Genomic DNA, 230,686 nt, shown 5'->3' on the forward strand with positions numbered 1-230,686 from the left:
TTGGCTGCATGTGGTAGTACAGAAGATAACACGGTACAAATCGGGGTTGTTGGAGATGACACAACCGTTTGGGATAACGTGGCTGAACGTGCGAAAGAAGAATATGACATCGATATTGAGTTGGTAAAATTTAATGATTACAATACACCAAATGATGCTTTAGCGGATGGGTCTGTTGACTTAAACTCTTTCCAAACGATCATCTTCATGAATAACTATGAGGAAGCGTCGGGTAATGATTTTACACCAATCGGTAACACCATTATCACACCTTTAGGGATTTATTCAGAGAAACATGAATCAATCGAAGAAATTGGTGAAGGGCAGTCAGTTGCAATACCAAATGATGTTACTAACGGAGGCCGTGCGCTAAACTTACTACAAGAGGCTGGTTTTATCACACTTGATGAAGAAGCGTCTGCTTCATTTACACCAACTGTTGATGATATTACAGAGAATCCGTATAACTTAGATATTCAAGAAGTGGATGCAGCGCAAACTGCCCGTTCAATAAACGATGTCGACTTCTCAGTGATTAATGGGGGTTACGCGGTAGATGCGGGTTATTATCCTCAAGAAGATGCTTTATTCTTAGAACCAAATTCTGAATCAGCTCAACAATATATTAATGTAATTGCAGCTAGAACAGATGAAGCTGATAATGAAACATTTAAACAAATTGTAGAAATTTACCAAACAGAGGAAACAGCAAGCTTAATTGACGAGGTATATCGCGGTGGTCAAGTACCTGCTTGGGATGACTATGGTTTTGCACCAGTTGAATAATATCTGACCTTATCTCAGTTATATAGAAGTATCCATCAGTTTACGAATTTAATCAAAAAAAACGAGCTACTTGAATTAAAAAATTCATGAGCTCGTTTTTTGTTTGTTATTATATGAGTTTAAACATTTTCGGCGATGTAGCGAACCAATTGTTCTGATTTTTCCCAACCTAGACATGGATCAGTGATTGATTGGCCAAATACGTCGCCACCTGGTTCTTGACGGCCATCTTGTAAGTATGATTCGATCATGAAACCGCGAACGTAAGCTTTGATGTCTTCGTTCCATTGACGGTTTTGTAAGACTTCTTGAACTATTCGGATTTGATCCAAGTAGTTTTTACCAGAGTTGTCATGGTTTGTGTCGATCACAACAAATGGGTTACGGTAGTCTTCTTTTTTATAGTTGCTGATGGTTTTGTTTAGGTCTTCATAGTGGTAGTTTGGCACTACTTCTTTGTTTTCAAGGGTACCACCACGTAGGATAACGTGGGCATAAGGATTACCACTTGTTAATACTTCTTGACCTGAATACATTAACTCTTGTGGTTTTTGCGCCGCATGTAAGGCGTTAAAGGTCACAGTCAGGTTACCTGATGTCGGGTTTTTTAAACCAACAGGGCAGTCTAAACCAGAAGCAACGAAACGATGTTGTTGGTTTTCAACAGAACGGGCACCTACAGCGTGATAAGATACTAAGTCTTCTACAAATTGTAAGTTATCTGGGTATAACATTTCGTCTGCCGTTGTCATACCTGTTTCAGCGATGACACGACGGTGCATGTTACGGACAGCTTTCATACCACGGATTAGGCTTGTCTCACCAGTTGGATCTTGTTGGTGTAACATGCCTTTATAACCGTCACCATTTGTACGTGGTTTGTTGGTATAAACACGTTGTACAATAAAGACTTTATCTTTCACTTCTTCTTGTAACTTGGCTAAACGGTGTGCATATTCAACTACTGCTTCCTCGTTATCAGCGGAACATGGGCCGATAATTAATAAGAAACGGTCGTCCTCACCAGACATAATTGCGCGTAGTTCTTTATCGCGCGCTTCTTTAATTGCATTCTCTTCATCAGTTAACTTTGCATGTGACTTAATCACATCAAAATCAACAGTTTCACTCATTGGTTTAAAGCTCATCATTTACCCTCCTGTAGTCATAGCTCTAAGTATATTCTAACAAATTTATAATAAAATAGCATTTTTTATTTAAAGTCGCCCCTTGAGAAAACCGTGTAATTCATTACATGGATGAATCAAGTTCTAGGGCGACCGTCATTGTATTCCGTTAATTGATTTTCTATATACTTTTTGACTGTTTCTTTAGACATACTACCTACTGTTGCCATGAAATAACTAGGTGTCCATAAATGGCCACCCCATAACATTGCTTTTGTTTCTGGATATGCTTTGAACCATAGACGGGCAGATTTCCCTTTAAGTGTTTTGACGATACTACTTGCGGCATGTTTAGGGTTGAACGAAATCAACATATGGATATGGTCAGGCATAACTTGCAGCGATTGGATGACAATATCGTGTTCATCACAAATATGCGTCAATATATCTTGCATGGCGTTTTTTTTTTTTTTCAATGGTCGTAAATATTTCTTTACGATACTTTGTTACCCAAACCAAATGGAAATTAAAATCATAGACATTTGTCCTTGTTTTTACAATCATATGTAAACGCCTCTTCAACTAAATTATAGTAATTGTTATCGCTATAAACAAGTGTCATACGTATGGTATAATATATCTATAAACGCAAGGGGGTGAAAACATGTATCAAGGAATTGAGTGTAAAATCTATCCTAACGAAAAACAGCGTCAGTTAATTCATATGACCTTTGGTCATACCCGATTCATCTGGAACGAAATGTTGGCCATGTTGAATGCGCGGTACGAAAACAATCCTGACCTTCAAATGCTATCTTATAATGCGTTATCCTCTCTTATTCCACAAATGAAGAAGGAATATCCCTGGTTGCGTGAAGTTGATAGCGTAGCTGTTCAATGTAGTGTTAAACGCTTATCCGAAACTTTTGTTCGTTTTTTTAAAGGTTATTCAAAATACCCAAAATTCAAATCAAGGAAGAACACCAGACAGTCGTATTTAAGTACCATACGTGGCAACAACATTCGTTTAAATGACAATCAGCGGTATATCAAATTACCCAAATTAGGTTGGATAAAATGTAAGTCAAGTGTTCTTCATATTGAGAATGAACGCATAAAATCTGTCACCGTAAAATATACACCTAGTGGCGACTACTATATCTCCCTTTTGGTCACAAGCGATAATCAAGCAATGCCCAAAACAGGAAATGTAGTCGGTGTCGATTTAGGTGTAAGTGATTTAGCTATTACGTCTGATGGTCAAAAATATCAAAGTCAGCGACTACATTTGTCTTATAAGAAGCAATTACATTATTGGGAAAAGCGAATGGCCCGTAGACGTTTACAAGCCAAAAAGAACGGTGTAGCTTTAGCGGATGCGAAAAACTACCAGCAAGCCAAACGCCAAGTGGCCCGTATTCATCAACGTATCAAAAACATCCGCAAGGATTACATGCATAAAATCACAACCGATATGGTTAAAAGTTATGACGTTATCGTTCTAGAGGATTTAAAGACGACTAATATGATGAAAAATCATCAATTAGCCCGTTCAATCGCTGGCCAATCCTGGCGGATGTTTAGAACAATCCTAGAGGCAAAGTGCGAAATGTACGATAAGACATTTGTAGCTATTAATCCGTACAAGACATCCCAGAAATGTTCTAATTGCGGGTATGATAGCGGTAAAAAAGCGTTAAATATACGTCATTGGACTTGTATGAAGTGTAATATGCATCACGATAGAGATATCAACGCAGCTAAAAATATATTAAATATTGGCCTGGAACAGGCCTTAGTTAAATAGCTTAGACCGCTGTTTTGCTTTGAAATAAGTGGAACAAGTCATGAGTGTTCCTAGAAACACGCCATTTTAATGGCGTTGTAGTTCATCCTCATGACAACTGATAGATAAACAGAGGAGAGTGACCTAATGACAACACGAATTTACATGATGCGCCATGGCCAAACGCTATTCAATGTCTTAAATAAGATACTAGGTGTGTCAAAGAAATTTTTTAATTGATGTTAGTGAAAGAAATGCGGATGTTTTCTAGACAATCATTTAAAAGACAGGTTTGAAGTAAATTGGAATTTCTTTCTATTAAAGTTATATAACACAGTCAATCGCACAAGACTGAATTGTTTAAAAACTGTAAAGTAGGGCAAGGTTTGGGAGGCAAACGATGAACAAACATGATGTAAACCGTAAAGGAACCAAGGACGACCATTCGTTTCGAAATATCTATAAAATTGAAATCAGTGGCTTACAAGGGAACAACTACGATGAATTAGACGACAATAATTTGAGGGTCAGTATCAAAAGTATCCTATTGAAGGTTGTGGTATTCCTGCTTGTGGGTGTCATTACTTTCTTTATTTTTAAAGAAGATATGTGGTCTACTGATACCAAGATGGCTTCCTTGGCTAGCGTCTACTTTATTTTGACAACGCTTGTTGTGGGCTATTTGGGCACAATCTTAGTGGACCTATTATTTGGTCGTAACAAGAAAAGAAAAAAATAAGCTGACTGAGTGATTGACTAGTTTTTTTATAGTCACAGGGGTGGTTATTTTGTCAATGAGGGGCTTGTCAATCGGAGCTGATTTTTAAAAATATGATAAATTGAATAAATATTACAGAAATGTTACAAGAAATAAGGTACAATAGGTTAAAGCTTTAATAGCGTCAACTGGGAAGGGAGATAATTGAATGAAGAAAGTTTCGATGTGGGTATTGGGTGCAGTCTTAGCATTATTAATAGTGGGCTACGGTGTAGGTGTGTATTATTATCAATCACATTTCTTACCAGCAACGACTGTTTCTAATGTAAATGTCAGTGGGATGACAAAGGCTGACGCGGAAGCTGCAGTAGCCAAGTCCAACAATGAACGTACCATGAAAATTACTGACCAAGGTCAAGAAGTGGCTACCATGAATTTACAAGAAGCTGGCTTTCAACCAGCAGAAAATGATTCTTTTGATGACATGCTAAATCAACAAGCGACCTTCACATGGCCGGTTGAATTTATTAGCAATGCTTTAAAGTCTGTGGATGCCAACGAAAGTAATGAGTGGACTGTTGACCGTGAGGCATTCAAGTCTTACTTTGACCAGTTAGACATTGATCAAGAAGGTGCAACACCATCAACAAGTGCACAAGTAGTCATCAATGATGAAACAAGGACGGTAGAAGTGGTGCCTGAAACACAGGGTAACCAAGTCACGTCAGATTCATTGGCGGATGCCGTTTTGTCAAAGGTGAAAGCAGGAACAAGTGAGCTAGATTTAGCGGATGCTTACGTGAGACCAGAAGTGACTAGCGATTCAGAGGCTATTCAAACGGCTAAAGCTGAATTGGAGGGTATTTTATCAGCAAGTATCGGCATACAAATTGAAGATGAAGTGGTGAATATTCCAAGTGAAACGCTAGCGGCATGGGTAAGTACAGATGATCAAGGAAAAGTCCAAGTGGATGAAGAGGCGATTGATCAATACTTATACGAGTGGAATGTGGAAAATGCTGGGTTAAACCAAGACCACCAATTCCAATCTACTGAATCAGGCGAAGTGACGGTTACACCAGGTATTTATGGTTGGTATATCGAGCGCGAAATGACGACGCAATTGGTTGCGGAAGCAGTCCTTGCGGGTGAGGATACAGTGATTCAACCAAATATCTGGGGTGGTGGTTATAACCAAGATGACTTCTTCGGTACTTCTTATATAGAAGTAGACTTAAGCAAGCAAAAGATGTTCGTTTATATTGATGGCGAACAAAAAATTGCTACTGATATCGTTAGCGGGAATACCGGTACTGACACGGTTCCAGGTGCCTATGAGATTTGGAATATGGAAAATCCATCAGTATTGAAGGGGTATAACCCAAGAACAGAAAAAGATTATGCGGTACCCGTAGACTACTGGATGGCCTTTGACTTTACGGGCCAAGGAATCCATGACGCCGACTGGCAATCAAGCTTTGGTGGCGACGCCTATCAACAAAATGGGTCTTTAGGTTGTATTAATACACCACCACAAACCATGGCTAAAGTATATGAATTAGCTTATGTAGGGTTACCAGTAATTGTGTTTTAAAACCTTTTTTGGAAAAAGGAAACCGTTCTTAGACTAGGATAAATGAATTGAAAACTAGCATATGCATTTTTAATGGTCGAGGACTTAGTTTCTCGGCCTTTTTTGCTATCTGTATGAATAGTTATATAACAGATTTCTCTTTAAATTGTAACAGTAAAACAGTCTAGACACCGACGTAAAATGCTGTTAATATGGTACACATGATATAGAAGAAGGTGACGAGATACATGATAGAATTTAAGCAAGTGGCCAAAGAATTCGTCAATAATGGTAACCGCATACAAGCGTTAGACCAGGTAAGCTTAAATATTCAATTTCGAGAAATATTTGGCTTAGTTGGGGAGAGCGGGGCTGGTAAATCGACTTTGTTGCGGTTTATTAATGCCCTAGAAAAGCCCAGCTCTGGACAAGTTCTAGTAGATGATGTCCTAGTCAATGACTTAACTGGGAAAGACTTGCGGGCATTTCGAAAAGACATCAGTATGGTCTTTCAACAATTTAATCTATTAAACAATAAAACAGTGGGCGAAAATGTTGCCTTACCCTTAAGTTTGCACAAGTACGATGATCCCTTAACCGTGGATGAGGTCTTGGCTTTTGTGGGTTTAGCAGATAAAAAAGACCACTACCCAAGTCAATTATCAGGTGGTCAAAAACAACGAGTGGGGATTGCTCGAGCCTTAATTACCCGCCCGAAAATCTTATTGGCCGATGAACCGACATCAGCCTTGGATACCCGAACTACTGGCGAGATTGTGAAAGTATTAAAAGCTGCCCATAAAGCCTATCCTATGACCATGATTGTGGTGACCCACGAGCTTGAAGTCATTAAGGCATTATGCCAACGGGCGGCCATTTTAGAAAAAGGGCAAGTCAGTCAAGTAGTAACAGTTAAGCCAGGTATCCAGGCTATTTCAGACGGAAACCAGTCTTACGCTGACCATGTATTGGAGGTGCTTGAAGGCAATGAATAACCTACAAGAATATGGTCAACGGTTAATCGAATTTCTACCCGATATCATTGAAAGTCTTGGGGAAACAGGGATTATGATGAGTTTTGCCATGCTGGCAGCAATTATTTTAGGCCTACCTCTAGGAACAATTTTATTCTTAACCGATGAGGACAATCCAAGAGAAAATAAGCTGGTCTATCAGGTCTTATCCTTTATCATCAACACTATCCGGTCATTCCCATTTTTACTATTGGTTGTCTCTATGCAACCTCTGATTCGAGCGACTTACGGCCGAGCGACCGGGGACCCAGTGGCGGCATCCTTTCCAATGATGGTGATTGCCGTCGCACTATATGCCCGCTTTGTTGAGCAGTCTTTACTGGACGTTGACCGCGGTGTTCTTGAAACGGCCGATGCTTTAGGGGCCAACACTTGGCAATTGGTGACCAAGTTCCTCTTCGTTGAAGCCAAATCGTCCTTAATTATTGGCTATACGACGGCATTTGTGTCCTTTATTTCCTATTCGACCATTATGGGGGTTGTCGGCGGAGGGGGAATTGGTGACTTCGCCATTCGCTATGGCTACCAGCGTTATGAAACCGACATGATGTACACGGCTATCGTTTTGATTATCGTGATTGTACAAGTTTGTCAGTGGTTAGGACTTAAACTAGCTAAGAAAGTCGACCACCGTTAAGTGAGTGGTTGTTAAGGCACAACTCATTGGAAAATAGCTTTATTTTCCTTAAGTTGGCGCCAGCTTAAAATAAGGTAATCTTTTTACAAAAAAAATTTGGAGGTAAGATGTATGAAGAAAGGTTTATTGTTTACAGGGGTATTATCAGCAGGTTTGTTGCTTGCGGCATGTGGGAACGGGAGTGAGAGCGCTGAGTCAACGGCGACTGAATCAGCAGCTTCAAGTGAAGATACAGTAATCAAAGTGGCGTCTCATACGACACCAATGACTGATATCGTGGAATTGGCTGCTGAAGTGGTGGAAGAACCCTACACAATTGAATTGGTAGAAGTTTCTGACAATATTCAATACAACGAAGCAGTTTTAAATGATGAAGCAGATGCCTCATTTGCCCAACATGAGCCGTTCATGGAAGTTTTCAATGAAGAACGTAACGGTGACTTAGTAGCTATTCAACCGATTTACAATGCTGTCGTTGGTTTCTATGCACCAGAATATGAAAGTATTGAGGATATTGAAGATGGCGCAGAAGTGGCTATTCCAAGTGATATGACCAATGAAGCGCGTGCTTTACATATTTTAGACGCTCAAGGTTTGATTGACGTACCGGATGAAAGTTTTGTAACAGTTGATGATATTACGGAAAATGATAAAAACCTAAGCTTTACCCTTGTCGACTTGTTGAATTTAAATGCTTCGTATCAAGATGGTGTGGACTTAGTCTTTAACTACCCAACTTATATTTCAGAAATTGGTTTAACACCAGAAGAAGCGTTATTCCTTGAAGAAGATGATTCTAACCGTTTTGCCGTACAAATCGTAACTCGTGAAGGCAATGCAGATTCAGAAAAAATTCAAGCATTGAAAGCAGCCTTCACCTCACAAGAAGTCTATGACTACTTAGAAGAACTAGCTGCAAGTGGTCACTTAGTACCAGCCTTCGAAAATCCTTCAGAACAATAATTTGAACCAGTAATTAAGTAAGATTTCGGCTTATACTTTATCTATCATTGCCTTAAAAAGCAGTGGGCATGCTAGGTAAGCTCCGTCTGAAACTCTTTCTAGTAGAGATTAATAGGCTACTTAATTAAGTAAAAACTATTAAAGAACATGACTGATTTTTTTATGGTGGAAAACTAAATTTTAAAAGACAAATATTTTATAACTTAGACATGATCACTAATGATTATGTCTTTTTTTAGGTCATTTTTGATAGGTGCTTACTATTGATCGCTTATTCAGGTCAAATGATAACCGGAAAAGTTTATCAAGTTTTTTTGTCCAAAGTCTGACAAATACTGATATTAGGGTGTTTATTAATGAATAAGATTTGCTTAAAAGGTACATGGAATACAATTTTTGTATTTTATGTACCCTTTTTTGATCGCTATTTTTGCCACTTCTATATCAGTGATGATAGCGGTTAACGATTTTTTGATCGCTATTTTTGCCACTTCTATATCAGTGATGATAGCGGTTAACGATTAGAAGAAGATGATAATCGGATGAAAAGCTAAGTGGGATAAGGGGTTTTCACCTTTTTCAAAAAAAGGTGATCAGACGAAAGTGCATTTATTGATTGTTTTTCCTAGGCAGTAATATTGATGCAGATGCATGAGATTTGTTAAATTTACTGCAAGCAAAAGTTGCAAATCTTTTTTATAACCAATTGCTTTGATGAGTAGAGTAGTTATGCAGGTAATCCACAGCGAGTCTGAATTTGGTGAAATCAGATGTTTACCGGTAATGAAAATGAGCTCTGAGCATCTAGTCAGTGAAAGCTGGTTGGACGGTTGGGACCGTTATTTCTTTCAGTATGTAAGGTATTTACTGGATAAGAGATTGCTCGCGAGGGCAATTTGAATAAGGGTGGCACCGCGATTGTTAACCAATCGCCCCTTCCTAATAGACAAGGTTGTTTATTAGGGAGGGATTTTCATTTAAAAAAAATATCTAGATGTATGAAATCAGTGAAAGCAATCACCAAAGAAAGAGGTAAGGATATGACAAAAGTAACTTTAATTGTAGGCGCAAATTCATTATCTTCACGACTAAATGGTTTGGTGGCCTATGCCCAGCAGGTGTTATTCGAATATAAGATTCAAACGCAGGTGATTCAGGTCCATATGTTGCCAGCCGAAGCTTTGATGACGGCGGACTATACGGATAAGACGATTCAAGCGGTCAACCAACAGGTATTGAATTCAGATGGGGTTTTGGTATTTACACCAATCTTCCAAGGAAGCTACTCAGGGATTTTAAAGGCATATCTTGATGTATTGCCAAAAAAGGCGTTGCAGGACAAGGTGGTTTATGGCTTGGGATTAGGTGGGTCGAAACACCACTTGTTGGCCTTACAATATGCTCTGGAGCCTGTCTTGAAGGAACTGGGTACAGAAGAATTGTTACAGTCAACCTTTGCGACGCAAGACAAGGTTGTGAAAGATGGTAGAGATTTTATCATCGAAGACAGTGTAACCAATCGAATTGATGAACAACTTTATAGATTTACCAGCCGTATCGGCCATGAGGTTATTAAGGAGGAAGTAAGATGGGAAAAGATCGTATAAGAATTGCTACTAAAGAGGACGCACCAGCATATTTAGCCCTTATTCAAGAGTCATTCCAAGAGGTGAAGGATTTGGGTATTGATTGGCCGTCAACAAACGCTACGTTAGAATCGGTCTCTGAAAATATTGAAACGGGGATTGCTTTAGTGTTAGAGCGGGATGACCAGTTAATTTCAACAATCACGATTCGACAACCCTGGGAAAATAACAGCCCCATTTCACATTATCCGTTCTTGTGGTGGTTTGCGACTGCGAACGAATTTAAGGGACAAGGGATTGGAAAGAAATTCCTGAAACAAGTGGAAGAGGAATTCTTGGTGAAAACCTTAAAAGCACCAGCCTATGTCTTAGGAACTTCTGGTAAGAGACATCCATGGTTACTAGATATGTATTTAAGAAATGGCTACCAAGTCTTAGGCACAAGAGAGGATCCAAATGATATTGGCGTTTCTTTGTATAAGGTCTTGATTCCTGAACGGTTTGACGAAAGCGTCCTTCGGGTTGAAGCGCCTCATTATGCCTACCAAGATCTGACCATTTAATGATTTGAAATGTTAGTGAATGAAATGATAGTGATGGCTGAATAGCCGACTAAACGGTTCCAACAAATAGGAGGAAAAAACTCATGTCAGAATTTTTTAAATGGGAATATGTTGTATCCTTTTTCCCGAAAATATTATCCGCACTCCCTACGACACTAGCCATTGTGGCAGTGGCCACTGCAGTCGGATTGGTACTCGGCTTGGCCATTGCTTTTGTGAGAATTGAAAAAGTGCCAGTCTTGTCACAAATTAGTCAGGTGTTCGTGTCTTTCATCAGAGGAACGCCAATTCTAGTGCAATTGTTCTTAGTTTATTACGGGCTACCCATTGTCTTTACGGCTTTAGCCAATATTGAAAAGATTGACTATGTTTACATTACATACGGTTTGAACACGGCGGCTTTTTTCTCAGAAATCTTCCGGTCAGCAATTTCAAGTGTCGCAACCGACCAAAAGGAAGCGGCAGCCTCTGTTGGCTTGACCAAACTGCAAACCTACCGGCGAATCATTTTGCCACAAGCGGTACGGATCGCCATTCCTGCTACAGGAACCATGATCGTTAGCCTATTACAAGACACGTCACTGGCCTTCTCACTAGGGGTTATCGATGTGATTGGGAAGGTTCGGGCCCTAGCAGCCTTAACGTATCGGTCGCTTGAAGGGTATTTCGTGGCAGCCATCATCTTCATCGTCTTATCTATCGTCTTGGAGCGGGTATTTGCTTGGTTAACTAAACGATTCCAATTCCAATCGAAAGCGAAAACAGAAGTGACACAAGCTGGACTTGATCCAGAGATTTTAATTAAAAATGATGAACTATTTAATACCCTGAATAATTCATACTTTGACTTCAAACCGTCTGAAACTGCCTAACGGCAGTCTTCATTTACTTTTTCATTTTCACCTGTTAAGTGATGCAAAAAGAACCCCATTCTGATATGGTAAAGGTGTCGAAACCAACCAAAAGAAAGGAGTTCTTCTCATGACTAGCTTACACAAAAACCAGGTAAAATTCAATTCAAATTTGACTATTTCACATACAGGTGGTCGCTTATCGAGTGATTCGGGTTTGGTCTTAGTTAAAGAGGTGATGAATACCTTCGACTTTTCACACGTAGCTAAACAGTGGCTCCATATTAAAGACAAACGTGTTTACTTCACACATGATAACTTAGCGATATTAGAACAACTCATTATGCAGTTAATTGCTGGGTACTCGGCAGACTCATCAGCTAATCTATTAAGACAGGATCCAGTCTTTCAAGCTGTACTCGGTAAAAAAGAGTTGGCCTCACAATCGTCAATCTCTCGGTTTTTAGATCGTTTCACCGAGGAGAACATGGATCAACTCCAAGCATTAAATCAGTCGCTGATTGATAAAGCGCGTTTGATTCGCAATGACACCGAGTTAATCATTGATGTCGATTCCACACATTCGGATACCTTTGGACGCCAAGAACAAACAGATTATAATGCCCATTATCAAACCTACGGCTATCACCCATTAGTTGCATTTGACGGATTGACCGGAGATTTCCTAAAAGCTGAACTGCGTTCAGGCAATCAGTACACGTCTAAAGGGGTAAAAGCCTTTATCGACCCGCTGTTACACCACTACAAGAGCACGTTACCTCATACCGAGATATTGGTTCGGGGTGACAGCGGCTTCGCCACACCAGAGGTGTATGAATCTTGTGAAGCAACTGAAAGCCAGTACGTTATCCGATTAAAGAGCAATCGGAGGTTAAGTCAGTTAGCTGAACACTCTGTTCTTTATGGGGATAATAAAAAATGGGAAGACCGAGAAATACAGTATTTTTCACTCCCTTATCAAGCACAATCCTGGTCAAAACCCCGTCGCGTTTGTATTCGATCAATCCGTGAAGCAGGAGAGCTTCTTTTTCACCACGCATTCATTGTGACGAATCTATCCGATAATGTCTCGCCTGAAGTCATATTCTCTCTTTACGGCAAGCGTGGAACAATGGAAAATTTCATCAAAGAAGCGAAATCAGGCTTTTATTTTGACAAAACAGATAGTCCGCGTTTCCTGGAAAATCATGTCAGAATGATGATCAGTGTCCTGGCTTACAACCTCGTCAATTTTTTAAAGACCATTGGATTTGAACAAGTCAATCGGGGGATGACGATTCATTCTATACGATTGACATTGCTTAAAGTTGCCGGAAAACTCGTTAAAACAGGTAGACAAGTCTATCTCAAACTGTCGAGTTATCATGTGTATCAAACTGAATTTTATAAGGTTTTTGAACGCCTACGGCGATCTAGGCAATGGATTTAGGCTAGTTATCGTAAAAATTTTTAACCTATTTTTCCAAGGGGTCAGTCTGCCCTTAAATAGACAAATAATTTTTATTACAGCCTTCTTCCGTATATATCCTGTTCGAAAACACATTATTTTGGAAGAATGTATCTGCCTAATTTAAATATAGGCACTTTGTTCAAAAAAATAGCTTAAATTTAGAGCTATGAATTATTCAGGAATACATATACACTTAAAAGTGGAAAAGGGGAGACCTATTAATGAAGAAAAAACCAACTTTTATACGATGGGGATTATTAACTTTTGCAGCAACAGCAGTCCTTGCAGCTTGCGGGTCAGCTGAAGCAACGGATGAAGGCGCAGCAGCATCGAATTCAGAAGCAGAGACAGTTGTCGTTGGAACAGGGAATGGCTACCAACCATTTGTTTACTTAGATGAAAATGGTGAATTAACAGGATATGATGTGGCTGTCCTTGAAGCGATTGATGAAAAATTAGACGACTACAGTTTTGAATATGAGTCATCTGATTTCAAGAATATCTTGACCTCATTGTCAGCTGGGAAGATTGATTTAGCGGCCCACCAATATGAATACAATGATGAACGAGCGGAGAAATACCTGTACGGGGAAGTGGGCTATACCGACTATACCCTATATATTGTCAACATTGCAGGTGACGAGCAATATGCAACTTTAGATGACCTACAAGGGAAGAAAGTATTCGCTTCACCAGGATCTAACGTGGCTTACTTATTGGAACAATATAATAGTGAACATGAAAATGCAGATGAACAAATCTCCATTATTTATAACGAAAGTGCCAGTGAAATCTTTGTTTCAGGTTTACAAAACGGGACCGCTGATGCAGGAATCTTAACTAAATACGACACCAACAAATACAATGAACAATTCGACGCCAACTTAGAAATTGCCTCTGAACCGATTTCGGTATCAAAAACCTACTTCTTGTATGACAAGGCTGATGAAGAGCTGAAAGAGGCTGTTGACGGTGCCTTACAAGAGTTGATTGATGCAGGAACTTTAGCAGAATTATCCATCGAATATTTAGGCGATGATTATACACAATAAAAGTGAGAAAGTGGGATTAATAATATGAAGAAAATGATACAAGCAAGATTCAAAAAACAGTTTTTAATAACGGGGATTGCCTCAGCCTTTTTACTGGCAGCTTGCGGATCAGCTGAAGCAACTGATGAAGAAGCCACAGCTAATCCAGATGCAGAAACCATTATTGTGGGAACAGGAAATGCTTACCAACCCTTTGTTTACCTAGATGAAAATGAAGACTTACAAGGTTATGATATTGAAGTCTTGCGGGCAGTGGACGAAAAGTTAGACCAATACGACTTTGAATATGAATCTATGGACTTCAAAAATATCTTAACGTCACTTTCAGCCGACAAGGTCCAACTTGCAGCCCACAACTACGCTTATAACGACGAGCGCGGGGCCAAATACCTATACGGGGAAGAAGCCTACAACAATTACGCCCACCATATCGTAGCCGATGAATCTACCGGTCAAGTTTACCAATCTTTAGATGACCTTAAAGGCAAAAAGGTATTTGCATCCCCAGCTAGCGAGGTGGCCAATATTTTAGAGACCTATAACGCTGAAAATGACGATACCATAGAAATTGTCTACAGTGAAGTGAATGGTGAATTATTGGTCTCTGGTCTACAAAACGGAACAGCAGACGCAGCCATTTTAACAAAATTTGACGCTGATAAATACAACGAACAATTTGATATCAACCTACAAGCCTCAGATGAAGCCCTAAAAAGTGCGGGTATCTACTACGTCTTCCAACAAGGTGATGAAGCATTACAAACAGCCGTAGACGGAGCTATCAAAGAATTACGAGAAGAAGGGACTTTATCAGATCTTTCCATTGAAATCCTTGGCGCTGACTACACCAAATAAGGAAAGGAGGGCGCCACAATGCCCATCGATTTTACAGCAATAGCAGAAGCCTTTAAAGCGGCCGTTCCATTTATCCCAGTCACCTTACGCTTGGCCTTCATTCCCTTATTCATAGGGATGATCTTTGGCCTACTCATCGCACTGGCACGTTTCTTCCAAGTGCCTGTCTTAAGCCAATTTCTTGCTGGTTTAATTACCATTGGAAAAGGGGTACCAGTTGTGCTAAGTTTAATGGTTGCTTACCTACTTTTCTCAGACTTGTTCGATCAAGTAGCCACTAGCTTAAGCTGGCCGATACGTTTTTCAGATATCAACCGTGAATACATTGGCATTTTTGTCCTTAGTTTCACGGCAACCATTTCCATTTCGGAGATTTTCCGTGGTGCCTTATCTGCCATTCCAAAAGACCAATGGGACGCAGCGGCATCCATTGGTTTAACCCAATTTCAAACCATTGCCCGGGTCATTTTCCCACAAATGATCCCCATCGCCTTACCCATGATTTGTAGCCAATTAATCGTCTTAATCAAGGCATCTTCATTGGTATCCTTGGTCTCGGTGGTCGCTGTCTTGAACGCGGCTTTAATTACAGCGACAACAAGCTATACCTTCCTAGAATCTTATATCGCAGCAGCCGTCATTTACTGGGCGCTGTCGATTACAGTGGAACAAGTATCGCAATTATTTGAACGCAACTACACTAGAAAATTTGTGAAAGGAAGTGCCCTATGATACAGGTTGAAAACATCCACAAAAAATTTGATCAAAATGAAATCCTTAAAGGGATCGATTTAACCATTAACCAAGGCGAGGTGGTCGTCATTATTGGTCCATCTGGTTCAGGGAAGACTACCTTCCTACGCTGCTTAAACTTTTTAGAGCGTGCGGATAAAGGGTATCTGAAAATTGGTGACCAACAAGTAGACTTTGAAAAAGTTTCTAAGAAGGAAATTCTAGATATTCGTAAGAAAACGGCTATGGTTTTCCAACAATATGCACTATTTTCAAACCGGACGGCTTTGGAAAATGTCATTGAAGGTTTAGTGATTGCTCGTAAAGTGCCTAAGAAAGAAGCGACAGAAAAAGGGCGTGACCTCTTAGCTAAGGTTGGCTTGGAAGGGAAAGAGGACCACTATCCACATGAACTTTCAGGTGGGCAACAACAACGGGTAGGGATAGCGCGCGCTTTAGCCCTGAACCCAGAAGTTATTCTATTTGATGAACCAACATCGGCCTTAGACCCAGAGTTAGTTGGGGAAACCTTAGAAGTGATTAAAGATGTTGCACAAAGTGGGTCTACTTTAGTCATTGTGACCCATGAAATGCAATTTGCTTATGAAGTTGCGGATAGAGTCATCTTTATGGAAAATGGCGTCATTGTTGAACAAGGGACACCTGAAGAAGTCTTTGATCACACGCAAGAAGAAAGAACGCAAAACTTCCTGAAAAGAACTGCTGTATTTGCACGTTAGACTTTTGATAAACAGTTTGTAATGTCTAATGTGCATGCTAAAAATATCTTCCTTTTATATAGAAGTATTTGCAATTGGTTGTGCTAGTTCTTTGTGTTCAACGACTATGGTCCGTCTTGAATAGGCAGGGGCAATCTTAAAAATGAATATCTGAAACGCAAGATTGCTTTCAAAGCTATGTGCACAGGTGTGATGCTGGTAGCTTGGTTAATTGTTTAATAATGGTCAAAAACGTTTTAAGATACCTATTTGTCATACAAGATGTGTGTGAATAGAATTTGCAAGCTTAATCAAATTTATCGATTAAAAAAACCGCTATTCTTTTCAGAAATGGCGGTTTTTTGTTACTGATAACAGCTTTATTTTATTTGCTTAGTAGGTCTTGAAATGGTGTGTAATCACGGTTTTGTGATTCGGCTACACCTTCGTGGGTCAGGTGACCTTGGTAGGCGTTGATGCCTGTTAGAATGGTTTCGCTGTTCTTGGCAGCTGCTTCTACACCTTGGTTAATGATTTGGTTGGCAAATTTCATTGTGGCATTGGTTAAGGCTAGGGTTGAAGTGCGGGGTACTGCACCCGGGATATTGGCTACTGTATAGTGGGTTACCCCATGTTTTACATAGACTGGGTCTTGGTGGGTTGTTGGGTGGGTGGTTTCAAAGTTACCACCTTGGTCAACGGCGATATCCACCAATACTGACCCAGCTTTCATCGTCTGAACCATTTCTTCGGATACGAGTACCGGCGCGCGACGACCAGTGACTAATACAGACCCAACGACAACATCGGCGTCTTTGATGACTTGACGGATGTTTTCTTCGTTGGACATTAGGGTAGTGACTTTGCCGTTTAAGATGTCTTCTATTTGGGCAAGGCGACCAGTATTGACGTCTAAAATCGTTACGCGAGCGCCCATGCCAACAGCTACTTTGGCTGCGTTGTAACCAACGGTACCACCTCCAATGACAACGACGTGACCGGATGCAACACCTGGTACACCTGAAAGTAAGATACCAGAACCACCGTTTTGTTTTTCTAGGTAGTGGGCACCGATTTGAATTGCCATTCGTCCAGCAACTTCAGACATAGGTGTTAGTAGGGGTAGGCTGCCATTTTCCACCATGGTTTCATAGGCGATAGCCGTTACTTTATGGGCTAACAGGGCATCAGTTAGTTCAAGTTCTGGCGCTAAATGGAAGTAGGCGAATAGAATCAAGCCTTCGTGGAAGTAGTCATATTCAGACGCTAGCGGTTCTTTGACTTTGATGACCATCTCGCTGGCCCAAATTGTCGCTGGTTGATCTTCAATACGCGCACCGGCTGAAGCATATTCGCTGTCCGTAAAGCCAGCACCGACACCAGCACCCGCTTCAACCAATACTTCGTGGCCATTATTGACCAAAGTTCGTACATTACCAGGCGTTAAACCAACGCGGTCTTCTTGCGCCTTAATCTCTCTTGGTATACCAATTTTCATGGAAACATCCTTCTTTCTATTTAATATTCATATCAAAAACATTATACCACGAAAAAAACAATTTCCAAATTCACCTATTATTTGGCTAATAGTCTAGTTAAAGCACGCCAAATCATCATAAACAAGAAAACAATCCCAAAATAACCAGCCACCACATAGACGATATTAACAAGTTGGTCAAAAGGTAGAAATAAGCCGATTGCCGTCGCGATGAAACCTAAAACGGCCGTCGCTAACTTATTACTTATTGTGCCATCAGACGTTACGGATGCTGCCACATTCCACAACATGGACACAACCGTCGAGTAAATCGCCATTAGGATGATCACAATGAAGGCATAGCCAAGCCAAGGATGAAGTTGGTTAGCGATGGTTAAAGTCGGTACTTGTACACCCGCAACCAGTGAGAATGCCCCCATAAAAGCCATGTACAAGATGAAAATGCCTAGGGCATAGATCCCAGATGAGAAAAGAGCTGCTGCCTTCGTTTCTGTCTGGTTATTGGCTTGAATACCAATTTGAGCAATAAAACCAGCGTTTAACATAATGATCAAGCCCACATAGTTTAAAGCGGACACCAACCAATTCCCAGAGGCAGCTTGAATAGTGCCCGAAGCTACGGCATTTTGGACCATGCCAGAAGCTTGACCAAGGTCACCGTTATTAGTGGATAAACTGAGTAAACCTAATACAATGGCAAAACCGGCAATCGTAGGGCCAATATTTCCTAAAATGCTGGTGATTTTGTCCATACCCAACATCACGGTTAGGGCGGAAGTCATATACATGAAACCAGATCCTATATATACGGGGACACCAAATTGTTGTTGGACGGTGGCACCTGCGCCAGCAACCATTACGGCATAGGTTAAAAATAGGGTGATTAAGGCGATATATTTATACAAGCCACCGATTTTATCACCGGCAAATACCTTGAAAACGTCATTTGGACTATCTAGGTTTTCTTTGCTGGCTAAACCTGCTTTAAAGAAGGCATCGCTTGAAAAGCCTACTGTTAGGAAGGTGGCGATGACCCCTAAAATGCCTGTCCATTCGTGGGCTACAAAGTATTGCATAATTTCCTGACCGGTCGCAAAACCTGAACCGATTAGAGTCGCAGTCATAGCGCCAGCCATCACAAAGACTAGCCCCCAATTGGTCGTGCTAGTGTGTTTTTTACTGTCTTTCATAGTCAATCCTTTCAAACCGATTTAGATGTAATTGCATATAACGGCGATGATTTTTCTTTTTTTCTAAAGAGTATCATAACAAAATTTAGAACCGGTGTAGATAAAAAGGCAATGAAGGCAATCATTAGAAGGGACCGAATAACTTTCAAATATGATATAATTAATGGGCGAAAGAAGCCATTTGGTTTCATATACGTGATGAAAACAGTATTTATATAGAAAGAAGCGACATAATGACTAACCATATTGTATTATTTGAACCAGAAATTCCAGCAAATACAGGAAACATTGCCCGTACTTGTGCAGCGACTGATACCCACCTACATTTGATTGAGCCTTTAGGGTTTAAAACAGATGACAAGCATTTAAAACGTGCTGGTTTGGACTATTGGAATGCTGTAGATATTACTTACCATGCGAATCTAGACGCCTTCATGGAATATCTAGGCGACAACCAATTATATTTAGTAACAAAATTTGCTAACCATGTGTATTCAGATATTGATTATGGTAATAATGATCAAGACCAAGATATCTTCTTGATGTTTGGAAAAGAAACAACAGGATTGCCGGAAGCTTTTATGCGTGCGCATGAAGACCAATGCATTCGTATTCCAATGGATGATACCCATGTGCGTTCATTGAACTTATCAAATTGTGCGGCCTTGGTGATTTATGAAGTACAACGTCAACAATCTTTTAATAAGCTAGAGTTGACCCACCATTATGAAAATGACAAATTAGATTAATCCAACTAAGCGTGGTTAGGACAAACAAATCCTAATCACGCTTTTCTATTTTGTAAAATTTCCTATTTTCTACTGTATGATGCTACTTTTTATAATCTCAATGGTATAATAGATAAAGAAGAAAGCGATTTAAAAATCTATTTGGGAGGTGCTGATGATACGGAGGTTTCAATCTCTAGATGAGTGGAAGGGTAGTTTACTACGGTTTCCGATGGTGGTCGTGTTTGGGTTTATTGCGGCTGCGCTGTCGATGTATGTGAATCGTATGCCTTACGACCAACCAACGATGATGGCTGAGGTGGGGATTTATGCGAGTACGTTCGGCATGTTGCTGGCAACTGTGGTCCAGGTGGCCTATGAGCGTTTTGTAAAAGCTGGCAGTCGGGTTCAGACGCTTGGTCTTCAAGGTGTGGCCGGCTTCGGGGCAGTCGTTTATTACTTCTTTGCCAGTCGGACGGAGGATTTTTACTCTAGTCACTTGTTTACCCGAACCAATATTGCCATGTTCTTGCTGACTTTATTGATTATTTGGCTACCATCCATTAAAAATGAAGGACTTGATTTTGCTCAGAGTTTCCGGATTTGGTTTAAGGCTTTCTTTGTGTCGGCGGTCTATACCGGTATCTTAATGATCGGTATTAGCTTGGTCTTGGGTGGTTGGTCCATCCTAATCTCTAATGTTGAGGGTGAATTGTATTGGGATATCTTTTCAGTACTTATATACATTTTCTTTCCTTGGTATATCTTGTCTCAGCAGTCGGTATTCATCCGACCTTTTATTGAAGAAGAAGGCAAGATGTCATCTGATGTCAGCAAATTCTTAGATATCCTTTTAACCAAAATATTTATCCCAATTGTAACGGTGTATACGGTGATTATTTTCATCTATTTCTTCTCGACATTGGGGAATTGGACGGATATTACGATTGAAATTGTGATGGTGTCCTACTTGGTGGTGGGCTGGATGGTCCTCTTCCTGGTAGCGGCGATTCAACGGCCTTTTGTGGTCCGGTTTACTCAGATTTATGCGGTGGCAGTTCTGATTGCCTCGGTATTTCAAATTTACCGGTCAGTCATCTATTCTAATGTATATGGGGTGACCATGAGTCGGTATATGTTGATGCTCTTCTGCTCGATTTCAGCTGTTGGGGCGGTTTTATACCTGATCAAAAATGAGTGGTTGCCACTGGTGTTGGCGGCTGGTTTATTTGTGGCTATGATGCCACCAGTTGATGCGATTTCTGTGTCAGTGGCTAGCCAAGGGAAAATAGTCAACGATATTATTGCTGACTATCCTGATTTGATAACGCACGGCCAATTGCAATTAACGCCTGAAAATGTGGAACAGTTGGATGAAACGACGGTCCAGAAAATGAAGCAATCGCTGAGATATTTAGATAAGTACAATGAATTAGGGCGGGTGTCGTCAATACCAGAAGATTTTGATGTCTACCAGGACTTGCGGGCCTTTGACGGAGTTGATACGGACGATGATTATGACTATGACTATGGCTATTCAGATAGTTATTATTTCTCAGCCCACTTAAACTTTGACGAAGGGTCTTCAACTGCTTTTACAAGTAGTGGTGGCGGTGAATTGGTCTTATTGAATGCCTATGATAGCCCGGTGACTTTTACGGCTTTAGGAAAGAACTTTAGTCACGAAATAGTGGACGTAACCAGTTTACAAGTAACCGATAAGGATAGCGGTGAAGTGTTAACTTTTGACCTATCTGGACTTGAGGATTTAACGGAAGCGGAGAATATTTCTTTAACGATTGACCAAGCGACATTTAGCCAAGAATCTGATTCTTATACGGCTACCTTGGTGGTTCAAGACTTCTCTATCTATTCGTCAAGTGGTATGGACAGCGACCGGACTGGGTCAGGATATTTTATTTTGATACTGTCTGAAAAATAAATGTTCATTTGAATGAGGGAAGTAGCTGGCAATTTTGTAATAGAAAATGCTAGTTACTTTTTGCTATCTTACTAAATTTATGTTAACAATCGCTTCATCCTATTGTGCTTTGTTTTACTGCGTGCGAGAATAGGTTGAAATGTTCGCCTGATCGCTTTTTAGGCCAGACATTTTTTGCAATATCCAACCAGAGTCCGAGTGATTGACTGGGATTTTTGGTAAAATAGTAATGAAAAATGGAAATAATGTAGACAAATAAGATAGGAAGAAAACAATGCGAAATAATTTTGAATCGAATGATCGAGACATGTATTCGGATGATTCAAATCCCACTTTGTGGCAAAAGTTCCGTAGCTTGTGGCAACGATATCGGATTACCCGATGGTTGATTTTGATCATCTTGGCTTTTGGATTTGTCTTGGAATCCTATTTACTGATAGGGGCCAAAACGACTGATGTGAGTGACCTGCCTGCTAAACTGCAAGTAACAACGGAGTTTTATGACCAAGACGGCGAGTATGCTGGTGAAATATCCAATGATGCCGGTACCTATGTTGAATTGGCAGATATATCGACCAATATTCAAGATGCGGTCATTTCAACAGAGGATAAACGATTTTATGACCACCTGGGGTTTGATCCTATTGGGATTGCCCGTGCGGCTTTTGGTTATTTAACAAGTGGACAAATTGTCGGAGGTGGGTCAACCATTACCCAGCAATTAGTGAAGAATGCCTTTTTGGACAATGACCAGTCCTTGATGCGTAAGTTAAAAGAGTTATTCTTGGCATTTGAAATCGAGAAGAATTATACAAAAGATGAAATTTTAGAAATGTATTTAAATAATGCCTACTTCGGTAACGGTGCTTATGGAGTAGAGGATGCCAGCTTGAAATACTTTGGGGTGTCAGCATCCGAGGTGACTGTTGATAATGCAGCGGTCATTGCCGGTGCCTTGAAAGGACCAACCCTGTATAACCCAGTGGATGATTATGATGCGACGGTGGAACGTCGTAATACCATTTTACAATTAATGGCCGATAATGAATTCATCACACAAGAGGAAGTCGATGCCGCGATCAATACAGAATTGGTGCAAATGAACAATGACACCTCTAGCGATACCTATGCTTATCCTTATTACTTCGATGCGGTAATCAATGAGGCAATCGATAAATACAGCTTATCTGAAGAAGATATTATGAACGGTAATTATAAGATTTATACCAACTTAAATCAAACTTACCAAACGGCATTAGAGGCTTCATATGAGAATACATCGCTATTCCCAACGTCGCCATCTGGTGAATTGGCCCAATCAGCGTCCGTTGTGATGGACCCAGCAACTGGTGGGGTAATGGCCTCAGTCGGTGGTACCGGCGACTATTCATTTAGAGGCTTTAACCGGGCGACACAAATTTCAAGAAGCCCAGCCTCAACCATCAAACCATTATTGGTTTATGCCCTAGCCTTGGAAAATGGCTACACTGCTCAATCTGTCATCCCTGATGAAGTACAGTCTTACGGGACCGATAACTATACGCCTGAAAACTGGAACTTTGAATCTGTGGGGGAAATCCTACTATGGGATGCCGTAGCTAAGTCGAAAAATACGTCAGCTGTTTGGTTGATGAATGAGCTCGGTGTGAATGCAGCCGTATCCAAATTAGATGACTTTGGGATTCCATATAGTGATGCCGATAAGAACTTGAGTTTAGCTTTAGGTTCATTCAGGGATGGAGGGGTATCGCCACTGCAAATGGCCTCTGCCTATTCTGCTTTCGCTAACGGTGGGGTGCGTTCTGAAGGTCAATATATTACCCGAATTGAAGACCAACAAGGAAATATAGTTGTTGAAGAACAAGAACCGGTTCAAAACCAAGCAGTATCAGAAGAAGTAGCAGACGAGATGACTGCTATTCTAATGTCTGTTTACGATGAAGGTGGTACTGGTTCGACTATGGAACCTGAAGGATACGAGATTGCTGGTAAGACAGGTTCAGCTGAATCTGCAAACTTCTCTTCAGGAAACAAAGATGAATGGGATATTGCCTATACACCAGATGTGGTCATTGCCACATGGTTTGGATTTGATGATACCGATGAAGATACTTACTTATGGTATCAGTCAGAAGGATCATCTAAATTGGCCTTCTCAGACATCCTAGATGGTGTCTTGAATGCTAGCCCAGGTACTGAATTTACCGTACAATCGGCTTACGATGAGTACAATCAAATTCAATCTGAAGAAGCTGCAGCAACTGAAGAGTCATCGTCTGAGGAATCAACGTCTGAAAGTGAATCAGAGGGCGGATCAGTCCTTGATTCTGTACAAGAATTCTTCCAAGGATTATTTGGCGGACAATAGGTCACCCCTTTTGGCTTTCAATGATTCTGAAAGCATGTTATATTGGAAAATGTAGTTGAAAAGAAGCGGCGCGACATCAAGTCGCCTGACGCTCGATATGATAACTATTGTTAAATAGCAACTAAGGACGTGACTCAACTGTCACGGTCCTAAGAACATTTTTGAGGAGTGAACATTTTGTCAAATATTTACGATACAATTAACCAATTAGAACGCGACATCCGTGAAGAAGTAGCTTACAAAGATTTAGTAGCAGCTGTTGAAGCATTAAAAAATGACCAAGAAGCATTCGATATCTACACTGAATTCCGTGCATTACAATCAAGCTTCCAATTCAAAGCCCAATTAGGGCAAGAAATTACTGAAGAAGATGAAAAAAATGCCAACGAATTACAAGAAAAATTAGCGAACAACGAAGTAATTTCTAGTTTGATGGATAAAGAACGTGCTTTAAACACTCTAGTTGAAGACATTAACAAAGGTGTTTCTGGTCCAATCAACGAAGTATACCAATCACTAGCAGAACAAGCAGAAGGACAAACAGAAGCGTAGTTCTAGCTGATTGGAAAAATTAAATTAAAAGGCGAAGCTAGTTTAACAGAGGCTTCAAGCTTAAAAGAGGGCGAGATGATCATCTCGCTCTTTTTTATGGTTATTTTGCCAAGTTTTAGATTCTTTAAAATCCTTTAAGACGGCGTCATCTTTCACAAGTTTCAGGTCTGTATGTTAAAATAAGAATAAGGCAATTTAACAATTTCTAAGCAAAATGCCAATAAATTTATGAACGGAGTAATCAATATGGTGAGATTTATACACACAGCAGATTTGCATTTGGACCAGACCTTCAAAAATTTACCAATCAAAGACGATTACTTGCAACATGCTTTATCAGAAGCAACTTTAAATTCATTCGACAACTTAATTCAAACAGCAATTAATGAACAAGTAGACTTTTTCTTAATTGCCGGTGATATCTACCACGGGGCGCGGGCTACTTTGCGTGCGCAATTTGCCTTTTCCAATGGGATGCAACGGTTAGCTGACGCGGATATTCCAGTATACATGATTTACGGTAACCACGACTTCGATGCTGACGCTGATCACCGCTTGAAATTACCTAAGAATGTCTATATTTTCGGGGCCGAACCTGAAACGAAATACCTATCAACACCAGCTGGGGAAAGTGTCGCTATCACAGGTTTCTCTTATGACCAGCAATGGATTTCAGAAGACCGTTCAGAAGCCTATCCGAATCGTGACACCTTAGTCGACTACCACATCGGGTTGCTACACGGAGACAATTCATCTACTGATGGGCAAAAGCGGTATGCACCTTTTAACCCAAGTCAATTAGCTAGTCATGGCTATGACTACTGGGCGCTCGGTCACATTCATAAAGGACAAGTGATCTATGAAAATCCAGCTATGGTGTACCCCGGAAATATTCAAGGGGCTAGCTTCAAGGAAGACGGGGCTAAAGGCGCCTTAATCGTTAACTTAGCTAAGGGCGTCCCAGCTGAATTAGAATTTATTGAAACAGCTGAATGGCAATTTCAACATTCAACTCGTGATCTAGGTCCAGTCAACAGTCTAGATACCTTACGTAACACCATTGAAACAGCCTTGCATGAACATATCATGTTCGCAAAAGATGAGGCAGTTAATGTGATTTCTCGCATGACCTTCCTGACAGACGGAAATGAAGAAGCGCTTTACTGGTGGAATACCTATGCGGAAGAATTATTGGAACAATTACAATGGTCTCTCCGCAATCAAAATGCCAGTCGTGAACAGAAAGTCTACTTGGTTTCACTTGATATTGAGGTGAAAGATCAGGCTGTATGGTCACCTTCACCAGTCTTCAATGAGAGTATGAAACAAGCCTTCGAAAGTATTGTCCAAGACACTGACCAATACAAGAAAGTCATTGAAGACCTTGAAAAGAACGGACAATGGCAGCGACTAATTGGTTCTGCAATTGACCCAGACCAATTCAAGGCTGATATTTTGGCCAAGGCGAAAGAGAAAATCATTGTAGAGCAAGCAAGTTATAGCCAGGAACAAAGGAGATTTTAGCCATGCATATTCAACGCTTTGAGATTTTTGGGTATGGAAAATGGGTTGACCAATCCTTCCAGCTAACACCCAATTTAAATGTTTTTTCTGGCTTGAATGGGTCAGGAAAAACCACCCTTATGTCATTCCTATTAAGTGTCATGTTTGGTTTCCCAAACACACGACGTAAAAATGCTAGAAATTATGATACCAATGATAATGTCAAATACGGTGGCCGTTTATACCTTTCAAATACTAAATACGGTGATGTCATGATTGAAAGAACCAAAACAAACGGCAAACAACAACTGGCTTACACCATTAACGAAGGGGAGAAACAAGTCACAAACGATGTCTCTTTCTTGTGGAATGACTTAAGTAAGACGGATTACCTTGCCTACTTTGGTTTTTCAGAAGATGATTTAATGGACTTTGTGTGGGATGATGAAGAAGACTTTGCTAAAAGCTTGATGTCAATTGGGATGTCAGGACGCCAAGTCTTAACGGATATTACGCCAAATATGGCTAAACAAGCTGAAGAAATCTATAAGCCAAATGGTAAGAACCCAGTCTTAAACCAAAAGATCCAAGAGATTGAAACAGCTGAAGGCAGACTAATAAAGGCGCAAGATAAGGAAGCTGCTTACTTTGATTTACGCCAATCCTATGAGCAAGAATCTAGTCGTTTAAGCCGTCTGCAAACCAGCTTAAAGAACGCAACAAGTAGTGAAATTCAATTAGAATTAGCTAACCAACAGTCTACGTCAATGAACGAATACCTCCAATTGCATGATGAATTGACTGCTTTTGAATTTATTGAATTCGAACCTGAATTGGCTAATAAATGGTTACAACATGAAAATCAAAGCCAACACATTAACCAACAATTGGAAGAATTAACGGACGAAAATGATGTGCCAGAAGCAGAGGATCAAACTGCTGCTGGAAATTCTTCTGGTATGGACTGGATTTTGAACCATCCAAATGTCAGTGAACAAATGGTAGTTGAAGCCCGTGCATATAGAGACCGTATGCGTCAGAACGAAGAGTTCAGCCAAGAATTGATTGAACGCCGTTATGAGAAGCAACGGTTAATGTCCTTACTTGGTGCTGAAGAAATGGCCGAGTTACCGGATGAATTAACCGCAGATGAAAGATCTTATTGGCAACAACGGTACAAAGAATTAGAAAACAAACGCATTTTCTATAACCACAGCCAAAGTGACATGACAAACTTATCTGAAAAGGCTAGCTCTTTGGAAAATGAATACACTCAGTTATCTTATGAACGAGATGAACTTGAGGCTAATGGCCGACAAGACGACCGTTGGATCCGCTTATTTGGTGGTGTCCTTGCGGGAATGGGGATTGTCTTACTTATTGCTTACTTTGTGACGTCAATGACCTTCCTATTTGGTGCTGGTGTTACAGCGACGATCGCGGGTATTATTATTTTGATTATTGGTATGATGGTACAAAATGCCAAGTTAAAACAATTTGAAGATAAACTTGAAGCCTATGATTTAGATTTAGAAGACATTCAATCTGAATTAAACGAAGTCCACCGCAACAAAGAAATTCAAGAAGAACAATTAGCCCATTTATCTGATGAATCAACCGATATTATGACTGAATTAGATGAATTATTAGCAGAAAAAGGTGGTTCTTCAAATATTTCTTCTCAAGTATGGTTAGAAGATACTTATGTAGATGAAATCTTTAATCTAGATCACAAAATCCAACAGTTAGAAATGACTCTTGGTGTTTCTAACTTTGGTAAAGCCCACGAACAACAATGGGCTGAATATGCCAATTCACTAGAAGTTGGTGAAATCAGCGAAGATGCCTACTTCCAACAATTTGAAGATGACTATTTGGCTTTAAGACGTCAACAAGCGGATCAAGACTATGCTTCATATGAAGAACAAAGTCGCGCCAACCGTCGTCAACAATTACAAGCAGAATTATCTGCTATTAAGGCTGACCAAGAGCGGATCCTTGATCAATATAATTACCGGTCTGGTGACGAATTATTAGCAGCCATTGACCAGCAAAAACAAATGAAACAAAAACAAAATCGTCATGATATCTTAGCCAACCACTTAGACTTAAACTTGGCCATCTACTTACAACAAGACCGTCCAGTCGACCAACAATTAACTGACTTACGTCAAAAGATTGCGGACATGGAAACAGAAATTGCGGACCTAACTCGGTCAACTGCTGACAAACGTAGCCAAATCCAGGAGATTGCTAGCGAGGGTATGGCACCAGATTTATTGCAAGCTTATCAAGCACAAGTGGATGAAGCTTATCAAATGTCTGTTGAATGGGCAGCCAACAAATTGGCTATTGCGACCTTCGAAAAGGCCACTGTTGGGGAATCATCAGATGTCAAAGAACGTGTTTTAACAAACGCCTCTCGGTTCTTGGTTGATTTATCGGATAGCCGTTTTACCAATTTAGCCTTTAGTGAAGAGGGGATGACGGTTCGTCTAGCGGATGATTCTGAAGTGTCTGTAAACCAATTGTCTCGCGGGGAGAAAGCCTTATTATTCGTGGCTATGCGGTTCGCCTTTATGGATGCACAGCTTGGGAACATTGAATTACCGATCATTATTGATGAAGCCTTCTCACATTTAGACCGTAAATACCGGTCAAACATTTACCGCTTCTTACAAAAATTCGCGGCATCGCACCAAATTATTTTCTTCACGGTTGATGACACCTTGTTAGACCTTGTAGAAGCGCCAGCGCAACACGTACTCTAGACGTGTGCGATAGAAAGGATACACATGGACAACTTACAACTTTTTGATGTGGCTTTAGACCAAAATTTCGATATCTTTGTATTGATTAAAGTTGCCGAAGTACGGGAAGACCGTAACGGTAAAAAGTACATCTCATTCACATTCCAAGACCGGTCTGGCTCAATCGAGGGCAAGTTTTGGGGAGCAACTGACGAAGATATTGAACAATATACTTCTGGCCAAGTAGTTGCCTTAGCGGGTAAGCGAGAACTTTATAACGGGAAACCACAAGTTCGCATTAATGGTCTTCGCCTAGCCAATGACGGGGAACCCAATGATCCCTCTGACTATGTTGAACGTGGGCCAATGACTAGAACCGAAATGGTGAACGAAGTATTGGCTGCAGTGGAAGGTTTTGAAAATACCACCATTGACGCCATCGTTCGTTACCTATTACGTGAAGTGTCATGGGATTTCTTTACCTACCCAGCAGCGAAGAAGAACCACCACGCCTATGTAGGTGGTTTAGGTTTTCATACCATTTCAATGCTTCGCTTAGCCCAAGCCGTTGTCAGCCAATACGATAACATCAACAAAGACTTATTGTATGCTGGTGTGATTATTCATGATATCGGCAAAACAGTTGAATTCACTGATCCGATGTCTACTGAATATACTGTTGAGGGGAATCTTATTGGACATATCTCAATTGTCGAAGAGATGATAACTCTTGCCGTTGATAAATTAGGGTTCGACCAGTACAGCGAAGACGTTGTCTTGTTGAAACATATGGTATTAGCCCACCACGGTAAACAAGAATGGGGTAGCCCAGTGTCACCGCATTTATTAGAAGCTGAAATCCTACATCATTTAGACAACTTAGATGCTTCTATTCAAATGATGACAACTGCATTGGACCATACAGAACCTGGCGAATTTTCAGCCCGCATTTTCGGTATGGACAACCGGGCTTTCTATAAACCTAAAGGGCAAGTTGCTAGCGAAGAAAATCAAAATCAAGAGACAGAAAACGAGGAAATTACCCTAGATTTCCAAGGGTCAAATGATGACCTACCATTTTTTGAATAAAGCATTATAATAAGAGAACCAAGTCTTTACCTGCAAGCAATCAGGTAAAGACTTGGTTTCTTTTTTTTTTGCATAAATTTCCTGTAAATTTCGAATTTACGCAAACAATATCCCAATTCTACAGAAATTAACATGGACGTGATATTCTGTACTACTGCGAAGAAAATGTACTTTATGATGCCTTGATTGAGTTAGGCGATGAAGTGGCGCCAGTAGCCAAGTTACATGGAGCGACTACGGGTAAATAGTGACGATTGGGGATATCCAAGTTTTTTTTTCCAATAGTCAGACCACGAGATTAAAGGTATTGCGAGCATTTTAATCCAAACGCCTGAAGCCAAATTTGTCCATACGGGCGACTTTCATTTGACGGCTACCATCCTGAAAAAGTCGATCAGTGAGAACGGGCTATCAATCAATTTGAACCAGCTTATACCAAGGTCTACCAGGCCTTTTACCCGGATGCGGATTTTCTGATATTGTTCGAGGATATGTCAAATGATGTGGGTTCTAGTCTGGAAAATAAACTGGACTATATCAACCTAAAATCACTGAAAAAAGACCCAGAATTGTATCTTTTACAAAATGCTTTTGAAAATATGTCAATCTTGGCAGCCTTAAAACCAGCGATTTATCTGCATACAAGTGGAGAACCAATTGGAGAATATATGCTAGCTTATAGCCAAAGGATTGCTTATTTAGAAAGTATAGACATCTCCTACGTGCCATTTAGGGTCAGTGGTCACACTAGACAGATGAATTTACTGTATATCGCCAATCAAATTCGAACCAACAATATCATTCTTTGGCATTTATTCAAACCGGATTACTATGGTAAACTAATAGCAAATTTAGGGTTGCAAGTTGTATATCCGAAATATAAAAAAAGCTATATAGTTTAAGGGGGGGATCCTCATCAAACAGGTGACAATTTTTCAAACGAGTGATATTCACGGGTATATCTATCCTACAAGTTACTTGACTAGAGAAGAAAACCAGCCATTTGGCCTGTTAAAGGTCAATGAAAACTACTTACGAGAGAAAGGTCGCTTGGCCGATAAAAGTAGTTTGCTGATTTCTACAGGAGATATAATTCAAGGATCGCCACTAACCCATTACCTACAAAAGCACCGCCATTCAGCGGCAGCCATTGTAGAAAATATGAATCGGATGGGTTACGACATGGCGGTGCCGGGAAACCATGAATTCAATTACGGGCAAGAATACCTGTTGAATTCATATCAAAACGCACAATTTCCCATTTTATGCGCCAATATTTTAGACGACACTGACCAACCATTTTTCGGTAAACCCTATAAAATATTTGAACGCAATGGGATTAAGATTGCCGTTTTGGGGCTAACCACTCAATACATTCCCAACTGGGAGCATCCTGCCCATATCACTGGCCTGCAGTTTAGGTCAGCTGTTGAAACAGCCAAGGAATACGTGCCCATGTTAAGCAGTATGGCTGACGTAGTCGTTGTCGCTTACCACGGAGGCTTTGAGTGTGAACTAGACACCCTTGAACCAGTAGAACAAGGCGCCGGGGAAAATGAGGGTTACGCCTTAACCCATGAAGTGCCAGGGATTGATGTCTTATTAACCGGCCACCAACACAATGAAATTGCCCGCGTCGTGAACGGTGTGGCAGTTGTCATGCCAGGAGACAAAGGCCGCCATCTTGGTAAAGTTACATTAGACTTAAACAAATACGATGGCGATGAGCACTGGACCTTAGTAGATGCAGTGCCTGAATTAATAAGCTCGACCGTGGACACACCAATTCAAAAAGAAGCCGCTGCAAGATTAGCGGACCTACAAGCAGAAATAGAAAATTGGTTGGACCAACCAGTGGGGACCATTCAAGGGGACATGAAGATTGACAGTGTGGATATGGCCCGCATCCATGATCATCCATACGTCGAATTTGTCCACCGGGTAAAGAACTATTATGGGCAAACTGAAATTTCAGCGGCAGCCTTATTTAATAATGATGCCAAGGGATTTCCAAACACAGTAACCGTCCGTGACGTACTCAATAATTACCCCTTCCCTAACACCTTAGCAGTGGTTAAAATCACCGGAGCAGAATTGAAAGCAGCTATCGAGCAATCAGCGGAATTTTTCATTCTGAATGAAGACCAAGAAATCGTCATGTCTAAAGATTGGCTATATCCCAAACCAAAGCCCTATAATTATGACATGTATGAAGGGATTGACTACATCATTGATGTATCAAAACCAATTGATCAACGGGTAACCAAATTAAACTATCACGGCCAACCATTGGATTTAGAAGCTGAATTCGAAGTGACCCTCAACCAGTATCGGGCTATAGGCGGCGGCGACTATCACATGTTTGATTCATCAAAAATTGTCCGTGAAGTCAATATGGAGATGAGCCAATTAATCTTTCAATACCTTGAAACACATCAAGAAATCAAAGCCACTTGTAACAACAATTTCCAAGTGGTGAACGGCAATAATTGTCCAGAATAGTAACAGAGGCTGGGACAAAAAAGGCTCAGTTAACTAAATAAAGAGAGGAAAAAGATTTCACTTCGAAATCTTTTTCCTCTCTTTTAATTTATCAGTCTCTTTTGAACTTTTATAATGTTATTAGCCATTAATACTAGACCAATATCTGTTTTTACTTTATCTTTTCCTCTTAAATGAGTCCTTCGGAATCCTAAGTTTTGTTTAATCTGTCCGAAGACCGGCTCAACATCAATTTTTCTACATGCGAAAAGAGCTGAGCCATCTTCAGATAATAGCTTAGCTGATTCATTTTCTTTTAAATACTGATACTTTCTATTAAAAGAAAATGACTTTTGTGTTGCGGTTTCTCTATTGACTGGATAATACATTTCTTTTTCTAAGCGATATCCAGTTGTTGTTTTTGGATGATAAACATGATGAAAATGATACTGTGTACCATCAGGGTGAATAAAGATTTGATTTTCCGCATCATGGTCCCAATTATTTAAATTCTTACTTGATTTCTGAAATTTCTTCGTCTGTTCCTTATCAAACATATTGTATTTGATGAGATGATCAATCCCTAGATTGTCCAACGTTTCTAAGTTTTCTTGGCTTCCATATCCAGCATCAGCTACGACGATTTTAGGTAAAGTAGGCATACTTTCAATAAATGGTAATAGTGTACGTGTATCCGTAGGATTTGGAAAAATATTATAGGCTATAACAAATTGATTTTCAGTTGCTATTTGAAGATTATAACCTGGTTTAAGTTGACCATTTAGCATCGGATCTTCTTTCATTCGCATGAACGTTGCATCTGTATCTGTTTTTGAAAAACTATTTCTACCTTCAAATGTTCTATAATAATTTTCATACTTTATCTCACGCTGTAAAAAATCATCTTTCACTTTTCGTAAGTGTTTTTTCAATTTTCTTCGTTTCTGCTTTCTTGGATCTGCACCTTTTTTTGGCGTACTTTCAATTTCTTCATTTACCTCAGCTACAGCTTCCTCAAGGAAGTCTTTTAGTATTTCAACATCATTTAAAGACATTGAATCAATTTCATCTTTGATAATCTCTTTTTCTACAGTAGGTAATATTTCGTTTCTATAATATGCCATTTCTTTAGCTTTTAATGATGCGTAAAATTTATCTGTTGCTCTTTTCCAAACAAAAGAATATTTATTTGCATTTGCTTCAATTTTTGTACCGTCTATAAATACTACATTATCTGAGATTAGTTCTTGTTGAACTAAAAAGAGTTTAAATTCAACGAATAGGTTCTCAAGAATTGATGCACATAATTCACTAGAACGAAATCTATTAATCGTACGATAAGAAATTTCGGTATCGGCAACTAACCATTTCATTGGAATGTTCTCTTGCATCATTTTTTCAATAGTTCTTCCTGAAAACGTCTTTTCTATATATGCGAATAGTAATGCCTTTAAGAGGATTAATGGATGATAGGCCGGTCGGCCTTCGTGTTTATAAAATTGATCGAGGATATGTTCATCTAGCTGTTCAACAAAATTATTTACTTGGAAAACAATATGATTTGGTGCAAGATAATCGGATAACTCTAATGGTAGAAAAGCTTGATTCATGTTATATTGAGTATACATAAAATACCTTCTTTCTTTTTAGTTTTGTCGTTATTACTATTATAAATGAAGGTATTTTATTTTTGTATCATTTAAAGAGGAGATTGACCATTTTTCGTGGTCAATCTCCTCTTTTTTGGCTAGTTTTGTCCCAGCCTCTTTTTATTATGCCAGCTAAAAGTATGCGAATTAAACCTAAATGTGATATGGAGGATTAATGAGTTTAGACTTATTCGACGCAGTTTACATACGCGCAACACGTACAAAAATCAGTCCCTTATTGATATCAACGATGAAGTAGCTGATTTAGGCAAAATGGCAACTGATAATCAAGTTGTATTCTTCATGGCAGACAGTTGTCTACTTCAAAATAGTTTGCAAATATCATTACATAAAGTTCTGCCGAAGGCTGATGAATAGATAGAAGGATTAGTCATCAAAAAAGCCCATCCGAAACCGGATGGACTTTCCATTTAGGTATGTCTGTTAGCTTATTCAGCTGAAGAGGATGCTTCGCTTGAAGCTGCTTCTGATGATTCAGATGATTCAGTTGAAGAAGACTCTGTTGATGATTCCTCTGTGCTAGATTCTTCTGAAGTTGATTCTTCGCTAGAAGATTCAGATGATTCTTCGCTTGATGCTGCAGATTCGCTAGCAGCTGATTCACTTGCTGCGGCAGCTGACTCAGCTTCAGCATCTAATGATTCTTGTTCTTCTTCAGTGATGATCACGTCATCTAGCGCAGTCTTCAAGTCATCGTCTTTAATGTCGATGTTGTGAGCTGTCATGATGTCAGAAACGATACCAGCAACTAAAGTAGAATCAGTTAATTTTTCAGCAACAATAGATTCTTTCAGTTGTTCAGTTTCGTCTTCTAGGGAACCTTTTTCAGGTTTTTCGTCCATCTTGATAATATGGTAACCGTAGTCAGTTTCAACTGGTGCAGTTGTGTACTCGCCTTCAGCTAGTTCTTGTGCTGCTGCGAAGAATGTTTCATCTAGCCCAGAATCAGCATTTACTTCGCCTAATGAACCACCGTTTTTAGCTGATGATGTATCTGTTGAGTTTTCTTTCGCTAATTCAGCGAAGTCAGCACCATCATCTAATTGGGCAATCAAGTCTTTAGCAGTTTCTTCATCATCCACTAAGATGTGTGAAACAGTGAATGAAGGTGTGTAATCATCGTAGGCTGTTTGAATTTCTTCGTCAGTAACCTCGATGTATTTAGATACAGATTCACTCATTAATTTGTAGTAGTAAACTTGGTGTTCGTAGTCTTCACGGTCTGAGAAACCAGAAGATGCTAATACAGTATTGAATTCGTCTTCTCCGCCATAAGTAGCGATTAGTGTTTCAACTTCAGTAGTTGCTTCTTCTTTTAATTCTTTAGCTCGGTCATCGCCGACTTCGTTCACGAATACTTCTTCCATAATTAATTTTTGCAATACGGTGTTACCGTATGTTGATTTTAATTCGGCTTGTAGTTCTTCGTTGGTTACTTCAACACCATCACCAGTGGCAACGGCGCTTGAACCATCACTTGAGCCAGTTGAGCATGCTGCTAGGGCAACAGTACTTAATAAGGCAATTGAAGTAAGTTTGAATTTCTTACTAATCATCATTTTCTCGATTCACTCCTGTCAAATCTTCGTAATACAAGTCTTAATATAGCATACAAAAAATACTATACACAATGATTCAGAAGATTAATCAAGAAATCTTCATATTTTAAATATCACTTAGAATTAGTGTTTTCCTCGTTAACACGGATATCCGCTGCCGATAAGTCATTTTGTAGTTTAGCCACTTGTTTTTGAATTTCTGAAATTTGTGGTGCTGTAGATTGGTTGAAATCATTGATAGCTAAAGTGATTTCATCGCGAGCAACTTTTGCAGATGATAAGCCTTGTTGAGCTAAATCTGTAACTGCATTTTGTGCTTGAGCGATTGAGCCAGTGAGATCATTGACTGCATAAGTGACATCGTCTAAATAGTTTTTCAAACGTTCTCTATTTTCAGTACCTGAGTGTGGTGTTTTTAATAGGGCATAGCCTGCACCAGCAACGGCACCAAATAGCATACCTGTAATAAATTTTTTCATATTATCCCTCGATCTGTTGGTTGATTGTGTTGGCAATGTGCTTCAAGTCTTCATCAGCGTATGTGCCTTCTTGGGCTGGTTCCCATTTTAGACCAAAGCCGTCATTTTCCCCGTTGTATCTAGGGATTAAGTGGACATGTGAATGGAAAATAGATTGGTAGGCCATCTCGCCATTGTTGTTTAAAATATTTAAACCTTGCATATCTGGGAAGGCATCTTTTAATGCGTTGGCAACTAAGGGGATGCGTTTGAAGACGGCGCCGGCGTCATTTGATGAGTAGCCGAAAATGTCTTGAATGTGTTTTTTAGGTACCAGTAAGGTATGGCCTTTTGTGACTTGGCTCATATCTAGGAAGGCTATCACCACTTCGTCTTCGTAGACTTTGTTTGTGGGGATTTCACCGTTTGCAATTTTACAGAAGATACAATTATCCATGAATAGTCCTCGCTTTCAATATTGGGTTAACTTTGGCCTGGTTAATTCATCGCATTTACTTGAAAATAATGTTAAATTAAAGGCTATAATTGTATTAATTTTAACATAAATGATGGGAAGGGAACAATTTCAGTGCTATGCTAGAGTTGAAATGATTTCTGCATCATTAAACTTAAATGCTAGATTAAATCGAGATCAATAAAAGGATGAACAAAATGACATTAACAGTTAAAGGACTTACAGGGGGCTATTCTAGTCAGCCAGTACTAAAAGATATGAATTTTGAAATTGGATCAGGTGAAATTGTTGGCCTGATTGGGTTAAATGGTGCGGGTAAATCAACTACCATTAAACATATTATCGGCCTGATGCGAGCGATGAAAGGGGAGATTGCCATTGACGGTCATCAGTTAACTGATGACGCCAATGCATATCGCCAATCCTTCACTTATATTCCGGAAATGCCCGTACTATATGAAGCCTTAACGTTACGAGAACATATTGAATTAACGGGGATGGCCTACGGTTTAGGGAAAGAAGAGGCACTAAGAAAGGCCCAACCTTTACTAGAAACCTTTCGTTTAGATAAACGGTTAGACTGGCTGCCAATTCATTTTTCAAAAGGGATGAAGCAAAAGGTGATGATTGTCTGTGCCTTCCTAGTGGAGACATCTTTATATGTAGTGGATGAACCATTTCTTGGTTTAGACCCACTGGCTATCCATGATTTTATCGATACTTTGAAGGCCAAACGTGATGCGGGTGCGTCAGTATTAATGACCACTCATGTCTTAGCGACAGCTGAACAGTATTGTGACCGATTCTTATTCTTGGCGGATGGTGAATTAGTGGCGTCAGGTAGTTTGGATGAAATCCGAGCACAATATCAAATGCCAGCAGCTAATTTAGATGACCTATATCTACGCCTAGCGAAGGGGGCAGATGATCATGCGTCTGCTTGATACCTACCATAAACGTCGGCAAGAAGGGCAAGATCTATTTCTAAAGAATGCTAAATATATTTTTAATGACCATGCTGTAATCGTCCTCTTCTTCCTATTTGGCGCATTGGCTTACCAGTATTCCAACTGGCTATCAGGCTTGTCGCAGGGGTTGGTCGGAGTTTGGGTCCACGTGATTTGGGCGGTTCTGATGACGGTTGGGGTATTTATTACCGGTGTGGCTTCACATATTGTGGCAGCAGACTTGGTCTTTCTCTTACCTATTGAGTCGAAATTTACGGACTGGTTCCGGTCCGCCTTGAACCATTCATTACTGTTACCGAGTGCCATTATTATCATGATGGTAGCTGCTTCTTATCCACTGCTGATGGCTATGGTGGGCTATTCGATTTTTGAATTGATTGTCTTGGCTGTAATTTTGATTTGCTTTAAGACCGCCCACTTAAATACTATTTTAGAAAGCTGGCGTTATACCAGCGACAAGGTGATTAAAATTCACAAGGCAATCTTGTATCTAGCGGTTTTTATCACGCTATTATTAGCTTCCTTTGTGACACCATATCTCTGTTTAGGCGTTGCACTGCTGTATTTAATCGCCATTCATTTTGCCGGGATTCGTCCTTTTTCAGATGGGAAAAAGGGTTGGCACTGGGATAAGATTGTCGCAGTGGAACAAGACCGCCAGCAGCAAATCAAACGTGGATTGGCCTTGTTTGTAAATATGCCACAAGATGCCGTTTCAAGTAAACGACGCAAGTATTTGGACGGCTTTATTAAAGTGATCAACCGTGGGGACAATCCTTACGCTTACTTATACAGTCGGGCCTTTTGGCGGGCGAGTGATTATTTCCCACTTTGGGGCCGGATGACTTTAGTAGGGATTTTGTATTTGGTCTTTGTAACCAATAGCCACTGGTTGAACTTAGTGGTGATTTTATTGATTCAATACTTCAGCCATTTCCAAATTTTACCTATGGCTAAGAAAATCAACCAACATGTCTTATTGCAGGTCTACCCAATGGATCAAAGTTCACAGGTGACTGGCTTTAAACAGATGATGGCACAACCAATTTGTACGCAAATTGTATTATTTGCTGTAACGAGTTTGCTGACCCACGACTGGATTTTTGCCGGAGCAGTGTTACTTTCTACTATTATACTAGGCTTAGTCTTCCTTTATCTCTATTTACCGCGTTTTATCCGTAAGAAAGAAAAAAAGGTTAGAATACGCTAAGTTTGTTGACTAAGTCCTGTTTTCCAACTAAAATAACTAGTACTCAAGAAAAAAGGAGTAAGCATCTCAAGAGGGAGTCGCTGCTCACTTTTTTCATTTATACAGTAAGTTAACACTACTTGGGCAAAAGAGAGGAGGAATGGTTTTGGAATACAAATTTGATCGCGAGTGGATTCTCGAACCCATTGGAGGGGATACTGGTCAAGCCTATGTTGGCTATAATGACGCTAACGATGAACGTGTATTTTTAAAACGTAATTCTTCACCCTTGTTAACCATCCTATCGATGGAAGGCTTTGCACCCAAGTTGAAATGGACTAAGCGTGAGTCTAGTGGGGACATTATGACGGCCCAAGATTGGGTGTCTGGTAATGTCTTATCGCATTTTGAAGTGGCCCAATTGCCCGTGGTTAAATTGATGTACCGCTACCACCATTCGGATAATTTATATAATATGCTGGTTAAAATTGACGGCGAGGTTTACGAACCAGACCGCTTTTTACAGGATTATGAAAGTGATTTGGCAAAAGAATTGCGTCACCATCACTTGTTAGCCGATGTGACTGCTTGCCTATGGGACACTCGTCATTTGGTTGAAGGGGTCCGCAAGACGGTGTGTCACGGGGACTTGAACCGCCGGAACTTTATACGAGCTGAGGACAATCAGTTATATCTAGTGGACTGGGAAATGGTAAAAATCGCTGATCCTATTCTAGATATCAGCCAATTGTTGGTGCAATATGTTGATTTTAAAAATTGGGATACCTGGTTTGACTTATATGGCTTGCACATTACATACGATATTTACCAACGTATTGAATGGTATTCGATGTTGAATCTCTTGAATATGATCAAAAAAGACTTCAGAGAAAATCGGATGATTGCCATGAACCATAAAATCTTAAAATTAAAACATATCTACAACAACCGTTACTTACATCAAGTAGGGGAAATGTAAGGAAGGTGTAACAAAGTCGTTAAAACTCGACGCTTCTATCGCATTTAGGAGAGTAAACGCTAAAGCGTAAACTCTCTCATAAGCTGGACCAAAATCGGATTCGACCCTCCAGAAAGGACTGCTTTTCAGATTAGATTGCAAAGTTTCCTTTCTTGGCGTCGGCTCTTACACCTTCAAAAGCCGAACAATTACTGCGAGTGATTGGTGTATTTTGGGAGTGTTTGAAGGGTTTGACTTTTGAAGCCTGATATTATGACCGGTATTGGTTAAAAAAAGGGGGATGTGAACTTCATGTCACGTCTCTTTTTTCTTGGAACGACATCATTTATAAAACAAATCATTAGGAGGACATTATGCGCGTAAGAAATAAACCGTGGGCAAAGGATGCCATGGCAGAACATAGAGAATATGTCATTTTAGAACCGGAAACAATGCAGGGGAAATGGCAAGCTGAATTTAAAAACGACCATCCTGTTCATTTAGAAGTGGGAACTGGTAAGGGTCAATTCATTATTGAGATGGCCCGCCGTAATCCAGATGTGAACTTTATTGGTCTTGAGTTACAAGATTCAGTATTAGTGATGGCGATGGAGAAAGCTTTGGAAGGTGAATTGTTACCTAATTTACGCTTTATTTTAGGGAATGCCCTTGAACTATCTTCATATTTTAAAGAGGGTGAAGTGGCCAAGTTATTCTTAAACTTCTCTGATCCATGGCCAAAAGCCCGTCATGCGAAACGTCGTTTGACTTTCAAAACCTTCTTGGACCAATATAAACATGTTTTGCAAACAGATGGTTTTCTGCAATTCAAAACGGATAACCAAGGATTATTTGAATATTCACTGACTTCAATGTCACAGTATGGCATGGATTTCTTAGAAATTTCATTGAACTTGCATGAGTCGGATATTGAAGGCAATGTGCAAACAGAGTACGAAGAAAAATTCTCAGCCCGTGGTTTTAGAATTAACTATATGTTGGCTAAATTTAAATAAAAAATTGAGGGACTGTGACTTCAATTGCCACAGTCCCTCAATTATGCTTACAGCTTATAAAAATCTAGAAAGTTCCCGGTTTTTGGATCTGCCATAAATTCGTATTGAACTAATTCATTGTCTTCTGTACGAGAGATTCCGCCGTAGAAGACTTCTTGTTTCTGCCCAAAGCGTTCTACTTCAATGGGTTGTAATTCTATCCAAGAACCTTCGATGGTACCTGGGTCGGTGAATAGCGCTTTGGCTTTTTGTAAGACGTCACTACCGTCTACTTTTTTAGAATGGTCGGCTACTAATGCGCCCACAACACCACCAATAACTAGTCCGCATCCAAATAGGAAACCTGCTAGTAGGACGTCGTCACGTTTTGTTGGTTGTTGGTTGTATTGATTAGACATATAATCGCTCCTTTGTTGTCATAAGGGTGAGTAAGTGAATCTATTTCGATAAGTGATCATGAACCTATTATAACAATCATGTCTGGCAAAATATAGTTTTACCTATTCATAATTGTTTTGTTGTTATAGTGGATTTGATTTTGTGAAGTGATTTCAAATGATGGCGGAACCATTTATGCCATGGTGGAAAGGCTTGGCTGTCGGGGAAAATGATTATTTTTCACAGTCTATTATTATTTGCACTTTTATGACTAGGAGTATATAATCGAGTAGAATATTCTACGTTTTAATAGGACATTACCGGTCTAGTTGATGACTAGGCTTTTTTATTGGTTTATGTCGTAAGTTTTACTTAAATTTATTTTAAAAAAGAAATATGAAGGGGATTTTAACGAATATGTGGATTAGTATATATAATCGAGATGGTGTCGGTGACGTTATCATGTTTTCCAAAGGGACATTAACGAGAGACCGTATTGCGACTACAACAGTTGGAGATGTGACGCGTATTTTCAATAATGAAACGAAAGAAACAATGGGTTACAACATCCAAAATATTTCTAAGATGATTCAAATTGAAGGAAAGGGACGTGTTCATTTAAGTCAAACACAATTAGACTTAATCAACCAATCCTTATATGAACAAGGTTTTGATACTATTCCTTTCGATGATAATCCGCGTTTAGTCGTGGCTGAGGTTTTAGAAGTGAAGGATTTAGAAGGTTCTGACCACTTGCATATTACGCAAACCAAAATTAGTCCAGATGAGGTTGTTCAAATTGTTTGTGGTGCGCCAAATGTCCGAGAAGGGATGTTTGTAGTAGCGGCTTTACCAGGTGCTGTAATGCCAAATGGTCAAGTGATTTGGGAAGGTGAACTGCGTGGCGTTTCAAGCTACGGTATGTTAACTTCTGCATTTGAATTAGGTGTCGACCCTGAACATGTACGAAAAGGTATCCTTGAAATTAAAAATGACGTGCCAGTTGGGACTTCATTTGATAAAATTAACAGTGAACATTTCGTTGACGCTTAGCAGATATTATACGTTCTGATTAGGCAAACTATACATGTATTGTGTTGGGGGTGAGTAGTTGAGTCGAGATCATGACAAACTGAGACATTCTAAGGATAAATGGCAGCGATTTGAAGAGAAGTCCGCAAATCAGCTTAAACAATTTGTCCCATTTTACCATAAGGAGAATGATTCTTTGTTACACGAGAAAAATGACAATCCAATTACTTTCCCCAATTACATGAACTGGTATAACCAGGGGGAGGACCAGTCTTCTGGACGGCAAATTCCGCCTAAAAAGACCTATCAAAGAGAGGGTCAAGGAGACGACCGTCAGCAGATGGACTATTATCTAGCCGAAAAAGATCATAATCACCGCTACCAACCCTCATATGGGCATTTTAACTACGCCAACAATGAGGAACGGGACACCACAAGACCAGTCGAAGATTCAGGGGTGCAAGAGGTCTTTAAAGCGGCCTCTGTGGACGACAAACGCCAACAAAAATTGGACCGTTTACGTCAAGAGTTGCAGGAATATCAAGATTACCAATTCCGCAGACCTTTTCAACCGAATGATTTGCCGACAAATTGGACCAGTAACCGTCAAGATGCCAAGGCTGCTCGGTCATCCAAACGCAGCCATTTTCATTTTGAAGAGGCGGTTTCTCAACCTAAAGGATTCCCAGAAAAACGGCAAGCAACACCGGTTTCTGAAAACATGCCTGCAAGGGCCACTGTCCCTAAACGAGGGCATTTAAACCGTGGTCTGCAGAGTATTATGGCAGATGAACCAGGAGTAAGTTTTAACCAGCCAGGAAAACAAGCTAAGTCGGGGCATTATTCCTATTTTCCAGGCCAGGAAAAGCCATCATCGACCCCATATTTAAAAAATAAACAAGCGCAATCTAATCGAGGAAATGGAGATTTTAACGAGCATGAATAAAGAATTAACGTATCACTTCACAGGGATCAAAGGATCAGGTATGAGTGCCTTAGCCTTAATCTTGCATAATATGGGCTACAAGGTTCAGGGTTCAGACCAAGAAACTTACTTCTTTACCCAACGGGGTTTAGAAAAAGCTGGTATTGAATTACTACCTTTTAACGCTGACAACATCCAAGAAGGTATGTTTATCATTTGCGGCAACGCTTTTGGCGATGACCATCCTGAAGTTGTCCGTGCGAAAGAATTAGGTCTTGACGTGATGCGCTACCATTTCTTCCTTGGTGAATTAATCAAAGACTACACTAGTGTAGCGATTACTGGTTCTCACGGGAAAACTTCTACCACTGGTTTGATGGCACACGTGATGCGTGGTTTACATCCAACAAACTTCCTAATCGGTGATGGTACTGGTGCTGGTCAAGAAGACGCTGAATACTTTGTATTAGAAGCGGACGAATACCGTAAACATTTCTTAGCTTACCACCCAGACTACGCGATTTTTACTAATATCGATTTTGACCACCCTGACTACTATGAAAACATTGATCAAGTATTTGCAGCGAATACAACTTTCGCCCACCAAGTGAAGAAAAAAGTGATTGCATACGGTGGCGATGCTTACTTACGTCAATTTGCTGACCAATCTGACATAGATGTTTGGTACTACGGGCTTGAAGGTGGTGACAACCATATTGTGGCTTCAAATGTTGATCTAGCTACTGATGGGTCTCATTTTGATGTGCATGTAATGGGTGAATTCTATGGTCATTTTGACATTCCAACATTCGGTGAACACAATGTGATGAATGCCTTATCTGTCATTGGTTTCTGCTACCTCGAAAACTTCCCAGCAGACCGTGTTGCGGAAGAATTACGTACTTTTGGTGGGGTTAAACGTCGTTTCTCTGAGAAGAAAATTGGCGATATGACTTTAATTGATGACTATGCTCACCATCCATCAGAAATTAAAGCGACGATAAATGCTGCCCGGCAAAAATACCCGAACAAGAAGATTGTTTCTGTCTTCCAACCACATACTTTCAGCCGTACCATCGCTTTAATGGACGAATTTGCGGGTGCTTTGGACTTGTCAGATGACGTATACTTATGCGAAATTTTCGCTTCTGCGCGTGAGAAAGACAACAAGCAAGTGTCTGTTTCTGACCTAGCTAACAAGGTAACAAAACCTGTTCAAGTATTACCATTGGAAAATGTATCACCATTATTAGACTATGATGATGCAGTCATGATCTTTATGGGTGCTGGCGATATCATGAAGTTCGCTTACGCTTATGAAGACCTATTGGCAGACAGCCAATCAACTATCCACTAGAATAAAAGTATTGAAAGGTCGGCTTTGTGCTGGCCTTTTTGTGAAGAGAAAGGTCTATATAGGCGTTTGGAGGAGAATTAGATGGTTTACCGAAAAGTGATTCAGTTTGACCAAGAGGACCGATTTCAAGATGACTTGGCCAATGAAGTCAAGGAATTAACCTGGTTGCATTATGAAAATCCGGATAAGGGGGAAGTGCGACAGGTGATTGAAGACTACCACTTGCCAGTCCATTTCGGGGAGTATGTCTATGACCAGTTTGAAACGTCTTGGATTGAGTATTACCGAAATGATGCCGGGGACCTATTTACCTATATCATTATCCAGTATCCCTATGGTCATGAGGTAATTAGCGAGAATACCTATCATACAGCCCCACTAGTGATTGTCATGGGGCAGGATTTGGTGATGACTTTTATGAACCATACCAACTTGCCTTTTATGTTGGATATCCAGCGGTTAAATTTTCCTTCTGACTTTCCGATGACCTCTGCCTACGCCTTTGTCATGTACATGTTTTATGAGGTGGCTCAGGCCCATATCGATGCGGTCACCATAATGCATGGCTTGATTAAGCAAGCTGAGGAGGAGGCTCGTCATTCTACTAAAAACAACGTGTCTTATGCCTTAATCAACATCAACAAGGGTCTCGTTTACTTATCCACCGCGGTCCATAATAACGCCAACACTTTGAGCCGGATTAACCAATACATTAACCAATTGGAAAATGATACTCGCTACCACGAAAGGGTCCTTAATAGAGTACAAATCGAGATGAACCAGGCAGTAACCATGATTGAAAACGACATGGCGGTCATTGATAAACTGAACGATATGCTGTCGAATGTCATTTCAAATAACTTGAACGATGTCATGAAACGGCTAACGGTTATCACCATTATTATGACCGTGCCGACGATTACAGCAGGTCTTTGGGGGATGAACGTGGCTTTACCCCTTGAAGATAATGTCCACGGTTTTTCCATTATTTTAGTTGGTTCGATTATCTTGTCGGTTATTATTTATTTTATTATTGACCGGATCAATCTGTTTAAATGATGGCTCGGATTATAATTTTTTTGAAAAACAACCGTTTACCTTCCTAGTTGAAAGTAAATTATGCTAAGATAAAGACAGTATAATCAAGGAGGCTATTATGGCTAAACAACAGATTAAAAAAGCAGTAATTCCAGCTGGTGGTTTAGGAACGCGTTTCTTACCAGCGACTAAAGCGATGGCGAAAGAGATTATTCCAATCTTAGATAAACCATCCATTCAGTTTATTGTTGAAGAGGCAATTGAAAGTGGTATTGAAGAGATTTTAATTATTACCGGACGTAACAAACGTTCAGTAGAAGACCATTTTGATGCAAACTTTGATTTAGAAGACAACTTGAAGCAAAAACACAAAGATAAGCTGTTGAAGATGGTTGAAGACACGTCATTATTGAATATTCAATTCAAACGTCAGCACCATCCAAAAGGGTTAGGGGACGCTATTTACCAAGCAAAATCATTTGTTGGTGACGAACCCTTCTTATTATTATTAGGAGACGACATCACGGTGAGTGCGCCAGGTGAAAAACCATTATCAAAACAAATGATGGATCGCTACCAAGACCACCTAGATGATGATGCGGTATTGGTTGCCGGTGCAACTATTCCAGCTAAAGAAATGTCTTCTTACGGAATTATGACGACTTCTGGTAACGGTGAAGCGGGTATCTACAATATCGATAAGTTTGAAGAAAAACCGCAAAATGAAACCGAAGAAAAATTAGCGGCGATTGGTCGTTATATTTTACCACCAGAAATTTTCGATGCCATCGAAGCTATTCCTGAAAATTCCTTCTCAGGTGAGCTTGAATTAACAGATGCCATCAATCACTTAGCTAAAGGCGACAAGTTAAAAGCCTATGATTATCAAGGTGAATGGTATGAAGTTGGCGAACCATTAGGTTTACTAAAAGCCAGCATTCAATTCGCCTTACGTCACGAAGAAACAGCAGACGGTTTCCGTGAATACTTGAAAAATGATATTATCCCAACATTGAAATAATAGAACTTAAAAAGCAGTAGCGCGACTTCAATCGCGCTACTGCTTTTTTCAATATTTTAATAATTATCGTCATCTGGTGATAAGCCAGCGGCTAATATTTTCAATAGTTGGCCGGTTTCAGCATTTTCATGCCAGCCTCTAAAGTAGTCAGACCCGGGTCCATAAGCATAGACATTGACGTCTTCACCCGTATGGTTACCTGTTGTCCAGCCCGTATTAGAACGGCGGTCTACAATATCTCGAATGGCTTGGGTCAAGCGGCTGACCTTTTCTTCGTAAGTATAGACATAAGTATGGTAGATAGACCGTAACTGGTTTTTCTCAGTAGAAGATAATTCAAATTGGATGTTACGACGAATCACTTCAACCCAGTCATTAGTTTCTTGGGTCAGCTCAGCAATGTGTTGAGGAGTTGCTTTGACTTTTCGAATATAGTCAGGCAACCAAGAATCGATATTATTAGCCCCCATAGTCATCCCACCTGTCGCATGGTCAGACGTTGCAATGACAAGGGTATCTCCGTCTTGCTTGGCGAAATCGATAGCCACTTGAAAGGCACCGGCGAAATCATCAATTTCACTCATGATCCCAACCACATCTTTATGGTGGGCAGCCCAGTCAATTTGACTCCCTTCAACCATTAGGAAGAATCCTTCATCACTCGTATCCAATCGGCGGATGGCAGAATGGACCATTTCACCAAGACTAGGGGTCACATTTGACCAACGATCAATGGCCATTGGAATCCCAAATTCGGAGAATAAGCCAAGGACTTGTGGGTTATGGGAATTAAATAGTTCATGCTTAGTATGAACGATATCATAGCCAAGATTTTCAAATTCCTGAGCTAAATTTCGGTCTGGGCGGATAAAATGTTTACGACCGCCACCGAGCATGACGTCAATTTTTTGCTTGCCTTCAATAGTATCGTCTAAGTATTGGTCAGCAATATCAAAATAATCTAAGCGGCTTTCTACATGGGCCGCAAAACCTGCAGGCGTTGCGTGGCTGATTTCAGCGGTCACGACAATCCCTGTATTTTTATTGTTCAATTTGGCAATCTCTAAAGCAGAGTCTACCCGGCTCAATTGTTTGTCTAGGCCAATGACGCCATTCATGGTTTTGACGCCAGTCGCCATGGCTGTTGAAGAGGCGGCAGAATCGGTAATCGTCGCCCAAGGATCAAAGGAATAAGTGGATTGTTGGCCAACCAAGTATTGGTTAAAGATGCTTGGGTTTCTAAAGTGACCAACATCTTGATGAAGGTATTCCCGGTAGGCTGAGGCGAGTGAAACGCTCATCCCGTCGGACACCATGAAAATAATGTTCTTCGGTTGGTGGGGAAATTGCTCATTACTAGCTACCATAATTTATGCTGCTTCCTTTCAGTAATCACTTGTCATATTGATGCGTTTTTTCAAATCAATACCATCTTTTCTATCCTACAAGGCTATTATAAGTTAAAATAGAAAGGAATGCTAAAGAAAGAGGGATACGACATGTTACGGATTGATGCCGCAGTTTTACATATCTTTGATACCAACACCAACGAAGCGGTCTTATCACAGACACTTTTAGACCATAAAGAGCAATATATGATTGAATATATTGACAAAATGATAACTAAAATCATGTATACGGCACAGCAAAAAGTAGGCAAGCTACCTGATAGAAGTCCAGCTAAGAAAATTTTAGTAGGCATGAATCAAGCGGAAAACTTCCTACATGGCACACAAAAACTGACCAACCGTTTTTTCAATTTCACAAAATTAAACCCGGATATCAAACCAGCAGATTTACTGTGGACAGGATTCTGGCTAGACGAAGCCTATTTTATCGGCATGTTCAAGTTAAACCACAACGAATCCTACACCCACTACGTAGAGTATGACCAGGACAACTTGAAAAATGACCTGATTATCAACCGCGCCATTCTGCCTAGCCCAACCCAAGCTATCGACGAAGGATTCTTATACTGCATCGATACAGAAGAGTACTTCTTAATTGAGAAGAAACATCTGATCGAAGAATACGGGGAGCGGATTAACTATCTAAGTGAAATCTTCTTGGATATCCAAACCAACCCAAGTATGAAAGAATCAGTGAACATCATCAAAAAAGCTATCGCTAAAACCGCCAAGAAATTTGGGGAAGATGACTATCAAGACCTGGCCGAGGTAAAACAAATCCTGTATGACACTATTCATGAAACACAAGCGATTGATAACCAAGCGATTGCTGAAGTCATGTACGGGGATAATTTCTCCCGAAAACAAGCCTACTTTGAAGAAACCAAGGAACAAGGTTTGGCTGATGAAACACCTTATATGCCGGAACTTTTAGGGAACAACATGCAACGCCAAAAATTCAAGTTTGAAAACGGAATTGAATTATCTATTCCCTTAGACTTGTTTAATGACCCAGAAGTGGTTGAAATCAAAAACAACCCGGATGGCACACTGTCAGTCGAAATTAAAAATATCGAAAAAATCAAAAACATGTTCTAGACTACCACCATTGTCTAAATGACGGATAACATTAGAAAGGTTTACCTATATGTGGCAAAAATTCAAAGACTTAGGTTGGCGTGCCGCCCTAATTGTCTTCTTCGTGGTTTATATGATCACGATATTAACAGTAGCAAACCCAGAACAATTCCAAACGCCATTCCGCTTCATCTTCGCGGCTATCATCATCGTTGGTTTTGTCATGGAACTAGAAAAGAAACGTAAAAAATAAGTAGGCATTATAAAAGGTCGCGAATTGATGTTCGTGACCTTTTTACCTAATCTAACAATAGTCTTAATATCGAGCTCTTCTTACGCATAGACATCCGTATGTCACTGCGTTCCGACGGCTGTTTCACAAAAGCCAAACCCTTCCGATGCTTCCCAAATTACGCTAATTACTTACAGTAATTGTTCGGTTTCTAAGGTGTAAGGCCGACGTCACACTATGATACGGCACTATTTGTCTAGTATCTCCTGTCTAGACGCTATACATCACATACTGATTTTAAGGCAATGATAGGTAAAGTGTAAGCCAAAGGTCGATGTGTACTATATATTCTGAATGATTTGAATCAAACTGCAATCAAGAGTAAAATAGGAAAGAATAACGATAGCGAAAACAAACAAGAGGAGAGGGTTTTTTAATGAAATATAATGACACTTGGGATTTAGACGCCATGTATCAAGGCGGAGTGACAGGGAATGCCTTTCAAGAGGCCCTAGAAACCCTAGTCCAAAAACGAGATGCCTTAATCAAAGACATGCAGGCATTTGATATCAATGCAACAGGCGCACCAGCAACTTTTGCGGATATTATTGATCAAGCTGACCAATACTTAAACCACTTCACTACTTTAATAACCTACGCCCAAATGGCATCTGACGCAGACATGCGTGACGAGGCCGCTTCGGCAGCGATTAATAAGGTGGCGACTTTAAACCAGGCTTATGAAATTGCCCGCAAAGGGTTAGACAAACAATTGGCGACCCTAAGCGATGCCGAATTTCAGGACTTTTTAGCGGAACCACGCTTGGCTGAAATTGCCTTCACCCTTGAGGAAGACCGTCGCGATGCGAAACGCTTATTAGATGATCAAGCGGAAGCCCTTTTGTCAGAATTACAAATTGACGGCTTATCTGGTTGGTCAAATACTTATTCTACGACGGCTTCAGTGATGACGATTTCGGTCGATTTAGATGACGGCCACCACGATTATTCAGTGGGTCAGGCCATGAACAACATGTACGCTGACCCAAATCCTGAAAACCGGGCGAAAATTTTCGCTGCTTGGGAAGAAACTTTTGCCCAATACGGTCCAGTCTTCGCTGATATCTTAAACCACTTGGCTGGCTACCGTTTAACCACTCAAAAAGCTCATGGATACAATGATTTCATGGAAGAACCTCTAGAATATAACCGTATTAAAGGGGAAACTGTGGAAGCTATGTGGCAAGCTGTTGCAGCTAATAAAGATACCTTTGTCCAATTTTTAAACCGGAAAAAGGCTTTACTTGGTTTAGAAACTTTGAACTGGCAAGATGTTGATGCACCATTAGATTTCGAAGACACCAAACCAACGACCTTCACTTATGATGAGGCGGCGGACTTTGTGGTGGAAAACTTCAGAACATTTGGGGACAAGCTAGCGGACTTCGCCCAATCAGCTATAGACAAGCGGTGGATTGAAGCAGAAGACCGTCCCGGCAAGCGTCCAGGTGGTTACTGTACAGAAACCATCAATGAAGATGAGACCCGTATCTTTATGACCTTTACAGGCTCAAGAAACGATACATCAACCTTGGCCCACGAATTGGGCCACGCCTTCCACTCTGATGTGTTAACCAGTGAAGCACCGTCTAACCAAGCTTATGCGATGAATGTTGCGGAAACAGCGTCGACTTTTGCAGAAACAATTGTAGCTAACGCTAATTTAAAACAAGCCAAAAGTAAGTCAGAGCGCCTACAATTATTGAACGCGAAAATGGAAAATGCCATCGCGATGTTCATGAATATCCGGTCTCGTTTCTTATTTGAAACAGCCTTTTACACTGAGCGTCAAGACGGTTTTGTATCAGAAAGTCGCTTGAACGAATTGATGACCCAAGCTCAAGAAGAAGCCTTTGGTGGCGCCATTAATGACTTACACCCACATTTCTGGGCTAGCAAGCTGCACTTCTTCATTGATGACGTGCCATTCTATAACTTCCCATATACATTCGGCTACATGTTTAGTTTAGGTATCTATGCGGAATACTTGAAAGCACCAGAAGGATTTGAAGAGCGTTACATCGCCTTATTGAAAGATACAGGACGGATGACCACTGAAGAATTGGCCATGAAACATTTAGGCGCTGACCTAACTAAGCCAGATTTCTGGCAAGCAGCCATCGATTTAGCGGCAGCAGACGTGAAAGAATTCTTAGCTGAGTCGGAAGATTTAGTTTAATTGAATATATAAATAAGTTTCTAAAAGCAGGTAGGGATACATTTCCTTTACCTGCTTTTTACAATATGCACAAACTTTGCGTGCTATAATTGACCTAATATTGAAATCAATTACTATCTTTGTGAAATTTAAGGAGGTGGGAAAATGACAACCGCGGTTATTGGCACCGTTATTGGCGATGTGGTGGGGTCTCGTTTTGAACGGCATAACCACAAAAATAAAGACTTTGAATTTTTTACAGAAAAGAACCATTTTACTGACGACACGGTCATGACTTTAGCGGTCGCTGACGCTATCATGGACGTGGCAGCGCAGAAATTGGTTTTGGGCCAAGACAATGCAGCTATTGAAGCCTTGGCCATTGCATCTATGCAAAAATTAGGCCAGACTTATCCGTTGGCAGGGTATGGTCTAAACTTTTCTAAATGGTTACGGACTGTTGACCCCAAGCCTTACGGTTCTTATGGAAACGGGGCAGCCATGCGGATTGGACCTATAGGCGACTTAGATTTAAGTGACCAGGACCGGGAACATTTGGCAAGGGTCATTACCGGCATTTCCCACAATTCTGAAGACGGTTATTTAGGTGCTAATGCATTGGCAGGCGTGATTGCAACAGCTAAAAGTCAGACAGATAAAGATCTGATTGCTGACAAAATGACGAGCTATTATCCACTTGATTTGACCTTGGATGAAATACGCCCAACTTACCGATTTGACGTTTCTTGCGCTGGGTCAATCCCAGTCGCCTTCCAAGCCTTTTTAGAAGGGGATTCTTTTGAAGATGTCATCCGGAATGCCATATCAGTGGGCGGAGATTCAGATACAATCGCCTCCATGGCTGGGGCCATTGCTTCCGCTTATTACCAAGACGTGCCGGATGATATGGTGGTTAAAACATTGACCTATTTGCCGGATGATCTAAGGGCGATTTTAACTAGATGGCAATCATTCGTTGGCTAGAGAAAGGAATATGTGATTTTTATGACTCATTCGACCATTTTTGACGAAATCAAACAAGAAATTATTGACGATCCTTATAACAAGGACTATACCGACCGCGGGATTGAACCCGTTTTCTATGCTTCAAAAAATGCCCGGATTGCCATTATCGGCCAAGCACCTGGTAAGAAAGTAGAGGAGACGCAGCTTTTCTGGAATGACCAGTCGGGAGACCGGTTAAGAAATTGGATGGGGATTTCTAGGGATCTATTCTATAAAACTGATATGATTGCCCAGTTACCTATGGATTTCTATTATCCAGGCAAGGCCAAAACGGGGGACAAACCACCAAGAAAGGGATTCGCAGACAAGTTTCACCCGCAAATTCTAAAGGAAATGCCCAATATAGAAACCATTATCTTGATTGGTAATTATTCACAGAAACACTATTTGGGAAAAGACCGGCAGAAAAACCTGACCGAAACAGTTAAACATTACAAGGACTATTTACCAGAATATTTTCCCCTGGTCCATCCGTCCCCTTTAAACCAAAGGTGGATGAAGAAGAATCCTTGGTTTGAAACAGATGTACTACCTGATTTTAAAGAGATGATACAGACGTATATCAAGTAGGATTAGGTAATTGACCAGGTAGAAGCGATCGATGACTATATTGCAGATCATGCAGATAATGTCCAAGCCATTTTAATGAAGTTATGACATAAGCTAGCGTCGGTATTACCAGCTTGTCAGGAGAAAATTTTCTATGGCATGCAAACCCTTTTTGACAAGAAGATGGTTACCCACTACGGGAGCAACAAGTGTACCTTGGGATTTATCCCTTCCCGAAAACGATTCTTACTTTTGAGGACAAGGGGGGCAGCTCTTGGGTCAGGCAAGGGACCTTACAATTTCCCTATGATTCAGAAATTCCTTATGACTTAATTGTTGAATTAGCGGTTTACAACTACCATCAACAAAAATAAAAATACGGAGGCAAGTCATGGCAGAGATAGGTAAAAAATTTTGGGGTTACACCAAAGAAGAATGGTCGTGGGTTATACAGGATACAGGGAATTCAGCTTATTCCTTAGTTATCACAGCAACATTATTTCCCTTGTTTTATTTAAAGTCGCCCCTTGAGAAAACCGTGTAATTCATTACATGGATGAATCAAGTTCTAGGGCGACCGTCATTGTATTCCGTTAATTGATTTTCTATATACTTTTTAACAGCTTCTTTAGACATACTGCCTACTGTTGCCATGAAATAACTAGGTGTCCATAAATGGCCACCCCATAACATTGTCTTTGTTTCTGGATAAGCTTTAAACCATAGACGTGCAGATTTCCCTTTAAGTGTTTTGACGATACTACTTGCGGCATGTTTAGGGTTGAACGAAATCAACATATGGATATGGTCAGGCATTACTTGGAGCGATTGGATGACAATATCGTGTTCATCACAAATATGCGTCAACATATCTTGCATGGCGTTTTGTTTTTCAATGGTTGTAAATATTTCTTTACGATACTTTGTTACCCAAACCAAATGGAAATTAAAATCATAGACATTTGTCCTTGTTTTCGCAATCATATGTAAACACTTCTTCAATTAAATTATAGTAATTGTTATCGCTATAAACAAGTGTCATACGTATGGTATAATATATCTATAAACGCAAGGGGGTGAAAACATGTATCAAGGAATTGAGTGTAAAATCTATCCTAACGAAAAACAGCGTCAGTTAATTCATATGACCTTTGGTCATACCCGATTCATCTGGAACGAAATGTTGGCCATGTTGAATGCGCGGTACGAAAACAATCCTGACCTTCAAATGCTATCTTATAATGCGTTATCCTCTCTTATTCCACAAATGAAGAAGGAATATCCCTGGTTGCGTGAAGTTGATAGCGTAGCTGTTCAATGTAGTGTTAAACGCTTATCCGAAACTTTTGTTCGTTTTTTTAAAGGTTATTCAAGATACCCAAAATTCAAATCAAAGAAGAACACCAGACAGTCGTATTTAAGTACCATACGTGGCAACAACATTCGTTTTAATGATAATCAGCGGTATATCAAATTACCCAAATTAGGTTGGATAAAATGTAAGTCAAGTGTGCTTCATATTGAGAATGAACGCATAAAATCTGTCACCGTAAAATATACACCTAGTGGCGACTACTATATCTCCCTTTTGGTCACAAGCGATAATCAAGCAATGCCCAAAACAGGAAATGTAGTCGGTGTCGATTTAGGTGTAAGTGATTTAGCTATTACGTCTGATGGTCAAAAATATCAAAGTCAGCGACTACATTTGTCTTATAAGAAGCAATTACATTATTGGGAAAAGCGAATGGCCCGTAGACGTTTACAAGCCAAAAAGAACGGTGTGAATTTAGTGGATGCGAAAAACTACCAGCAAGCCAAACGCCAAGTGGCCCGTATTCATCAACGTATCAAAAACATCCGCAAGGATTACATGCATAAAATCACAACCGATATGGTTAAAAGTTATGACGTTATCGTTCTAGAGGATTTAAAGACGACTAATATGATGAAAAATCATCAATTAGCCCGTTCAATCGCTGGCCAATCCTGGCGGATGTTTAGAACAATCCTAGAGGCAAAGTGCGAAATCTACGATAAGACATTTGTAGCGATTAATCCGTACAAGACATCCCAGAAATGTTCTAATTGCGGGTATGATAGCGGTAAAAAAGCGTTAAATATACGTCATTGGACTTGTATGAAGTGTAATCTGCATCACGATAGAGATATCAACGCAGCTAAAAATATATTAAATATTGGCCTGGAACAGGCCTTAGTTAAATAGCTTAGACCGCTGTTTTGCTTTGAAATAAGTGGAACAAGTCATGAGTGTTCCTAGAAACACGCCATTTTAATGGCGTTGTAGTTCATAAGGCAATCGCAGAAGGGGCGGGGGTTGCGGACGATTATTTCAATGGCAACGGCTGTAGCAACTGACTTAGGGATTGAAGCGACAGTCCTTGTAGTGGTCTTATTGATCGTTCAAATTGTGGCCTTCCCATTCACTGTATTATACGGGCAGTTGGCCAAACGATTCGGGGACAAGAAAATCATCTATGTAGGGATTGTGACTTATATCATCATTTGTATCTATGCCTTGAGTATGGAAACAGCGACTGATTTCTTTATACTGGCTTGTATGGTTGGGACGGCTCAAGGAGGCTTACAAGCCTTATCACGTTCAATGTTTGGAAAATTAGTACCAGAAGGCAAAACGAATGAATTCTTCGGCATCTACAATGTCTTTGGGAAATTCTCTTCTATTATCGGGACAACCTTACTAGGGATTATCACCCAAATGACGGGCAACTCCTTGAACGGGGTCTTTGGTTTAATTATCCTCTTTATTATGGGGGGCGCCTTATTACTCGGCGTCAAAGAAGACGGGGTGAAAGGGTAAGGAAATTGCTCATCATAAAAGAAAAAAACTGGTGTCACGTTTAATAATGACCACCAGTTTTTTCGTATTGGCTTATTTAATTGTTTGCAGTCACCTTAGATGTCTAAAGAGATTGCCGGACCCGCTGGAATAATACCGTTCGGGTTGATTGTCGGATGGCTACCGTAGTAGTGATGTTGGATATGGTAGAAATCAACTGTATCAGAAATACCTGCAATGTTGTAGATTTCACGGGTATAACGCCACACATTTTCAAAGTCAGTTAAGTGTTTGATATTGCACTTGAAGTGACCGTAGTAGACATGCTCGAAACGGATTAATGTTGGGAACAAGCGGATGTCAGATGTTGTTAATTTGTCGCCTAATAAGAATTTTTTGTCAGCTAGGATGCCGTCTAATTTTTCTAAGGCATCAAAGACATGACCAACTTCTTCTTCATAAACAGCTTGGTCTGTCGCAAAACCAGCTTTGTAAACACCGTTGTTGATGTTTGGATAGACAAAGTCATCCATTTCTTTGATCTGGTCGCGCAATTCTTCAGGGTAGTAATCACCTTCAGTGGCACCAATTTCGTCAAATGCTGAGTTTAACATCAACATAATTTCAGATGATTCGTTGTTGACGATGGTATCTTTTTCCTTGTCGTATAAAACAGGTACTGTTACACGGCCTGTATAGTTAGGGTCAGCATGTGTATATACTTGGTGTAAGAAGTCTGCATCTAGAATAGGGTCAGGAATGACACCTTGGTCTGGTGCAAATGTCCAGCCATTTTCCAACATGATTGGGTTCACGATAGAAATAGAGATCATGTCTTCTAAGCCTTTTAATTTACGCAGCATTAAGGTACGGCTAGCCCACGGACACGCTAATGATACGTATAAGTGGTAGCGACCTGGTTCTGCCTTAAAGCCACCTTCACCTGAAGGGCCTGGTGCACCGTCAGTGGTAATCCAGTTTCTGAATTGTGAATCTTTGCGGACGAAACGACCACCTGTTGATTCTGTGTCATACCATTGGTCCTTCCAAACGCCGTCTACTAATAATCCCATGCATTCATCTCCTTTTAGAAATAATAATTCGATTTCAAATTAATATATGTATTATTGTAATATGGTTGACTGTATTTCTCAAGTGATAGGGGTTGAGGAGACAAACTATAAAATATTCAAAATTTCATGAAAGCAATTGTATGGCTACATATGCACGTGATATTTGGCGAAAATTATCTATCGCTAAATGGACCAGCATTCAAGTATGCGTTGAACAATCGTCATCTCTCCAAACACGAACTATGGATTTTTGAGTAATCCTTGATGACTAACAATTAAAAGTTAGCTATACTTAATGGGACTAGGTATGATTTTGATAGCTGGGTGGATGTGTTTTAAAGGAATACCGAATGTTGTTGGTGTTAAATAGTGCATCCACCTGCTAAATCCTACCTATAGACGTTTTAGAAGACGGTTTAAAGGTCTTCTACTCATAATAGATCACGAAAAGAGGCTTATCCATTGCGTTACGAATCACTTCAAGCAAAGTTGCCCCTAGCACCCGCTGGCGAAATGGTGTTAGGATTAGCGTCGATGAAACAGTTAATGGCGCACTTTAACCATCCAGAAAATCAACTCCCAACCATTCATATCGCTGGGACAAACGGCAAAGGGTCAACCGCCAAAATGGTGGCCACTATCCTCCAAGCAGCTGGCTACAAGGTTGGCTTATTCACTTCACCGTCCTTAGTCGACTTCAACGAACGCATTCAAATCAATGGCCAACAAATCACTGACGACCAACTCATGGCACAAGTTGACCGGATGACGGCAGCATTAGGACCGGATGAATATTACACCGAGTTTGAAGTCTTTACCGGACTTGCTTGGTTGACCTTTGAGGCAAATCTTGTAGATTTTGTCGTCTTAGAAGTTGGCTTGGGCGGTAGACTGGATGCTACTAATATCATCAACCAACCACTAGTCACGGCTATCACGAAAATTGCCCTGGACCACCAGAAAATCCTCGGCGACACACTAGCTGAAATCGCAGGTGAGAAGGCCGGCATCTTGAAAGCAGGTGTGCCCTTGGTATTATATCCGCAAGTTGATGAGGCGAAAAGGGCCATCACTCAACAAGCTGACCGCCTTCAAGTGCCTATACATGAAGTCAAGCCAGGGGATATAGAACCGCTAGCTACCGACGCCCACGGATTACAGTCATTTAAATATAAAGGACGCAAATACACGCTCAACCTACAAGCCCCTTATCAGGTCAATAATGCAGCCCTAGCCATTGAAATTATCCAAGTCTTGAAAGCACAAGGGATTGTCATTTCTGACCAGGCCATTGAAAAAGGACTTGCGACTGTTACTTGGCCAGCCCGCTTTGAAATGGTAGCGTCTGAGCCTACAATCATCATCGACGGGTCTCATAATATGGACGGGATTTCATCCTTAAAAGAGGCGATTTTAACCCATTACCCAGCTTCAAAAGTGGGCAAAAGGGTCGCTATTATGGGCATGTTAGCGGACAAGGACGTGGCACATGTGGTTGAGGTCATTGCCCCCATTTTTCAAAAAATCATTACCGTAACTCCGCATTCAAACCGGGCTTTAGCTGGTGACCAATTGGCAGCTATGATCAAAGCAACTGGAACAGCGGTTGAGGTTGCGGATTCAGACCAAGCAGCTTTAGAAATTGCGGAAGCGGATTTAAAGGAAGACGACCTCTTATGTATATTTGGGTCTTTCTACTTTGTGGGCTATTTAAGGGCCATCATCAAGAATCGGCTATAAGCATGATAAAGAGTTTTCAATATTAAATAAGAAAAGGTGACAATAATGGATATGGAAAGAATTGAAAAGGCAGTACGGGAGATATTGCTTGCAGTCGGCGAAAACCCGGACCGTGAAGGCCTTATTGAAACGCCAGAACGGGTAGCCAAAATGTATGCGGAAGTATTTGACGGGTTAAATAGAAACCCGAGAATCCACACAGAAAAAACCTTTTCTGAATCAGCATCAGAATTTGTATTGGTAAAGGATATTTCTTTCCACTCAACTTGCGAACACCACTTGTTACCAGTGATTGGTCAAGCACACGTTGCTTATATTCCAAAAAACGGACAGGTTATCGGCCTATCTAAATTGGCACGGATTGTCGAAGATTTTGCCTTGAGACCGCAATTACAAGAACGGTTAACCAACCAAGTGGCGGACGTTTTAGCGAAAGAATTAGGGGCAGAGGGCGTCTTTGTTGTGTTAGAAGCGGAACACATGTGCATGACTTTACGAGGCATCAAGAAGCCGGGCGCTAAGACGGTGACGTATGCCACCCGTGGCGCATACACTGACCGCGGTCGCCGTCAAGAAGTTTTAGATATGATGAGTTTATAGTTGCTGGCATGACAATAGAAAGTTTGTGACGAGATGTATATTAAACGATTAAATAAAACCTTCAATTTCCCAAGCGACCACACTTGGATTATGGGCATTTTAAATGTGACCCCTGATTCATTTTCAGATGGCGGAGCCTATGTTGCCACTGACGACATGATCGCCCAAGTAGAAAGAATGGTCGCTGAAGGGGTAGATATTATTGATGTGGGCGGTGAATCTACCCGTCCTGGCCACGTCCCAGTGACTCTTGAAGAAGAAATTAACCGAGTTGTTCCAGCAGTTCAAGCTATTCGTCAAGTTTCGGATGTCTTGATTTCAGTAGATACTTGGAAGGCTGAAGTAGCCCGCCAAGCTCTTGCAGCAGGTGCAGATATCATTAACGACCAGTGGGGCGCGACCCGTGAACCAGCCATTGCCAAGGTTTGCGCTGACTTTGATGCGCCTCTAATTTTGATGCACAACCGAGAAGAATACCAGGCTTATAGCGATATCATGAAAGAGATGAAAGCTGACCTACAAACCTCTATTGAGATTGCCCGCGCCCAAGGGATGCGTGACGACCAGCTGATTCTTGACCCTGGTATTGGTTTCGCCAAAACGGCGGACGACAACTTATTGGCAATCCAAGGTTTACAAGAATTAGCTAGCTTCAATATGCCTGTCCTTTTGGCTACTTCAAGAAAAGGATTCTTGGGTAAATTAGTGGATGTGCCAGCTAATGAACGCGACGTAGCGACCGCAGCCACAACGGTTTCAGGGATCTTATCGGGGGCTGATATGGTACGGGTCCACAATGTGAAAGTCAATAAGGAAGCTGCAGCGGTGGCAGATGCGATTAAACGCGGGCAAATTGACCCAGTGAGTATTTAAGGAGGGGTTCTGATGGCTACAAGGGATAAAATTTATTTGAATAACTTGCAATTTTACGCCAACCACGGCTTGTTGGCTGAAGAAAAAACACTTGGACAAAGGTTTAATGTGGATGCAGTTCTAGCAGTGGACTTGGCGCCAGCTGGCCAATCAGATGATATGTATGATTCAGTTTCCTACGCCGATGTCTATAAGGTGATTGAGGATGTTGTGGTACATGAAGCGCCCGCGAAATTATTGGAACGATTAGCCCACAAGTTAGCCATGCGGATTTTAGGAGACTTTCCACTCGTTGAAGAAGTGACCATCAAAGTGGTGAAACCTGACCCACCTATTCGCGGAATTTATGATAGTGTAGCCATTGAAATCCAACGAGACCGGACCTGGTTTAATAAGATGAAGCAGATAAACCAGATGAACGAGGTGGAATAAAGATGCAATCAAACGTATTAATCGCTTTAGGATCTAACATTAAACCACGACTAGGCCACTTGAAAAATGCAGTGGCGGCCTTTAAGGAAAATGAAGCAATTAAAGTAGTGGCAACGTCCCCAATCTATGAAACGGTCCCCAAAGGCTATTTGGATCAAGAGGACTTTTTGAATATGGTTGTGCATATTCAAACGGACTTATCAGCAGCTGATTTATTGGCTTTCTGTCAAAGCATTGAACAAGACCAAAAGCGGGTCCGGACTATTAAAAACGGGCCACGTACCATCGACGTGGATATCTTGTTGTTAGATGAAAAAGTCATCGATACGACAGACTTACAAGTACCGCATCCGCGTATGCATGAACGGGCTTTTGTCTTGTGCCCAGCGGCCGATATTGTTGGCCAATGGCAAGTTCCGCACCTGAACAAAACAGTTTCTACATTACGAGATGCATTACCACAAGTGGAAAAAGATGATGTCCGTATTGCTGGATTATCTTTAGAATATTAGAAGATCTATGTACTTTTTAACAAACTTTTGTTAAAAATCAGCCATTTAAAAGCCACCGAACCGTCTGAAGCCAAGGTCTTCAGAACTCAAAAAGCTTCAAACGGCATCTAAGCGAACTTATCGCTGGATTCCGTAATTCGCATTTTGTTCTTTTTAGTGGCTAATGGCTACCTTTTTTTCGTCAGTTTTTTTGTTAAAAAGTTGTCTGGTTAATGAAGAATCATTGGAAATAATACTAAAGTTATAGTGGGTACATGATTTTTTTCAACTGTGGATAAAATGTAAGAAGGGGGATATCATGGGTAAGATTGCCTTAAGTATTGTCCAAAGTGTGGATGGTTATATTGCAGACTTGGATGATCAATTTGATTTTATTGAAGGCGTAGCTGGTCCGAATTTAACGGATGTATCAACCAGTGATTCACCGTATTCGCTGGAAGCCTTTTTTGAGGCTTATGACATTATTGTCATGGGACACCAGTCTTATAAAATTGGTTTTGCAACAGATTTCCCAAGTAAAACGATTTACGTGGTTACAAATGAAAAACGCCCTAATGAAGGTAATATCCATTTTGTTAAACCAGGCCAAATAGTGAAATTGATGCTGGCGAAAAAGAAGCAAGGCCACCATATTTACTTGTATGGTGGTGGCATTATGCTGAAGCCCTTTATGGCGGCCAATGCGATCGATGAATATATCATCGGAACCGTGCCAATAATTATGGGTAAAGGGAAGCCTTTATTCTATGAATTGGACGAATCTATTCCCTTGCAACTAGACCAAGTGGATGTGATGGGTGGATTAACCATCCATATTTATCACAGACGTTAAATAAATACGAATAATTATTTTGTTTGTTTTAGAAGTGAAGAAGGTTAAATACACATTTCTACTGTATCAATATTAGGAAGATATATTTTAATAATTGTTTTGACACTATAATTTGTTTATTTATCCAAAAATTAAAAGGTATGGTTCAATAGTAAACCACACCTTTTTAATTTTTATGAAATGAATTGCATAACAGTTACACTTGGTTAAATTCTTCTAGTTCGTAAGCACCTTTGGTATAAACGATATGGGCATAATGGCCGTATTCTAATTCTTCTTTTAGGTCGAATTCTGGTAGGACTTCATGTAGGAAGAAGCGAATTGGCATGTCATGGCTGACGATTAAGACGTGGATGTCTTCCTTTTGGGTTTCCATGCGGACTTCTAGGGCGTCGTCATGAATATCCAACATAGCTTCTTCAATCCGGTTCCAGAAGGTGATAAAGTCTTCTGAATTGCCTTCTTCGTCTCGGTCCACAAGATTTTCAATAATTAGTGGCACGTATTGGGTTGAAGGGATTTGGTTAATCCGCATGTCGTCCACTAATTGACTAATGGATTTTGGCCATACCTTCTCGATATCTTGATCTTCTAAACCACCAAAGTTGTACTCTCTAAAGCCTTCAACTGGGAATAGTTGGATATCATTTTCTTGTTTCATTAAGATGCGCTCACCTGTTTCAATACACCGGTCTAAATCACTGGAATAGGCTAGGTCAAAGGGCACATCTGCTAGGGTTTCGGCTACTTGGTCGACTACGTGCATGCCGGCGCGTGTAACTGGTGAATCTGCCCATCCTTGGACGCGTTGGTCTGCATTGGCCGTCGTTTCACCATGACGGACAAAGTAATAATGGATAGCTGCCATAATATTCACTCCTCTCGTGTTTTGGTATTTGATGTTAACTTCATTCTAGCATAATAAACGATTTATGAAAACGATTTCCAAAATAATAATGATATATGATCTTATTAACCCGAATCTTGATTCAATCAGTTGAGAGAACTATTCGCATACTTAGTTCAATAAAAGCGAACACCACTGATTGAAATCTCGTGGGAAATTTGTTATTTGTGTCCAAAAATTCGTGCTAAAATGAAAAGTAGAGATGAGTGCCATAGAAATTGGCAGAAAATGAGGAGTGTTCTTTTTGACAAAAACAGCTAAAGTATTTACTGATGAAGAGAAAATTAAAATTTTAAGCGATATTGTGGCTATCGAGACGGTTGACCGCAATGAGGAAGATGTGGCTAATTATCTTGCAGCCCTACTAAGCGAGTATGGAATCGATTCTAAGGTTATTCCAACGGGGATTCCTGGTCGTGCCAACTTGGTAGCTGAAATCGGATCTGGTTCGCCAGTATTAGCAATCTCTGGTCATATGGATGTCGTATCTGCAGGGAATGCGGAGGCTTGGACGTCTGATCCTTACACATTGACTGAGCGTGACGGGAAACTATTCGGCCGTGGATCTACAGATATGAAAGGCGGATTGGCTGCCTTAGTGATTGCCATGATCGAAATTAAAGAACAAGGATTATTAGAACGCGGAACTTTACGCCTGTTAGCGACTTACAACGAGGAAAATGGGGCTGTCGGCTCAATCCAACTAGAGGAAGCCGGTTATGTATCTGACGTTGACGCGATCGTGATTGGTGAACCAACAACAGGGATGATTCACCCATCTCACAAGGGTTCAATGAACTTTGTGGTGTCATCACGTGGTAAATCTGTTCATTCATCTAGACCACGTGGCGGCATCAACGCTATTGACCCATTGATGGACTTTGCTTTAGCCTTCAAACAGGCATTCAAAGAAGCGACTAAGGATATCAGCTTTGGTCAATTAGACTTCTCACCAGTATTGAATTTATACGGGGCAGTTGAAGGGGACGACGCTGGTAACCAAGAATTAGACCAATTATTGAAACAGCCAACCTTTAACGTGACTGTATTCCGTGGTGGTGACCAAGTGAATACCATTCCTGACCACGCAGAAGTTGTCTTCAACATCCGTACGGTACCTGAATTCGACAACGAAGCAGTTAAAGGTGTATTTTCTGAAGTTTACCAAGAATACTTGGATAAAGGGGCAGACTTCGACCTACAATTAACCCTAGACTTAAAACCATTAAATGGTGGCGTAGATTCAGACCTAGTGCAATTAACCAAAACATTAGGTGCTACTTACCTAAACCAAGACTTAGAAGTTGTGCCAATGACAGGTGGTACGGATGGGGCAAACTTTGTTGCCAACAAACCAGCAGGCTACCCAATCATTATCTTTGGCCCAGGATCAACAACATCACATCAAATTGATGAATACGTGGACAAGGACGAGTATCTAACATTCGTCAACTTATACATTGACTTGTTAGCCACTTATTTAGAAAATAAATAAAACTGGTTAAAAAGAGGCTGGGACAAAACTACTTTTGCGAAAAAAGTAGTCCCACTTTCGTTTATTTTTATAAAGATATAGAAAAATACACTCCCACTACTGAACAAAAAAGTTCATAGTTTTGGGAGTGTATTTTTTTGAGAGACCTTTTGTCCCAGCCCCTTTTTTATGTAGTCGGGACAATGGTGTCTACCACCATACTATTGTATTTGGTGCATATATCCATTTTCTTTGATAAAATATAAAAGAGACTGTTGCATTTTTTCGCAACAAATAATCGTTGGAAATGACATGATTACAAAATAAGCGTAGGGGTGTATTGAATATGGTAGAACATAATTTAGAAAAAACGCAAGAACAAGCTGCAATGGGTAAAACCCTTCAAGCAATCAAAGTTGGCGATACTTTCTATGTAACTGAATCGATTAGAGAGCGAGATGTCTTGTTATACATGGGGGTTACCTCAGACTCGAACCCGGCATACCTACAACAAACGTCCCATAAAGCAGGCCTTACTCCAGGCGAGGTTGTTGTACCACCAATCGCCTTAATGGGGATTATTACGCGTACAGTATCGATGAACTTCCCTGGCCCAGGTTCTCGTTTAGTTGAAATGAATATCAATATCATCCACTCTATTCCACATAACTCAATTATTACCTTTGAATTTGAGGTTATCCGTGTAGAAGAATTGAAGCAATTCGTGACGATTCACTGTATTGGGAAATTTACCAACTCAACTGGTGACGACCGTGTCTTAGATGCCATGTTGACTGTTTTACCACCACTAGAGCACCTACAAAATGATACTGAAACGATTGATGCAGGTGTATTCCAACGAATTTCAGGAGGCGACTCAATTGAGTACTAATAAAGAAAAGAAGAAGCTCGTCCTATTTGACGGGTCATCTCTAGCTTTTCGTTCTTTCTTTGCCATCCAAAATATTGATTCATTCGTAAACAAGAATGGTATGCATACTAATGCCTTGTTTGCTTTTCATGAAATGATGAATAATATCTTGGAAAAAGAACAGCCGACGCATGCCTTGGTGGCGTGGGACGCAGGTAAAACGACGTTTAGAAACGAATTCTTTGATGAATATAAAGGCGGGCGTCAATCAACACCGTCTGAATTTAGAGAGCAGATGCCATTTTTCAATGTGCTCCTAGATGCCTTTGGGGTTGCGCATTATGACTTGACTAACTATGAAGCGGACGACATTATCGGGACTTTGGCGGCTAAAGTAGCCCCTGAAGAATTTGATGTTGTCGTGATTTCTGGGGACAAGGATTTGACGCAATTGGCACGTGACAATGTCCGAGTAGATATCACTAAAAAAGGGGTATCTGAATTAGCGTCTTATACGCCAGCTTCGATTATGGAAGATATGGGGATTACACCTGAACAAATCATTGATATGAAGGGGTTAATGGGGGATTCTTCAGATAACTATCCCGGTGTATCAGGGATTGGTGAAAAGACAGCCCTAAAATTATTACATGAATATGGGTCAATGGAAGCGATGTATGAGCAAATTGACGATATGAAGAAATCGAAGCGTAAGGAAAATCTGATCAACGAAAAAGACAATGCGATTCTGTCTAAAAAGTTGGCGCGGATTGAACTGGACGCACCTGTGAAAATTGAATTATCTGATTTATCTTATAAAGGCAAACAGCTTGAACCGCTGATGTCATTTTACAAGGATATGAACTTTAATGGCTTTATGTCTCGTTTATTGGAAAATTCAGACCAGGCGGACTTGTTGACAGAAGATTGGGAAGAGGTTACCTATACACATGTGGCGTCTGCTGAAGATTTAACAGTGGACCATTTCCCAAGCGAGCCTGCAGCGGATGGTTATGCGATTTACCTTGAAAACTTGAGTAAAAACTACCATGATTCAGAGGTTGTGGCTGTCGCATGGACGAATGGTAGTGAAATCTTTACCGGAGATGCTCGCTTACTACAGGCTGATTTATTTAAAGCATGGTTGTCGGATGACCAAGTCACAAAAGTGGTCTTTGATGCCAAACGAACAAAGGTCATGCTGGACTATTTAGGGATCGACTTTGCTGGGGTTGTAGATGATGTCTTAATTGGGTCGTATTTATTACATGCCCGCGACAATTCTAACGACTTGGCTGAAGTGGCAAGGGAATTTGATATGGATGACTTGTCTTATGATGAGGCTATTTATGGTAAAGGGGCTAAAAGAGGTGTACCTGAAGAAGCTGAAACCATGTACGAACACATTGCCCGTAAAGTGCATATTATCGCACGTTTACAAGAAACCATTCGCCCGCAATTAGAAGCCAACCAAATGGATGACTTGTACCAAAAAATAGAGTTACCATTGGCTTTAGTATTGGCAAACCTTGAAATTTTAGGAATCTCAGTGGATAAACAACAATTAGTCACTATGCAGGCTGAATTCAAAGAGATTATTGCCGGACTTGAAGCCGATATTTGGAAGGAAGCTGGTCACGAATTCAATGTGAATTCACCTAAACAATTGGGGGTTATCTTGTTTGAAGAAATGGGCTTACCAGTGATTAAGAAAACGAAGACTGGTTATTCTACAGCACAAGATGTTTTGGAAAAATTGGCTGGCCAAGCACCAATTATCGACTTGATTTTAAACTACCGTCAATTGAATAAATTGCAATCAACCTATGTTGAAGGTTTACAAGAATTTATCCACGAGGATGGTAAAATTCACTCTCGTTTCCAACAAACCTTAACTTCAACAGGTCGTTTATCATCAGCTGATCCAAACTTACAAAATATTCCAATTCGTTCTGAAGAAGGTCGGAGTATCCGTAAAGCCTTTGTGCCAAGTCACGAAGACTGGGTTATTTTTTCAAGTGACTATTCACAAATTGAATTACGGGTGCTAGCCCATATTTCTGGTGACAAGCACATGCAAGAAGCCTTCAACAACCACGAAGATATTCATACTTCAACAGCTATGAAAGTCTACAATGTGCCTAAAGAAGAAGTGACCTCTAACATGAGACGAAACGCCAAGGCGGTAAACTTCGGGATTGTCTACGGCATTTCTGACTATGGTTTAAGCCAAAACTTGAATATCTCTCGTCCAGAAGCTAAGAACTTTATTGATACTTACTTGGAAAACTATCCAGGTGTCCAAGCTTACATGAAGGATGTCGTAGAGAAAGCCAAAGAAGATGGTTATGTAGAAACCCTATTTAACCGTCGTCGCTACTTACCTGATTTGAAGGCGAAGAACTTCAACGTTCGTTCATTTGCTGAGCGTAATGCCATGAATACGCCAATTCAAGGGACCGCAGCGGATATCATTAAGATAGCCATGGTGAAGATGGATGAAGCTTTAAAAGAACATAAGTTAAAAGCTAATCTGTTATTACAAATCCACGATGAGTTGGTCTTTGAAGTGCCAAAAGATGAAATTGAGACACTTGAAAAATTAGTAACTGAAATCATGGGGTCAGCAGCCCAATTAGATGTGCCATTAGAAATTGAATCTAATTACGGTGCAACTTGGTATGAAGCTAAATAGATAACAAAAAGAGGTGCAGTTAAAGCAAACTGTCACCTCTTTTCTAGCCTATGGAATAAAATAAACATGGAGGGTAGATAACTTGCGAGGTTTGCCTCTTGCTTGTCTTTTCAATAGGCAGGTTTTGCATTAGAATAGAATAAAGAAGAGATAGTAGAAAGTGGTGTAATGATGCCCGAGATGCCAGAAGTGGAGACGGTTAGACGTGGTCTAGAGGAGATTGTTATTGGTAAGATAGTATCGTCTGTGACGGTGACTTGGCCAAGAATTATTCAAGCAGAAGGTGGCGTGGAGGCTTTTGAGACCCGGATGCCAGGTCAGCAATTAGAAAAGGTAGGTCGAGTAGGGAAGTTTTTACTTTTCTATTGGACAGAAGTGACATGGATTGCCCATTTACGAATGGAAGGCAAGTACCTATATGAGTCAACGGAAAGCCCGGTAGACCAATATACCCATGTTATTTGTCATCTGACTGATGGTCATGACCTTCGTTACCGAGATGTTCGGAAGTTTGGCCGGATTCATATGGTTGAAAAGGCAGATACTGAAGCAGAGATTGCCAAGCTGAAATTAGGTCCTGAGCCAAACGATTTAACCTTTGATTATCTGCAAAAGCGTTTTGATAAGACGACAAGATCCATTAAGGCAGTGTTGTTAGACCAAGGGGTTATTGCGGGAATTGGCAATATTTATGCGGATGAAATCTTATTTGCAGCGAAAATCCACCCTGAACAAAGCGCCAGATCACTATACGACGAGGAAATCCAAGCCATTATCACTGAGAGTCGTAGGATTATGGCGTCAGCTATTGAAGTTGGTGGGACAACGATTCGAACCTATACCAATACCTTCGGTGAGAATGGTCAATTTGCCGATTATTTAAAGGCCTACGGGAAAAAGGGCCAACCTTGTCCACGTTGTGGCACTGAGATTGAGAAAATTAGCGTGGCTAAAAGAGGGACGCATTTCTGTCCATATTGCCAACGCATTCACCTTGCAGTGAAATATATTACATCATCTATTTAAATTAAAACGGAGGCACTATGAGTCATATTTTAGGACTAACCGGCAGTATTGCCACAGGTAAATCAACAGCAAGCAAATTTTTTAAGAAAGCCGGGTTTCCAGTCATCGATGCAGATTACGGGGCACGGGTGGTTGTTGAACCCGGACAACCAGGTTTAGAAGCGGTTAAAGCACATTTTGGAGAGGATATCGTCTTTCCTAATGGAGTTTTAGATCGCAAAAAACTAGGCCAAATTATATTCTCAGATGATAAGGAACGAGAGAAACTGAATGAACTGTTACGTCAACCTATTCGCGACTGGTTAAACAGTCAAAAAGACAAGTATGAAGCGGAAGGCCATGAACTGATTGTCATGGATATCCCTTTATTATTTGAAGGGGATTTCGCGGATGCATGTGACCAGGTGATGGTTATTTATGTGTCAGAAACCATTCAATTAGACCGGTTAATTCAGCGGGATAACTTAACTTCAGTTGAGGCTTTTCAACGAATGACTTGTCAAATGTCCATTGAACGAAAAGCGATGATGGCGGATGTGGTGATTGATAATTCGGGGTCTATTGCAGATACTGAACAACAATTGGATGCATGGGTCGGCATCTCTGGTTTTCAACCGCTAAAATAGTGGTTGAATAGCCATTGTGCTATAATAAATCGAGCAATTATTCAAGTATATTAAAATTGAAAGCAGAGGTGTCAAATATATGCAATGTCCAAATTGTGCTTCAACCAATTTAAAAGTAATTGATAGTCGACCAGCGGAGAATAATACCTCTATTCGTCGACGTCGAGAGTGCTTAGACTGTGGCGCCCGTTTTACCACTTTCGAGCGCATCGAACGAACACCCTTATTAGTCGTTAAACGTGACGGAACTAGAGAAGAGTTTTCTCATGAGAAAGTTTTGCGTGGCCTGATCCGCTCTGCTGAAAAGCGTCCTGTATCAGCTGACCAACTTGAACAGTTAGCCAATGACGTTGAATCTGAGTTGCGGTCTCGTAGCCAAAATGAGGTACCAGCTTCTGAAATTGGGGAATTATTGATGGCGGCTTTACCAGATATTGATGAAGTGGCTTATATTCGTTATGCTAGCGTATACCGACAATTTGAGGATCCGACTGTTTTCCTAAGAGAAATCGAACAATTAAGAGGGCGGAATGACCAGGTTGAAGGCGATGTGAATCCTGAAGAATCAAACCAAGATCATGTAGAAGACTAAATATTTCATAGAAGGGAGGGTAATGCCAGTGACATACCCATGGCAAAATTTAGATCCAAAAGGGCTTGTTCAAATTACCCAACCCCACTGGATTTCAGATATTGACCAGCAAGTCCTACTTCATCTATACCAACCCATTATTGGCGGCACTGCTTACGCCTTTTACCAGACTTTATATGCCAATATTCAACTGTCTGACTTTGCCTCAATCCCTTTGCGCCACTTCGATTTGATGGAACAGATGGTGGCTGGTAAGGAGCAATACGTGAAGGCCAGACGGCAACTTGAAGCAATTGGCTTATTACAAGTTTTTGAAAAAAGTAGTCATCAAAATCAAGATGATGTGGCGACGATTTATCAATTGCAAGCGCCTTTGGATTCTAAGCATATTTTCTCTGACCCGATTATGTCTAGTCTTTTAATGGACCGGTTGGGTCAAGACCGCTATCAATTGATGCTAGACAAGTTTTCAATCAAAATGCCAGTAGACTTGAAATCAGGAAATTGGACGGAAGTGACTGCTACTTTCCAAGATGTCTACCGATTACCAAGTCAATACTATCCCATTTCGGATGAGATTGAGGATAAGTTGGTAGCTAAAAATAGTCAAGCCAAGGCAACTACAATCACTAGTTCAACCTTAGACATGAACGCCTTAAAAGAGTTGCTGCAATCGTCATTCATCTCTGAAAAAGCCATCACAGATGAAGTGAGAGAGATGTTTGTATCCTTGCATCAACTCTATGGTTTTGATGAAGTGGACTTGAAAGAATTGGCCTTATCAGCGACTGATCTAAGGACCAATACGATTGACGTACGCAAGTTGCAGCGCCTGGCTTTAGACAAATCGAGCAGTCAAACAGGTACAAGTAATGTTCAGCCAGCAAAGGCATCTGCACAAGGGGTTAGTAGCGGTTTAATGGACCGAATTACATTTTCAGAGGCCAAAGACCGCCAGCAGGCAGATCAAGCTGATCAACAATGGTTAGGCAAAGGGCTCTCAAAAGAAGAATTGTCATTTTCTAAATTGGCTAGGTCTTATCCACCAATTGCCTTTGCTAAATCAATTAAGGAACAAAAGGGCGGCTATCTGACTAAGTCTGAGGGTAACGCCATTACTGAGTTAATCCAGTCAGAAGTGATTCAGCCTGCGACCTTAAATGTAATGGTGCAATTCTGTTTGATTGAGTTGGAACAGAATCGGTTGACGCGCTCATACCTAGAGAGTGTTGCTGATGACTGGCGTCAAAACAAGGTGGTTGAGCCTGAAGAAGCCATGTTATACTTGAAGCAACGTAAGCAGAAGAGTGCTGAAAATTATGAAAAACGGCAAAAAAACCGGATGGCTAAAGGTCGTTATCAGACGCAGAAGCAGTCGGTTAAACCAAAATGGTTAGACCCTGATTCAAGACAGGATAAATATCAAAAACCAGTGGTGGCGCCAAAGGCAGGTGACCAAGAAGGCCCTAAGCAAGACACGGCAGTCAAGCAAGAAAATAAGGCATCCTTAAGTGCGCAAGAAGCAGAAATTCAACAATTACTGCATTCATTAAATCAAAAAGAAGGTGAGTAAGTATGGCTGACAACAACCAAATGAAAAATGTGGGGGACTCCTTAAAACAGCAGTTCAACCGCAACCCCATGTTCAAAGAGCGACAAGCAAAAATCGAAGGCATTGTTCAAAGTGATCCAGATGTCCAGGCTTTTCTTGCCAAACATCAGTTAACCTTTGAAGATGAAATCGTGAAGAAATCATTTTCAAAATTATATGAGTTTGCGCGCGAGAACGGTAACGATGCTTTGGGCCAAAAGAAATTCGTCCAATATGCGCCAAATTTGATTATGAACGTGAACTTTATCGATGTGGATTATCATCCAACTGAAGCCTTTATCCAACAACAAGAGGCCGAAGAATTGAACAAGCGGGTGACTATGGTCTCTATGCCGAAAAGTCTGCGGTCAGCTTCTTTTGAAAAGATGACGAAAGATGACTATCAAGACCGATTTGAAGCGATTCAAAAGAGTCTACAATTTATTTCAGCCTATACCAGTAAGCCAAATGCCTATCATAAGGGTTTGTACCTACATGGGCAATTTGGGGTTGGGAAAACCCATATCCTGGCTGCTTTAGTCAATACTTTGGCTGAGCATGGGGTCAAATCTACCTTGGTACATTACCCGGAATTGTTAGTAGATCTGAAATCACGTATCCGGACCAATACTGTTGACCAAAGAGTCAATGAAATTAAGCAGGCGCAAGTGCTAGTGTTAGATGATATTGGTGCTGAATCTAATAGTGAATGGGTCCGCGATGATGTGCTGGGTGTTATTTTGCAATATCGGATGCAAGAGCAGTTATCGACATTCTTTACCTCTAATTTCTCAATGGCTGAGTTGGAAGAATTTCTAACGACTACTAGAGAAGGGGTAGATGTGGCAAAATCAGCTCGTATCATGGAAAGAATCAAGTATTTAAGTGAAGAAATTACAGTTGGAGGTAGAGACCGTCGTAACGGTTAATACCTTCTTTTTTATTGCCATTTTCACAGCAAAATATTTGTACACTTAACTTTAAAATGATAAGCTATACTTATATCATATATAGAAGCTAGATGAAGGAGGTGAGTGAATGGGTGGATTGAGAAGGTTCCTTCAAATCCTATTTTCACTCTTAGTTTTATTAGCGGTAGTGGCAACAGCTGCAGTCATTTATCCAATACCATACGTAAGTGACTTTGTTGACCAATATATTGTGTCTAATCAAATATTAGTGAATACGGTCATTGTGCTATTGGCACTTGCATTTATTTATTTTGCGGTTGCTTTAATTTGGGCATTGGTCGCACCAGCAAAATCACGTACCTTGAAAGTAGCTAATGACTTTGGTGAGGTGAAAGTAAACCGTGATACAGTTGTACATGCGGTACACCAAGAGTTATTAGACGTGAAAGAAGCATCTAACAAAAATGTTACGGTGAAATTTGGTCGTAAGCCAGAAAACACAAAAGTAGCGGTTGATTACGCTGTAGATAAAAACCAAGCGGTTCAAGCAACTTCTGATCGCATCGCAGAAAAAGCCAAACTTGGAGCAGAACGCGTTTTAGGGACAAATGTTCAAAATGTAAAAGTATCTGCCGCACCGTATGATGCGAACCGTGTAAGCCAACAGGGGCGCGGTCAAAACCAGGCGCGTGTTAGATAATCTTGTTCGAATAGGACCGAATGTTGATAGGAGGCACAGAGCATATGAAACAACCACCACGTAGCTGGTATCCATATAGAAATCGTATTATTGGCGGATTGATTGCATTCATTTTTGGTTTACTGTGGATGTGGTTAGGTTTTGGACCTGCCTTATTCATCCTAGTATTCTCAGTAATTGGATACATTGCAGGGGCATATTTTGATGGGCAAATTGACTTAGAAAGCTGGTTCTCATTTTTCAATTTTTAGCATCATATTGTTTGAGTTAAGTAGATGGATTTGCTATGATATTGACAACTTATTGGTTATATAATTTAAAAATAAAAGAAATGGGGTATTTTACATGTCAGAAAACGTAAAACACACAAATGATTTAACTTTTGAAAACCGTGTATTAGAAAAAATTGCTTTCTATACAGTTCAAAACATTGATGGGATTCTAGAGTTAAAAGGTAACTTTACTTCAGGAATTATGAACTTCTTCTCTAATGGCGAAGACGAAACTAAAGGTGTTAGCGCCGAAGTTGGTAAAAAAGAAGTAGCGTTAGACCTTGAAGTGATTGCCGAATATGGCAAAGATATTCCAGCCACTTTTGACAAAGTGACTAAAGCAGTGAAAGAAAACGTTCAACAAATGACCGGTTTAACAGTTGTTGAAGTGAACATGAACGTAAACGACGTGTTAACACGGGCTGAGTATGAACGTGACCAAAACGAACAAAAACGTGCAGCTGAACAACAACGTCGTCAAGTAAACCAAAGTGGCCAATACACTGATGGTTCACGCGTACAATAAGTTTCACCAGAAGGAGGCGGGTTTACACACGTCTCTTTTTCCTTGAAATCGCCTATGTGAAACGGTTTCTTATGATTTTTGTTTGACAATTATAGGCTCGATGCTTATACTTATTTTGAAATCAGATAACTATATCGATGATAAGAGACAAGCTTTAGGATTGGACATTAGGGACAAGTTGGTTAGTGAGAAACTTGCAAGATCATATAGCGAACCACTCTTTAGATCGCACCGAAACAGATGGCATTATGCACATGTGATAAGGTGTACGGGTTGTCCCCATTATCAGCAATTGAGGATAAGATATGCTCTGCATATATTATCGAACTTGGGTGGAACCACGCATATTGTTTATTAGCGTCCCATTCTAGTCTTTTAGGCTAGGATGGGGCTTTTTTATTTTTCAAAAGGAAAAAGGAGGAAAAACATGATTGACTTAGTATTCCCAGATGGGGCTAAAAAATCATTTGAAGCAGGCGTTACTGGTCGTGACGTTGCTGCATCAATTAGTAACTCATTAGCAAAACGCGCATTAGCGGCTAAAATTGACGGTGAATTGGTGGACTTAAATGCCCCAATTAATGAAGGTGGCGCGATTGAAATCGTTGACCCTAAACATGAAGATGCATTAGGTATCTTACGTCACTCAACTGCTCATTTGATGGCACAAGCGATGAAACGTTTGTATCCAGGCATTAAATTTGGTGTCGGTCCAGCCATTGAAACAGGTTATTATTATGATACGGACCAAGAAAAACAAATTACTGAAGAAGATCTACCAGTAATTGAAGCTGAAATGGCTAAAATTGTAAAAGAGAATTATCCAATTGAACGTCGTGAAGTGACACGTGCTGAAGCAAATGAAATCTTTGCGGATGATGAATATAAATTGGAAATCATCGCAGATTTACCAGAAGATGAAACGTTAACAGTATACTCACAAGGTGAATTCACTGACCTTTGTCGTGGAATCCATGTACCATCAACTGGTTACATTAAAGAATTCAAACTATTATCTGTTGCCGGTGCATACTGGAGAGGTAACTCAGATAACAAAATGATGCAACGTGTTTACGGTACAGCATTCTTCGAGAAACGTGACTTGAAAGAATTCATCAAACAACGTGAGGAAGCTAAAGAACGTGACCACCGTAAATTAGGAAAAGAATTAGATATCTTCATGGTAAATCCTGAAGTTGGTTCTGGTTTACCATTCTGGTTACCAAAAGGTGCTACAATCCGTCGTATTATTGAACGTTATATCATAGACAAAGAAGTTTCTTTAGGTTACGAGCATGTGTATACACCAATTATGGCAGATGTTGAATTATATAAAACTTCTGGTCACTGGGACCACTACCATGAAGATATGTTCCCACCAATGGATATGGGTGACGGTGAACAATTAGTTTTACGTCCAATGAACTGCCCACATCACATGATGGTTTATAAAAATGATATTCACTCATATCGTGAATTCCCAGTTCGAATTGCGGAATTAGGTATGATGCACCGTTACGAAAAATCTGGCGCCTTATCTGGTTTACAACGTGTACGTGAAATGACTTTAAATGACGCACATATCTTTGTACGTCCAGACCAAATTAAAGAAGAATTCACACGTGTAATTGAATTAATCAAACAAGTTTATGATGACTTTAATATTACAGACTACCGTTTCCGTTTATCTTACCGTGATCCAAACAATACTGATAAATACTTTGATGATGACGAGATGTGGGAAAAAGCACAAGCAATGCTTAAAGAAGCAATGGATGACTTAGGTTTAGAATATTTTGAAGCCATTGGTGAAGCAGCGTTCTACGGTCCTAAATTAGACGTTCAAATGAAAACTGCTTTAGGTAATGAAGAAACAATGTCTACTGTTCAATTAGACTTCTTATTACCAGAACGTTTTGACCTAACTTATGTTGGTCAAGATGGCCAAGATACTCATCGTCCAGTGGTTATCCACCGTGGTGTCGTTTCAACAATGGAACGTTTCGTTGCTTACTTAATTGAAGAATATAAAGGGGCATTCCCAACTTGGTTAGCACCAGTTCAAGCTAAATTAATTCCAGTAAACGATGAAGCACACGGCGAACATGTTGAAGAAATTCGTCGTCGAATGAAGGCTGCTGGTATGCGTGTTGAAGTGGATAATCGTAACGAAAAAATGGGTTACAAGATCCGTGAAGCACAAACACAAAAAATCCCATACCAATTGGTATTTGGTGACAACGAAATCGCTGAAAACACAGTAACAGTACGGCGCTATGGTTCAAAAGAAACACTATCAATGCCGTTTGATGAATTCTTAGCGCAATTAGAACAAGACATCAAAGAATATAAATAAAGGGTGCGAGCCCCGACGCTAAGAAAGGAACCGTTGGAAGATGAAGACAGTAGATGACACAGTCAGCTACAACTTCATCTGAAACGCAGTCCTTTCTGGAGGGACGAACCCGACTAAAGGGTGTAAGAGAGACCGCTAAGCTCAACAACACTGGAAGAATAGTGCCGTATCATACAAAGTGTGATGCAAACTATTCTGAAGTGGACTTTAGCTGGTCGAGCGCACCCGACTAAACAGGGTGCGAGCCCCGACGCCCTACTTATATAAAGGCAAAAAACGCCGATAACACTAGTTATTGGCGTTTTTTACTATGCACAAATATTAGAGAGATTGAATTTTCACCCAATCTCTCTAATATTTCTATAAATATAATTCCCCGGCTTGTAATACGGGCTCTAAGTGACCTAATGGAATGGTTGCCATACTTGGGCGTAAGGTTCCTTTATTTTCATCGCGTCCTTGGATTACCAATTTGGCGTTGTCTTGACGGTAAATGTTGATCCCTTTAACGATTAATTGTTGGGTTTGGTCGCCAGAATAACGGTTGAACAATACCGCTAGCTTAACGAAAGGTAATTGGGTCATCATTGGGTAGTCACCCATAGAGTCTCCAAATACCAAAGCTGGTTGCTTGCCGTGTTCGGCTACCATAAAATTTTTAATTACTTCTACTTTTCCTAAGCCCTTAGTGATAAAAGTACCTTCTTCCAGACGGGAATCCATAATGTCATTTTCATCCACATCATAGCACTGACCGAAAACTTGGCTTTTGTCTAAGTTGAATGGTGCTTCAGTGACCACTGAACGCACCAAGTCAATTGGACTAGCGGTAATGACATAAATGGTGATGTTGTTGTCTTTAAGCACTTGCCATAAGTGAATAATTTCATCTGGGATACGAATCCCTTGTTCGAAAGAGGCTTCTACTTTTCCGACCTTGCTCTTAATATGTGGGCTAGAAAATAGTCGGCGTAAGGCGATTGGTTTAGCCAAGGCATCTTGGAATACAGCTACAGATAAGGCTTTGAATTCTTCAACAGTATAGCCTTTAAACCAGTAAATCGGTGAATTTTTGCCAGGTGTTCTTTGGAATTCACTACCTGCTAGTTGGTAGAACAAACGCAATTTCGCCGCAAATTCGGTGAATTGGGTTAATTCCTTTATTTGTTCTAGTGGCAATCGTTCGCTCTCATCTAAGGCAATATAGTCGGTATATAAGACTTGGTACTGTGCGATGATATCGTCCGCCAAATCAGTGTAAGTTGCCATATTTTGTGAATTTGGGAAAATAGGTTGGTTGAAATTCATCGGGCCAGTAGTTAAGACGTCATAGAATTCATCGGGTGTCATTTTGTAGGCCAAGTGATCAATCATGTACATCATCAGATGGTCTTCAATATCGTGCATGATTGTAGTGTTGTCAAAATCAAATACAGCGTATGCAGTATCTTGCTTACTGACACTTGCTTCTGAAGCTGATTCACGAATCACTGTATTCAAACGTTGAATAACAAAGGGGTCCCATTTTTGTTGGTTGATATTTAAAGGCATAAGAATCTCCTCGCATGTTTATAAATAAATTGATTTATCACTAACTTACATCACATTATAAAGTAAGCCTAATAATTTCATGTAAAATCTAAGTCATAATTAAGTAAATAAAATCTTTATCTGAAGTCGCACTGTGGTTCGTGGTGGTTATAGACACCAATCGTCTCCAGAAATGATTCAATTGTAGTTGTCCCGACAAATTTAAACCCGTGTTTCTTCAATAATCTCATCAAAGCTTTATTGATTTCGTCCTCATTTCCGTCAAATTCGACCACCAATTGTTGTGCTGTTTGGTAGATGAAGTCTCTAAAACTTGGAAAATGAGTATCCTCCTCGATTGCTAGCGCACACTTGGCGTTATTTATCATAGCTTGGATTTTTTGGCGGTGACGAATGATCCCTTCATCAAGCATAAGCCGGTCAACATCAGTTTCATTAAACTTGGCCAAGGCCTCCATGTCAAAATCAGCAAAAGCTGCTCTTAGCGCAGACCGCTTTTTCAGGATAATCGCCCAGGATAAACCGGCCTGCATAGATTCCAAACACAGGGCCTCAAATACTTCTTGGTCAGTGGTTTTACCTTGCCCCCATTCTTTGTCATGATAAGCGATCATGTCTGGGGTATTGGCAAATTGACAGCGTGTAACCATGGAAAAACTCCTTCACCTTGCAAGAATCGCTAGGATTTTTTAGTGTGTCCAAATTATAGCAAATTTAATGTGTTTTTAATAGTTGAGTTCGTAATTAACGATTACTTATGATTAAAGTAAGGTATTATCAATATCATGAAACCTCCACTATACTGAAGTTGTGAAAAGAAAATAATTTGATATGGGGGAAGGGTTTATGAAGCATTTTGTGAAGTTGGGGTTGTTGAGTTTATCGGCAACAGTATTGGCAGCTTGTTCTAGTGATAGTAGTGAGGAAATAACGATTCGGGTCGCGACGTCACCCGGTCCTTATAGTGAGTTATTTTTAGACCAAGTGGCGCCAAAGCTAGAAGAAGAGGGTTATACAGTTGAAGAAATTGAGTTTACGGATGTGCGGTCAGTGGATGTTGCCTTACAAGAAGGGTCAGTAGACTTAAATGTTGACCAGCATTCCTTGTATTTAGCTAACTTCAATGAAGAAGCGGGTGCAGAACTGACGGCTGTGACACCGGTACCGACTGTGCCAGCAGGTCTGTTCCCAGGTACAAAGGATGATTTGGTTGCTGTCTCAAGCGGTGACCGCGTGGGTATCCCGGATGATCCGTCAAATTATACAAGAGCTTTACTCGTTTTAGAAAAAGCGGGTTGGATCAAATTAAATGAGGATGCCAACCTTGAGAGTTTAACGGTTGATGATATCTCAGAAAATACGGCGGGCATTGAAATTGTACCAATGCAATCAGCGACCATCCCAAGAACCTTGGAAGATTTAGCCTACGCCATTATTCCTGGTTCAATCGCTTATGACGCGGGCGTTGACTTCTCAACTATGTTATTAGCAGAGGATGTGCGTGAGGACTTGCTACTGCAAGCTGTGGTTTCCAATCCTGAAACGGTGGAAGAAGAGTGGGTGCAAGCAGTCGTAGATATTTACAATTCGGATGAGTTCCAATCACAAATTGAAGAAATCAATCATAATTCTGATGAAACTTACTGGATCATTCCAGATTAAGAAATCCGAAAGAAAGTGTGTATATTTATAGAGAACGTTTACATTACTAGATCATTTCCTATATGATAGGGGTATCAAGAGAATAGGAGTGATGTACATGGTGGAAGTTTACACAAACTACTGGGAAAATCGGCGCGATGGTGTTCGAAAGGAACATGGATCATACGCTAGCGAAGAAGCGGCCTTTGAGGGGATTCAAAGTTGGTGGACACTTCATCAAGAAAAGTATACCGATGTGAATAAACGACGGACCAATTCAGGTGCCCTAGAAATTACATATGGTGATGACAATTACTACTATCGTATTGAGAAACGGCATTTGGACAAGTTACCATCGACTAAATGTAAGTTGAGAAGTCCTGGTGAGATTGACAGTAAACGTAAACTGGCGCAATTAGATGAGGAAACCTTTCTATTTGAAGAATTAGCAGAACCTTATCGAGACCTGCTACTTGTTGCAATGGGGGACGGCCAGCGGGTCAAGGACTTTATCTACGATGAAAAAGGTCGACCGATTCGCGAGCTGACTAAAGTATAAAATTTAAAATAATTGATTGACAAAGAGATTACAGGGTGTTATGATATTGAGGTTGAGAAAAGAAGCAGAAACACCCGTTTCTCACCTGAGTTGACAAGTTACGTCCTCGGGTTGATAGATATTCAGTTCACACAGACTCGATCTGTGTGCTTAATACGACGGGTAGTGATTGTGCTATCCGTCGTTTTTTTCTATGTGAAATTTCTCTTTCATACAGATATATGCAATCTTGCAGAAAAATTTCTTTTTATACAGCATCAATGGAGGTGTATTACTATCGCAAAAGATATGTTCGTAAATGAAAATATCCGTGCACGTGAACTTCGTGTAATTGATTCTGAAGGTGAACAATTAGGTGTGTTAAGTAAAGACGAGGCTTTAGATAAAGCTGAACAAGTTGAACTTGACTTAGTACTAGTATCACCAAACGCAAAACCACCAGTTGCCCGTATTATGGATTACGGTAAATACCGTTATGAGCAACAACGGAAAGAGCGTGAACAACGTCAAAATCAAAAACAAGTCAGTCTGAAGGAAGTACGTTTATCTCCTACGATTGAACAAAATGATTTCGACACAAAATTGCGTCAAGCTCGCAAGTTCCTTGAAAAAGGTGACAAAGTGAAAGCTTCAATTCGTTTCCGTGGACGTGCTATTACGCACAAAGAAATCGGTCGCGAAGTGCTAGAACGCTTTGCAGAAGAGCTTAAAGATGTTGCAGAAGTTGAACAAAGACCAAAAATGGAAGGACGTTCAATGTTCCTTCAAATGGCACCAACTGCTGACAAATAATTGAACACTTTTAGGAGGAAAAAACATGCCAAAACAAAAAACTCACCGCGCTTCAGTTAAACGTTTCAAAAAGACTGCTTCAGGTAAACTAAAACGTAGTCATTCAGAACGTTCTCACCGTTTCCACGGTAAAACTAAAAAACAACGTCGTCAACATAAACAAGCGACTACAGTTCATTCAACAGATATTAAACGTATCTCACAAATGATGGACACTTACAAATAAGATTATCTAAGCGTTCAGTCATGGACTGAACAGTACCAAAAGGAGGAAATTAAATGGCTCGAGTTAAAGGTGGAACAGTAACACGTCGTCGTCGTAAAAAATATCTTAAGTTATCAAAAGGTTACTTCGGTGCGAAGTCTAAATTATATAAAACAGCTAAACAAGCTGTAATGAAATCTTACACTTACGCATACCGTGACCGTCGTCAAAAGAAACGTGACTTCCGTCGTCTATGGATTACACGTATTAATGCAGCTGCTCGTATGAATGGAATGAGCTACAGCACATTAATCAATGGCTTAAAAGTTGCTAACATCGACATGAACCGTAAAATGTTAGCTGAATTAGCAGTTAACGATGCTGATGCATTTGCAGCTATCTGCGAACAAGCGAAAGCAGCTTTAAACAAATAAATCAGACAATCAAAGTCCACGTAGCACCAGCTTTTAGCGAGTGCCTACTGGACTTTTTTGTTTATGAACTCAAAATGTTTTGGTGTTCTATTTATACTATCAAGGGTTATTAAATATTCGTATTATCCAAAGCACAGAATACTTGATAAGATATGTGTTAGAAATAGCTGTGGTCCATTGTTCCAAAAAATGAATCATGAATATTAGGGGATGATAGAAAATGCTATTGCCTAGTGGCGGATTCAATCAAGATTAAGCTAAAGTAAGTCATCTTATGATAGAATGAAGCGATAGCGTCAAAAGGAAAAATTTATAAGTTAATGTAGAGGTGAAGCAGATGTCAATTATCGACTTAAAAGACGTCGCGGTAAAATTTGATACACCAAATGGTACCGTTGATGCAGTAAAAGATGTCAATATTTCAATCGATGAGGGCGAAATATTTGGCGTGATTGGTTACTCTGGTGCGGGTAAATCCACACTGGTTCGTACCATCAACCGCTTGCAACCAGTAACTTCTGGGCAAGTAATTGTAAATGATAAAGAAATCAATGCCTTATCAGAAGCAGAACTACGTGCTTCTCGTAAGAAAATTGGGATGATCTTCCAACACTTTAATTTAATGAATGCGAGAACGGTTGAGGGCAATGTCCTTTTCCCATTGAAGGATTCTAAATTATCTAAGGAAGAGAAAAAACAGAAAGTACATGAGTTGTTAGAATTAGTTGGATTAGCTGACCGTAAAGATGCTTACCCAAGCCAACTATCTGGCGGACAGAAACAACGTGTAGCGATTGCGAGAGCCTTGGCTAACGACCCAGATGTTTTATTATGTGACGAGGCGACTTCTGCCTTAGACCCTAAAACAACATCTTCAATCCTTGAACTGTTGAAAGAGTTGAATGAACGCTTAAACTTAACAATCGTCATCATTACTCATGAAATGCACGTTATCAAAGAAATTTGTAACCGTGTGGCGGTAATGGAACATGGTGTGGTTGTTGAACAAGATACGATTTTCAATATCTTCAGAAACCCACAACAAAAATTGACCAAAGACTTTATCGAGTCTGCGTCACCAATAGAAAAGGGTATTCAAGAAGTTTTAAGCAAACCAGAATTATTGAATATTCACCCAGCTGACCGCGTAATCCGCGTGACTTTCTCAGGTGCTTCAACTGGGGACCCATTAATTTCTAAATTAACAGAGCAATTCCAAGTGAAAGCCAATATCTTATTCGGTAATATTGAAATTTTACAAAATATTCCAGTGGGCACCTTGCTACTAAGCCTAAGTGGTGAAGATGCAAAAGTACAAGAAGCCATTGACTTTATTATTTACGAAGGTATCACTTTAGAAGAATACAAAATCGAAGGCGACCACTATATTCAAGAGGAGGTTGATGCATAATGAATTTTATCGAAAGTATCTTACCAAATGCAGCAAGCATTCCTGATGAATTTCTAGAAGCAACAATTGAAACACTTTATATGACACTTTGGACTGCAGGACTTGGGTTTGCTCTTGGTCTTGGACTAGGTGTTTGGTTAGTCTTAACCCAACCTAAAGGGTTAAAAGCTAACGCAGCCGTTTACGGTGTCTTAGACAAGTTTGTGAATATTTTCCGGTCTATTCCATTCGTTATTATGATTGCTTTACTTGTGAATATCACAAGATTAATTGCTGGTACTTCAATTGGTACAACTGCAGCAATCGTGCCATTAGTCGTAGCAACTGTGCCATTCTATGCCCGTCAGATTCAAAATGCCTTGGTTGAGGTAAACCCCGGTGTTATCGAAGCGGCACAAGCAATGGGTTTGTCTACTGGAGATATTGTCTTCAGAGTTTACTTAAAAGAAGCCTTACCAGGTATTATCCGTGTATCTGCATTGTCCATTATCAATGTAATCGGATTAACAGCTATGGCCGGAACTATCGGTGGTGGTGGTCTTGGTAACTTGGCTATCACACGTGGTTATAACCGATTCCAAACAGATGTAACGATTATTTCTACAATCATTATCCTAATTATTGTCTTTATTTCTCAAGCTATCGCTGATCGCTTGGTGAAAAAAGTAGAGCACTAAAATTCTGTCACTAAATCAAATTCTGGAGGAGAATTATAATGAATAACAAATTTAAATTATCTGCAACAATCTTTGCTTCAATTATTGCTTTAGCTGCTTGTGGTACAACTGGTAATGAAAGTGAATCAGCTGCATCTGAATCTGCAACTGAAGAACAAGCTGAATACACTGTTGGTGTCGTTGGTGATACTGAACGTTTAGTGTGGGAAGACGTTGCTGAACGTTTAGTAGACGAAGGCATTACTTTAAATGTTGAAACCTTTACTGACTATGTAACACCAAACACTGCTTTAGTAGATGGTTCCTTAGATTTAAATGCCTTCCAACATTTAGCTTACCTAGCTGAATTTGTGGCATCAAACAATGCTGACTTACAGCCAGTTGGTTATACTTATATCTCTCCAATGGGTGCTTACTCAGAATCATTAGAAAGCATCGATGACTTAGCTGATGGTGGTACAGTTGTTATCCCTAACGACGTGACTAACGCTGGTCGTGCTTTATTACTATTAGAATTAGCAGGCGTAATTGAAGTTGACGATGCTGCTGGTATTACCCCAAGCGTTGAAGACATCACTGCTAACCCTAAAAACATTGAAATTACTGAAGTTGATGCCGCTCAAGTACCTCGTTCGCTTGCTGATGCTGATTTAGTAGTTGCTAACACAAACTACGCAGTCGATGCTGGTTTAGTACCTGAAGAAGATGCGATTTTCTTAGATGCTGATGACTTGGGTTCATTAGGTGCACAATACAAAAATGCTGTTGTTGTGAAAACTGAAGATGCCGAAAACGAAGACATCCAAACAATTGTAGAAGCTTACCAATCTGACGAAACTGCGGCTAAAATTGACGAAGTAACATCAGGTGCTGACCAACCAGCTTGGACAGACAACGATGACATCGCTGGTGACTTTGAAGAAGTTGTAAACCAAAGCCAACCAGCTGAATAAGCAATTCAATTTATATTGGGAGGAGGAAATTGAATGAATAAGAAAGTAAAAGTTTCAGCTACTTTATTGGCTTCAGTGTTTGCTTTAGCCGCTTGTGGTAATGGTGGGGCTACTGAATCAGATTCTGCAGCCTCAAGTGAAGCAGTCAACACAGAAGAAACTTCTGAATATACGATTGGTGTTGTGGGCTCCGCAGCTCATGATGTTTGGGATGACGTAGCAAGTCGTTTAGAAGATGAAGGTATTCAACTGAATATTGAAGAATTTTCTGAATATACTACCCCAAACAATGCGCTTGCAGATGGGTCACTAGATTTAAATGCTTTCCAGCATTTAGCTTTCTTAGCTGACTATGTAAATGCAAACAATGCTGACTTACAACCGATTGGCTATACATTCATTTCACCAATGGGGGCCTACTCAGATGTTGTTGAAAATATTGACGATTTAGCAGATGGTGCTTCAGTTGTCATTCCAAATGATGTGACAAATGGTGGTCGTGCCCTACAATTATTAGCCTTAGCTGGTCTAGTTGAATTAGATGACGCTGCGGGCATATCACCAACAGTAAGTGATATTACTGCTAACGATAAAAACTTAAACATTACTGAAGTGGATGCAGCTCAGGTTCCGCGATCTCTTGCGGACGCTGACTTGGTGGTTTCAAATACCAACTATGCAGTGGATGCTGGATTGAATCCTTCTGTTGATGCCATTTTTGTGGATACTGACAACTTAGATGATGTTGGTGCGCAATACAAAAATGCGATTGTTATCAGAGCTGAAGATGCAGAAAATGAAGACTTCCAAAAAATCGTGGAAGCATATCAATCTGAAGAAACGGCCACAGTAATGGATGAAGTAACGTTAGGCGCTGACAAACCGGCATGGTCAGATAATGACGATGTTGCAGGTGAATTCGCTAAGGTGTTAGAACAAACTAACTAATTCATTTTTTTGGTAATATGGGCTTGATTAGAAATCCTGAAACGTGGGAAATGGGTTATTACCTGTTTTCCACGTTTTTATATTAAGGGTCTCCGACTTTTGGTGTGGATGAGAAATCATTCAAACCTATTTTGTATAAAAACACAAAAAGACATATGAATATTTCCTATGCTAAAATTTAAGCGTCTAAACCAAAATTAGAAAGGAAATTCATATGTCTCAGAACGATAATATCAGACTTTTACTAAACATTAAGGATACTAACATCACATTTAACGAAGAAAATTGGATTCAAGAGCGTAATATTAAAGGAATAAATGTAAAAGTTTTTACTGGCACGTTAACCTACAAGCCCAAGGCTTGCCCTAAATGTGGTTGTGTAAATGACCATTCTATCGTTAAAGATGGGTTTATGACGTCCAGGATCACGTGGTTACGCCAATCCAATACACCAACCTATCTAGAGCTTAAGAAGCAACGCTTCTGGTGTCATGAATGCGATGAGCGCTTCATTGCTCATACCAGTGAGGTTGCACGTAATTGTCATATCGCTAAACAAGTGAAGCAATCTGTTTTAGTTGAGGCTGCAGATACGATTTCAAACAAGGATCTCGCTCGTAGGCACTGTATCTCAGATAATACTAGTAGACGAATTATTAATCGCTTTATGGATGACTATTTTCGTCGCAATCGCACAAAACTAGCGAAACACATGTGCTTCGATGAGATCAAATCTACAAAACAAGCTGACAATCAAATGAGTTTTATTTTTAGTAATGAGGAGACTCATGAAGTTCTTGGTATACTGCCCACTCGACAACTATACAAATTAAGAGAATACTTCCGCCAATTTAGTTTAAAAGAGCGCTCTGCTGTTGAAACCATTGTTGTTGATATGAATGCGCCTTATATGACTTTGGTTAGAGAAATGTTTCCAAACGCCAAAGTAATTATTGATCGTTTTCATATCATTCAATTGATTTCACGTTCTTTAAACAAAACGAGAGTTCAAGTAATGAATACTTTCAATATAAATAGAAATAATGGTGAAGATAAAAAAGAGTATCGCAAGCTGAAAAGTTTTTGGAAGCTTATCCTAAAGGATTTCAACGAAGTTGATTTTATAAATTATAGAAAACAACGTTTATTTAAAGGGAAAATGGTTTGTGATATGGATATTCTTGATCATCTACTTTCTTTAGATGAGGATTTAACGGAAAATTACTGGGTATATCAAGCTTTACTAGAGGCTTCTAAAGAAAATAATATCGAAATGTTTCATGAGACTATTACTGCAGAACGTCACCAAAATATCAGTAAATATATGCAAACCTCACTGAACACATTATTGAAGAATATAGCGTTTATCGCAAACACCTTCCATTACAAGACTAGATCAAACGCTAGTCTAGAAGGAAAAAATAATCGTATCAAAGTCATAAAACGTGTATCCTATGGATATCGAAATTTTTTCAATTTCAGAAATAGGGTGATGATTAGTTTCATTTTAAAACCGGGCAAGCCCGCTTCCCTTAATTAAATAAACATGATACATCCCGCTCGCTATGTTCAAAGAAAAAAACTGCAAGTGTACGTCCTTAGCCGTGAAAAAGCATGATATCGAGACCTTGGCTCGATATCAAGGCAGAGAGACCTTGGCTCTCGCCGGTGTCACGGCTCTTAAGGAACGTACACAGCAGTTCAAAGGACAAAAAAGATAGTTCTTCTTTTATCAAATCTCATTTAAAATAAAATAAAAAAGAAACTCAAATCCATATAAAATGAATTTAAGTTTCTTGCTTAAATTAAGCTATCCACATTAAATGTCGAAGAGCCTATATTAAGTGGTCTTTCAAAGCACACCAGCTGAATAATTTGCAATTATAGCTATACGGCGGCAAAGCAAGCACAGGAAAAAGCTAATTATTTTTGGAAAATGGTTTTTTTAAATGGCAATTATCGCAAAAATTAAATTTATTTCATTATCTCTTTTTAGTAATATTCTATCTATGATTTAAAGATTCAATCTGATAAAATAAGTTGAATTTATTCAAAGTAAAAAGTGAACTTAGGAGAAGACATGAATGAGTCATATTAATATGGGATTAGCGCTTCGCGAATCAGTTGAGAGCGATATGGCGCAATTAACTGGGATGCTTGAAGACGCGATTGCTTTACTTGCAATGAATAATATAGATCAATGGCAAAACGGTACGATATCCAACGAAGATCTATTAGATGCGATTATGCATGACCAAGGCTTTGTCTGGGAGCAACGCGATACCACAGGAATTGCAGGCTTCTGTGTCTTGGATACTTACGATGAACCATACGAAAACCTTGCTGAAGGTGAATGGACTGTAAAGGGCCCTTATTTGTCGATTCACCGGGTCATGGTTTCCCAACATTTACGTGGTCGTAAAGTCACTTCACAAATGTTTTTAGATATCAAAAAAATGGGGATAGTCAATAACATTACCTCATTACGAATTGATACCCATCCAGACAATGTCATGATGCAGAAAACCTTGAAATGCAACGGTTTTGTTAGAACAGGTTTACTTTATATGCCATCAGGTAGTCCGCGCTACACTTATGAATTTGACTTATCCCAATTTTAGACTAAAATAATGGCTATAACATATCAAAATATAGTCTAGGATAGAGAGGTAGTAAGTTATGTATTATGTAAAAAATGAACGTAACGGTGAAGAGATTTTTGACCCAACTGTTAACTTGGCGATTGAATATTTTCTATTGAACGAGAAGAAGTTAGATGAACCCATCTTGCTTTTCTATATCAATGAACCTTCGATTATTATTGGTAAGAATCAAAATACCCATGTTGAGATTAATGAGCCTTATGTGAAAGAACACAATGTCCACGTTGTCCGTCGTTTTTCTGGTGGAGGGGCGGTGTACCACGATTTAGGGAACATTTGCTTCTGTTTCATCACTAATGATGACGGCAACTCATTTAGGGACTTTAAGAAATTTACCGAGCCTATTATTGAATCTCTTGGCAAAATGGGTGTTGAAGGGGCTGAACTTAGGGGCCGTAATGACCTTGTAATCGGTGATCAAAAGTTCTCTGGTAATGCCATGTATTCTAAAAATAATCGAATGACAGCACATGGCACTTTGATGTTTGATGTCGATATTGACGAAACAACGAAAGTATTGAAACCCAAAGCCGCTAAATTAAATGCAAAAGGGGTTAAATCAATCCGTTCTCGTGTAACCAATATCAAACCCCATATGGATGCTAACTCTCAAAATATGACCATATTCGACTTTAGAACAGCTTTATTACGTAATATATTCGATGTTGAAAATCTTGAAGACATCCAAGAATATGTCTTAACTGACGATGACTGGGCATGGATTGAAGACTTCCGTCAACAATATACCAATAATGATGATTGGAACTATGGAGCAAATCCGGACTTTGAAATCATCAGAGATGAAAGAACGCCTGCTGGCCAAATCGAATTCCAATTTAATATTTCAAAAGGTAAAATTAATGCATGTAAAATCTACGGTGACTTCTTTGGTTTAGGGGAAATTACTGACGTTGAAAATGCTTTGATTGGTCAAGAATATAGCCGTGAAAATTTAATCGATGTTTTTAAAAGCATTAACCTTAGAAACTACTTTGGTAACGTCACAGCTGAAGAATTAGCTGACCTAGCATCGCTATAACAATAAATATAATTGAGAGGCAAGGGTTCAAATGGATCCTTGCCTTTTCTTATTGAAGGCAAATTTTGCTACAAAAAAAACCAGCCAACCGATCTGGTTAACTGGTATATGAATACTATAGGTTGTCTTAGCCGAATGCGCGGCGAATTTGGACACTCGCATTGCCTCTGGCAATTTCAGTTCCGCGTTCACGGATTAATCCAGCATTCAATGCGGAAACTTCAGCGTATTCTTCGGCGAATGAAATTAAATCTTCAATTTCATCATCTGTTAATTCGTTGGCTTCAAATTTAATTAAAGCAAAGTAGGATTCATTATAAAGATATAAGTCTACTTGCGCAAATTCATCCTTAAAGTCACGCGCGAAAGCTATGAAATCTTCAAAAATCCGGAAGACTAAGGTGATTTCTCTAGGAACACGTGGCGCTTCAGTTTCAGCACTCGTTGCTTTTTCCTTCTTATCTGCCTCTTGTTTAGCGAAGCCATCTAAGACGTTTTGGCGTTCGTTTGTTTTTGCTTTATCTTCATCTTCAAGCTCGCCGATTGTTTCCATTAATTGTTGGAAAGCACTATCTTCTTCATTGTCATCGCCAAAACCTTTACTGATATACAAATCGATACCGTTTCTTTTTGGCATTACTTGGAAAGTGATCGCTTCAGTGTGTTGAAATTTCTGTGACACATCGACCTCTTCAAGGATACTCATGAAAAAATGCTCAACTTCGTTTTGATTGCTCATGATATCCATAAACGAGATGCCTCGCTCAATTAAATCATCAGTATCTATAAACACGCGGATAGTATTTTCGTTAATATACTCCATTTCCATCGTAATCACCCCAATCTATTAATAAGTAGTGTAAACTAATTGATGCGAAAGTTAAAGTAATTTAGTTTGAGAAAATAAAAAGAGTACAGAAGTTTGCACTCTTTCCATCATATTATCTTGTTTTAAAATTTAATTTGCGTGTGCTTCTTGCTCTTCGTAAGAGGCCAACGCTTGTTGTAATTCAAGTTTACGAACGCTTCTTGGTAAGAAACGACGAATTTCATCTTCGTTATAACCAACTTGTAAACGTTTATCATCTAAAATAATGGGGCGTCGTAACAAACCAGGATTATTTTGGATTAATTCAAATAAATCGTTCAACGGAATTTCATCAAGATCAATATTTAATTCTTGGAATGCTTTTGATCGAGTTGAAATGATTTCTTCAGTACCTTCCTCTGTCATGCGTAGGATGGCTTTGATTTCATCTTCTGTTAATGGTTCTGAAAAGATGTTTCTTTCGGTGTAAGGAATTTCATGTTCTTCTAACCATGCTCGAGCTTTGCGACATGAAGTACAACTTGGTGATATGTATAATTTTACCATGTGTATCTCTCCTTTTATGAAAAACGATTCTTAACTAACATATATATAGTATACCACATAGTTTGTGAATTTTCTATGGTTTTTTTAACCAATTTTGACGTATCAAAAATAAGTTAATATAGCGGTGTCATCTAGTCATTAGAACAAGGCGGATACTAACAAGACAGTAAAAATATGCTATACTAGAATAGAATTTAAGTGAGGGGATATTTAGATGACAAAACGTATTTTTTCTGGTGTACAACCAAGTGGAACACCAACAATCGGTAACTATGTTGGTGCTATGAAGCAATTTATTGAATTACAAAATGACTTTGAAGCCTATTACTGTGTAGTAAACCAACATGCCATTACAGTAGCGCAAGATCCTGAGGAGTTACGTAAAAACACACGTTCACTAGCTGCCTTATATATTGCTTTAGGGATTGATCCGGAAAAAGCAACAATCTTTATTCAAAGCCAAGTACCAGCCCATGCACAAGCTGCTTGGATTGTACAGTGTAATACAGCCTTAGGAGAACTAGAGCGTATGACACAATTCAAAGATAAATCAGCTAAACAATCATCTGTTTCAGCAGGTCTATTAACTTATCCACCATTAATGGTAGCAGACATTATTTTATACCAAACTGATTTAGTACCAGTTGGGGATGATCAAAAACAACATCTTGAGTTAACAAGAAACTTCGTTGAACGCTTCAACAACCGTTATACTGGCAAGAAAGAAAGCCCAATTCTAACGATGCCAGAATTCTACGCACCTAAAGAAGGTGGCCGTATTATGAGCTTGCAAGAACCAACCAAGAAAATGAGTAAATCAGACGAAAACAAAAAGTCATTTGTATCATTATTGGATGATCCAAAAACAATTACCAAGAAAATTAAATCTGCAATGACAGATTCTTCTGGTGAAATTTCTTACGATAAAGAAAATAAAGCAGGCGTTTCCAACTTGCTTACGATTTATTCTTCATTCGCCAACCGCCCAATTGAGGACATCGTTGCTGAGTACCAAGGTGCTGGTTACGGTAAATTCAAACAAGACTTAGCAGATGTCGTGATTTCTGTCCTTGAACCAATGCAAGAACGTCATGCAAAATTGATGGCTTCATCTGAATTAGATGATATTTTAGCGGATGGTGCCAAGAAAGCCAATGAAGTAGCCAATGAAACACTGGCTGCCATGGAAAAAGCAATCGGATTTAGATAAGCTGATGAAGCTAATCAAACTTACCGATTCAAATAAACAATTCTCATAGTGTGGTGTTAGCGAACCAAGTTGGCTAGCACCACGTTTTTTTGTGAAAATTGCCCGGAACAGTTTATTTGGCAAATAGTTTATAAAGTATATAAATTCTTGTAAAACTTGCTAATATATCATGATAGCGGACTAATTTTTGACGTGTGGGATTGGCATTGGTGAATAAACGAAGATACATTGAATTGTATTAGTGGTGACAGCCATGATGTTTGCTGAAGCTTGTGGGATTGTTAATAATGTGATTGGTGTCCCAGCCCTCTTTCTACCAAGGTTACGCCAATTGTGTCATGGCGTGCCATTATCATTATCGGTAGTCTGCTGGCCTTTATATTTGGGGGCATCTTTTCTTTAGGGGCAGTCGACATGCCATTATTAGCCAATGAAATATGCGGTCGTCAATATTTTGCCAAAGACTTTCCAATGATCAATTTTATTTCAAATATTGGAATTGCCTAGGCAAATACCCTAGTAGGCTATGTTTACGACCTCACCGGGTCTAATTCATTAGCTTTTATCATAGGTATGAACTTCCAAATCTTTGACTAAGCGCTCTTATTCATTGCCGTGGAGAGTCGACTAAACCACAAACTAGCCTCTGAACAAGCAAGTTAAATAACCACTCATATTTCGCCAAGTAAGGACCATACCTTGCTTGGTTTTTTAATTGATTAAATTTTTTTGAAAAATAGTCTGACGCTTTTGGATATTTAGAGCGTATATAATTAAGTGATAGGGGGCTGAGGGATGAAATTTGCACAGAAAGAAGACGAATCATTTGTCTTTGCAGTAGATCTAGTTGACGAACACGGTAGAAAAATACCGACAACAGAAAGCTATTATTGCAGCCGATGTAAGGGGGCTGTTTACTTAAAGAAGGGGAAAGATACGAGGCCTCATTTTGCCCACTATGCTAAAGCAATTAAAGACCACAATAAGGTGAATGAATCTGATATCCATTTTGACCAAAAGACGATTATTCACGGCCATTTAAAGGCGGTTGATTTAGAAGGTTATATGGAGCATGCAATTAAAAATCAAGTGAGGCGGGCCGATATTTATGTGCCCAAGCAATTCAAGGTTAGTAATAACCTAGCTATCGAATTACAGTATGCCCCCATTTCTGCTGAAGATGTCTTCAAACGCCAAGCGGATTATCAGGCTGTAGATTGCCGTGTTCTATGGTTGTTAGGTTACCAATCTATTTATCAAAGCATTTTTGATCACAACCACAAAGGACCCACCTCTAAGACTTTGCATGCCGTCCGTCCCTTTTTACGGTATGCTTACGAGTTTGGATTTTATCTGCCTTTTTGGCATGAGGCCTCAGGTAAAGTAGTTTTATTGACACTCAACCTATATGGACAAGGGCAAAAGCAAATTCGAATGTCCATTGAACGCTATATTCACTACTTCAATGAGCATTTCACCTATGAAAAGGGCGACTTTTTGACCAGTTTGTTATTTGGCAAAGACCATCCCATAATTAGTCCATCCCCCAAAGATTTAGATAAGTTTATTAAGAAAGTTCTTGTTAGTCCAACAGTTAATCAACAAAAAATTCTAGAAATCATTTACCAACGACAAGTTTACTTACAAGAAGCACCAGCGGATTTATATACCTACCAGGCAACCGCAATGTTTTCAAAAGTGGCTGACTGGGCCATTATTCTAGCTTATGTAGGCATTTATCAAAAGAATGACCCTGAATTTGAGCGGACGCATTTTGCTCAATTCGCCAATGTATTATTCGATAATCAACTTGTCATTGACCATCCATTGTTTACCAAAGAAATCATTATTTCATGGCTGATGTGGCTATATGCTAACTACGAAAATAGCTAGCTTATTAATGTAGAAACCAACCTTCATGTGTTAAAATGAAAATACTATTAAAAAAATGGAGGTATATTATGGCAAAAATTTTTGAAGTAAAACCTAGAGATGAAGTGGATAGTGCGTTTCAATGGGACTTAACCAGTATCTTCCCAGATGATCAAGCTTTTGAGAATGCCTTAAGTGGATTCCCAGCAAAAGCGGATGCTTTTCAAGACTATAAAGGCACTTTAGACCAAGGTGCTGACCAAGTGGTAACCGTATTAGAGGCGTTATTAGCGATGAGTCGTGAATTGGAAACCCTTTATGTTTATGCACATTTAAAACATGACCAAGATACAGGAGACAACAAGTACCTAACTTACAACAGTCAAGCTGGCGCCTTACTTGCTCAAGTGAGTGAAAAGATTTCTTGGTTTGAGCCAGAAGTATTAACAGTATCTGAAGATGTACAAAAAACATTGGAAGACCACGCTGAATATGGTCACTTCTTCCGTGGGTTATTTGCGAAGAAAGCGCATGTCTTATCACCAAATGAAGAGGCTTTACTTGCTGGTGCTAGCGAAATTTTTGCTGGCTCTTCAACAACTTTCTCACTTTTAAACAATGCCGACTTAAAATTCGGTAAAGTCAAAGATGAAGAGGGCAATGACGTTACCCTTTCTCACGGTTCATACGGTGTCCTACTAGAAAGTGCAGACCGTTCTGTTCGAGAAAATGCCTTTAAACAACTTTATGCAACTTATGAAGGGGTTAAAAATACCAATGCTTCATTGATGTCAGGTAACATTAAAGGGCATAATTATACGGCTAAAATTCGTCACTACGATTCAGCACGTCAAAAAGCTTTAGACAACAACAATATTCCAGAAAGTGTTTATGACACATTAGTAGATACTGTAAGAAAGAATACAAATCTATTACATGAATATGTTGCCTTAAGAAAAGACATGCTAGGTCTTGATGACTTACAAATGTGGGATATGTATACACCATTAACAGGTGATGCACCGGTGAAATTTACTTACGAAGAAGCTAAAGAGATTACCTTTAAAGCTTTAGCGCCTTTAGGTGACCAATACTTGAAAGACTTGGCCAAAGCTTTTGACGAGAAATGGATCGATGTTTACGAAAATGAAGGTAAGCGTTCAGGCGCATACTCGTCAGGTGCTTATGATACCAACCCATATATCTTGCTAAACTGGCAAGATTCGTTGAATGACTTGTATACGCTAGTTCATGAGTTAGGTCACTCAATGCACTCTTATTACACTAGAAGTAACCAACCATACGTATATGGTGACTACTCAATTTTCGTAGCAGAAATTGCCTCTACGACAAACGAAAACTTATTAACTTCATATTTATTGGATACGATTGATGATAAGGATGCACAAATCTATATCTTGAATCATTATCTTGATGGCGTAAAAGGCACAATCTTCCGTCAAACTCAGTTTGCTGAATTTGAAAAATTCATGCACGAATCTGATGCAAACGGGCAACCTTTAACAGCAGACTTCCTTAGCGAAAACTACTTCGAATTAAACAAAGCCTACTATGGTCCGTCAATCGGAGAGGATAAAACAATCGCTTTAGAATGGTCTCGTATCCCTCACTTCTACATGAACTACTATGTTTACCAATATGCAACAGGATTCTCTGCTGCCAACACATTGGCTAAACGTATAGTAGAAGGTGAAGATGGTGCCGTTGACAAGTACTTAAATTACTTGAAATCAGGTTCATCCGATTTCCCAATTAATGTTATGCAAAAAGCGGGTATTGATATGACCAATGCCACTTATATCGAAGAAACCTTTGCCCAATTCGAGCAAAGATTAGCTGAATTAAAAGGCTTATTAAACAAATAGAAATAGATTGAAGGGGCTGTAGCATTCACTGCAGTCCTTTTTAAATCGCTATTTGGAGATTCACTCCCTAGATGACGAGACGAAAAAGAGGTCGGAATTTTCCGACCTCTTTTGGATATATTTTATTTTTTAATACAAGTTAAAATTGGCTTTTGATTCATTTCTTGATCCATAGCTTCCTCAGAAGGTATCATCATTTGATCAGTTAGGTATTCTAAGTTTTCAAGAGTGATATTTTCTTCAAGTTTGAAGCCATATTTGTAGTTGATATTATCAAATACAACAACAGTAGGGTTAGCTGAAATTTGCATTTGGCGAGCCAACTTAGCATCAGCAACAATGCCTTCTTGTGTAAGGTCTGAATGAAAATCCTGCAACCACATGTCCGTATCGAGACGCTTAGATTGCGCGATTTCTAGCATTTTTTCGTGTGAGTAAGGGTTGCCTTGGCGACCGAAGTAATCTTGAATCTTCATCAAGTATTCACGGCCAACTTTCTTCCCCTGTAGTAGAGCAGCCTTGTAGCCCTTACAGACTTCTTGATGTGCGAGATACAAGCTGTTACGGTCAGCTAAAGATAAAGGTTTATCTAGTGCCTTGATGTAGTTATTAAAGGTCTGCATATCTGATGTTGTGATAAAACGGAAATAAACTTTTTTATCCGTTTGTTGTACAAACTTCAACACTTCTTCTTCGCAGTTTAGACAGGTGTCACCGAACGGATTAACAAATAAAAAAACTTCAAACACGTGTTTATGCTTACAGGCATCTGGTGTGATTTTTTTACTGCTATTCGTTTGAACGATCTTTTGTGCCATACTCTACTCCTTTACTCATATTTTTAAAACGATCAAATTTACTTTAATTTATTTAACTTGTCTATTGATTAGTTTTAACAAACTATCTAATCACATCGATTTTTGAACTATTCCCCAATTCTAACAGGCTAACTTTAAAACTGCAATCTATTTGTTTCGGCTAAGAGAATTTCTTTATCTTCTTATAGGTAAAAGATTGACAGCATAACTGAATTTAGCTTAAGGGATCAGGATTTGATTGATTCATACGCACGATTTTTTGTTTAATTGGCCGTTGTGGAATTTGAAATTTTTGCAATAAATTTTGATAAAAAACGAGGCCAGTTTCTGGATTGTTTGTTTCAACTTCAAGTTCAAAATCCTCGTAGTCTTGGAAGAAACAGTGGTCCAACACCATAACTTGACCTTCAACCACTTGTTGGTGTCTGATAGTTTTAAATTGCCCGATGATGACTAAGTCATCAAGTGCAATATCAATTGTTGCTAAGAAATCAGCAACCTTACCGCCATGGCTTATTCGTCCAGATTCTTTGATAGATTCACCATCGATAAGGGTCAATTTTTCAGTTGTTTCCAATTTCTGATGATCTTTAACAGGTTGTTTCATTGTTAAATGGACATAAGTATCCGTTATACGCACACGTAAACCAATATGTCGTTTGCGCAATTCATGATCTTTAGTATCAAAATAGATATTGTCTTGGGTTAAGGGGGCAGTTTCCGCGAAATTATAATGGTTAAACAACTCCTGGTACTCTGCTTGACTTAAAACATTTTTGTATTCTATTTCTAAGTGTTCTGCCATTGGACCGCCTCTTTTCTATATTCGCTTTAAGTATATCAAGATTTACATAACTTTTACAATAAAAGGGGTTGGCGGCACCATGCATTTTAGACGAATAAAAGGACAAAGATAACTTGCTATCTTTGCGTTTATTATTATAAATCAATGGTTTTTGTGATAGAATATACAGGATGTGTATGCAAGTAGATTAAATAAAGTGGGTGACCAGATGGTGGAAGATTGGCATAGTTTTCTTGCGCCGTATCGACAGGCTGTCGAGGAGTTAAAAGTTAAATTTAAGGGTATTCGTACGGAATTTGAAGAAGCAAATCTTCATTCGCCAATCGAATTTGTTACTGGCCGGGTAAAGAGACCTGACAGTATTTTAAGAAAAGCAGAATTTAGAGAGGTATCAGACCTAAACGCACATAATATTGAAACCGTGATTGAAGATATCGGTGGTATTCGCATCATGTGTCAGTTTGTGGAAGATATTTATCAAATCGTTGAAATCCTTCATCAGCGTGAAGATTTTGACATTATTGTTGAACGTGATTATATTAGTCATAAGAAGGCAAGTGGGTATCGTTCATACCATATTGTCATTGCTTATCCGATTGAAAGAATTACGGGGACCGATTCGATTCTTGTTGAAATACAAGTGCGGACTTTAGCGATGAACTTTTGGGCGACGATTGAGCACTCATTGAATTACAAGTATGCGGGCGATTATCCATTAGAATTGCATCAACGGCTTGAAAGAGCAGCTGAAGCAGCCTTTCGTTTAGACGAGGAAATGTCTGAAATTCGTGAAGAAATTAAGGAAGCCCAGAAGTATTTTCAAACGACTGGGTCAAATAGTAGAAAGAAGACAAAATCACCTAATCCAGTAGAAAATCAAATAGAAGACAAACATAAACGCCCATTATAATTTGATGATTGATGAAAATATTCGGATCAAGTTGCAATGGGCATGAAGATGTAAATGTAACGGTGACTAAATCAATTGTGGAGGGTATGTAGATGAGAGTGGCAGTACGATACAGTGACACTGAAAGTTCTAAAAAAATTCGCGATATGATTTATGCATCTTGTGCAAGCTCAGGCTTTGAATTGGATGATGTAAATCCTGAATTAGCTATTTCCGTTGGTGGAGATGGTACCTTGCTAAAAACCTTCCATACTTATGCGGACCAGTTAGACTCTGTTCGTTTTGTTGGTTTACATACGGGGCACTTAGGTTTTTATACAGATTGGCTAGAGAGTGAATTGCCTGAGTTCCTTGCAGCCTTAAGTAATGATTCAGGTGAAAGTGTGTCTTATCCCTTACTAGAAGTCGAAATTGAATACAGTGATGGCCAAGTGGTCCAGCACATTGCTTTGAATGAGTCTGCCATTAGACGGTATGAGGGGACAATGACTTGCGAGATTTTCATTAAAGAAGAAAAATTTGAATTCTTTAAAGGAGACGGCTTGTGTATTTCAACGCCAACTGGTTCAACAGGGTTAAATAAATCCTTAGGTGGGGCCGTTGTCCACCCGCGTTTAGATACCATTCAAATGACGGAGATTGCCTCAATTAATAACCGAGTATACCGGTCTTTAGCCAGTCCCTTATTAATCGCTAAAGATGAGTGGATCGTCTTAAAACCGGTCAAAGCGCATGCCATGACTGGCGTATTCTTGTCTTTAGACCACTTGAATATGCCATTGAATGATGTTGAAAAAATTACTTACCGTGTAGCCAAGGAACGCGTGCATTTTGCCCGTTACCGACACATGCACTTCTGGGATAGAGTAGAAAACTCATTTATCGGAATCAATGACTATCCAAAGCGCAAGCTCACAAAGGAAGAAAAGTAGTTTTTCAGCATTTACTATTTAAAAAAGCAAAAGATTAAAGTAATAGGTTAATTAGCATAAATGAAAGGTCGACAATTTTTATGATGGTATTCGAATGGCAAGCCGATGAAGCTTTGTTAACGCGTACCTTTTTGAAACACAAGGGAATTTCTAGGCGACTATTGTCCCGAATCAAGTTTCATGGAGGGCAAATTTTAGTAAACGGACAAGAAGAGAATGTCCGTCACCAATTGACCGTCGGCGATAAAGTGACGGTCATTTTGCCGAATGAGGGGAAACAAGAAATTATCGAGGCCATTCACCTGCCGATTGATATTTTGTTTGAAGATGACCATTACATCGCCGTCAACAAACCGGCTGGCTACACCTCTATTCCGTCCCAATACAATCCGCAGGGGTCCATGGCTAATATTTTAAAGGCCTATTACCAGCGGCAGGATTATGACAACCAGGTCATCCATGTGGTGACACGGTTGGACCGGGATACGAGTGGGGTCATGTTATTTGCGAAGCACGCTTTTGCGCATGGCTTAATTGACCAGCAAATGCAGCAAAAAGGCATCGAAAAGACCTATCTAGCTATTTCGGATAAAAGAGTATCTGACTTTAACCATGGTTTTATTGATGATCCGATTGCTAGAAGTCCGCGGTCAATCATTGAACGACGGGTTCACGAATCAGGCCAATCAGCTTTAACTGAGTATTGGTTAGCTGAACAAGTGGGCGCCTTAAAAGTCTATAAAGTACAGTTACATACTGGACGCACCCATCAAATCCGGGTGCATTTTGCTTTTAATGGTGCGCCACTTATTGGAGACGATTTGTATGGTGGTCAAATGGACCATGGCATTCAAAGACAAGCCTTGCATTGTCGGTCCCTAAAATTTAAACACCAATTTACCGGTGAAATGATTGAAATCCAGGCACCCTTGCCGGAAGATATTTCTGCTTGCTTTGACATATAGGTTATATTACAATGGTTGGCATGTGTTAAAATAGAAGGTGTGGCAGCTTTGTTACAGCCTCAATCAAAATTACAACTTATCAAAAATGACATAGGGGTGAGAATATGAGTCGCGATGAAAATAAACAAGTCTTAGATAATCGAGAAACAGAAAACGAAGAAGTGGAAATGTTTGAGATGAGTCAGCCTACTGATGAGGAAATCTATGAAAGTATTATAGAGGCACTGCATCATAATGACCGAGACCGGTTTAGAGAAGAATTCTTCAAAAACCATACATATGATCAAGCACAGATTTACCTGACTTTGGATCCAGCTGAGCGGGTGAAATTGCACGATTATTTAGCGCCGCAAGAACTAGCTGAAGTTTACGATATTATCGATGAAGACGATCACGACCGTATTTTAACCTTCCTATATGATATGGACGATAAATACGCTGCGGACGTACTTTCATACATGTATACCGATAATGCCGTGGATATTTTAAACGAGTTAGACGTTGAAAAAGTGCGGACATACATGCGTCTGATGCCAAAAGCGGCAGCAGATGATATTAAAGTCTTGATGCATTATGCGGACGAAACAGTTGGGTCGATTATGACCACTGAATTCGTATCGATTACTACCAATCAAACTGTTAAGTCAGCCATGACCATGTTGCGTGCCAAGGCCTCAAATGCTGAAACCATTTACTACTTATACGTGGTAGATGATGACAATCGTTTAGTCGGGGTACTATCCTTGCGTGATCTGATTGTTAATGACGGGAATGTCATGATCAATGAATTGATGTCTGACCGTGTCGTTTCAGTAGATGTTAACGAAGACCAAATCAATGTTGCCCGTACCATTCAAGACTACGATTTCCTAGCGGTACCCGTTGTTGAAGAAACAGGGGAACTGATTGGTATCGTAACCGTCGATGACGTTATCGATGTCTTGAATGATGAAGCCATGCAAGACTACTCTGGTTTGGCCGGGGTAGACGTGGACGAGCAATATTCATCACCTTGGAATTCAGCGAAATCACGTTTGCCATGGTTGATTACCTTGCTATTTCTTGGAATGGGCACTTCTACTTTGATCAGCCAATATGAAGATATGATTGCTGAAGTAGCGACTTTATCCTTATTTATTACATTAATTACGGGTACTTCAGGGAATGCGGGGACACAGTCCTTAGCGGTTGCGGTTCGTAAATTGGCAACACCAGAAGATGATGCCTCTACTATGGTGTCAATGATTTTACGGGAAATTATGACAGGATTAATTGCGGGTGCCGTGACAGGATTAGTCATCATGACGGTCGTCGGTATCTGGCAAAGTAATTTTGTATTAGGTGGGGTAATTGGTGTCTCTATGTTAGCAGCTATTACAGTGGCTAACTTAGCTGGATCATTGATTCCTATTTTGATGGACAAGCTTGGGTTTGACCCTGCGGTTGCATCAGGACCCTTTATTACAACCCTATCCGATTTAACGTCAGTATTGATTTATTTTTCAATCGCCTCACAATTCCTACAATTTTTAGCGTAAATGCCATTGGATATCACAAATAAGTAATAGGGATAACCGGTAACGGTTGACAGTTTGAGTAGATTGTTTTAATATTTGCTTATAGAAATATAAGAACTTGATGATAAACATAAAAATGAATCACATTGAAAAGATAAGTAAATGGAAATCTTTGCTCAGAGAATCTACGGATGGTGGGAGTAGGTGTAAGTATTTCCTTTGAAAATGGTCTGGGAGTGACGAGTGTAGAATGTACTTACCTTTAGCACTTGCGATTGATAGTCGATAACCTATCTTCGTATGATTGTACGAATGAGGCGAGCCGAGTGTTCGCAAAGTAAGGTGGTACCACGTTTCAGACGTCCTTATAATACTGTGTTGTATTATAAGGACTTTTTTTATGTAAATGAAGATGATGAGGGAAGAATCGCTTAGCTAGCTTGATGAAGCTAGGGTGATAATATGGAGGGAATATCAATGCCAATTAAAGTTGTTCAAGATTTACCAGCATTACAAAAATTAACTCAAGAGAATATTTTTGTTATGGATGAACGTCGTGCAACCATGCAGGACTTTCGTACTTTAGAAGTGGTTATTGTAAATTTAATGCCGACTAAAGAAGCGACGGAGGAGCAGTTGCTGCGGTTATTAAGTAACTCACCACTGCAAGTGAACGTGACCTTTATCCATATGCAGTCACACCAAGCGGCGCATATTTCAGAAAACCATCTAAAAGAATTCTACCGGACCTTTGACCAAATTAAGGACCGCTACTTTGACGGGATGATCATTACTGGCGCGCCGGTTGAGCACCTAGATTTTGAGAAAGTGAATTACTGGGACGAATTAGTGTCCATTATGGAATGGTCAAATAATCATGTTTTCTCAACCTTACATATTTGTTGGGGCGCCCAAGCAGCCCTTTACCACCATTACGGGATTGGTAAAAAACCGTTAGACAAAAAACTATTTGGTATTTACGAGCAAGAATTGAGAGATAAAAAGGTATCTTTAGTACGTGGTATGGATGAACTTTTCTATATGCCACATTCTCGCCACACGACTGTGCCAACTGAATCTTTTGAACAGTCACCGGACTTAGAAATTCTAGCTGGTTCAGAAGAAACAGGGGTTTCAATCGCTCAGTCCACTGATTCGCGTTTTGTATTTATCTTCGGCCATGCGGAATACGATGCCGAAACCTTAGGCAAGGAATATAAGCGTGACGTTGAAGCTGGAAAGCCAATTGAACTGCCAGTCAACTACTATCCTGGCAATAACCCAGAGAAGACGCCGAAATTGAAGTGGCGGACAGCAGCCAATACTATTTATGCCAACTGGTTAAACTACTATGTTTACCAAGTAACGCCATTTGTCATTGAACAAATTAGTGACTCTTGGCAAGGTAAATAGAACGCTTAATCGTTTTTCTAATTAAAATCAAGGAGAAAAATTATGCAAATCAAAAGAGGTGACCAAATCATTCATTTAGCAGGTGAACCCTTACAAAAAGGCGACCGATTACCCTTAGTTGATCTATACAACCGCGATAAAGAAGTGGTCCAATTGGGCAACTATATCAAAGGGTTAACCGTTATTTCCATTGTCCCAGACATCAATACCAAGACTTGTGACATTCAAACCAACCGTTTCGCAGCGTTAGCTAAAGAAAAGAATTATCCGATTTTGACCATTTCTTTCAACGACCCTGCAGATATTACTAACTGGTGCCAGGTCAACAATGTCGACATGACCTACCTTTCTGACCAGGCGGGCCATTTTGCCAAAGCCTCAGGACTTGAAATGGTGGAGAATGGTAAACTGGCGCGGACCGTCCTATTGGTAGATGACGCCAATCAAATCCAATATATCGAAATCGTTGCGGACATGCGGGACGAACCCAATTATGATGCCGTACTTGCTGCCGCTGACCAGTTGATTTAAATGATGATTTGAAAAAAGAGCACTCACCAACTTGCTAATGCCCAATATAATAATGGGGATTGTAGGCTGTTGTAGGCTCTTTTTGTGTATTTACTATTCGTAAGAATTGAAGAAACGGGTAATTTCAATGGCTGCATTTTCTTCTGTGTCTGAACCGTGAATGGCATTTTCAGTCACATTTCTGGCGAAATCAGCGCGAATGGTATGAGGCGCTGCATCGCGTGGGTCGGTTGCACCTATGATTTTCCGCATCCCATCAATGACGTTATCGCCGGTAACCACCATAGCAAAGACCGGGCCAGAAAGCATATAAGATTCAAGCTCAGGGTAAAAATCCTCATTCAATAAGTGGGCATAGTGGTGGGCCACCATTTGTTTATCTAATTCCATGACCTGGGCGCGCTCAATAAAATAATTTTGATCTTCGATACGCGAGATAATGGCACCCATCAAGCCGCGTTTTAAGACATCTGGTTTCAACATAATAAAAGTTTTTTGTTCAGGCATAATAAAAAGCCTCCTTTAATTTACTATTATAAGTAACTCCCTGAAATTTACCAGTAATTTACGAATTTTTAACCCTTTCAATGAGCGAATGATTTAACTTTACTACATGGGCAGTGGTATATTTAGGTAAGCAAGTAAGGATTAAAAAGGAGCGATTAAATGAGCGAGTATATTGTACCAAATGTATGGACATGGGAAAATGAAGCTGAAGAAATCAAGAATCTAGGTGGTAACCGTCCAACTGCAGGTAGCCGTTTTGAACAAACACTACCTGTTGGAGAGGCTGATTTACAGTTGTATTCTTTGGGTACACCAAACGGGATTAAAATTACCATTCTACTAGAAGAATTAAAAGACTTGGGCGTGTCAAATACTGAATATGACCTATTCTTAATTCATATTGGAAACGGGGATCAATTTGGTTCAGATTTTGTTGAAATCAATCCAAACTCTAAAATTCCAGCTTTAGTAGACCAAAGTCAAGAACCTGCCTTGAACGTTTTTGAATCAGGTTCAATTCTACTTTATTTAGCTGAAAAATTTGGTCATTTAATCCCTACAGATATCCACGGGCGTACAGAAACCTTGAACTGGTTATTCTGGCAAATTGGTGCTGGTCCTTATGTTGGTGGTGGTTTTGGTCACTTTTTTAGCTACGCACCTGAAAAATTAAAATACCCAATTGACCGTTTTACAATGGAAACCAAACGTCATTTAGATTTACTAGATCAAACATTGGCTGAGCGCGACTTTATCGCGGGTGATGAATATACGATTGCGGATATCGCAATCTGGTCATGGTATGGCCGTTTAGTCCTTGGTGAATTATATGAAGGATCTAAAGAATTCTTGGATGCTGAATCATACAAAAACGTGGTTGAATGGGCCAACAAAATCAACGAGCGTCCAGCAGTTCAACGTGGTTTGACAGCAGAATACAAACCATTAGACCAAGCGTAAAATATACACGAAAAAACCCTGTATCGTTAGACCGAAATCTGACTTTACAGGGTTTTGTTATTATACAAATTTTACTTGAGTGCCCGCAATCAAGTCCTCAATATGGCGGCCGATTGGACGGAAGATTCGCATAGCCATAATCATTAAAAGCTGCACCTGTTTATTAGCAAAAGGGGTGCAGCTTTTAATGATTATTTTAGTCTAGCAGTCATTCGTTGACGTGACCGATACTTTTTTCCATGTCGACATGCATGATGCCTGCGTCCATATATTTCGGTGTCTCCATGTTTTTATAGCCAAGCGCTTCGTAGAAACCTGTTACATGCTCTTGGGCACCTAAAATAATTTGTGAGAAATGTTCCTCTAATGCCTTCGCTTCAACAACGGCCATCAACTCACGTCCTAGTCCTTGGCCCCGATATTTTTGAGCAATTGCTACACGTTGTAATTTGGCTGCATTCGGTGTTAAGGCGAGTAACCGCGCTGTATAAACGGGTTCATTATCGCTATTGTAGCCAACCATATGTAAGCAATCTGCTTCGTATTTATCGATTTCTTCGTCAATATCGATGCCTTGTTCGTCTACGAAGACTTCTTTTCTAACTTTTAAAGCGTCCCTGTAGGGTTCTGAATTGATATCATTGGTCCAAACGGTCTTCATGCCATTTCTCCTTCAATAAAAAATGAATTTAGTACTAAAAATGATAGATTCATTATAACATAAGCGGTGATAATTATTTTGTGTTTTGCAATTTTAAATTACTTGATGTCTGTGGTATTATAGAAAGGCATATTTTAGGAGGTGTGATTAGCTTAGTGCGCTATATAAATCACATGCCTAACAAATCAGAAAGACATAATCAATAATAAAAATGAAAAAGGATGAAGAGGATGAACTTAACGCAAGAAGTAGCAAAACGCCGTACCTTCGCCATCATTTCCCACCCGGATGCTGGTAAAACGACGATTACAGAACAATTATTATTATACTCAGGTGCTATCCGTCAAGCGGGTACTGTTAAAGGGAAAAAATCAGGTAAATTCGCCAAGTCTGACTGGATGAAAATCGAGCAACAACGTGGGATTTCTGTTACCTCATCGGTGATGCAGGTAGACTACGATGGTTACCAAATCAACCTAGTGGATACCCCAGGACATGAAGACTTCTCTGAAGATACTTACCGTACTTTGATGGCTGTAGATGCTGCCGTGATGGTAATTGACTCAGGTAAAGGGATCGAGCCTCAAACTAAGAAATTATTCCAAGTTTGTCGTATGCGTGGCATTCCAATTTTCACCTTCATGAATAAATTAGACCGTGATGGTCGTGAACCGATGGACTTAGTTGCTGAACTTGAAGAAGTATTAGACATCGATGCCTATGCAATGAACTGGCCAATGGGTATGGGGAAACAATTCCTTGGTTTATATGATTTCTACAACAACCGTGTTGAATTAACCCATCCTGAAGAAAATGGCGACAACGACTTCCTTCCATTGAACGAAGACGGTGAAGTTGAAGGCGACTTTAAATTTAAAGAATCATCTATTTATACCGAAGCCTTGGAAAACGCAGAATTAATGCGTGAAGCTGGTAACGGTTTTGATGTAGAAGCTATTGCTGCCGGTGAATTAACGCCTGTATTCTTTGGATCTGCCTTAACAGGATTTGGTGTACAAACCTTCCTAGATGCCTTCGTTGATTTCGCGCCAGCACCTTCTGCAGTAGATACAGTTGAACAAGGGGAAAAAATTGAACCAACAGATGCTGAGTTAACTGGTTTTATCTTTAAAATCCAAGCCAACATGGATCCTCGTCACCGTGACCGGATTGCCTTTGTTCGTATCGTGTCAGGTGCCTTTGAAGAGGGGATGGACGTTAAAGTAACCCGTACTGACAAGAAAATAAAATTAAATAATACTACACGTTTTATGGCTGATTCGAGGGAAAATGTTGAAAAAGCTGTAGCAGGCGATATCATTGGTTTGTATGATACAGGTAACTTCCAAATTGGTGATACCATTTATACAGGCAAAAAGGCCGTATCATTCCCACCACTACCACAATTTACACCTGAATTATTCATGAAAGTATCACCTAAAAATGTCATGAAACAAAAATCATTCCATAAAGGGATGCAACAATTAGTCCAAGAGGGTGCCATCCAACTTTATAGAACATGGCATTCAGAAGAGTATATTATCGGTGCCGTTGGGCAACTACAATTCGAAGTTTTCCAATACCGTTTATTAAATGAATACAACTCAGAAGTTGACATGTCACCAATGGGCAATAAAATCGCCCGTTGGATTTCTGAAGAAGAGTTGGATCCGAAGATGTCTTCAAGCCGTAACTTGCTATGTAAGGATATCCATGGTAATCCTGTTTTCCTATTTGAAAACAACTTTGCCGTGAACTGGTTCCAAGGTAAGTATCCGGATGTGCATTTAGAAACTTTACTGTAATAAACAGCTTTCAATAACAAGAAAAGAGCAATATAAAACCACTAAACGATGACAATTTATGTTGTGATCATTTAGTGGCTTTTTTTGTTTAGTTTGTAACGTATGTAAGCTCATGACGTAAATTTATTTATAGATATCGACTGTTATTGTTGTTGAGTATAGAAGACTAAGATTATCTTAGACGCATAATTGTTTCAAACCAAGATTCGATTTGCTGTTTGTCAGGTGCATCCTTTAAGTAAACGAAATTAAAGGGATGTTGAATATTAAAGTTTACTAATGGAATTTCAATAAGATAACCAGTTGCTAATTCTTCTTTCACAGCTTCACGGTACATAAAGGTGATACCCATATTTTGATGGCATAATGTTTTGATGACATTCATATTTGTGATTTGAGTTCTACCAATAAAGTCGTCAATATGAAGATTCTGGTTATATAAAGCTTGTTCTAAAATATCAAGTGTACCACTCCCTGGCTCCCGTAAAATAAGTTGCTGATCAAGTAGATCTTCTAAAAGAATGGCTTTTTTAGCTAGGATATTTTCTGGCGAACAGACAGCGACAAACTCTTCATTTGAAATCGACTTATGTGCAAATTCTTGCCGGTTGAAATGGCCTTCTAATAAGGTAAAGTCGATTTTACCCTCCCAAAGCATCTCTTGTAGAATATGGGTGTTTTCAACAAACATCGAAATATTTGCAAAAGGTTTTCTAGAAATATCTTATGTAGAATGGGCGGCATAGTCTATTCACCAATGGTTGGGGTTGCACCAAAGTGTAGAGGATAAACCTTTTCTTTTACACAGTGGGGAACGGCAATATGCGTTCAGCATTTGCTTTTAATAACTTGATATATTGTTGAAGAGCTTTACCTTCTTCCGTAAGCGAGAAGTTTTTGTCTTTTTTCAGTTATTAAATTGATTTGATAATGGTTCTCTAAATATTGTATATGCTGAGAAACAGCAGGTTGAGTCATTTTTCAGGATTTCAGCCGTTTTAGTAAAACTCCTCTGCGCACAAAGATTTAAAAAAGTTTGCAAATGATTATCTATCTTCCTTATAATAATTATTTATGTAAATATAAAATATGATCATTATATTTTATGGAAACCTTATGCTATATTCAAGATGTGAATAATGATTTGGAGGAGAATTATGATAGAAAAAGGCAAAAATCTAATGCCAGGTTTATTACTTAGCGCCTTAGTTGCAGTGATAGCTGTAGCGCTGAGTAGCTTAATACCAGGTGGTATCATTGGTGCGACTGTGATGGCTCTGCTAGTTGGGATGGCATTAAATCCTTTCTTCATGAAACATCAACAGCTATATTCAGGGGTTACTTTTTCAGCAAAGAAAATCTTACGATTAGGAATTATTTTGATGGGCGTGAATCTGAACTTTGCTGAAGTGTGGGATGTTGGAAAATATGCACTATTTTTAATGATATTTACAATGTTGACTGCCTTTGGTGTTAGTAACTTGATTGGTAAGTTTTTTGGGATAAATTGGAAGCTAACAAACTTATTAGCAGTGAGTACAGCGATTTGCGGAGGATCAGCGGTTGCAGCGGTTGGACCTGTTATAAAAGCGAAACATGAAGATATTACTTATGCAATTTCTGCGACCTTTATCTTTGATATTATTACAGTAATTATTTTTCCATGGATAGGGATTGCGCTGGGGATGTCTGATACAGGGTATGGTCATTGGATTGGTACTGCGGTGAATGATACCTCTTCTGTAGTAGCTGCTGGTTATGCTTTCTCACAACTTGGTGGAAACGTAGCGGTTATTGTAAAACTAACACGTACACTATTTATCATCCCATATGTGCTTATTTTCTCTGTTATTAATGAACGGCTAGAAAATAAGGCACAGGGAACAGAATCCCATACACCTGTCGATTTACGAAAAATATTCCCGTATTTCATCATTTTATTTCTAGTCGTTGTGGCTTTGCGAAGCATTGGTATTATACCGAATGCGATTGCGCCGTCTATTTCTAGTGCATCAAAATTCAGTATGATCATGGCCTTATCTGCAATTGGATTAACGACTAACTTTAAAGATATTAAAAAAATTGGTCCTAAGCCGATGATTCTAGGTTTTATAGTTGATTCACTTGTTGTCGTTGTTGCCATTGTTGTTCTATTCCTAACAAACCATTTCTAACGATAAAAGAATAAGTATTATTTATAAAAAAAGGAATTGTAGCAATGTGAACTGCCCCCTGTCAAGCAGACAGGTAAATAAATAAAATATTTAAGCCATGCATCAATTTTAATATGCATGGTTTTTTATGCTGGAATACGTAATCCCATGCTAAGTTGAACTCGCTCCATATTATAAAATTCAATATAAGATTGAAGTGCATCATTTAACTCTTCAAACGTATCGTATGCTTCTAATTGTGGCATTTCTGATTTCAGAATACCCCAGAAGCTTTCCATCGGACCGTTATCTATACATTTACCCACTCTGGACATGCTATGTATTACATCGTTTCTGGAAATATATTCTCTAAAAAATGAGAAGTATATTGAAATCCACGATCACTGTGGATCAATGTTTTATCCGGGATAAGTTGATTTTCAATTTGTGAAAACGTATCTCGAACTAAGGCATTGTTATTGTTGTGTGAGAGTTTGAATGCTATTATTTTTTGGACACCATAATCTAAAATAGCGCTTAGATATGCTTTTGAATTATTACCGTAAGGTAATTCTGTTACATCTGTAAGTAGCACTTCCATTGGCTTGTATTCTTCTTGGAATGCTCTATTTAAGATGTTTTCTGCCACATGATTAGGTGTATGCGGTTTGTAATTATATCTTTTTTGACGAATAACAGCTTTTAATTTCAATAATTTCATTAATCGATGAACACACTTATGGTTTACTTTAGCACCTAAGTAATGATTTAGATAAATGGTTATCCGACGATAACCATAAATACCATTAAATTTATTATAAGTATGGATAATCATTTCAATAAGCTTTTCTAAACGCTGACCTTTGGGGGATGGTTTGCGATTCAACCATTTATAGTAACCGGCTCTACTGACTTTTAAAGCTTTGCATAAATGCACTATTTTGAATCCTTCTTGATGTAATTTTTTAATGGTTTGATATTCGACTTCATACCTTGTTTGCGTAACATCAACTCTCTTTCCACTTCTCTCCGCTTTTTTATTGCTGCATTTTCTGTTTCTAAGTACTCATTTTTAGCCTTCAGTGCGGCAATTTCTGCCTGTAACTTCTCTTCATTTGTTTGTAAACTACCAGGTTTCCGCCGTCCACGATTATCGCTAAGTCCATCAGGACCGTATTTTTTATACTTTTTAACCCACGAATACACATTGTTGTAGGATACATGATGTTTCTGAGCTGTTTCTTTATAAGACAATTCATTGGCCAAGCAATCTTTGACAATCATTATTTTTCTTCTGTGGTCGTTTTTCTGCTTTTCATTTTATACACCTCGGGTAATGGAGAATAATTACGGTTTTCTTCACCCTTAGTATACTTGATTATCCAATTTCCAACAGTTGCATCTGAAGGAATATTATACTTACGTGCAATCCCAGCTATTGATCGATCAGAAGTAAAGTACTCCTCAACAATAGCTTGCTTAAACTCTTGACTATAATGATTGTTGGTTTTACTTGACTGAATACCAGAAATGCCGTGCTCTTTATATCGTAGAATCTTGCGGCGAAATTTATTTTCTACAAGCTTTAAACCATAGGTTTCTTGCAACTCACTGATACTTACGCCTTCCTGTAAATATAATTTAATAAAATATTCTAATTCAGATACTGTATGTTTACTATTTGAACGCAAAAAAACTCCCCCTAAAGTAGATTTATTTTTTTAAGTGTCTACTTTAGAGGGAGCATATCAATGAAGCCACAATTCCTTTTTTTGTTTATTTAGTTGTACTATCGTCTGATTCTAAGTTTCATGAATTTTCATTTTCATTTTCACTGACACTTACTACAATTTCGTCGTCAGTATTTGTTGTGAAATTAATTTCGTGAATGTCACTATTTTTTAGATAGGTATCAGCAACTTGGTCTTCGATTTGATTTTGGATGACACGTCTTAATGGGCGAGCACCAAGTTTTGGATCATAGCCAAGTTCAACTAACCGTTCTTTGACCTTGTCATCAACATTTACGTGGATATCTTGGTTGGCTAGTAAGTTGTTCATATTGTCTAATAGTAGGTCAACAATCACAATCAATTCTGCTTTAGTTAGTGGTTGGAATTCAATGATGGCATCGAAACGGTTCAAGAATTCAGGTTTAAAGTAGTCACCAATCTTGTTCATGACACTTTGTTGTTTACCTTGTTTGCTTGCGCCAAACCCAACACTTGCTTCCACGCCGTCTGAACCGGCGTTTGATGTCATGATGATTAAGGTATCTTTAAAGGATACAGTGCGACCTTGGGCGTCCGTTAAACGACCGTCTTCCATGATTTGTAGGAAGATATTTAAGACGTCTGGATGGGCTTTTTCAATTTCATCTAATAGGATGATTGAGTATGGTTGACGACGTACTTGCTCTGTTAATTGGCCAGCTTCATCGTAGCCTACGTATCCTGGAGGTGAACCAATTAATTTAGACACGGCATGTTTTTCCATGTATTCAGACATATCAAAGCGGACTAAGGCTTCGCGACGACCAAATAATTGAATGGCCAATTGACGTGCTAATTCGGTTTTACCGACACCAGTCGGGCCGACGAACAGGAAAGAACCGATTGGACGGTCTTGACGGCTTAAACCAACCCGGTTACGACGGATAGCTTTGGCAATGTGTTCTACAGCATCGTCTTGACCAATGACGTGTTGCTTCAAGTTTTCGTCTAGGTTGATTAGTTGGTTTTGCTCAGATTCTTGCAAGTCTGAAACAGGAATACCGGTTTTTGTTTCGATAATCGCTTGGATGTCGCTAGCAGTAACCGTTGGGGTCTTTTCAGTCACATTTTGGTTGCTATCATACATGCCTTGGTATTTATTTAATTGGTCACGGTAGTAGGCTGCTTTTTCATAATCTTCAGCTTCTGTGGCCATTTCTTTCAGTCTGGTTAATTCGTCAATTTGATTCTTCAACGATTCACGGTCTAAGAATGGAATGGTTAAATTCTTTTTAGAACCTGATTCATCTAATAGGTCAATCGCTTTATCTGGTAATTGACGGTCCGTGATATAACGGTCTGATAAGCGCACAGTTGCTTCAATGGCTTCATCACTATATTTCACGTTATGGAATCCTTCGTATTTTTCTTGAATACCTTTGATAATTTCCAGGGTTTCTTCTACAGAAGGTTCAGCTACCATGACTTGTTGTAGACGACGAGCTAGGGCGCCATCTTTTTCGATTTTTCTAAATTCACTTAAGGTTGTTGCACCCACTAATTGGAGTTCACCGCGGGCTAAAGCCGGTTTTAAGATATTACCAGCGTCTAGTGAACCACCTTCAGTTGAACCAGCGCCGACAATTTCATGGATTTCATCTATAAATAGAATGATGTTTTTATTTTCGCGGACTTCATTCATTAATTGTTGCATTTTTTCTTCGAATTGGCCGCGGATACCAGTACCTTGAACAAGTGAAGCGACATCTAATTGGATGACTTCTTTGTTGCGTAATTTTTCTGGTACAGCGTGCTCAACAATTTTTTGGGCTAGGCCTTCGACAACGGCTGTTTTACCGACACCCGGTTCACCAATTAGAACAGGATTGTTTTTTGTACGACGGTTCAGGATTTCAATCACTCGGATAATTTCATCGTCTCGACCGATAATTGGGTCGATCAAACCAGCCTTGGCTTGGTCAGTCAAGTTGGTTCCGTAATTGCCTAAGATAGAATCGTCATTGTTGCCACCTTTGCCAGGTTGAGCTTGGGCTTTATTTTGCGAATTTCCAGAAAAGCCTTGTTGTTGCATTTGACGTAATAGGTCATCAAAGCTGTAGCCGCCAAAGGGGTTATTACTATTATTGTTATTTAATTTATTTGTTTGTTTACCTTGAGATAGCTGTGAGTAGCATGTTTGGCAGAGGTTTACCGCTTCACGTCGTCCATTCACATTTGCGTATACATGAATGACAGCGTCGCGTTCGCCACAGTTTTGACATAACATATAAGCACTTCCTTTATTTAATGCTAGAGCGATTGCCTGCAATTTTTATATTCGCAGCATATAAATATAACTGCTAATATCTATACCTGAATAATTCATAGCTCTAAATTTAAGCTATTTTTTTGAACAAAGTGCCTATATTTAAATTAGGCAGATACATTCTTCCAAAATAATGTGTTTTCGAACAGGATATATACGGAAGAAGGCTGTAATAAAAATTATTTGTCTATTTAAGGGCAGACTGACCCCTTGGAAAAATAGGTTAAAAATTTTTACGATAACTAGCCTAAATCCATTGCCTAGATCGCCGTAGGCGTTCAAAAACCTTATAAAATTCAGTTTGATACACATGATAACTCGACAGTTTGAGATAGACTTGTCTACCTGTTTTAACGAGTTTTCCGGCAACTTTAAGCAATGTCAATCGTATAGAATGAATCGTCATCCCCCGATTGACTTGTTCAAATCCAATGGTCTTTAAAAAATTGACGAGGTTGTAAGCCAGGACACTGATCATCATTCTGACATGATTTTCCAGGAAACGCGGACTATCTGTTTTGTCAAAATAAAAGCCTGATTTCGCTTCTTTGATGAAATTTTCCATTGTTCCACGCTTGCCGTAAAGAGAGAATATGACTTCAGGCGAGACATTATCGGATAGATTCGTCACAATGAATGCGTGGTGAAAAAGAAGCTCTCCTGCTTCACGGATTGATCGAATACAAACGCGACGGGGTTTTGACCAGGATTGTGCTTGATAAGGGAGTGAAAAATACTGTATTTCTCGGTCTTCCCATTTTTTATTATCCCCATAAAGAACAGAGTGTTCAGCTAACTGACTTAACCTCCGATTGCTCTTTAATCGGATAACGTACTGGCTTTCAGTTGCTTCACAAGATTCATACACCTCTGGTGTGGCGAAGCCGCTGTCACCCCGAACCAATATCTCGGTATGAGGTAACGTGCTCTTGTAGTGGTGTAACAGCGGGTCGATAAAGGCTTTTACCCCTTTAGACGTGTACTGATTGCCTGAACGCAGTTCAGCTTTTAGGAAATCTCCGGTCAATCCGTCAAATGCAACTAATGGGTGATAGCCGTAGGTTTGATAATGGGCATTATAATCTGTTTGTTCTTGGCGTCCAAAGGTATCCGAATGTGTGGAATCGACATCAATGATTAACTCGGTGTCATTGCGAATCAAACGCGCTTTATCAATCAGCGACTGATTTAATGCTTGGAGTTGATCCATGTTCTCCTCGGTGAAACGATCTAAAAACCGAGAGATTGACGATTGTGAGGCCAACTCTTTTTTACCGAGTACAGCTTGAAAGACTGGATCCTGTCTTAATAGATTAGCTGATGAGTCTGCCGAGTACCCAGCAATTAACTGCATAATGAGTTGTTCTAATATCGCTAAGTTATCATGTGTGAAGTAAACACGTTTGTCTTTAATATGGAGCCACTGTTTAGCTACGTGTGAAAAGTCGAAGGTATTCATCACCTCTTTAACTAAGACCAAACCCGAATCACTCGATAAGCGACCACCTGTATGTGAAATAGTCAAATTTGAATTGAATTTTACCTGGTTTTTGTGTAAGCTAGTCATGAGAAGAACTCCTTTCTTTTGGTTGGTTTCGACACCTTTACCATATCAGAATGGGGTTCTTTTTGCATCACTTAACAGGTGAAAATGAAAAAGTAAATGAAGACTGCCGTTAGGCAGTTTCAGACGGTTTGAAGTCAAAGTATGAATTATTCAGGTCTATATTATACTCTGACCAATTTTGACTTTCAACCAAAAAGCTTAAACAAAAATTATTCCTGTAGTATTCAAGGGAAAAACCTTGTGGAAACGCTATTTTTTTGGTAAATTATTAATGAAAGAGTTTTCTAGTTATGGTATAGTCTAATTTGTGACATTTTACTTTTCAAATAGATAAGCTATAATAACTCTTGCCTATTTATAAAGGTATGAATAAAACATTTAAAAGGAGATTTTTGATTATGCAAAAACAAGAATTTAACATTACAGCTGAAACTGGTATCCACGCACGTCCTGCAACTTTATTGGTGCAATCTGCAAGCAAGTTCAACTCAGATATTAACTTAGAATACAAAGGTAAATCTGTAAACTTGAAATCTATCATGGGCGTAATGTCTTTAGGTGTAGGTCAAGGTTCTGACGTTGTAATCACTGCTGAAGGTGATGACGAAGAAGAAGCAATCCAAACAATTGCTGAAACTATGAAAAACGAAGGGTTATCAGAATAATATGACTAAACTAACAGGAATCGCGGCTAGTGATGGCGTTGCCATCGCTAAAGCGTTCTTAGTTGAAGAACCTGATTTAAGTTTTGAAATTTCAAAATCTAACGATTCACAACAAGAAAAAGAACGCTTAGCAAAAGCTATAGCTGACTCAAAAGTAGAAATCGAAAAAATTAAAGCGGTTGCATCTAAAGCCTTGTCAGAAGAGGAAGCGCAAGTCTTTGACGCGCATTTAATGGTCCTTGAAGATCCGGAATTGCAACAAGCTTACACGCAAAAAATTGAAGATGAAACATTGAACGCGCAATCTGCAGTTCGTCAAACAGCTGATTTCTACATCGAAATCTTCAAAGGTATGGAAGACAATCCTTATATGCAAGAACGTGCAGCTGACATCAAAGATGTTACTGACCGTTTAGTAGCGCATTTATTAGGTGTTAAAATTCCTGACCTTTCAACTATCGATGAAGAAGTAGTTGTGGTGGCTTATGACTTAACGCCAAGTGATACAGCACAATTAAATCGCCAATTTGTTAAAGGTTTTGCGACTGATATCGGTGGACGTACGTCACATTCAGCAATCATGTCTCGTTCATTAGAAATTGCTGCTGTTGTAGGGACTGGTAATGTTTCTAAAGAGATCAATGACGGTGACATTGTCATTGTTGATGGTTTAAATGGTGATGTTATTGTAAATCCTGATGACGCAACCATCGCAGAATACGAAAAAATTGCTGCCGACTTCTTAGCTCGTAAAGCTGAGTGGGAAAAACTTAAAGACGCTGAGACTTTAACTAAAGACGGCAAGAAATTCGAAATCGCTGCCAACATCGGTACGCCAAAAGACTTAGAAGGTGTACACTCAAACGGTGCTGAAGCAATTGGTTTATACCGTACTGAGTTCTTATACATGGATTCAGACGAAATGCCAACTGAAGATGAGCAATTCGAATCTTACAAAGTTGTTTTAGAAGGAATGAATGGTCATCCAGTCGTTGTTCGTACAATGGACATCGGTGGGGACAAACACTTACCTTACTTACAATTACCAGAAGAAATGAACCCATTCTTAGGTTATCGTGCAATCCGTATCGGATTAAACCAACCTGAATTATTACGTGTACAATTACGTGCCTTATTACGTGCGTCTGTATACGGTTCATTACGCATCATGTTCCCAATGATTTCTAATTTACCTGAATTCCGCGCTGCGAAAGCGATTTACGAGGAAGAAAAAGCTAAATTAGAAGCAGAAGGTGTTGAAGTTGCGGATGACATCCAAGTGGGTATCATGATTGAAATCCCAGCAGCTGCTGTGATTGCTGATCAATTCGCTAAAGAAGTGGACTTCTTCTCTATCGGTACTAACGACTTAATCCAATATACAATGGCGGCTGACCGTATGAACGAACACGTTTCATACCTATACCAACCATTTAATCCATCTGTATTACGATTAATTAAAAACGTTATCGATGCGAGTCATAAAGAAGGTAAATGGACTGGTATGTGTGGTGAAGTGGCCGGTGAACCAATGGCTGCCCCATTATTAGTAGGTATGGGCTTAGATGAATTCTCTATGTCTGCATCTTCTGTACTGAAAATCAGATCATTAATTTCTAAATTAGATTCAAACGAAATGGCTGAATTAGCCAACAAAGTGGTTACAGAAGCAACTTCTTCAGACGAAGCTGAAGCTTTAATTAAAGCAGCAGTTCCTGAATTAGCTGACCTATAATCATTTCAAATAAACAGACTGAAAACCTCACTGAGATCATGGATCTTGATGGGGTTTTCTCTTTGTCTAAATGAAAATGTCACACAAAGATATTCCTTATCGTATTCTTTACAATTAAGTTGCCGTCAGGTGATTTTTTAATCACAATTTTTCTGTTATGATAGGATATATGACAGAATTAAAACAAAAAGGGCATCTAAGGAGTGTTTAGATGAATATCGCGGTCTTTACCGATACCTACTTTCCACAAGTAAGTGGGGTCGCTACCTCAATTCAAACATTAAAAGAAACGTTTGAGGATAATGGACATCAAGTATATATTTTTACGACATCTGATCCAAAGGCAGAAATGGAAGACCATGTCTTTCGCTATGAATCAGTTCCTTTTCTATTCTTCAAGGATAGACGAGTGGCGATTCCTTCTTTTGCGTCTATTTATCGTAAATGCAAAGAGTTAGCAATCGATATTGTCCATACCCAAACGGAGTTCTCTATGGGGTTGATGGGGGTAAGCGTAGCACGCTATATGAGGATTCCGCTAGTGCACACTTATCACACTTGGTATGAAAAATACCTTCATTATATTTTAAATGGCAAATTAATTTCTCGAAAAACGGTCGTTCATTTGTCTAAACTTTTCTGTGATCAAGCTGATTTAGTCATTTCACCTAGCGAGCAGATGAAAGATGTTTTAAGAGACTATCAAATTCAAAAACCTATTCATGTCTTGGCAACCGGGGTAAAGTTACCTAAGGAAATTGACCAAGATGTCTTAATCAACTTTAGACAAAGCTGGGGTATTGCACAAGATGAGTATTTACTATTATCGATTAACCGTATTGCTGAAGAAAAAAACTTAATCGCGATTATCGAGCAATTTCCTCAGGTGCTGACGGATATTCCAAATGCTAAGTTGTTACTTGCAGGGGACGGGCCACAGTTAGAAGAGTTAAAAGCTTTAACAGCTAAACTCAATTTGATGGATAAAATCATTTTCCCAGGCTTTGTATCTCATGACCAAGTCAATGTCTTGTACCAAGCGGCGGATGTTTATGTGAACTTATCGACTTCGGAGACGCAGGGCTTAACATTTATTGAAGCCATCACCAACCATCTACCGGTGATCGCCATGAAGACGCCTTACCTAGCGGCCCTTGAAGATATTGCACCGTTCGGTCATTTACTAACGGAAGTGACAGATTTTCCCAAATCTGTGAAGGCTATTGAAACGGCGCAATCTTCATTAACAGAAGGTTTAGCACCATTGATTTACCATGTGTCGGCGGATGCTTTCTATGAGGACTTGTACCATATTTACCAGTACATGATTGAATTGCAGTCAGAGAAACCTAGAAATCTAATTGGACGAAGTGTTTATCTATCTTCTTCTTTTGCAGAACTGCATAGGCCCTTGAAGTGGACTAGTAAGTACTTTCCGTCCTTCTATATTCGCAGAAAAGACGAATAGTCAGTATGAATATGGGGCGTCATTTTTCAATGAGAAGGCTTTGCTGAAATTAATTCATTTCTCATGCACTTAAAGGTTTTTTATTCACCCAAAGAGTGTTAAAATGACAAAGATAAGAAGGCGAAAGGAGATTATTATGCAATCATCTCGATTAGAAGCAATTATTACCCGATTAAAAGCGATGCTTTCTGATGACTCAGAAATCGAAATACGTCGTTTTGAAAAAGAGGGCGTTGAAAAGTGTATTGTACGCTTTAACAAAGAGTCTGAAAGTTTTGAATTAGAGGACTTAACAATCAACGAAACTTTCCAATTTGATGACATTGATTTAGTCGCAATGGAAATCTACGAGTTAATTCAATAATTAACCAATTCAGTTGAAATAGTAGGGTGACCTACTAGAACTACCAATATGGCAGACATTCTGTGTCGTATAGAGGGTCGTGGCATCACGATCCTTTTTTATTTATATGGAGTAGAGGGAGTTTAACATGTCAGATTCAATGAAATTATCGCGTGCTATCGCCTTTTTTAAGGACAATGGCAGCGCAACAACCATTACACAAGAAAATGTCGCAGACGAGGTCATCATTAATCGCATCACATTTGACTCGCGTGCGGTGACAGCCAACACCTTATTTGTGTGTAAGGGGCTCAATTTTAAAGCTTCTTACTTAAAAGATGCTGTTGACCGTGGGGCAGTGGCCTACCTGTCAGAACAAGATTACGCAGCCGACATCCCAGGTATTATCGTTGAAGATATCCGCCTAGCGATGGCTCAGCTTGCCAATTTTTTCTACCAATCGCCGTGGCAAGACGTGGCCATTTCAGGGATTACAGGTACCAAAGGCAAAACCACCACAGCTGGTTTCGTTAACCAAATTTTGACCCTAGACAGTCAGGAAAAAGGACAACCACTACCTGGTTTCGTGTCATCTACCTTTAACTATGATGGCCTTGAAAAAACACCATCAACCCTTACCACGCCTGAAGCCATGGATTTATATGAAATGCTGGCGACTATGCGGGACAATGGGGTAAAGCGGGCAACTATGGAAGTATCCAGCCAAGCCTTAAAATACCACCGCGCTGATGACGTGAAGATGGAAGTGGTGGCCTTTTTGAATATTTCACCAGACCATATTTCGCCAGTTGAACATCCGACATTTGCTGATTACTTCCAGTCAAAATTACGGATTTTTGACCACGGTAAAGTGGCTGTCATCAATGAAGATACGGATCACTATGAAGAGATTTTAAAAGCAGCAGAAGATGCTGAAAACATTCAACGGATTGTGACAGTTTCGCGTAAGAACCCTGCGGCTGATTATTTTGCCGATGAATTAGCCTTTAGTGAAACCAAACAGACATTTGTGGTGAAAAATCAAGGTGAAGAGATTCCGATGGCTTTAAATGTCTTAGGGCACTTTAATATCAACAATGCCCTAGTGGCAGCGGCGATTGCGCGTGAAAATGATGTTGAGTGGGCAACAATTCAAAAGGCTTTAGGCGATGCCAAAACAGATGGCCGGATGGAAATTTACCGGAGTACGGACAATCAATTGACCTTCGTGGTTGATTTCGCCCATAACAAAATATCCTTTGAAGAATTATTCTCATCTGTTAAAGAAATGGCGCCTGACAATGATATCCGTATTGTTTTTGGATCAGCCGGTGGGAAAGCCGAAAACAGACGAGCGGACATGGGCCGTGTGGCTGGTTTAAATACCAATGAAATTTATTTAACCAGTGATGATCCTAACTTTGAAGATTCTTATAAAATTATGGCTGAAATTGAAGAAGCCATTAACGAGGTCAATCCAGATGCTAAAGTAAGAAGCAATTTAGACCGGACCGGGTCAATCTATATGGCCTATAAGGATGCGATTGCATCCGGAAAACCAACGACCATTGTGGTAGCTGGTAAGGGTTCAGAAGATACAATTAAAATCAATGGACGTAACGAGTTTTACGTACCCGATTTTGAATATGTTCAACAATTGATTGCTTTTTATGAATTTAAGGGTAGAATTTAAGAGGGGAAATGATTATGAGAATATCATGAAATATACATGATAAAATACAATCAACTAAAGAGGTGGCAAATTTGAAACAAATTAATATTGGATTACTTGGTCTAGGTACAGTCGGTGGCGGGGTAGCCAAAATTATGCATGATCACGCACAAAAAATGTCAGATACGGAAGGTATTCAATACCAAGTAACGAAGATTTTTGTCCGCGATATTGAAAAATCAAAAGCGAAACATCCTGGATTACCAGAAAGCATTCAATTGACAACTGATTTCAATGATGTCATCAACGACCCTTCAATTGATATTGTGGTTGAGGCTATGGGGGGGACAACATTCGCAGCTGACTGTATTGAATCTGCATTACGCGCTGGTAAACACATCGTAACTGCTAACAAGGACTTGGTGGCGATTAAACGGGGGTTAGATTTAATCCAATATGCCCACGACCATCAATTAGACTTCTTGTATGAAGCAGCTGTTGCTGGTGGTATTCCAATTTTAAACAGTTTACGTACGCCATTAGCGTCAGATAAGTTATTCTCTGTATCAGGTATTGTCAACGGGACAACGAATTACATTTTGACAAAAATGGTGGAACAAGGACGAGGCTTCGATGAAGTCTTAGCGGAAGCGCAAGCTTTAGGTTTGGCGGAGGCAGACCCATCAGGTGACGTAGATGGTCTAGATGCAGCCCGTAAGATTGTTATCTTAACGAAAATGGCCTTTGGGGTGACTGTCGACTTGAACGAAATTCCAGTCAAAGGCATTCGGCATGTCACAGCTCGTGATATCCAAGTTGCTAGCTCATTAGGTTACGTGATCAAGTTAATTGGTCGGGCAAACTTGGTAGACGGTACCGTCTACGCTGAAGTAGCGCCAACCTTAGTACCAAAAACTCACCCATTATCAACTGTCCGTAACGAAATGAATGCGGTCTTTACTGAGGGGGCAGCGACTGGTGAGATGATGTTCTACGGTCCTGGTGCCGGTGAATTACCGACTGGTGCCATGGTGGTTTCAGATATTATGGCTATTGGTCAACATATCCACACAGAAACGACTGGCCAACCATTTGCCAATTACAGTCAAGATGCCACTTGGAAAAAGGCAGAAGACATCAAATCTGTTGGCTTCTTCCACTTTGAAACTGAAGACAAACAAGGGCAGTTTATCAAGCTTGTCCAAATCTTTGACGATGCGAAAGTCAGCTTAGACAAGGTCTTCCAAGAACCGTCATCTGACGATAAAACAGCGAAAATTGTGGTTGTCACCCATGAGATGTCACAAGCCCAATTACAACAAATCAACCAAGCTACACAAGATAATCCTGAATTAAACTTGATTTCTTACTATTCAGTGTTGCCTGAAGCGAAGTAGGTGACCATTATGGTAGAAAAGGTACGAGTGAAAGTTCCGGCAACTTCAGCCAATATGGGGCCCGGATTTGATTCAATCGGTGTTGCCGTTACCCTATATTTAACGGTGGATATTCTTAACCCTAGTGAACAATGGCAAATAGACCATGACCTAGGCGAAGGGATTCCAACTGACGCATCCAACATGGTGATTGAAACAATTTTACGGTTCGCACCGGATGCCAAACCACATCATTTAAATATGACCAGCGATATCCCAACAGCTCGTGGTTTAGGGTCGTCATCTTCAGCTATTGTGGCGGGTATTGCCATTGCAGAAATTTTAGCGGATGCAACTTGGTCAATGGATGAAAAGATTAACATGGCTAACGAAATCGAAGGCCACCCGGATAATATTGCCCCAGCTTTAGCAGGTGGTTTGGTGGTGTCAGTCGCTATGGATTTAACCCATGTATTATGGACCAAATCTCTATTGGATGATGTGCATTTTATTGCGACTATCCCTAATAGAGAGTTGTTAACTAAAGAAGCGAGAGCCGTTTTACCGAAAGAATTGGTGTTTGCAGACGCAGTTCGGGCGAATGGTATCGGTAATGTCTTCGTGAGCAAGTTGTTAGAAGGGGACATTGAAGCAGTAGGTACCTTGATGGAGATGGATCAATTACATGAACCGTTTCGGGCACAGTTAGTCCCAGAATTAGGGCAAATCCGCCAAGCATTGTCAACAGTTGACGGGGTATACGGGACTTACCTATCAGGTGCCGGCCCAACTATTATGACCCTTGTCCAAGCTTCTGCCTCAGATCAGATTGTTGAGGCCATCAGCCAATTAAATCTTGACGCACAGATAAAGACACTTGACTTTGCCTCAGATGGGGTTATAGTAGAGGATATGTGATTTTAGACGATTGATAATGTTACGAGCATGTCAGACTGATATGCCCGTAGCATTTTTTGTTGCTTTGCTTTTTAGAAAAAGGCTACTATTCGCCTACTTGGCTTGCAGCATTTTACCAAAAGTTTATGCTTATAAAACAAGCGGTGAATCGGCTCCTGCATAAGTGAATCAAGGGGCTGCTTATGGTATACTATTCATGAAATTAAGGGAGGCCGGCATGAAAAAAGACTATTTTAAACCAACCTGGATGATAGAACGTATCTATCAATTGACACCTGACCAATTAGCCAAACATAATATCAAAGGCGTAATCACCGACCTAGATAACACCTTGATTGCATGGAATAACCCGGATGGGACACCCGAATTGCGTGCTTGGTTAAAAACCATGAAAGATGCGGGGATACCTGTTGTCATCTTATCCAATAACCATCAGGGTCGCGTCAAACGTGTAGCTGACCAGCTAGGGGTGCTCTTTACCTCAGACGCAAAAAAACCTTCTCGTAGAGGGTTTAAACGGGCTATTGACATGCTTGGTGTCAGTCAGGATGAAGTAGTCATTGTTGGTGACCAACTTTTAACCGATGTTTTTGGCGGTAACCGCCTAGGCATTCGCAGCATCTTGGTCATGCCATTAGTTGAAACAGACTTGGTATGGACCCTATTAAATCGTAAAATTGAAAAATTCTTATTCAAGAGAATTGAAAAGAAACATCCCGACTTGAAGTGGAGGAATAATATTGTCTAACGAAGAAACACTATATTGCGTTGGTTGCGGTGCTGAAATTCAGACTGACCAACCAGACAAACGCGGATACACTCCGCAATCTGCATACCAGAAAGGTATTGAATCAGGTTTATTATACTGCCAACGTTGTTTTAAATTGCGTCATTATAATACCCTTGAGAAGGTATCGACATCTGCAGATGAATTTTTAGCCATCTTAAATACCCTTAGCGAAAAAGATGCCCTTATCGTTAATGTGATTGACATCTTTGACGTAGCAGGCTCTTTAATAAACGGTTTAAACCGTTTTGCAGGGACTAACCCCATCCTAATGGTTGCCAACAAGATGGACGCTATTCCAAAGGCAGTGAAACACAATCGGATTGAAAATTGGTTGCGTAAATACTTGAAAGATAATGGGGTTAAGGTGGATGACTTAATCCTTACTTCAGCTAAAAAGCGGGCGAATATTGACGACTTATTAGCGAAAATCGATGAAATGCGAGATGGTCGTGATGTTTATGTGATTGGTATGGCTAATGTTGGGAAATCTTCATTGATCAACCGGATTCTTCAAGCCACGGGTGTGGAAGCGGATGTCATTACAACTAGCCAGTTCCCAGGAACGACCTTAGATTTAATCGATATTCCTTTTGACGATGCTGAGGGTAATGAAGCTAGCTTAATTGATACACCTGGAATTATTAACCCAGGCCAGATGACCGCTATTTTAGAAGGAAAAGAATTGGTGGACGCCTTACCGAATAAAGAAATCAAGCCTGTGACTTTCCAACTGAATCCAGAACAAACATTGTTCTTTGGTGGCTTAGCGCGTCTGGATTTTATTGCTGGTGAACGGACCTCATTTACCCTGTATATGTCGGGTCAAATCAAACCACATCGCCGTAAATTAGCAGGTTCAGACGAATTTTACCAAGCGCATCTTGGTGGAATTTTACAACCGCCTTACCCAGAAAATGTGGCCAATTTCCCAGGACTGGTCCGCAAAGAATTCTCAATCAAAACACCAACAGATATCGTATTTCCAGGTTTAGGCTGGGTGTCAGTAAGTGACCCAGTTCAAATCGTTGCTTACGTACCAAAGGGTATTGATATTATCACCAGGGAAAAATTAATCTAGATTTTAGGCGCGGTAGAAGTCGCATTGCCTATCAGCTAGAGGAAAATCGGGTTTGAGCCTGCTGAAATGAAAGGTCGGCTCTCACACCCTAATATGAAAGGAGACTATTCATTTTGAATAACAAACAAAAGAAATTTTTACGTAAAGAAGCCCATCATTTGAACCCCGTAGCCAATATTGGCAAAAACGGTTTATCAGAAGAATTTATGGTGCAAATTGATGAAGTCCTAGAAAAACGTGAGTTGATCAAGGTACATTTATTACAAAATACAGATGAAGAAACTAGTGAAGCGGCAGCAGAAATCGCTGAGGCAGTAGATGCATTTGTTGTCCAAACAATTGGACGTGTGATTACTTTATACCGTCCTTCTTCTGAATCTAAGTATCAAGAAATCTCAGCGCAAGTAAAAGCTTTAGGCTAATTACAGGAGGCAAATTGTGGCAAAGGTATCATTTTTAGATCAAGAACATGTTCGTTTGATAAATGAACCAGAGACAGAATTAGCGTTTGAAGACAATCCCAATAAACGGATTGGCATTCTTGGGGGGACCTTTAACCCCATCCATAACGGTCATTTATTGATGGCTGAACAAGTCTATGACAAGCTGAAATTAGATGAAGTGTGGTTTATGCCAAACAAGAAGCCACCCCATTCGGAAACCAAAGAAACCTTAGACGACGCCTACCGGGTAGATATGATTGAATTGGCAATCCAAGACAATCCACATTTTAGTCTAGAAGCAATTGAACTCGACCGGGTAGGGAAATCTTATACGGTGGATACAATGGAGATTTTAACAACCTTGTATCCAACTTATGAGTTTTACTTCATTATCGGTGCTGATATGATCGAAAACTTACCTAAATGGCACCGAATTGATGAATTGATTAAGATGGTGCATTTTGTAGGTGTCGGCCGTGAGGGATATCAAAGTGATACGGTCTATCCATTGATTTTTGTAGACGCTGAAGGAATGACTGTGTCCTCAACAAGAATCAGAAAAGCAGTAGCAGATAAGGCTTCTATCCGGTATCTGACACCAACAGCTGTAGCTGCCTATATCCAGGAAAAGGGGTTATATCAAGCACATGAAAGATAGAAAATTAAATCCGGATTTAATCAATATTCAACGGGATGAACTTGAAAAATTACTGCATGCTCGTTTAACCAACAAGCGATATAAGCACGTTTTGCGGGTAGAAGAAACAGCAATTCAACTAGCTGAACTTTACCCTGAAGCGGACGTAGATAAGGTCAGTATAGCAGCCTTGCTCCATGATTATGCCAAAGATGACAGCGAAACCCACTTGGCTGAATTTAAAGATTATCCAGGTTACAACCCAGAGTGGTTAAATTACGGTTCTGCCATCTGGCATGGTCCACTAGCCGCTATGATCGCAGATACCCAGTTTGGGGTCAAAGATGATGATATCTTAAAGGCTGTTTGGGACCACACTATTGGGGGTTATGACATGACCCTAAATCAAAAAATCTTGTTTATTGCTGACTATATTGAACCAGGTCGTGATTTTAAAGGCGTTGAAAAAGCACGTGAACTAGCTAAAACTGACTTAGATGCCGCAGTAGACTTCAAAATCAAGCAATCTATTGTGCATTTGGTTGAATCAGGTCGTCAAGTATACCCAGAAACCATTGCAATCTATAATGATTGGGTCCAAAGATATAGCAATAAAAAAACGAATAAGAATATGTAATCAGACTAAGTAATAATAAAGGAGTATTTATGACTAAAAAGAGTGAAGTATTATTAGAAGCAATCGTTAGAGGCGCAGATGACCGCTTAGCGACAGATATCGTTGCCTTAGACGTTGCCAACACAACACCAATGGCTGACTATTTTGTCATCATGTCTGGACGTAACGACCGTCAAGTTAAAGCCATTGTTGACGCTGTTGAGGAAGCAATTGAAGAAGCAGAATTCTCAGTGAAGGGTATCGAAGGAAAAGACGGTAACCGTTGGATCTTAATCGATGCTTTCGATGTGATTGTACACGTATTTACAAGTGAAGAACGTGGTTTCTATAACCTAGAAAAAATGTGGGCTGAGGCACCATTAGTCAACGTAGAAGAATGGATTAGCTAGGGCGCGACCATGACAGAAAATCAACAACAATATGACGTATTCGCCGACGTCTACGAAATCTTGTTTGATGACAGTCTATATCTATCTTGGTTTACCTATGCCACAGAAACCATGCAGGCCTTTGACAAATTCTTAGAGGGTCAAGATTATTGGGTGGACCTTGGCGCAGGAGGTGGTCAATTCGCTATTTTGATGGCCCAAGCAGGGTATCCAATCAAGGGCTTAGACCTATCTGAAAAAATGGTTTCAGCAGCTAAGGCCAACGCCAAGGAAGCCAAGTTAGATCTTGAATTCTGGCAAGACGATATGACCACATTTGAATTAAAGGACCAGGCAGCAGTCATTTCTTGCTTCTGCGATACCATTAATTATCTAGCGGACGCGAATGCGGTGAAAGCTACTTTTGCCCATATCTACCAACAATTACAAGATGGTGGGATTTTCATGTTTGATGTTCATTCTATTCATCAAATCAATGACATCTATCCAGAAACATCATTCGTCGTTGAGTGGGATGACGCTGTATTTACCTGGACATCAGACCAGTTCCGTGGCGAAAATACCATCGATCATACCATTAACGTATTCGTTCAAAATACAGAAGATAACAGCTACCAACGGTTTGAAGAAATGCATTATGAACAGACCTTGTCTATTGAAGCATATCAGGAAATATTGACCCAAGTAGGCTTCAAAAACATCCGTGTCACAGCAGACTTTAGCCAAGACGCACCGGATGAAACTTCTAAACGTATCTTCTTTTCAGCGCAGAAATAAGTCATGTAAACACTTTGGAAAAGGGGTGACTCTATGCAAGCTGTCGGAATTATTGCCGAATGGCATCCGTTCCATAACGGACACGCCTATCAGATCAAAAAAGCCAAAGACCAGACCAAGGCCGACCTTGTGATTGGTGTTATGTCAGGTAACTACGTTCAACGTGGGGCACCAAGCCTAGTATCCAAGTGGGCTCGAGCAGCCGTCGCTTTGGAAAACGGCTGTGATTTAGTAGTTGAATTACCATTTTGGTTTGCTATCCAACCTGCAGACTACTTTGCTGAAGGCGGGGTAAAGGCTTTAGCGGCCCTTGGTGCTACGGCTATTTCTTTTGGGGTTGAAGACGACCACTTTGCTGATTATGAACAATTGGCCAAGTGGATGGTTGCCCACCCTAATCAAGTGGCTGCAGCTGACCAATATGTAGCAGATGTAGACAACCGTTCTTTCGCTGAAAAACGGATTGCAGCTATTCAATATTTGCAGGCGACCCATCCAGAAATTGCGGATTTAAAGGTCAACTTTAAAGAAAACGCCAATACCTTACTGGCTTTTGCATATGCCAAGGTTAATGCCCAGTTACAGACGCCTTTAAAGATGGTGCCAGTCAAACGGATTGGGGACAACCACCGTTTAAGCGCCTTAAATGCAGGCCAATTAGACCAAGACACTAGCCTTTATACCTCTGGGTCAGCCATACGTCACTACCTCTTTTCCAAAGATTTAAAGGGTCTTAAAGATTCAAACGAATTGGAGAAGATGGTGCCGAGGGATATGGCTGAGGCTTTATGTGAAGCGGTTGAAGCGGACCAGCTGGTGTCGTGGGCGGACTTATTCCCCTATCTGCGCTATCGTTTGTTGACGGCTTCTAACGAGGAGTTAGGGGGGATGTATCAAATGGTGGGCGGTATGGAAAACCGGATGGTTGAGGCGATCAAGCAGGTGGACAATTTCTCTGATTTTGTGGACCGGGTGAAGAATCGGAATTGGTCGGCAAATCGGGTGCAAAGGACGGCTTTGATGGTGGCTTTGAATATTCAAAAAGATGAGATGCAGGTAGTGCTTTCACCTAGTCATCGACAGCCTTTGATGTTGCTTGGGGCGACTGAGAAGGGACGGTCTTACTTGAAGATGGTTAAATCGGATTTGAGTAGGGACGACAGTCTATGGCAATTGGTGAGTCGTGTGGACCAGACGAGTGAAGAAAACTGGCCAATGTGGTTGAAGGTTGACCGGATGTATGAAATACTAAAACCACAAGTTGATACACAAAATTTCAATCATCCGCCAATATTTACGAAATAAAAAAAGGAAAGGGAGCAGAGGGAAAATAGTTTACTTTTTGATGGAGACCTAGTAGTATGGGAAAGTGCGTTTCATCCTGTAAATATGACAGTCAAAAAGTGATAATGAGTTTAATTTAATGACCTTGTCAAGGAAAAAACATTGACAAATAAGTTTAGACTTAGTATAATTTTTCTTGTTGCTTATTAGGTGGTCAATAATGAAATGGTCTATTCAAGAGTTGCGTCAAATCGCATCCCAACCAATGATGATCCAAGAATCAGTCGATATGAAAGAGCAAATGAAGGCAGTAATACCTGAGTTGATCGACATGTCATCTGTTTCAGTTGATGGTATGGTTCTCTATGAAGAACATACAGTATTGACACAATTACGATTAGCACTAAAAATGACGATGCCATCTACACGGTCTTTAGAGCCGGTAGTGCTGGATCTACAATTACCAGTTTCCGAACGTTTTATTGAAGACGGTTGGGAGACAGATATTGTCGATGAAGAACACATTGTTCAACTATCTATGGATAGCTACACGTTAGATTTGCGAGAGTCTATTCGGGACAACATTCTTCTAAATCTACCAATTCAGATTTTAACTGAAGAGGAAGAGGCTGACGATGCGTTTCCTGAAGGGAATGACTGGCGAGTTGTAAGTCAAACAGCGTTTGAAGCTGAACGCGATGAAGAGGAAGTTATTAATCCTGAATTCGCCAAACTTCAAGATATGTTTAAAGATTCAGAATCGTCGGATGAAGCATAATTGATATTTAATTAGGAGGTGTAATGATGGCAGTACCAAAACGTAAAACGTCTAAACAAAGAAAAAACAAGCGCCGTACACATTACAAGTTAGAAGTACCTGGAATGAACGCATGCCCTAACTGTGGTGAATTACGTAAATCTCACCATGTATGTGCAAACTGCGGTTTCTACGATGGTAAAGATGTAATGACTGACGCAGCAGCTGAATAATTTTATTTAGCGCAAGATTCATTGAGAATTACCACATAGTTGATATGTGGGAAACTTAAATGTTTACTTTGATTATATATAATTAAAAGGAGGCTGGGACAAAACTAGCCAAAAAAGAGGAGATTGACCACGAAAAATGGTCAATCTCCTCTTTAAATGATACAAAAATAAAATACCTTCATTTATAATAGTAATAACGACAAAACTAAAAAGAAAGAAGGTATTTTATGTATACTCAATATAACATGAATCAAGCTTTTCTACCATTAGAGTTATCCGATTATCTTGCACCAAATCATATTGTTTTCCAAGTAAATAATTTTGTTGAACAGCTAGATGAACATATCCTCGATCAATTTTATAAACACGAAGGCCGACCGGCCTATCATCCATTAATCCTCTTAAAGGCATTACTATTCGCATATATAGAAAAGACGTTTTCAGGAAGAACTATTGAAAAAATGATGCAAGAGAACATTCCAATGAAATGGTTAGTTGCCGATACCGAAATTTCTTATCGTACGATTAATAGATTTCGTTCTAGTGAATTATGTGCATCAATTCTTGAGAACCTATTCGTTGAATTTAAACTCTTTTTAGTTCAACAAGAACTAATCTCAGATAATGTAGTATTTATAGACGGTACAAAAATTGAAGCAAATGCAAATAAATATTCTTTTGTTTGGAAAAGAGCAACAGATAAATTTTACGCATCATTAAAAGCTAAAGAAATGGCATATTATAGAAACGAAATATTACCTACTGTAGAAAAAGAGATTATCAAAGATGAAATTGATTCAATGTCTTTAAATGATGTTGAAATACTAAAAGACTTCCTTGAGGAAGCTGTAGCTGAGGTAAATGAAGAAATTGAAAGTACGCCAAAAAAAGGTGCAGATCCAAGAAAGCAGAAACGAAGAAAATTGAAAAAACACTTACGAAAAGTGAAAGATGATTTTTTACAGCGTGAGATAAAGTATGAAAATTATTATAGAACATTTGAAGGTAGAAATAGTTTTTCAAAAACAGATACAGATGCAACGTTCATGCGAATGAAAGAAGATCCGATGCTAAATGGTCAACTTAAACCAGGTTATAATCTTCAAATAGCAACTGAAAATCAATTTGTTATAGCCTATAATATTTTTCCAAATCCTACGGATACACGTACACTATTACCATTTATTGAAAGTATGCCTACTTTACCTAAAATCGTCGTAGCTGATGCTGGATATGGAAGCCAAGAAAACTTAGAAACGTTGGACAATCTAGGGATTGATCATCTCATCAAATACAATATGTTTGATAAGGAACAGACGAAGAAATTTCAGAAATCAAGTAAGAATTTAAATAATTGGGACCATGATGCGGAAAATCAAATCTTTATTCACCCTGATGGTACACAGTATCATTTTCATCATGTTTATCATCCAAAAACAACAACTGGATATCGCTTAGAAAAAGAAATGTATTATCCAGTCAATAGAGAAACCGCAACACAAAAGTCATTTTCTTTTAATAGAAAGTATCAGTATTTAAAAGAAAATGAATCAGCTAAGCTATTATCTGAAGATGGCTCAGCTCTTTTCGCATGTAGAAAAATTGATGTTGAGCCGGTCTTCGGACAGATTAAACAAAACTTAGGATTCCGAAGGACTCATTTAAGAGGAAAAGATAAAGTAAAAACAGATATTGGTCTAGTATTAATGGCTAATAACATTATAAAAGTTCAAAAGAGACTGATAAATTAAAAGAGAGGAAAAAGATTTCGAAGTGAAATCTTTTTCCTCTCTTTATTTAGTTAACTGAGCCTTTTTTGTCCCAGCCTCTTTTTTGTTTGGGTCTCCGACTTTTGGTGTGGATGAGAAATCATTCAAACCTATTTTGTATAAAAACACAAAAAGACATATGAATATTTCCTATGCTAAAATTTAAGCGTCTAAACCAAAATTAGAAAGGAAATTCATATGTCTCACAACGATAATATCAGACTTTTACTAAACATTAAAGATACTAACATCACATTTAACGAAGAAAATTGGATTCAAGAGCGTAATATTAAAGGAATAAATGTAAAAGTTTTTACTGGCACGTTAACCTACAAGCCCAAGGCTTGCCCTAAATGTGGTTGTATAAATGACCATTCTATCGTTAAAGATGGGTTTATGACGTCTAGGATCACGTGGTTACGCCAATCCAATACACCAACCTATCTAGAGCTTAAGAAGCAACGCTTCTGGTGTCATGAATGCGATGAGCGCTTCATTGCTCATACCAGTGAGGTTGCACATAATTGTCATATCGCTAAACAAGTGAAACAATCTGTTTTAGTTGAGGCTGCAGATACGATTTCAAACAAGGATCTCGCTCGTAGGCACTGTATCTCAGATAATACTAGTAGACGAATTATTAATCGCTTTATGGATGACTATTTTCGTCGCAATCGCACAAAACTAGCGAAACACATGTGCTTCGATGAGATCAAATCTACAAAACAAGCTGACAATCAAATGAGTTTTATTTTTAGTAATGAGGATACTCATGAAGTTCTTGGTATACTGCCCACTCGACAACTATACAAATTAAGAGAATACTTCCGCCAATTTAGTTTAAAAGAGCGCTCTGCTGTTGAAACCATTGTTGTTGATATGAATGCGCCTTATATGACTTTGGTTAGAGAAATGTTTCCAAACACCAAAGTAATTATTGATCGTTTTCATATCATTCAATTGATTTCACGTTCTTTAAACAAAACGAGAGTTCAAGTAATGAATACTTTCAATACAAATAGAAATCATGGTGAAGATAAAAAAGAGTATCGCAAGCTGAAAAGTTTTTGGAAGCTTATCCTAAAGGATTTCAACGAAGTTGATTTTATAAATTATAGAAAACAACGTTTATTTAAAGGGAAAATGGTTTGTGATATGGATATTCTTGATCATCTACTTTCTTTAGATGAGGATTTAACGGAAAATTACTGGGTATATCAAGCTTTACTAGAGGCTTCTAAAGAAAATAATATCGAAATGTTTCATGAGACTATTACTGCAGAACGTCACCAAAATATCAGTAAATATATGCAAACCTCACTGAACACATTATTGAAGAATATAGCGTTTATCGCAAACACCTTCCATTACAAGACTAGATCAAACGCTAGTCTAGAAGGAAAAAATAATCGTATCAAAGTTATAAAATGTGTATCCTATGGATATCGTAATTTTTTCAATTTCAGAAATAGGGTAATGATTAGTTTCATTTTAAAACCGGGCAAGCCCGCTTCCCTTAATTAAATAAACATGATACATCCCGCTCGCTATGTTCAAAGAAAAAAACTGCAAGTGTACGTCCTTAGCCGTGAAAAAGCATGATATCGAGACCTTGGCTCGATATCAAGGCAGAGAGACCTTGGCTCTCGCCGGTGCCACGGCTCTTAAGGAACGTACACAGCAGTTCAAAGGACAAAAAAGATAGTTCTTCTTTTATCAAATCTCATTTAAAATAAAATAAAAAAGAAACTCAAATCCATATAAAATGAATTTAAGTTTCTTGCTTAAATTAAGCTATCCACATTAAATGTCGAAGAGCCTTTTGTTTTCCTTTTCAAAGAAAAAATCATTCTAGACATTTTTAGCCATCTTAGCTAGTATTAATGGATGACAAACTTATGGTTGATACAGAAAACAAAGGAAAGGTTGACGATCATGGCTTTCAAATGGAGCGAAATACTGTTTTATCTACTACCCATCGTGAGCTTATTGCTTGTGGGTACAGTTGGAAAACCTTACCTCTACTTTAATAAGCGGATTAAATTTGCACCGATTGATGTGGTTTTTCCCATTCTTTTGGTTTGCCTCCACTTTATTTCCAAGGATTTATTATTATTTTCAATTATTCCCCACTTAGTGGTTGTGATTTCCTTGTTAGCGATTGGTGTTTTAGTTTGGCGTTTTGTGAGAAATCAAGAAGTTATTGTTGGAAAATTCTACCGCATGCTGGTAAATATTGCCTTCTCCTTTACGTTCATTCTTTATATGCTGGTAACCATCTGCCGAATTATTCAAGTAGTGACAATGTAAACATTAGCTAGTCATCAATCTCTATTGGGTAGAAACTTAAAATTCTTTAAAATATTCAAAAAGAAGCTTAGACCTTGTTAAAAAACAGGTTCAAAGCTTCTTTTTTTGTGGAAAAAACCCGAAATTACGCCTTTTCCACAAATAATGTAAAAAAAAGCAAAATTTTGGGGATATATGGTGAAAAGTGGGGAGATATGGTAGACTTAAACCAATAAAGGTTAAGGTTAGGCACAGAAGGTGATAAAAGATGTTGATGGGTGAATTCCAACATAATATCGACGCCAAAGGGCGGATCATCATTCCAGCGAAATTACGTGAGGACTTAGGTGCTAAGTTCGTGATTACACGTGGCTTAGATGGGTGTGTTTTTGGCTATCCTTTAGACAATTGGGAGAAAATTCAAGAGAAATTGAAACAATTACCGCTAGCTAAGAAAGAAGCACGTGCTTTTACACGTTTTTTCTATTCTGCAGCGGCTGAAGTCGAAATTGATAAGCAAGGTCGTATTAACGTCCCATCAACCTTGGTAGATTATGCCAATCTTGAAAAAGAGTGTCTAGTCTTAGGGGTTTCTGACCGTATTGAAATTTGGTCGAAAGCAAGATGGGAAAGTGTTTCTTCTGAAATTGAAGAAAGCTTCGAAGAAATTGCGGAAGACATGTTAGATTTTGGCCTTTAATTAAGCATATAAATCAGAAAATTAAATGTAATAAATTTTTAAAGAGATAAAGAATTATAGAAGAAGAGGATGGCAGAAGAATGGCAAATGAATTCCATCATATCTCAGTGTTGTTAAACGAATCAGTAGACGGATTGGCAATCAAACCCAACGGTATTTATGTTGATTGTACTTTGGGTGGTGCTGGACATAGTTCTAAAATCGCAGCAGCCCTATCTGACGAAGGTCGTTTAATCGCCTTTGATCAGGATTTAGTGGCCATTGGCAATGCCGAGAAAGTATTGGCAGCGGAAATTGAAAGTGGGAAAGTGACCCTTGTTCACAATAATTTCAGACATATCCAGTCAGAACTTGAAAAAATGGGTATTACCGGTGTAGACGGTATCTTGTATGACCTTGGCGTGAGCTCGCCACAATTAGATGAGATTGAACGCGGATTTTCATACCATCAAGATGCACCATTAGACATGCGTATGGACCAAACTCAAGCATTAACAGCAGAAACTATTATTAATGACTGGGAATACAATGATCTTGTACGTATTTTTTACCGCTACGGAGAAGAAAAATTCTCTAAGCAAATTGCCCGTAAAATCGAGCAAAGAAGAGCGGATCACCGGATTACGCGTACGGAAGAATTAGTGGACATCGTTAAAGAAGCTATTCCTGCACCGGCCCGCCGTAAGGGTGGACATCCGGCTAAACGGATTTTCCAAGCAGTGCGTATTGCAGTCAACGATGAATTAGGCGCAATTGAAGACTCACTAGAGCAAGCATTGAATTTATTGAATGTTGGCGGACGTGTATCGGCGATTTCTTTTCAATCATTAGAAGACCGCATTGTGAAGCAAATGTTCAAGGACGCTTCAACAGGCGAGGAATTACCGGCTAATTTACCAGTGATTAATGCGGATATTGAAGCGCCATTTAAATTGGTCAATAGAAAACCAATTTACGCCAGTGAAGAAGAGTTGGCCTATAACTCACGCGCACAAAGTGCTAAGTTACGTATAATCGAACGCATTAAATAGACATTTAATCAACTTTAGACCAATAGAAAAAGTAAGCACACTAATAGAAGGGAGCCGTATTTATGGCAATATTTCTACTTCAAGACCAAGTAAATATTAAAATGAGTGCTATGCCGGCCGAAAGAGCCATTCCAAATATTCCGGCTTACCCAGAAGAAAGTCAACAAGCGCAACCAAAGCAGAATGTGACTGCTCTTCCGGCGAATATACCGGCCAATAAAAGTAAATCAAGAGTAAAATTCTCACTGATGCAAAAAATGTTGATGACAATAGCTTTTCTAGTTATGATTGCAGGACTATTAGGAGTGACCATTATGCGTGCTAACGTGAATGCAGCGTCACAACAGTTACAAGAAGTGCAACAAAATGCAGAAGATTTAGGTATTCAAAAAGAGAATTTAACCCAAGAAGTCCACGAATTATCAAACTACTCACGAGTAGTAGAAATCGCTGAAGAGCAAGGGTTGAATATGAATGAAGAAAATATAAGGAATGTGGAATAAATGAAAGACAGTAGAAAACTTAAAAAGAATCGCAAAAAAACAATTAGAGCGATGATGGGCTTGGCAGGTTTTTTACTACTCATATTTGGCATTCGTTTAACGCAAATAATGGTTTTTGGGACTGTGAACGGTCAAGATTTATCGGCGCAAGCCCAAAACCTATATGATAGAAGTAGCATATTGCCAGCACAACGTGGAACCATCTATGATGTAGGTGGAAATCCATTAGCAATGGATGCTACTTCTTATTCATTGTACGCAGTTTTAACGGATAAATGGTCTGAACCAGAGGACCCGCAATATGTAGTGGATAAGGAAAATACTGCTCAAGCCTTGTCGCAATATATCGACCTAACGACTGAAGAAATATTAGAACGACTGAACACCCAAGACGCTTCTCAAGTAGAATTTGGTACGGCAGGGCAAGACCTGACATACGCTGAGATGAAGGCCATTGACGACCAAAATCTACCTGGCATTATGTTTAATGAAACGCCAACTAGAATGTATCCAAATGGCGTCTTTGCCTCTCATTTAATTGGGTATGCTGAGTATATGGAAGCTAGCACTGCAATTGACAGCCGTTTGACCGGACAAATGGGCTTGGAACTGTCTATGGATGAGACCCTAAAAGGTACCAATGGCCGTAAATCTTACCAATCGAGTTCGACCAATGTTGAGTTAAGTGGGACAGGTCAGGTGGAGGAAGAACCTACCGATGGGTCTGATGTATACTTAACCTTGGATACCCGACTACAAACTTATTTAGAAACCTTGATGACAGAGGTTTATGAAAAATATGAACCAACGTCAATGACAGCTATGCTAGTTGAACCAGAAACTGGCGAAATTGTTGCAGCATCACAAAGACCAACCTTCAACCTAGAAACAAAAGAAGGGATCGACGATATGTGGCAAAACTTACTAGTTGAAAAAGCTTATGAACCAGGATCTACGATTAAAGTATTAACGGTAGCAGCAGCCATTGAAGAAGGGGTATTTGACCCAAATTCATTCTACGATTCAAGTCCCGTAACTATGGGCGATTCAACGATTGCCGATTATAACGGGGTTGGTTGGGGTGTGATTACCGAACTGGAGGGGTTATCACAATCATCAAATACCCTGATGATCCATTTAGTAAAAGAGATGGGTTATGACGTTTGGGAATCTTATATCCGTGAGTTCGGTCTACTGCAAGAAACGGGTTCAGGATTTGCCAACGAAGCAAGCGGTTCAATGAACTATGAGTATGAAGCAGATAAAGTAACGACTGGATTTGGCCAAGGGATTTATGTGACCCCTTATCAAATGATGCAAGCCTTCACAGCAATTGCTAACGACGGGAATATGATGAAATTACAATTGGTTAACCGTTATGAAGAAGACGGGACGATGCAAGTTGTTGAGCCAGAAGTAGTTTCATCACCAATTTCAAAAGAAACTGCTAATAAGACACTTGAATACTTGCAATCTGTTGTTTATGCAGACACAGGTACCGGGGCCGCTTATGACTTAGATGGTTATACAGTATCCGCTAAAACAGGTACAGCAGAGGTCTTCAATCTTGAAACCAATACATATGAAGCAGGTTTAACCAAATACTTGTACTCTGTAGTTGGTTTTGTCCCAAGTGAAGATCCGCAATATGTCCTATATATCACAGCGGAGCAACCGAAAAGCTTGGAAACGACTGCTAGCGATATGATGACAGAAATTTATACACCGCTATTAACAAGAGCGCTTGAATATAATGCCTTAGGTGATAGTGAGTCAGTTGTGACGGCAACCGTCCCTGATGTGTCAGGATTAACCATTAGTGAGGCGCAACAGACCCTATCAGATGCTAGCTTCGTCAATGTAGAAGTGATTGGTGATGGGGCAAGCATCCTCAGTCAAACACCTGCGGCAAATGAGGAAGTGTCTGTTACCCAACCAATCTTCTTGATGTCTGATGATGCAAATCCAACCATGCCAGACTTTACTGGATTGAACGCTTCAGCAAGCCAAGCCTTAGCTTCGTTACTAGGTATTGAAGTTGAACTTGACGGTGAAGGGGTTGTTGTTGGTCAGTCGATTGCGATAGGCGAACAAGTCAATAACAACAATACGATTGTGTTACAATTAGCGGAGTCTTAAACACCTAAAAACAAGGAAAATAAATTCACAATAACCCATTTAAACAAGGGAAGAGAAAGGGAAAATTATGGTATTACTTTTTATCACGACATTAGTGTTAACATTAGTCGGCATGCCGTTCTTCATTCAATTTATGCGTGAAAAACAATTCGGACAAGTTACAAGAGATGAGGGGCCAGCTTGGCATAAAGCCAAATCTGGTACCCCAGCAATGGGTGGGGTAGTCTTTCTATCCGCAGCCCTAGTAGGTTTATTGGTTTGGTCTATACTGACCGGTCAATGGCACGGTGAAGTTTGGTTGTTAGTTGGGACAATGATTTTCTTTGGTGGCATCGGATTTGCTGATGACTTCTTAAAGATTTTCAAGAAACAAAATGAAGGCTTAACTTCACTACAAAAATTGATTTTACAAATTGTGGGTTCAGCTCTAATCGTATTATTAATGCGTGTAATTACCTTCCATGTGTCGATTCCATTTCCATTTACTACAGGTATTACAAATGTCTTATTCGTCTTCGTCTTCCTATTACTATGGATCACAGGCTTTTCAAATGCCTTCAATTTAACGGACGGACTTGACGGCCTATCATCAGGCCTTGGTGTAATCTCATTCTCAACTTATGCGCTTATCGCATTTAGAATGGGTGAACGAGGAATAGGAGCCTTCTGTATCGCTATCGTTGCCAGTTTATTAGGCTTCTTATTCTTTAACCGCAAACCAGCCCGTATCTTCATGGGAGATGCCGGGTCATTAGCCCTAGGTGCCTTACTAGCTGTTATTTCAGTAATGTTAGGCAATCCGTGGTCATTACTATTGATTGGATTCGTATACGTAGTTGAAACAGCTTCAGTTATCATCCAAGTCACTTCCTTCAAATTGACTGGGAAAAGGGTCTTTAAAATGTCGCCAATTCACCACCACTTTGAAATGATTGGATGGAGTGAGTGGAAGGTAGATATTATCTTTTGGGCAGTCGGTTTAGTCACAGCAATCATCGGCTTATTATTCTTTTAATATAAATTCATACTAAAGGGGAAATCATTATGGAAGCATCACAATGGCGCGAATCAGTTCGCAATAAAAAAATATTAGTACTCGGACTTGCAAAGACTGGTGTTTCGGTCGTGCAACATCTACAAGCATTGGGGGCAATTGTTACTGTCAACGACTTCAAACCACTTGAAGAAAATAAAGATGCCCAAGCCCTAATCGAGGAAAATAACGCCCGTGTTGTTGCTGGCGGCCATCCCGTATCACTATTAGATGAAGACTTCGCCTTTATGGTGAAAAACCCAGGAATTCCTTTTAACAACCCAATGGTCGTTCGTGCGCAAGAAATTGGCCTACCCGTATACACCGACATCGAACTTGCAGATAAGATGACCGATGCCACAATTATTGGTATTACTGGATCTAACGGTAAAACAACAACTACAAGCCTAGTTGGCGAAATGTTAGGGAAAGCAGCTTCACTTGCAGGTGAAAGCTACGTTGGGGGGAACATTGGTATCCCGTCATTAGACATCGCTTCTAAAGCTGAAGCAGATGACCGGTTGATTTTAGAATTATCTTCCTTCCAATTAATGGGGACAGATGCATTCCAACCGCATATCGCAGCCATCACCAATATTTATGCAGCCCATTTAGATTACCATGGTTCAATGGACGGTTATATTTCTGCAAAATGGCAAATCACTGCCAACCAAACAACAGATGACTTTTTGATTTTAAATGCCGACCAAATGGACGTATTTGGCGACCGGACGACAAAAGCAACGGTAGTGCCTTTTTCAGCGACCACTATTCAACCTGACGGTGCTTGGTTCGACCAAGATAGCCAAAACTTTATCTGGCATGATGAAATTGTCTTGAACAGAAAAGACTTCTTCCTACCAGGACACCACAACTTAGAAAATATGCTAGTAGCCGTTGCTATTGGTAAATTACTAGGAATTTCAAATGAAGAAATCAAAAACGGCGTATCTACCTTCCACGGCGTGAAACACCGCCTACAGTTTGTTGCTGAAATCGATGGTCGTCGTTTCTACAATGATTCAAAAGCGACAAACAACGATGCCTCTATTACAGCCCTGGATTCATTTAGCCAAAAACAAGACAATGTCATTTGGTTAGCGGGTGGTTTAGACCGCGGGAATGAAGTGACTGAATTAGCCGATCACATGGACCGGGTGAAAGGTATGGTTGTTTTCGGCCAAGCAGCAGATAAATTTGCTGGCCTGGGGCAAAATAAAGGTTTAACAGCGATTCAACAAGTAGAATGGATTGAAGAAGCTGTTAAAGCTGCCTATGACATGTCAGCACCTGGTGACACGATTCTATTGTCACCAGCTTCAGCTTCCTGGGACCAATATCCAAATTTTGAAGTCCGTGGTGATCGTTATATCAAAGCGATTGAAGACTTGGGCAAATAAATTAATTAGCGAGAAAAAGGAGTTTATTATGCGAATTTTACTTTCCGGTGGTGGGACTGGGGGGCATATCTACCCAGCCTTGGCCCTAAGAAAACAAATTTTAGCGCAATATCCGGATGCAGAATTTCTGTATGTGGGGACTGAAGGCGGTTTGGAATCAAGAATCGTGCCTAATGAAGGCGTCGATTTCAAAACTATCCAAATTCAAGGAATCAAACGGTCATTCTCTTTAGATAATGCCAGAACAGTTTATTACATGTTTGACAGTATACGTAAGGCAAAGCAAATCGTCCGCGATTTTAATCCGGATGTAGCGATTGGCACAGGTGGTTATGTCTGTGCGCCGGTTTTATATGCAGCTGCACGTACAGGTGTGCCAAGTATTATCCATGAACAAAATTCCGTTGCCGGGATGACCAATAAGTTTTTAGCGCCTTTTATGGCAAAAATAGCTATTTGCTTTGAGGATGTAGCGAAAGATTTTAAACGATACGCTAACAAAGTAGTTTTCACAGGTAATCCGCGCGCCCAAGAGGTAGCGTCAATTTCAGACAAGGCAGATTTAACTACTTATGGTCTAGAAAACGGCAAGCCAACAGTATTGATTTTCGGTGGTAGTCGTGGCGCTTTACGGATCAACGAAACTGTTAAAGAAGCTATTCCGGCCTTTATCGAAAAAGATTATCAAGTATTGATCGCTTCAGGGGATACTTATTACGAAGAATTCCAAGAAGCATTTACGGACTTTAACGAGTGGGGCAATGTCCAAATTGTTTCTTACATCAATAACATGCCAGCCTTGTTCAACACCATTGACCTAGTTGTGTGTCGTTCAGGTGCAACAACAATGACTGAATTAACCGCTTTGGGGACACCGTCTATTTTGATTCCAAGCCCTAATGTAACAGCCAACCATCAGGAAATGAATGCGCGCTCTTTAGTGAAACACGATGGGGCCCGCATGATTTTAGAAAACGACTTAAATGTTAAGGGATTTCTAGCTGAAATTGATGGCTTAATGGCTGACAAAAATGAACGGGACCGAATTGCGACGAATGCCCTGAACCAAGGGGTGCCAGATGCGGGTGACCGTTTAATCAAGATTATTGAAACGCTTGTGAAATAGGAAGTCCTTTTTCCAAATAAATAGATAGAAAGGGGGCATGATGATGGATTGGGAAGAAGATGAGCGCATTCGCCAAGAGAAACGGGAGAGAAGACGCCGTTTACATGATAAATTAGCTAAAAATGGTCGAACAGACGTAGACAGAAGGCAAGATAAAAGTGCGAACAAGTCAAACCAAGATGACCTGCAAAATGGCGTGAATAGCAGTCATCAATACGAAGATCAGGACCAAGCTATGCTTGAAAAGAAACAAGTAGCGTCAAATATAAATAAGCAAAAAAGTAGCAAGCAAAAACCTGTGATGAAAAAAGCAAAACAAAAACCCAAGTGGGGATTGTCTAAATTCAACATAAAAAGCAAAGCGAATTCGAAGAAACAAAAGCAACTGGTGACAAGTAATCAGGGGATGCCTCCAGTTAAGAAGGTAAAAAAAAGTGGACCGACTAATTGGAAAAGAATGGTGCTATTATTGTTACCATTTGTAATTACATTAATTGTGGCCGGTTACTATGCTTCACCCCTTAATCATGTGGCTTCAATCACTGTTGAAGGTGTGGAGGATACAGAAAGCGTGAATTTATATCCCCTAAATGAAGGAATGTCAGTGACAGATTTGAAAAATTCTAAGGGTGAGGTGGAACAAGCTATTGTAAACCAAAATCCTTCGGTCAAGTCAGCAACTGTGAACGTATCGGATTGGAATAAAGTAGCTGTGAACGTGTCAACCTACCGCCAGTTGGGGTACATCCAGATTGCGGACTTTTTCTACCCATTACTAGAAAATAATGAAATCATCGACACACCACTGCCATCACTTGAAAAAGCGTTACCCTTATTTGAAGGGTATGATATTGCTAATAAAGATCAAAGAGCCAAGCTAACAGAAACGGTTAAGGCCCTATCAAGCCTGTCAGATGACATCATTCAAAAAACTTCCTTTGTGACTTATACAGGTGATGAAAGTAATACTGACCGGATTGCCTTACAAATGGTTGACGGGAACGTGGTGAGAGGGTTTATTAGCTCAATTGGTGATCGGATGAGTTATTATAATGGTATTGCCAGTCAATTGGACGGGCAAACGGGACTGATCGACATGGAAGTAGCCATTTATTTCACTGAATTAAACGATGGGAATAACCCTTACGCTTCAGAAGAAGAGAAGAAAGCTTATGATGAATCGGTGGCTGCAGAATCAAGGGCAGCGAGTGAAAGTGAAGCTAGCGAATTAGAAGATTCATCATCAGATTCAGCTAGTGAGTCAACAGATCGTTCTAGCAATGGATCAACTAGTGCATCAGATGATGAATCAGCATCATCTGGTGAGGCTAGTCAGGTTGAAAGTACTGATGCACAAGCAGCATCTTCTAATGTCGAAATGGGTGCAACAAGTGGAAATTCAGTTGTTGAATCAGGAAGTGAATAAAGTGGCGAAATTATGTGAAAGCAATTAAAATCATTTGCGAGTAGGAAAACGTCATCACTATTGATAGACCGTGGCTATGTCAACAATTTCTATTAGAAACTAACGGTAATTCCGTTGGTAATTAGTGCTGTCTATGTTAAAATAGTAACGATACGATTAAATATTAAATTTTCTAGGAGGTTTCAATAAACATGGTTCAGCCAGAAATTTTTGCAAGTTTAGATATTGGAACCACTTCAATAAAAGTAGTAGTTGCAGAATATGTAAACCAACAAATTAATGTTATTGGAGTAGGTCACGAGCGGTCACAAGGACTCAGTAGAGGTGTGATTGTAGATATTGATAAGACTGTTGAGTCTATCAAGCGCGCAATTAAAAAAGCCGAACAAAAAGCAAATTATACAATTAATGACGTCATTGTAGCCGTTCCTAGTAATCAGGTGAACATCGAACCTTGTTACGGTATGATCGCAGTGTCAAATGACAACAGAGAGATTACAGATAAGGACGTCAAAAACGTTTTAGCGGCAGCAAAAGTTCGTTCAGTACCAGCTGAAAGAGAAATTATTTCAGTGATGCCGGAGGAATTCATTGTTGATGGCTTTGACAACATTAAAGACCCACGTGGTATGATTGGTGTCAGACTAGAGTTATACGCTAGTTTGGTCACTGGTCCAAAAACACTTGTTCATAATATTCGTCGTTGTGTGGCAATGGCAGGATTGAATATTCGGGACCTAGTTGTCCAATCTTATGCAAATGCATACGCTGCGATGAGTAAGAGTGAACGTGAGTTTGGGACAATCTTAATTGACATGGGTGGCGGACAAACAAGTGTGTCTGTATTCCACGATGATCAATTGAAATTTGCGACAGTTGACCACGAAGGTGGGGAACTTGTTACAAAAGATATCTCAACTATATTGAATACCTCAATTGAAAACGCTGAACAAATAAAATTAGAATATGGCTATGCTTTACCTAAAGATACGAACGATTCAGAATTCTTCCCAGTTGAAACGATTGGTAAGGCGAATCCAGAACGTGTGAGTGAGCATTACTTAGCTGAAATTATTGAAGCTCGGGAACGTCAAATATTCGAAACATTGAAAAAACCTCTAGATAAAATCGAAGCCTTTGCTTTACCAGGTGGCATTATTGTGACCGGTGGGGCAGCATCATTACCTGGTGTATTAGATTTAGCTGAAGAAGTGTTTGGCCATGAAGTGCGTTATTACATCCCAGAATATGTTGGTTTGCGTAACCCAATCTTTACCACAGCTGTTGGTTTAATTCAATATGTGGCACAGTTGGATGATATCCATCATTTAGCACAAGATAACGGGCAACAAGTAAAAGTCGCTCCAAGTACTCGGACTAGTCACCCAGCACCTGCTCGTAGTGAACCAGTTGCTAGCACAAAGCAAACAGAATCAGTTGACAATTACAAGCAAGTAAATGATGATAGTGAAAACGATAAACCTAGCGTATCGCCTTCTAATACTGAACAAACTTATTATGAAGAAAGACCAGCTAGCCAATACGATGAATTAAATGACGAAACTGAAACGGGCGAAGAAGAAAGCCCAGTTGATAAAATTAAAAATTTCTTCAAAGACTTTTTTGTTTAATTTAATTACCAGGAGGATATAAAATGGATATGGAATTCGAATACGAAAACATGGATATGAATAACGCATCAATCAAGGTAGTTGGTGTCGGTGGTGGTGGTAACAACGCGGTTAACCGTATGATCGAAGAGAACGTACGTGGCGTTGAATTTATCGTAGCAAACACTGATACACAAGCTTTGAAAAACTCAAGAGCTGATATTAAAATCCAACTTGGACCTAAATCGACTCGTGGTTTAGGTGCTGGTGCTCAACCAGAAGTTGGGGCTAAAGCTGCTGAAGAATCAGAAGACCAAATCCGCGAAGCATTACAGGGTGCTGACTTAATCTTCATCACTGCCGGAATGGGTGGTGGTACTGGTACTGGTGCAGCGCCAATCGTAGCCCGTATCGCTAAAGAGGAAATCGGCGCTTTAACTGTTGGTGTTGTAACTCGTCCGTTCACTTTTGAAGGACCAAAACGTGGTCGCTCTGCTGCTCAAGGTATCGCAGAAATGAAACAACACGTGGATACTTTAGTAACTATCTCAAACAACCGTCTATTAGAAATCGTTGACAAGAAAACACCTATGCGTGAAGCATTTGGTGAAGCTGACAACGTATTACGTCAAGGTGTTCAAGGTATCTCTGACTTGATTACGGCACCTGGTTACGTAAACTTAGACTTCGCTGACGTTCGTACAGTAATGGCTGACCAAGGTACTGCTTTAATGGGGATCGGTGCTTCTACTGGTGAAAACCGTACAGCTGAAGCAACCAAGAAAGCTATCTCATCTCCATTATTAGAAGTGTCTATTGATGGTGCTGAGCAAATCCTATTAAACATTAAAGGTGGCGACGACTTAACATTATTCGAAGCACAAGATGCAGCGGATATCGTGGCAGCAGCTTCTTCTTCAGAAGTAAATATCATCTTTGGTACTACAATTGCTGAAAACTTAGAAGACGAAGTTATCGTAACGGTTATCGCAACTGGTATTGATACTGAAAAACGTCGCGATGAAAAACGCGCTAAACGTTCTGGTGGCCACTCAGCTTTCCAACAAAGTTCAGGTCGCGACTTCGCTAACCAACCAGACAACTTTAAAGAAAAACAAGTGACTGAACGTCGCCAAGAAGAAAACCGCGACATATTCAGTGACTTCGACAGCAGCCGTTATGAAGATTCAAACCGTTCACGCAGAACTTTTGATGACGCACCATCTGCACCTGTAGAAAATGATTACTCATCACACAACTCAGATGACGATGAGTTAGATACACCGCCATTCTTCAGAAAGCGTCGTCGTTAATATGACAATTCGCAATAACGTGCAGTCTATTGAGGGCATTATTGCAAATGCACAACAATCATCAGCGTTATCGTCCAGTGATGTGACGCTGATTTGTGTTTCTAAGTACCATTCAATAGATGAAGCAAACACAGTATATGATGCAGGCGTGAGACATTTTGCAGAAAATCGTCCAGAAGGCTTTCAGGAAAAATCTGCAGCTATGGCAGATGATATTGTATGGCATTTAATTGGCACCTTGCAAACTCGTAAGGTCAAAGATGTCATTAATGAAATCGACTATTTCCATGCTCTTGACCGGATAAAACTGGCCAAGGAGATTAACAAGCGGGCGGATAAGGTCATTAAATGTTTCCTACAGGTCAATGTTTCTGGCGAGGAATCTAAGCACGGTATTGCACCGACTGAGATTGCTGCCTTTATCGAAGCAGTGGCGGAGTTCCCTAAAGTAAAGATTGTGGGCTTGATGACGATGGCGCCGATTGATGCTAGTGAGGAAGAAATTCACGGCTATTTTGCCAACTTACGTCAATTGCGCGACCAAGTGCAAGCTATGGGTAAAGCCTATGCACCATGCCAACATTTGAGCATGGGGATGTCAGGTGATTACCCGATTGCGGTCGCTGAGGGCGCTGATTTTGTCAGAGTAGGTTCAGCTATATTTAACACAGAAACCGAGTAAACGGAGGCGTCCAATATGGGTTTTAAAGACTTTTTTGCAAATTTCTTTGACAATGAAGATGATTTTGAAGAAGACTACTATGAGCAAGAGTCGGTTGATACTAGTGATTCAAAGCAGTTTGAAGCGTCAGTTGCTGAAAATCCATCTAAAGCTGCTCAGACCAGTCAAACAAACTTTACATTTGAACAACCAACTAAGGAGCAAAACAAAACGATGGCAAACGATGCAACGCGAAATAATGTAGTGAATTTAAGTGAGTCTCGTAAAAACGTGGCAACAGTAGAAATTTTTAAACCACGCATTTTTGCTGAAGCTGAGCGAATCAGTCAATCACTTTTGGGCGGTAAATCAGTGGTTTTAAACTTGGCACAAATGTCAGATGAAGATGCACGTCGATTTGTCGATTATATGACAGGTGTTGTGTATGCCATTAATGGCGACTTACAACGTGTAGCCACTGACGTATTTATTGCCGTACCAGAAACCGTACAAATTGAAGGTTTGTATGAAGAATATACAAATACACATGGCAAGGCATCTCGCGACCGTGGTAATATTTGGGATCGAGAGGGGGAGAGTCGTGAATAATTTAGTGAACATTCTTCAAGATTTAATCTATGTCTATACACTAGTGTTAGTGATATATGCTTTATTATCTTGGTTCCCAGGAGCTAGAGATTCTAAATTTGGTCAAATCATTGACCGACTAGCATACCCTTATTTATCATTCTTTGATAGTATCCTACCTAGTTTAGGAGGCATTTCATTTTCAGTGATTGTGGGTGTACTTGTCTTACAATTAGCTTCTAATGGCTTAAATATTTTACGTTAACCATAACAATAATAACTTTTAAATTAAACGGGTAGGTCTAGGTATCTACCCGATTTTTTTGTATAATAGAACTAAGTAACTGATAGAAAGGGATGGACAACTCTTGGCAAACTATGAAGTTTTACAACACTTTCAACCAGACGAACATGCCTTTGTTGAAAAAGTGACGGACTGGATGAATCTGGTCTTAGACCAATATGCACCGGTAGTGACCCCGTTTTTGAATCCAAGAGAAGTGGCCATTGTATCAATGATCATTGGCCAAGACGATGAAATTCATTATGAATTTTTCGGTGGCTATCCGAATGCGGAGAATCAACGGTGTGTATTAGCGCCGACTTATTACGAAATTCAACCGGCTGATTTTGAAATTACCCCCTTTGATATTCATTATGCCAGTAAGTTCAATACGATTGAGCACCGGCAAATTCTTGGCACAATTCTAGGACAAGGGGTTGAACGTAACCGTATCGGAGATATTATCCAGGCTGGGGAGAAATGGCAATTCTTTGTCGATGAAAAAATCGCCGATTTTCTTAGCTTTGAAATGGATAAGATAGGTGGCTCCAAAGTCAGGTTAGTGAAAATTGATCATTTTGACCAAATTAGTCAACCAAAATCTGACTGGCAACCCATGGAAATCACACTTTCTTCATTAAGATTTGATACGATAATTTCAGATGGATTTAGAATCCCAAGAGCGAAGGCCAAGTCACTGATTGAGGGTGGCGCTGCTAAACTCAATTGGGCGCAAGTGCAAGACGCGAAAAGGCAGTTAAATCCAGGGGACATTGCTTCAGTACGAGGCTATGGCCGATTGAAATATGTGGCTACCCAAATGGAAACCAAAAAGGGTAAGATTAGAGTAGCGATTGAGATCATTAAAAACAAATAGGAGGCTAATTTTATGCGCGCATCAGAAATTAAAAATATGAAATTTAAACAGAAAATCTCAGGTTACGGTAAAGCTGAGGTAGATGACTATTTGAATAAAGTCCGTGTCTCAATGGAGAAGTTAGAGGAACAAAATAAATCATTACAAGACCAATTAAACGAAGCGAATAAAGAATTGGATGCTGCCCACCGCAAGGAAGCGACAGTTAACCGTTCAATTTTTGTGGCCCAAGAAGCAGCTGACCGTTTGCGTGAAGAAGCGTTAAATGAAGCCTCTTTAATTGTAGAACGTGCTGAAGAAGAAGCCCGTCGTTTGCTTGCTGAAGCTGCTGAGAAAGCGGCTGTTATTAATACGGAAACAGATAATCTACAAGAAGCTGCTCGTACTTACTTGCACCAATCTTTTGGTATGATTTTACAAGCCAAAGATATGTACGAAGACCCACGTTGGGAGAACTTATTCTTTGAAAAACCAGTTGGTGATGTGCTGACGCCACAATTAGATGAAGTGGTGAAAGATTATGATCTACCAGTACGGTCAAATAAAGGGGAAGCAATCTTTGAGGCAGCTGCTGAAAAAGCTGAAAAAGAACAACGTAAAGAAGAGTTCTTTAACAATGATATTCCAGCTATTGCGCCAGTTTTTAGTGGTTTTGAAGACAGTGAACCGGTAGTAGAGGAAGCAGAAACAAGTGCTGTAGCAGAAAATGCTAGCGAATCTGTAGAAACTGCTTCATCAGAAAATACTGGTTCAGAAAATACACCTGATGCGGCTGAAGGAACACAAGCGGTAGCAACTGATAATACTGATCAAACTGATACAAACCAGCCAACAACTGACGCGGAAGATGTGACAGACGAACTGGTACAATCCGAGTCAACAGAAGCTGATTTGACCAATGCAGCAGATAAATCTGAAGAATAATCAGGAGTATTTGCGCGACAAAAGTTGTTTTTACAATATTTTTATAGTAATATTATGACGTATGGAAATAGAACACGTAGAGTGGAACACAATAAATAACGTAATTGATCGAAAGAGAATCTATGTTAGCTGCGAATTAGAGCGAGAAAAGTTATTTATTATCATCCAGGAGTAGTTTGTTGAACAGGTAATGCGTTATTGCCCAAGTAGGTAAACCGTTGACTGCGATAAAGTTATTGAGTGTATACCGCATTATTTGTGGTATACGAAATCTGGGTGGTACCACGGTAGCTTCGTCCCTTTTGCGGACGGGGCTTTTTTTATTTCTAGGAAATCGATGAGGGGGCATTACGCGATGAAAATGAAAGAAACATTAAATTTAGGAAAAACAAAATTCCCAATGCGCGGTAATCTACCTGTTAAAGAGGTAGAGCGCCAAGCTGAGTGGAACGAAGAAGACGTATACGCACAACGTCAGGAAAAAAATAAAGATAAAACACCTTGGGTCCTACATGATGGTCCTCCATATGCAAACGGGAACATTCATATTGGACATGCCATGAATAAAATCTCTAAAGATATTATCATCCGTTCAAAATCTATGTCTGGCTTCCGTTCACCTTACGTACCGGGTTGGGATACGCACGGTTTACCAATCGAGCAAGCCTTAACCAATTCAGGTGTTGACCGTAAGTCAATGACAGTTGCTGAATTCCGTAAATTATGTGAAGAGTATGCTTGGAAACAAATTAACGGCCAACGTGATGACTTCAAACGTTTAGGTGTTGCGGGTGACTGGGAGAACCCATACTTGACATTAGCACCAGAATTTGAAGCGCAACAAATCCGTTTATTCGGTGACATGTATGAAAAAGGCTTGATCTATAAAGGGGCTAAACCAGTTTATTGGTCACCATCTTCAGAATCTACTTTGGCTGAAGCTGAAATTGAATACCAAGACGTTGAATCACCTTCAATCTACGTAGCCTTTAAAGCACGTGATACAAAAGGCAAATTACCAGAGAATACAGAATTCATTATCTGGACAACAACACCTTGGACTATTCCATCTAACATGGCTATCGCTGTAAATCCAAACTTTGAATACTCTGTAGTCGCTGTTGCTGACCGTAAATTTGTGGTTGCAACTGACTTAGTGAATAGCCTAGCAACAGAATTAGAATGGGTAGATTACACAGTTGAAGGCGAACCAGTTAAAGGTCATGACTTGGAGTATATGGTTGCTGAACATCCATATTACGACCGTGACTCATTGCTAATCTTAGGTGACCATGTAACAACTGAATCAGGTACTGGTTTAGTCCATACGGCGCCTGGGCACGGGGAAGATGACTACTTTGCGTCTTTGAACTATAACTTAGATGTTCTATCACCATTAGATGACCAAGGTCACTTTACAGATGAAGCACCAGGTTTTGAAGGTATCTTCTACGAAAAAGGTAACGAGATTTCAATCGAAAAAATGAAAGAAAATAATCGTTTACTAAAACTAGATTACTTCTCTCACTCTTACCCACATGACTGGCGTACTAAAAAACCGGTTATCTACCGTGCAACACCACAATGGTTCTGTTCAGTAGAAAAAATTCGTGAACGGACTTTAGACGTCATCGATAATGAAGTGAAATGGTGGCATCCATCTGGTCAAACACGTATCTACAACATGATCCGTGACCGTAAAGACTGGGTAATTTCACGTCAACGTGTTTGGGGTGTTCCATTGCCAATCTTCTACGCAGAAAATGGCGAACCTGTATGTACACCAGAAACAATCGAACATGTAGCCAACCTATTTGACGAATTCGGTTCAAATATCTGGTTTGAGCGCGAAGCGAAAGACTTATTACCAGAAGGCTTTACGCACCCAGCATCGCCAAACGGTGAATTCACCAAAGAAATGGATATCATGGATGTATGGTTTGACTCTGGTTCATCTCACCATGGCGTATTACGCACACGTGAAGACCTAACATTCCCAGCTGACATGTACTTAGAAGGTTCTGACCAATACCGTGGTTGGTTCCATTCATCACTATTAACATCAGTTGCAGTGAACAATGAAGCACCATACCGTTCAGTTCTTTCTCAAGGATTCGTTAACGATGGTGAAGGCCGCAAGATGTCCAAATCAATTGGGAACACAGTGTCACCAAACGACGTCATCAAGCAACGTGGGGCAGACATTTTACGTCTTTGGGTATCTTCAGTAGACACTTACTACGATGTCCGTATCTCTGACGATATCTTAGGTCAAGTTGCTGAAAACTACCGTCGTATCCGTAATACTGTACGTTTCTTGCTAGGAAACTTGTATGACTTTGATGCGAAAAAAGATGCAGTAGCCTATGAAGATCTAGCATCAATTGACCAATACATGATGAACCGTCTAAACGAAATGGTGCGCAATGTACGTCATGCTTACGATACTTTCGACTTTATGACAGTCAACCATGAAATCACCAACTTCCTAACTTTAGATATGTCTAACTTCTACTTAGACTACGCTAAAGACGTTGTTTACATTGAATTACCAGAATCAGCACAACGTCGTAACATGCAAACAGTTATGTATGCAGTGGCTAAAGCCGTAACGACTTTACTGACACCAGTTATTCCACATACAACTGAAGAAATCTGGACATACCTACAAGAAGAGGAAGCATACGCGCAATTAGCTGACTTCCCTGAAGTGGTAACTTATGACAATGCAGATGAGTTGAACACGAAATGGTCTGCATTCATGGACTTCAGATCAGATGTCAACAAAGCATTAGAAAAAGCCCGTGAAGAAAAAGTCATCGGTAAATCATTAGAAGCGAGATTACACATCCACGCAAATGCTGATACAAAGGCATTATTAGACAGCGTTGGTGAAGACTTAGCTACTTACTTAATGGTTTCTCAATTAGATGTTCACCAAGTCGATAACTTAGGCGAAGACGCATATACAATCGACATCGAACACGCATTAGGTGCAACTTGTGAACGTTGTCGTGCCGTGAAAGAAGAAGTCGGTACAATTGAAGCAGCACCTCACCTATGTGCACGTTGTGCAGACATCGTCATCAACCACTATCCTGAAGCTTTAGTTGAAGAGGAGAATTAAGATGACCTATTACGGCATTGTAAAGACTTTTAATGAAAAAGAAGGCTTTGGTTTCATAGAATTACCTGATTTTCCTGAGGAAGGTGACATCTTCGTTCATTTTTCAGCATTACTTCACTTAGAACAATCATCACTAACCGTTGGACAAAAAGTTCACTTCGAAATTGCAGAAGGAAAACGCGGACCACAAGCAGTAAACATCAGCTTAAAATAAGGATGAGAGGAAAAGCGTTCAGCCCTCAACCAGTGGAAGATTAACGATGTTGATGACGGTAGTCATCAACAAGTTCATCTGAAGTGGGAAGAGGGGTGCTTTTCCGAACTCGACTTAATAGGATGTGAGGACCGACGCTCAGAAAGCCACCAGTGGAAGACTATAGCAGAGACGCACGCAGTGTGTGGCGCAATATAGTCTGAAGTGGAGACCTGTCTGCCCAAGCGAACTCGACTATAGGATGAGAAGAAAAGAAGCTGGGACAAAAGGCCTCTAAAAAGGCGTACACAATTCTTAATAAGAGTTGTGTACGCCTTTTACTTTGAAAAAATTCTTATAAATCTATGATTTTAATTTTTTGTCCCCGCCACTTTTTATTTGCAGTGAATTTCACTTATCTAGCCAAATAAGTGAAAAATATTGGCAATATTCACCTATATCAATATATAGGTGAAGCATAATTGGAAATTTTTACTTATATTACCCAATAGATGAAAACCCTAAAAATCCTTCATCTCTTACCAGTAATAAATGAATAGATTGACCCAAATTTCGCTTATTAGACGCAATAGCATAAAATCAATCAATAGTATCTAACTCAAGAACATAAGTTGCTCCCCAAATACAAGAAAAACGCTAGCCGGAAATACATCCGACTAGCGTTTTTTTACTGCAACAATCCTGATTATACGAAAGCTGCTACGATTAGTTCGAAACCATTTGTAAGGAAGTACATACCTACTAGGAATGGCAAGATAGCTAATGTTGCAACTGGTGTAAATAATAAGTATAGACCGATAATTAATGAGAAGATTGCGATGATTAAAGCAATCCAATATAAAGCTGTTGAGAATGGCTTGATACCACGAGTCAATACAATTGCTGTGATTGATTCAGTGATGAACCATAGAGCGAATAGAATTGGAATAGTGATGAAACCAATTTCTACGTTAAAAAGAATTAGAATCCCAAAGAAAATACGTAAGATAGCTAAAATAAGTGATCCTGTTAAAGCAAATCCGAAACGTTCTTTTAAACTATTGCGTGCGATTAGGGCGATGATACCACCAAAAATCATTGTCATACCAAATACATAAACGATTGATAGTAGAATTGCAATCGGATTGTTAAATGCAATAAATGCAACAATTACATAGATAATACCAAGTAATAATTCAGTCCATGAAAAGCGCTTGCTGTTATTTTCCATTGTTCTATTTCCTTTCTTTATAAGTTATATTTAAGATAACATAATATTATTATGACCGCAATAATTATTTTTTTTTGCGAGAAATTATACTATAAGTGAAATAATTACCGCTAAATTACCAAAATATAAAACACCGAAGCAGGAGCAATTTAGATTGCTCTTGCTTCGGTGTTTCAATAATGCTTACGCATCTTATTTAGTACGTTTAAGGATAAAGTTTAATACTAAGATTAAAACGATTGATCCGATTAGAGATGGGACAACTGCATATCCACCAATTACAGGACCAAAGTCTTGTAAGAAAGTAGATCCTACCCAAGAACCTAACATACCACAGATGATGTTACCGATAATGCCCCCAGGAACATCTTTACCTAGGATTGCACCTGCACCCCAACCAATAAGTCCACCGACGATTAAAGACCATAACCAGCCCATGATAATTCCTCCATTTCATTTTGTATTGGACTTGTTGTCCATATATACATTTTAACATATGGATTAAATCAGATGAAATGATAACACTCTAAAATAATCATTTTATTTTTTTTGACCGCCATTAAGTAAATGTTGTTTTAATTCATTTTCCATTTGTACCATTTCACGTTCAGCTTGCAGACGTTTAGCCCGACCTTCTTCTTGAATTTGCATGGTTTCAGTTATGGTATCGATCAGGTTTTGTTGTGAATGTTTCAAGGTTTCAATATCTACAACACCACGTTCAGACTGTCTTGCTGTTTCAAGTGATGATTGTTTCAACAATTCAGAGTTCTCTGTTAACAATTGGTTAGTGGTATCTGTAACAGCGATTTGTGCATCCAAAGCATCTTTTTGACGGTATAGGGATAATTGGATAGCAATTTGGTTTTTCCATAAAGGAATGGCTGTATAAATAGACGATTGGATTTTCTCAGCCAAGTTTTGGTTGGCATTTTGAATTAAACGAATTTGAGGTGCTTGTTGGATGGTAATTTCACGTGTTAACTCCAAGTCGTAGATTCGTTTTTCAAGTCGGTTAATAAATTGCTCTAAGTCGGCAATTTTTTGAATGGTCATTTGGTCATGTTCACTAGTTACCTGATTCTTTAGGGCAGGTAACTCTTCTTGGCGTAGTCGTTCTGCTTTGATTTGAGCAGCAGCGATGTAGACATTTAATGCTTCGAAGAATTCCAAGTTTTGTTGGTATAAACTATCCAGTTGCAGGTTATCATTTAATAAACCATTCTTTTGACGGGTTAGGTGACCAGCGATTTCATCAATTTGGTAGCCAACTTTTTGATATTTGGCATTCATCTCATATAAAGAGGCCTTTTGTTTCTTAAACCAACGTTGAATGCGGTTCTGCTTTTGGTTGGTCAATTGGCTTGGGTCAGTATCATTCAAGCGGGCTAATAATTCACGCAACTGTTCGCCAACAACGTCTAAGTCCTGGTTTTGTACTTGAGCGATGATTTGGTGTGAGAAATCACCGATTTGTTTTTGGGCCATGGCACCATAGGAAACGATTGATTGGCTATCGCTAGCATCAATTTTTTCAGATAATGCCTGAGCCTGGTCCTGGCGGTCTTTAGATAATTGTTGGTAAATCGTCTGTTCCATGCCCGTTTCTTCATCGGTATTCGCCAAGTTTTCTAAAGGCGAATTAGCTAAAGTCGCATCTTGGAAGGGGTTGGCGATTAAATCATCTACTGATTTAGAAATATTATCCGATTGTTTGTTTAATGGTTGGTTTTTGTCTTCTGTCATCATGGTTCTCCTTTACTCAGGTTCATTAGTGAAGCTATCGAATAAACTTTGCGCTTGCTGGGCCAAGTCTGCGATTTCCTCACGTAAACTCGTTAACTTTTGAATTTTTCGTGGCGATTTATCCATTGCTTGATTAATGGCCATATATTGTTCAAGTGCGCCCTTTAAATTTGGGAGCACATGATATAGGAAATCAGTCGCATGGTTTAAACGATCTGGCGCTTTTGTAATGGCTTGGAAAAAACTTTTCAAGACTTTGCTTGTATCATACCGTTTGAATACCATATTTAAATGGGTATTGTAGTTTTCATACTCCAAGATGGTTTCGATATTATCCAAGGCTTCAGCCATTTCTGACCGGAAAAAATGAATCTCTTGGTCAGTTAAGTCAGCTTCCCCATAGATGGCTTTTCTTGATTTGGGCACCTGTCCTAGTTTATATTTTTTACGGTTGCTTAGGTGGGTAGCGATATTTGCCGTATAAATATTATTGATCACAAAGACTAGGAAAGATAGTGCCAACACCCAGAAGGTAATTTGATAATAGGGGGCACCAAATACAAACAATAGAAAAATGATTGTCACGTTCATCGGCCAGTAAAGGGGATATTGACCAATTTTTGCGATGTATTGAAGTGGGCGATTCATGTTTAGTCACTCCTTTGATTGATTTAATTCCATTATATCTGACAGGTTATCAATCAACATCGGCCTCTAGTCTTATTTAAAAATACTAGTCTATTCCTATAGAATAGGAGCAAGCTGAAAAAGTAAATAAATCCCTAAAATTTCGCGTTCTAACCCATATTTTAGATAAAAATGCTAAAATGAAGTGGAGTAGCCATCAAAATTACAAGCTAAATTACAGTAAATATACATATAACAGTAAAGTACAAATATAATGTTTAAGAAAGGTTGATCATGATGACATTTGGTGAAGAAACAATTAAGAAAGAAACCTTATATAAAGGAAAAATTCTAAACTTAGAGAAACATCAAGTCCGTTTGCAAAATGGTGAACTTGCAGATCGTGAACTTATTTTCCACGGACCGGCAGTTGGTATCTTCGCCCTAAAGGACGATAAAATTGTATTAGTTCGTCAGTATAGAAAAGGGATTGAAGCAGTTAGTTTAGAGGTACCAGCTGGATTAGTAGATCCTAATGAAGATTTATTGGTGGCCGCTAAACGAGAATTTGCGGAAGAAACTGGTATGGCTGCTGAAAATTGGCAGCAACTAGACGGGTTCTATGTGACGCCAGGTTATAATGATGAATTCATTCAAATGTATGCCTGCCAAAATGTTACTGACTTACCAGAACCACCCGTACAAGACGACGATGAAAATATCGAACTCGTATACCTGGACTTTGACCAAGCGAAAGCAGCCATTGCCTCAGGAGAAATTTCAGATATGAAGACCATTTACGCCATTCAATATTGGCAAATGTTAACATTACAAGGATAGTAGGTGACATATATGACGCCAGATGAGGAACCACAATTAACACGTGCACAGTACCGAGCTTTGAAAAATAAAATTGACCACGCCAACAAAACGGGTAGTGAAATTGCAGACGAAATACAAGAAAATAAGCGACCAGGTGAATCAACGACATATAATACATCTCGTGATGCACGTCACAAAAAATCAGCAGCCTTTAACCACGATGCAACGTCGGGTAATACCCAAGTTTTTAAGCAGGAGGAAGACTTTGATGCGCCAAGGAAATTTTCTGCGGATATGCTTAACCAGGCTTTATATGAAAAGAAGCGTCAGGAGGCAAAAGCTAGTCGGGGAAAATCCAGCTCAGCTGACCAGGTATCTAGACCTGAACGACCAAATTCCAATAGATTAAATCCAAATTCTTCTGCGACAAACCAAGGGCCAAATGACCGCAATTATGCTGGTCAGGGCGATTGGACCAACCAAGACGACCATGTTGTGACGGCTGCTAGAACGTCGACGCCACTTGCGGAAGAACCCTTAGTAGCAGAGACTACTAAAGAAAATAAAAAACGGCTGTCATTTAGACAACGCCTTTTTGGTCCTTCAGAGGAAGTATTAGAGGCTGAAAGAGATGACGACATATTAGCAAATGATAATGAAGGAATTGGCCAATCACAACCAGCTTTTGTTGGTACAAGTTATGCTGAAGCAAATCCGGAAAAGGCAAATCAGTTTGGTCAACATACAGGTCAAGTAGATGCGGATGGTAAAGAGGCTAGCAAAGGGAAGTCATTCTTCGGGCCAACTAAAATTGATCGTTTCTTAAATATCGCGATTGTCCTGTTAACTTTAGGGATTATCATTTTAACCGTCATCGCCTTTTATGTTTAATTAAGTTAAATCAATTCAAATAGAGGAGAGTATATTATAGATGAAAGTTGCAATTATTTGCCCAATGGAAGAAGAAATTGGTTATTATAAAGAACACCTGGGCCTAAGTGCTGGTGAAATTGTTGGGTCAACAGAAGTATGGACAACATCCTACCAAGGGCACGAGATTGTTGTAGCCCGTTGCGGGATTGGGAAAGTGAATGCTGCAATCGCGACGACTTTAGTTGCACAAACAAGCCCTGATTTAATCATCAATACTGGGTCAGCGGGGGCCCTGGCACCAGACCGTCAAATTGGGGATATTGTCATTGGTGAAGCCACGATGTACCATGACGCGGATGCCCGTGCGTTTGGATATGAATTAGGCCAAGTTCCTACAATGCCAGCCCGTTACAAGGCACCAGAAAACTTGATCCAAGACTTTTTAAATGCTTATCATGAGACAGATTTAACAGCTACGAGAGGATTAATTCTAACGGGTGACCAATTTATCGCCGATACAAACAAGGTTAATGACTTGTACCAAACCTTCAGAGGAGCCCAATGTGCTGAGATGGAAGGGGCTGCAGTTGCACAAGTAGCCAACCAGTTTGGTATTGATTGTATTGTCATTCGAGCGATTTCTGATACTGCTCAACAAGACGCTAATGTGGTCTTTGATGAATTTGTGGTGACGGCAGGGCAAAATGCCGCTAAAGTGACGTTGAATTATTTAAAACATTTAAATTAAGTTATCATTGACGAAGGTCAAGAATAATGGTATGATAGAATTCGTGTAAAATAATGCAGCAAAATTGAAGCAAGCTCGTCAACATTTCAACCACTGACAACCGTCAGTAAGCCAAGTAGTCTGCGGCTGCAGAAGACGAAAGCGCTAAGGTGAAATGCACGAATGCGGTCAATTTAAAAGGTTATTTTACTCCAAAATTTTATTTTTATGGAGGAATATATAATGTCTCGTTTTACAGGATCTAACTGGAAAGTTTCTCGTCGTTTAGGTATCTCAATCTCAGGTACTGGTAAAGAAATCGCTCGTCGTCCATACGCACCAGGTGAACATGGTAACGGTCGTCGTGCTAAATTATCTGAATACGGCTTACAATTACAAGAAAAACAAAAATTACGTTTCATCTACGGCATGAATGAAAAGCAATTTGCTAACTTATTCGTTCAAGCTGGTAAAATCAAAGAAGGTAAACACGGTGTTAACTTCATGATCTTACTAGAACAACGTTTAGATAACGTAGTTTACCGTTTAGGTTTAGCGACTACTCGTCGTCAAGCTCGTCAATTAGTAAACCACGGTCACATTACTGTAGACGGTAAACGTGTTGATATCCCATCATTCCGCGTTCAACCAGGTCAAGTAATCTCTGTACGTGAAAAATCTAAAGACGTTAAAGTAATTAAAGAAGCAGTTGAAGGCTTATATGGTCACGTACCTTACGTACAATTCGACGCTGAAAAATTAGAAGGTTCTTTAATTCGTTTACCACAACGTGACGAAATGAACCAAGAAATCGACGAATCTCTAGTCGTTGAATACTACAACAAATTAATCTAATTTTAGATAACTTGTTATTGAAAAGGTCGGACTTAGTTCCGGCCTTTTTATTTACTGTTGAGATGAATGTGGTCATTTTACTAGAGAAATTGTATTCTGGGAAAAGGGTTCCAGCTGGAAACTGTTTAATCGATTGATTTGAAATGCAATTTTAATATAACGCATATTTTTTTTGTTTGAATTATGATAATATAGGGGTTAAATAACCTTTAAAAATTTTTATAAAATATCAACGGATAGAAGGAGGCGTGCGTGTGCCGTTTTTAATAGCATTGTTAATCTTAATTATATTGGTATTACTTGGTTACGGACTGATTTATTATTTAGGACGTAAACAAACTCAAGCCAATATTGCATTAGATGAGCAAAAACAAGAGATCATGTCTACTCCGGTAGCGGACAAACTATATACACTGCGCAACAAGAATGTTTCTGGAGCCACGCGTAGAGTATACGAGAGTGAACAAGCCAAGTGGCAAACCATCACTCGTTTTCGTTTACCAGAGATCGAGGCAGCATTAGTCTCTGCCCAAGATTACACGGATAAATACAACATCGTTAAAGCAAGAAGTGTTGCTGACGAAGTAGAAACCATCCTAGAAGAAACGAAGGATGAAGTGAATGGCATCAACGACCGTTTAACTGAAATATTAGCCAGTGAAAAAGCATCTGAAGACAAGCATGAAGAAACTTACGAGCGCTACGCAGCCTTACGTAAACAATTGCTGGCACACGGCTATAAATTTGGCGATGCCCTAGAAACCTTAGAGCACCATTTAGCTTATATCGAACTTGATTTCACTAAGTATCACCAACAAATGAATGATGGTGATTTCCTAGGCGCTCAAGAAGCACTGGTACAAATCGATGCTGACTTGAACGAATTAGAGCAAATGATGGAAAAGATTCCGAATTTGTATACCAAGTTAAACGAAGAATATGTGGAACAAGTGGCCGATATGCAACAAGGTTTTGCACATATGGAAGAGGAAAATTTCCAATTCCCAATTGATGTTGATATTCCTAAAGAAATTTCTGCCTCTGAAAAGAAAGTGGCTGAAGCTAAAAAGGCTGTGTCAGATGCAGACTTGACCCAAGCTGCTGAACTTATGGAAGCTGCTGGGATACAAATCGACCATACGTATACTTTGATGGAGAAAGAAATTGCTTCAAGAGAGTATATTGGGAAAAACCAAGGTGCTATTCAACGCCGCTTGGAACAAGTAACACAAAGCAACCGCTATGGGGCATTAGAAATTGACCGTGTAGCGCAAAATTACCTATTGTATGACAATGAAATGGGTAAAATGCAAGAATACGCTGATCAAATTGAACGGCAAAAAGACGTGTTGAAAACAACAGATGACCAATTAGCAGAACACCAAATTGCTTATTCAGATATGGAAACACGTTATCGTGAAATCTATGACCAGTTAGCTGAAATTGACAAAGGTCAATCAGCGATTGTTGTGGCTTTGGCTAACTTACGCCAAAGAGAGCGCGATGCGCGCGATGACTTATACATGTTCGAACTTGATTTTCGTAACATCAAGCGTTCTGTAGAAATTCATCATTTACCAGGCTTGCCTGATGAGTACTTAGATTACTTCTTCGATACAAGCGACCGCATTGATCAATTGTCAGAATCATTAAACCGCGTGAAATTAGACATGGTAGAAATTGAAAATCTAACCGATCAAATTGCCAAGGCGATTGAATACTTGGATGAGGAAACTGAAAAACAGGTCCGGGCTGCCCAATTAACAGAGTCAGCGATCCAATACGCGAACCGTTACCGTCCGCAACATCCAGAGTTGAACGCGGTAATAGAACGGTCATATTATTTATTCGATAAAGAATTTTTATACGAAGATGCCTTTGAAAATATTGCCCGAGCGGTTGACCAAATTCAACCAGGTGCAAGACAAGAAATCATTCAGCAGTATGACCAAGAAAATCAAGTAGGCTAATTTTAGAAAGGACCGAGACATGTGCTCGGTCTTTTGCTGTTTTTAGTCAGTAGTAGCTATTTATCAACTATAAGCTTTAGGTTGGAAAAGGATGAATCCAGGCTATTTAGCGGGTATTTATTTTCCAGATAGAGGCTGTCAAATTAAGGTTGGTTACTTTGGGGCCAGCTACTTGCAATTTGTGATATATGGCTATAATATGTTAAGAGTTGAAAAGGGAAAAAGGAAGGAACGACCATGTCAGAAATGATCTATTTTGATAACAGCGCAACGACGAAAATTGCGCCGGAAGCACTACAAACGATGACACAAGTCATGCAGACATATTACGGTAACCCGTCTAGTTTGCATAAGTTGGGGACTGAAGCATCAAAACTATTAAATTCAGCGCGTAAACAAGTTGCCGACTTGCTAGGCGCACAATCAACGGAAATCTTCTTCACTTCAGGTGGTACGGAGTCGAATAACTGGGCCATCAAAGGGACCGCGATGGAAAAGCTGAAATACCACGGTAACCACATTATCGTTTCAAGTGTGGAACACCCATCTGTCCGTAATACGATGGAAACCTTGAGTCAAAATGGCTTTGAGATTACCTATCTACCGGCTGATAAATTGGGGAAAGTCCATGTTGAAGATGTGGCTGCGGCGATCAAAGAGACGACGATTTTAGTATCTGTAATGGCGGTCAATAATGAGATTGGTGCTATTCAACCGATTGCTGAAATTGGTGACTTGTTAGAAAAATATCCGACCATCCATTACCATGTTGATGGTGTGCAAAGTGTCGGAACTTTTGAAAAACCATTAATCCATGACCGTGTTGACTTGATGAGTTTTTCAGCCCACAAGTTTAACGGCCCACGTGGCATCGGTATTTTATATAAGAAACAAAACCGTTTGATTAGTCATTTGCTTGATGGCGGTGGCCAAGAGATGGGCCAACGGTCAACGACTGAAAACTTAGCGGGGATTGCAGCGACTGCAAAAGTCCTCCGGATGGCTCTAGCTGAAGCCAAGGAAGTGAAGGCCAAAGAGGTTGCTATGCAAGACAAATTGCGCGCTTTTTTTGCCGAACATACAGACCTTGTCCAAGTCTTTAGTCCTGAAGATGCAGCGCCACATGTCCTATGTTTCGCCTTAAAAGGTGTCCGCGGGGAAGTGATGGTTCATGCCTTGGAAGATGAGGATATCATCGTGTCTACAACTAGTGCTTGCTCAAGTCGTGCCGTCAACAATAGCTCGTCTACACTTGGGGCGATGAAGGTGGATCCAGTTTGGGCTAAACAAGCCATTCGTTTAAGTTTTGGAAAAGACAATACCATGGCTGAAGTCAACCAATTTATCGATGTATATACGAAACTAATGAAGAAATTTGAACGCATTCAATAATCCGGGAGGTAATATGAAAGAATTAATTATGATTCGCTACGGTGAATTATCGACGAAGGGGAAGAACAAGCGTAACTTCGTGACAACCCTAGGCCGAAATATCCGCGAAGCTTTAAGTGAATACCCAGACATTAAGATCAACCAACAATATGACTTTATGTTTATGGAATTAAATGGGGCGCCTCAAGATGAGGTCCTTGCTGGTTTGGAAAAGGTATTTGGTATTCAAAGTTTCTCACCAGCGATTGAATTAGAGCGCGATTTCGACTCGTTAAAAGAAGCAGCCGTTAAATTAGTGAAGGCTGAAATCGCTAAAAATGGCGTGCAATCTTTTAAAGTGGCAACATCGCGTTCAGACCACAACTATTCAATGGATACAAATGATATCAACCAAGCCTTGGGTGGCTTTTTGGCGGAAGAATTCCCTGAATTAAAAGTTCAAATGAAGAAACCAGATTTAACCATTCGTGTCAAAGTGCGCGAACAAGATTTCTTGGTATCGTCAGAATGGATTAACGGGGCAGGCGGGTTACCAGTAGGGACATCTGCAAATGCAGTATTGATGTTATCAGGTGGGATCGATTCACCGGTAGCCGGATATTTAGCCATGAAACGTGGGATGCGGATCACGGCTGTCCATTTTGCCTCACCACCATATACTAGTCCACAAGCCTTGAATAAAGCGAAGGACTTAACGGAAAAACTGACGAAATTTGGTGGCTGGATTAACTTTGTGGAAGTGCCATTTACGGAAACCCAGGAAGCCATTAAAGAGCATGTGAACCCAGCTTACTTGATGACCATTACCCGCCGGATGATGATGCGTATTTCAGATGAATTGCGAAAACAATATAATGGCTTAGCGATTATAAACGGTGAATCGATTGGCCAAGTGGCATCACAAACACTAGAATCAATGTTCGCTATTAATGAAGTGACTTCAACGCCGATTATTCGTCCAGTTGTCGCTATGGACAAATTGGAAATTATCGATATTTCGCAAAAAATTGATACTTTTGACTTATCTATTCAACCATTTGAAGATTGTTGTACCGTCTTTGCGCCACCATCACCAAAGACTAAGCCAAAATTGGATGATATTGCCTACTACGAGGCAAAATTAGATATTGAAGGTTTGGTACAACGGGCTGTTGAAGGTGCTATGGGCGAAAAAATTATGTCTGGATCGCGCAACAAGGAAGATTCGGACGCCTTTAGCGACTTATTATAATGTAAGTGGTAACCCTTTTGAATTGAGTTCTCTTTAAAGTTATTGTTATACTAGTGATAGACTTAAGCTAATCAATCAAAGGAGGAATTAACATTATGCCAACTGTTACATTTAAAGGCGAAGTTGTAGAATTAGAAGGTACTCCGTTAGAAGTTAACCAAGCGGCCCCTGATTTTGAGGTGAATGAAGTAAGTGGTGGCAAAGTGAGTAAAGCGGACTTTGCTGGTAAAGTACTTTTGTTATCCGTTGTACCAGATATTGATTCATCTGTATGTTCTATCCAATCAAACCGTATCAGCGACTATGCTAAACAAGCTGGTGAGGGCGTAGAAGTTGCTACAATATCAATGAATACTGATAAATCTTTATCTAACTGGAAAGCTGAAAATGATTCAGATATGCGTATGTTAAATGATGCAGCAGCATTCGGTAAAGACTACGGTATCTTCTTACCAGAACTAGGCAAATTAGCACGTGCAATATTCGTTATCGATACTGAAGGTAATGTTGTTTACAAAGAAATCGTTAATGAAGTAACAAACGAACCAGATTACGAAAGTGCTATTCAAGTAGTTGACTCACTAGCGTAAAAAAATAGATAGTAAAAAGGAGGTGTGACGCTTTTGTCACATCTCCTTTTTTACTAGTATATTCAATTTGTTAAATACCGAAATAGCTATATAAGGCAAATCCTAAGGACAAGACTACTGATGATAGAATCAAGATTAACATGATCCAAGTAAAGATTTTACCGGTTTTCTTGTCTTTTTTATTGTACATTTTATCGAAGCCACGTTTTTCTGGTGTAAGTTTCTTTGGACTTTTACGCATATCAATACTCCTCATTTTTAATTCTCGACCATTATAACACAAAAGGATATTGCTTTCTTCCGGTATCTTCTAAATGAAAATTTTCAAGTTAGTGGTATAATAAGAAGTGAATTATGAATAAGCGCTAAATTTACTATGATTATGATGAGATACTTTTAAATTATGAGATTATTTGATACTATATGAGAAGGTTTTATCATCAAGTTGTTACCTTAAGGAGGAAAATAAATGACTGAAGCACATATTGGTGTTGTCGGAATGGCCGTAATGGGCAAGAACTTAGCGTTGAATATCGAAAGCCGTGGATATACGGTGGCTGTATTTAACCGTACTACCAGCAAAGCAAAAGCTGTTGTAGATGAAAATTCAGATAAAAACTTAGTTTTTACTGAGACTGTGGAAGAGTTTGTGAATTCATTAGAAAAACCTCGCCGCATCTTATTAATGGTACAAGCAGGTAAAGCAACAGATGCAACAATCAGTCAATTAATGCCATTATTAGATAAAGACGATGTCATTATTGATGGCGGAAACACATTCTTCCAAGATACAATTCGTCGTTCTAACGAAATTGACGGTTCTGGTATCCACTTCATTGGTATGGGTGTTTCTGGTGGTGAAGAAGGCGCGCTTAAAGGCCCTAGCTTGATGCCAGGTGGTCCTAAAGAAGCTTACGATATTGTTGAACCAATCTTAAAACAAATCGCAGCTAAAGCGCCTAGTGATGGCGAACCATGTGTAACTTACATCGGCCCCAACGGTGCTGGTCACTACGTTAAAATGGTTCACAACGGTATCGAATATGGTGACATGCAATTAATTGCTGAAACATACGATTTATTACGCCGTCATTTAGACTTACCTGTAACAGAAATCGCTGATCATTTTGCAGATTGGAACACTGGTGAATTAGACAGTTTCCTAATCGAAATTACAGCTGATATTTTAACAAAACATGATCCAGAAACAGGTAAACCAATGGTTGACGTGATCTTGGACCGTGCAGGTAACAAAGGTACTGGTAAATGGACTTCTCAATCAGCATTAGATGTTGGTGTACCATTACAAACAATTACTGAATCAGTTTACGCACGTTACATTTCAGCATTGAAAGACCAACGTGTTCGTGCTTCTAAAGTGTTAGCTGGACCAGAAAATACAGCATTCGAAGGCGACAAAAATGACTTCGTTGAAAAAATTCGTAAAGCTTTATACTTCTCTAAAATCATGTCTTACGCGCAAGGGTTCTACCAATACCGTACAGCGTCAGAAGAATATGATTGGAACTTGAACTATAAAGAAATCGCAGCTATTTTCCGTGCTGGATGTATCATCCGTGCAGGCTTCCTAGAAAAAATCATGGACGCTTACGAAAACAATGCTGACTTAGAAAACATCTTATTGGATGAATACTTTATGGATATTGCTAAAGAATATCAACAAGCAACTCGTGAAGTAGCAGCAGAAGCAATTAAATCTGGTATTCCAGTACCTGGTTTCACATCTGCCTTGTCATACTACGATAGCTACCGTTCAGAAACTTTACCAGCGAACATCATTCAAGCTCAACGTGACTACTTTGGTGCGCATACTTATGAACGTGTTGATGCTGAAGGTTCTTACCACTTATTATGGGATAAAGAAGAACAAATCGATGCTTAATTTTGGGTTTGCCCATGAATTTGTGCAGGAAATAGGGTGAAATTATGAGTGAAGAAAAAGCAAAACGCATCTTAATCGTTGAAGATGAAAAAAACTTAGCGCGCTTTGTTGAATTAGAACTTAAACATGAGGGTTACGAAACAGAACTTGCTAAGGATGGTCGTATTGGACTTGAAAAAGCCCAAGAAGGCAACTGGGACTTAATCTTGTTAGATTTAATGTTGCCAGAAATTAACGGGATTGAAGTGTGTCGTCGTTTACGACCAACTTCAGATGTGCCGATTATCATCATGACGGCTAGAGATTCAGTTATTGACCGTGTATCAGGTTTTGACCACGGTGCCGATGACTATATCGTTAAGCCGTTTGCGATTGAAGAATTATTGGCACGTATTCGTGCATTACTTCGTCGCATTGATATCGAAGAAGAACAACAACACAGAAAACAAACGAAAGTAACTTTCCGTGACCTTTCTGTTGAAAAAGAAAATCGTATCGTTCGCCGTGGCGAAGAGATTATCGATTTAACAAAACGTGAGTACGAGTTATTGGTGATGTTAATGGAGAACGTTAATGTTGTATTACCTCGTACAGAATTATTAAATAAAGTATGGGGCTATACAACTGAAGTTGAAACCAACGTTGTAGATGTTTATATTCGTTACTTACGAAATAAAATCGACGTGGATGGTCAACCAGGTTACATTCAAACTGTCCGTGGTACGGGCTATGTAATGAGGACCCCAGAATAATGTTTAATAGCGTTTTAAATGATTTTAAAACAAAACTGCAGCACCCATTTTCATTAATTTGGAAGTGGGGCTTAGTTTTATCTAGCATGTTTTGGTTGGCCTTGAGTGTGAGCCCCATCATTTCAAATATTCAAGAACAACAAGCGCTAGAAGAAGACTATGTGGCTGAGGTTACACAAATTGACACGTATTTACAAACCTATCTAAATTCCTTAGCATCGCGCCCAGCTTCTGAAGTGCGTGAAGGATTCCAATCACGGATTGCCATTGAGAATATTTCATTAGAAGATTACTTGAATGAACATAACGTGAAAATCCAAGTTTATAATGCAAATGGTAACCTGGTTTATAATTCAGGGACAACTGTAGATAGTTACTCAACCAGTAGAACGACAGGTCGAACTAGATCCAACGAAACTGGTGACTTCCTTACTTATCAATTACTATATGATGGATCTGAACAAATTGGGTATTATTTTGCGACCTTTGATTACCAATCAGTCGCCGATCAGCTATCTGATAAACGGACTGAATTGATCATTACGGCGGGGGTTAATTTAGTCATCGCCGTTGTCGCTGGTTTTGGTGTAGCTTATTACTTTATTCAACCGATTCAAAAGATGAAGCGGTTCTTAAAGAATATCACTGCAGATAATATTGCTGACCGCCGTTTGAACGTATCAGAATACCGCGGTGAAATCACTGAAATTTCTAACAGTATCAACCAAATGCTTGATCAAACGAGTGAGTATATTGACCAACAAATTCACTTTGTAGAAGATGTTTCTCATGAACTTCGAACACCAGTAGCCATCATTGAAGGGCATTTAAACATGTTAAACCGTTGGGGTAAGGATGATCCAGAGATACTTGAAGAGTCGCTATCAGCCTCTGTAAATGAGCTAGAACGGATGAAAGTCCTCGTGCAAGAGATGTTAGATTTATCTCGAGCAGGGCAGGTTGATACACAGTATTACGATAAGACGACGTTAATCAATGAAGTGATCAATCAAGTTTTCCAAAACTTCAAGGTCCTATACCCAGACTTCCAATTCTTCTTGGAAAATGACTTGCGTCGTAATTATGAGATTCAGATTTACCGTAACCACCTTGAACAAATCCTGATTATTTTATTGGACAATGCTGTCAAATATTCAACTGATCGCCAAGAAATCCATATTTCTGTTGCGACCAACGCCGTTGATTATATTGAAATTGCCATCCAAGATTTCGGTGAGGGGATGTCTCAAGAAGACCAAAACCGTATCTTTAACCGCTTCTACCGTGTGGATAAGGCGCGGTCGCGTGAACGTGGGGGAAATGGTCTAGGTTTATCTATCGCTAAAGAATTAATCAAAGGGTACAAGGGTTCTATCTTTGTAGAGAGTGAGCTGGGCAATGGGTCGATTTTCCATGTACGTTTCCCAATCTTGAATACCTTAGATGAAATTTCAGCAGCTGACCGTGAAAGAATTGATCAGTTGTTGGAAGAAGCAGAAAATGATGAAAACAACCTAATATAGTGATGCTAACAGAAATCTTACGCCAATTAGTGTGAGGTTTCTGTTTTTCTACATAGTTAATGTTAAAAATAAAGGCAGGTATATAAAATGGCTAAGCATATTGAAAACATGATAGTAATAGAAAAGTTATAAGTAGAACTACCCCATTCCATTTGAGACGAAGATGGAATAGGTCAAAAATTGGCAGCTAATGCAGGTTGTAATGGAGTGAATAGTTTAGATAATGCTGACGAACAGGTCTTGGTAGCAGCTATCCGCGATTTATTTAGCAAAGTTGGGAAAGCCCCTGTTGTGGCACCTATCTTTACTTGTGGTAGTAGGACTAATATTGAAGTCGCCGAGGATTTTCTAACCAATTATAACGCGACAATTCTTTATATTGCTGAAGTGACGATTGGAAATGACGTGATGATTGGACCTAGTACAATGATGGATAAGATAAACCATCCTATTAGACCAAAAGGGTGCTGTGATGATTTGGGATAGCCAGTCTAGTAATCATTGATAACGTTGAATGTTTATGGGGTAATGTAAGGCGTCTACCAAGTGCCACTATTGACCATAATGTAGTCGCAGCTGCTAGTAGTGCCGACGTGATTAAATATGTAGCGGATAATTCTTTAGTAGCTGGTGTACTGGCTAAATTGTTGAAGGCTATCCCTGATGATGTGGATTAATGTACTAAAAATATCCGCCATTGGTTGTTCTTTCTGTTTACATACAATAGAGATATTCTTCACTAACTTTCTAATGTATAAAGTTTTCGGACTTTAATTGTGAGAATATGTAGGAGATTTCCTTAATTTTGTAACAGTAAACTTGTGTAATAGTGTTATGAGAAGTTACTTTTTAAAAGTTCTTGATTTATAAGGGTTTCTGGACTTCTTACTGTACTAGTACAATTTCGCCCCTTGTACCATTTTTCTGATACAGAAACAATATTGTACTGAAAAAAGGGTATTTTTGGCTAATTATGGACCTCACAAAGGATATTTGTGGCAATTCATTGGAATAAGCTGTTTTAAGTGCTATTATTTCAATTGTGATATTTTTAAATCAAATGGAGGGTAATCTAAATGTCAGATAACAAAATTAACATCGGTTTAGCAGTTATGAAGATTTTAGAATCTTGGGGAGCAGATACTATTTATGGTATTCCTTCAGGTACTTTAAGCTCATTAATGGATGCTATGGGTGAAGAAGAAAACAACGTCAAATTCCTACAAGTGAAACACGAAGAAGTAGGTGCAATGGCTGCTGTAATGCAAAGCAAATTCGGCGGTAACTTAGGTGTTACTGTAGGTTCTGGTGGACCAGGTGCATCTCACTTGATCAACGGTTTATACGATGCAGCAATGGATAACATTCCAGTAGTTGCGATCTTAGGTTCTCGTCCACAACGCGAATTAAACATGGACGCTTTCCAAGAATTAAACCAGAACCCAATGTACGACCATATTGCAGTTTACAACCGTCGTGTAGCTTATGCTGAGCAATTACCAAAATTAGTTGACGAAGCAGCTCGTATGGCTATCGCTAAACGCGGTGTAGCAGTTCTAGAAGTACCTGGTGATTTTGCTAAAGTTGAAATCGACAACGACCAATGGTATTCATCTGCAAACAGCTTACGTAAATATGCACCAATCGCTCCAGCAGCACAAGATATCGACGCAGCAGTTGAATTATTAAACAACTCTAAACGTCCAGTTATCTACGCTGGTATTGGTACTATGGGCCACGGTCCTGCAGTTCAAGAATTAGCTCGTAAAATCAAAGCGCCAGTTATCACTACTGGTAAAAACTTTGAAACTTTCGAGTGGGATTTCGAAGCGTTAACAGGTTCTACTTATCGTGTAGGTTGGAAACCAGCTAACGAAACAATTTTAGAAGCTGACACAGTATTATTTGCTGGTTCAAACTTCCCATTCTCAGAGGTTGAAGGTACTTTCCGTAACGTGGATAACTTCATCCAAATCGATATCGACCCAGCTATGTTAGGTAAACGTCACCACGCTGATGTTGCTATCTTAGGTGATGCTGGTCTAGCAATCGACGAAATCTTAAACAAAGTAGATGCTGTTGAAGAGTCAGCATGGTGGACAGCTAACTTGAAAAACATCGCTAACTGGCGTGAATACATCAACATGTTAGAAACTAAAGAAGAAGGCGACTTGCAATTCTACCAAGTGTACAATGCAATCAACAACCACGCCGACGAAGATGCAATCTACTCTATTGATGTTGGTAACTCAACTCAAACTTCTATCCGTCATTTACATATGACACCTAAAAACATGTGGAGAACTTCTCCATTATTCGCGACAATGGGTATCGCTATCCCTGGTGGTTTAGGTGCTAAAAACACTTACCCAGATCGTCAAGTTTGGAACATCATCGGTGATGGTGCTTTCTCTATGACTTACCCAGATGTAGTAACTAACGTACGTTACAACATGCCTGTAATCAACGTTGTATTCTCTAACACTGAATATGCCTTCATCAAAAACAAATATGAAGACACTAACAAAAACTTATTCGGTGTAGACTTTACAGATGTTGATTACGCTAAAATCGCTGAAGCACAAGGTGCTAAAGGATTTACTGTAAGCCGTATCGAAGATATGGACCGTGTAATGGCTGAAGCTGTTGCAGCTAATAAAGCAGGTCACACTGTCGTTATCGACTGTAAGATTACTCAAGATCGTCCAATCCCTGTAGAAACATTGAAATTAGATTCAAAACTTTACAGCGAAGACGAAATCAAAGCTTACAAAGAACGCTACGAAGCTGCTAACTTAGTACCATTCAGAGAGTACTTAGAAGCTGAAGGCTTAGAATCTAAATACATCAAATAGTCATTTGATAACATTAGATTAGTAACCAAGATTTATTATATTCAAACGAGATAAGAACAGGTTGGGGCTCTTCCCAGCCTGTTTTTGCTTATATAGAATTCTTGCAAAAATAGTTATTTCGACCATATTTCCAACCATCGTGTTCAAAATTTCCTAATCAAGATTGATAGTTTTTCGATACTTTGATCAAGATATAATAGTTTTGTAGATGTGTTACAATTTATTTAAACAAGTTGGAGGTTTTAACTATGACAAACAAGAAAATTTTAACCACGCATGTAGGTTCATTACCACGTCCAAAAGCATTATTAGAGGCAAATGACCGTCGTGCAAAAAATGAAATTTCAGACGAAGAATATAATCAAATCATCCAAGATTCAGTGGATCAAGTTGTTGCAAAACAAAAAGAAATTGGTATCGACATTGTAAATGATGGAGAATATGGTCATATCACATCTGGTCCAGTAGACTTTGGTGCCTGGTGGAATTACTCATTCTACCGTTTAGGTGGTTTAGAAATGACTGACCAAGACCGTTGGGCAAACCCTGAAAAGATTCGTTCAACACCAGGAAATATTAAATTAACATCATTCCCTGACCGTCGTGACCGTGCAATTTTCTCAGCTGCCTATGAAGATCCAGATTCTGGTGTTTTAGGTAAACGTAAAGCTGTTGGCAATCCAGTTTTCGCTGATAAGGTGACTTACGTTGGTCATGACCAAGTACAACGTGACGTAGATTTCTTAAAAGCTTCACTAGCTAAAAATAACTTAGATAAAGGTTTTATCGCAGCTGTATCTCCAGGTTCAGCTGCACGTCTACGAGATAACTACTACAATGGGGATGAAGAAGCCTTATTAAATGATTTAGCAGACGCATTACACGAAGAATATAAAGCGATAACAGATGCTGGTTTCATCGTTCAAATTGATGCGCCAGACTTGGCAGAAGCTTGGGACCAAATTAACCCAGAGCCATCAATTGAAGACTTCCAAAGATGGTTACAATTACGTATTGACGCTATTAACCGTGCCTTAAAAGGTATCGATCCAGCATTAGTTCGCTTACATATTTGCTGGGGTTCATGGCATGGACCACATACAACAGATATTCCATTAGAGTACATCGTTGACCAATGTTTAGAAGTAAATGCAGCAGGATTTACTTTTGAAGCATCAAGTCCACGTCATGCGCATGAATGGAAAGTATGGGAAAAAGCAGGTCGCTTAAAAGAAGGCCAATACATCATTCCTGGCTTAGTATCTCATTCAACAAATGCGGTTGAGCATCCAGAATTAATCGCAGAACGTTTAATCCGTTTCGGTGAAATCGTTGGGCCAGAAAACGTCGTTGCTTCAACTGATTGTGGTTTAGGTGGACGTTTACACGAGCAAATCGCTTGGGCTAAATTAGAAGCCCTTGTAGAAGGTGCAGCAATCGCTTCTAAACACTTCTACGGAGAATAAATCGAGTTATTTAGCTCTTAAATTGTCAAATTAAGTGCAACACAGTTTTATAAAAGATTTCATAAGGTGTTTTCCAATTCAAACATTTTTTGGGACGTGTATTTAATTTCGTTGCCCAACCTTGTATCTCTTCATCAGTTGCATCTGTCAAATCAACACCTTTCGGTGAGTACTCTCTAAGGAGTCCATTTGTATTCTCATTAGATCCTCTTTGCCAAGGGGCATGAGGATCTGGAAAATAAATTTGCGTATTATTTAATTCCTCAGTCAATCGGGCGTGTTGACTGAATTCTTTACCACGGTCAGGTGTAATGGTTTTACAAAAATCAGAATCAATACCTTGTAGTAATTTAATCATTTGGTCAACTACCGGCTTAGAAGCTTTCTTCTCAGATTTACCGATTAGTAATAACCTAGATTTTCTATCAACTAGCGTTACTAAGCACGCTTTACCAGTTTGACCTGCAACTGTATCTGCTTCCCAATGACCAATCTCAGTTCGTTCATTAGCGCTATCAGGTCGTTCATGAATCGTATTGGAGATAGGGATCTTTCCTCTTCTCTCTACGTGATTTTTAGAATGGCGTGTTTTACCTCTGTGTCTTAATTTACGGATAGCGCCTCGATTACCGGTTGATAAACCAGGCTCATCGAAGTCGCCACGATAAATTGCACGATAGATAGTATTATAACTGATTTTATTTTTGGCATTTTCAAGGTTCAAACGACCAGAAATTTGTTCTGGAGACCATTGTTCGTTGAGAAATAGTCGTTTGACCAACTGGAAAATAGAGTCTTTATCTAGCGTGCGATGCCTGCCACATAGTTGTTTTCTACGTTTATACTCTCCATGAGCAGTTGACGGTGAATAACTGCCATCCTTGTTTGAATTACGATGTAATTCTCTTGAGATAGTCGATTTAGAACGGTCCAGGGTCTCGGATATATGCCCGATAGTTTCGCCTTGTTCATACATTAGGAATATTGTTTCTCGCTCGTTCATGGTAAGATGTGTGTATGGATTCATAGCTTTCTCCTTCTAATAGTTGGTTAGTACATCTATTTTATAGGAAAACTATGGATCTTTTTTTATTTTATTATTGTTGTTGCACTTAAATTGTAAATTCGTCCTATATAAAAAGGGTTTATGACAGAGCTGTCATAAACCCTTTTATGCACTTTTTAATAGCGTAAGAAAAGCCCTCTGGTTAGCGTATTGAACGACAAGTCAGAGGGCTTTTACTGTGCAATCAGTTGTTATTTACGTTGTTTGCCAGCATTACGGTTTGTTTTGCTGTCATTATTTGTTAAGCGTTTGTTTGTAGATTCTTTCTTAACAGAATCAGTCACATCTTTACGGCCGCTAGAAGGTTTCTTCACTTTGATTGGGTTCTCAGCCATCTCTTTATCTACTTCTGCCTGGATTCTTGGCTTGAAGTAGAAAGTTGTAAATAATGATTGAAGAATGGACCAAATGGCACCTGCTAAGAAGTAAAGTGTTAACCCGGCGGGTGTTGTAAATACGATGAATCCCATCATAATTGGTGTCATGAATAGGGTAGAACGCATTTGCGCTTTTTGCTCTTCTGGCACACCTTGCAAGGTAATGAATGATTGAATCAAGTACATTACAATGGTGATAATGGCTAATACCATATGAGATTCTCCAAGTGAGATACCGAAGAATTCGGAGTTAGCAATTGGTTCACTCACGCGAATAGCAGTGTATAAACCAGAGATGATTGGTAATTGAAGTAATAATGGTAAACAACCCATACCACCAAACATAGAAACGTTATTTTCGCGCATGAATTCTTGTTGTTCAGTCGCTAATGCCATTTTCTCTTCTTGCGTTGTGGCATTTTTTTGACGTTCTTGAATTTCTTTTAAGTATGGTTGGAAAGCAGCCATCTTAATTTGTTGACGCGTTGAGCCTTTCAGCTGGTTCAGGGTAAGTGGCAATAGAATAATACGAATGGCAATGGTAATAATGATAATAGCAATGCCGTAGTTACCAGCAAACTGATCAGCAATCCATACGATAAGTTGACCAATCGGTTCTACTGTTAAGCGGTACATAAAACCATCTGGATTATTTGGATTGGCACATCCACCTAAAAATACCACGAGTGACATCACTAGCAAAATTAGCGATAGGCGTTTATTTTTTAAACGGCTTGACAATACTTCACGTCCTTTAATTTATATAGTTATTTGATTCTTGTTTAAGTGTCTTGACTAACGTTACTATTGTAGCTAATTTAGGAGGCTATTTCAATAAACCGTGCGAAATTTCACCATTTCCTCACTATTGAAGGTTTCAACGACTTGGATATTGTCGACATGGGCGGATGGGTTTTCCGGCATTTCTTTGACTTCTTCAATAAAAGCGCGCAAGGTTGCATCATCTGCTTGAACAAGAATTTCTACTGATCCATCGTTCTTATTCTCAACGGTTCCTGCAACTTTCATCCTCTTGGCGATTCTTTCGGTAAAATAACGAAAGCCTACACCTTGCACACGTCCGGTTACAACAATTCGACTTGTTTTCATGAATATCCCTTCTTTCATTATGATTATTTAATTATACTAGATATGATGTCGATTAACATCAGCCTAAGTACTGATTTTGAATAGATTTTTTATTAAAATGAAGCTCTTTATTTATGTTAGGTCAAAACGTCACCAAGATGAAAATCGACCATAAGTTTGGTATAATAGGGTGTTGATTGGAGAGTGAAGAAGATGAGTTTCCAAGTATATCAAATAGATGGATTTGACGAGCCATGGTGGTTTGAAGATGACTGGCATGAGCATGTTGTCGCTGTTCAAACGGCTGACAGTTTAGAGGAAGCAGCACGTATTTTTCAAGGTGAATCATTAAAATTGCAGGGCTTGTTCCCGAAGACGCGTAGTCGAGTAGAAGGTATGCGCGCTTTCTGGCAACCGGGTGAAACGGATTGGTGTGAACCTTGTGCAAATGATGAACAAGTCTACCATAGTCTAGTCCTTTATGAGAACCAACAAGCTTTAAGTGAAACACGTGTCAATGAATTAACCAGTATTTTAGACAATATCAATCACCGTTCGAGCGGTAAAAATCATTTAAAAGGGGAGGGTTAGCGTGGCAAGAAAAAAGAAAAGACGGACTAAAAAACAACAAGAACTATTCCGCATGCAATTATTTTCAGGGATTTCATTATTTTTTGCCATTATTGGTGTGTTAGAGCTTGGTGCATTGGGTCGATTATTCATGCATCTGATGGAATTTTTTGTTGGGGGACTAGCCATTCCTGTATTTATTATTGAAATTATCTTCACAGGCTGGATTCTTGTGACGGGGCATGGCCCATTAGTTTTAGCTAGAATCATGAACACGGTGATTTGGGCAGTACCTATCCTAGCTATATTAATGCATGCTTGGGATTATTTAGCCATTGCCTTATCCAGTGATACATCTGTATTAGAGGTGACATGGCAACGGGCTATCGCTAATTTTACCGTTGAAGGTGCCGGTCAACCCTTGGGTGGTGGGCTTTTAGGTGGTTTATTATATACCTTTACCTTCTACACAGTAAGTCAATTGGGAACCTATATTTTCGTGGGTATCGCTTTAATGATCCTATTGTGCTACTTGTTTAGTATTACCTGGTTAGATCTTGTCGAAGGGATTCAGTCCATTACCCATGTGGTCTTTAATTGGTTAGGTGAATTCTGGGACACAACGAAACAACAATTTTCAAGTTACCGTGAGGACCGGGAAAAATATAAGGCAGACCAATCTAAAAAAAAAGCTAGCCGAAGTAAAGCTGCTAAAAAAGGCAAGCTGTCTGATGAAGACCAAGAGAGGTCGGAAAAAAACAACCGCATTAAACCAAAACAAGTGGATATAGAAGACGAAGATTTAGTCATTGTCGGGCCAAGCGCTAGTGCAAGTAATGGCAACCAACCAGCGGAAATCGAACAAACTTCTCTTGAAATTGGCGCGCAAGCTGATGAATTTCACAAGGCTGAACAAGCAAATGCGCAAGCTAGTCCAGATACTGGCGACCAAGATGTTGATACTGAACCAGATGACGGTAAAGATATTGTCATGGATATGGCTGCAGAGCCAGATAATCCAGAGTACAAATTACCACCAGCCCACTTGTTGACGCCAATTAAAGCGACAGACCAAAGTGGCGAATACGCTGTCATTAAAGAAAATGTCCGTAAACTTGAAGCGACTTTCAAGAGCTTTAATGTGGATGCCAAAGTCACTAAGGCTAACTTGGGACCAGCTGTAACAAAATATGAAATTCAGCCAGCGATTGGGGTAAAAGTAAGTAAGATTGTTGGTTTAGCCGACGATATCGCCTTATCACTAGCTGCTAAAGATATCCGGATCGAGGCGCCAATACCAGGTAAATCCTTTATCGGGATTGAAGTGCCCAATCAAGATGTATCCTTAGTTTCCTTCCGTGATTCTTTCGAGCATCAACTGCAATCGGGTAAAGTATTGGAAGTCCCATTAGGAAAAGATATTTCTGGCAATATTCGTTCAGCAGACCTGACCAAGATGCCCCATTTACTGGTTGCTGGGTCTACCGGATCTGGTAAATCAGTCGCTATCAACGGGATTATCGTATCCATTTTGATGAAGGCCAAGCCTAATGAAGTAAAATTGATGATGATCGACCCTAAAAAAGTGGAACTATCGATTTATAACGGTATTCCACACTTGTTAACACCAGTTGTAACTAATCCAAGAAAAGCGGCTCAAGCCTTACAAAAAGTCGTTCAAGAGATGGAACGTCGTTATGAATTGTTTGCTGCTTCGGGCCAACGGAATATTGACGGTTACAATGACTTCGTTCATGAAGAAAACCTTAATGAAGGTACTGCGCATCCAACTCTACCTTACATCGTTGTGATTGTAGATGAGTTAGCTGACTTGATGATGGTCGCTTCTAAAGAAGTAGAGGCCGCAATTACCCGGCTAGCGCAAATGGCGCGTGCAGCTGGTATACATATGATTCTGGCGACACAAAGACCATCTGTTGACGTTATTACAGGGATCATCAAGGCCAACGTACCATCAAGAATTGCCTTTGCGGTATCTTCAGGAACTGACTCAAGAACCATCATCGACCAAAATGGCGCTGAGAAATTATTGGGTCGAGGAGATATGCTCTACCTACCTATGGGTGAGTCGAAACCAATTCGTGTTCAAGGGGCCTTTATCACAGATGACGAAGTGGAACATGTGGTTTCTTTTGTAAAAGACCAACAAGAACCCAATTATGTTGAATCTATGATGCCAACTGAGACCAAAGAATCAGCCCCAGGCGAAGATTTAGATGAAATGTGGGATACTGTCCTAGAATTTGTTAAAACTCGTGAAACCGTCTCGATTTCTATGTTACAACGTCAATTTAGAGTCGGTTACAACCGGGCCGCCCGTCTGGTAGATGACATGGAACAACGCGGAATTGTCGGGCCACAAGAAGGGTCTAAACCTCGTACGGTTAACATCTTCCAAGAAAATGACGACGAACCAACCGAATAGGCTATCTAATAGGCCGATACATACATTTGCCAAGGCAAAAAATGTTATACTATATTTAACGTGGCAGACAGTCAACTAGGAGGGATTATTTGAATTTACCAAATAAATTAACCATCATTCGGATTATCATGATTCCAATCTTCATGATTTTCGTATCTATTCCAGCAAGTGGAGATGGTACACAAGTACTTGGCAGTCAGTGGTACTGGCAATACGTGGTGGCAGCTATCATTTTCGCAGTCGCATCATTCACCGACTGGCTAGACGGTTACATTGCACGTCGCGACAACCTTGTCACTAATTTCGGTAAATTTGCCGACCCATTAGCCGACAAGATGCTCGTTGCAACAGCTTTTATCGCCTTAGTTGGTATCGATTTAGCCCCAGCATGGTTAGTCTCAATCATTATCATGCGCGAATTAGCTGTCACCGGACTCCGCCTATTACTAGTGGAAAAAGGGACAGTCATGGCGGCTGGGAGTGCTGGGAAATTGAAAACATTCACCCAGATGCTATCCATTATCTTCTTGTTACTCGGGGATTTCCCCTTAGGATTTTGGCCATTTTCAATCGGGCAAATCCTACTATATCTTGCATTAGTCTTTACCATCTATTCAGGTGTAGACTACTTCGTTAAAAATATTTCCGTCTTTTCAGACGGACTATAAACACAATTTTTAGGCTCTTCGACATTTAATGTGGATAGCTTAATTTAAGCAAGAAACTTAAATTCATTTTATATGGATTTGAGTTTCTTTTTTATTTTATTTTAAATGAGATTTGATAAAAGAAGAACTATCTTTTTTGTCCTTTGAACTGCTGTGTACGTTCCTTAAGAGCCGTGACACCGGCGAGAGCCAAGGTCTCTCTGCCTTGATATCGAGCCAAGGTCTCGATATCATGCTTTTTCACGGCTAAGGACGTACACTTGCAGTTTTTTTCTTTGAACATAGCGAGCGGGATGTATCATGTTTATTTAATTAAGGGAAGCGGGCTTGCCCGGTTTTAAAATGAAACTAATCATCACCCTATTTCTGAAATTGAAAAAATTTCGATATCCATAGGATACACGTTTTATGACTTTGATACGATTATTTTTTCCTTCTAGACTAGCGTTTGATCTAGTCTTGTAATGGAAGGTGTTTGCGATAAACGCTATATTCTTCAATAATGTGTTCAGTGAGGTTTGCATATATTTACTGATATTTTGGTGACGTTCTGCAGTAATAGTCTCATGAAACATTTCGATATTATTTTCTTTAGAAGCCTCTAGTAAAGCTTGATATACCCAGTAATTTTCCGTTAAATCCTCATCTAAAGAAAGTAGATGATCAAGAATATCCATATCACAAACCATTTTCCCTTTAAATAAACGTTGTTTTCTATAATTTATAAAATCAACTTCGTTGAAATCCTTTAGGATAAGCTTCCAAAAACTTTTCAGCTTGCGATACTCTTTTTTATCTTCACCATTATTTCTATTTATATTGAAAGTATTCATTACTTGAACTCTCGTTTTGTTTAAAGAACGTGAAATCAATTGAATGATATGAAAACGATCAATAATTACTTTGGCGTTTGGAAACATTTCTCTAACCAAAGTCATATAAGGCGCATTCATATCAACAACAATGGTTTCAACAGCAGAGCGCTCTTTTAAACTAAATTGGCGGAAGTATTCTCTTAATTTGTATAGTTGTCGAGTGGGCAGTATACCAAGAACTTCATGAGTCTCCTCATTACTAAAAATAAAACTCATTTGATTGTCAGCTTGTTTTGTAGATTTGATCTCATCGAAGCACATGTGTTTCGCTAGTTTTGTGCGATTGCGACGAAAATAGTCATCCATAAAGCGATTAATAATTCGTCTACTAGTATTATCTGAGATACAGTGCCTACGAGCGAGATCCTTGTTTGAAATCGTATCTGCAGCCTCAACTAAAACAGATTGCTTCACTTGTTTAGCGATATGACAATTACGTGCAACCTCACTGGTATGAGCAATGAAGCGCTCATCGCATTCATGACACCAGAAGCGTTGCTTCTTAAGCTCTAGATAGGTTGGTGTATTGGATTGGCGTAACCACGTGATCCTGGACGTCATAAACCCATCTTTAACGATAGAATGGTCATTTACACAACCACATTTAGGGCAAGCCTTGGGCTTGTAGGTTAACGTGCCAGTAAAAACTTTTACATTTATTCCTTTAATATTACGCTCTTGAATCCAATTTTCTTCGTTAAATGTGATGTTAGTATCCTTAATGTTTAGTAAAAGTCTGATATTATCGTTCTGAGACATATGAATTTCCTTTCTAATTTTGGTTTAGACGCTTAAATTTTAGCATAGGAAATATTCATATGTCTTTTTGTGTTTTTATACAAAATAGGTTTGAATGATTTCTCATCCACACCAAAAGTCGGAGACCCAATTTTTAAGGGCTTCGGTTTTTACCGGGCTCTTTTTTGTTCTATAATATATAAGAATCACTATGCGCAAACGCATAAATAAAACGTATATACTAATAGGTGGGAAAAGAATGAAAGTAGAAATTATAGCTGTCGGAACAGAATTATTAATGGGACAAATCGCGAATACAAATGCGCAATTTATTGCACGAAAATTGAATGAATTAGGCTTTGACCATTACGTACAAACGGTCATTGGAGATAACCCTGAACGGTTAAAGAAGGTGACCGCTCAGGCTGAACAAAGGTCGGATATCATTATTTATACAGGTGGTTTAGGACCTACTCGAGATGATTTAACCAAACAAACTATTTCAGCTTACTTAAATCAACCACTCATTCACGATGAAGTGGGGATGGAAACCATCAAAGCAACTTTTAAAGGCAGAATCATGACTGAAAACAATCTGTCTATGGGACTAACTTTTGAAGCAGGGCATACTTTCCCTAATGATGTAGGGCAAGCGCTTGGTACAGCGATTGAACATGATAACCATACCTATATTCTATTGCCAGGACCACCATCTGAAATGAAGCATATGTTCAACCATTATGTAGCTGATTATTTACTAGACCAATACCAAAATGACATGGTACTAACATCTAAATACCTGCACTATTTTGGTATCGGTGAATCGCAATTAGCTGACACTATTGATGATTTGATTATGGGTCAAGAAAATCCAACAGTAGCCATTTACTTTGGAAATTTCATGGTAACAGTTAGACTAACTGCAGCTGGTAGAAATGAAGCAGAAAACAAGCCTTTATTAGAAGACTTGGCTACAGCTATCAACGCTCGGTTAGCTGACTATTATGTAGGGGAAGGAGAAAACTTAGGCATCAATGAAGTATTGGTAGAGAAATTGACAGACCGTGAGCAGACCATTGCTTTCGCTGAAAGTTTCACTGGTGGACTGGCAGCTAAAAAAGTTGTCGATGTCCCAGGATCTTCAAAAGTCTTACACGGATCAGCCGTCACTTATACAGAAACAGCCAAAGCCAATGTGTTAAATGTCCAACCGCAAACACTGGAAACTTATGGCATGGTGAGTGCTGAAACAGCGACTGAAATGGCGGAAAATGTACGAGACCTATATCAATCTGACTTTGGAGTATCCTTCACAGGTGTCGCTGGACCGGATGCCATGGAAGGAAAAGAAGTGGGGACTGTCTATATTGGTATCGCCCAAGCTGGCCAAGAAACTAAAGTTTTAACACCAACATTAAGAGGCAGTCGTCAAAATATTCAATATCGTTCAGTCTATTCAGCTTACTTTGATATCATTAAAAATTAACAGAACATTCGTTCGCTTTTCTCTTGCTTATTCAGCAAAAAAATTATAAAATAAAAGAAACGCAGGAGAACATTAGGAGGATTTACGCATGACTATGGATAAAAACGATAGCAACCGTCAAAAAGCATTAGACGATGCAATGAAAAAAATTGAGCGTAACTTTGGTAAAGGCTCAATCATGAAAATGGGTGAACGCGGTGATACTAGAATTTCTACTGTTCCAACAGGTTCATTAACATTGGATATTTCTTTAGGAGTTGGTGGCTACCCACGCGGTCGTATTATTGAAGTCTACGGACCAGAATCATCTGGTAAAACGACTGTTTCATTACATGCAATTGCGGAAGTACAAAAACGCGGTGGTATTGCAGCCTTTATCGATGCTGAGAATGCGCTAGATCCTGAATATGCAGCTAAACTAGGTGTAAACGTTGATGAGTTACTACTTTCTCAACCAGACACTGGTGAACAGGGTTTGGAGATTGCTGACGCTTTAGTATCTTCAGGTGCCATTGATATCATCGTTGTCGATTCAGTTGCAGCCTTAGTACCACGTGCCGAAATTGAAGGTGAAATGGGTGACTCTCATATCGGTCTTCAAGCCCGGTTAATGTCTCAAGCATTACGTAAATTATCAGGTACCATCAACAAAACGAAAACAATCGCCATCTTTATCAACCAAATTCGTGAAAAAGTTGGGGTAATGTTTGGTAGTCCTGAAACAACACCAGGTGGTAGAGCCTTGAAATTCTACTCTACTGTACGTTTAGAAGTACGTCGTGGTGAACAAATTAAAGAGAGCGGTAGCGCAATCGGTAACCGTACTAAAATTAAGATTGTTAAAAACAAGGTAGCACCACCATTCAAAGTGGCAGAAGTTGACATCATGTATGGGGAAGGGATTTCTCAAGAGGGTGAACTAGTTGACTTGGCAGCTGAATTAGACATCATTAACAAGTCCGGTTCTTGGTATTCATATGGTGAAGACCGTATCGGTCAAGGCCGTGAGAATGCAAAACAATTTTTACGAGAAAACCCAGAAATTCGTGAAACCATTGATGGACAAGTTCGACAACACTTCGGTTTTGGCCAAAATGGTAAATTAAGCGAAGAAGAACTAGATGCTTTAGAAGCAAATGATCAAGCACAAGTGGAATTATTGGAAGAAGAAACAGAATAAAATTTATTTTTAAATAGATAACCACCGTGTCTTTCCCATTGAATCACTATGGGAAAGGCTTTTTTTGCCATCTTTTTTGAAAAGGCTATCATGCTTTTGATTGCCGACTTGATTGACATTCATTCCACTTAAATATAAAATGAACTTATGTGCATGTAATGCATGTTTTATAGTATTTTAATATTTATGTAAAATAAGAACACAATTAAATAGATACGGAGGTGAAACTATGGGATTTACTGAAATTGCCTTCGCTATCATTGCTTTAATTGTTGGTGTATTGGGTGGCGTTTATGTAGGAAAAAGATCTTTATTACAAGAACAAGAACGTGAAAAAGATGAAGCCCACATAACCGCACAAGGAATCATTGAAAATGCTAAACGTAGCGCAGAATCTGAGCGGAAAGAAATTATCTTAAACGCAAAAGAAGAATTGCAACGGTATAGAAATGAAGTAGATAGTGAAGTTAGAGATCGCCGTAGTGAAGTTAAGAAACAAGAAGACCGTTTAAACCAAAAAGAAGAAAAATTGGATAGGCGGGAAGCATCCATTTCTGACAAAGAAAATAAATTAAGTAATGAAGAACAATCTTTACGTGACCGTAAGAAAAAGGTTGCTGAGACTGAAAAAGCAGCAGACGCATTAATTGAAAAACGAAATGAAATTTTAGTTAATGTAGCAGCTATGTCTCGTGAAGATGCCAAAAACTTATTACTAAAAGAGATGGAAGAGACATTAGCCCATGAGAAAGCCTTATTAATTAAGAAGGCAGAGCAAGAAGCTAATGACACGGCAGATCGAGTTGCAAAACAAATTGTACTTCAAGCTATTGAACGCTCTGGAGCGGATACAGTTACAGAATCTACAGTTACAGTTGTTCACTTACCAAACGATGATATGAAAGGTCGCATCATCGGTAAAGAAGGACGAAACATCAAGACATTAGAATCCTTAACCGGAATTGACTTGATTGTTGATGATACACCTGAAGCTGTCGTATTAAGTGGATTTGATCCAATTCGTCGTGAAATTGCAAAAATCGCTTTAGATAAATTGATTGGAGATGGACGAATCCATCCAGCCAAAATTGAAGAGGCAGTTGAAAAAGCTCGTAAACAAATGGATAGTAAAATAAGAGAAATCGGTGAAGAAACTATTTTTGATTTAGGTATTCATTCTCTTCATCCTGACTTAGTGAAAACATTAGGTCGCTTATACTACCGAACAAGTTACGGCCAAAATGTTTTGAATCACAGTATTGAAGTTGCAAAATTAGCTGGCGTGATGGCAGCAGAACTTGGTGAAGACGTACAGTTAGCTAAACGCGCTGGTCTAATGCATGATATCGGTAAAGCCGTTGATCATGAAATAGAAGGGTCTCACGTACAAATTGGTACGGAGTTTGCTATCAAATACCAAGAACCAGAAACTGTTGTTAATGCCATTGCTAGCCATCATGGTGACGTTGAAGCAACAAGTGTTATCGCTAGCTTAGTTGCCATTGCTGATGCACTCTCGTCAGCACGACCAGGTGCCCGCAGTGAATCATTAGAAAACTACATCCAACGTTTACGTAGCCTTGAAGCTATTGCCAAAGATTATGACGGCGTTCATAATGCATACGCAATTCAAGCCGGACGAGAGATCCGCGTAATGGTTAAACCAGATGAAGTAGATGATTTAAAAGCAATTGAATTAGCACATGACATTTCAAAACGCATTGAAAATGAACTGGATTACCCAGGACAAATTAAAGTAATCGTGATACGCGAAAAAAGAGCGGTTGATTACGCAAAATAGTTTATCAAGAGGCTGGGACAAAAAAGGCTTAGTTAACTAAATAAAGAGAGGAAAAAGATTTCACTTCGAAATCTTTTTCCTCTCTTTTAATTTATCAGTCTCTTTTGGACTTTTATGATGTTATTAGCCATTAATACTAGACCAATATCTGTTTTTACTTTATCTTTTCCTCTTAAATGAGTCCTTCGGAATCCTAAGTTTTGTTTAATCTGTCCGAAGACCGGCTCAACATCAATTTTTCTACATGCGAAAAGAGCTGAGCCATCTTCAGATAATAGCTTAGCTGATTCATTTTCTTTTAAATACTGATATTTTCTATTAAAAGAAAATGACTTTTGTGGTGCGGTTTCTCTATTGACTGGATAGTACATTTCTTTTTCTAAGCGATATCCAGTTGTTGTTTTTGGATGATAAACATGATGAAAATGATACTGTGTACCATCAGGGTGAATAAAGATTTGATTTTCCGCATCATAATCCCAATTATTTAAATTCTTACTTGATTTCTGAAATTTCTTCGTCTGTTCCTTATCAAACATATTGTATTTGATGAGATGATCAATCCCTAGATTGTCCAACGTTTCTAAGTTTTCTTGGCTTCCATATCCAGCATCAGCTACGACGATTTTAGGTAAAGTAGGCATACTTTCAATAAATGGTAATAGTGTACGTGTATCCGTAGGATTTGGAAAAATATTATAGGCTATAACAAATTGATTTTCAGTTGCTATTTGAAGATTATAACCTGGTTTAAGTTGACCATTTAACATCGGATCTTCTTTCATTCGCATGAACGTTGCATCTGTATCTGTTTTTGAAAAACTATTTCTACCTTCAAATGTTCTATAATAATTTTCATACTTTATCTCACGTTGTAAAAAATCACCTTTCACTTTTCGTAAGTGTTTTTTCAATTTTCTTCGTTTCTGCTTTCTTGGATCTGCACCTTTTTTTGGCGTACTTTCAATTTCTTCATTTACCTCAGCTACAGCTTCCTCAAGGAAGTCTTTTAGTATTTCAACATCATTTAAAGACATTGAATCAATTTCATCTTTGATAATCTCTTTTTCTACAGTAGGTAATATTTCGTTTCTATAATATGCCATTTCTTTAGCTTTTAATGATGCGTAAAATTTATCTGTTGCTCTTTTCCAAACAAAAGAATATTTATTTGCATCTGCTTCAATTTTTGTACCATCTATAAATACTACATTATCTGAGATTAGTTCTTGTTGAACTAAAAAGAGTTTAAATTCAACGAATAGGTTCTCAAGAATTGATGCACATAATTCACTAGAACGAAATCTATTAATCGTACGATAAGAAATTTCGGTATCGGCAACTAACCATTTCATTGGAATGTTCTCTTGCATCATTTTTTCAATAGTTCTTCCTGAAAACGTCTTTTCTATATATGCGAATAGTAATGCCTTTAAGAGGATTAATGGATGATAGGCCGGTCGGCCTTCGTGTTTATAAAATTGATCGAGGATATGTTCATCTAGTTGTTCGACAAAATTATTTACTTGGAAAACAATATGATTTGGTGCAAGATAATCGGATAACTCTAATGGTAGAAAAGCTTGATTCATGTTATATTGAGTATACATAAAATACCTTCTTTCTTTTTAGTTCTGTCGTTATTACTATTATAAATGAAGGTATTTTATTTTTGTATAATTTAAAGAGGAGATTGACCATTTTTCGTGGTCAATCTCCTCTTTTTTGGCTAGTTTTGTCCCAGCCTCTTTTAGTTGGTCAATTTTAGTTGGTATGGATTGATGCTAGTATTACGATGACATCAGTCCTTTTTCGTTTGCTGAGTCTCCAATGATTAGTGACTATAATACAGTTTCGGATGAATACAATCGTGTATTTCGAATGATTACAATAGCTAGAAATATGTTTAAATAGGTAGATTTACCAGCGGAATCTCGTATAATAAAAAGAAACGATGACTACAGAGGGTGTAAATAGATTATGACAGATAGAGTTGCTGGTTTACCTTATACAGCTGCATATAAGGGGCTAAATTTAATCCTGCAGCAAGATACAGATATTGTGCCAAATATTGTCGGCCACGGTGGGATTGGGAAGTCCCAAATGGTGCGTGACTTAGCCAAACATAACGGCTTTGGTTACTTTGAAATTACCTGTTCATTACTGCAACCAGGCGATTTGACCATGCCAGTTCCTAAAGAAGACCATATTCAGTACTATTTAAATCCCCAAATTCAAGGGGCCATTACAGAAGCAAAAGCCAATCCAAACCGCAAAGTGATTCTTTTCTTGGATGAATTTAACCGGCCAATCGCCATGGTACAAGGGGAATTGATGAACCTGGTCTTACAACGTAACTTGATGGGCCAATACTTACCTGATAATGTGGTGATTATTACCGCAGAAAACCCGTCTAGTGATGTAGAAGGTTTTGAGAACACTTCATATGCTACAAACGCCCGTGACATGGCTATTAATGACCGGACCATGCGGATTCGAATGGGTGCCAACTTAGAAGATTGGCTTACCTCTTTTGCCAAAAAGACACGCACAAGTAATTCAAGTCGGACCATGATTCATCCCTTGATCACAGAATTCTTGCAGGCTGATGGCCGTCAATATTTCATTATCATTGATGAAACAAGGGATAAAAACCCAACTCCACGTGGCTATGAACGATTATCTAACCTCCTATATGCTTTTGAAGATGCGGGTCAAGATATTTATCACCTAACAGATGACTACCTTGAATTCCTGATTGAAGGAATAGAGGGGAATATCGGAGACGAAGCAGGTCAAGTTTTTGTGACTTTCTTGAGACAGCAACAAACAGATTTTATTAAACCAACGGAGATTGTCCAAGCGCATGGGTCGGACTTAGACCAAGCCATCCTTGACCGCTATCAAGCGATGCCAATCGTGCGTCGTAAACGGGTAATTGAAGATTTAACGGATTATATCGTTAACCAACCGAATTTTATTGAAGACAAGCATCTAATCAGTCGCTATACAGATATTTTCACCGCTTCTGAACCGGATGAAATTTATATTTTAATCAAACGAATGCATGACGGGCCGGATGATTCAGCTATGGCTAACTTCTACAAGGCCTTGAACCAACATCCTGACTTTGTGGAGAAAACATTTGACATCACTATGGCTGTGAACGCCAACCAATAGACAATAATCAGGAAGAAAGGGGGTGCCTAAGTGAGTGAGCAGGCATTATTTTCCGCCTTTGAATTTGAAAATATCGAGTCGACCTTTCGCAAAATGACCATCGCTTATATAACCTTTCTAAACCATGGTCAATATGAGGACTATGAGAAATTTGCTGACGCCCAAAATCAACTGTTGGGGATTTTGACAGCCACCCTTATGAACAATCAAGACGCGCAAAAGGGGGCAAGAGATGTACTTTTTGCGGGGATTCTCTTCCATACCGACCGGGAGATGAATGGGTCACTAGCAAAGCCCATTACCATTGGTTTCCGTGGCTTAGACTTGGTTATGACCATTAATCCAATCCTATTCTACCTTTATTATGAAACGCCTGAGGGGATGCTAGCGGCCATTAGACAGATGTGTTACCACGTTTTATTTGGCCATATCGTTGATTATGATTGGGCTTTTAAAGATGAGGAGTCATCTAAAGTCATGAGCGTGGCTATGGAAGCTGAGGTGAACCAGTATGTGGATGACCTACCTGATACGGTAGTAACCTTGAAATGGGTCAAGCATATTACGGAAAATAGACTCATTTTGCCTAAAGCAGGGACCTTGTACTATTATAATGAGTTAAAAGCGGTCAAAAACGACCCGAAAAAACAGGGGCACAACCGAACAGAATCGACCTTCAATAAGATGCTTGGGTCTGGGGAAATGGACGACTTGTACAGCCAATTAGCCGGTAATTTCGATCCTAATAAGGCGGAAGAATTGCGGATTGACTCGGCCAAACAATTGAAAGAGGAAATGAAAAACAACAGGACCATGCAACCAATAACCCCAAACAGTCACCACGCAGACTTATACCGGAAATTGATGAACGGGCTAATCAAAGATTCTTATAGTCAGATGACTGAGGAATTAAGGTTAAAATTATCCAGTGAAGTCAAGGTCCACATCGACCAAATCGCCAAACAGCGGGCCTTAAACTGGCGGGATGTGATTAAACGAGGCATGGGGACGACATTAGTGCCTTATAAAATGTCTAAAAACCGGATGAACCGTCGGCAACCGCACCGGGTAGATTTACCGGGCCGGATTTTAGATGCAGCTAGCCGCTTGGTGGCCTTCTTTGATACCTCAGCCTCACAAAATGAGGAGGCTTTAGCTTATTCCTTAGGTGAATTGGCCAATATTCAAAAGACTTTGCATGCAGAAGTGTGGGTTGTTCATGTGGATACGACAGTCCAATACGCTAAGCCCTTATCCTTCCAGTCTTTGAAAGATATGGCATTTACGGGTCGCGGGGGACTTCTTTCGCACCGGCCTACCAGTGGCTACATGAACAAGGCTTCACCAATGAAGATACGGTAGCCGTTTATTTCACAGACGGCTATGGAGACGACGACTTTGAACGATACGGTTTTTCCAATATGTATTGGGTACTGACTGAAACAGAAGTGGGGGATCCCTCACCGCTATCTACAGATGGTGGCGGAAAAGTTTTATATCTGAAAGCGGACGAGCGGTATAACCGCCATATCTTGCGCCATCATAAAAACGCCCCAATCAGTAACCAAGACAGTGACCATCTCTAGGAGGTTCAAATGGATACCATCAAAATCAAGAAAGCCTTGGTAAAGGCGCAAATGGGTGACTACGCCCCTATGGTAAAAGATATTCCCTATGCCACCTTTAAACAGTTGAATATTCCCTTTCAATTTAATTTCAAACAAATTGACGAAGAAATCGCAGCTTATATTGTGGCCAATGGCTATTTAGATATGTTTCCAAGTCAGATGAATCAGTTAAACCTATTGCAAAAGGGCAACCATTTTAGAATGGAAACAGGGATTTCAAGTGACAAGGACGCTCAATTTCTAGCCAATGCATGGGCAAAATACGAAACCATCAAGCGGGCTGACTTAGCCAATACAGCTAAAGAATCTATGATCAGCCGCACGGGTAGCCAAGTATCCATGTGGGATAAATTAATCGGTCAAGATATACCAGAATTAAAAAATCAGCAAGAAGCATTATTAGCGGACTTTGCATGAATACTCGTGTAAAAATGCTAACGAATATAAAAGCTGACTAAGTCATGTCACATTGGATGTGCACTTTGTCAGCTTTTCTGTCTATCATTTTGGGTTGCATTTCAATTTGCCTTGGCGCATTATGGAAGGTAAGAATACGATGAATGGGGGAATCGAATGGAAAAGCAAGACAGCCTTAAACCGATTGTTTTCGAGCGTCAAAAGTTTGATCTCGATGATATCCGGGAGATGCATACTTTATACATTGAAAATTACCCAATAGTTTATATCTTGCATCAAAATAAAGAAACGAATTCACGGCCTAAAGCCTATATCGGCCAAACAGTCCATGTCCACAACCGGATGCGGGACCATTTAAAAAATAAGGCACGTAAAGACTTAACAGACGCTTTGTTTATTGGCCACCAGACCTTTAACCAGTCAGCGACCTTTAATATTGAAACTAATTTAATTAACTATTTTATTGCGGACAACCAATTTTCCTTGCAAAATGTGAGTCAGACAGCCAACTTGTCCATGCACAATTATTATCAAAAAAATTTATATGACGATGATTTATTTGAGGACATCTGGGAATCCTTAAGGCATGAGGGTTTGGCCAAAGAGACGACTGATAACCTTAAAAATCGAGATATCTATAAGTTATCGCCTTTTAAAACCCTGTCTGAACCACAGCGGGCATTAAAAGAAAATATCCTGAATTATTGCAAGCGGGTGATGCAGGATATTCGCCAAGAAAAATCCGTCAAAAAGAAAATCTATGTCATTCACGGGGAAGCTGGAACGGGTAAGAGTGTCGTTTTGTCATCCTTATTCAATACCTTACAAGAAGAGGCTCGGCAAAGTCATTCCGTATTGGCGGGGACTAAAAACTTCTTATTGGTCAACCATTCGGAAATGTTGAAAACTTACCAGCAAATCTCGAAATCACTGCCTTATTTAAAGAAGAAGGATTTCGATAAACCGACGCCCTTTATCAATAATCAAAAAATCGAGCAAGCAGATATTGTCTTGATTGATGAAGGTCATTTGTTGTTGAGCCAGCCGGATGCCTATAATAATTTTCACGGCGAAAACCAATTAGATGCCATCATGGACAAGGCTAAGGTTGCCGTCCTAATTTTTGATGAAAAGCAATATTTGAAGGTCAAGAGTAAGTGGCAATCGGACGATTTAAAGTCTATTTTGAAGAAATACGACGCCGACGAATACCGTTTGACCGACCAGTTCCGTATGAATGCCTCACCTGCAATCATGAATTGGGTGAATGAATTTGTTGGGCAAAAAGTGACGCCACTTCCGCCTTCTGACGACCATTTTGAATTCAAGGTCTTCGACGATCCAACCGCCTTTAAAGATTATATCTATCAAAAGAATGCGGATAAGGGACTGTCACGAATTGTGTCCACCTTTGATTTCGCCCATAAGAAGAATGGCGACGTCTACCTAGTGGACGAAGCCGGCATCAACCTACCCTGGAATACGACCAATAGTAAGGTGACCTGGTCAGAGCGGCCAGAAACCATCAATGAAGTCGGTTCCATTTATACTGTCCAGGGCTTTGATTTAAACTATGTGGGGATTGTCCTTGGACCGTCGATTGATTACGATTTTGAGACCGAAAGATTAACCATCGATCCAAGCAAGTATCAAGATACGGGTGGTTACAGCGGTGCTAATCGTTTTGCCAGTCACAAAGAGGCCATGGCTGCTAAAGAGCAGATTATCTTGAATTCAATCAACGTCTTGATGAAGCGGGGAATATACGGCTTAGCCATTTATGCGGTTAATGACAATTTGAAGCGGAAATTACAGGACATGAGAGTGGAGGCAATGCAGGATGACATCTAGTATGGACAAGGTCAATCAATTCCGGGATGAGCGGAACTGGCGACAATTTCACAATGAGAAGGATTTAGCCCTTTCAATCACCTTGGAAGCGTCGGAATTACTGGAAATCTTCCAGTGGAAAACAGCAGCCGAGGGTGTTGAGAATTTGGACGCTATTAAAGATGAATTAGCGGATGTGTTGATTTATGCCTACATGTTGGCGGACAATTTAAACTTGGATATTGATGATATTATCGAGCGCAAGTTGATTAAAAATAAGGAAAAATATCCAGTTGAAAAAAGCCGTGACAACAACAGTAAATATACAGAATTGTAAGCAAAATCGCGACCAGCCTCATTCAAGACTGGTCGCGATTTTATTTATATAAAAGTGTTTATTTTGCCAAGCCTTTATTGCCTTTGTATAAAGTGATGATGGTCCAAACGAGTAAGGATAGGATGAAAGCCATAGTTAAAATAACTAGGGCATGGGCTAGGGAAATTTGCCTAGCTGTCGGGTCGTCGCCGAAGAAGGACAAGATTTCATCCGGTAAACCAAGCATGTTTAAAACTGTTAGACCAATGACAGATACCCAACCTAAAAATTTGACGATAAGGGTATTCTTAAAGCGGTGACCCATGTCTTTTTCAGAGTCGGTAATCATGAGTAAAGGAATAATTGAAAATGGTAGGGCAAGGGCTAAGAAAACTTGGGAATTGTTCATCAAGTTATTCAAGGCGATATGCTCTTCGACAGTCCCTTTTTGGCTGGTATACATGACGCTCAATATGACAGGGATAATGGCAATTAAACGGGTCATTAACCGACGAGCCCAAAGCGGTAATTTCAGTTCAATAAAACCTTCCATAATCACTTGGCCGGTTAGGGTACCTGTAATAGTTGAATTTTGACCGGAAGCAAGTAGGGCGACGGCAAATAACGTGGCCAATACACCTTTTGACGCTAAATCCGCCAAAATCCTTTGCCGGTTGGGACTTCAACTGTTCCGTTTATTTCACTTAAGGAAAGGTCGCTGATTTTTCTTTTATTCTCTATGTTCGATTCTTCTGTCATGGGCTACCGTCTCCTTTGAAAATTTCTTTTGCAAATAGAGTATACGCCTATAAAAGGCAAAGGTGAATATAAAAATAAGGGCAACCTAAAATAAATACATAAGAAAACCGTAAATGGTTCGGCGATGACTTGGTTAGCTAAAGTTTCTTCACCTATATAGACAAAGGCCATACTCGTACAAGGCACCAGATTTGTGGTAAAATGACAGAGATTAGTAAAAATGAAGGGACGACCTTTTTGGCACCACCTCATACAGAAAAGTAAAGTAAAAAAATAAAGCGAGTGAATACAGAATGTCTCAAAAAACCAAACAAACGCCTATGATGGAACAATATAATGAAATGAAGGGCCAATATCCGGATGCCTTTTTGTTCTTTCGTCTAGGTGATTTTTATGAAATGTTTAATGATGATGCCTTAAAAGCGGCTCAAATTTTAGAAATCACCTTAACCTCGCGCAATAAAAATGCGGAAGATCCAATCCCTATGTGTGGGATTCCTTACCATTCAGCTAGCGAATATATTAAAACCTTGGTCAGCCAAGGCTATAAGGTAGCGATTGCTGAACAATTGGAAGACCCCAAATTAACCAAAGGGATGGTCAAACGTGGTGTTGTGAAAGTCTTGACACCAGGGACCTATATGAATGACAGTATTGGTATAGTTGAAAACAACTACCTTTCTGCCTTAGATTACGTTAATGGTCAATACATTTTAGCCTTTTCGGATGTGGGTACTGGGGAGTTAAAAGTGACTACGCTTGACGACTTTAATGCTGTTTTGACAGAATTTGCCCAATTACAATCAAAAGAATTGGTTGTTTCCCAATCTGTACCAAAAGACCAGGTAGAAGAATTACAACACCTACAATCTTTCACCTTATCACCTTTTGAGTTGACAGCTGAAACAAGGGCGAAAACAAGAGAAAGTTACAAGCAAATCCTAGCCGACATTTCGGATGACCAGGAATTGAATGGCCTCTTGTTACTATTGACCTATGTAAATTCTATGTCCCACCAAGCAATTGACCATTGGCAGGCGGCGACCCACTATGAAGTAGCGCATTACCTCCATATGGACTACTATGCCAAAAGTAATTTGGAACTAACTGAATCAGTTAGAACCAAGAAACGGCAAGGGTCCTTGTTAGCTTTCTTAAATAAAACAGAAACGGCTATGGGCTTTCGCTTACTAAAAAATTGGCTGGATAGACCGCTGATTTCCCTGCCGGCAATTGAACGGCGTCAAGCTCAAATTGAAGATTTGATCGAACATTATTTCCAACGACTTGAAATTAAAGACCTATTACACGGGGTGTATGACTTAGAGCGGTTAGTGGCAAAAGTAGCTATTGGGAACGTTAACCCTAAAGAATTATTACAATTAAACCAGTCACTAAGTCGGGTCCCAGGAATTATTGACACCGTTGACCAAATCGCAGCGGATAACGAAGATGAAAGTGTCTGGGCCAATATCCAAGGGCAAATCACAGCCTTACCAGCATTAACCGATACGATTGCAGCAGCCATCAAGGAAGATGCACCGGCGACGTTAAAAGACGGGAATGTCATTGCGGATGGCTTTAACCCGCAACTGGACGAATACCGGGATGCCATGCGTAATGGCCAACAGTGGATTGCTCAATTGCAGGCAGATGAACGGTCCAAAACGGGCATTAAATCCCTTAAAGTTGGCTATAATAAGGTCTTTGGTTACTATATCGAAGTGACAAAAGCCAACTTGCATTTACTTGAAGAAGGTCGTTATGACCGCAAGCAGACCTTGACCAATGCTGAACGTTTCATTACACCTGAACTAAAAGAAGTAGAAGCAAAAATTCTTGAAGCGGAAGAACAGTCACAAGTCCTTGAACACCAAATCTTCCAAGCCGTTCGTGAAGAAGTGAAACGTCATCAAGCGACTTTGCAGGCGATTGCGAGTACAGTAGCTACTATTGATGTGCTTCAGTCTCTAGCGGAAATTTCTGAAACCCACCAATACGTGAAACCACAGTTTATGACCGACAAACGTGACTTGTACTTGAAAGAATCAAGGCACCCGGTTGTTGAAGGGGTCATTGGCCAAAATAGATTTGTGCCCAATGATATCGTGATGGATCCCGAAACAAGCATTTTGATGATTACAGGGCCAAATATGTCCGGTAAATCAACTTATATGCGGCAATTAGGATTGATTGTCATTTTGGCCCAAATGGGGTCTTTTGTACCAGCTAAAGAAGCCCGTTTACCGATTTTTGATAAGATTTTCACCCGAATTGGGGCGGCAGATGATCTTTTAGCGGGTCAGTCGACTTTCATGGTGGAAATGATGGAAGCCAATCAAGCCTTGCAGCACGCCACCGATAATTCCTTATTATTATTTGATGAATTGGGACGCGGCACGTCTACTTATGACGGGATTGCCTTGGCCCAAGCCATCTTGGTCTATATCCATGACCACTTCGATGCGAAAGTCCTTTTCTCAACTCATTATCATGAGCTGACAGCCTTAGATGAAAGCTTACCTCGCCTAGCCAATATTCATGTTGGGGCCAGTGAAGAAGACGGGGAATTGGTCTTCTTGCATAAGGTATTTAACGGTGCAACAGACAAGTCTTATGGGATTCATGTAGCCAAATTGGCCGGTATGCCGGGTGAATTGTTGCAGAACGCCCAGATGGTCTTGCAAGAACTTGAAGCCAACAATTTAAATGAAGTTAATAAGGACCAGCAGCTGTCATTATTTGATGTGGTCCAAGAAGAAACGTCAAAGAAACCGGTAGATAATAGGCCAGTGGATACACCTAGTCAAAAAGTGATTGCACAATTGAAGTCTGAAGATATTTATAACTTAACACCGATTCAGGCCTTAAACTTCTTAGCAGAATTAAAGAGTCAATTATAAACCTGAATAATTCATACTTTGACTTCAAACCGTCTGAAACTGCCTAACGGCAGTCTTCATTTACTTTTTCATTTTCACCTGTTAAGTGATGCAAAAAGAACCCCATTCTGATATGGTAAAGGTGTCGAAACCAACCAAAAGAAAGGAGTTCTTCTCATGACTAGCTTACACAAAAACCAGGTAAAATTCAATTCAAATTTGACTATTTCACATACAGGTGGTCGCTTATCGAGTGATTCGGGTTTGGTCTTAGTTAAAGAGGTGATGAATACCTTCGACTTTTCACACGTAGCTAAACAGTGGCTCCATATTAAAGACAAACTTGTTTACTTCACACATGATAACTTAGCGATATTAGAACAACTCATTATGCAGTTAATTGCTGGGTACTCGGCAGACTCATCAGCTAATCTATTAAGACAGGATCCAGTCTTTCAAGCTGTACTCGGTAAAAAAGAGTTGGCCTCACAATCGTCAATCTCTCGGTTTTTAGATCGTTTCACCGAGGAGAACATGGATCAACTCCAAGCATTAAATCAGTCGCTGATTGATAAAGCGCGTTTGATTCGCAATGACACCGAGTTAATCATTGATGTCGATTCCACACATTCGGATACCTTTGGACGCCAAGAACAAACAGATTATAATGCCCATTATCAAACCTACGGCTATCACCCATTAGTTGCATTTGACGGATTGACCGGAGATTTCCTAAAAGCTGAACTGCGTTCAGGCAATCAGTACACGTCTAAAGGGGTAAAAGCCTTTATCGACCCGCTGTTACACCACTACAAGAGCACGTTACCTCATACCGAGATATTGGTTCGGGGTGACAGCGGCTTCGCCACACCAGAGGTGTATGAATCTTGTGAAGCAACTGAAAGCCAGTACGTTATCCGATTAAAGAGCAATCGGAGGTTAAGTCAGTTAGCTGAACACTCTGTTCTTTATGGGGATAATAAAAAATGGGAAGACCGAGAAATACAGTATTTTTCACTCCCTTATCAAGCACAATCCTGGTCAAAACCCCGTCGCGTTTGTATTCGATCAATCCGTGAAGCAGGAGAGCTTCTTTTTCACCACGCATTCATTGTGACGAATCTATCCGATAATGTCTCGCCTGAAGTCATATTCTCTCTTTACGGCAAGCGTGGAACAATGGAAAATTTCATCAAAGAAGCGAAATCAGGCTTTTATTTTGACAAAACAGATAGTCCGCGTTTCCTGGAAAATCATGTCAGAATGATGATCAGTGTCCTGGCTTACAACCTCGTCAATTTTTTAAAGACCATTGGATTTGAACAAGTCAATCGGGGGATGACGATTCATTCTATACGATTGACATTGCTTAAAGTTGCCGGAAAACTCGTTAAAACAGGTAGACAAGTCTATCTCAAACTGTCGAGTTATCATGTGTATCAAACTGAATTTTATAAGGTTTTTGAACGCCTACGGCGATCTAGGCAATGGATTTAGGCTAGTTATCGTAAAAATTTTTAACCTATTTTTCCAAGGGGTCAGTCTGCCCTTAAATAGACAAATAATTTTTATTACAGCCTTCTTCCGTATATATCCTGTTCGAAAACACATTATTTTGGAAGAATGTATCTGCCTAATTTAAATATAGGCACTTTGTTCAAAAAAATAGCTTAAATTTAGAGCTATGAATTATTCAGGTATAAAGGATGATGTAAATGGCGATACAAGAATTACCCATTCAAGTAGCCAACCAGATTGCAGCGGGGGAAGTGGTTGAACGACCAGCCTCAGTTGTCAAGGAACTTGTGGAGAACGCGATAGATGCAGGCGCCAGTGAAATTGCGATTCATATAAAGGAAGCCGGATTGCGGTCTATTCAAGTGATTGATAATGGAAGAGGGATTGCAGCGGACCAAGTTGGCCTAGCCTTTAAACGACATGCAACCTCAAAAATATATAGTTCAAGTGACTTGTTTAGAATACGGACACTGGGATTTAGGGGTGAGGCTTTGCCGTCAATTGCCTCAGTTTCAGAAGTGACCATGAATACATCGGACGGGGAATCTTCAAGTGAAATCTATATTAAAGATGGGGAAGTCGTTGACCAGAAGTCGTCTGCTTTAAGACGGGGGACGTCTGTATTGGTAGAGAACCTCTTCTACAATACGCCAGCCCGTTTGAAATACTTGAAGAGTTTGCAAACAGAATTAGCCCATATTACAGATATCATTAACCGTGAGGCCCTTGGACATCCAGACATTCGCTTTAACTATACCCATGACGGGAAAACCTTATTGTCAACAAATGGTAAGGGCCGGGTCAATGAAGTCTTAGCGGCCATTTACGGCTTTAGACAGGCCAAAGATATGGTGACTATTGAAGGCGAAAACTTAGACTTTCACATTTCAGGATACGTGTCCTTACCAGCTGTCACTAGAGCCAGCAAGTCTTATATGTCCCTGTTTGTGAATGGTCGTTTTATCAAAAACTATAAGTTAAACCAGGCCATTTTAAAGGGTTATGGGTCTAAATTAATGGTGGGTCGGTATCCAATTGCAGTCATTTATATTGAACTTGACCCGCAATTAATCGATGTGAACGTACATCCAACCAAGCAAGAGGTCCGTATTTCTAAAGAAGACGACCTCTATGATATGATCAAAACCGGCATTATTGATGCCCTTGCCCCTGTCCAACGGATTCCGGATGTATACGCTGACGGTGAAGGGGACGACGGCCAATCAGTCAATAACAGCGATTCATTTGCTTCACAATCTTCTGGGCAAAATAACTACCGCCCTCTAAGCCAGCCAACTACTTACCTTGGCGAGCAAGCCAGTTTAGACTTCTCGGCCAGTCAAAGTAGACATGGCAGTAATAGCCAGCAAAATGACACTAGCCCTTTTTCAGGTAATGGTTTCTCTAAAATTTTCGATGAAGATGTTCATGAAGAGGTCAAACAATCTGTCCAAGTACCGACTTATTTGTGGGATGAAGCACAGGTGGTTCAAGCAGAGAGCCTTGAAAATGAAGCTGATCATTCAGATGAGGTATCAGTAGCCTATTTGGATACGGAACAAGAAGTGGACTTGCCAAAATCCCACAATAAACCCATCTGGCAAACCGTTAACCAAGTTCGGGCGCTTGACCAGGCTATCGTGGACCGGAATATGTCTTTTCCAGAGTTGACTTATGTGGGGCAAATGCAAGGGACTTATTTGGTGGCTGAAAATGAGACGGGTATGTATTTGGTGGACCAACATGCGGCCCAGGAGCGGATTAAGTACGAATACTATCGGGATACCATTGTAGAATTTGGAACGGCAATGCAGAGTTTACTATTACCGATTGTTTTTGATTTCTCAAATTCAGAGGCTCAAGAAATTGACCAAATCCGGCCAAAATTGTTGAAAATGGGGATTGATTTGGAACCCTTTGGCCCAAATGCCTTCCAGTTACAGCAGCACCCAATTTGGATGGGCAAGAAGAATGTCCAAAAGATTGTAGAAGATTTGATCGCCTTAGTTTTAGAAGATCCTAAAGCGACGGTAGGCAATTACCGGGAAGCAACGGCTATCATGATGTCTTGTAAACGGTCGATTAAAGCCAATCATTATTTAGACGACATGCAGGCGAAACAACTGCTGCACGACCTGGCTTATACCAAAAATCCCTATAACTGCCCGCACGGTCGACCAGTGTTGGTTCATTTTTCAAATTATGAAATTGAGCGGATGTTCAAGCGAATTCAAGATCCGCACGAGTCACCGCAATTGTAGAGCAATTAAAACTGTGATCTAGATTTTCGTGTATAAGCGGAATTTGTGCTAGAATATAAACAAGGAAAAGAGAGGTGCCACAAAAGTCGTTAAAACTCAATGTACTGGACCAAAAACTAAACAATTACTGCCAAGTAATTGGCATATTTTGGTAAGTTTCGGAAGAGTTTGACTTTTGGCGCCCAATATCACGACACCTGTTTTTCAGGTGTTCAAACGAGAAAAAGGAGTTTCATTATGACAAAAGACTACAATAAAGAAGAACGTTTGAAAGAACTGTCTGAATTAGAATATGAAGTAACACAAAACGCGGGTACTGAACGTCCATTTACTGGTCAATATGACGACTTCTACGAGCAAGGTATTTACGTGGATATCGTGAGCGGTAAACCATTATTTGTATCTACTGATAAATTTGATGCCGGTTGTGGTTGGCCATCATTTTCAAAACCAATTTTTGAAGATGAGATCGAAGAGTTAGATGACTCTTCATATGGTATGAAACGTATTGAAGTCCGTTCAAAAGACGCAGATACCCACTTAGGTCACGTATTTAATGATGGCCCAGCTGAATTAGGTGGCTTGCGCTACTGCATCAACTCAGCTTCACTTCGTTTCGTATCGCTAGAAGATATGGACAAAGAAGGCTACGGCGACTTGAAAGAATTAGTGAAGTAAGACCATGTACGAATTTATGATAGGTCAGGTTGAAAGTGTCTACCCAGATGCTGTCATACTTGAAACGGGGGGGATTGGCTACTATATTTATATGGCCAATCCTTATCGTTTTACAGACAAAATCGGGCAAGACCGACCAGTGAAAATTTGGTTGTACCAATCTGTTTCAGAGAATGATATACGTTTATATGGCTTTAAATCACAAGAAGAGAAGATTATCTTCCTACAGTTGATTTCGGTTTCTGGTATCGGCCCTAAATCTGCCTTATCCATCCTATCGTTAGACGATAACGCCGGTTTAGTCGCAGCCATCCAGGCAGAAGACAATGCCTTTTTAATGAAATTTCCAGGTGTTGGCAAAAAGACAGCCGGCCAGATTGTGCTGGATTTGAAAGAAAAACTGCCAAAAGTTTTAGCTGAGTCTCCGTCTTCTGCACTATTCAAGCAAGAAAGCCTGGATATTCAAGGACCAGACCAAGTCAATCTACCATTCATGCATGAACTTGAAGAGGCCATGGCTAGTCTTGGCTACAGCCAAAGAGAAATCAATCGCGTAGTAAAAAATGCTGACTTCACAGGTGTGACCGCTACAGCAGAAGCCATACGCATCGCCTTGAAATTTATCACAAAACGTTAATATAGGAAAAGAAGGGAGGCAGTTGCCATGAATGTTGATCATCATGAAAATTTTGACCAAGAAGATTTAGATGTTGAAATCGTCTACAACGGCCAAATACACTCACCCCATGCACAAGCAGATGAAGTCCAGGAATTATCCTTGCGACCTAAGTTTTTGCGGGAATATATTGGTCAAGCTGAGTTAAAAGAAGAGTTAGCGATTTATATACAAGCAGCCGAAAATCGTGATGAAGCGCTTGACCATGTCCTCCTTTATGGACCACCAGGTTTAGGGAAAACTACCCTGGCGAATATTATCGCCAATGAAATGGGGGTTAATATTCAAACCACTTCTGGACCAGCCATTGAAAAAACAGGAGACTTACTAGTCTTGTTAAATGAGCTGTCAGCAGGAGATGTCTTGTTTATTGATGAAATTCATCGCCTGCCCCGTGTGGTAGAAGAAATGTTGTATTCCGCTATGGAAGACTACCAAGTAGATATTATTGTTGGACAAGATGAAGGGGCCCACCCTGTACATTTTCCGCTGCCACCTTTTACCTTAATTGGGGCAACAACTAGACCAGGTGCCTTGTCGTCACCATTAAGACACCGGTTTGGGATTGTCCAACATTTACGCTACTATACAGTGGATGAATTAGCGACCATTGTTGAACGGACAGCTCGTTTATTTGAGGTGCCAATTAAAGATCAAGCAGCGAAAGAAATTGGGATGCGGTCACGAGGGACACCTCGTATCGCCAACCGATTATTAAAGCGGGTCCGTGATTTTGCTCAAGTCTATCACGAAGATGGTTTAATTGACGATCCTATCACGGATAAGGCCTTATCTATTTTGAAAGTAGACCAAGCAGGTTTAGATGAAACGGACCGAAAAATTCTCGATGTGATTATTCGCTATTATGGTGGGGGACCTGTTGGTTTGTCGACCATAGCAGCGAATATCTCAGAGGAAGCGACAACAATAGAAGATATGTACGAACCCTTCTTGATTCAAAATGGGTTTTTACAAAGAACGCCACGTGGTCGTCTAGTAACACCAAAGGCCTACGACCATCTAGGTATACCCTATGCGGAGGAATATTAAGTGACATTAACGACAAATGATTTTGATTTTGACTTACCAGAAGAATTGATTGCCCAAGTACCGATTCAAGACCGGTTGGCTAGTAAACTGTTGAAACTTGACGCCCAAACTGGGGATTTCCAGGATGGCCATTTTCCAGATGTAGCTAGTGAACTTGAAGCGGGTGATGTCTTGGTATTGAATAATACCCGAGTATTACCAGCGCGTTTACAAGGAATTCGTCCTGATACGGGTGGACATATCGAAGTCTTACTATTAAATAATACGGAAGGCGACAAATGGGAAACCTTGGTTAAACCAGCTCGTCGTATTCGTGTGGGGACTGAGATTGTTTTTGGGAACGGTCAATTAGTGGCGGTTGTTACTGAGGTGCTTGAACATGGTGGCCGAATTGTGGAATTCAAATATAATGGCATCTTTTTAGAAGTCCTTGAGGCTTTAGGAGAAATGCCATTGCCACCATATATCAAAGAGAAACTAGACAATCCTGACCGGTATCAAACCGTCTATGCCAAGGAAAATGGGTCAGCGGCGGCGCCAACAGCGGGTCTTCATTTTACAGAAGAATTTATGGCAGACTTAAAAGACCGGGGTGTTGAAATTGCCTACCTAACCTTACATGTTGGACTTGGGACCTTCCGACCGGTATCTGTGGATGATATTGATGCCCACAAAATGCATTCGGAATTCTATCGTTTAGACCAAGAAAATGCGGCTAAAATTCGCCGAGCCCAAGAAGGTGGACACAAGGTGATTGCGGTTGGGACGACATCTATCCGCACCCTTGAAACAATCGGCACTAAATTCAAGGGGCAAGTCCAAGCTGATTCTGGTTGGACCGATATTTTTATCGCACCAGGCTATCAATTTAGCGTGGTGGAAGGATTTATTACTAACTTCCACCTACCTAAGTCGACTTTGATTATGTTGGTTTCAGCATTTGCCGGACGCGACCATGTCCTTGCGGCTTACCAGCATGCAGTTGAAGAAAAATACCGGTTCTTCTCCTTTGGGGATGCCATGTTCTTACGAGGACCCCAATACGCTGATCCAGCGATTACTGCAGAAGATATTGAAGCGGCGAAACAAAGAAATAGTCAGTTTTTCACTGATGAAGACAAGTAAATAGTGATTTTAAACAAACCATATAAATGAGGAGGTGACCGGATGTTTGTGCCATTACATGTAAATTCAGCCTATTCCCTATTAACCAGTCCCATGTCTGTTGAGGCATACGTACAGGCAGGGGCGACTGCAGGTTATACCCATTTAGGCTTGGCCGATGTTAATGTCATGTCAGGCAGCTTGGCATTCGTCCGTGCCTGTGAGCAAAATGGCATCACCCCTTTAATCGGGCTAACCGTCCAGTTTAATATTGACAATGTCAAAGAAGAATTGGTTGTTTACGCAAAAAACTACGAAGGCTATCAGCATCTGATGGCCCTTTCGTCGTCTTTAAAATTACAAGCAGAAGCCAACCGCCGGGCCATTTACCAAGAAATCACCATGCACGCGGATGATTACATTGTAATTTTTTCTGCTATGACCGGGCCACATATGCGGTACTTGAAACAAGGCGATGGTCAGGCAGACTACGACCAGTTAGAGGAAGAGTTACTTTGGTGGCGACGCCATTTTTCAGATGACCAATTATTCCTAGGTCTTTCAGCCTTGGAGAATGAACAATTCCACGCAAAAGCCATCATCGAATTGAGTGAGCAATCAGGGGTTCCATTAGTCGCTATGCCGCACATTCAATATGCAAATCCGGATGACTTCTTCACCCAACAAGTCCTTGAAGCCATTGACAATAATAAGCCGATGACAGGGATTGATGAGTTGAAGCAAGTGAAAGGGTCCCATGCACTTAGAAATCCAGACCAATGGGCCAAGATGTACCAAGATCCAGATGATCAAGATTCAGTTTACAAAGACTCCTTGGACCGGTTAGAGGTAGCAGTGAAGGGGATTGATATTGTATTTCCTCAAATTGAAACCTTGCTGCCCAAATACCCGCTACCGAGTGAATACACGGCTACACCGAAATACCTAAAAGACTTAGCGGAAGCAGGGTTAGTTAAGCGTGTGGCGAACATTACAGATGCCTACACCGACCGCTTGGCTTATGAATTGTCGGTCATCCATGATATGGGCTTTGACGATTATTTTTTAATCGTTTGGGATGTGATGAATTATGCCCACCAACACCATATTCAAACGGGTCCTGGACGTGGGTCGGCTGCCGGGGCCTTAGTGGCTTACGTCTTAGAAATTACAGACGTTGACCCGATTGCAAACGACTTACTATTCGAGCGGTTCTTGAATCCGGATCGGCAGAACATGCCAGACATTGACCTGGATTTCCCGGATAATAAACGGCAAGAAGTGCTCGACTATGTCTACCGGAAATACGGGGACAACCATGTAGCACAAATTGCGACCTTTGGGACATTTGGTGCTCGGCAAGCCTTGCGAAATGTCGGTTCTGTTTTTGGGAAAGCGCAAGTGACCTTATCAGAATGGGCTAATACAGTAGGCAATAATCCTAATTTACCAGCTGAAACACTAACATCAGTCTACGACCAGTCACAGAAATTGCGGGAATTAATTGAAAACGAAGACCACGGGCAATTGTGGTTTGATACCGCCCGTAAACTAGAAGGTTTACCACGTCACGTTTCCACCCATGCGGCCGGTGTCGTGATTGCGGACCAACCTTTAACCTTGCATACACCGCTTCAAGCCTCATCCACCCATATTCCAAATACCCAATATACAATGGGGGATGTCGAAGCAGTGGGCCTACTAAAGGTCGACTTTCTGAGTCTATCCAATTTAACTATTTTGCATGACGGGTTAGCGGCCGTTGGTAAATTAACCAGTAGACCTGTCAAAGCCTTGGATATTCCATTAGATGATCCAAAGACTTATGAAATCTTCCAACATGCAGATACCAATGGCGTCTTCCAATTTGAATCGGACGGTATTAAGAATGTTTTGAAACAAGTAGCGCCTACATCCATTGAAGATGTGGTGGCTGTTAATGCCTTGTACCGACCAGGTCCAGTCCAACAAATTCCACATTTTGTGGCCAGAAAGCATGGACGTGAAGCTATTGCTTACCCACACCCTGATTTAGCACCAATTTTAGCCCCTACATATGGGATTATGGTCTACCAAGAACAGGTAATGCAGGTGACCCAAAAAATCGCAGGATTTAGCCTGGGTGAAGCGGATATCTTGCGTCGTGCCATCGGTAAAAAGAAACACGAAACCATTGAAAATGTCCGCAAACAATTTATCAGCGGGGCTATTGAAAATGGCTACCAGGAAAGTGTCGCTGTGCAAATTTACGACTATATTGAAGCCTTCGCCAACTATGGTTTTAATAAGTCGCATTCCTTTGCTTACTCATACTTGGCCTACCAGTTGGCTTGGATCAAGGCCAATTATCCAGTTGCTTTTTATTATGGCAACCTGAAACATACAAGGATATATGATAAAAAGGGGAAGAACCTGGTACTCGAAGCGAAAAACCACGGGGTTGAAGTGGTCAATCCAGATATCAACAAGTCATTTTATGGCTTGTCAGTTGTGGACGACCACCAATTACAACTCGGCTTAGGGGACATTCGAGGTATTCCTAAGCGTGCAGTAGAAGAAATGATTCAAGCTCGGGAAGCGGAAGGACCATTTAAGGACTTTACCGACTTTATCCACCGACTTGGAAAGCTCGCCCTCAAAGAAGACATCTTAGTCAAATTAGCCCAAGCAGGTGCATTGGATAGCTTTGGCTACAACCGACGTACCTTACAATTGGAAGCTATCCCTAAGATGATTACCCATGAGCAACTCTTTAAAACAGACAATCAACGCCAAACCTCGCTACTTGGGGATGATGACTTGTCAGCCATGTTCGCACCGAAGATTGTTGAAATCGATGAATTTGACCAACACCAATTAATTGAAAATGAAATAGAAACGCTGGGGCAAGCATTATCGATTAGCCTTTTTGAAGACTATGAAGGTTTTTATCAAACAGGGATTATTGATTACATTGAAAACCTCAAAGAAAATAGCAAAGCCTTTTTCCTAGGGGAGGTTATAGCGGTGAAACGAATTACCACTAAGAAAAATCAACCTATGGCCTTTGTGACAGTAAAGGACCAAACGGGGCAGATTTCTGTGACAGCCTTCCCGGAAGCTTATATCACTTTCGCCAAACATTTAAACCAAGGCAATGCCTTGTTGGTTTACGGAAAGACGCAAAAGCGCAATGATGAATTGCAAGTCGTCTTGACTAAGGCTTGGATGTTGGATGAAGATACAAAAGTATATTTAAACAATTTGAGTCAAAAACAAGCAGACATTTCTGGCCAAGCAGATTATGCTGGCGGACAAAAAAGCCAGCTTGCACAAAGCATCCAAGCCCCAGTTTGTTGGATTCGCGTTGAAGACAAGGCCAAGGCTAGTGCGCTGAAAGCTGGACTACTAGAAGTTGTTGGGAAATATCCGGGTCAAACCAGGCTTCATTTCACAATTGTGGCGAGTCAGGAAAACTACTGGTTGTCTGAAAAATATGCCATTAAAGTGACGGAGGAATCCGTTACAGAATTGGTTGCTGTCTATGGCGAGGGAAATGTGGTTGTAAAATAAGAAAAATCCTTGTATATCTTTGCACAAATTGATAAAACGTAAGACATTAGCTATGAAAAATGGTAGAATAACACTGTAAATAAATTAATTGAGGTGGAAAAATGGGAAAACGTATAGGAGTTTTAACTAGTGGTGGAGACGCCCCTGGTATGAACGCAGCTATTAGAGCAGTTGTCCGTAAAGCAATTCATGATGGTGATGAAGTATTCGGTATTCGCTACGGTTATCGTGGCTTAGCTGAAGGCGACATTTTCCAAATGACGGAACGCGATGTGAGTGATTTGACTGCTCGTGGAGGTACCATGCTTTATACTGCCCGTTATCCTGAATTTCAGGATGAAGAAGGCCGTAGACCAGCGATTGAACAATTAAAAAAACATGGCATTGACTCTTTGGTTGTAATCGGTGGGGACGGTTCATACCGAGGTGCAGCAGCATTAGCGGCAGAAGGTATTCAAACTGTCGGTATTCCTGGAACAATCGATAACGATATTCCTGGTACCGAGTACACAATCGGTTTCGATACCGCTTGTAACACTGCTTTAGAAGCTATCGATAAAATTCGTGACACAGCTACTAGTCATCTTCGTACATTTGTTATTGAAGTGATGGGGCGTAATGCAGGTGATATTGCCGTTTGGACTGGTATCGGTTCAGGGGCTGAACAAATCATTATTCCAGAAGCAGAATTTAATATGGATGATATTGTTGCAAACATCGAAGACGGTCGTCGTCGCGGTAAGAAACACTCTATTATTATCCTTGCTGAAGGTGTAATGGAGGGGCATGAATTTGCTGATAAACTTTACGAATATGATGACTATCATGCACGTGTTACCGTATTAGGTCACGTTCAACGTGGTGGAGCACCAACAGCTCGTGACCGTGTATTGGCAGCGCTGTTTGGCTTCAATGCTGTGGAATTGTTACATAAAGGTGCCAGCGGTATTTGTGTAGGTATTAGTGGTGAAAAGATTATCTCTACTGATATTAATGAAGCATTGAAAACAAAAGGGCACTCTCATACGTCTCAAGTAGACCTATACAATATCAACTCAGAAATTTCATTTTAATTTTTTCTAAGAAAGGATGCATTAATCATTATGGAAAAAAATACCAAGATTGTATGTACCATTGGACCCGCATCGGAGTCTGTAGACACTTTAGTTCAACTGATTGAATCAGGTATGAACGTTGCTCGTTTGAACTTCTCTCATGGAGACCACGACGAGCATTTAGCACGTATCAACAACATCCGCGAGGCTTCAGAAAAAACTGGTCGCCGCGTTGCAATCTTATTAGACACTAAAGGTCCTGAAATTCGGACAAACAACATGAAAGACCACAAACCTGTAACATTGGTTAAAGGTTCTGAAGTTCGCGTATCAATGACAGAAGTTGAGGGTGACGAAACAAAATTCTCAATTACATACACTGAATTGATTAATGATGTAGAAAAAGGTTCTCATATCTTAATTGATGATGGTTTAGTAGACTTATTAGTAACTGATATTGACACTGCAAATAACGAAATCGTTACTGAAGTACAAAACACTGGTGTCATCAAAGATAAAAAAGGTGTTAACGTACCGGGCGTTTCTGTTCAATTGCCAGGTATTACTGAAAAAGATGCAAATGATATCCGTTTCGGTCTAGAAAATGATATTGACTATATCGCAGCGTCATTTGTACGTAAACCAAGTGATGTCCTAGAAATCCGTGAAATCTTAGAAGAAACTGGTAACGAATCAGTTCAAATCATCCCTAAAATCGAAAACCAAGAAGGTGTAGATAACTTAGACGATATCTTATCTGTATCTGACGGTTTAATGGTTGCTCGTGGTGACTTAGGGGTAGAAATCCCAGCTGAACAAGTACCAGTTGTACAAAAAGACATGATCCGTAAATGTAACTTAGCTGGTAAACCAGTTATTACAGCTACACAAATGTTAGATTCAATGCAATCTAACCCACGTCCAACTCGTGCAGAAGCATCTGACGTTGCGAACGCAATCTTTGATGGTACTGACGCAATCATGCTTTCAGGTGAAACTGCTGCCGGTGACTATCCAGTAGAAGCAGTTCAAACAATGAACCGTATTGCATTAGTAAGTGAAGGACGTAAAGAAGCGAAAACTGACATTGGTTCATTAAAACCAAGTACAGAAGGTGACATGGCAGAAGCAATCAGCCAATCTGTTGCTTACACTGCTCGTAGCTTACGCGTTTCAACAATTGTTGCAGCGACTGAATCTGGTCACACAGCGAAAATGATTTCTAAATACCGTCCAAGCGCTAAAATCATCGCTTTAACTTTCTCTGAAAGCCAAGCACGTAAATTAGTTTTAGCATGGGGTGTAGAACCATTTGTTGTTGAAAAACCAGCTTCAACTGACGAAATGATGTCATTAGCAGGTACTGTAGCGAAAGAATCTGGCTACGCTCAGGATGGTGATACAATTATTATCTCTGCTGGTGTACCAGTTGGTGAAAAAGGTACTACTAACTTGATGAAAATCCAAGTTATTGGTGAAAAATTAGTATCAGGTTCAGGTATCGGAGAAAAATCTGTTGTTGGTCATGCAGTAGTTGTAGACAACGCCGCAGATGCAGTAGCTAACGTAAAACCTAACTCTGTATTAGTTGTGAAATCAACTGACAACGACTACAATGAAGCAATTAAAAATGCTGCAGCAGTAGTTGTTGAAAAAGGTGGATTAACAAGCCATGCAGCGGTATTAGGTGTAGAAAATGGTATTCCAGTTGTTGTAGGTGCAGAAAACGCAACTTCTTCAATTGAAAATGGCCAATTAGTAACAGTTGATGCTCGTCGTGGTATCGTTTATAACGGCGCAACTACAACTATCTAATCTTGCTTAACCTGAGTCACTAAAATCTATTATTCGGACATTTAAAAAGTGTTGACTGAGCTTTCTTAGCTTGGTCAGCACTTTTCTTTTTGCAAAAATGATACATTATATTAAATGTTTCGACTGAATCTTCATTATTTTCTAATTTTTGTACAAATATAATTGCCCCTATTGGAAATAAAGGCTAAAATGAATAAGAGAAATTGAAAAATTAGGAGGAAACAGTACATGCTACGTTTCATTACAGCTGGCGAATCACATGGTCCATTAGAAACTGCGATCATTGAAGGCGTTCCAGCAAACTTACCAATCGATATAGATAAAATCAACGAGAATCTTGCTCGCCGTCAAATGGGTTATGGTGCAGGTAATCGTATGAAAATTGAAAAAGATCAAGTGCGCATTACTTCAGGTGTTCGCCATGGATTAACTTTAGGTTCACCAATTACGTTGATTGTTGAAAATAGAGACTTTAAAAAATGGACTGAAATCATGAGTGCAGAAGATGTAGAAGAGGGTATTAAAAAACGTCGTACTGTACATCATCCACGCCCGGGGCATGCTGACTTAGTTGGTGGGATCAAATACGGTTTTAAAGACTTACGTAATGTTTTAGAGCGTTCATCTGCTCGTGAAACAACAATGCGTGTAGCTGTTGGTTCTATTGCCCAACAAATCTTAGATGGCTTAGATATTGAAATCATCGCTTACGTTAAAGCTTTGGGTGGCGTTGAAGGTAAGGTTAATGCAACAAGTCTTTCTTATGAGGAAATCCGTCAAACAACGGATGAATCAGAATTAAAAATGATTGACCATTCAATTGAAGAAGAAATCAAAGCGAAAATTGACCAAGCAAAAAAAGATGGCACCACTTTAGGTGGGGTTATCGAAGTAATCGCAAAAAATGTTCCTGCTGGTTTAGGATCGTACACACACTGGGACAAGAAATTAGACGCTAAATTAGTAGGTGCTATGGTATCGATTAACGCCTTTAAAGCGGCTGAAGTCGGTGATGGTGTTGAAGTGGCTAGCCGTTTTGGTAACGAATTAATGGATGAAATTGCCTACGACGATACACAAGGTTTCTACCGTTTAACCAATCATATGGGTGGTTTTGAAGGTGGTATGACAACTGGTATGCCAATTATTGTCCGTGGATACAAAAAACCAATTCCAACACAATACCATCCATTACAATCAGTGGATATTTACACCAAAGAACCTTACAAAGCGTCGATTGAACGTTCTGACATTACGGCGGTACCACGTGCAGCCATTATTGGTGAGACAGTAATCGCTACTGAATTAGCCCAAGCAATTTTAGAAAAATTCCCACATGATGACTACAATGAATTAGTTAAAGCAGTAAACAACTACCGTGAATACGCTAAAAACCCTGACATTTGGCAAAATGAAGGAGAGTAAGACATCCATGAAAGAATTAATGATTGATGCCAATCCATTAGAAGGGACAATAACGATTCCTGGTGATAAATCAATTTCTCACCGGGCGATCATGTTCGCTTCTATTGCTAAAGGCACCACAAAAATTGAAGGCTTTCTACATGCGGAAGACTGTATTTCAACTATGAATATCTTCCGTGATTTTGGTGTTCAAATTGATGAAGAAGCAGATGGGTCTGTCATCGTTCACGGTAAGGGTATTGAAGGCTTAACAGCACCAAATCATGCCTTAGATGCTGGAAACTCCGGTACGACCATGCGTTTACTGGCAGGACTTTTTTCAGGATTCCCATTTAAAATTAAAATGACTGGTGACGAATCTCTATCAAAGCGACCAATGAACCGTGTTATGCTACCATTACGTCAAATGGGGGCATCGATATCTGGTTCAGAAGGTAGCGAGTTTGCGCCTTTGTATATCCAACCAGTTGACCACTTAAATGCCATTGAATATGATATGCCAGTGGCATCTGCCCAAGTAAAATCAGCTATCTTACTGGCAGGTTTATCTGCTAAAGGTACAACAATTATCCATGAAAAAGAGCGGTCACGTGACCACACTGAAAACATGTTAAAAAACTTTGGCGTTGAACTAAAAGTAGACGATAAAGACATCTATCTAGAAGGTGGTCAAAGCTTAACAGCTACGGATATTACAGTCCCAGCAGATATTTCTTCAGCAGCCTTCTTCATTGTTGCTGCACTATTAGTTAAAGGGTCTAAACTCCACATGCCAAATGTTGGTTTAAATCCAACCCGAGCTGGGATTATTGAAGTCTTGCACAATATGGGTGCCAACATCGAAACAAGCTTGCATGAAGGAGGCTTGAGCGGTGACTTAACTGTTTCTGCCAGCGACTTAAAAGCAACAGAATTTGGTGGCGACATTATTCCAGCATTAATTGATGAAATTCCAATTATCGCTTTAGCGGCTACCCAAGCGGAAGGTCGGACAGTGATTCGCAACGCTGAAGAATTAAAAGTAAAAGAAACTGACCGTATTCAGGTCACAGCCAAAGAATTAAATAAAATGGGTGCCAACATCGAAGAAACTAAAGATGGCATGATTATTACTGGTCCAACACCATTGCACGCAGCGGATGTGGATAGTTACGGTGATCACCGTATTGGTATGATGCTACAAGTTGCTGCTTTATTGGTAAAAGAAGGAACTGTCAACTTGGCTCGCCCTGAAGCAGTCAACATTTCTTTCCCAAGCTTCTTCGATGACTTAGCCGCTTTAAGCAAGTAAGTCACCCAATTGAAAATGGAAGGTTGATCAAAGGATGCCAATCATATTAACAGGATTTATGGGTGTCGGAAAGACAACAGTCGGGTGCATTTTGGCCAACAAGTTAGGTGTCCCATTTGTGGATATGGACTTGTATATTGAGACCTGTCGAGGTCAGACGATTGCAGAAATATTTGAACAAATTGGAGAATCGGGTTTTAGATTGTTGGAGTTTCAAATCTTGACTGAATTACTAGAGGCTGAAGAAAATGCCGCTTTAGTGATTTCAACCGGTGGTGGTATTGTGGAAACGGCGGAGTGCCGCCAACTGCTAGCCCAACATGAAAAGGTTTTCTACTTACAAGATACCTTTGAAACCTCGTGGCAACGGATTAATCGTGGTGGTCCCGGTAACAATGACCGCCCTTTAGTCAATGCCAATAGTAAAAGTCAAATGGCTGCCAAGTATGAACGCCGAATTCCTTTATACGAGGAAGCGTCGAATTACCTACTGGATGTTCGTCAAACCGATGCACATGAAACCGCAGAAGTAATTAGGAAAATGTGTGAAACGGAATAATTAAAATGTACTTGTGTAAAAAGGAGGCGTCAGCTTAAGTGTGGGCCTCCTTTTTTCATGCAAAAAAAGGCGTAACAGTGACAACTTATACATTATTTGTGTAATCGACGTTTACCTTTAGTTGAGAATCGAGTATAATCAGATGTTTGAAGAATGAAGCTGCGGCCAAGTAATTAATAAATATGATACAATGAGGTTAACAAGCAAAAGCACCGTTTTAAGGAGAAAAATATATGAGCGCACAATTAGGTACCGTTACTACAGCGTTGGTAACCGATCAAAATGACAAATTTTATTCAGTACAAAAAGAAGGTATTACTTACCAGCTTGATAAGAGTGAAGGGGATTACCAATTAGGTGATGCAGTCCAAGGTTTCATTTATGAAAATATGAAACACACTAAAATGATGACCACCCAATTGCCTGACGTTCGTCAAGGACGTTATGGTTGGTCGACTGTTACTGCAGTTCGTAAAGACTTGGGGGTCTTTGTAGACATTGGTTTAGCGGACAAGGAAATTGTGGTTTCTTTAGATGACCTACCAAGTGAAAAACACTTATGGCCGAAAAAAGGCGACCGCTTATTTATCCGTTTAGAAGTGGATAAAAAAGAACGGATTTGGGGTAAATTAGCTGAAGACCAAGTTTTCCAACAAATTACCAACAAACTATCACCCCAATCAAAATCTTGGACCAACCAAGAAGTGAAAGGAACCGTCTATCACGCAAAATTAGTGGGGACTTATGTAATTACAGATGACTATTTCCTAGCCTTTATCCATGAAAGTGAACGCTTGGAAGAACCACATCTAGGACAAGAAGTACAAGGGCGTGTCATCGGTATCGGACAAAATGGGAACTTAAATATGTCCTTGAAGCCATTAGCCCACACGGTAATTTCTGAGGATGCACAAATGATTTTGGCCTTGTTACAACGCCAACCGAATCATTTCTTGCCATACCACGATAAATCGAATCCAGATGATATCCGTGAATACTTTGGTATCTCTAAAGCACAATTCAAGCGTGCCTTAGGAAACTTATTGAAGAACGGTCAAGTTGAACAAGTTGAAGGCGGCATCCGTCTTAAATAATGAGTCATTAAAGGTTTATCAGCGTAGTTTGATGCATTTCATTTCCTTGAGAAATTACATCACCCATCAAGTAGATAAACCTTTGACTATATATGTTTTTGTTAATTGAAGAAAGGGTAAGCATGAAGCTAACTGAAGTGATTGAAGATTTTTTAAATACCATGCGTGTAGAAGAAGGGTTGGCAGAAAATTCCATCATCTCCTACAAGCAGGAATTAAACCGAATGATGACCTATTTAAATCGACAAGGCATTGAAAAGGTCCAAGTCATTAGTCAGGATACAGTGTTAGACCATTTAAAGTGGATGGACGAAGACCATTTGGCCACGTCAACCCGGTCACATTACGTGTCAACCTTGCGTCATTTCTTCCGCTACCTAAAATTGGATGGGGTCATCGAAGACAATCCAATGGAGAAGATTTCTTTACCCAAGAAAACCCAACATTTACCAGCTGTTTTAACCTTAGACGAAGTTGATCGGATTTTAGCGACGCCAGATATCACTAAGCCACTAGGGTTGCGGGATAGAACCTTGCTAGAAACCCTGTATTCAACCGGCATGCGGGTATCTGAAATCATCCATATTAAACTAGAAGATATCCATTTAGATATGGGCTTTATCCAAACCATTGGTAAAGGGGGTAAAGAAAGACTAGTCCCAATCGGTGAGATGGCAGAAGACTGGATTAACAAGTATCTAACAGAAGGGCGCCCAAAACTAGTAAAAGATGAAGACGAGACCCAGGGCTATTTATTCGTGAATAACCGGGGTAAACCTTTGTCTAGACAGGGTGTTTGGAAGAACTTGAAGAAGATGGTGATGATGGCTCATATCACTAAAGACATCAGTCCCCATACCCTGCGCCATTCCTTTGCTACCCATTTACTTGAAAATGGGGCGGATTTAAGAGTTGTCCAAGAACTCCTTGGCCACTCTGATATTTCAACAACGCAAATATACACTCATATTCATGCCCAACATATGAAGGATATTTATAATCAAAATCATCCGCGGGCATAAAAATACAAGGAATGTTTGCATAACCACATACTTAATTAAAAAGGCAGGATTATCCTGCCTTTTTTTGCATGTTTTCAGAAAAGGGTTATTTATTCCCTGGTTTGAAACCCTAAATTGTTTCATGTAATTTATAATGTATATAAGGGTATAATAAAATTCGTTGAATTACCTGGATCTTCTGTCTCCAACGAGTCATTTCGGATGACCAAGGGAAAGAAACAAAGAAAACATAAGAAAGCAAAAGGAGGCGAAAGTGTATGTTACAAGTAGAACATCTACGAAAAACCTTCGGCAGAGTTGTCGCAGTAGATGATGTATCATTTGAAATTCAACCGGGCACCATACTTGGAATTGTTGGCCAGAATGGATCTGGCAAAACCACAATTTTTCGAATGATTCTAAATTTTCTAACACCAGAAAATGGGGGCCAAGTTAAATGGGACGGTCACCCCTTACACATGAAGAAAGTGTATGACACGGTGGGGTACTTACCCGAGGAACGTGGACTTTATGAGACCATGACCATTGAAAAACAAATCATGTATTTTGCCCGCTTGCGTGGCATGAAAAAGAAAGAAATCAATGCCAAAATTGATGAATGGCTAGAAAACTTCAATGTTAAAGGCGACCGTAAAGATAAGATTAAAACCTTATCCAAAGGGAACCAACAAAAGGTCCAATTGATTGCTACCTTAATCCATGAACCAAAATTGGTCATTTTAGATGAGCCATTTTCAGGATTAGACCCAGTAAATGCTGGCTTTTTGATGGAAGGTATCCTACGACTGCGCGATCAAGGCGCATGTATCATTTTTTCAAGTCATAATATGGCCAACGTACAAGATGTTTGTGATTCAGTTGTTATGATTCATAACGGAGAACAGAAACTGTACGGGCAAATTAATGATGTGCGTAATGCCTACGGAAAAACAAGACTGTTCATCCAAGCTGAGGGCTGGGATCAAGAAGCCCTAGCCACATTAGAAGGGGTAGAATCGGTTAGTCAATTGACAACAGGGGAATATAAGTTAGTCCTAGCAGATGAAAATATAGGGCCTGAATTATTTAAGACCATCTCAAATGGCGAATACATTCAATCCTTTAGCCAACAACCGCCAACTTTAGATGAAATTTTTAAAATGGAAGCAGGTGGACGTCATGAGAAATAGTCGTTTAGGTATTATTATCGAAGAAGTCTACAAGAAAAATGTCATGTCATGGTCATTTATTATGCTATTACTAAGCCCCATCTTGATGGTCGCTGTGGTGGCTATCATTTCCGGCGTTATCAGTATGGCAACTGCTTCTGATTCAATCGGTACGGTTTCCATCATTGGTGCCAGTGACCAAACAGCCAGCGCAATTGAAATGGAAGACAATGGCCAGAACCAATTGATTTTTGACCAAGATGTCGACCAGGCAAATGAGGCGCTAGTTAACGAGGAAATTGACGGCTACCTAATCATTGACGAAAGTGATCCGGAAGCTATTCAAGCTGACTTCTACAAAAGTAATACCGGGAAGAACATCTCAACTACTGGCTTCCAGACTGTATTAGACAATATTCAATTATCCAACCGGTCGCAAGCATTAGGCCTGACAGAAGAAGAATCCAGCCATTTAATCGATTCAAACGTGGCCATCCAAAGCCAGACCATTGATTTAGAATCCGGTACCAGCGAAAGTGACCAGAATATTCAATCCATTGTACGAACAGGTGTCGCCTACCTTGTATCCTTTATCGTATTCATGTTTGTCATGAATTACATCTCCATCATTTCCCAAGAAATTGCCGTGGAAAAAGGATCACGCATCATGGAAATCGTTCTATCTTCCATTTCATCAACCACTCATTTTATGGGTAAAATGTTGGGGATTTTCCTTGTATTACTGACACAAGTTGCCTTCTATGCAATCTTACTAGGCGTCATCTTTATCCTGATCATGAACACGCCAATGCCAGCAGAATTACAAGCCCTATTAGGGGACGAAACAATTCCAGGCCTAGTATCTAACTCAGCATCTATCATTGCTTGGTCCAGCTTATTAGCCTTCTTGGGGATCATCACTTATTCAGTATTGGGTGCCTTCCTTGGATCACTTGTTTCAAATGTACAAGATGTAAATAAAATGATCACACCGATCATTCTATTGAGTATTATTGGTTTTTACATCGGGATGTTTGGACTAGGTTTCTCAAACAATATCTTAGTTCGAGTAGCCTCACAAATCCCATTCTTCACACCATTTGTCATGCCATTCAGAATAGCTGCTGAAACCGTATCGACCCAAGAATTAATCTTGTCGGTCATTATTTCACTACTATTCTCAATCCTTTGCCTATGGTTATCCGCCAACTTCTACAAGTCAAATGTCCTGACATACTCAGACAAAGGCTTATTCGGCACACTGAAACAATCTTATACTTTAAGACAAAGTGAGAAAAAGGTATAGCGACAACTATCTAGTCAGATCTGTTTAGACCTGGCTATTTTTATCGAAATCGATATGGGAAAGATTAACCATCGTGACGGACCACCACTTGTCATCGGCCATTTATTAAACTGAAACTGTGCGTTTTTTTGAAAGAACAAGTATACATCACCGTAGGTTGACGATTTATAATCAGGAAATTTGTTAAACATACATATATTTTACAGTTTATCCAAAAGGTACATTATATTATCAGCTAGCAAAAACATGCAATAACAAGTATGTAAAGCGTGCTTTTCGTAGTTGGGTTCGTTCGACCAGCTCAAGTCCACTTCAAATTAGTTTGCATCACACTGCGTATGATACGGCATTAATTTTCCAGTGTTATTGAGCTAAACGGTCTCTCTCGCAACTTTAAAAATTTTTAATAAAAATTGCCTTGATTGCTGATGTATGCTAATGTACTCTTACACATACTTTGTTATTATGCAAAAGTAAAAGGAGGGCAAAGATGTTAGTGCCTTATACAAGAAGATACGAGAAAATCGTAATGGGCCTATTATCCTACATCCCTGAGTTTAAAGAATTTTCTGAACTTACAGAAGAAATGGATAAAATTAATCAGCAAGAACGTAAAATCTATTTATGGAAAGAAGCTGATTCTGATAATATCATCGGTTTAGTAGGCTTCGACCAACATGATGATACAGATACTTTAGTCGTGCGTTATTTATCGATCAATCCTTCATTTAGAGAAGAAGGACTTACTTATGATTTATTAACGGCATTAAAGAAAGAATTTCCAGTGTACACCCTTACTGGGGTAATTTCTCTTTCAACTATTTTGTCAAAATGGACAAAACGTCGTCAAGAAGAGTTGGACAAGGAATTGGATAATAAACAAGAAAACACACCCCAAGTCTAGGAGAAAAGTGTCAGGATGAACGAACATACAAGTGAATTAACATTGGATCTAGCGGCCTTTGAGGGGCCGCTTGATTTACTATTACACTTAATTAAAGATTTAAAGGTAGATATTTTTGATATTCCCATAAATTTGGTTACCGACCAATATTTAGCCTATATTCATACCTATGAAGCCTTATCTCTGGATATTGCTTCAGAATATTTGGTGATGGCGGCTACTTTATTGGAAATCAAAACCCAAATGATGCTACCAAAAACGCCTAAAGAAGCGGTTGAGGAAGAAGATGATCCACGTGACTCATTAGTGGAACAATTACTTGCTTTCCAGCAATACCAGGAAGTTTCCCATATCTTAGCGGATAAACAGGCTGAACGGTCGTTGGAATATACCAAGCAACCATCAGACTTATCGGCGTATCAAAAGAAAATCCCTATGACGGGTCGCCAATTAACGCCTGATGACTTGTATAGAGCCATTCAAAAGATGGCCTTCCGCTTGAAAAATCTACAACCTATCCAAACCACGATTGCAGGTGAGACTTACTCAGTAGGAACTGCAATGGCGGATATTCGACAAGCCTTCGTTGAGGCGGACCGGGATGTATTGATGTTTCAAGAAGCCGTTTTTCTTGGAAAAATTCAATCGCGTAGTCAAATTGTGAGTATGTTTTTAGCAATTTTGGAATTAGTGAAGTCAAATGAGTTATACTTATACCAGGAAGACTTAAGAGCAGATATTCAATTGATTAGACGGGAGGAAAGTGAATGAATGCAGTCGCTGCAATAGAAAGTTTACTTTTCGTAGCAGGTGAAGATGGGATTGCCGTCGATGAACTTGCTAATTTATTAGATATAGGCCAGGAGTGGGCTTTATACTACGTGATGGTTTTGCGAAATCGTCTCCAACATGACCCCCAATCTGGATTAAGAATTACCGTTATTAACGAACGTGTTCAATTAGTGACTAAGGCAGCATATGGTGAAGTAGTGAAAAATTACGCGGTTTCTCCTTTTGCGACGAAATTGTCTCAAGCGGCATTGGAAACATTGGCGATTATTGCCTACCAACAGCCGGTCACACGAATGACGATCGATGATATTCGAGGTGTTCAGTCATCTAATATGATCCATAAATTACTAGAGCGAGATTTAATTATGGAAACGGGCCGTCAGGATTCACCAGGTCGGCCGATTATTTATGGGGTAACGTCTTACTTCTACCAATATTTTGGCTTGGAGTCCTTAGAAGACTTGCCGGACATTCACAATCTAGTCTTAGATGGCTCGGTAGATGAAGAAACCCTTTTTAAAATTGATGATAACGGTGAACCTGAGCAAAAAGATTTTAACCAGACAGACTTTAACCAAACAAAAACACAAGAAACGACTGAATAGGTCACCAATAGGAGTTATTTAAAGATGGAAAGATTACAAAAAGTGATGGCACACGCAGGTGTTGCCTCGAGACGTGAGTCTGAAAAATTGATTGCCGCAGGACGGGTGAAAGTAAACGGTGAGGTTGTGAGAGAGTTGGGCTATAAGGTATCTAACAATGACCGTATTGAAGTAGACCAAGTACCAATTTACAAAGAAGAGCCAGTTTACTACGTATTTTACAAACCAATTGGTGTAATTTCTGCAGTGAAAGATGACAAAGACCGGAAAGTGGTCACTGACTTTTTCCCAGGAATCGAACAACGGATTTATCCAGTAGGACGGTTAGACTACAATACCTCAGGACTTTTGTTATTGACCAACGACGGTGAATTCGCCAATACCTTGATGCACCCACGCTATGAGATCAACAAAGTCTATGTGGCTAAAGTTGAGGGTGTGATAACCGGAGAAGAACGTAAGCAATTAGAACGAGGCGTTGAAATTGACGGCGTGAAAACTGCTCCAGCGCAAGCGAAAATTCTTTCTGTTGATAAGGACAAAAAGACTACTATTATCGAGTTGGTTATCCATGAAGGGCGTAACCGCCAAGTCCGAAAAATGTTAGAAGCAGTTGGACATCCAGTTACTAAGTTGAAACGTGAACGTTACGGATTTTTAGACCTTAAAGGGTTGAAACCTGGTGATAGCAGAACCCTATTAAAACACGAAATCGAAGAATTGTTAGCAAATGCCAAGAAAAAGTAAGCATCCTACTTGAAAAAAGTAAGATACTTGCTATAATAGGTATTGTAATCAAATAAATTTGAAGCAATCTTCAGGGCAGGGTGAAATTCCCGATCGGCGGTAAAGTCCGCGACTCCCATTTGGGACTGATCTAGTGAAATTCTAGAACCGACTGTAAAGTCAGGACGGAAGAAGATGGGCGGACTATGTCTGTTTGCCTATACTCTTTTTACCTTGAAGGTGGAAAGAGTTTTTTTATTTCCACTTTTGAGTGCCAACCCCATGAAGTAGAAAAGGAGAGAAATTCACATGGGAAAAAATCACACTAAAGAAATCGTATTGGTCGCAATTGTCGGGGCACTATCATTCATATTGATGTTTATTGGTTTTCCAATCATCCCGGCCTTACCTTACTTGAAGGTAGACTTTTCACTTGTACCAATCTTACTCGTCGCATTCATTTCAGGACCTAAAAAAGCAGTTGTTGCCAGCCTAATCGCCAACGGTTTACATTATATGTATACAGGTGGTGAAATGGGGATTCCAATCGGTGACGCAACAGCCTTTATCGCGACTATCGCTTACATCTTGCCAATTTACTACTTATTGAAAGATCAAATGGCGACAGTTTACACAGGCAATAAATCAACGAAAGAAATGAATTTCGGCAAAACGATTGCTGCTTACCTAGCTGCAACCCTTTCTTTAACATTAGTAATGACTATCTTAAATTACTTCGTGATCACACCATTCTACATGCAAGTCATGAACTTTGATGTAGGTAATATGCAAACATATATCCTTGCGGGTATCATCCCATTCAACTTGTTCAAAGGGGTATTGGTTTCCCTTCTAGCACATTTCGTCCTAGTTCAAACCCTACCAACCCTAGTCAATCGATTCGGTACGCGCGAATATTCACACCATTAAAAGTGAAGCATGGTCAATTTTCTGGTATGATAGACCCAGAGAATCATGTCGGTAAAAAATAGTAGGAACGTTGGAGGGATAGGATTGGATACTTTATTAATGGCGATTGCTTTTAAAGCCCAAGCCCTACCCCCGAATTCCGTATATCAAGTGTTGATTGGCAAGCGAACAGCCACAACACTTTTTTTTGCATTTTCAAACAATTTAACTGCCTATTTCGGTCTTTATCCAAAACTTAAAAAAGACGCATGGATGTCCTATACCCAAAATGTAGCTAAATATATCTCGGTGGACGCTGTCTTACGCCAAAACGATCAAAACAATTATATGCATTTGTTAGTTGATGAGATCCTTCAAAAACGAAACGGTCTGATTATCCCAAGTCACCACCACAAGCACCACTTAGCCTTCAAATTATTGCTGCAAGTTCTATCCAATATTCAGGCCGAAAACCCACATTATAGCCCAATCGTCCAGGATTTGGAAGTTCAACAGCTGATCAAAGATTTTATTTCAATGGCCAAAAGTGCAGACGCGCCCCAAGTTGGCTTACAGGCTATAACCAAAAGCCTTCACCAGCAACTCGCTAAGGAACTATCTGCCTTCCCAGACCAGGCAGCTCTCATTTTCCTAGAACAGTTTGAAGGCGCCAAATTACCGGCACAAACCCTTGAACAAGTAGCAGAAAACCATCAGATTTCGAAGCGGGCAGTTGTCATTACCCAACAGGCCTTGATGGATCAAATCTATCAAAATTGGGTAAGTGGTCATACTTTAGGGGCAGAAACTCAATGGCTGCAAGTTTTTGCCCAAGGGGTTTTTAACCAATTCCCAATTTGGAATCAAACCACGCAAGATACTTTAAATTTAATCAACCAAGGTTGGTCACTTCAAAAAATTGCTGATAAAAGACGGTTAAAATTATCTACCATAACAGAACACATCATAGAAATTACCTTGAGTTTTCCCTGGATAATTCAACCAATTGTGGTTGAAGAACTTAATTTGAAAGACATTTCCCCCCTTGTAAGCCAAGAGCCAGATGAGAATTACGAGTCCTTTAAAGCGAGATTCGGCGAGAAAGATTATTGGTTATATCGGTATTGGCATATCGTCTACCAGAAAGGAGCCCATGATGACAGATTGGCATAAACGCCTGGAAGAAGTGACAGGTTACCAGACATTCAAACCCGGGCAATTGGCGAGTTTAGAGGCTTTAGACCGACAGGAAAACGTGGTGGCCATTTTACCAACTGGTGGAGGTAAATCTTTAATATACCAAATCAACCAATATAATGAATCTGGTGTAACGTTGATCATTTCCCCTTTGATTTCCCTGATGCAAGACCAAGTCAGTCAATTACAACGGATGGGATTAGGACGGGGCATTGCCTTAAATTCTACCTATGACCGCGGGGAACAAGCTTATATTTTAAGTCACCTATCTGACTATCAATTCCTATTTCTATCACCAGAAATGCTCCTGAAAGATCAAGTAATCAGGTCCTTACAACGGATGGACATTCAATTATTAGTTGTTGATGAAGCCCATTGTATTTCTCAATGGGGTTACGACTTCAGACCGCAATATACTGAATTGAAAAAGGTTCGTCAGCTCTTAAAACAACCAAAAACATTAGCCTTATCTGCTACTGCCAACCAATCCACACTAGCAGATATCAAGGCTTACTTATTTGAAGAGGGAGAACCTATTCAACTGGTAAAAGAATCAGTTGACCGACCAAATATTTTCTACCTATTCGATGAAATTGACGCCGGTGAAGTGAGGGTAAATAAATTGCAGGATTGGTTAGACCGGTTGCCTAAGCCAGGAATTGTTTATGTCCACCATAAAAGTGAACTCGAAGAACTCAGCCAATGGATGAAAGATCATACAGATTTGCGGGTTGCTTCTTACCATGGGGATAGAAGTCTAGAGGATAGGCATATCATCCAAAGTCAGTTTCTACAAAATGAATTGGATGTTGTTTTTGCAACGTCAGCCTTTGGTATGGGAATTAACCATGGTCATATACGCTTTGTCTTGCATTATCATCTCCCTAAGAATATGGCAGACTTTATTCAAGAAGTCGGGCGGGCAGGACGAGATCAGGAACAATCAGTGTCAATTGTCTTATACGATCATCGCGAGGCAGCTAGACTGCAGCAAATGCGCCGGTTATTAGAAGACGAGGCAGACTTGTTGGATGATTTATTGGAACGGCTGTTTAAACAGGCCTTAACCCAAAGTGAAGTTGACCAATACGCAGATAGCATAAGTGCCATGTTGTACTTTTACCGCCATCATTTTACGGATCACCAAACAGCAAAAGTACATGCCCAAAAACTTCGTCAGGAACGGCTACGGCAGATCTACCAAATGTTAGATTTAATGGCTACTGACCAGTGTTACCGGACTTTCTTATTAGAACAAGCCGATGAACAGGTAGTGGATAGACCAGAATTATGTTGCAGTAATTGCCAACCTGACTATGACAGTCAACCGATATGGCAAGACTTAATGGCCCGACCGAATCGAGTGACAGTCGAAAAAGACCAACATGATGATTACAAGGGAATGTGGACCCAACGTTTGCAGCACTTATTATCTTGAAAAGGGTCCATAAAGTTTTGTTAAATTGCCTAAAGAAATACTGACATAAAAAGGGGTTCATGGTACAATTCTTAGTGTTAAGAAAGGGGTATATGGATGAATTTCTGGGACAAGTTGACGAAAAAAAATCATGAAAATACAGAAGTAGAAACTGAACAGGTTTCAAAACAAAACAGTTCAGCATCTTCTGACCAAACCCCCCCTACAAGTGATGACTTTCAGAATCAAGGGTTTGGCGAATTTGAGAATTTAAAAAATCAAAAGTATACAAGAACGGCCCGCAATAAGAAGAATAATCAAGATACGATATCGACAACATCTAAGGTAATTGCCTTCTTGCTATTTGTAATGATTGTTGTACCGTTCCTTTTGATTGCCTATATGAATAATGAAGACAAAGTGCCTGAACCGGAATCAACTGAGCAGGTCATGATTTCTAAAACGCAAAATGTTGAATCAATTTCAAAAGCCAGTGAGTCAGCATCTATATCAGCTTCCGAATCTGTCTCCGAATCTGTCTCTGAATCAATTGCTGCCTCAGAAAGCGCAGTTGCTGCTTCAGAATCAGAATCAGCTCGCCTAGCTTCTGAACAAGAATCTTCAAGTATTGCAGCCAGCGTAGCTGAGTCAAATGCAGCAGTAGCAGCGTCAGAAGCTGCAGCGCAAAGTGCCGCTGAATCAGCTTCAATTGCTGAATCACAAGCAGCCGCAGCCGAAGAAGAATCAGCTTCTTCTGAAAGTGCGTCTGAATCAACAGGCACTTATACTGTTCAGGCAGGGGATAACCTATATCGGATTGCAGTGAACAACGGTATGACCCTAGATGAATTACTTGAATTAAATGGTTTAACACAAAGTTCTAGCATAGGACCAGGAACCGTTTTACGTGTAAATTAATAGAATGAAAGAGTGGTGGACAGATTGTCTAAAGCGATTCAAGTCGCAATCGATGGACCAGCATCGTCTGGCAAGAGTACAATTGCCAAGAAAATTGCTAAAAAATTAGCCTATGTTTATTTAGATACAGGTGCCATGTACAGGGCAATTACATTACTAGCCTTAGATGGACACATTCCAGCTGAAGATGCTGACGCATTAAAGGCCTTAGCTGAAGCGAGTGAAATTACCTTTGAGCCAGGGGAGAATGGCCAGCGCGTCTTAGTTAACGGACAGGACCAATCAGAGGCCATTCGTACAGACCGTATCTCAAAAGCAGTTTCTGCTTACTCAGCAGTTTCTGAAGTACGCCAGGTCCTAGTTGAAAAACAAAGAGCCTACACGCAAAATGGGCAAGGCGTTGTAATGGACGGCCGTGATATTGGGACAGTGGTATTGCCGGATGCTGAAGTGAAAATCTTCCTAACAGCATCTGCTGAAGAACGTGGGCGTCGTCGCTTTTTAGAAAATCAAGCCAAAGGTTATTCAGAAATGAATCTTGAAGACTTGATTAAAGATATTAAGCGTCGAGACTTGTATGATTCGACCCGAGAAGATAGTCCATTAGTACCTGCAGACGATGCGGTCATGTTAGATTCATCTGATTTAACACTTGAAGAAGTAGAAGATTCTATATTAGCTGAAATCAACCGTGTAATTGCATAATTTATATTGCAAAAAATACTATCAATCACAAAAAGAGGTAAAATTCAAGCGAATTCTACCTCTTTTTATTATCTTTGAGGAATAAATGTTGAATATAGTTTAAATAAATGATATAATAATAATTGATCATTGGCTTAGTGCGAATGAGGTAGTACATTTAGGAGAGGATTTAGAGTATGTCAAACGAATTTGAACAAAATCAAAATAATGAAGAAATTCCATCAATGGAAGAGATTCTTGCAGAATCAGTAGAAGTAAAAATTGGTGATACAGTAACAGGTGAAGTATTATCAATCGACGATAACCAAGTAATTGTTGGTATCGAAGGCGCAGGTGTTGAAGGGGTTATTCCTTTCAAAGAATTATCTGCTCAACCAATTGACTCAATCGAAGAAGTTGCTAAAGTTGGCGACACTTTAGAGTTAGTTGTTATTAAACAAATCAAAGAAAAAGAAAATGGTTCATTCTTACTTTCTCGCCGCCGTATCGAAGCGAAAAAAGTATGGGCTGAATTAGAAGTTAAAGCTGAAAATGGTGAAATTATCACTGTTCCAGTTAAGAGCGTAGTTAAAGGTGGATTAGTTGTTGATGCGGGTGTACGTGGTTTCATCCCAGCTTCAATGGTTGAAGACTTTTTCGTTGACGATTTCTCTCCATACAAAGGCCAAGAATTAGAAGTTAAAATTGTTGAAATTGACCCTAGCGAAAATCGTTTAATTTTATCTCACAAAGAAATCGCTGCTGAAAAACGCATCGCTGAACGTGCAGAAAAATTAAACTCATTCCAAGAAGGCGATAAAGTAACAGGTACAGTAGCTCGCTTGGCTAACTTCGGTGCATTTATTGATTTAGGTGGTATCGATGGTTTAGTACACATCTCTCAAATCGCTCAAGCACACGTTAACCATCCTTCAGATGTATTAAGCGAAGGCCAAGAAGTTGAAGTATTAGTTCTTTCAGTTGATGAAGAACGTGGACGTATTTCACTATCTATTAAAGCTTTACAACCAGGACCATGGGAAAACATTGAAGAAAAAGCGCCTAAAGGTGCTGAATTAGAAGGTACTGTACGTCGTTTAGTTGACTTTGGTGCATTCGTTGAAGTATTCCCAGGTGTTGAAGGTTTAGTACATATTTCTCAAATTTCTCACGACCACGTTGCTACACCAGGCGAGAAATTAACAGAAGGTCAAGCTATCCAAGTTAAAGTTTTAGACGTTGATGCTGAAAACGAACGTTTATCATTATCAATCAAAGCTTTAGAAGAAGCACCAGAAGCTGATGCATCTGCACAATCTGCTGCTCCTCGCGAAGAAAAACGTCAAAACAAACCTCGCAAACAAAACAACAACCGTCGTAACAATGCTGCTAATGCATCATCTGACGATGAATCAGGTTTCACTTTCGGTGACTTATTAGGTGACCAATTGAAAAACTTCGATTTCGGTGATGATAACGAATAATTTTATTAATAAACCATAAGTCTGGTTTGATGGTAGGTTGGGGAAACTCACCTACCTTTTTTATTTCAATGTTTGCTATTGAAAGGAGGCAAAACGATGTCTAATTTAACAATTGCCATTGTCGGCCGTCCAAACGTAGGAAAATCTACCATTTTTAACCGCGTTGTTGGAGACCGAATTTCAATTGTCCAAGATGAACCTGGCGTTACCCGTGATAGAATTTATGCACAGGGTGAATGGTTAGGAAAACAACTAAATGTAATCGATACTGGTGGTATCGAATTTAACGACCAAGATTTCATGACACAAATTCGCTTGCAAGCTGAAATTGCCATGGAAGAAGCAGATGTTATCATCATGATGACTAATGTCCGTGAAGGTGTGACAAAGACAGACTCTCAAATCGCCAGCATGTTACGCAAGACAGATAAACCTGTCGTACTGGCTGTAAATAAGGTGGATAACCCTGAACAAAGAGCAGAAATTTATGATTTCTATTCATTAGGTTTAGGCGATCCATACCCAATTTCTGGATCTCACGGTTTAGGTATCGGGGACATACTAGAAGAAGTATTCCACTTGGCACCAGACGATATTGAAAATGATGATGACGATGATACTATTTCATTCGCCTTAATTGGCCGTCCAAACGTAGGTAAATCTTCTTTGGTCAATGCAATTCTAGGTGAGAACCGTGTAATCGTATCGAATGTAGCGGGGACAACTCGTGACGCAATCGATACATCTTTCGAGGATGACGGACAAGTTTATAAAATCATTGATACAGCTGGTATCCGTAAACGTGGTAAAGTATACGAAGCAACTGAGAAATATTCAGTGATGCGTGCCATGCGTGCAATTGAAAGAGCTCAAGTGTGTCTAGTTGTTTTAAATGCTGAAGAAGGTATCCGTGATCAAGATAAAACGATCGCTGGTTATGCCCATGAAGCAGGACGCGGGATTATTATTGTGGTAAACAAATGGGATACTCTTGAAAAAGACAACCATACTATGAAGAAATTCACTGATGACATTCGTCGTGACTTCCAGTTTATCGACTATGCACCGATCATTTTCGTATCTGCAGAAACCAAACAACGTTTAGTGCAACTACCAGAAATGATTGCCCACGTTCACGGTAACTTCAATCGTCGTGTTCAATCATCATTATTGAATGAGGTATTGGTTGATGCGATCCGTATTAACCCAGCACCATCTGACAAGGGTCGAAAATTACGTATTTACTACCTAACACAGGTCAAATCTGCACCGCCAACTTTTGTGGCATTTGTCAATGATGAAGAGCTAATGCACTTCTCATATGAGCGCTTTCTTTCAAATCAAATCAGAAAATCTTTTGATTTTTTAGGTACACCTATTCAAATCATCACAAGAAACAGAAAATAACAAAAAAGGTTTAAAACAAGCATATTTTTAACCAAAAACGTTGTTATATAGCGGTTTGTATGGTATTCTATAAAAGGATTATCTGAGAGACATTTCGATTATCCCATATATTTATCTTTGAATAAATATATCCGAAAGAATTTCGGAGGAGGTGAAATTAGAATGGCAAATAAAGCAGAATTAGTACAAAACGTTGCAAATGCAGTAGGTGATTCTAAAAAAAGTGTAGCACCAGTTGTAGATGCAGTTTTCGAACAAATCGAAGCATTTTTAGCTGACGGAGAAAAAGTTCAATTAATCGGGTTTGGTAGCTTTGAAGTTCGTGACCGCGCTGCGCGTAAAGGTCGCAACCCTCAAACTGGCGATGAAATCGAAATCCCTGCAAGCAAAGTACCAGCTTTCAAACCTGGTAAAGCATTGAAAGATGCAGTTAAATAGAAACAATCTATAATCGTTGATATATCAAGGTATATCGGCGGTTATTTTTGTTTTTAAGATTAAAAGTAGCAGAAAAGTAGCAAAAATATGGGCTTCTATGATGGATGGTGTTAGTAGATGCTATAATGACTGGTCAGAATAGGTAACTATGACGCTATCTATAATTAGCTTGGAAATCTCAAGATGTGCACGAAAAAGGAGGCTAGACTATTGTCCAACCTCCTTTTTTAATGTGTTATTGTCTAAACT

General features: G+C 39.8%; 213 protein-coding genes, 3 pseudogenes, 1 riboswitch and 2 other annotated features (2 of these 219 running past the window's edge). Of the genes and pseudogenes, 176 read left to right on the forward strand and 40 right to left on the reverse strand.

What is annotated here, in order from left to right:
* Positions 1 to 786: the 3' portion of a MetQ/NlpA family ABC transporter substrate-binding protein gene (locus AWM76_RS02835; protein WP_003140906.1), read on the forward strand. It extends 51 nt beyond the left edge of the window; only the last 786 of its 837 coding nucleotides appear in the window; the start codon falls outside the window, past its left edge; its stop codon occupies positions 784 to 786.
* 119 nt (positions 787 to 905) lie between these two features.
* Here AWM76_RS02835 and AWM76_RS02840 read toward each other — a convergent pair whose 3' ends face one another.
* Entirely contained in the window at positions 906 to 1,934 is a 1,029-nt protein-coding gene (locus tag AWM76_RS02840) for a 3-deoxy-7-phosphoheptulonate synthase (RefSeq protein ID WP_039934582.1), read from the reverse strand.
* Between the two features lie 116 nt (positions 1,935 to 2,050).
* Positions 2,051 to 2,477, reverse strand: a pseudogene (gene tnpA, locus AWM76_RS02845) (IS200/IS605 family transposase).
* A gap of 100 nt (positions 2,478 to 2,577) precedes the next feature.
* Here tnpA (AWM76_RS02845) and AWM76_RS02850 point away from each other — a divergent pair.
* The 14 genes from AWM76_RS02850 to AWM76_RS02915 all read left to right on the forward strand — a co-directional run bounded on the left by AWM76_RS02850 (position 2,578) and on the right by AWM76_RS02915 (position 16,474).
* Positions 2,578 to 3,720: an RNA-guided endonuclease TnpB family protein gene (locus AWM76_RS02850; protein ID WP_060779332.1), complete on the forward strand. Its 1,143-nt coding sequence runs from the start codon at positions 2,578 to 2,580 to the stop codon at positions 3,718 to 3,720.
* A gap of 379 nt (positions 3,721 to 4,099) precedes the next feature.
* A complete protein-coding gene (locus AWM76_RS02855; protein ID WP_003142791.1) occupies positions 4,100 to 4,438 on the forward strand; it encodes a hypothetical protein in 339 nt (112 codons plus the stop codon).
* A 187-nt stretch (positions 4,439 to 4,625) separates the two neighbouring features.
* Positions 4,626 to 6,011: a L,D-transpeptidase family protein gene (locus AWM76_RS02860; protein WP_003142793.1), complete on the forward strand. Its 1,386-nt coding sequence runs from the start codon at positions 4,626 to 4,628 to the stop codon at positions 6,009 to 6,011.
* 227 nt (positions 6,012 to 6,238) lie between these two features.
* A complete protein-coding gene (locus tag AWM76_RS02865; protein ID WP_003142795.1) occupies positions 6,239 to 6,985 on the forward strand; it encodes a methionine ABC transporter ATP-binding protein in 747 nt (248 codons plus the stop codon).
* Complete coding sequence (locus tag AWM76_RS02870) at positions 6,978 to 7,661, forward strand: methionine ABC transporter permease (RefSeq protein ID WP_003142796.1); 684 nt, start codon at positions 6,978 to 6,980, stop codon at positions 7,659 to 7,661. Before AWM76_RS02865 ends, AWM76_RS02870 begins: the two co-directional genes overlap by 8 nt.
* A gap of 111 nt (positions 7,662 to 7,772) precedes the next feature.
* Positions 7,773 to 8,624 carry a MetQ/NlpA family ABC transporter substrate-binding protein gene (locus AWM76_RS02875; RefSeq protein ID WP_003142798.1) on the forward strand — a complete coding sequence of 284 codons (852 nt, stop codon included), beginning with the start codon at positions 7,773 to 7,775 and terminating at the stop codon, positions 8,622 to 8,624.
* Between the two features lie 702 nt (positions 8,625 to 9,326).
* Positions 9,327 to 9,564 (forward strand) — a binding site (T-box leader).
* Between the two features lie 100 nt (positions 9,565 to 9,664).
* Positions 9,665 to 10,231 carry an NAD(P)H-dependent oxidoreductase gene (locus AWM76_RS02880; RefSeq protein WP_039935775.1) on the forward strand — a complete coding sequence of 189 codons (567 nt, stop codon included), beginning with the start codon at positions 9,665 to 9,667 and terminating at the stop codon, positions 10,229 to 10,231.
* Positions 10,213 to 10,773, forward strand: coding sequence for a GNAT family N-acetyltransferase (locus AWM76_RS02885; RefSeq protein WP_003142802.1), 561 nt, complete (start codon positions 10,213 to 10,215; stop codon positions 10,771 to 10,773). Before AWM76_RS02880 ends, AWM76_RS02885 begins: the two co-directional genes overlap by 19 nt.
* An 83-nt stretch (positions 10,774 to 10,856) precedes the next feature.
* Entirely contained in the window at positions 10,857 to 11,645 is a 789-nt protein-coding gene (locus tag AWM76_RS02890) for an amino acid ABC transporter permease (protein WP_060779333.1), read from the forward strand.
* 109 nt (positions 11,646 to 11,754) lie between these two features.
* Positions 11,755 to 13,074 carry an IS1380 family transposase gene (locus AWM76_RS02895; RefSeq protein ID WP_003140845.1) on the forward strand — a complete coding sequence of 440 codons (1,320 nt, stop codon included), beginning with the start codon at positions 11,755 to 11,757 and terminating at the stop codon, positions 13,072 to 13,074.
* A gap of 242 nt (positions 13,075 to 13,316) precedes the next feature.
* Entirely contained in the window at positions 13,317 to 14,147 is an 831-nt protein-coding gene (locus AWM76_RS02900) for a transporter substrate-binding domain-containing protein (protein ID WP_003142362.1), read from the forward strand.
* 24 nt (positions 14,148 to 14,171) lie between these two features.
* Positions 14,172 to 15,002: a transporter substrate-binding domain-containing protein gene (locus tag AWM76_RS02905; protein WP_003142361.1), complete on the forward strand. Its 831-nt coding sequence runs from the start codon at positions 14,172 to 14,174 to the stop codon at positions 15,000 to 15,002.
* Between the two features lie 18 nt (positions 15,003 to 15,020).
* Positions 15,021 to 15,734 carry an ABC transporter permease subunit gene (locus tag AWM76_RS02910; RefSeq protein WP_060779334.1) on the forward strand — a complete coding sequence of 238 codons (714 nt, stop codon included), beginning with the start codon at positions 15,021 to 15,023 and terminating at the stop codon, positions 15,732 to 15,734.
* Complete coding sequence (locus tag AWM76_RS02915; protein WP_003142358.1) at positions 15,731 to 16,474, forward strand: amino acid ABC transporter ATP-binding protein; 744 nt, start codon at positions 15,731 to 15,733, stop codon at positions 16,472 to 16,474. The genes AWM76_RS02910 and AWM76_RS02915 overlap by 4 nt, the downstream gene beginning before the upstream one ends.
* Before the next feature lie 364 nt (positions 16,475 to 16,838).
* Here the strand turns inward: AWM76_RS02915 and ald are convergent, their stop codons facing one another.
* On the reverse strand, positions 16,839 to 17,951 hold the full coding sequence (gene ald, locus AWM76_RS02920) for an alanine dehydrogenase (protein ID WP_003142357.1): 1,113 nt from the start codon (positions 17,949 to 17,951) through the stop codon (positions 16,839 to 16,841).
* A gap of 77 nt (positions 17,952 to 18,028) precedes the next feature.
* Entirely contained in the window at positions 18,029 to 19,141 is a 1,113-nt protein-coding gene (locus tag AWM76_RS02925) for a YkvI family membrane protein (RefSeq protein WP_003142356.1), read from the reverse strand.
* 233 nt (positions 19,142 to 19,374) lie between these two features.
* On the opposite strand from AWM76_RS02925, the gene trmL reads away from it, so the two are divergent.
* From trmL to AWM76_RS02975, 9 genes are all read left to right on the forward strand, one after another.
* Entirely contained in the window at positions 19,375 to 19,890 is a 516-nt protein-coding gene (gene trmL / locus AWM76_RS02935; protein ID WP_003142354.1) for a tRNA (uridine(34)/cytosine(34)/5-carboxymethylaminomethyluridine(34)-2'-O)-methyltransferase TrmL, read from the forward strand.
* 154 nt (positions 19,891 to 20,044) lie between these two features.
* A complete protein-coding gene (locus AWM76_RS02940; RefSeq protein WP_003142353.1) occupies positions 20,045 to 21,811 on the forward strand; it encodes a DUF4153 domain-containing protein in 1,767 nt (588 codons plus the stop codon).
* A 274-nt stretch (positions 21,812 to 22,085) separates the two neighbouring features.
* Positions 22,086 to 24,179, forward strand: coding sequence for a transglycosylase domain-containing protein (locus AWM76_RS02945; protein ID WP_003142352.1), 2,094 nt, complete (start codon positions 22,086 to 22,088; stop codon positions 24,177 to 24,179).
* Positions 24,180 to 24,347: 168 nt separating this feature from the next.
* Positions 24,348 to 24,731, forward strand: coding sequence for a YlbF family regulator (locus AWM76_RS02950; RefSeq protein ID WP_003142351.1), 384 nt, complete (start codon positions 24,348 to 24,350; stop codon positions 24,729 to 24,731).
* Positions 24,732 to 24,977: 246 nt separating this feature from the next.
* Positions 24,978 to 26,255, forward strand: coding sequence for a metallophosphoesterase family protein (locus AWM76_RS02955; protein WP_039935443.1), 1,278 nt, complete (start codon positions 24,978 to 24,980; stop codon positions 26,253 to 26,255).
* Positions 26,256 to 26,257: 2 nt separating this feature from the next.
* Complete coding sequence (locus tag AWM76_RS02960) at positions 26,258 to 29,005, forward strand: ATP-binding protein (RefSeq protein WP_003142349.1); 2,748 nt, start codon at positions 26,258 to 26,260, stop codon at positions 29,003 to 29,005.
* A 24-nt stretch (positions 29,006 to 29,029) separates the two neighbouring features.
* The gene (locus AWM76_RS02965) at positions 29,030 to 30,073 is read left to right on the forward strand and encodes a 3'-5' exoribonuclease YhaM family protein (RefSeq protein WP_003142348.1); all 1,044 of its coding nucleotides are present in this window, start codon (positions 29,030 to 29,032) and stop codon (positions 30,071 to 30,073) included.
* 491 nt (positions 30,074 to 30,564) lie between these two features.
* On the forward strand, positions 30,565 to 30,975 hold the full coding sequence (locus AWM76_RS02970; protein ID WP_003142346.1) for a hypothetical protein: 411 nt from the start codon (positions 30,565 to 30,567) through the stop codon (positions 30,973 to 30,975).
* Positions 30,976 to 30,997: 22 nt separating this feature from the next.
* Positions 30,998 to 32,575: a bifunctional metallophosphatase/5'-nucleotidase gene (locus tag AWM76_RS02975; RefSeq protein ID WP_003142345.1), complete on the forward strand. Its 1,578-nt coding sequence runs from the start codon at positions 30,998 to 31,000 to the stop codon at positions 32,573 to 32,575.
* A gap of 83 nt (positions 32,576 to 32,658) precedes the next feature.
* On the opposite strand, the gene AWM76_RS02980 is transcribed toward AWM76_RS02975, so the two are convergent.
* From AWM76_RS02980 to AWM76_RS02995, 4 genes are all read right to left on the reverse strand, one after another.
* Positions 32,659 to 34,182, reverse strand: a complete 1,524-nt coding sequence (locus tag AWM76_RS02980; protein WP_060779335.1) for an IS1182 family transposase — start codon at positions 34,180 to 34,182, stop codon at positions 32,659 to 32,661.
* Positions 34,183 to 34,652: 470 nt separating this feature from the next.
* Positions 34,653 to 35,783, reverse strand: a complete 1,131-nt coding sequence (locus AWM76_RS02985) for a peptidylprolyl isomerase (protein WP_003141613.1) — start codon at positions 35,781 to 35,783, stop codon at positions 34,653 to 34,655.
* 113 nt (positions 35,784 to 35,896) lie between these two features.
* Positions 35,897 to 36,262, reverse strand: coding sequence for a YtxH domain-containing protein (locus tag AWM76_RS02990; protein ID WP_003141611.1), 366 nt, complete (start codon positions 36,260 to 36,262; stop codon positions 35,897 to 35,899).
* Position 36,263: 1 nt separating this feature from the next.
* Complete coding sequence (locus AWM76_RS02995) at positions 36,264 to 36,698, reverse strand: HIT family protein (RefSeq protein ID WP_003141609.1); 435 nt, start codon at positions 36,696 to 36,698, stop codon at positions 36,264 to 36,266.
* Positions 36,699 to 36,913: 215 nt separating this feature from the next.
* On the opposite strand from AWM76_RS02995, the gene AWM76_RS03000 reads away from it, so the two are divergent.
* The 4 genes from AWM76_RS03000 (at position 36,914) to trmB (ending at position 40,847) form a co-directional block, all read left to right on the forward strand.
* Positions 36,914 to 37,660: an ABC transporter ATP-binding protein gene (locus AWM76_RS03000; protein WP_039934976.1), complete on the forward strand. Its 747-nt coding sequence runs from the start codon at positions 36,914 to 36,916 to the stop codon at positions 37,658 to 37,660.
* Positions 37,647 to 38,894 (forward strand): ABC transporter permease, encoded by a 1,248-nt coding sequence (locus AWM76_RS03005; protein WP_106427272.1) that lies wholly within the window; start codon positions 37,647 to 37,649, stop codon positions 38,892 to 38,894. Before AWM76_RS03000 ends, AWM76_RS03005 begins: the two co-directional genes overlap by 14 nt.
* Before the next feature lie 139 nt (positions 38,895 to 39,033).
* The gene (locus AWM76_RS03010; RefSeq protein WP_003141605.1) at positions 39,034 to 39,852 is read left to right on the forward strand and encodes a phosphotransferase family protein; all 819 of its coding nucleotides are present in this window, start codon (positions 39,034 to 39,036) and stop codon (positions 39,850 to 39,852) included.
* Positions 39,853 to 40,205: 353 nt separating this feature from the next.
* On the forward strand, positions 40,206 to 40,847 hold the full coding sequence (trmB, locus tag AWM76_RS03015; protein WP_003141604.1) for a tRNA (guanosine(46)-N7)-methyltransferase TrmB: 642 nt from the start codon (positions 40,206 to 40,208) through the stop codon (positions 40,845 to 40,847).
* A gap of 47 nt (positions 40,848 to 40,894) precedes the next feature.
* On the opposite strand, the gene AWM76_RS03020 is transcribed toward trmB, so the two are convergent.
* The gene (locus AWM76_RS03020) at positions 40,895 to 41,245 is read right to left on the reverse strand and encodes a hypothetical protein (protein WP_003141603.1); all 351 of its coding nucleotides are present in this window, start codon (positions 41,243 to 41,245) and stop codon (positions 40,895 to 40,897) included.
* Positions 41,246 to 41,642: 397 nt separating this feature from the next.
* Between AWM76_RS03020 and ytpR the strand changes: the two genes are divergently transcribed.
* The 5 genes from ytpR (at position 41,643) to AWM76_RS03045 (ending at position 46,598) form a co-directional block, all read left to right on the forward strand.
* Entirely contained in the window at positions 41,643 to 42,278 is a 636-nt protein-coding gene (ytpR, locus tag AWM76_RS03025; RefSeq protein WP_039934972.1) for a YtpR family tRNA-binding protein, read from the forward strand.
* A gap of 58 nt (positions 42,279 to 42,336) precedes the next feature.
* Positions 42,337 to 43,203 carry a hypothetical protein gene (locus AWM76_RS03030; RefSeq protein ID WP_003141601.1) on the forward strand — a complete coding sequence of 289 codons (867 nt, stop codon included), beginning with the start codon at positions 42,337 to 42,339 and terminating at the stop codon, positions 43,201 to 43,203.
* Positions 43,196 to 44,539, forward strand: a complete 1,344-nt coding sequence (murC, locus tag AWM76_RS03035; protein ID WP_003141600.1) for a UDP-N-acetylmuramate--L-alanine ligase — start codon at positions 43,196 to 43,198, stop codon at positions 44,537 to 44,539. The genes AWM76_RS03030 and murC overlap by 8 nt, the downstream gene beginning before the upstream one ends.
* An 81-nt stretch (positions 44,540 to 44,620) precedes the next feature.
* Positions 44,621 to 45,598: a magnesium transporter CorA family protein gene (locus tag AWM76_RS03040; protein WP_003141599.1), complete on the forward strand. Its 978-nt coding sequence runs from the start codon at positions 44,621 to 44,623 to the stop codon at positions 45,596 to 45,598.
* 97 nt (positions 45,599 to 45,695) lie between these two features.
* Positions 45,696 to 46,598 carry a UTP--glucose-1-phosphate uridylyltransferase gene (locus AWM76_RS03045; protein ID WP_003141598.1) on the forward strand — a complete coding sequence of 301 codons (903 nt, stop codon included), beginning with the start codon at positions 45,696 to 45,698 and terminating at the stop codon, positions 46,596 to 46,598.
* 56 nt (positions 46,599 to 46,654) lie between these two features.
* On the opposite strand, the gene AWM76_RS03050 is transcribed toward AWM76_RS03045, so the two are convergent.
* Positions 46,655 to 47,965, reverse strand: a complete 1,311-nt coding sequence (locus AWM76_RS03050; protein WP_003141597.1) for an alkaline phosphatase — start codon at positions 47,963 to 47,965, stop codon at positions 46,655 to 46,657.
* Between the two features lie 132 nt (positions 47,966 to 48,097).
* Here AWM76_RS03050 and AWM76_RS03055 point away from each other — a divergent pair, with 132 nt between their 5' ends.
* From AWM76_RS03055 to AWM76_RS10805, 6 genes are all read left to right on the forward strand, one after another.
* Positions 48,098 to 49,105, forward strand: a complete 1,008-nt coding sequence (locus tag AWM76_RS03055; protein ID WP_039934968.1) for a nucleoid-associated protein — start codon at positions 48,098 to 48,100, stop codon at positions 49,103 to 49,105.
* Positions 49,106 to 49,154: 49 nt separating this feature from the next.
* Positions 49,155 to 49,337, forward strand: a complete 183-nt coding sequence (locus AWM76_RS03060) for a hypothetical protein (protein WP_003141595.1) — start codon at positions 49,155 to 49,157, stop codon at positions 49,335 to 49,337.
* Positions 49,338 to 49,752: 415 nt separating this feature from the next.
* Positions 49,753 to 51,555: a M3 family oligoendopeptidase gene (locus AWM76_RS03065; RefSeq protein WP_003141594.1), complete on the forward strand. Its 1,803-nt coding sequence runs from the start codon at positions 49,753 to 49,755 to the stop codon at positions 51,553 to 51,555.
* A 144-nt stretch (positions 51,556 to 51,699) separates the two neighbouring features.
* Positions 51,700 to 52,518: an ADP-ribosylglycohydrolase family protein gene (locus tag AWM76_RS03070; protein ID WP_003141593.1), complete on the forward strand. Its 819-nt coding sequence runs from the start codon at positions 51,700 to 51,702 to the stop codon at positions 52,516 to 52,518.
* 21 nt (positions 52,519 to 52,539) lie between these two features.
* Positions 52,540 to 53,130 carry a uracil-DNA glycosylase family protein gene (locus AWM76_RS03075; RefSeq protein ID WP_003141592.1) on the forward strand — a complete coding sequence of 197 codons (591 nt, stop codon included), beginning with the start codon at positions 52,540 to 52,542 and terminating at the stop codon, positions 53,128 to 53,130.
* A 370-nt stretch (positions 53,131 to 53,500) separates the two neighbouring features.
* Positions 53,501 to 53,653: a hypothetical protein gene (locus AWM76_RS10805; protein ID WP_158320207.1), complete on the forward strand. Its 153-nt coding sequence runs from the start codon at positions 53,501 to 53,503 to the stop codon at positions 53,651 to 53,653.
* Between the two features lie 17 nt (positions 53,654 to 53,670).
* On the opposite strand, the gene tnpA (AWM76_RS03080) is transcribed toward AWM76_RS10805, so the two are convergent.
* Positions 53,671 to 54,093, reverse strand: a complete 423-nt coding sequence (gene tnpA / locus AWM76_RS03080; protein WP_060779336.1) for an IS200/IS605 family transposase — start codon at positions 54,091 to 54,093, stop codon at positions 53,671 to 53,673.
* Positions 54,094 to 54,193: 100 nt separating this feature from the next.
* Between tnpA (AWM76_RS03080) and AWM76_RS03085 the strand changes: the two genes are divergently transcribed.
* Both AWM76_RS03085 and AWM76_RS03090 read left to right on the forward strand, forming a co-directional pair.
* The gene (locus AWM76_RS03085; protein ID WP_060779337.1) at positions 54,194 to 55,336 is read left to right on the forward strand and encodes an RNA-guided endonuclease TnpB family protein; all 1,143 of its coding nucleotides are present in this window, start codon (positions 54,194 to 54,196) and stop codon (positions 55,334 to 55,336) included.
* A 111-nt stretch (positions 55,337 to 55,447) separates the two neighbouring features.
* Positions 55,448 to 55,951: an MFS transporter gene (locus AWM76_RS03090; RefSeq protein ID WP_235585515.1), complete on the forward strand. Its 504-nt coding sequence runs from the start codon at positions 55,448 to 55,450 to the stop codon at positions 55,949 to 55,951.
* Positions 55,952 to 56,046: 95 nt separating this feature from the next.
* Here AWM76_RS03090 and AWM76_RS03095 read toward each other — a convergent pair whose 3' ends face one another.
* On the reverse strand, positions 56,047 to 57,003 hold the full coding sequence (locus AWM76_RS03095) for a glutathione S-transferase family protein (RefSeq protein ID WP_003141977.1): 957 nt from the start codon (positions 57,001 to 57,003) through the stop codon (positions 56,047 to 56,049).
* Between the two features lie 462 nt (positions 57,004 to 57,465).
* On the opposite strand from AWM76_RS03095, the gene AWM76_RS03100 reads away from it, so the two are divergent.
* The 6 genes from AWM76_RS03100 (at position 57,466) to AWM76_RS03125 (ending at position 61,992) form a co-directional block, all read left to right on the forward strand.
* Positions 57,466 to 58,743 (forward strand): bifunctional folylpolyglutamate synthase/dihydrofolate synthase, encoded by a 1,278-nt coding sequence (locus AWM76_RS03100; protein WP_003141979.1) that lies wholly within the window; start codon positions 57,466 to 57,468, stop codon positions 58,741 to 58,743.
* 42 nt (positions 58,744 to 58,785) lie between these two features.
* Positions 58,786 to 59,343: a GTP cyclohydrolase I FolE gene (folE, locus tag AWM76_RS03105; RefSeq protein WP_201024714.1), complete on the forward strand. Its 558-nt coding sequence runs from the start codon at positions 58,786 to 58,788 to the stop codon at positions 59,341 to 59,343.
* Positions 59,344 to 59,376: 33 nt separating this feature from the next.
* On the forward strand, positions 59,377 to 60,216 hold the full coding sequence (gene folP / locus AWM76_RS03110) for a dihydropteroate synthase (RefSeq protein ID WP_003141982.1): 840 nt from the start codon (positions 59,377 to 59,379) through the stop codon (positions 60,214 to 60,216).
* Between the two features lie 12 nt (positions 60,217 to 60,228).
* The gene (gene folB / locus AWM76_RS03115; RefSeq protein ID WP_003141983.1) at positions 60,229 to 60,648 is read left to right on the forward strand and encodes a dihydroneopterin aldolase; all 420 of its coding nucleotides are present in this window, start codon (positions 60,229 to 60,231) and stop codon (positions 60,646 to 60,648) included.
* Positions 60,649 to 60,650: 2 nt separating this feature from the next.
* Positions 60,651 to 61,160 (forward strand): 2-amino-4-hydroxy-6-hydroxymethyldihydropteridine diphosphokinase, encoded by a 510-nt coding sequence (gene folK, locus AWM76_RS03120; RefSeq protein ID WP_003141985.1) that lies wholly within the window; start codon positions 60,651 to 60,653, stop codon positions 61,158 to 61,160.
* A gap of 298 nt (positions 61,161 to 61,458) precedes the next feature.
* The gene (locus AWM76_RS03125) at positions 61,459 to 61,992 is read left to right on the forward strand and encodes a dihydrofolate reductase family protein (protein ID WP_003141987.1); all 534 of its coding nucleotides are present in this window, start codon (positions 61,459 to 61,461) and stop codon (positions 61,990 to 61,992) included.
* Positions 61,993 to 62,188: 196 nt separating this feature from the next.
* On the opposite strand, the gene AWM76_RS03130 is transcribed toward AWM76_RS03125, so the two are convergent.
* Positions 62,189 to 62,860 (reverse strand): histidine phosphatase family protein, encoded by a 672-nt coding sequence (locus AWM76_RS03130; protein ID WP_003141988.1) that lies wholly within the window; start codon positions 62,858 to 62,860, stop codon positions 62,189 to 62,191.
* 274 nt (positions 62,861 to 63,134) lie between these two features.
* Between AWM76_RS03130 and AWM76_RS03135 the strand changes: the two genes are divergently transcribed.
* The 12 genes from AWM76_RS03135 to thrS all read left to right on the forward strand — a co-directional run bounded on the left by AWM76_RS03135 (position 63,135) and on the right by thrS (position 76,539).
* A complete protein-coding gene (locus tag AWM76_RS03135; protein WP_003141990.1) occupies positions 63,135 to 64,394 on the forward strand; it encodes an ArgE/DapE family deacylase in 1,260 nt (419 codons plus the stop codon).
* A 325-nt stretch (positions 64,395 to 64,719) separates the two neighbouring features.
* Positions 64,720 to 65,265, forward strand: coding sequence for a hotdog family protein (locus AWM76_RS03140; RefSeq protein WP_003141991.1), 546 nt, complete (start codon positions 64,720 to 64,722; stop codon positions 65,263 to 65,265).
* The gene (polA, locus tag AWM76_RS03145) at positions 65,216 to 67,939 is read left to right on the forward strand and encodes a DNA polymerase I (protein WP_003141993.1); all 2,724 of its coding nucleotides are present in this window, start codon (positions 65,216 to 65,218) and stop codon (positions 67,937 to 67,939) included. Before AWM76_RS03140 ends, polA begins: the two co-directional genes overlap by 50 nt.
* Before the next feature lie 168 nt (positions 67,940 to 68,107).
* Complete coding sequence (gene mutM, locus AWM76_RS03150) at positions 68,108 to 68,965, forward strand: DNA-formamidopyrimidine glycosylase (RefSeq protein WP_003141994.1); 858 nt, start codon at positions 68,108 to 68,110, stop codon at positions 68,963 to 68,965.
* 17 nt (positions 68,966 to 68,982) lie between these two features.
* On the forward strand, positions 68,983 to 69,591 hold the full coding sequence (gene coaE / locus AWM76_RS03155; protein WP_003141995.1) for a dephospho-CoA kinase: 609 nt from the start codon (positions 68,983 to 68,985) through the stop codon (positions 69,589 to 69,591).
* A gap of 79 nt (positions 69,592 to 69,670) precedes the next feature.
* The gene (gene nrdR / locus AWM76_RS03160) at positions 69,671 to 70,183 is read left to right on the forward strand and encodes a transcriptional regulator NrdR (protein WP_003141997.1); all 513 of its coding nucleotides are present in this window, start codon (positions 69,671 to 69,673) and stop codon (positions 70,181 to 70,183) included.
* Positions 70,184 to 70,205: 22 nt separating this feature from the next.
* Positions 70,206 to 71,756, forward strand: coding sequence for a DnaD domain protein (locus AWM76_RS03165; RefSeq protein WP_003142000.1), 1,551 nt, complete (start codon positions 70,206 to 70,208; stop codon positions 71,754 to 71,756).
* Between the two features lie 2 nt (positions 71,757 to 71,758).
* Entirely contained in the window at positions 71,759 to 72,703 is a 945-nt protein-coding gene (gene dnaI, locus AWM76_RS03170) for a primosomal protein DnaI (RefSeq protein WP_003142001.1), read from the forward strand.
* Between the two features lie 109 nt (positions 72,704 to 72,812).
* Positions 72,813 to 73,385, forward strand: a complete 573-nt coding sequence (gene amaP, locus AWM76_RS03175) for an alkaline shock response membrane anchor protein AmaP (protein WP_003142002.1) — start codon at positions 72,813 to 72,815, stop codon at positions 73,383 to 73,385.
* Between the two features lie 44 nt (positions 73,386 to 73,429).
* Positions 73,430 to 73,636 carry a DUF2273 domain-containing protein gene (locus AWM76_RS03180; protein WP_059349071.1) on the forward strand — a complete coding sequence of 69 codons (207 nt, stop codon included), beginning with the start codon at positions 73,430 to 73,432 and terminating at the stop codon, positions 73,634 to 73,636.
* Between the two features lie 94 nt (positions 73,637 to 73,730).
* A complete protein-coding gene (locus AWM76_RS03185) occupies positions 73,731 to 74,183 on the forward strand; it encodes an Asp23/Gls24 family envelope stress response protein (RefSeq protein ID WP_003142006.1) in 453 nt (150 codons plus the stop codon).
* Between the two features lie 427 nt (positions 74,184 to 74,610).
* Entirely contained in the window at positions 74,611 to 76,539 is a 1,929-nt protein-coding gene (thrS, locus tag AWM76_RS03190) for a threonine--tRNA ligase (RefSeq protein WP_039935182.1), read from the forward strand.
* A 360-nt stretch (positions 76,540 to 76,899) separates the two neighbouring features.
* Here thrS and AWM76_RS03195 read toward each other — a convergent pair whose 3' ends face one another.
* Together AWM76_RS03195 and AWM76_RS03200 are read right to left on the reverse strand one after the other, a co-directional pair.
* Positions 76,900 to 78,090: an HAD family hydrolase gene (locus AWM76_RS03195; RefSeq protein ID WP_003142010.1), complete on the reverse strand. Its 1,191-nt coding sequence runs from the start codon at positions 78,088 to 78,090 to the stop codon at positions 76,900 to 76,902.
* 116 nt (positions 78,091 to 78,206) lie between these two features.
* Positions 78,207 to 78,740 (reverse strand): DNA-3-methyladenine glycosylase I, encoded by a 534-nt coding sequence (locus AWM76_RS03200; protein WP_003142011.1) that lies wholly within the window; start codon positions 78,738 to 78,740, stop codon positions 78,207 to 78,209.
* A 196-nt stretch (positions 78,741 to 78,936) separates the two neighbouring features.
* Between AWM76_RS03200 and AWM76_RS03205 the strand changes: the two genes are divergently transcribed.
* The 12 genes from AWM76_RS03205 to AWM76_RS03260 all read left to right on the forward strand — a co-directional run bounded on the left by AWM76_RS03205 (position 78,937) and on the right by AWM76_RS03260 (position 89,412).
* Positions 78,937 to 79,752, forward strand: coding sequence for a MetQ/NlpA family ABC transporter substrate-binding protein (locus tag AWM76_RS03205; protein ID WP_060779338.1), 816 nt, complete (start codon positions 78,937 to 78,939; stop codon positions 79,750 to 79,752).
* Between the two features lie 97 nt (positions 79,753 to 79,849).
* Entirely contained in the window at positions 79,850 to 80,290 is a 441-nt protein-coding gene (locus AWM76_RS03210) for a hypothetical protein (RefSeq protein WP_003142014.1), read from the forward strand.
* A gap of 270 nt (positions 80,291 to 80,560) precedes the next feature.
* Entirely contained in the window at positions 80,561 to 81,082 is a 522-nt protein-coding gene (gene infC / locus AWM76_RS03215) for a translation initiation factor IF-3 (protein ID WP_081453827.1), read from the forward strand.
* Between the two features lie 25 nt (positions 81,083 to 81,107).
* Entirely contained in the window at positions 81,108 to 81,308 is a 201-nt protein-coding gene (rpmI, locus tag AWM76_RS03220) for a 50S ribosomal protein L35 (RefSeq protein ID WP_003142016.1), read from the forward strand.
* Between the two features lie 53 nt (positions 81,309 to 81,361).
* Entirely contained in the window at positions 81,362 to 81,721 is a 360-nt protein-coding gene (rplT, locus tag AWM76_RS03225) for a 50S ribosomal protein L20 (RefSeq protein WP_003142018.1), read from the forward strand.
* Positions 81,722 to 82,058: 337 nt separating this feature from the next.
* Positions 82,059 to 83,132 (forward strand): methionine ABC transporter ATP-binding protein, encoded by a 1,074-nt coding sequence (locus AWM76_RS03230; RefSeq protein WP_003142019.1) that lies wholly within the window; start codon positions 82,059 to 82,061, stop codon positions 83,130 to 83,132.
* Complete coding sequence (locus tag AWM76_RS03235; RefSeq protein ID WP_378105895.1) at positions 83,129 to 83,809, forward strand: methionine ABC transporter permease; 681 nt, start codon at positions 83,129 to 83,131, stop codon at positions 83,807 to 83,809. Before AWM76_RS03230 ends, AWM76_RS03235 begins: the two co-directional genes overlap by 4 nt.
* A 38-nt stretch (positions 83,810 to 83,847) precedes the next feature.
* Positions 83,848 to 84,762 (forward strand): MetQ/NlpA family ABC transporter substrate-binding protein, encoded by a 915-nt coding sequence (locus tag AWM76_RS03240; protein ID WP_003142022.1) that lies wholly within the window; start codon positions 83,848 to 83,850, stop codon positions 84,760 to 84,762.
* A gap of 33 nt (positions 84,763 to 84,795) precedes the next feature.
* Complete coding sequence (locus AWM76_RS03245; RefSeq protein WP_003142024.1) at positions 84,796 to 85,710, forward strand: MetQ/NlpA family ABC transporter substrate-binding protein; 915 nt, start codon at positions 84,796 to 84,798, stop codon at positions 85,708 to 85,710.
* Between the two features lie 214 nt (positions 85,711 to 85,924).
* Positions 85,925 to 87,250 (forward strand): ISL3 family transposase, encoded by a 1,326-nt coding sequence (locus tag AWM76_RS03250; protein ID WP_060779308.1) that lies wholly within the window; start codon positions 85,925 to 85,927, stop codon positions 87,248 to 87,250.
* Positions 87,251 to 87,794: 544 nt separating this feature from the next.
* Complete coding sequence (locus tag AWM76_RS03255; RefSeq protein WP_003141392.1) at positions 87,795 to 88,331, forward strand: GNAT family N-acetyltransferase; 537 nt, start codon at positions 87,795 to 87,797, stop codon at positions 88,329 to 88,331.
* A gap of 58 nt (positions 88,332 to 88,389) precedes the next feature.
* The gene (locus AWM76_RS03260; RefSeq protein WP_003141391.1) at positions 88,390 to 89,412 is read left to right on the forward strand and encodes a lipoate--protein ligase; all 1,023 of its coding nucleotides are present in this window, start codon (positions 88,390 to 88,392) and stop codon (positions 89,410 to 89,412) included.
* 127 nt (positions 89,413 to 89,539) lie between these two features.
* On the opposite strand, the gene AWM76_RS03265 is transcribed toward AWM76_RS03260, so the two are convergent.
* Together AWM76_RS03265 and spxA are read right to left on the reverse strand one after the other, a co-directional pair.
* On the reverse strand, positions 89,540 to 90,241 hold the full coding sequence (locus AWM76_RS03265) for an adaptor protein MecA (protein ID WP_003141390.1): 702 nt from the start codon (positions 90,239 to 90,241) through the stop codon (positions 89,540 to 89,542).
* 129 nt (positions 90,242 to 90,370) lie between these two features.
* Positions 90,371 to 90,787: a transcriptional regulator SpxA gene (spxA, locus tag AWM76_RS03270; RefSeq protein WP_003141389.1), complete on the reverse strand. Its 417-nt coding sequence runs from the start codon at positions 90,785 to 90,787 to the stop codon at positions 90,371 to 90,373.
* Positions 90,788 to 91,001: 214 nt separating this feature from the next.
* Between spxA and trpS the strand changes: the two genes are divergently transcribed.
* The 4 genes from trpS to pepF all read left to right on the forward strand — a co-directional run bounded on the left by trpS (position 91,002) and on the right by pepF (position 95,755).
* On the forward strand, positions 91,002 to 91,997 hold the full coding sequence (trpS, locus tag AWM76_RS03275) for a tryptophan--tRNA ligase (RefSeq protein ID WP_003141388.1): 996 nt from the start codon (positions 91,002 to 91,004) through the stop codon (positions 91,995 to 91,997).
* Positions 91,998 to 92,330: 333 nt separating this feature from the next.
* Positions 92,331 to 92,504, forward strand: a complete 174-nt coding sequence (locus AWM76_RS10810) for a hypothetical protein (RefSeq protein ID WP_003141387.1) — start codon at positions 92,331 to 92,333, stop codon at positions 92,502 to 92,504.
* Positions 92,505 to 92,792: 288 nt separating this feature from the next.
* Positions 92,793 to 93,890: a competence protein CoiA gene (locus tag AWM76_RS03280; RefSeq protein ID WP_003141386.1), complete on the forward strand. Its 1,098-nt coding sequence runs from the start codon at positions 92,793 to 92,795 to the stop codon at positions 93,888 to 93,890.
* Positions 93,891 to 93,958: 68 nt separating this feature from the next.
* Positions 93,959 to 95,755: an oligoendopeptidase F gene (gene pepF, locus AWM76_RS03285; RefSeq protein WP_039934813.1), complete on the forward strand. Its 1,797-nt coding sequence runs from the start codon at positions 93,959 to 93,961 to the stop codon at positions 95,753 to 95,755.
* Between the two features lie 122 nt (positions 95,756 to 95,877).
* Here the strand turns inward: pepF and AWM76_RS03290 are convergent, their stop codons facing one another.
* Together AWM76_RS03290 and AWM76_RS03295 are read right to left on the reverse strand one after the other, a co-directional pair.
* Positions 95,878 to 96,573, reverse strand: a complete 696-nt coding sequence (locus AWM76_RS03290; RefSeq protein WP_003141382.1) for a DsbA family protein — start codon at positions 96,571 to 96,573, stop codon at positions 95,878 to 95,880.
* Between the two features lie 214 nt (positions 96,574 to 96,787).
* Positions 96,788 to 97,378, reverse strand: coding sequence for a CYTH domain-containing protein (locus AWM76_RS03295; RefSeq protein WP_003141380.1), 591 nt, complete (start codon positions 97,376 to 97,378; stop codon positions 96,788 to 96,790).
* Positions 97,379 to 97,586: 208 nt separating this feature from the next.
* Between AWM76_RS03295 and yjbM the strand changes: the two genes are divergently transcribed.
* From yjbM to AWM76_RS03325, 6 genes are all read left to right on the forward strand, one after another.
* Positions 97,587 to 98,288, forward strand: coding sequence for a GTP diphosphokinase (gene yjbM / locus AWM76_RS03300; RefSeq protein ID WP_039934810.1), 702 nt, complete (start codon positions 97,587 to 97,589; stop codon positions 98,286 to 98,288).
* 92 nt (positions 98,289 to 98,380) lie between these two features.
* On the forward strand, positions 98,381 to 99,220 hold the full coding sequence (locus tag AWM76_RS03305; protein ID WP_003141377.1) for an NAD kinase: 840 nt from the start codon (positions 98,381 to 98,383) through the stop codon (positions 99,218 to 99,220).
* Positions 99,221 to 99,303: 83 nt separating this feature from the next.
* The gene (locus AWM76_RS03310) at positions 99,304 to 100,185 is read left to right on the forward strand and encodes an RluA family pseudouridine synthase (protein ID WP_039934821.1); all 882 of its coding nucleotides are present in this window, start codon (positions 99,304 to 99,306) and stop codon (positions 100,183 to 100,185) included.
* 176 nt (positions 100,186 to 100,361) lie between these two features.
* Entirely contained in the window at positions 100,362 to 101,723 is a 1,362-nt protein-coding gene (mgtE, locus tag AWM76_RS03315) for a magnesium transporter (protein WP_039934818.1), read from the forward strand.
* Positions 101,724 to 101,839: 116 nt separating this feature from the next.
* Positions 101,840 to 102,072 (forward strand) — a binding site (T-box leader).
* Positions 102,073 to 102,179: 107 nt separating this feature from the next.
* Positions 102,180 to 103,115, forward strand: coding sequence for a homoserine O-acetyltransferase MetA (metA, locus tag AWM76_RS03320; protein WP_039934806.1), 936 nt, complete (start codon positions 102,180 to 102,182; stop codon positions 103,113 to 103,115).
* Positions 103,116 to 103,157: 42 nt separating this feature from the next.
* Positions 103,158 to 103,646: a redoxin family protein gene (locus tag AWM76_RS03325; RefSeq protein ID WP_003141369.1), complete on the forward strand. Its 489-nt coding sequence runs from the start codon at positions 103,158 to 103,160 to the stop codon at positions 103,644 to 103,646.
* Between the two features lie 93 nt (positions 103,647 to 103,739).
* Here AWM76_RS03325 and ndk read toward each other — a convergent pair whose 3' ends face one another.
* The gene (gene ndk / locus AWM76_RS03330) at positions 103,740 to 104,153 is read right to left on the reverse strand and encodes a nucleoside-diphosphate kinase (protein ID WP_003141366.1); all 414 of its coding nucleotides are present in this window, start codon (positions 104,151 to 104,153) and stop codon (positions 103,740 to 103,742) included.
* Positions 104,154 to 104,312: 159 nt separating this feature from the next.
* On the opposite strand from ndk, the gene yghU reads away from it, so the two are divergent.
* Positions 104,313 to 105,113 carry a glutathione-dependent disulfide-bond oxidoreductase gene (gene yghU, locus AWM76_RS03335; protein ID WP_003141365.1) on the forward strand — a complete coding sequence of 267 codons (801 nt, stop codon included), beginning with the start codon at positions 104,313 to 104,315 and terminating at the stop codon, positions 105,111 to 105,113.
* A 208-nt stretch (positions 105,114 to 105,321) separates the two neighbouring features.
* On the opposite strand, the gene AWM76_RS03340 is transcribed toward yghU, so the two are convergent.
* Positions 105,322 to 105,774 carry a GNAT family N-acetyltransferase gene (locus AWM76_RS03340; protein WP_003141363.1) on the reverse strand — a complete coding sequence of 151 codons (453 nt, stop codon included), beginning with the start codon at positions 105,772 to 105,774 and terminating at the stop codon, positions 105,322 to 105,324.
* A 230-nt stretch (positions 105,775 to 106,004) separates the two neighbouring features.
* Between AWM76_RS03340 and AWM76_RS03345 the strand changes: the two genes are divergently transcribed.
* The gene (locus tag AWM76_RS03345; RefSeq protein ID WP_039934801.1) at positions 106,005 to 107,579 is read left to right on the forward strand and encodes a peptide chain release factor 3; all 1,575 of its coding nucleotides are present in this window, start codon (positions 106,005 to 106,007) and stop codon (positions 107,577 to 107,579) included.
* A 172-nt stretch (positions 107,580 to 107,751) separates the two neighbouring features.
* On the opposite strand, the gene AWM76_RS03350 is transcribed toward AWM76_RS03345, so the two are convergent.
* The gene (locus AWM76_RS03350) at positions 107,752 to 108,300 is read right to left on the reverse strand and encodes a LysR substrate-binding domain-containing protein (RefSeq protein ID WP_256379472.1); all 549 of its coding nucleotides are present in this window, start codon (positions 108,298 to 108,300) and stop codon (positions 107,752 to 107,754) included.
* 436 nt (positions 108,301 to 108,736) lie between these two features.
* Between AWM76_RS03350 and AWM76_RS03355 the strand changes: the two genes are divergently transcribed.
* On the forward strand, positions 108,737 to 109,753 hold the full coding sequence (locus AWM76_RS03355) for a YeiH family protein (protein ID WP_039934798.1): 1,017 nt from the start codon (positions 108,737 to 108,739) through the stop codon (positions 109,751 to 109,753).
* A 125-nt stretch (positions 109,754 to 109,878) separates the two neighbouring features.
* On the opposite strand, the gene AWM76_RS10690 is transcribed toward AWM76_RS03355, so the two are convergent.
* The 6 genes and pseudogenes from AWM76_RS10690 to AWM76_RS03375 all read right to left on the reverse strand — a co-directional run bounded on the left by AWM76_RS10690 (position 109,879) and on the right by AWM76_RS03375 (position 115,337).
* Positions 109,879 to 110,067, reverse strand: a complete 189-nt coding sequence (locus tag AWM76_RS10690; protein WP_107127075.1) for an IS3 family transposase — start codon at positions 110,065 to 110,067, stop codon at positions 109,879 to 109,881.
* An 8-nt stretch (positions 110,068 to 110,075) separates the two neighbouring features.
* Positions 110,076 to 110,708, reverse strand: a pseudogene (locus AWM76_RS10695) (IS3 family transposase); the annotation flags it as partial.
* The gene (locus AWM76_RS10360; protein WP_003142310.1) at positions 110,669 to 111,016 is read right to left on the reverse strand and encodes a helix-turn-helix domain-containing protein; all 348 of its coding nucleotides are present in this window, start codon (positions 111,014 to 111,016) and stop codon (positions 110,669 to 110,671) included. The pseudogene AWM76_RS10695 and the gene AWM76_RS10360, both read right to left, overlap by 40 nt.
* Complete coding sequence (locus AWM76_RS10365) at positions 111,016 to 111,423, reverse strand: transposase (protein ID WP_003142311.1); 408 nt, start codon at positions 111,421 to 111,423, stop codon at positions 111,016 to 111,018. Before AWM76_RS10365 ends, AWM76_RS10360 begins: the two co-directional genes overlap by 1 nt.
* Before the next feature lie 118 nt (positions 111,424 to 111,541).
* The gene (locus AWM76_RS03370) at positions 111,542 to 113,731 is read right to left on the reverse strand and encodes an ATP-dependent Clp protease ATP-binding subunit (RefSeq protein ID WP_039935390.1); all 2,190 of its coding nucleotides are present in this window, start codon (positions 113,729 to 113,731) and stop codon (positions 111,542 to 111,544) included.
* A 286-nt stretch (positions 113,732 to 114,017) separates the two neighbouring features.
* On the reverse strand, positions 114,018 to 115,337 hold the full coding sequence (locus AWM76_RS03375; RefSeq protein ID WP_003140845.1) for an IS1380 family transposase: 1,320 nt from the start codon (positions 115,335 to 115,337) through the stop codon (positions 114,018 to 114,020).
* A 398-nt stretch (positions 115,338 to 115,735) separates the two neighbouring features.
* Between AWM76_RS03375 and AWM76_RS03380 the strand changes: the two genes are divergently transcribed.
* The 37 genes from AWM76_RS03380 to AWM76_RS03560 all read left to right on the forward strand — a co-directional run bounded on the left by AWM76_RS03380 (position 115,736) and on the right by AWM76_RS03560 (position 153,552).
* On the forward strand, positions 115,736 to 116,002 hold the full coding sequence (locus tag AWM76_RS03380; RefSeq protein WP_039935992.1) for a phosphocarrier protein HPr: 267 nt from the start codon (positions 115,736 to 115,738) through the stop codon (positions 116,000 to 116,002).
* Between the two features lies 1 nt (position 116,003).
* The gene (ptsP, locus tag AWM76_RS03385) at positions 116,004 to 117,737 is read left to right on the forward strand and encodes a phosphoenolpyruvate--protein phosphotransferase (RefSeq protein ID WP_003143593.1); all 1,734 of its coding nucleotides are present in this window, start codon (positions 116,004 to 116,006) and stop codon (positions 117,735 to 117,737) included.
* A gap of 211 nt (positions 117,738 to 117,948) precedes the next feature.
* Complete coding sequence (locus AWM76_RS03390) at positions 117,949 to 119,205, forward strand: glycosyltransferase (protein ID WP_003143594.1); 1,257 nt, start codon at positions 117,949 to 117,951, stop codon at positions 119,203 to 119,205.
* Positions 119,206 to 119,341: 136 nt separating this feature from the next.
* Entirely contained in the window at positions 119,342 to 119,569 is a 228-nt protein-coding gene (locus tag AWM76_RS03395) for a YkuJ family protein (protein WP_039935993.1), read from the forward strand.
* A 127-nt stretch (positions 119,570 to 119,696) separates the two neighbouring features.
* Positions 119,697 to 121,241, forward strand: a complete 1,545-nt coding sequence (locus AWM76_RS03400; protein WP_003143596.1) for a Mur ligase family protein — start codon at positions 119,697 to 119,699, stop codon at positions 121,239 to 121,241.
* A 62-nt stretch (positions 121,242 to 121,303) separates the two neighbouring features.
* Positions 121,304 to 122,617, forward strand: a complete 1,314-nt coding sequence (locus AWM76_RS03405) for a homoserine dehydrogenase (protein WP_003143597.1) — start codon at positions 121,304 to 121,306, stop codon at positions 122,615 to 122,617.
* 9 nt (positions 122,618 to 122,626) lie between these two features.
* On the forward strand, positions 122,627 to 123,514 hold the full coding sequence (gene thrB / locus AWM76_RS03410; protein WP_003143599.1) for a homoserine kinase: 888 nt from the start codon (positions 122,627 to 122,629) through the stop codon (positions 123,512 to 123,514).
* 217 nt (positions 123,515 to 123,731) lie between these two features.
* On the forward strand, positions 123,732 to 124,262 hold the full coding sequence (locus AWM76_RS03415) for a YqeG family HAD IIIA-type phosphatase (RefSeq protein ID WP_039935996.1): 531 nt from the start codon (positions 123,732 to 123,734) through the stop codon (positions 124,260 to 124,262).
* Positions 124,255 to 125,382 (forward strand): ribosome biogenesis GTPase YqeH, encoded by a 1,128-nt coding sequence (yqeH, locus tag AWM76_RS03420; protein WP_003143601.1) that lies wholly within the window; start codon positions 124,255 to 124,257, stop codon positions 125,380 to 125,382. Before AWM76_RS03415 ends, yqeH begins: the two co-directional genes overlap by 8 nt.
* Positions 125,383 to 125,495: 113 nt before the next feature.
* Positions 125,496 to 125,804 (forward strand): ribosome assembly RNA-binding protein YhbY, encoded by a 309-nt coding sequence (gene yhbY, locus AWM76_RS03425; RefSeq protein ID WP_003143603.1) that lies wholly within the window; start codon positions 125,496 to 125,498, stop codon positions 125,802 to 125,804.
* 16 nt (positions 125,805 to 125,820) lie between these two features.
* The gene (locus AWM76_RS03430) at positions 125,821 to 126,483 is read left to right on the forward strand and encodes a nicotinate-nucleotide adenylyltransferase (protein WP_003143605.1); all 663 of its coding nucleotides are present in this window, start codon (positions 125,821 to 125,823) and stop codon (positions 126,481 to 126,483) included.
* A complete protein-coding gene (gene yqeK, locus AWM76_RS03435) occupies positions 126,473 to 127,099 on the forward strand; it encodes a bis(5'-nucleosyl)-tetraphosphatase (symmetrical) YqeK (RefSeq protein ID WP_003143607.1) in 627 nt (208 codons plus the stop codon). Before AWM76_RS03430 ends, yqeK begins: the two co-directional genes overlap by 11 nt.
* 29 nt (positions 127,100 to 127,128) lie before the next feature.
* Entirely contained in the window at positions 127,129 to 127,488 is a 360-nt protein-coding gene (gene rsfS, locus AWM76_RS03440) for a ribosome silencing factor (RefSeq protein WP_003143608.1), read from the forward strand.
* A 9-nt stretch (positions 127,489 to 127,497) separates the two neighbouring features.
* A complete protein-coding gene (locus AWM76_RS03445; protein ID WP_003143610.1) occupies positions 127,498 to 128,265 on the forward strand; it encodes a class I SAM-dependent DNA methyltransferase in 768 nt (255 codons plus the stop codon).
* Positions 128,266 to 128,298: 33 nt separating this feature from the next.
* Positions 128,299 to 129,570 carry a nucleotidyltransferase family protein gene (locus tag AWM76_RS03450; RefSeq protein ID WP_003143612.1) on the forward strand — a complete coding sequence of 424 codons (1,272 nt, stop codon included), beginning with the start codon at positions 128,299 to 128,301 and terminating at the stop codon, positions 129,568 to 129,570.
* A gap of 199 nt (positions 129,571 to 129,769) precedes the next feature.
* Entirely contained in the window at positions 129,770 to 130,327 is a 558-nt protein-coding gene (locus AWM76_RS03455) for a YceD family protein (protein ID WP_003143613.1), read from the forward strand.
* 26 nt (positions 130,328 to 130,353) lie between these two features.
* Positions 130,354 to 130,539: a 50S ribosomal protein L32 gene (gene rpmF, locus AWM76_RS03460; RefSeq protein WP_016897670.1), complete on the forward strand. Its 186-nt coding sequence runs from the start codon at positions 130,354 to 130,356 to the stop codon at positions 130,537 to 130,539.
* Positions 130,540 to 130,766: 227 nt separating this feature from the next.
* A complete protein-coding gene (locus tag AWM76_RS03465) occupies positions 130,767 to 132,290 on the forward strand; it encodes an IS1182 family transposase (RefSeq protein WP_060779335.1) in 1,524 nt (507 codons plus the stop codon).
* Between the two features lie 216 nt (positions 132,291 to 132,506).
* Positions 132,507 to 133,832, forward strand: coding sequence for an ISL3 family transposase (locus AWM76_RS03470; protein ID WP_060779339.1), 1,326 nt, complete (start codon positions 132,507 to 132,509; stop codon positions 133,830 to 133,832).
* A 411-nt stretch (positions 133,833 to 134,243) separates the two neighbouring features.
* Entirely contained in the window at positions 134,244 to 134,618 is a 375-nt protein-coding gene (locus tag AWM76_RS03475; RefSeq protein ID WP_106427337.1) for a DUF3397 family protein, read from the forward strand.
* Positions 134,619 to 134,865: 247 nt separating this feature from the next.
* Positions 134,866 to 135,297: a division/cell wall cluster transcriptional repressor MraZ gene (gene mraZ / locus AWM76_RS03480; RefSeq protein ID WP_003143567.1), complete on the forward strand. Its 432-nt coding sequence runs from the start codon at positions 134,866 to 134,868 to the stop codon at positions 135,295 to 135,297.
* A gap of 80 nt (positions 135,298 to 135,377) precedes the next feature.
* Entirely contained in the window at positions 135,378 to 136,328 is a 951-nt protein-coding gene (rsmH, locus tag AWM76_RS03485; RefSeq protein WP_003143566.1) for a 16S rRNA (cytosine(1402)-N(4))-methyltransferase RsmH, read from the forward strand.
* Between the two features lie 62 nt (positions 136,329 to 136,390).
* Positions 136,391 to 136,831: a cell division protein FtsL gene (gene ftsL / locus AWM76_RS03490; protein WP_003143564.1), complete on the forward strand. Its 441-nt coding sequence runs from the start codon at positions 136,391 to 136,393 to the stop codon at positions 136,829 to 136,831.
* On the forward strand, positions 136,832 to 138,970 hold the full coding sequence (locus tag AWM76_RS03495; protein ID WP_003143562.1) for a penicillin-binding transpeptidase domain-containing protein: 2,139 nt from the start codon (positions 136,832 to 136,834) through the stop codon (positions 138,968 to 138,970).
* A 67-nt stretch (positions 138,971 to 139,037) separates the two neighbouring features.
* Positions 139,038 to 139,985 (forward strand): phospho-N-acetylmuramoyl-pentapeptide-transferase, encoded by a 948-nt coding sequence (gene mraY / locus AWM76_RS03500; RefSeq protein WP_003143560.1) that lies wholly within the window; start codon positions 139,038 to 139,040, stop codon positions 139,983 to 139,985.
* Positions 139,986 to 140,014: 29 nt separating this feature from the next.
* Positions 140,015 to 141,403 (forward strand): UDP-N-acetylmuramoyl-L-alanine--D-glutamate ligase, encoded by a 1,389-nt coding sequence (gene murD / locus AWM76_RS03505; RefSeq protein ID WP_003143559.1) that lies wholly within the window; start codon positions 140,015 to 140,017, stop codon positions 141,401 to 141,403.
* Positions 141,404 to 141,431: 28 nt separating this feature from the next.
* Entirely contained in the window at positions 141,432 to 142,529 is a 1,098-nt protein-coding gene (murG, locus tag AWM76_RS03510) for an undecaprenyldiphospho-muramoylpentapeptide beta-N-acetylglucosaminyltransferase (RefSeq protein WP_039935976.1), read from the forward strand.
* Between the two features lie 43 nt (positions 142,530 to 142,572).
* Complete coding sequence (locus AWM76_RS03515) at positions 142,573 to 143,955, forward strand: cell division protein FtsQ/DivIB (protein ID WP_106427336.1); 1,383 nt, start codon at positions 142,573 to 142,575, stop codon at positions 143,953 to 143,955.
* 191 nt (positions 143,956 to 144,146) lie between these two features.
* Complete coding sequence (ftsA, locus tag AWM76_RS03520; RefSeq protein ID WP_003143554.1) at positions 144,147 to 145,586, forward strand: cell division protein FtsA; 1,440 nt, start codon at positions 144,147 to 144,149, stop codon at positions 145,584 to 145,586.
* A 23-nt stretch (positions 145,587 to 145,609) separates the two neighbouring features.
* Complete coding sequence (gene ftsZ, locus AWM76_RS03525) at positions 145,610 to 146,878, forward strand: cell division protein FtsZ (protein WP_003143553.1); 1,269 nt, start codon at positions 145,610 to 145,612, stop codon at positions 146,876 to 146,878.
* Position 146,879: 1 nt separating this feature from the next.
* Positions 146,880 to 147,560, forward strand: coding sequence for a YggS family pyridoxal phosphate-dependent enzyme (locus tag AWM76_RS03530; protein ID WP_003143552.1), 681 nt, complete (start codon positions 146,880 to 146,882; stop codon positions 147,558 to 147,560).
* Positions 147,561 to 147,575: 15 nt separating this feature from the next.
* Positions 147,576 to 148,148, forward strand: a complete 573-nt coding sequence (locus AWM76_RS03535; protein WP_003143551.1) for a cell division protein SepF — start codon at positions 147,576 to 147,578, stop codon at positions 148,146 to 148,148.
* Complete coding sequence (locus AWM76_RS03540) at positions 148,141 to 148,392, forward strand: YggT family protein (RefSeq protein WP_003143549.1); 252 nt, start codon at positions 148,141 to 148,143, stop codon at positions 148,390 to 148,392. Before AWM76_RS03535 ends, AWM76_RS03540 begins: the two co-directional genes overlap by 8 nt.
* Before the next feature lie 103 nt (positions 148,393 to 148,495).
* Positions 148,496 to 149,287 (forward strand): YlmH family RNA-binding protein, encoded by a 792-nt coding sequence (locus AWM76_RS03545; protein WP_003143548.1) that lies wholly within the window; start codon positions 148,496 to 148,498, stop codon positions 149,285 to 149,287.
* Between the two features lie 12 nt (positions 149,288 to 149,299).
* On the forward strand, positions 149,300 to 150,211 hold the full coding sequence (locus AWM76_RS03550) for a DivIVA domain-containing protein (RefSeq protein WP_003143546.1): 912 nt from the start codon (positions 149,300 to 149,302) through the stop codon (positions 150,209 to 150,211).
* A 355-nt stretch (positions 150,212 to 150,566) separates the two neighbouring features.
* Complete coding sequence (gene ileS / locus AWM76_RS03555) at positions 150,567 to 153,338, forward strand: isoleucine--tRNA ligase (protein ID WP_039935975.1); 2,772 nt, start codon at positions 150,567 to 150,569, stop codon at positions 153,336 to 153,338.
* 1 nt (position 153,339) lies between these two features.
* Positions 153,340 to 153,552 carry a cold-shock protein gene (locus tag AWM76_RS03560; RefSeq protein WP_003143544.1) on the forward strand — a complete coding sequence of 71 codons (213 nt, stop codon included), beginning with the start codon at positions 153,340 to 153,342 and terminating at the stop codon, positions 153,550 to 153,552.
* Positions 153,553 to 154,237: 685 nt separating this feature from the next.
* Here AWM76_RS03560 and AWM76_RS03565 read toward each other — a convergent pair.
* The 4 genes from AWM76_RS03565 to AWM76_RS03580 form a co-directional block, all read right to left on the reverse strand.
* Positions 154,238 to 154,762, reverse strand: coding sequence for an HdeD family acid-resistance protein (locus AWM76_RS03565; protein ID WP_003143543.1), 525 nt, complete (start codon positions 154,760 to 154,762; stop codon positions 154,238 to 154,240).
* A 192-nt stretch (positions 154,763 to 154,954) separates the two neighbouring features.
* Complete coding sequence (locus AWM76_RS03570; RefSeq protein WP_003143542.1) at positions 154,955 to 155,200, reverse strand: GlsB/YeaQ/YmgE family stress response membrane protein; 246 nt, start codon at positions 155,198 to 155,200, stop codon at positions 154,955 to 154,957.
* Between the two features lie 102 nt (positions 155,201 to 155,302).
* Positions 155,303 to 156,508, reverse strand: a complete 1,206-nt coding sequence (locus AWM76_RS03575; RefSeq protein ID WP_050774133.1) for a toxic anion resistance protein — start codon at positions 156,506 to 156,508, stop codon at positions 155,303 to 155,305.
* 12 nt (positions 156,509 to 156,520) lie between these two features.
* Entirely contained in the window at positions 156,521 to 157,156 is a 636-nt protein-coding gene (locus AWM76_RS03580) for a 5-bromo-4-chloroindolyl phosphate hydrolysis family protein (protein ID WP_003143540.1), read from the reverse strand.
* A gap of 273 nt (positions 157,157 to 157,429) precedes the next feature.
* On the opposite strand from AWM76_RS03580, the gene AWM76_RS03585 reads away from it, so the two are divergent.
* The 8 genes from AWM76_RS03585 (at position 157,430) to AWM76_RS03625 (ending at position 165,595) form a co-directional block, all read left to right on the forward strand.
* Positions 157,430 to 157,975, forward strand: a complete 546-nt coding sequence (locus AWM76_RS03585; protein ID WP_003143539.1) for an NUDIX hydrolase — start codon at positions 157,430 to 157,432, stop codon at positions 157,973 to 157,975.
* Between the two features lie 12 nt (positions 157,976 to 157,987).
* Positions 157,988 to 158,848, forward strand: coding sequence for a hypothetical protein (locus AWM76_RS03590; RefSeq protein ID WP_003143538.1), 861 nt, complete (start codon positions 157,988 to 157,990; stop codon positions 158,846 to 158,848).
* Between the two features lie 40 nt (positions 158,849 to 158,888).
* Positions 158,889 to 159,578 (forward strand): 5'-methylthioadenosine/adenosylhomocysteine nucleosidase, encoded by a 690-nt coding sequence (locus AWM76_RS03595; protein ID WP_003143537.1) that lies wholly within the window; start codon positions 158,889 to 158,891, stop codon positions 159,576 to 159,578.
* 222 nt (positions 159,579 to 159,800) lie between these two features.
* The gene (gene rpsD / locus AWM76_RS03600; protein WP_003143535.1) at positions 159,801 to 160,412 is read left to right on the forward strand and encodes a 30S ribosomal protein S4; all 612 of its coding nucleotides are present in this window, start codon (positions 159,801 to 159,803) and stop codon (positions 160,410 to 160,412) included.
* Between the two features lie 254 nt (positions 160,413 to 160,666).
* Positions 160,667 to 162,382 carry a septation ring formation regulator EzrA gene (locus tag AWM76_RS03605; RefSeq protein WP_003143533.1) on the forward strand — a complete coding sequence of 572 codons (1,716 nt, stop codon included), beginning with the start codon at positions 160,667 to 160,669 and terminating at the stop codon, positions 162,380 to 162,382.
* Positions 162,383 to 162,628: 246 nt separating this feature from the next.
* A complete protein-coding gene (locus AWM76_RS03615) occupies positions 162,629 to 163,774 on the forward strand; it encodes a cysteine desulfurase family protein (RefSeq protein WP_003143530.1) in 1,146 nt (381 codons plus the stop codon).
* A gap of 13 nt (positions 163,775 to 163,787) precedes the next feature.
* Entirely contained in the window at positions 163,788 to 165,005 is a 1,218-nt protein-coding gene (gene thiI / locus AWM76_RS03620; RefSeq protein ID WP_039935971.1) for a tRNA uracil 4-sulfurtransferase ThiI, read from the forward strand.
* A gap of 95 nt (positions 165,006 to 165,100) precedes the next feature.
* Positions 165,101 to 165,595: a thiol peroxidase gene (locus AWM76_RS03625; RefSeq protein ID WP_003143527.1), complete on the forward strand. Its 495-nt coding sequence runs from the start codon at positions 165,101 to 165,103 to the stop codon at positions 165,593 to 165,595.
* A gap of 70 nt (positions 165,596 to 165,665) precedes the next feature.
* On the opposite strand, the gene AWM76_RS03630 is transcribed toward AWM76_RS03625, so the two are convergent.
* The gene (locus tag AWM76_RS03630; protein ID WP_106427335.1) at positions 165,666 to 165,836 is read right to left on the reverse strand and encodes a DUF4044 domain-containing protein; all 171 of its coding nucleotides are present in this window, start codon (positions 165,834 to 165,836) and stop codon (positions 165,666 to 165,668) included.
* 228 nt (positions 165,837 to 166,064) lie between these two features.
* Between AWM76_RS03630 and gndA the strand changes: the two genes are divergently transcribed.
* From gndA to AWM76_RS03660, 6 genes are all read left to right on the forward strand, one after another.
* Positions 166,065 to 167,498 carry an NADP-dependent phosphogluconate dehydrogenase gene (gndA, locus tag AWM76_RS03635; protein WP_003143525.1) on the forward strand — a complete coding sequence of 478 codons (1,434 nt, stop codon included), beginning with the start codon at positions 166,065 to 166,067 and terminating at the stop codon, positions 167,496 to 167,498.
* Between the two features lie 44 nt (positions 167,499 to 167,542).
* A complete protein-coding gene (locus AWM76_RS03640; protein WP_003143523.1) occupies positions 167,543 to 168,250 on the forward strand; it encodes a response regulator transcription factor in 708 nt (235 codons plus the stop codon).
* Complete coding sequence (locus tag AWM76_RS03645) at positions 168,250 to 169,773, forward strand: sensor histidine kinase (protein WP_003143522.1); 1,524 nt, start codon at positions 168,250 to 168,252, stop codon at positions 169,771 to 169,773. Before AWM76_RS03640 ends, AWM76_RS03645 begins: the two co-directional genes overlap by 1 nt.
* A 180-nt stretch (positions 169,774 to 169,953) precedes the next feature.
* Positions 169,954 to 170,259: an LbetaH domain-containing protein gene (locus tag AWM76_RS03650; RefSeq protein WP_003143521.1), complete on the forward strand. Its 306-nt coding sequence runs from the start codon at positions 169,954 to 169,956 to the stop codon at positions 170,257 to 170,259.
* Positions 170,260 to 170,849: 590 nt separating this feature from the next.
* A complete protein-coding gene (gene spxB, locus AWM76_RS03655) occupies positions 170,850 to 172,628 on the forward strand; it encodes a pyruvate oxidase (RefSeq protein ID WP_003143519.1) in 1,779 nt (592 codons plus the stop codon).
* A gap of 248 nt (positions 172,629 to 172,876) precedes the next feature.
* The gene (locus AWM76_RS03660; RefSeq protein WP_003143518.1) at positions 172,877 to 174,094 is read left to right on the forward strand and encodes a cobalamin-independent methionine synthase II family protein; all 1,218 of its coding nucleotides are present in this window, start codon (positions 172,877 to 172,879) and stop codon (positions 174,092 to 174,094) included.
* A gap of 25 nt (positions 174,095 to 174,119) precedes the next feature.
* Here AWM76_RS03660 and AWM76_RS03665 read toward each other — a convergent pair whose 3' ends face one another.
* The 3 genes from AWM76_RS03665 to AWM76_RS03675 form a co-directional block, all read right to left on the reverse strand.
* The gene (locus AWM76_RS03665) at positions 174,120 to 175,121 is read right to left on the reverse strand and encodes an IS30 family transposase (RefSeq protein WP_060779340.1); all 1,002 of its coding nucleotides are present in this window, start codon (positions 175,119 to 175,121) and stop codon (positions 174,120 to 174,122) included.
* A gap of 230 nt (positions 175,122 to 175,351) precedes the next feature.
* Complete coding sequence (gene yidC, locus AWM76_RS03670) at positions 175,352 to 176,278, reverse strand: membrane protein insertase YidC (RefSeq protein ID WP_003143483.1); 927 nt, start codon at positions 176,276 to 176,278, stop codon at positions 175,352 to 175,354.
* Between the two features lie 90 nt (positions 176,279 to 176,368).
* Positions 176,369 to 176,647, reverse strand: coding sequence for an acylphosphatase (locus tag AWM76_RS03675; protein ID WP_016897631.1), 279 nt, complete (start codon positions 176,645 to 176,647; stop codon positions 176,369 to 176,371).
* Between the two features lie 192 nt (positions 176,648 to 176,839).
* Between AWM76_RS03675 and AWM76_RS03680 the strand changes: the two genes are divergently transcribed.
* The 3 genes from AWM76_RS03680 to pgsA all read left to right on the forward strand — a co-directional run bounded on the left by AWM76_RS03680 (position 176,840) and on the right by pgsA (position 180,310).
* Positions 176,840 to 177,217 (forward strand): DUF1033 family protein, encoded by a 378-nt coding sequence (locus AWM76_RS03680; protein WP_003143485.1) that lies wholly within the window; start codon positions 176,840 to 176,842, stop codon positions 177,215 to 177,217.
* Position 177,218: 1 nt separating this feature from the next.
* A complete protein-coding gene (locus AWM76_RS03685; protein ID WP_003143486.1) occupies positions 177,219 to 179,642 on the forward strand; it encodes a DNA translocase FtsK in 2,424 nt (807 codons plus the stop codon).
* Between the two features lie 89 nt (positions 179,643 to 179,731).
* Positions 179,732 to 180,310 carry a CDP-diacylglycerol--glycerol-3-phosphate 3-phosphatidyltransferase gene (pgsA, locus tag AWM76_RS03690; protein ID WP_003143487.1) on the forward strand — a complete coding sequence of 193 codons (579 nt, stop codon included), beginning with the start codon at positions 179,732 to 179,734 and terminating at the stop codon, positions 180,308 to 180,310.
* Positions 180,311 to 180,618: 308 nt separating this feature from the next.
* Here pgsA and AWM76_RS03695 read toward each other — a convergent pair whose 3' ends face one another.
* Positions 180,619 to 181,944 carry an ISL3 family transposase gene (locus tag AWM76_RS03695; protein WP_060779308.1) on the reverse strand — a complete coding sequence of 442 codons (1,326 nt, stop codon included), beginning with the start codon at positions 181,942 to 181,944 and terminating at the stop codon, positions 180,619 to 180,621.
* A gap of 238 nt (positions 181,945 to 182,182) precedes the next feature.
* On the opposite strand from AWM76_RS03695, the gene AWM76_RS03700 reads away from it, so the two are divergent.
* From AWM76_RS03700 to rny, 3 genes are all read left to right on the forward strand, one after another.
* The gene (locus tag AWM76_RS03700) at positions 182,183 to 183,409 is read left to right on the forward strand and encodes a competence/damage-inducible protein A (RefSeq protein WP_039934657.1); all 1,227 of its coding nucleotides are present in this window, start codon (positions 182,183 to 182,185) and stop codon (positions 183,407 to 183,409) included.
* A gap of 88 nt (positions 183,410 to 183,497) precedes the next feature.
* The gene (gene recA / locus AWM76_RS03705) at positions 183,498 to 184,589 is read left to right on the forward strand and encodes a recombinase RecA (protein WP_003141064.1); all 1,092 of its coding nucleotides are present in this window, start codon (positions 183,498 to 183,500) and stop codon (positions 184,587 to 184,589) included.
* A 229-nt stretch (positions 184,590 to 184,818) separates the two neighbouring features.
* Positions 184,819 to 186,390 carry a ribonuclease Y gene (gene rny / locus AWM76_RS03710; protein WP_003141062.1) on the forward strand — a complete coding sequence of 524 codons (1,572 nt, stop codon included), beginning with the start codon at positions 184,819 to 184,821 and terminating at the stop codon, positions 186,388 to 186,390.
* 86 nt (positions 186,391 to 186,476) lie between these two features.
* On the opposite strand, the gene AWM76_RS03715 is transcribed toward rny, so the two are convergent.
* Entirely contained in the window at positions 186,477 to 188,000 is a 1,524-nt protein-coding gene (locus tag AWM76_RS03715; protein WP_060779293.1) for an IS1182 family transposase, read from the reverse strand.
* Positions 188,001 to 188,370: 370 nt separating this feature from the next.
* Between AWM76_RS03715 and AWM76_RS03720 the strand changes: the two genes are divergently transcribed.
* The 6 genes from AWM76_RS03720 (at position 188,371) to AWM76_RS03740 (ending at position 193,782) form a co-directional block, all read left to right on the forward strand.
* Positions 188,371 to 189,570 (forward strand): ATP-binding protein, encoded by a 1,200-nt coding sequence (locus AWM76_RS03720; RefSeq protein WP_003142136.1) that lies wholly within the window; start codon positions 188,371 to 188,373, stop codon positions 189,568 to 189,570.
* A gap of 30 nt (positions 189,571 to 189,600) precedes the next feature.
* On the forward strand, positions 189,601 to 190,932 hold the full coding sequence (locus AWM76_RS03725; protein WP_003142134.1) for a VWA-like domain-containing protein: 1,332 nt from the start codon (positions 189,601 to 189,603) through the stop codon (positions 190,930 to 190,932).
* A 59-nt stretch (positions 190,933 to 190,991) separates the two neighbouring features.
* Complete coding sequence (locus AWM76_RS10815) at positions 190,992 to 191,156, forward strand: hypothetical protein (protein WP_003142133.1); 165 nt, start codon at positions 190,992 to 190,994, stop codon at positions 191,154 to 191,156.
* Between the two features lie 9 nt (positions 191,157 to 191,165).
* On the forward strand, positions 191,166 to 191,615 hold the full coding sequence (locus AWM76_RS03730) for a hypothetical protein (RefSeq protein ID WP_003142132.1): 450 nt from the start codon (positions 191,166 to 191,168) through the stop codon (positions 191,613 to 191,615).
* Between the two features lie 156 nt (positions 191,616 to 191,771).
* Entirely contained in the window at positions 191,772 to 193,466 is a 1,695-nt protein-coding gene (locus tag AWM76_RS03735; protein ID WP_003142130.1) for a DUF2075 domain-containing protein, read from the forward strand.
* Positions 193,456 to 193,782, forward strand: coding sequence for a nucleotide pyrophosphohydrolase (locus AWM76_RS03740; protein WP_003142129.1), 327 nt, complete (start codon positions 193,456 to 193,458; stop codon positions 193,780 to 193,782). Before AWM76_RS03735 ends, AWM76_RS03740 begins: the two co-directional genes overlap by 11 nt.
* Before the next feature lie 58 nt (positions 193,783 to 193,840).
* Here AWM76_RS03740 and AWM76_RS03745 read toward each other — a convergent pair.
* A pseudogene (locus tag AWM76_RS03745) lies at positions 193,841 to 194,425 on the reverse strand (divalent metal cation transporter); the annotation flags it as partial.
* A gap of 388 nt (positions 194,426 to 194,813) precedes the next feature.
* On the opposite strand from AWM76_RS03745, the gene mutS reads away from it, so the two are divergent.
* From mutS to AWM76_RS03890, 29 genes are all read left to right on the forward strand, one after another.
* Positions 194,814 to 197,423 (forward strand): DNA mismatch repair protein MutS, encoded by a 2,610-nt coding sequence (gene mutS, locus AWM76_RS03750; RefSeq protein ID WP_060779341.1) that lies wholly within the window; start codon positions 194,814 to 194,816, stop codon positions 197,421 to 197,423.
* 156 nt (positions 197,424 to 197,579) lie between these two features.
* Positions 197,580 to 198,899, forward strand: coding sequence for an IS1380 family transposase (locus AWM76_RS03755; protein WP_060779342.1), 1,320 nt, complete (start codon positions 197,580 to 197,582; stop codon positions 198,897 to 198,899).
* Positions 198,900 to 199,117: 218 nt separating this feature from the next.
* On the forward strand, positions 199,118 to 201,181 hold the full coding sequence (gene mutL / locus AWM76_RS03760; RefSeq protein ID WP_003143460.1) for a DNA mismatch repair endonuclease MutL: 2,064 nt from the start codon (positions 199,118 to 199,120) through the stop codon (positions 201,179 to 201,181).
* A gap of 237 nt (positions 201,182 to 201,418) precedes the next feature.
* Positions 201,419 to 201,859, forward strand: a complete 441-nt coding sequence (gene msrB / locus AWM76_RS03765) for a peptide-methionine (R)-S-oxide reductase MsrB (RefSeq protein ID WP_003143459.1) — start codon at positions 201,419 to 201,421, stop codon at positions 201,857 to 201,859.
* Positions 201,860 to 201,863: 4 nt separating this feature from the next.
* Positions 201,864 to 202,496 carry a Holliday junction branch migration protein RuvA gene (gene ruvA, locus AWM76_RS03770; protein ID WP_003143458.1) on the forward strand — a complete coding sequence of 211 codons (633 nt, stop codon included), beginning with the start codon at positions 201,864 to 201,866 and terminating at the stop codon, positions 202,494 to 202,496.
* A gap of 27 nt (positions 202,497 to 202,523) precedes the next feature.
* Positions 202,524 to 203,585: a Holliday junction branch migration DNA helicase RuvB gene (gene ruvB / locus AWM76_RS03775; protein WP_003143456.1), complete on the forward strand. Its 1,062-nt coding sequence runs from the start codon at positions 202,524 to 202,526 to the stop codon at positions 203,583 to 203,585.
* On the forward strand, positions 203,586 to 204,710 hold the full coding sequence (gene queA / locus AWM76_RS03780) for a tRNA preQ1(34) S-adenosylmethionine ribosyltransferase-isomerase QueA (protein ID WP_003143455.1): 1,125 nt from the start codon (positions 203,586 to 203,588) through the stop codon (positions 204,708 to 204,710). It begins immediately after the preceding gene.
* Between the two features lie 42 nt (positions 204,711 to 204,752).
* Positions 204,753 to 208,241, forward strand: a complete 3,489-nt coding sequence (locus tag AWM76_RS03785; RefSeq protein WP_003143454.1) for a DNA polymerase III subunit alpha — start codon at positions 204,753 to 204,755, stop codon at positions 208,239 to 208,241.
* Between the two features lie 101 nt (positions 208,242 to 208,342).
* The gene (pfkA, locus tag AWM76_RS03790; protein ID WP_003143453.1) at positions 208,343 to 209,314 is read left to right on the forward strand and encodes a 6-phosphofructokinase; all 972 of its coding nucleotides are present in this window, start codon (positions 208,343 to 208,345) and stop codon (positions 209,312 to 209,314) included.
* A gap of 30 nt (positions 209,315 to 209,344) precedes the next feature.
* Positions 209,345 to 211,111, forward strand: a complete 1,767-nt coding sequence (gene pyk, locus AWM76_RS03795) for a pyruvate kinase (protein ID WP_003143452.1) — start codon at positions 209,345 to 209,347, stop codon at positions 211,109 to 211,111.
* Positions 211,112 to 211,339: 228 nt separating this feature from the next.
* Positions 211,340 to 212,536 carry a chorismate synthase gene (gene aroC / locus AWM76_RS03800; protein WP_003143451.1) on the forward strand — a complete coding sequence of 399 codons (1,197 nt, stop codon included), beginning with the start codon at positions 211,340 to 211,342 and terminating at the stop codon, positions 212,534 to 212,536.
* Positions 212,537 to 212,543: 7 nt separating this feature from the next.
* Positions 212,544 to 213,827: a 3-phosphoshikimate 1-carboxyvinyltransferase gene (gene aroA / locus AWM76_RS03805; RefSeq protein ID WP_039935954.1), complete on the forward strand. Its 1,284-nt coding sequence runs from the start codon at positions 212,544 to 212,546 to the stop codon at positions 213,825 to 213,827.
* Positions 213,828 to 213,861: 34 nt separating this feature from the next.
* On the forward strand, positions 213,862 to 214,386 hold the full coding sequence (locus tag AWM76_RS03810) for a shikimate kinase (RefSeq protein WP_003143447.1): 525 nt from the start codon (positions 213,862 to 213,864) through the stop codon (positions 214,384 to 214,386).
* 233 nt (positions 214,387 to 214,619) lie between these two features.
* Positions 214,620 to 215,480 (forward strand): CvfB family protein, encoded by an 861-nt coding sequence (locus AWM76_RS03815; RefSeq protein ID WP_003143446.1) that lies wholly within the window; start codon positions 214,620 to 214,622, stop codon positions 215,478 to 215,480.
* Between the two features lie 122 nt (positions 215,481 to 215,602).
* Positions 215,603 to 216,502 carry a site-specific tyrosine recombinase XerD gene (xerD, locus tag AWM76_RS03820; protein WP_039935953.1) on the forward strand — a complete coding sequence of 300 codons (900 nt, stop codon included), beginning with the start codon at positions 215,603 to 215,605 and terminating at the stop codon, positions 216,500 to 216,502.
* 257 nt (positions 216,503 to 216,759) lie between these two features.
* Complete coding sequence (locus tag AWM76_RS03825; RefSeq protein WP_003143443.1) at positions 216,760 to 217,671, forward strand: ABC transporter ATP-binding protein; 912 nt, start codon at positions 216,760 to 216,762, stop codon at positions 217,669 to 217,671.
* Positions 217,661 to 218,956, forward strand: coding sequence for an ABC transporter permease (locus tag AWM76_RS03830; protein ID WP_039935952.1), 1,296 nt, complete (start codon positions 217,661 to 217,663; stop codon positions 218,954 to 218,956). Before AWM76_RS03825 ends, AWM76_RS03830 begins: the two co-directional genes overlap by 11 nt.
* A 490-nt stretch (positions 218,957 to 219,446) precedes the next feature.
* Positions 219,447 to 219,860 carry a GNAT family N-acetyltransferase gene (locus tag AWM76_RS03835; protein ID WP_003143439.1) on the forward strand — a complete coding sequence of 138 codons (414 nt, stop codon included), beginning with the start codon at positions 219,447 to 219,449 and terminating at the stop codon, positions 219,858 to 219,860.
* 15 nt (positions 219,861 to 219,875) lie between these two features.
* Positions 219,876 to 220,631: a segregation/condensation protein A gene (locus AWM76_RS03840; protein WP_003143438.1), complete on the forward strand. Its 756-nt coding sequence runs from the start codon at positions 219,876 to 219,878 to the stop codon at positions 220,629 to 220,631.
* The gene (gene scpB / locus AWM76_RS03845) at positions 220,628 to 221,257 is read left to right on the forward strand and encodes an SMC-Scp complex subunit ScpB (RefSeq protein ID WP_003143436.1); all 630 of its coding nucleotides are present in this window, start codon (positions 220,628 to 220,630) and stop codon (positions 221,255 to 221,257) included. The genes AWM76_RS03840 and scpB overlap by 4 nt, the downstream gene beginning before the upstream one ends.
* Before the next feature lie 24 nt (positions 221,258 to 221,281).
* A complete protein-coding gene (locus AWM76_RS03850) occupies positions 221,282 to 222,004 on the forward strand; it encodes a pseudouridine synthase (protein ID WP_003143435.1) in 723 nt (240 codons plus the stop codon).
* Positions 222,005 to 222,066: 62 nt separating this feature from the next.
* Positions 222,067 to 222,184: riboswitch (FMN riboswitch) on the forward strand.
* Positions 222,185 to 222,292: 108 nt separating this feature from the next.
* Positions 222,293 to 222,913, forward strand: coding sequence for an ECF transporter S component (locus AWM76_RS03855; RefSeq protein ID WP_003143433.1), 621 nt, complete (start codon positions 222,293 to 222,295; stop codon positions 222,911 to 222,913).
* A gap of 84 nt (positions 222,914 to 222,997) precedes the next feature.
* Positions 222,998 to 224,065, forward strand: a complete 1,068-nt coding sequence (locus AWM76_RS03860; protein WP_235585517.1) for a helix-turn-helix domain-containing protein — start codon at positions 222,998 to 223,000, stop codon at positions 224,063 to 224,065.
* Positions 224,049 to 225,527 (forward strand): RecQ family ATP-dependent DNA helicase, encoded by a 1,479-nt coding sequence (locus AWM76_RS03865; RefSeq protein ID WP_106427333.1) that lies wholly within the window; start codon positions 224,049 to 224,051, stop codon positions 225,525 to 225,527. Before AWM76_RS03860 ends, AWM76_RS03865 begins: the two co-directional genes overlap by 17 nt.
* Before the next feature lie 96 nt (positions 225,528 to 225,623).
* Positions 225,624 to 226,424 carry a LysM peptidoglycan-binding domain-containing protein gene (locus AWM76_RS03870; protein WP_003143428.1) on the forward strand — a complete coding sequence of 267 codons (801 nt, stop codon included), beginning with the start codon at positions 225,624 to 225,626 and terminating at the stop codon, positions 226,422 to 226,424.
* Positions 226,425 to 226,448: 24 nt separating this feature from the next.
* A complete protein-coding gene (gene cmk, locus AWM76_RS03875; protein ID WP_039935951.1) occupies positions 226,449 to 227,129 on the forward strand; it encodes a (d)CMP kinase in 681 nt (226 codons plus the stop codon).
* A gap of 176 nt (positions 227,130 to 227,305) precedes the next feature.
* Positions 227,306 to 228,592 (forward strand): 30S ribosomal protein S1, encoded by a 1,287-nt coding sequence (rpsA, locus tag AWM76_RS03880; RefSeq protein WP_003143424.1) that lies wholly within the window; start codon positions 227,306 to 227,308, stop codon positions 228,590 to 228,592.
* A 96-nt stretch (positions 228,593 to 228,688) separates the two neighbouring features.
* Positions 228,689 to 229,999 (forward strand): ribosome biogenesis GTPase Der, encoded by a 1,311-nt coding sequence (der, locus tag AWM76_RS03885; protein ID WP_003143423.1) that lies wholly within the window; start codon positions 228,689 to 228,691, stop codon positions 229,997 to 229,999.
* Positions 230,000 to 230,161: 162 nt separating this feature from the next.
* Entirely contained in the window at positions 230,162 to 230,437 is a 276-nt protein-coding gene (locus AWM76_RS03890; protein ID WP_016897591.1) for an HU family DNA-binding protein, read from the forward strand.
* 247 nt (positions 230,438 to 230,684) lie between these two features.
* Here the strand turns inward: AWM76_RS03890 and AWM76_RS03895 are convergent, their stop codons facing one another.
* On the reverse strand, positions 230,685 to 230,686 hold a 2-nt sliver of the coding sequence (locus AWM76_RS03895) for a sucrose-specific PTS transporter subunit IIBC (RefSeq protein WP_003143419.1). Its footprint extends 1,996 nt past the window's final position; only 2 of the gene's 1,998 nt are visible here; the start codon falls outside the window, past its right edge; its stop codon straddles the right edge of the window (only 2 of its three bases are visible, at positions 230,685 to 230,686).

This window comes from Aerococcus viridans (assembly GCF_001543285.1).
Classification (GTDB): domain Bacteria; phylum Bacillota; class Bacilli; order Lactobacillales; family Aerococcaceae; genus Aerococcus; species Aerococcus viridans.

Bases quoted from the DNA above. Each gene is read 5' to 3' on its own strand.
- AWM76_RS02840 (WP_039934582.1), bottom strand. From the start codon at position 1,934: ATGAGCTTTAAACCAATGAGTGAAACTGTTGATTTTGATGTGATTAAG.
- AWM76_RS02850 (WP_060779332.1), top strand. From the start codon at position 2,578: ATGTATCAAGGAATTGAGTGTAAAATCTATCCTAACGAAAAACAGCGT.
- AWM76_RS02855 (WP_003142791.1), top strand. From the start codon at position 4,100: ATGAACAAACATGATGTAAACCGTAAAGGAACCAAGGACGACCATTCG.
- AWM76_RS02860 (WP_003142793.1), top strand. From the start codon at position 4,626: ATGAAGAAAGTTTCGATGTGGGTATTGGGTGCAGTCTTAGCATTATTA.
- AWM76_RS02865 (WP_003142795.1), top strand. From the start codon at position 6,239: ATGATAGAATTTAAGCAAGTGGCCAAAGAATTCGTCAATAATGGTAAC.
- AWM76_RS02870 (WP_003142796.1), top strand. From the start codon at position 6,978: ATGAATAACCTACAAGAATATGGTCAACGGTTAATCGAATTTCTACCC.
- AWM76_RS02875 (WP_003142798.1), top strand. From the start codon at position 7,773: ATGAAGAAAGGTTTATTGTTTACAGGGGTATTATCAGCAGGTTTGTTG.
- AWM76_RS02880 (WP_039935775.1), top strand. From the start codon at position 9,665: ATGACAAAAGTAACTTTAATTGTAGGCGCAAATTCATTATCTTCACGA.
- AWM76_RS02885 (WP_003142802.1), top strand. From the start codon at position 10,213: ATGGGAAAAGATCGTATAAGAATTGCTACTAAAGAGGACGCACCAGCA.
- AWM76_RS02890 (WP_060779333.1), top strand. From the start codon at position 10,857: ATGTCAGAATTTTTTAAATGGGAATATGTTGTATCCTTTTTCCCGAAA.
- AWM76_RS02895 (WP_003140845.1), top strand. From the start codon at position 11,755: ATGACTAGCTTACACAAAAACCAGGTAAAATTCAATTCAAATTTGACT.
- AWM76_RS02900 (WP_003142362.1), top strand. From the start codon at position 13,317: ATGAAGAAAAAACCAACTTTTATACGATGGGGATTATTAACTTTTGCA.
- AWM76_RS02905 (WP_003142361.1), top strand. From the start codon at position 14,172: ATGAAGAAAATGATACAAGCAAGATTCAAAAAACAGTTTTTAATAACG.
- AWM76_RS02910 (WP_060779334.1), top strand. From the start codon at position 15,021: ATGCCCATCGATTTTACAGCAATAGCAGAAGCCTTTAAAGCGGCCGTT.
- AWM76_RS02915 (WP_003142358.1), top strand. From the start codon at position 15,731: ATGATACAGGTTGAAAACATCCACAAAAAATTTGATCAAAATGAAATC.
- ald (WP_003142357.1), bottom strand. From the start codon at position 17,951: ATGAAAATTGGTATACCAAGAGAGATTAAGGCGCAAGAAGACCGCGTT.
- AWM76_RS02925 (WP_003142356.1), bottom strand. From the start codon at position 19,141: ATGAAAGACAGTAAAAAACACACTAGCACGACCAATTGGGGGCTAGTC.
- trmL (WP_003142354.1), top strand. From the start codon at position 19,375: ATGACTAACCATATTGTATTATTTGAACCAGAAATTCCAGCAAATACA.
- AWM76_RS02940 (WP_003142353.1), top strand. From the start codon at position 20,045: ATGATACGGAGGTTTCAATCTCTAGATGAGTGGAAGGGTAGTTTACTA.
- AWM76_RS02945 (WP_003142352.1), top strand. From the start codon at position 22,086: ATGCGAAATAATTTTGAATCGAATGATCGAGACATGTATTCGGATGAT.
- AWM76_RS02955 (WP_039935443.1), top strand. From the start codon at position 24,978: ATGGTGAGATTTATACACACAGCAGATTTGCATTTGGACCAGACCTTC.
- AWM76_RS02960 (WP_003142349.1), top strand. From the start codon at position 26,258: ATGCATATTCAACGCTTTGAGATTTTTGGGTATGGAAAATGGGTTGAC.
- AWM76_RS02965 (WP_003142348.1), top strand. From the start codon at position 29,030: ATGGACAACTTACAACTTTTTGATGTGGCTTTAGACCAAAATTTCGAT.
- AWM76_RS02970 (WP_003142346.1), top strand. From the start codon at position 30,565: ATGTCAAATGATGTGGGTTCTAGTCTGGAAAATAAACTGGACTATATC.
- AWM76_RS02980 (WP_060779335.1), bottom strand. From the start codon at position 34,182: ATGTATACTCAATATAACATGAATCAAGCTTTTCTACCATTAGAGTTA.
- AWM76_RS02985 (WP_003141613.1), bottom strand. From the start codon at position 35,783: ATGATGATTAGTAAGAAATTCAAACTTACTTCAATTGCCTTATTAAGT.
- AWM76_RS02990 (WP_003141611.1), bottom strand. From the start codon at position 36,262: ATGAAAAAATTTATTACAGGTATGCTATTTGGTGCCGTTGCTGGTGCA.
- AWM76_RS02995 (WP_003141609.1), bottom strand. From the start codon at position 36,698: ATGGATAATTGTATCTTCTGTAAAATTGCAAACGGTGAAATCCCCACA.
- AWM76_RS03000 (WP_039934976.1), top strand. From the start codon at position 36,914: ATGACATTAACAGTTAAAGGACTTACAGGGGGCTATTCTAGTCAGCCA.
- AWM76_RS03005 (WP_106427272.1), top strand. From the start codon at position 37,647: ATGCGTCTGCTTGATACCTACCATAAACGTCGGCAAGAAGGGCAAGAT.
- AWM76_RS03010 (WP_003141605.1), top strand. From the start codon at position 39,034: ATGGTTTTGGAATACAAATTTGATCGCGAGTGGATTCTCGAACCCATT.
- trmB (WP_003141604.1), top strand. From the start codon at position 40,206: ATGCGCGTAAGAAATAAACCGTGGGCAAAGGATGCCATGGCAGAACAT.
- AWM76_RS03020 (WP_003141603.1), bottom strand. From the start codon at position 41,245: ATGTCTAATCAATACAACCAACAACCAACAAAACGTGACGACGTCCTA.
- ytpR (WP_039934972.1), top strand. From the start codon at position 41,643: ATGTGGATTAGTATATATAATCGAGATGGTGTCGGTGACGTTATCATG.
- murC (WP_003141600.1), top strand. From the start codon at position 43,196: ATGAATAAAGAATTAACGTATCACTTCACAGGGATCAAAGGATCAGGT.
- AWM76_RS03040 (WP_003141599.1), top strand. From the start codon at position 44,621: ATGGTTTACCGAAAAGTGATTCAGTTTGACCAAGAGGACCGATTTCAA.
- AWM76_RS03045 (WP_003141598.1), top strand. From the start codon at position 45,696: ATGGCTAAACAACAGATTAAAAAAGCAGTAATTCCAGCTGGTGGTTTA.
- AWM76_RS03050 (WP_003141597.1), bottom strand. From the start codon at position 47,965: ATGGTAGCTAGTAATGAGCAATTTCCCCACCAACCGAAGAACATTATT.
- AWM76_RS03055 (WP_039934968.1), top strand. From the start codon at position 48,098: ATGTTACGGATTGATGCCGCAGTTTTACATATCTTTGATACCAACACC.
- AWM76_RS03060 (WP_003141595.1), top strand. From the start codon at position 49,155: ATGTGGCAAAAATTCAAAGACTTAGGTTGGCGTGCCGCCCTAATTGTC.
- AWM76_RS03065 (WP_003141594.1), top strand. From the start codon at position 49,753: ATGAAATATAATGACACTTGGGATTTAGACGCCATGTATCAAGGCGGA.
- AWM76_RS03070 (WP_003141593.1), top strand. From the start codon at position 51,700: ATGACAACCGCGGTTATTGGCACCGTTATTGGCGATGTGGTGGGGTCT.
- AWM76_RS03075 (WP_003141592.1), top strand. From the start codon at position 52,540: ATGACTCATTCGACCATTTTTGACGAAATCAAACAAGAAATTATTGAC.
- AWM76_RS10805 (WP_158320207.1), top strand. From the start codon at position 53,501: ATGGCAGAGATAGGTAAAAAATTTTGGGGTTACACCAAAGAAGAATGG.
- tnpA (WP_060779336.1), bottom strand. From the start codon at position 54,093: ATGATTGCGAAAACAAGGACAAATGTCTATGATTTTAATTTCCATTTG.
- AWM76_RS03085 (WP_060779337.1), top strand. From the start codon at position 54,194: ATGTATCAAGGAATTGAGTGTAAAATCTATCCTAACGAAAAACAGCGT.
- AWM76_RS03095 (WP_003141977.1), bottom strand. From the start codon at position 57,003: ATGGGATTATTAGTAGACGGCGTTTGGAAGGACCAATGGTATGACACA.
- folP (WP_003141982.1), top strand. From the start codon at position 59,377: ATGTATATTAAACGATTAAATAAAACCTTCAATTTCCCAAGCGACCAC.
- folB (WP_003141983.1), top strand. From the start codon at position 60,229: ATGGCTACAAGGGATAAAATTTATTTGAATAACTTGCAATTTTACGCC.
- folK (WP_003141985.1), top strand. From the start codon at position 60,651: ATGCAATCAAACGTATTAATCGCTTTAGGATCTAACATTAAACCACGA.
- AWM76_RS03125 (WP_003141987.1), top strand. From the start codon at position 61,459: ATGGGTAAGATTGCCTTAAGTATTGTCCAAAGTGTGGATGGTTATATT.
- AWM76_RS03130 (WP_003141988.1), bottom strand. From the start codon at position 62,860: ATGGCAGCTATCCATTATTACTTTGTCCGTCATGGTGAAACGACGGCC.
- AWM76_RS03140 (WP_003141991.1), top strand. From the start codon at position 64,720: ATGGTAGAACATAATTTAGAAAAAACGCAAGAACAAGCTGCAATGGGT.
- polA (WP_003141993.1), top strand. From the start codon at position 65,216: ATGCAGGTGTATTCCAACGAATTTCAGGAGGCGACTCAATTGAGTACT.
- mutM (WP_003141994.1), top strand. From the start codon at position 68,108: ATGATGCCCGAGATGCCAGAAGTGGAGACGGTTAGACGTGGTCTAGAG.
- coaE (WP_003141995.1), top strand. From the start codon at position 68,983: ATGAGTCATATTTTAGGACTAACCGGCAGTATTGCCACAGGTAAATCA.
- nrdR (WP_003141997.1), top strand. From the start codon at position 69,671: ATGCAATGTCCAAATTGTGCTTCAACCAATTTAAAAGTAATTGATAGT.
- AWM76_RS03165 (WP_003142000.1), top strand. From the start codon at position 70,206: ATGCCAGTGACATACCCATGGCAAAATTTAGATCCAAAAGGGCTTGTT.
- dnaI (WP_003142001.1), top strand. From the start codon at position 71,759: ATGGCTGACAACAACCAAATGAAAAATGTGGGGGACTCCTTAAAACAG.
- amaP (WP_003142002.1), top strand. From the start codon at position 72,813: ATGGGTGGATTGAGAAGGTTCCTTCAAATCCTATTTTCACTCTTAGTT.
- AWM76_RS03180 (WP_059349071.1), top strand. From the start codon at position 73,430: ATGAAACAACCACCACGTAGCTGGTATCCATATAGAAATCGTATTATT.
- AWM76_RS03185 (WP_003142006.1), top strand. From the start codon at position 73,731: ATGTCAGAAAACGTAAAACACACAAATGATTTAACTTTTGAAAACCGT.
- thrS (WP_039935182.1), top strand. From the start codon at position 74,611: ATGATTGACTTAGTATTCCCAGATGGGGCTAAAAAATCATTTGAAGCA.
- AWM76_RS03195 (WP_003142010.1), bottom strand. From the start codon at position 78,090: ATGCCTTTAAATATCAACCAACAAAAATGGGACCCCTTTGTTATTCAA.
- AWM76_RS03200 (WP_003142011.1), bottom strand. From the start codon at position 78,740: ATGGTTACACGCTGTCAATTTGCCAATACCCCAGACATGATCGCTTAT.
- AWM76_RS03205 (WP_060779338.1), top strand. From the start codon at position 78,937: ATGAAGCATTTTGTGAAGTTGGGGTTGTTGAGTTTATCGGCAACAGTA.
- AWM76_RS03210 (WP_003142014.1), top strand. From the start codon at position 79,850: ATGGTGGAAGTTTACACAAACTACTGGGAAAATCGGCGCGATGGTGTT.
- rpmI (WP_003142016.1), top strand. From the start codon at position 81,108: ATGCCAAAACAAAAAACTCACCGCGCTTCAGTTAAACGTTTCAAAAAG.
- rplT (WP_003142018.1), top strand. From the start codon at position 81,362: ATGGCTCGAGTTAAAGGTGGAACAGTAACACGTCGTCGTCGTAAAAAA.
- AWM76_RS03230 (WP_003142019.1), top strand. From the start codon at position 82,059: ATGTCAATTATCGACTTAAAAGACGTCGCGGTAAAATTTGATACACCA.
- AWM76_RS03240 (WP_003142022.1), top strand. From the start codon at position 83,848: ATGAATAACAAATTTAAATTATCTGCAACAATCTTTGCTTCAATTATT.
- AWM76_RS03245 (WP_003142024.1), top strand. From the start codon at position 84,796: ATGAATAAGAAAGTAAAAGTTTCAGCTACTTTATTGGCTTCAGTGTTT.
- AWM76_RS03250 (WP_060779308.1), top strand. From the start codon at position 85,925: ATGTCTCAGAACGATAATATCAGACTTTTACTAAACATTAAGGATACT.
- AWM76_RS03255 (WP_003141392.1), top strand. From the start codon at position 87,795: ATGAGTCATATTAATATGGGATTAGCGCTTCGCGAATCAGTTGAGAGC.
- AWM76_RS03260 (WP_003141391.1), top strand. From the start codon at position 88,390: ATGTATTATGTAAAAAATGAACGTAACGGTGAAGAGATTTTTGACCCA.
- AWM76_RS03265 (WP_003141390.1), bottom strand. From the start codon at position 90,241: ATGGAAATGGAGTATATTAACGAAAATACTATCCGCGTGTTTATAGAT.
- spxA (WP_003141389.1), bottom strand. From the start codon at position 90,787: ATGGTAAAATTATACATATCACCAAGTTGTACTTCATGTCGCAAAGCT.
- trpS (WP_003141388.1), top strand. From the start codon at position 91,002: ATGACAAAACGTATTTTTTCTGGTGTACAACCAAGTGGAACACCAACA.
- AWM76_RS03280 (WP_003141386.1), top strand. From the start codon at position 92,793: ATGAAATTTGCACAGAAAGAAGACGAATCATTTGTCTTTGCAGTAGAT.
- pepF (WP_039934813.1), top strand. From the start codon at position 93,959: ATGGCAAAAATTTTTGAAGTAAAACCTAGAGATGAAGTGGATAGTGCG.
- AWM76_RS03290 (WP_003141382.1), bottom strand. From the start codon at position 96,573: ATGGCACAAAAGATCGTTCAAACGAATAGCAGTAAAAAAATCACACCA.
- AWM76_RS03295 (WP_003141380.1), bottom strand. From the start codon at position 97,378: ATGGCAGAACACTTAGAAATAGAATACAAAAATGTTTTAAGTCAAGCA.
- yjbM (WP_039934810.1), top strand. From the start codon at position 97,587: ATGGTGGAAGATTGGCATAGTTTTCTTGCGCCGTATCGACAGGCTGTC.
- AWM76_RS03305 (WP_003141377.1), top strand. From the start codon at position 98,381: ATGAGAGTGGCAGTACGATACAGTGACACTGAAAGTTCTAAAAAAATT.
- AWM76_RS03310 (WP_039934821.1), top strand. From the start codon at position 99,304: ATGGTATTCGAATGGCAAGCCGATGAAGCTTTGTTAACGCGTACCTTT.
- mgtE (WP_039934818.1), top strand. From the start codon at position 100,362: ATGAGTCAGCCTACTGATGAGGAAATCTATGAAAGTATTATAGAGGCA.
- metA (WP_039934806.1), top strand. From the start codon at position 102,180: ATGCCAATTAAAGTTGTTCAAGATTTACCAGCATTACAAAAATTAACT.
- AWM76_RS03325 (WP_003141369.1), top strand. From the start codon at position 103,158: ATGCAAATCAAAAGAGGTGACCAAATCATTCATTTAGCAGGTGAACCC.
- ndk (WP_003141366.1), bottom strand. From the start codon at position 104,153: ATGCCTGAACAAAAAACTTTTATTATGTTGAAACCAGATGTCTTAAAA.
- yghU (WP_003141365.1), top strand. From the start codon at position 104,313: ATGAGCGAGTATATTGTACCAAATGTATGGACATGGGAAAATGAAGCT.
- AWM76_RS03340 (WP_003141363.1), bottom strand. From the start codon at position 105,774: ATGAAGACCGTTTGGACCAATGATATCAATTCAGAACCCTACAGGGAC.
- AWM76_RS03345 (WP_039934801.1), top strand. From the start codon at position 106,005: ATGAACTTAACGCAAGAAGTAGCAAAACGCCGTACCTTCGCCATCATT.
- AWM76_RS03355 (WP_039934798.1), top strand. From the start codon at position 108,737: ATGATAGAAAAAGGCAAAAATCTAATGCCAGGTTTATTACTTAGCGCC.
- AWM76_RS10690 (WP_107127075.1), bottom strand. From the start codon at position 110,067: ATGTCCAGAGTGGGTAAATGTATAGATAACGGTCCGATGGAAAGCTTC.
- AWM76_RS10360 (WP_003142310.1), bottom strand. From the start codon at position 111,016: ATGATTGTCAAAGATTGCTTGGCCAATGAATTGTCTTATAAAGAAACA.
- AWM76_RS03370 (WP_039935390.1), bottom strand. From the start codon at position 113,731: ATGTTATGTCAAAACTGTGGCGAACGCGACGCTGTCATTCATGTATAC.
- AWM76_RS03375 (WP_003140845.1), bottom strand. From the start codon at position 115,337: ATGACTAGCTTACACAAAAACCAGGTAAAATTCAATTCAAATTTGACT.
- AWM76_RS03380 (WP_039935992.1), top strand. From the start codon at position 115,736: ATGCAAAAACAAGAATTTAACATTACAGCTGAAACTGGTATCCACGCA.
- ptsP (WP_003143593.1), top strand. From the start codon at position 116,004: ATGACTAAACTAACAGGAATCGCGGCTAGTGATGGCGTTGCCATCGCT.
- AWM76_RS03390 (WP_003143594.1), top strand. From the start codon at position 117,949: ATGAATATCGCGGTCTTTACCGATACCTACTTTCCACAAGTAAGTGGG.
- AWM76_RS03395 (WP_039935993.1), top strand. From the start codon at position 119,342: ATGCAATCATCTCGATTAGAAGCAATTATTACCCGATTAAAAGCGATG.
- AWM76_RS03400 (WP_003143596.1), top strand. From the start codon at position 119,697: ATGTCAGATTCAATGAAATTATCGCGTGCTATCGCCTTTTTTAAGGAC.
- thrB (WP_003143599.1), top strand. From the start codon at position 122,627: ATGGTAGAAAAGGTACGAGTGAAAGTTCCGGCAACTTCAGCCAATATG.
- AWM76_RS03415 (WP_039935996.1), top strand. From the start codon at position 123,732: ATGAAAAAAGACTATTTTAAACCAACCTGGATGATAGAACGTATCTAT.
- yqeK (WP_003143607.1), top strand. From the start codon at position 126,473: ATGAAAGATAGAAAATTAAATCCGGATTTAATCAATATTCAACGGGAT.
- rsfS (WP_003143608.1), top strand. From the start codon at position 127,129: ATGACTAAAAAGAGTGAAGTATTATTAGAAGCAATCGTTAGAGGCGCA.
- AWM76_RS03445 (WP_003143610.1), top strand. From the start codon at position 127,498: ATGACAGAAAATCAACAACAATATGACGTATTCGCCGACGTCTACGAA.
- AWM76_RS03450 (WP_003143612.1), top strand. From the start codon at position 128,299: ATGCAAGCTGTCGGAATTATTGCCGAATGGCATCCGTTCCATAACGGA.
- AWM76_RS03455 (WP_003143613.1), top strand. From the start codon at position 129,770: ATGAAATGGTCTATTCAAGAGTTGCGTCAAATCGCATCCCAACCAATG.
- rpmF (WP_016897670.1), top strand. From the start codon at position 130,354: ATGGCAGTACCAAAACGTAAAACGTCTAAACAAAGAAAAAACAAGCGC.
- AWM76_RS03465 (WP_060779335.1), top strand. From the start codon at position 130,767: ATGTATACTCAATATAACATGAATCAAGCTTTTCTACCATTAGAGTTA.
- AWM76_RS03470 (WP_060779339.1), top strand. From the start codon at position 132,507: ATGTCTCACAACGATAATATCAGACTTTTACTAAACATTAAAGATACT.
- AWM76_RS03475 (WP_106427337.1), top strand. From the start codon at position 134,244: ATGGCTTTCAAATGGAGCGAAATACTGTTTTATCTACTACCCATCGTG.
- mraZ (WP_003143567.1), top strand. From the start codon at position 134,866: ATGTTGATGGGTGAATTCCAACATAATATCGACGCCAAAGGGCGGATC.
- rsmH (WP_003143566.1), top strand. From the start codon at position 135,378: ATGGCAAATGAATTCCATCATATCTCAGTGTTGTTAAACGAATCAGTA.
- ftsL (WP_003143564.1), top strand. From the start codon at position 136,391: ATGGCAATATTTCTACTTCAAGACCAAGTAAATATTAAAATGAGTGCT.
- AWM76_RS03495 (WP_003143562.1), top strand. From the start codon at position 136,832: ATGAAAGACAGTAGAAAACTTAAAAAGAATCGCAAAAAAACAATTAGA.
- mraY (WP_003143560.1), top strand. From the start codon at position 139,038: ATGGTATTACTTTTTATCACGACATTAGTGTTAACATTAGTCGGCATG.
- murD (WP_003143559.1), top strand. From the start codon at position 140,015: ATGGAAGCATCACAATGGCGCGAATCAGTTCGCAATAAAAAAATATTA.
- murG (WP_039935976.1), top strand. From the start codon at position 141,432: ATGCGAATTTTACTTTCCGGTGGTGGGACTGGGGGGCATATCTACCCA.
- AWM76_RS03515 (WP_106427336.1), top strand. From the start codon at position 142,573: ATGGATTGGGAAGAAGATGAGCGCATTCGCCAAGAGAAACGGGAGAGA.
- ftsA (WP_003143554.1), top strand. From the start codon at position 144,147: ATGGTTCAGCCAGAAATTTTTGCAAGTTTAGATATTGGAACCACTTCA.
- ftsZ (WP_003143553.1), top strand. From the start codon at position 145,610: ATGGATATGGAATTCGAATACGAAAACATGGATATGAATAACGCATCA.
- AWM76_RS03530 (WP_003143552.1), top strand. From the start codon at position 146,880: ATGACAATTCGCAATAACGTGCAGTCTATTGAGGGCATTATTGCAAAT.
- AWM76_RS03535 (WP_003143551.1), top strand. From the start codon at position 147,576: ATGGGTTTTAAAGACTTTTTTGCAAATTTCTTTGACAATGAAGATGAT.
- AWM76_RS03550 (WP_003143546.1), top strand. From the start codon at position 149,300: ATGCGCGCATCAGAAATTAAAAATATGAAATTTAAACAGAAAATCTCA.
- ileS (WP_039935975.1), top strand. From the start codon at position 150,567: ATGAAAATGAAAGAAACATTAAATTTAGGAAAAACAAAATTCCCAATG.
- AWM76_RS03560 (WP_003143544.1), top strand. From the start codon at position 153,340: ATGACCTATTACGGCATTGTAAAGACTTTTAATGAAAAAGAAGGCTTT.
- AWM76_RS03565 (WP_003143543.1), bottom strand. From the start codon at position 154,762: ATGGAAAATAACAGCAAGCGCTTTTCATGGACTGAATTATTACTTGGT.
- AWM76_RS03570 (WP_003143542.1), bottom strand. From the start codon at position 155,200: ATGGGCTGGTTATGGTCTTTAATCGTCGGTGGACTTATTGGTTGGGGT.
- AWM76_RS03575 (WP_050774133.1), bottom strand. From the start codon at position 156,508: ATGACAGAAGACAAAAACCAACCATTAAACAAACAATCGGATAATATT.
- AWM76_RS03580 (WP_003143540.1), bottom strand. From the start codon at position 157,156: ATGAATCGCCCACTTCAATACATCGCAAAAATTGGTCAATATCCCCTT.
- AWM76_RS03585 (WP_003143539.1), top strand. From the start codon at position 157,430: ATGATGACATTTGGTGAAGAAACAATTAAGAAAGAAACCTTATATAAA.
- AWM76_RS03590 (WP_003143538.1), top strand. From the start codon at position 157,988: ATGACGCCAGATGAGGAACCACAATTAACACGTGCACAGTACCGAGCT.
- AWM76_RS03595 (WP_003143537.1), top strand. From the start codon at position 158,889: ATGAAAGTTGCAATTATTTGCCCAATGGAAGAAGAAATTGGTTATTAT.
- rpsD (WP_003143535.1), top strand. From the start codon at position 159,801: ATGTCTCGTTTTACAGGATCTAACTGGAAAGTTTCTCGTCGTTTAGGT.
- AWM76_RS03615 (WP_003143530.1), top strand. From the start codon at position 162,629: ATGATCTATTTTGATAACAGCGCAACGACGAAAATTGCGCCGGAAGCA.
- thiI (WP_039935971.1), top strand. From the start codon at position 163,788: ATGAAAGAATTAATTATGATTCGCTACGGTGAATTATCGACGAAGGGG.
- AWM76_RS03625 (WP_003143527.1), top strand. From the start codon at position 165,101: ATGCCAACTGTTACATTTAAAGGCGAAGTTGTAGAATTAGAAGGTACT.
- AWM76_RS03630 (WP_106427335.1), bottom strand. From the start codon at position 165,836: ATGCGTAAAAGTCCAAAGAAACTTACACCAGAAAAACGTGGCTTCGAT.
- gndA (WP_003143525.1), top strand. From the start codon at position 166,065: ATGACTGAAGCACATATTGGTGTTGTCGGAATGGCCGTAATGGGCAAG.
- AWM76_RS03640 (WP_003143523.1), top strand. From the start codon at position 167,543: ATGAGTGAAGAAAAAGCAAAACGCATCTTAATCGTTGAAGATGAAAAA.
- AWM76_RS03645 (WP_003143522.1), top strand. From the start codon at position 168,250: ATGTTTAATAGCGTTTTAAATGATTTTAAAACAAAACTGCAGCACCCA.
- spxB (WP_003143519.1), top strand. From the start codon at position 170,850: ATGTCAGATAACAAAATTAACATCGGTTTAGCAGTTATGAAGATTTTA.
- AWM76_RS03660 (WP_003143518.1), top strand. From the start codon at position 172,877: ATGACAAACAAGAAAATTTTAACCACGCATGTAGGTTCATTACCACGT.
- AWM76_RS03665 (WP_060779340.1), bottom strand. From the start codon at position 175,121: ATGAATCCATACACACATCTTACCATGAACGAGCGAGAAACAATATTC.
- AWM76_RS03675 (WP_016897631.1), bottom strand. From the start codon at position 176,647: ATGAAAACAAGTCGAATTGTTGTAACCGGACGTGTGCAAGGTGTAGGC.
- AWM76_RS03680 (WP_003143485.1), top strand. From the start codon at position 176,840: ATGAGTTTCCAAGTATATCAAATAGATGGATTTGACGAGCCATGGTGG.
- AWM76_RS03695 (WP_060779308.1), bottom strand. From the start codon at position 181,944: ATGTCTCAGAACGATAATATCAGACTTTTACTAAACATTAAGGATACT.
- AWM76_RS03700 (WP_039934657.1), top strand. From the start codon at position 182,183: ATGAAAGTAGAAATTATAGCTGTCGGAACAGAATTATTAATGGGACAA.
- recA (WP_003141064.1), top strand. From the start codon at position 183,498: ATGACTATGGATAAAAACGATAGCAACCGTCAAAAAGCATTAGACGAT.
- rny (WP_003141062.1), top strand. From the start codon at position 184,819: ATGGGATTTACTGAAATTGCCTTCGCTATCATTGCTTTAATTGTTGGT.
- AWM76_RS03715 (WP_060779293.1), bottom strand. From the start codon at position 188,000: ATGTATACTCAATATAACATGAATCAAGCTTTTCTACCATTAGAGTTA.
- AWM76_RS03720 (WP_003142136.1), top strand. From the start codon at position 188,371: ATGACAGATAGAGTTGCTGGTTTACCTTATACAGCTGCATATAAGGGG.
- AWM76_RS10815 (WP_003142133.1), top strand. From the start codon at position 190,992: ATGTATTGGGTACTGACTGAAACAGAAGTGGGGGATCCCTCACCGCTA.
- AWM76_RS03730 (WP_003142132.1), top strand. From the start codon at position 191,166: ATGGATACCATCAAAATCAAGAAAGCCTTGGTAAAGGCGCAAATGGGT.
- AWM76_RS03735 (WP_003142130.1), top strand. From the start codon at position 191,772: ATGGAAAAGCAAGACAGCCTTAAACCGATTGTTTTCGAGCGTCAAAAG.
- AWM76_RS03740 (WP_003142129.1), top strand. From the start codon at position 193,456: ATGACATCTAGTATGGACAAGGTCAATCAATTCCGGGATGAGCGGAAC.
- mutS (WP_060779341.1), top strand. From the start codon at position 194,814: ATGTCTCAAAAAACCAAACAAACGCCTATGATGGAACAATATAATGAA.
- AWM76_RS03755 (WP_060779342.1), top strand. From the start codon at position 197,580: ATGACTAGCTTACACAAAAACCAGGTAAAATTCAATTCAAATTTGACT.
- mutL (WP_003143460.1), top strand. From the start codon at position 199,118: ATGGCGATACAAGAATTACCCATTCAAGTAGCCAACCAGATTGCAGCG.
- msrB (WP_003143459.1), top strand. From the start codon at position 201,419: ATGACAAAAGACTACAATAAAGAAGAACGTTTGAAAGAACTGTCTGAA.
- ruvA (WP_003143458.1), top strand. From the start codon at position 201,864: ATGTACGAATTTATGATAGGTCAGGTTGAAAGTGTCTACCCAGATGCT.
- ruvB (WP_003143456.1), top strand. From the start codon at position 202,524: ATGAATGTTGATCATCATGAAAATTTTGACCAAGAAGATTTAGATGTT.
- AWM76_RS03785 (WP_003143454.1), top strand. From the start codon at position 204,753: ATGTTTGTGCCATTACATGTAAATTCAGCCTATTCCCTATTAACCAGT.
- pfkA (WP_003143453.1), top strand. From the start codon at position 208,343: ATGGGAAAACGTATAGGAGTTTTAACTAGTGGTGGAGACGCCCCTGGT.
- pyk (WP_003143452.1), top strand. From the start codon at position 209,345: ATGGAAAAAAATACCAAGATTGTATGTACCATTGGACCCGCATCGGAG.
- aroC (WP_003143451.1), top strand. From the start codon at position 211,340: ATGCTACGTTTCATTACAGCTGGCGAATCACATGGTCCATTAGAAACT.
- aroA (WP_039935954.1), top strand. From the start codon at position 212,544: ATGAAAGAATTAATGATTGATGCCAATCCATTAGAAGGGACAATAACG.
- AWM76_RS03810 (WP_003143447.1), top strand. From the start codon at position 213,862: ATGCCAATCATATTAACAGGATTTATGGGTGTCGGAAAGACAACAGTC.
- AWM76_RS03815 (WP_003143446.1), top strand. From the start codon at position 214,620: ATGAGCGCACAATTAGGTACCGTTACTACAGCGTTGGTAACCGATCAA.
- xerD (WP_039935953.1), top strand. From the start codon at position 215,603: ATGAAGCTAACTGAAGTGATTGAAGATTTTTTAAATACCATGCGTGTA.
- AWM76_RS03825 (WP_003143443.1), top strand. From the start codon at position 216,760: ATGTTACAAGTAGAACATCTACGAAAAACCTTCGGCAGAGTTGTCGCA.
- AWM76_RS03830 (WP_039935952.1), top strand. From the start codon at position 217,661: ATGAGAAATAGTCGTTTAGGTATTATTATCGAAGAAGTCTACAAGAAA.
- AWM76_RS03835 (WP_003143439.1), top strand. From the start codon at position 219,447: ATGTTAGTGCCTTATACAAGAAGATACGAGAAAATCGTAATGGGCCTA.
- AWM76_RS03840 (WP_003143438.1), top strand. From the start codon at position 219,876: ATGAACGAACATACAAGTGAATTAACATTGGATCTAGCGGCCTTTGAG.
- scpB (WP_003143436.1), top strand. From the start codon at position 220,628: ATGAATGCAGTCGCTGCAATAGAAAGTTTACTTTTCGTAGCAGGTGAA.
- AWM76_RS03850 (WP_003143435.1), top strand. From the start codon at position 221,282: ATGGAAAGATTACAAAAAGTGATGGCACACGCAGGTGTTGCCTCGAGA.
- AWM76_RS03855 (WP_003143433.1), top strand. From the start codon at position 222,293: ATGGGAAAAAATCACACTAAAGAAATCGTATTGGTCGCAATTGTCGGG.
- AWM76_RS03865 (WP_106427333.1), top strand. From the start codon at position 224,049: ATGACAGATTGGCATAAACGCCTGGAAGAAGTGACAGGTTACCAGACA.
- AWM76_RS03870 (WP_003143428.1), top strand. From the start codon at position 225,624: ATGAATTTCTGGGACAAGTTGACGAAAAAAAATCATGAAAATACAGAA.
- rpsA (WP_003143424.1), top strand. From the start codon at position 227,306: ATGTCAAACGAATTTGAACAAAATCAAAATAATGAAGAAATTCCATCA.
- der (WP_003143423.1), top strand. From the start codon at position 228,689: ATGTCTAATTTAACAATTGCCATTGTCGGCCGTCCAAACGTAGGAAAA.
- AWM76_RS03890 (WP_016897591.1), top strand. From the start codon at position 230,162: ATGGCAAATAAAGCAGAATTAGTACAAAACGTTGCAAATGCAGTAGGT.